This window comes from Phycisphaeraceae bacterium (assembly GCA_019454185.1).
Taxonomy (GTDB): Bacteria; Planctomycetota; Phycisphaerae; order Phycisphaerales; family UBA1924; genus JAHBWV01.
Genome location: CP075368.1, coordinates 460,473 through 691,158, shown reverse-complemented (window position 1 = coordinate 691,158; position 230,686 = coordinate 460,473). Strand labels below are relative to the sequence as shown.

164 protein-coding genes and 6 tRNA genes (2 of these 170 only partly in view) are annotated in these 230,686 nt (G+C 62.9%); 79 read left to right on the top strand and 91 right to left on the bottom strand.

The features are described from left to right. The 7 genes from KF838_02760 to KF838_02730 form a co-directional block, all read right to left on the bottom strand. Positions 1-2,447: the beginning of a filamentous hemagglutinin N-terminal domain-containing protein gene (locus KF838_02760; protein QYK48779.1), read on the bottom strand. 9,154 nt of this gene lie to the left of the window's left edge; only the first 2,447 of its 11,601 coding nucleotides appear in the window; its start codon is at positions 2,445-2,447; the stop codon falls past the left edge of the window. Between the two features lie 72 nt (positions 2,448-2,519). Further along, a complete protein-coding gene (locus KF838_02755; protein ID QYK48778.1) occupies positions 2,520-4,604 on the bottom strand; it encodes a ShlB/FhaC/HecB family hemolysin secretion/activation protein in 2,085 nt (694 codons plus the stop codon). A gap of 117 nt (positions 4,605-4,721) precedes the next feature. Next, positions 4,722-5,648, bottom strand: a complete 927-nt coding sequence (locus tag KF838_02750; protein QYK48777.1) for a hypothetical protein — start codon at positions 5,646-5,648, stop codon at positions 4,722-4,724. 97 nt (positions 5,649-5,745) lie between these two features. Further along, entirely contained in the window at positions 5,746-10,155 is a 4,410-nt protein-coding gene (locus KF838_02745; protein ID QYK48776.1) for a hypothetical protein, read from the bottom strand. Next, positions 10,152-10,835 carry a DotU family type IV/VI secretion system protein gene (locus KF838_02740; protein ID QYK48775.1) on the bottom strand — a complete coding sequence of 228 codons (684 nt, stop codon included), beginning with the start codon at positions 10,833-10,835 and terminating at the stop codon, positions 10,152-10,154. Before KF838_02740 ends, KF838_02745 begins: the two co-directional genes overlap by 4 nt. Before the next feature lie 25 nt (positions 10,836-10,860). After that, a complete protein-coding gene (gene tssK / locus KF838_02735; GenBank protein ID QYK48774.1) occupies positions 10,861-12,249 on the bottom strand; it encodes a type VI secretion system baseplate subunit TssK in 1,389 nt (462 codons plus the stop codon). 53 nt (positions 12,250-12,302) lie between these two features. After that, positions 12,303-13,322, bottom strand: a complete 1,020-nt coding sequence (locus KF838_02730; GenBank protein ID QYK48773.1) for a hypothetical protein — start codon at positions 13,320-13,322, stop codon at positions 12,303-12,305. Positions 13,323-13,510: 188 nt separating this feature from the next. Between KF838_02730 and KF838_02725 the strand changes: the two genes are divergently transcribed. Further along, complete coding sequence (locus tag KF838_02725; GenBank protein ID QYK48772.1) at positions 13,511-13,693, top strand: hypothetical protein; 183 nt, start codon at positions 13,511-13,513, stop codon at positions 13,691-13,693. On the opposite strand, the gene KF838_02720 is transcribed toward KF838_02725, so the two are convergent. From KF838_02720 to KF838_02700, 5 genes are all read right to left on the bottom strand, one after another. Further along, positions 13,690-18,147: a hypothetical protein gene (locus tag KF838_02720; protein QYK48771.1), complete on the bottom strand. Its 4,458-nt coding sequence runs from the start codon at positions 18,145-18,147 to the stop codon at positions 13,690-13,692. The two genes, KF838_02725 and KF838_02720, sit on opposite strands and share 4 nt — an antisense overlap. Positions 18,148-18,211: 64 nt before the next feature. Continuing rightward, positions 18,212-18,730, bottom strand: a complete 519-nt coding sequence (locus tag KF838_02715; GenBank protein ID QYK48770.1) for a hypothetical protein — start codon at positions 18,728-18,730, stop codon at positions 18,212-18,214. 78 nt (positions 18,731-18,808) lie between these two features. Next, positions 18,809-20,734 (bottom strand): hypothetical protein, encoded by a 1,926-nt coding sequence (locus KF838_02710; GenBank protein ID QYK48769.1) that lies wholly within the window; start codon positions 20,732-20,734, stop codon positions 18,809-18,811. Between the two features lie 233 nt (positions 20,735-20,967). Beyond that, positions 20,968-21,039, bottom strand: a tRNA-Gly gene (locus KF838_02705). A 173-nt stretch (positions 21,040-21,212) separates the two neighbouring features. Beyond that, a complete protein-coding gene (locus KF838_02700; protein ID QYK48768.1) occupies positions 21,213-23,162 on the bottom strand; it encodes a thioredoxin family protein in 1,950 nt (649 codons plus the stop codon). Between the two features lie 215 nt (positions 23,163-23,377). Here KF838_02700 and fliM point away from each other — a divergent pair, with 215 nt between their 5' ends. From fliM to KF838_02660, 8 genes are all read left to right on the top strand, one after another. Further along, positions 23,378-24,397 carry a flagellar motor switch protein FliM gene (gene fliM, locus KF838_02695; GenBank protein ID QYK48767.1) on the top strand — a complete coding sequence of 340 codons (1,020 nt, stop codon included), beginning with the start codon at positions 23,378-23,380 and terminating at the stop codon, positions 24,395-24,397. Between the two features lie 422 nt (positions 24,398-24,819). Further along, entirely contained in the window at positions 24,820-26,139 is a 1,320-nt protein-coding gene (nusA, locus tag KF838_02690; GenBank protein QYK48766.1) for a transcription termination/antitermination protein NusA, read from the top strand. Between the two features lie 111 nt (positions 26,140-26,250). Then, positions 26,251-29,205: a translation initiation factor IF-2 gene (gene infB, locus KF838_02685; protein ID QYK48765.1), complete on the top strand. Its 2,955-nt coding sequence runs from the start codon at positions 26,251-26,253 to the stop codon at positions 29,203-29,205. A 27-nt stretch (positions 29,206-29,232) separates the two neighbouring features. Then, positions 29,233-29,631, top strand: a complete 399-nt coding sequence (locus KF838_02680; GenBank protein QYK48764.1) for a DUF503 domain-containing protein — start codon at positions 29,233-29,235, stop codon at positions 29,629-29,631. After that, on the top strand, positions 29,628-30,089 hold the full coding sequence (gene rbfA / locus KF838_02675; protein QYK48763.1) for a 30S ribosome-binding factor RbfA: 462 nt from the start codon (positions 29,628-29,630) through the stop codon (positions 30,087-30,089). The genes KF838_02680 and rbfA overlap by 4 nt, the downstream gene beginning before the upstream one ends. Further along, positions 30,086-30,826 carry a hypothetical protein gene (locus tag KF838_02670; protein ID QYK48762.1) on the top strand — a complete coding sequence of 247 codons (741 nt, stop codon included), beginning with the start codon at positions 30,086-30,088 and terminating at the stop codon, positions 30,824-30,826. Before rbfA ends, KF838_02670 begins: the two co-directional genes overlap by 4 nt. Before the next feature lie 39 nt (positions 30,827-30,865). Beyond that, positions 30,866-34,525, top strand: a complete 3,660-nt coding sequence (locus KF838_02665) for a hypothetical protein (protein ID QYK48761.1) — start codon at positions 30,866-30,868, stop codon at positions 34,523-34,525. A gap of 42 nt (positions 34,526-34,567) precedes the next feature. After that, entirely contained in the window at positions 34,568-35,341 is a 774-nt protein-coding gene (locus KF838_02660; protein QYK48760.1) for a YebC/PmpR family DNA-binding transcriptional regulator, read from the top strand. Between the two features lie 46 nt (positions 35,342-35,387). Here the strand turns inward: KF838_02660 and lepB are convergent, their stop codons facing one another. The 6 genes from lepB to deoC all read right to left on the bottom strand — a co-directional run bounded on the left by lepB (position 35,388) and on the right by deoC (position 43,706). After that, entirely contained in the window at positions 35,388-36,185 is a 798-nt protein-coding gene (gene lepB, locus KF838_02655; protein ID QYK48759.1) for a signal peptidase I, read from the bottom strand. A gap of 137 nt (positions 36,186-36,322) precedes the next feature. Beyond that, on the bottom strand, positions 36,323-37,024 hold the full coding sequence (gene rpiA / locus KF838_02650; GenBank protein QYK48758.1) for a ribose-5-phosphate isomerase RpiA: 702 nt from the start codon (positions 37,022-37,024) through the stop codon (positions 36,323-36,325). Continuing rightward, on the bottom strand, positions 37,017-38,555 hold the full coding sequence (locus tag KF838_02645) for an aldehyde dehydrogenase family protein (protein ID QYK48757.1): 1,539 nt from the start codon (positions 38,553-38,555) through the stop codon (positions 37,017-37,019). Before KF838_02645 ends, rpiA begins: the two co-directional genes overlap by 8 nt. A gap of 60 nt (positions 38,556-38,615) precedes the next feature. Further along, complete coding sequence (locus KF838_02640) at positions 38,616-39,800, bottom strand: hypothetical protein (protein QYK48756.1); 1,185 nt, start codon at positions 39,798-39,800, stop codon at positions 38,616-38,618. A 35-nt stretch (positions 39,801-39,835) separates the two neighbouring features. Beyond that, entirely contained in the window at positions 39,836-42,655 is a 2,820-nt protein-coding gene (locus KF838_02635) for a hypothetical protein (GenBank protein QYK48755.1), read from the bottom strand. Between the two features lie 76 nt (positions 42,656-42,731). Continuing rightward, positions 42,732-43,706, bottom strand: coding sequence for a deoxyribose-phosphate aldolase (gene deoC, locus KF838_02630; GenBank protein QYK48754.1), 975 nt, complete (start codon positions 43,704-43,706; stop codon positions 42,732-42,734). 28 nt (positions 43,707-43,734) lie between these two features. Between deoC and KF838_02625 the strand changes: the two genes are divergently transcribed. Next, positions 43,735-45,018, top strand: a complete 1,284-nt coding sequence (locus tag KF838_02625; protein QYK48753.1) for a hypothetical protein — start codon at positions 43,735-43,737, stop codon at positions 45,016-45,018. 18 nt (positions 45,019-45,036) lie between these two features. On the opposite strand, the gene KF838_02620 is transcribed toward KF838_02625, so the two are convergent. Both KF838_02620 and thiS read right to left on the bottom strand, forming a co-directional pair. Beyond that, entirely contained in the window at positions 45,037-45,897 is an 861-nt protein-coding gene (locus KF838_02620) for a thiazole synthase (GenBank protein QYK48752.1), read from the bottom strand. A 21-nt stretch (positions 45,898-45,918) separates the two neighbouring features. Next, the gene (thiS, locus tag KF838_02615; GenBank protein QYK48751.1) at positions 45,919-46,119 is read right to left on the bottom strand and encodes a sulfur carrier protein ThiS; all 201 of its coding nucleotides are present in this window, start codon (positions 46,117-46,119) and stop codon (positions 45,919-45,921) included. 180 nt (positions 46,120-46,299) lie between these two features. Between thiS and KF838_02610 the strand changes: the two genes are divergently transcribed. From KF838_02610 to KF838_02590, 5 genes are all read left to right on the top strand, one after another. Further along, positions 46,300-47,346 (top strand): hypothetical protein, encoded by a 1,047-nt coding sequence (locus KF838_02610; GenBank protein ID QYK48750.1) that lies wholly within the window; start codon positions 46,300-46,302, stop codon positions 47,344-47,346. Between the two features lie 314 nt (positions 47,347-47,660). Then, positions 47,661-49,088 (top strand): fumarylacetoacetase, encoded by a 1,428-nt coding sequence (gene fahA / locus KF838_02605; protein ID QYK48749.1) that lies wholly within the window; start codon positions 47,661-47,663, stop codon positions 49,086-49,088. Between the two features lie 161 nt (positions 49,089-49,249). Further along, positions 49,250-51,364: a S9 family peptidase gene (locus tag KF838_02600; protein ID QYK48748.1), complete on the top strand. Its 2,115-nt coding sequence runs from the start codon at positions 49,250-49,252 to the stop codon at positions 51,362-51,364. Between the two features lie 177 nt (positions 51,365-51,541). Further along, positions 51,542-54,178: a c-type cytochrome gene (locus KF838_02595; protein QYK48747.1), complete on the top strand. Its 2,637-nt coding sequence runs from the start codon at positions 51,542-51,544 to the stop codon at positions 54,176-54,178. Then, positions 54,175-54,933 carry a DUF1080 domain-containing protein gene (locus KF838_02590; protein QYK48746.1) on the top strand — a complete coding sequence of 253 codons (759 nt, stop codon included), beginning with the start codon at positions 54,175-54,177 and terminating at the stop codon, positions 54,931-54,933. The genes KF838_02595 and KF838_02590 overlap by 4 nt, the downstream gene beginning before the upstream one ends. On the opposite strand, the gene KF838_02585 is transcribed toward KF838_02590, so the two are convergent. Then, positions 54,916-55,341 (bottom strand): EVE domain-containing protein, encoded by a 426-nt coding sequence (locus KF838_02585; GenBank protein ID QYK48745.1) that lies wholly within the window; start codon positions 55,339-55,341, stop codon positions 54,916-54,918. The genes KF838_02590 and KF838_02585 overlap by 18 nt on opposite strands. A 101-nt stretch (positions 55,342-55,442) precedes the next feature. After that, positions 55,443-55,955 (bottom strand): hypothetical protein, encoded by a 513-nt coding sequence (locus tag KF838_02580; GenBank protein ID QYK48744.1) that lies wholly within the window; start codon positions 55,953-55,955, stop codon positions 55,443-55,445. A gap of 176 nt (positions 55,956-56,131) precedes the next feature. Between KF838_02580 and KF838_02575 the strand changes: the two genes are divergently transcribed. Next, a complete protein-coding gene (locus KF838_02575) occupies positions 56,132-58,162 on the top strand; it encodes a hypothetical protein (GenBank protein ID QYK48743.1) in 2,031 nt (676 codons plus the stop codon). Between the two features lie 75 nt (positions 58,163-58,237). On the opposite strand, the gene KF838_02570 is transcribed toward KF838_02575, so the two are convergent. Both KF838_02570 and KF838_02565 read right to left on the bottom strand, forming a co-directional pair. Further along, positions 58,238-59,047, bottom strand: a complete 810-nt coding sequence (locus KF838_02570; protein ID QYK48742.1) for a hypothetical protein — start codon at positions 59,045-59,047, stop codon at positions 58,238-58,240. Then, on the bottom strand, positions 59,044-59,619 hold the full coding sequence (locus KF838_02565) for a sigma-70 family RNA polymerase sigma factor (GenBank protein ID QYK48741.1): 576 nt from the start codon (positions 59,617-59,619) through the stop codon (positions 59,044-59,046). Before KF838_02565 ends, KF838_02570 begins: the two co-directional genes overlap by 4 nt. A 251-nt stretch (positions 59,620-59,870) precedes the next feature. On the opposite strand from KF838_02565, the gene KF838_02560 reads away from it, so the two are divergent. Continuing rightward, the gene (locus tag KF838_02560) at positions 59,871-60,662 is read left to right on the top strand and encodes a DUF1559 domain-containing protein (protein ID QYK48740.1); all 792 of its coding nucleotides are present in this window, start codon (positions 59,871-59,873) and stop codon (positions 60,660-60,662) included. A gap of 43 nt (positions 60,663-60,705) precedes the next feature. Beyond that, positions 60,706-61,764 carry a peptidylprolyl isomerase gene (locus KF838_02555; protein ID QYK48739.1) on the top strand — a complete coding sequence of 353 codons (1,059 nt, stop codon included), beginning with the start codon at positions 60,706-60,708 and terminating at the stop codon, positions 61,762-61,764. 84 nt (positions 61,765-61,848) lie between these two features. On the opposite strand, the gene KF838_02550 is transcribed toward KF838_02555, so the two are convergent. Continuing rightward, positions 61,849-62,619: a hypothetical protein gene (locus KF838_02550; GenBank protein QYK48738.1), complete on the bottom strand. Its 771-nt coding sequence runs from the start codon at positions 62,617-62,619 to the stop codon at positions 61,849-61,851. A gap of 274 nt (positions 62,620-62,893) precedes the next feature. Next, positions 62,894-63,748 (bottom strand): DUF1570 domain-containing protein, encoded by an 855-nt coding sequence (locus tag KF838_02545; GenBank protein QYK48737.1) that lies wholly within the window; start codon positions 63,746-63,748, stop codon positions 62,894-62,896. A 577-nt stretch (positions 63,749-64,325) separates the two neighbouring features. Between KF838_02545 and KF838_02540 the strand changes: the two genes are divergently transcribed. From KF838_02540 to KF838_02530, 3 genes are all read left to right on the top strand, one after another. After that, positions 64,326-64,398, top strand: a tRNA-Ala gene (locus KF838_02540). Between the two features lie 365 nt (positions 64,399-64,763). Further along, positions 64,764-66,692: an HDOD domain-containing protein gene (locus KF838_02535; protein ID QYK48736.1), complete on the top strand. Its 1,929-nt coding sequence runs from the start codon at positions 64,764-64,766 to the stop codon at positions 66,690-66,692. 109 nt (positions 66,693-66,801) lie between these two features. Continuing rightward, the gene (locus tag KF838_02530; GenBank protein QYK48735.1) at positions 66,802-68,067 is read left to right on the top strand and encodes a hypothetical protein; all 1,266 of its coding nucleotides are present in this window, start codon (positions 66,802-66,804) and stop codon (positions 68,065-68,067) included. A gap of 36 nt (positions 68,068-68,103) precedes the next feature. Here the strand turns inward: KF838_02530 and KF838_02525 are convergent, their stop codons facing one another. Continuing rightward, positions 68,104-68,643 (bottom strand): peroxiredoxin, encoded by a 540-nt coding sequence (locus KF838_02525; GenBank protein ID QYK48734.1) that lies wholly within the window; start codon positions 68,641-68,643, stop codon positions 68,104-68,106. Between the two features lie 407 nt (positions 68,644-69,050). Here KF838_02525 and KF838_02520 point away from each other — a divergent pair, with 407 nt between their 5' ends. The 4 genes from KF838_02520 to KF838_02505 all read left to right on the top strand — a co-directional run bounded on the left by KF838_02520 (position 69,051) and on the right by KF838_02505 (position 74,980). Beyond that, the gene (locus tag KF838_02520; GenBank protein QYK48733.1) at positions 69,051-70,760 is read left to right on the top strand and encodes an AbgT family transporter; all 1,710 of its coding nucleotides are present in this window, start codon (positions 69,051-69,053) and stop codon (positions 70,758-70,760) included. A gap of 113 nt (positions 70,761-70,873) precedes the next feature. Next, entirely contained in the window at positions 70,874-73,246 is a 2,373-nt protein-coding gene (locus KF838_02515) for a DNA topoisomerase VI subunit B (protein QYK48732.1), read from the top strand. Positions 73,247-73,286: 40 nt separating this feature from the next. Continuing rightward, positions 73,287-73,754: an META domain-containing protein gene (locus KF838_02510; protein QYK48731.1), complete on the top strand. Its 468-nt coding sequence runs from the start codon at positions 73,287-73,289 to the stop codon at positions 73,752-73,754. A 68-nt stretch (positions 73,755-73,822) separates the two neighbouring features. Beyond that, positions 73,823-74,980: a DNA topoisomerase IV subunit A gene (locus KF838_02505; GenBank protein QYK48730.1), complete on the top strand. Its 1,158-nt coding sequence runs from the start codon at positions 73,823-73,825 to the stop codon at positions 74,978-74,980. Positions 74,981-75,013: 33 nt separating this feature from the next. Here KF838_02505 and KF838_02500 read toward each other — a convergent pair whose 3' ends face one another. The 4 genes from KF838_02500 to rpmF form a co-directional block, all read right to left on the bottom strand. Beyond that, positions 75,014-76,276 carry an HD domain-containing protein gene (locus KF838_02500; GenBank protein ID QYK48729.1) on the bottom strand — a complete coding sequence of 421 codons (1,263 nt, stop codon included), beginning with the start codon at positions 76,274-76,276 and terminating at the stop codon, positions 75,014-75,016. A 248-nt stretch (positions 76,277-76,524) separates the two neighbouring features. Continuing rightward, positions 76,525-77,544: a ketoacyl-ACP synthase III gene (locus KF838_02495; GenBank protein QYK48728.1), complete on the bottom strand. Its 1,020-nt coding sequence runs from the start codon at positions 77,542-77,544 to the stop codon at positions 76,525-76,527. Continuing rightward, on the bottom strand, positions 77,541-78,593 hold the full coding sequence (plsX, locus tag KF838_02490; protein ID QYK48727.1) for a phosphate acyltransferase PlsX: 1,053 nt from the start codon (positions 78,591-78,593) through the stop codon (positions 77,541-77,543). The genes KF838_02495 and plsX overlap by 4 nt, the downstream gene beginning before the upstream one ends. A 19-nt stretch (positions 78,594-78,612) precedes the next feature. Beyond that, a complete protein-coding gene (gene rpmF, locus KF838_02485) occupies positions 78,613-78,813 on the bottom strand; it encodes a 50S ribosomal protein L32 (protein QYK48726.1) in 201 nt (66 codons plus the stop codon). Between the two features lie 244 nt (positions 78,814-79,057). Here rpmF and KF838_02480 point away from each other — a divergent pair. After that, positions 79,058-79,130: transfer RNA gene (locus tag KF838_02480), tRNA-Lys, on the top strand. A gap of 296 nt (positions 79,131-79,426) precedes the next feature. Here KF838_02480 and KF838_02475 read toward each other — a convergent pair. Together KF838_02475 and KF838_02470 are read right to left on the bottom strand one after the other, a co-directional pair. After that, positions 79,427-79,514 (bottom strand) — tRNA-Ser (locus KF838_02475). A gap of 61 nt (positions 79,515-79,575) precedes the next feature. Next, entirely contained in the window at positions 79,576-79,884 is a 309-nt protein-coding gene (locus tag KF838_02470; protein QYK48725.1) for a hypothetical protein, read from the bottom strand. Between the two features lie 67 nt (positions 79,885-79,951). Between KF838_02470 and KF838_02465 the strand changes: the two genes are divergently transcribed. Further along, positions 79,952-81,283, top strand: coding sequence for an ABC transporter permease (locus KF838_02465; GenBank protein QYK48724.1), 1,332 nt, complete (start codon positions 79,952-79,954; stop codon positions 81,281-81,283). Between the two features lie 232 nt (positions 81,284-81,515). Here the strand turns inward: KF838_02465 and infC are convergent, their stop codons facing one another. Continuing rightward, entirely contained in the window at positions 81,516-82,298 is a 783-nt protein-coding gene (gene infC, locus KF838_02460; GenBank protein ID QYK48723.1) for a translation initiation factor IF-3, read from the bottom strand. A 320-nt stretch (positions 82,299-82,618) separates the two neighbouring features. Continuing rightward, positions 82,619-84,067, bottom strand: a complete 1,449-nt coding sequence (locus KF838_02455) for a serine/threonine protein kinase (protein ID QYK48722.1) — start codon at positions 84,065-84,067, stop codon at positions 82,619-82,621. Between the two features lie 167 nt (positions 84,068-84,234). On the opposite strand from KF838_02455, the gene elbB reads away from it, so the two are divergent. From elbB to fsa, 5 genes are all read left to right on the top strand, one after another. Continuing rightward, positions 84,235-84,909 (top strand): isoprenoid biosynthesis glyoxalase ElbB, encoded by a 675-nt coding sequence (gene elbB / locus KF838_02450; GenBank protein QYK48721.1) that lies wholly within the window; start codon positions 84,235-84,237, stop codon positions 84,907-84,909. Positions 84,910-84,973: 64 nt separating this feature from the next. Continuing rightward, on the top strand, positions 84,974-86,941 hold the full coding sequence (locus KF838_02445) for an amino acid permease (protein ID QYK48720.1): 1,968 nt from the start codon (positions 84,974-84,976) through the stop codon (positions 86,939-86,941). A gap of 63 nt (positions 86,942-87,004) precedes the next feature. Next, the gene (locus tag KF838_02440; protein QYK48719.1) at positions 87,005-89,452 is read left to right on the top strand and encodes a UvrD-helicase domain-containing protein; all 2,448 of its coding nucleotides are present in this window, start codon (positions 87,005-87,007) and stop codon (positions 89,450-89,452) included. A 100-nt stretch (positions 89,453-89,552) separates the two neighbouring features. Beyond that, positions 89,553-90,494, top strand: coding sequence for a methylenetetrahydrofolate reductase [NAD(P)H] (gene metF, locus KF838_02435; protein QYK48718.1), 942 nt, complete (start codon positions 89,553-89,555; stop codon positions 90,492-90,494). Positions 90,495-90,572: 78 nt separating this feature from the next. Next, the gene (gene fsa / locus KF838_02430; GenBank protein ID QYK48717.1) at positions 90,573-91,217 is read left to right on the top strand and encodes a fructose-6-phosphate aldolase; all 645 of its coding nucleotides are present in this window, start codon (positions 90,573-90,575) and stop codon (positions 91,215-91,217) included. Positions 91,218-91,234: 17 nt separating this feature from the next. On the opposite strand, the gene KF838_02425 is transcribed toward fsa, so the two are convergent. Further along, the gene (locus tag KF838_02425; protein ID QYK48716.1) at positions 91,235-92,698 is read right to left on the bottom strand and encodes an AMP-binding protein; all 1,464 of its coding nucleotides are present in this window, start codon (positions 92,696-92,698) and stop codon (positions 91,235-91,237) included. Positions 92,699-92,871: 173 nt separating this feature from the next. On the opposite strand from KF838_02425, the gene KF838_02420 reads away from it, so the two are divergent. Beyond that, positions 92,872-93,705, top strand: coding sequence for an SPOR domain-containing protein (locus KF838_02420; GenBank protein ID QYK48715.1), 834 nt, complete (start codon positions 92,872-92,874; stop codon positions 93,703-93,705). 183 nt (positions 93,706-93,888) lie between these two features. Further along, positions 93,889-94,926 (top strand): hypothetical protein, encoded by a 1,038-nt coding sequence (locus KF838_02415; GenBank protein ID QYK48714.1) that lies wholly within the window; start codon positions 93,889-93,891, stop codon positions 94,924-94,926. A gap of 87 nt (positions 94,927-95,013) precedes the next feature. On the opposite strand, the gene KF838_02410 is transcribed toward KF838_02415, so the two are convergent. From KF838_02410 to KF838_02400, 3 genes are all read right to left on the bottom strand, one after another. Beyond that, a complete protein-coding gene (locus KF838_02410) occupies positions 95,014-96,321 on the bottom strand; it encodes a type II secretion system protein GspG (GenBank protein QYK48713.1) in 1,308 nt (435 codons plus the stop codon). A gap of 101 nt (positions 96,322-96,422) precedes the next feature. Further along, a complete protein-coding gene (locus KF838_02405) occupies positions 96,423-96,830 on the bottom strand; it encodes a hypothetical protein (protein QYK48712.1) in 408 nt (135 codons plus the stop codon). Further along, complete coding sequence (locus KF838_02400) at positions 96,827-98,752, bottom strand: hypothetical protein (GenBank protein QYK48711.1); 1,926 nt, start codon at positions 98,750-98,752, stop codon at positions 96,827-96,829. The genes KF838_02405 and KF838_02400 overlap by 4 nt, the downstream gene beginning before the upstream one ends. Before the next feature lie 268 nt (positions 98,753-99,020). Here KF838_02400 and KF838_02395 point away from each other — a divergent pair, with 268 nt between their 5' ends. The 4 genes from KF838_02395 (at position 99,021) to KF838_02380 (ending at position 105,327) form a co-directional block, all read left to right on the top strand. Further along, on the top strand, positions 99,021-99,563 hold the full coding sequence (locus tag KF838_02395; protein ID QYK48710.1) for a DUF2617 family protein: 543 nt from the start codon (positions 99,021-99,023) through the stop codon (positions 99,561-99,563). A gap of 290 nt (positions 99,564-99,853) precedes the next feature. Next, entirely contained in the window at positions 99,854-102,898 is a 3,045-nt protein-coding gene (gene ileS / locus KF838_02390; GenBank protein ID QYK48709.1) for an isoleucine--tRNA ligase, read from the top strand. A 207-nt stretch (positions 102,899-103,105) separates the two neighbouring features. Further along, positions 103,106-103,810 (top strand): HAMP domain-containing histidine kinase, encoded by a 705-nt coding sequence (locus KF838_02385; protein QYK48708.1) that lies wholly within the window; start codon positions 103,106-103,108, stop codon positions 103,808-103,810. Next, positions 103,807-105,327, top strand: a complete 1,521-nt coding sequence (locus tag KF838_02380) for a sigma-54-dependent Fis family transcriptional regulator (protein ID QYK48707.1) — start codon at positions 103,807-103,809, stop codon at positions 105,325-105,327. Before KF838_02385 ends, KF838_02380 begins: the two co-directional genes overlap by 4 nt. Before the next feature lie 101 nt (positions 105,328-105,428). Here the strand turns inward: KF838_02380 and KF838_02375 are convergent, their stop codons facing one another. Both KF838_02375 and KF838_02370 read right to left on the bottom strand, forming a co-directional pair. Continuing rightward, positions 105,429-107,030, bottom strand: coding sequence for a DUF11 domain-containing protein (locus KF838_02375; protein ID QYK48706.1), 1,602 nt, complete (start codon positions 107,028-107,030; stop codon positions 105,429-105,431). A gap of 489 nt (positions 107,031-107,519) precedes the next feature. Beyond that, a complete protein-coding gene (locus tag KF838_02370; GenBank protein ID QYK48705.1) occupies positions 107,520-108,200 on the bottom strand; it encodes a response regulator transcription factor in 681 nt (226 codons plus the stop codon). 264 nt (positions 108,201-108,464) lie between these two features. Here KF838_02370 and KF838_02365 point away from each other — a divergent pair, with 264 nt between their 5' ends. Beyond that, positions 108,465-109,193, top strand: coding sequence for an SDR family oxidoreductase (locus KF838_02365; GenBank protein QYK48704.1), 729 nt, complete (start codon positions 108,465-108,467; stop codon positions 109,191-109,193). A 215-nt stretch (positions 109,194-109,408) separates the two neighbouring features. Here the strand turns inward: KF838_02365 and KF838_02360 are convergent, their stop codons facing one another. Continuing rightward, a complete protein-coding gene (locus KF838_02360) occupies positions 109,409-109,783 on the bottom strand; it encodes an RNA-binding protein (protein QYK48703.1) in 375 nt (124 codons plus the stop codon). Positions 109,784-110,061: 278 nt separating this feature from the next. On the opposite strand from KF838_02360, the gene KF838_02355 reads away from it, so the two are divergent. Together KF838_02355 and KF838_02350 are read left to right on the top strand one after the other, a co-directional pair. Then, on the top strand, positions 110,062-110,187 hold the full coding sequence (locus KF838_02355; protein ID QYK49807.1) for an entericidin A/B family lipoprotein: 126 nt from the start codon (positions 110,062-110,064) through the stop codon (positions 110,185-110,187). A 74-nt stretch (positions 110,188-110,261) separates the two neighbouring features. Continuing rightward, the gene (locus KF838_02350; GenBank protein ID QYK48702.1) at positions 110,262-110,435 is read left to right on the top strand and encodes a DUF1328 domain-containing protein; all 174 of its coding nucleotides are present in this window, start codon (positions 110,262-110,264) and stop codon (positions 110,433-110,435) included. 17 nt (positions 110,436-110,452) lie between these two features. On the opposite strand, the gene KF838_02345 is transcribed toward KF838_02350, so the two are convergent. The 6 genes from KF838_02345 to gcvH all read right to left on the bottom strand — a co-directional run bounded on the left by KF838_02345 (position 110,453) and on the right by gcvH (position 118,402). Continuing rightward, positions 110,453-111,700, bottom strand: a complete 1,248-nt coding sequence (locus tag KF838_02345; protein ID QYK48701.1) for a glycosyltransferase family 4 protein — start codon at positions 111,698-111,700, stop codon at positions 110,453-110,455. Between the two features lie 194 nt (positions 111,701-111,894). Next, positions 111,895-112,182 carry a hypothetical protein gene (locus KF838_02340; protein ID QYK48700.1) on the bottom strand — a complete coding sequence of 96 codons (288 nt, stop codon included), beginning with the start codon at positions 112,180-112,182 and terminating at the stop codon, positions 111,895-111,897. 86 nt (positions 112,183-112,268) lie between these two features. Further along, a complete protein-coding gene (locus KF838_02335) occupies positions 112,269-114,470 on the bottom strand; it encodes an excinuclease ABC subunit UvrB (protein ID QYK48699.1) in 2,202 nt (733 codons plus the stop codon). Between the two features lie 30 nt (positions 114,471-114,500). Then, the gene (locus KF838_02330) at positions 114,501-117,242 is read right to left on the bottom strand and encodes an FtsX-like permease family protein (protein ID QYK48698.1); all 2,742 of its coding nucleotides are present in this window, start codon (positions 117,240-117,242) and stop codon (positions 114,501-114,503) included. Continuing rightward, positions 117,196-117,927, bottom strand: coding sequence for an ABC transporter ATP-binding protein (locus KF838_02325; protein ID QYK48697.1), 732 nt, complete (start codon positions 117,925-117,927; stop codon positions 117,196-117,198). The genes KF838_02330 and KF838_02325 overlap by 47 nt, the downstream gene beginning before the upstream one ends. Positions 117,928-118,021: 94 nt before the next feature. Continuing rightward, positions 118,022-118,402, bottom strand: coding sequence for a glycine cleavage system protein GcvH (gcvH, locus tag KF838_02320; GenBank protein QYK48696.1), 381 nt, complete (start codon positions 118,400-118,402; stop codon positions 118,022-118,024). 366 nt (positions 118,403-118,768) lie between these two features. Here gcvH and KF838_02315 point away from each other — a divergent pair, with 366 nt between their 5' ends. Genes KF838_02315 through KF838_02305 form a run of 3 tightly spaced genes read left to right on the top strand, consistent with a single transcriptional unit; the run spans position 118,769 to position 121,033 of the window. Continuing rightward, a complete protein-coding gene (locus KF838_02315) occupies positions 118,769-119,626 on the top strand; it encodes a TIM barrel protein (protein ID QYK48695.1) in 858 nt (285 codons plus the stop codon). Positions 119,627-119,685: 59 nt separating this feature from the next. Continuing rightward, entirely contained in the window at positions 119,686-120,381 is a 696-nt protein-coding gene (cmk, locus tag KF838_02310) for a (d)CMP kinase (GenBank protein ID QYK48694.1), read from the top strand. Next, on the top strand, positions 120,371-121,033 hold the full coding sequence (locus KF838_02305) for a 1-acyl-sn-glycerol-3-phosphate acyltransferase (protein QYK48693.1): 663 nt from the start codon (positions 120,371-120,373) through the stop codon (positions 121,031-121,033). Before cmk ends, KF838_02305 begins: the two co-directional genes overlap by 11 nt. A 27-nt stretch (positions 121,034-121,060) precedes the next feature. On the opposite strand, the gene KF838_02300 is transcribed toward KF838_02305, so the two are convergent. Next, positions 121,061-121,660, bottom strand: a complete 600-nt coding sequence (locus KF838_02300) for a hypothetical protein (protein ID QYK48692.1) — start codon at positions 121,658-121,660, stop codon at positions 121,061-121,063. Between the two features lie 108 nt (positions 121,661-121,768). On the opposite strand from KF838_02300, the gene uvrA reads away from it, so the two are divergent. The 7 genes from uvrA to KF838_02265 all read left to right on the top strand — a co-directional run bounded on the left by uvrA (position 121,769) and on the right by KF838_02265 (position 137,230). After that, positions 121,769-124,837 carry an excinuclease ABC subunit UvrA gene (gene uvrA, locus KF838_02295; GenBank protein ID QYK49806.1) on the top strand — a complete coding sequence of 1,023 codons (3,069 nt, stop codon included), beginning with the start codon at positions 121,769-121,771 and terminating at the stop codon, positions 124,835-124,837. Positions 124,838-125,007: 170 nt separating this feature from the next. Continuing rightward, positions 125,008-125,475 carry a glycine-rich domain-containing protein-like gene (locus KF838_02290; GenBank protein QYK48691.1) on the top strand — a complete coding sequence of 156 codons (468 nt, stop codon included), beginning with the start codon at positions 125,008-125,010 and terminating at the stop codon, positions 125,473-125,475. A gap of 9 nt (positions 125,476-125,484) precedes the next feature. Then, entirely contained in the window at positions 125,485-126,117 is a 633-nt protein-coding gene (locus tag KF838_02285; protein QYK48690.1) for a TauD/TfdA family dioxygenase, read from the top strand. A 150-nt stretch (positions 126,118-126,267) separates the two neighbouring features. Then, positions 126,268-129,693, top strand: a complete 3,426-nt coding sequence (locus tag KF838_02280) for a PD40 domain-containing protein (GenBank protein ID QYK48689.1) — start codon at positions 126,268-126,270, stop codon at positions 129,691-129,693. Between the two features lie 24 nt (positions 129,694-129,717). After that, positions 129,718-130,866 carry a nuclear transport factor 2 family protein gene (locus tag KF838_02275; GenBank protein ID QYK48688.1) on the top strand — a complete coding sequence of 383 codons (1,149 nt, stop codon included), beginning with the start codon at positions 129,718-129,720 and terminating at the stop codon, positions 130,864-130,866. Positions 130,867-131,024: 158 nt separating this feature from the next. Next, complete coding sequence (locus KF838_02270) at positions 131,025-134,894, top strand: PD40 domain-containing protein (protein QYK48687.1); 3,870 nt, start codon at positions 131,025-131,027, stop codon at positions 134,892-134,894. Positions 134,895-135,070: 176 nt separating this feature from the next. Then, complete coding sequence (locus KF838_02265; protein QYK48686.1) at positions 135,071-137,230, top strand: TIGR03790 family protein; 2,160 nt, start codon at positions 135,071-135,073, stop codon at positions 137,228-137,230. A gap of 375 nt (positions 137,231-137,605) precedes the next feature. Here KF838_02265 and KF838_02260 read toward each other — a convergent pair. From KF838_02260 to KF838_02245, 4 genes are all read right to left on the bottom strand, one after another. After that, a tRNA-Met gene (locus KF838_02260) sits at positions 137,606-137,680 on the bottom strand. Positions 137,681-137,756: 76 nt separating this feature from the next. Beyond that, positions 137,757-139,940, bottom strand: a complete 2,184-nt coding sequence (locus KF838_02255) for a right-handed parallel beta-helix repeat-containing protein (protein ID QYK48685.1) — start codon at positions 139,938-139,940, stop codon at positions 137,757-137,759. Between the two features lie 85 nt (positions 139,941-140,025). Beyond that, a complete protein-coding gene (locus KF838_02250; GenBank protein ID QYK48684.1) occupies positions 140,026-140,319 on the bottom strand; it encodes a twin-arginine translocase TatA/TatE family subunit in 294 nt (97 codons plus the stop codon). 73 nt (positions 140,320-140,392) lie between these two features. Continuing rightward, positions 140,393-141,316, bottom strand: coding sequence for a bifunctional 5,10-methylenetetrahydrofolate dehydrogenase/5,10-methenyltetrahydrofolate cyclohydrolase (locus KF838_02245; GenBank protein QYK48683.1), 924 nt, complete (start codon positions 141,314-141,316; stop codon positions 140,393-140,395). 72 nt (positions 141,317-141,388) lie between these two features. On the opposite strand from KF838_02245, the gene ligA reads away from it, so the two are divergent. The 6 genes from ligA to KF838_02215 all read left to right on the top strand — a co-directional run bounded on the left by ligA (position 141,389) and on the right by KF838_02215 (position 149,751). Next, positions 141,389-143,674, top strand: coding sequence for an NAD-dependent DNA ligase LigA (gene ligA, locus KF838_02240; protein QYK48682.1), 2,286 nt, complete (start codon positions 141,389-141,391; stop codon positions 143,672-143,674). Positions 143,675-143,831: 157 nt separating this feature from the next. Continuing rightward, on the top strand, positions 143,832-144,377 hold the full coding sequence (locus KF838_02235; protein QYK48681.1) for a class IV adenylate cyclase: 546 nt from the start codon (positions 143,832-143,834) through the stop codon (positions 144,375-144,377). A 187-nt stretch (positions 144,378-144,564) separates the two neighbouring features. Next, a complete protein-coding gene (locus KF838_02230) occupies positions 144,565-145,278 on the top strand; it encodes a hypothetical protein (protein ID QYK48680.1) in 714 nt (237 codons plus the stop codon). A 39-nt stretch (positions 145,279-145,317) separates the two neighbouring features. Further along, positions 145,318-146,766: a HAMP domain-containing histidine kinase gene (locus tag KF838_02225; GenBank protein QYK48679.1), complete on the top strand. Its 1,449-nt coding sequence runs from the start codon at positions 145,318-145,320 to the stop codon at positions 146,764-146,766. Between the two features lie 31 nt (positions 146,767-146,797). After that, positions 146,798-148,273, top strand: a complete 1,476-nt coding sequence (locus KF838_02220; protein ID QYK48678.1) for a sigma-54-dependent Fis family transcriptional regulator — start codon at positions 146,798-146,800, stop codon at positions 148,271-148,273. Beyond that, a complete protein-coding gene (locus KF838_02215; protein ID QYK48677.1) occupies positions 148,270-149,751 on the top strand; it encodes a hypothetical protein in 1,482 nt (493 codons plus the stop codon). The genes KF838_02220 and KF838_02215 overlap by 4 nt, the downstream gene beginning before the upstream one ends. A 33-nt stretch (positions 149,752-149,784) precedes the next feature. Here the strand turns inward: KF838_02215 and KF838_02210 are convergent, their stop codons facing one another. After that, positions 149,785-150,768: a D-glycerate dehydrogenase gene (locus tag KF838_02210; protein QYK48676.1), complete on the bottom strand. Its 984-nt coding sequence runs from the start codon at positions 150,766-150,768 to the stop codon at positions 149,785-149,787. Between the two features lie 43 nt (positions 150,769-150,811). Here KF838_02210 and KF838_02205 point away from each other — a divergent pair, with 43 nt between their 5' ends. From KF838_02205 to KF838_02195, 3 genes are all read left to right on the top strand, one after another. Next, positions 150,812-151,618: an endonuclease/exonuclease/phosphatase family protein gene (locus KF838_02205; GenBank protein ID QYK48675.1), complete on the top strand. Its 807-nt coding sequence runs from the start codon at positions 150,812-150,814 to the stop codon at positions 151,616-151,618. 127 nt (positions 151,619-151,745) lie between these two features. Then, positions 151,746-152,150: an HU family DNA-binding protein gene (locus KF838_02200; protein QYK48674.1), complete on the top strand. Its 405-nt coding sequence runs from the start codon at positions 151,746-151,748 to the stop codon at positions 152,148-152,150. Between the two features lie 179 nt (positions 152,151-152,329). Further along, the gene (locus KF838_02195) at positions 152,330-153,856 is read left to right on the top strand and encodes an amidophosphoribosyltransferase (protein ID QYK48673.1); all 1,527 of its coding nucleotides are present in this window, start codon (positions 152,330-152,332) and stop codon (positions 153,854-153,856) included. 38 nt (positions 153,857-153,894) lie between these two features. Here KF838_02195 and KF838_02190 read toward each other — a convergent pair whose 3' ends face one another. The 7 genes from KF838_02190 to KF838_02160 all read right to left on the bottom strand — a co-directional run bounded on the left by KF838_02190 (position 153,895) and on the right by KF838_02160 (position 161,900). Next, on the bottom strand, positions 153,895-155,685 hold the full coding sequence (locus KF838_02190) for a TolC family protein (protein QYK48672.1): 1,791 nt from the start codon (positions 155,683-155,685) through the stop codon (positions 153,895-153,897). Between the two features lie 48 nt (positions 155,686-155,733). Then, on the bottom strand, positions 155,734-156,162 hold the full coding sequence (locus tag KF838_02185) for a DUF4870 domain-containing protein (protein QYK48671.1): 429 nt from the start codon (positions 156,160-156,162) through the stop codon (positions 155,734-155,736). Positions 156,163-156,418: 256 nt separating this feature from the next. Further along, positions 156,419-156,901: a hypothetical protein gene (locus tag KF838_02180; GenBank protein ID QYK48670.1), complete on the bottom strand. Its 483-nt coding sequence runs from the start codon at positions 156,899-156,901 to the stop codon at positions 156,419-156,421. Between the two features lie 233 nt (positions 156,902-157,134). Next, the gene (locus KF838_02175; GenBank protein QYK48669.1) at positions 157,135-158,271 is read right to left on the bottom strand and encodes an AAA family ATPase; all 1,137 of its coding nucleotides are present in this window, start codon (positions 158,269-158,271) and stop codon (positions 157,135-157,137) included. Between the two features lie 141 nt (positions 158,272-158,412). After that, positions 158,413-159,801 (bottom strand): HlyC/CorC family transporter, encoded by a 1,389-nt coding sequence (locus KF838_02170; GenBank protein ID QYK48668.1) that lies wholly within the window; start codon positions 159,799-159,801, stop codon positions 158,413-158,415. Then, positions 159,798-160,325, bottom strand: a complete 528-nt coding sequence (gene ybeY, locus KF838_02165; GenBank protein QYK48667.1) for an rRNA maturation RNase YbeY — start codon at positions 160,323-160,325, stop codon at positions 159,798-159,800. Before ybeY ends, KF838_02170 begins: the two co-directional genes overlap by 4 nt. Positions 160,326-160,502: 177 nt before the next feature. Next, a complete protein-coding gene (locus KF838_02160; protein ID QYK48666.1) occupies positions 160,503-161,900 on the bottom strand; it encodes an ATP phosphoribosyltransferase regulatory subunit in 1,398 nt (465 codons plus the stop codon). A 176-nt stretch (positions 161,901-162,076) separates the two neighbouring features. On the opposite strand from KF838_02160, the gene KF838_02155 reads away from it, so the two are divergent. Next, positions 162,077-162,763: a hypothetical protein gene (locus KF838_02155; GenBank protein QYK48665.1), complete on the top strand. Its 687-nt coding sequence runs from the start codon at positions 162,077-162,079 to the stop codon at positions 162,761-162,763. A gap of 6 nt (positions 162,764-162,769) precedes the next feature. Here the strand turns inward: KF838_02155 and KF838_02150 are convergent, their stop codons facing one another. The 9 genes from KF838_02150 to rho form a co-directional block, all read right to left on the bottom strand. Beyond that, positions 162,770-163,663 carry an alpha/beta hydrolase gene (locus tag KF838_02150; GenBank protein QYK48664.1) on the bottom strand — a complete coding sequence of 298 codons (894 nt, stop codon included), beginning with the start codon at positions 163,661-163,663 and terminating at the stop codon, positions 162,770-162,772. Positions 163,664-163,982: 319 nt separating this feature from the next. Further along, a complete protein-coding gene (locus KF838_02145; protein QYK48663.1) occupies positions 163,983-165,287 on the bottom strand; it encodes a hypothetical protein in 1,305 nt (434 codons plus the stop codon). A 33-nt stretch (positions 165,288-165,320) separates the two neighbouring features. Next, positions 165,321-166,205, bottom strand: coding sequence for an ABC transporter ATP-binding protein (locus KF838_02140; GenBank protein QYK49805.1), 885 nt, complete (start codon positions 166,203-166,205; stop codon positions 165,321-165,323). Positions 166,206-166,244: 39 nt separating this feature from the next. After that, a complete protein-coding gene (locus KF838_02135; protein QYK48662.1) occupies positions 166,245-167,057 on the bottom strand; it encodes a DUF4190 domain-containing protein in 813 nt (270 codons plus the stop codon). Between the two features lie 56 nt (positions 167,058-167,113). Beyond that, positions 167,114-168,319 (bottom strand): aminotransferase class V-fold PLP-dependent enzyme, encoded by a 1,206-nt coding sequence (locus KF838_02130; GenBank protein ID QYK48661.1) that lies wholly within the window; start codon positions 168,317-168,319, stop codon positions 167,114-167,116. Between the two features lie 77 nt (positions 168,320-168,396). Next, positions 168,397-168,579: a hypothetical protein gene (locus tag KF838_02125; GenBank protein ID QYK48660.1), complete on the bottom strand. Its 183-nt coding sequence runs from the start codon at positions 168,577-168,579 to the stop codon at positions 168,397-168,399. Positions 168,580-168,613: 34 nt separating this feature from the next. Then, entirely contained in the window at positions 168,614-170,629 is a 2,016-nt protein-coding gene (locus KF838_02120; GenBank protein ID QYK48659.1) for a ferrous iron transporter B, read from the bottom strand. A gap of 3 nt (positions 170,630-170,632) precedes the next feature. After that, positions 170,633-170,848 (bottom strand): ferrous iron transport protein A, encoded by a 216-nt coding sequence (locus tag KF838_02115; protein ID QYK48658.1) that lies wholly within the window; start codon positions 170,846-170,848, stop codon positions 170,633-170,635. Between the two features lie 430 nt (positions 170,849-171,278). After that, positions 171,279-172,469, bottom strand: coding sequence for a transcription termination factor Rho (gene rho, locus KF838_02110; protein ID QYK48657.1), 1,191 nt, complete (start codon positions 172,467-172,469; stop codon positions 171,279-171,281). Positions 172,470-172,668: 199 nt separating this feature from the next. Between rho and ptsP the strand changes: the two genes are divergently transcribed. The 5 genes from ptsP to KF838_02085 all read left to right on the top strand — a co-directional run bounded on the left by ptsP (position 172,669) and on the right by KF838_02085 (position 182,325). After that, complete coding sequence (gene ptsP, locus KF838_02105; protein QYK48656.1) at positions 172,669-174,546, top strand: phosphoenolpyruvate--protein phosphotransferase; 1,878 nt, start codon at positions 172,669-172,671, stop codon at positions 174,544-174,546. Positions 174,547-174,933: 387 nt separating this feature from the next. Further along, positions 174,934-177,426, top strand: coding sequence for an Rne/Rng family ribonuclease (locus KF838_02100; GenBank protein ID QYK48655.1), 2,493 nt, complete (start codon positions 174,934-174,936; stop codon positions 177,424-177,426). Positions 177,427-177,435: 9 nt separating this feature from the next. Continuing rightward, positions 177,436-178,746, top strand: a complete 1,311-nt coding sequence (gene dxr, locus KF838_02095; protein QYK48654.1) for a 1-deoxy-D-xylulose-5-phosphate reductoisomerase — start codon at positions 177,436-177,438, stop codon at positions 178,744-178,746. Continuing rightward, positions 178,743-180,539, top strand: a complete 1,797-nt coding sequence (locus KF838_02090; GenBank protein ID QYK48653.1) for a tetratricopeptide repeat protein — start codon at positions 178,743-178,745, stop codon at positions 180,537-180,539. Before dxr ends, KF838_02090 begins: the two co-directional genes overlap by 4 nt. Positions 180,540-180,546: 7 nt before the next feature. Continuing rightward, positions 180,547-182,325 (top strand): tetratricopeptide repeat protein, encoded by a 1,779-nt coding sequence (locus KF838_02085; protein QYK48652.1) that lies wholly within the window; start codon positions 180,547-180,549, stop codon positions 182,323-182,325. Between the two features lie 69 nt (positions 182,326-182,394). On the opposite strand, the gene KF838_02080 is transcribed toward KF838_02085, so the two are convergent. Beyond that, a complete protein-coding gene (locus KF838_02080; GenBank protein ID QYK49804.1) occupies positions 182,395-182,784 on the bottom strand; it encodes an RNA-binding protein in 390 nt (129 codons plus the stop codon). A 398-nt stretch (positions 182,785-183,182) separates the two neighbouring features. Here KF838_02080 and KF838_02075 point away from each other — a divergent pair, with 398 nt between their 5' ends. Then, complete coding sequence (locus KF838_02075; protein QYK48651.1) at positions 183,183-186,170, top strand: YncE family protein; 2,988 nt, start codon at positions 183,183-183,185, stop codon at positions 186,168-186,170. A gap of 258 nt (positions 186,171-186,428) precedes the next feature. Beyond that, the gene (locus KF838_02070) at positions 186,429-188,180 is read left to right on the top strand and encodes a hypothetical protein (GenBank protein ID QYK48650.1); all 1,752 of its coding nucleotides are present in this window, start codon (positions 186,429-186,431) and stop codon (positions 188,178-188,180) included. Between the two features lie 94 nt (positions 188,181-188,274). On the opposite strand, the gene radA is transcribed toward KF838_02070, so the two are convergent. Next, positions 188,275-189,708: a DNA repair protein RadA gene (gene radA / locus KF838_02065; protein QYK48649.1), complete on the bottom strand. Its 1,434-nt coding sequence runs from the start codon at positions 189,706-189,708 to the stop codon at positions 188,275-188,277. 119 nt (positions 189,709-189,827) lie between these two features. Between radA and KF838_02060 the strand changes: the two genes are divergently transcribed. Further along, entirely contained in the window at positions 189,828-194,153 is a 4,326-nt protein-coding gene (locus KF838_02060) for a hypothetical protein (protein QYK48648.1), read from the top strand. Positions 194,154-194,351: 198 nt separating this feature from the next. After that, a complete protein-coding gene (locus KF838_02055; GenBank protein QYK48647.1) occupies positions 194,352-195,365 on the top strand; it encodes a hypothetical protein in 1,014 nt (337 codons plus the stop codon). Positions 195,366-195,383: 18 nt separating this feature from the next. Here KF838_02055 and purM read toward each other — a convergent pair whose 3' ends face one another. After that, positions 195,384-196,538 carry a phosphoribosylformylglycinamidine cyclo-ligase gene (purM, locus tag KF838_02050; GenBank protein QYK48646.1) on the bottom strand — a complete coding sequence of 385 codons (1,155 nt, stop codon included), beginning with the start codon at positions 196,536-196,538 and terminating at the stop codon, positions 195,384-195,386. Positions 196,539-196,581: 43 nt separating this feature from the next. Here purM and KF838_02045 point away from each other — a divergent pair, with 43 nt between their 5' ends. Beyond that, positions 196,582-197,340 (top strand): sulfotransferase family 2 domain-containing protein, encoded by a 759-nt coding sequence (locus KF838_02045; GenBank protein ID QYK48645.1) that lies wholly within the window; start codon positions 196,582-196,584, stop codon positions 197,338-197,340. 105 nt (positions 197,341-197,445) lie between these two features. Next, the gene (metK, locus tag KF838_02040) at positions 197,446-198,597 is read left to right on the top strand and encodes a methionine adenosyltransferase (protein QYK48644.1); all 1,152 of its coding nucleotides are present in this window, start codon (positions 197,446-197,448) and stop codon (positions 198,595-198,597) included. Positions 198,598-198,649: 52 nt separating this feature from the next. Here metK and KF838_02035 read toward each other — a convergent pair whose 3' ends face one another. After that, a complete protein-coding gene (locus KF838_02035) occupies positions 198,650-199,987 on the bottom strand; it encodes a M28 family metallopeptidase (GenBank protein ID QYK48643.1) in 1,338 nt (445 codons plus the stop codon). Between the two features lie 70 nt (positions 199,988-200,057). On the opposite strand from KF838_02035, the gene KF838_02030 reads away from it, so the two are divergent. After that, positions 200,058-200,963 (top strand): isocitrate lyase/phosphoenolpyruvate mutase family protein, encoded by a 906-nt coding sequence (locus KF838_02030; GenBank protein ID QYK48642.1) that lies wholly within the window; start codon positions 200,058-200,060, stop codon positions 200,961-200,963. 5 nt (positions 200,964-200,968) lie between these two features. Here KF838_02030 and KF838_02025 read toward each other — a convergent pair whose 3' ends face one another. From KF838_02025 to KF838_01970, 12 genes are all read right to left on the bottom strand, one after another. After that, positions 200,969-201,247, bottom strand: a complete 279-nt coding sequence (locus KF838_02025) for a hypothetical protein (protein ID QYK48641.1) — start codon at positions 201,245-201,247, stop codon at positions 200,969-200,971. Positions 201,248-201,384: 137 nt separating this feature from the next. Next, a complete protein-coding gene (locus KF838_02020; protein QYK48640.1) occupies positions 201,385-201,957 on the bottom strand; it encodes an RNA polymerase sigma factor in 573 nt (190 codons plus the stop codon). 80 nt (positions 201,958-202,037) lie between these two features. Continuing rightward, on the bottom strand, positions 202,038-203,603 hold the full coding sequence (locus KF838_02015; protein ID QYK48639.1) for a hypothetical protein: 1,566 nt from the start codon (positions 203,601-203,603) through the stop codon (positions 202,038-202,040). A 66-nt stretch (positions 203,604-203,669) separates the two neighbouring features. After that, complete coding sequence (locus KF838_02010) at positions 203,670-205,229, bottom strand: phosphomannomutase/phosphoglucomutase (protein QYK48638.1); 1,560 nt, start codon at positions 205,227-205,229, stop codon at positions 203,670-203,672. Beyond that, entirely contained in the window at positions 205,226-207,370 is a 2,145-nt protein-coding gene (locus KF838_02005; protein QYK48637.1) for a hypothetical protein, read from the bottom strand. Before KF838_02005 ends, KF838_02010 begins: the two co-directional genes overlap by 4 nt. Positions 207,371-207,376: 6 nt before the next feature. After that, positions 207,377-208,123, bottom strand: a complete 747-nt coding sequence (gene rsmG, locus KF838_02000; protein ID QYK48636.1) for a 16S rRNA (guanine(527)-N(7))-methyltransferase RsmG — start codon at positions 208,121-208,123, stop codon at positions 207,377-207,379. Next, positions 208,113-209,246 carry an FtsW/RodA/SpoVE family cell cycle protein gene (locus tag KF838_01995; GenBank protein QYK48635.1) on the bottom strand — a complete coding sequence of 378 codons (1,134 nt, stop codon included), beginning with the start codon at positions 209,244-209,246 and terminating at the stop codon, positions 208,113-208,115. The genes rsmG and KF838_01995 overlap by 11 nt, the downstream gene beginning before the upstream one ends. 88 nt (positions 209,247-209,334) lie before the next feature. Beyond that, positions 209,335-211,671 (bottom strand): hypothetical protein, encoded by a 2,337-nt coding sequence (locus KF838_01990; GenBank protein QYK48634.1) that lies wholly within the window; start codon positions 211,669-211,671, stop codon positions 209,335-209,337. Positions 211,672-211,827: 156 nt separating this feature from the next. Continuing rightward, positions 211,828-212,664, bottom strand: coding sequence for a GTP cyclohydrolase I FolE2 (locus tag KF838_01985; GenBank protein QYK48633.1), 837 nt, complete (start codon positions 212,662-212,664; stop codon positions 211,828-211,830). Positions 212,665-212,836: 172 nt separating this feature from the next. Continuing rightward, on the bottom strand, positions 212,837-213,619 hold the full coding sequence (locus KF838_01980; protein ID QYK48632.1) for a hypothetical protein: 783 nt from the start codon (positions 213,617-213,619) through the stop codon (positions 212,837-212,839). A 119-nt stretch (positions 213,620-213,738) separates the two neighbouring features. After that, positions 213,739-215,055 carry a tyrosine--tRNA ligase gene (locus KF838_01975; GenBank protein ID QYK48631.1) on the bottom strand — a complete coding sequence of 439 codons (1,317 nt, stop codon included), beginning with the start codon at positions 215,053-215,055 and terminating at the stop codon, positions 213,739-213,741. 78 nt (positions 215,056-215,133) lie between these two features. After that, positions 215,134-216,027, bottom strand: a complete 894-nt coding sequence (locus KF838_01970; protein QYK48630.1) for a type II secretion system protein — start codon at positions 216,025-216,027, stop codon at positions 215,134-215,136. A 217-nt stretch (positions 216,028-216,244) separates the two neighbouring features. Here KF838_01970 and KF838_01965 point away from each other — a divergent pair, with 217 nt between their 5' ends. Next, positions 216,245-217,276, top strand: coding sequence for a hypothetical protein (locus KF838_01965; GenBank protein ID QYK48629.1), 1,032 nt, complete (start codon positions 216,245-216,247; stop codon positions 217,274-217,276). Between the two features lie 16 nt (positions 217,277-217,292). Here the strand turns inward: KF838_01965 and KF838_01960 are convergent, their stop codons facing one another. From KF838_01960 to KF838_01950, 3 genes are all read right to left on the bottom strand, one after another. Beyond that, the gene (locus KF838_01960; GenBank protein QYK48628.1) at positions 217,293-219,062 is read right to left on the bottom strand and encodes a glycosyltransferase; all 1,770 of its coding nucleotides are present in this window, start codon (positions 219,060-219,062) and stop codon (positions 217,293-217,295) included. Continuing rightward, positions 219,059-220,633: a glycosyltransferase family 2 protein gene (locus KF838_01955; GenBank protein ID QYK48627.1), complete on the bottom strand. Its 1,575-nt coding sequence runs from the start codon at positions 220,631-220,633 to the stop codon at positions 219,059-219,061. The genes KF838_01960 and KF838_01955 overlap by 4 nt, the downstream gene beginning before the upstream one ends. A gap of 77 nt (positions 220,634-220,710) precedes the next feature. Further along, entirely contained in the window at positions 220,711-222,387 is a 1,677-nt protein-coding gene (locus KF838_01950; protein QYK48626.1) for a glycosyltransferase, read from the bottom strand. A 65-nt stretch (positions 222,388-222,452) separates the two neighbouring features. Here KF838_01950 and KF838_01945 point away from each other — a divergent pair, with 65 nt between their 5' ends. Next, entirely contained in the window at positions 222,453-223,106 is a 654-nt protein-coding gene (locus KF838_01945) for a PH domain-containing protein (protein ID QYK48625.1), read from the top strand. A gap of 146 nt (positions 223,107-223,252) precedes the next feature. Then, positions 223,253-223,627: a hypothetical protein gene (locus tag KF838_01940; GenBank protein QYK48624.1), complete on the top strand. Its 375-nt coding sequence runs from the start codon at positions 223,253-223,255 to the stop codon at positions 223,625-223,627. A gap of 109 nt (positions 223,628-223,736) precedes the next feature. On the opposite strand, the gene tig is transcribed toward KF838_01940, so the two are convergent. Further along, positions 223,737-225,113 carry a trigger factor gene (gene tig, locus KF838_01935; GenBank protein ID QYK48623.1) on the bottom strand — a complete coding sequence of 459 codons (1,377 nt, stop codon included), beginning with the start codon at positions 225,111-225,113 and terminating at the stop codon, positions 223,737-223,739. Between the two features lie 306 nt (positions 225,114-225,419). Here tig and KF838_01930 point away from each other — a divergent pair, with 306 nt between their 5' ends. Both KF838_01930 and KF838_01925 read left to right on the top strand, forming a co-directional pair. Next, positions 225,420-226,997 carry a choice-of-anchor D domain-containing protein gene (locus tag KF838_01930; GenBank protein ID QYK48622.1) on the top strand — a complete coding sequence of 526 codons (1,578 nt, stop codon included), beginning with the start codon at positions 225,420-225,422 and terminating at the stop codon, positions 226,995-226,997. Between the two features lie 67 nt (positions 226,998-227,064). Beyond that, positions 227,065-227,150: transfer RNA gene (locus KF838_01925), tRNA-Leu, on the top strand. Between the two features lie 28 nt (positions 227,151-227,178). Here KF838_01925 and KF838_01920 read toward each other — a convergent pair. After that, positions 227,179-228,789, bottom strand: coding sequence for a glycosyltransferase family 4 protein (locus KF838_01920; protein QYK48621.1), 1,611 nt, complete (start codon positions 228,787-228,789; stop codon positions 227,179-227,181). A gap of 81 nt (positions 228,790-228,870) precedes the next feature. Here KF838_01920 and KF838_01915 point away from each other — a divergent pair, with 81 nt between their 5' ends. Then, positions 228,871-230,686, top strand: partial view of a glycosyltransferase gene (locus tag KF838_01915; GenBank protein ID QYK48620.1) — the 5' portion only. The gene runs 1,121 nt beyond the window's last position; 1,816 of the gene's 2,937 nt are visible here — the first part of the coding sequence; the start codon lies at positions 228,871-228,873; its stop codon lies beyond the right edge, outside the window.

The following is a 230,686-nucleotide window of genomic DNA, read 5'->3' as shown; positions in this document are numbered from 1 at the left end:
CCGCCAACGTTTGCGGCGGCGACGGTGCCAACCTGCATGGCCCCGCTGCTCGATCCGCCGATGGTCAGGCTTGCGGCGGTGATCTGCTGCAGTTCTGTTGCGGAGATCGTGATGTCGTTGCCAGCAACTCCCCCACCGACGCCGATGGTGTGGTTGGGCGCGGCACCGGAGATCGCGAGATCGCCGCTTCCCGCTGTGATCGCGCCGGTTGCGCCGATCGCAAGGTCGCCGAGTGTGAGCGTCAGGTTGCTATTTGTTGAACTCAGCGTGACGCCGTTCGAGACGGTGAGGATGTCGGGATCGGCGTTTGTGTTGTTGTTGCTGTCGCTGTCGGCATTGACGAGGGATGTGCCGGCGATCGTTGTGTTGGTCGTGACGTTCGCGTTCAGGGTGATGCCGTCTGTCGCGGCGATCGAGGCGTTGCCCGCGACGCTGATCGGCTCTGTGACATCGATCGCGCCGCTCGCAGTGAGGCCGAGACTGCCTGTGACGGCTGTGCTGGTCACGGTGATGCCGGTGAGGCCGCCGAGGGTCGCGCCGCCGACGGTGAGTGCTTGATCGTTGGTGAAGAACGCGCCGTTTCTCTGGGCGACGGCTTCGAGGTTGTCGACGCTGAGCTGGATCGGCTGGGCGGAAGTTCCGATGAATCCGCCGCCACCTGCTCCGTTTGTCGCGAAGGCAGCGCTTGAGGCGGTGATGGTCGCGGAGCCGTCGGCCCTCTGGATGCCCTGATCGGCTGTCGGTCCGGCGTAGCGAACGAGGACGTGCCCGGCACCTGCGTCGAGCGAGGCGACGGTCATGGTCGCTGCGCTGGTATCGGCTGCGCCGCCTTCGAGCACGCGGAGGGTGATGTTGCCTCCTGTGGCCGAGGTGTCGATGGTCGTTCCGGGCGACATCGTGATGGTTGCGGCACCGGCGTCGCGCTGAGCGGCGACGAGCGCACCATCGGTGTCGTTTGCCGTTGCCGAGAAGGAGCCCTTGAGGGTGACGTCGGCTTCGATCAGGACCGAGCGTCCTGCCTGGAGTGTGAGACTTCCGTTTCCGGCGTTGGCCGATGCGTCGATCGCGTTCGCGATCGTGATGTCGTTGTTGGCCTGGAGCACGAGATCGGCACCGTCGAGCGCGGTGACGATGGTCGCGGGGCTGAACGTGCGATCGGCGGCTGAGGCGTCGCCGAATGCCGTGCTGCCGGGCAGCGCGTCCGGTCCGCCGGCCTGCACGCGGATGTTCTTCGGGTCGAGGAGGAGCGTGCCCTTCGCTCCGTTGGTCGCGCGAAGATCGGTGAAGCCGGTGTAGAGCAGGTGCTCTTTGCCTGAGACCTCGGCGAGCCCGCCGTTGCCGGTGCCGGCGCCCCGAGCGGAGATGTTGCCTGCGAATCGCGTGACCTCATCTGACCAGACGACGACGGTGCCGCCGTCGCCGGAGCGGGTCGCGTCGGCACGAATAGTGGACGACTCGCTGACATATGTGCGTGAGGCGCGGAGACCATCGCCACCGTGGAAATCTCCGCCGATGCGGACCTTGCCGCCGCCGGCGGGACCTGAGGCGTCGATTGATGCGTCGAACAAGCCGACGAGATCGCCCCGGATGTCGACGGTGCCGCCGCTCGCACCGGGTGAGACATTCGAGGCGTCGATGGAGCCGGAGATGCTCGTGACCGCGCCTTGTCCGCCCTTGATCTCGATGTCTTTGGCTTTGATGCGTGAGGACGAGGCGAGCATGACGCCGAACATGTCGCCCGACCCGACCATGACCTTGCCGCCTGGCGCGGCGATGGTGCCGAGATTCTGCACGCCGCCGCTCTGTGCTTCGCTGCCGGCGCCCTCGATCTTGACGTAGAGGTGTCCGCCACGCTCTCCGAGGTAGAGGTCTTCGCCGGCAACGAACGCGACGACGCCATTCGGGGAGATGACGGATCCGGAGTTCTCCACGGCGCGGCCGAAGAGCGTGACCTCTGGCGAGACGATGGTGCCGCGGTTGATGACGGCGCCCTGTGCGTCGGTGAAGCGATCGACGCCGCGCAGGAAGTCGTTGTTGGTCATGCTCGCGGCGGCGGCGTGGAGCCCTCCGACGTTGACCATCGAGCCCTGCCCGAAGACGACGCCAGCGGGATTGACGATGTAGACAATGCCGTTGGCGAGGAGGGAGCCGTCGATCTGTGTGGGCGATGAGCCGTTGATGCGGTTGAGAACGCGAGACGAGGCGTCGGGCTGGATGAAGCGAACCGTCTCGTGCCGGGCGATATTGAACCCGGTGTAGTTGATGATGGTCTTGTTCGCGGCGGTGATCGTTGTCACCGCTCCGTTCCGCGCGAATGACGCGGATCCGGCAACGACCTGTTGCCCTTCCGGCCCTGCCCAGGCGGGGAGCGCGAAGACGGTGATCACCGGGCCGACCATCATGACTCGGAAGACATCGCGACTGGCCGCTCTGGATCGCTCCGACATCTGAATCTCCCTTCGACAAACAAACTCTGAAACCGATACTTCCCGCCCTGACCCGTGCGATGCGTAGATGGTTCAGAAGAGGATCGTGAAGACAAAGTGGAAACGGTTGCTCCCGCGTTTCACGTTCTGGTTGTCAACCTCGTCGAGCGCCATGCCCCAGTCCATCCTTGCGCTGAGGTTCTGGTAGAGGAGCAGTTCTGCGCCGAGGCCTGCACCGATGAGCGATTCGTCTTTCTCGTAGTCTTCGCGATCGCTGTTGACGACGTGGGCGGCGTCGACGAATGCGCGGAGCACGAGATCCCAATCGGGGCGACCGAACTGTTGCTGCGGACGCATGCGGAACTCTCGCCCGAAGAGGCGGGAAGGTTCGGGCTGGATTGAGAGGGCGCGGGGGAGGTGGAATCGATACTCGACGGTTCCGATGATGACCGAGTCGCCCGCCACGACGGATTCGGGATAGCCGCGAACGGTGTAGAGGCCGCCAACGACCTGCTCGGCGTTGGGGATGAGACGATTGTCGAAGGCCCACTGGCCGCGGACGCCGAAGACAAGCTCGTGCGCGAGGGTGGAGAGTCCGGGATCGAAGCGTGTGGCGTCTCCCCTGGGAGTCGGCACGCGCGGCTTGCGCCACTCTTCGGCGTTGAGAAGCGGTTCGAGGAAGAACGAGTAGCCGACATCGAACTGGAGCGTGACCCACTCTTCATCGACGTTGAGTCGGCCGAGTTTTTCGAGTTCTTCCGGATCGCTGCCTGAGACGCCGGGCATGGACCACTCGACGGCGACTGACGCACCGAGTGACTCGACATCGTTGCGGCTTTCCGCGCGGAGACCGACGCGTGGGAGGAAGACATCGTCCTCGCCCTTGACGTCGGCGAACTCGTTGTTGACCTTGATGTTCTGCCAGCGCGCGCCGCCGAAGGCATCGACGAAGAGGGCGCGGTCCTGGGCACGGCCGGGCATGCTGGTCTGGAGCAGGTTCCAGACGAGCTCGGCACCGAGCGTCCAGCTGTCGCCGCTGAACTGCTCGTTGGCCAGACCGACGTCGGAGGCCTCGAAGGAGGAGAAGTTGCCGTAGATGCGGAGGCGGAGTTTCTCGGCGTCGAAGATGGGCGTGTCGTATGAAGCGATGACGGCGTGTGCTTCGGAGAAGCCGGCGGTGATGTAGTCCACGGAGAGGATGTCGTCGCGGCCGGTGAGCTGGGTGTGCGTGAAACCGAAACGCTCCCTCCAGACGTCGGTGTCTTCTGTGCCGGTATTGGAGAGCTGGGCGTAGAGGGTGAGGGGCTTGTTCTCGGAGACGAGATAGTCGAGTACGGCCTTGTCGCGTGATTCGGTCGGAGCGATCGCCACATCGACGCGCCGGCCCGGATGGCGATTCAGGCGCAGGACGAAGTCGTCGATCTCGCGGCGCTGGATATATGCACGCTCGGGATCCTCGGCGTCGGTCTTGATGGGCGAGCGGCGCAGGATCGCGGCGTGCTTCGCGGAGTTGACGCGGTCCGCCTCTCTGATGCGGTCTCCGGACGCAACCGTTCTGATCTGGCCAACGACCGCGACGTAGATGTTCAGGTAGAGCGTGGACTCATCTGTATCGAAGACGTCGCGGGTTTGCCAGTCGATTCGATCGGGATCGGGCGCAACGAGGACGCCGACAAAGCCACGGTCGTTCAGAACCGAATAGACCGCGGCACAGATCCGCTCAACGGCCTGGACGCTGAGAACCCTTTTCGAGCCATCGCAGAGTTGTGCAAGGGTGTATGTGGTGCTCGGTTGATCCGGCGCGGGGAGAGCGAGCCCCTCCGGCGTTTCGGCGAGTTCAAAGGTCACTTCGAGCAGTTCTGTCACAGGGGGAAGCCCGACACCTGAGCCCATGTATCTGAGCGTCAGAGGCGAGGCGATCACCCATCGCGGCTCGGCGATATCCGGTTCTGCCGGCGTCTCGTCGGGCTTGGCGAGTTCAATCTGCGCATCGCCCTCGGGCTTCTCGGGCGCGGCGGCATCAGGGGGCTCAACGGGCGGCGCGACTTGCTGGCCGAGGGCGTGTGACGCCGGCAACAGAGCTGCGGTCCAGATCGCGACGGCAAGGCCGGACCTCAGCACAAGCGATCGAACGGCGCGTCGATCAGAACTGCGTGCGCCAGAACCATTTGCATCCATAACTGATCGCTCCCGTGCACTCAGGTGTGCCCAAGGTCCGAGAAAGTCCGCGTAAAGATAGCGAATATGTACCCAACACTCAAACAAGTCCTCAACACCGAACGCCGCGGTAACAAATCAGGGGCCTTGACGACCGGCTGCCCAGCGACGCACACGCTCGGAGAGCTCGGGGTCGATCGTGTAGGGGACGACGGTTGCGGGCGGCACCGCGGTCGGCCCTGCGCGGAGACAGAAGAACTGGGCCACTCCCGGCGCGCCGATGATGATGTCAATCCAGGGAGAACCGCCCCGTCGGATCACGAGGATGGGGCATGCGACATCGAGAAGCTCGCCGAGGAGATCTCGCCACGCCAGGAGGGACGGCAGCGTCCCTTCGATGCAAGCCGGCACCCTGATGTGCTGTGGCCTGAGATCGACGGATTTGATGCGCGAGGTCGTGCCCTCGGCATCGGTGCCCTTCAGATACGCGCTCATGTCGCGATGGATCTGGTAGAAGACTCGTTCGAGACCGACAAGATCAGGGCCGAGGTCGCTGGAGGTGATGAGCGGGGAGAGATCTGCCTGATGCGATGCGTCGGCGTGGTCTTTGGCTGCCAGCTCGCGAAAGGCGGCGCGTGCGGCGGCCAAGGCGTCGATCACTGCCTGGCGGTCGCTCGTTGTCTTGCACTTTGCCTCGGCGTTCTCGATGATGGAGATGGCATCGGTCGCGACTTCGACGGGCACATGACGGGCATGGGCGACGATCGACATGGGGTATTTCGTTCGCCCCTTTCCATCGCTTGATGACCACATACGCCCGAGGAGCCACTCGTTCTCGAAGGACCAGAGGAGGGTGTGGTCGAAGCCATCGACTCGGGCCGACTCTTCGAGCCCGTCCCATGCGCCGGAATCGATGTTGCCACCGATTCCTTCGATGTAGATCGATCGCTTCGCGAACACGAGGCGCTCGGACTCAAGCCCAATGTCCTCGATGTGATCGTTCCAGGCGGGGTGTTTACCGAACGCGCCGACGCTGGCTGACTCGCCCCCTCGGGCGTCCGCCATTCCAAAGATTCGACCGAGCAGGCCTTTTCGCACGCGTGATTCCTTGCAGTGTGTGCGGGTCTGAACGGGGACGAGCGACGACGGACTCTCGGACTTCTCAACGGCCCCAATCGACGGAGCGCGGCCACCTCTCCTGAGGGGGCAGTTGGCGATTGAAACGCACACCGATCTCGGTGTTGTCGCCACCGTATGAGAGCGGGACGTACCAGATGCGCGAGTCGGCGGCGTCCTGCCTGCCTCGCTGCACGGCGAGGGCGAGGAGCGTCCATCCGCTGGGGGTCTCGATGGTGTCAGAGCCCCGCGGGCGGGCGGCCTCCACCGGTGAGAACTCGATGGCGAGCGATGCACCTTGGGCGATCCTGACGACCTGGCCGGTTCTTGCTCGCTCGGTGTCGATGGCGTACCACTCGGAGGAGCCCCTGTCGGTGTGGAACCGGTAGTAGCGCCACTTGCCGCCGTACTCGGCGGGCTGCGGGGGCACGAAGATCTCGTATTCGAGGGCGGGCTCTCCCGCGCCGATCGCGGCGATGACCTCCTGCACTCTTTCGACGAGCGTCCGGTTTGCGCCGAGGGACCCTTCCCCGCGGAGACGTTCGAGGCGAGAGCTCATGCCGGGGTGATCCACTCGAGCGCCCCCGCCGATGGTGCCTTCGTCTCTGGCACCGGTCGGGGTGCCGGGCGCGAGACCGATCAGCGCAACGGAGGCCGCGAGCGATTCAAACTCCGCATGGGAGAGGAATTCGGCCGCGCCGCGCGAGATGGGCAGGCGATTGCCCTGCTGGAGGACTCGTGCGACGGCATCCGCGATGCCGGACTGGCTCTCACGCGCGATCACGTCCAACGCGTGGCTGATGAGATTGTCCCAGTAGAGCACGCGCCGCGCATCGTTCTCTGACCTGGCGTATGCCGCGAGGATGCCGTCTTCGAAGCGTACGGGCCGCATCGCGAGGATCTCGCGGCGTGCGTCTCTTGCGACGGCGGAGAGTTCGATGAGTGACTTGCGAGAGAGTTCGGCGCGTGGTGTGAACGGTACGGGGGAGGCATCGGTAACCTGCTCGATCTCCTGGGTGACGCGTGCGAGGAGCTGGGAGGGCTCGCCGGTGGCGCGACGGTCGGCCGGGAGGGCCTGGATCGCCTCCTGCACTCGCTTCAGGGCGTCCGCGAGCGGTCTGTTCACCTCAGAGACGGGCGTTTCGCGGATGCGTTGGAGGAGTGTCGGCCACGACGAGAGCGACTCGTCGATCTCACTGACGGTCGTGTATACACGACGCCACTCGGCGAAGTATCGCTGGGTGTAATCGGCAACGCCCGCGCCCATGCTGCGCCAGCGTTCGCGCATGCTCTCGGCATCGAGAACGACGATCGCTTCTTTGGATTCGATCAGGGCACCGACACCTGAGAGGGCATCGAACAGGATCTTCGCGGCTCTGGGGTCGTACTCCGGCTTGACCGAATCACCCGGCATCCTGCTCATCGGCACCGAGGCGATGCGGAGCGCGGGGGCGTCGGCGAAGCGATCGATGGCCGTGGACGCGACGATCTGGGTGAGGGGCTCTGACTCGATGGCGACGATCATGGCGTCGATCAGATCCGTGCGACGACGGGCGATGCCTGAGGAGATCGCACGCCCACTGACCTCGACGGCCCGCTTGAACTCCGGCTGCTCGACCGAGGGGCGGGCGATTCTCTCGATGTCCTGAAGAGCGTTCCGGAGGGAATCATCGAGCGATGTCATGGCGGAAGCGGATGAGGAGAATCCGCGTGCGCTGGCGGTTGCAACCAGCTCGGTGTCCGCACGGCTGTAGATCTGGCTGCGGAGGTCGTACCTCCGTCGCATGACTCCGTCGAATGAGACTTTCTTCAGCGACGACTCGCTCATCGACTCGAGTCGGCTGGCTGTCTGCGCGAATGTCTGACGGGTGGTCTCGTCGATCCCGGCGAGGCGTCCTGCGAGCCGATCGCCGATTGAGGCGAGCTTGGCGGCGTTTGGATCCATAGCTCTTGCTGAGGCGGTCTCGGGAGCGGCTTCGGCGGAGGTCGGCGTCTGGAAGATGACGGTGTTGAGCTGCGACTTTGCGTGCTCGACGACTTCTCTGGTGGCGGTCGCGATCCACTCTGAGACGGGCTTGTCTTCAAGATCGGCGATCGCGTCGAGCGCGCGGTCGAGCTGGGACTTTGCTGCGACGTACTCCGTCAGGCGAGCGGACCAGGCGTTTCTGGCTCGGTCGTGCTGGACTCTGGTTCGGGCGTCGTGGAACTCCGTCATGGGGAGCAGGCCCGCCTCGCCGCTTTCTGCGGCTGAGAGTCTGGTTGCTGCTTCGCCTACAGCGCGAACGCGTGAGGCGACAGATGACGCACCGGAGACGCCGCCGGAGACCTGATCTGCGAGCCCGTTCGCGGCACGCTCGATCGTGTCGAGCATCGTGAGGCGCGTCAGCCACGCGGCGTCCTTGGGGGGCCAGGTGATTCCGGTTGTGCCGGTATATGCGGCGGAGGTCGCCTGATCGAGTTTCGTGACGAGTTTCGATATCTCGTCGGGATCGTCGCTGCGTGTGCCGCTCACTTCAACCTGAAGCGGGAGATCGCGAACGATGGCACCCATGTTCCATGCGGACGGGGCGGATTCGCTGCGGGGCGCGGCACCAGTTGCGAGACGCTCCAGTCGCACCATCTCGGCGATGGCAGGAGCGGAGAGCGTTCCGGTTGATTCGACCTTTCGGCGTGCCGCTTCGAGTGCGGGCCTGATGATGGCCTGGTCGATGGCTGTCCTTGCGGCCTCTGCCTGCCTTGCGTTCGGGCTCGACGCGCCGAAGATCCTCAGCCACCGGAACTCTGCCGGCATCTCGATCGAAGTGTTCGGACGCTCTCCGATCGAGACGAGCACGTCGGCGTATCGGATCGAGTCGCCTTCAGATTCTTTGACGATGCGGCGGAGGTGCTTGGCGGTCTCCTGATCCCACCACGGGGGATTCGAGGCGACGTACTCCTTGTCAACGGCGGCGAACGAGGGCCAGATCTCTGAGGAGCCCGATTGGCCTGACGGCAGTATGACTTCGGACGCGCTTTTCCAGTACTGGCTATGGACGCCGATCTTGGCTCGGAATCGCACGCCGCTGTAGGTCACGAGCCCGATGGAGAGGGCGACTGCGGCAGCGGAGGCGGCGAGCAGGATGCCGACGCGTTGGCGCTGGAGCTTCTTGGCGTTGTTGGCTCTGGTGACGAGCCCCTTCTCACGGAAAACCTTGCTCATGAGAAGATCGCGGATGAAGTACGACTTCTCCTTCTCCCAGACCTTGCCCTCGGGGAGAGCATCGATCGGCACGTTGAACATTGCCGCGAGATCTGCGTCGAGCGCGTCGCCTTCGCGGAGCGCACTGTTGAAGTAGATGCCTCGGAGGAAGAGCGGCTTTGTGGACCATGTGCCGGCGACGAAGATGGTTTCGAGGTATCTCCGGAGCCGTGGCGCGATCTGCATGATGCCATCGGGGAACGCGTACATCGCGTCGACCTGGTCGATGCGTCTGCCGTTGACGGCGTCTTCGGTGTGAACGGGGTCGATCAACAGACCGAGCCGACGCCGGCGCAGACGCATCTGTACGGTCTGGAGATGCTGATCGACGGCGTCCGGTGCGAAGGGCGTGTCGAGTTCGGCGGGGTTTGACCAGCCCAGCATCTGATGCTGGAGCTGGGGGTCTCTGATGCTATCGAAGAACTCGCGGAATCCGTTGATTTTGTCGCACTTGGAGATGACGACGAAAACGGGGAAGCGAACCCCGAGAACGCGTTGGATCCCGTCGAGCTGTTCGGCGATTCTGCCGGCCTTGGCCTGGATCTGCTCCTCGCTGTCGACGATCAGCGTGTCGGCGGGGATCACGAGCAACATGCCGTTGACCGGGCAGTTGGGTCTTCCCTTGCGGAGCAACGAGAGGAGCTCCTTCCAGACCGTGGTCTGGCCGGGAGGCGCTTCATCGAACATCAGCTTTCCGGCGGTGTCGAGGATGACCGCGTGGTTCGTGAACCACCAGTTCATGTTGACTGTTCCGCCCGTGCCTTGGAGCGTGTCCTGAAGCCCCGGGGGGAAACCGACGTTGCACCGACGGATCATCTCAGTCTTGCCGGAGCCCGGCTCACCCACGAGGATGTACCACGGCATGCTGTAGAGGTCTTTGCCGTGCTCTTTGAAGACGTCGAGGCCTCGCTCGAACTTCTTGCGGATGTCGTCGAGCTGGGCACGGTGTGAGGGGTCGCTGATGCCCTGGGGGACGGCGGCGCTGTTCTCTCTCAGGCGGGCCGTGAAGGGATCGGCCTTGCGTTTGTCGAGGAGCTTGAGCAGCTTGCGATATGCCACCAGCAGGAGGGCGATGATCACCAGCCCGGCCATGAGGAGGCCGGCGGCTTTGGGGCCGCCAAATGTGTTGGCGAGGAGCAGGAGGCCGCCTACAGCCGAGAGTCCCATGACGCCCTTCGCCCAACTCGGAAGCATGACGAACTGGGAGATCGCGCTCATGCTCCACCCCCGGCGCGGATGATCCTGCCCATCGCGTCGAGCAGTTCCTTCGACGCGGACTGGTACATGAAGACGTTGAGTGCGATCAGGACAACGATCAGTCCTCCGAGGGCGATGCCGATCCCGACGAGGCTTCGACCGGGGGGCTCGATCAGATCTGCGGTGCTCGTGTGCTCGTACGCCTCGGGACAGATCTTGGAGCCGTCGTCCTTGTCGACGAGCGTGCGGATTCTCGCGGAGATTTCCATCATCTTCTTTCTGAGGTACTCTGGCTGGCCGGTGTAAAAGCCGGTGAAGCCGAGCCCGAGGCACGTGTAGAACACGGCCAGTCGCTCCGTCGCTCGCTCGCTGTTGTCCGCGAGGGTCTCGTCCAGGACGTCGAAGAACGCCTCATCGCCGGCGAGTTCGTTTCGCTCGTGGGCGAGTTCCTCCCACTTCCGGGCGAAGTCGAGGCGGCTCTCCTTGATCATGAAGTCGGCGAAGTAGATGAGCACGAGCTCGATCCGATCGAACTGATCGGCCAGGCCGGGAGTTCCGGATGCGCGTTGACGCATCTCGGAGAGCATCGACTTGAGATCGGTGCGCACGGCCGCGGGCTCGAAACGCACGCCCTTGCGAGCGGAACGGTTGAGGCGGCAGACATATTGGAAGAACGGTTCACACAGCTCGAGAAGCGTCATGCGTTTCTCCGCAGGGAATCAGATGTCATTCCTGTCCTCCCGATGGGATCGTGTAGAAGAGCGAGACCTCGTCGAATGTACGCGACTCCATCCCCGGATACTTGATCGCGATCGCCTTCTCCGCCACGATTCTGTCCCACATGCGGGCGCTTTCCGCCCGTTCGAGTCGGAAATAATGGAGCCCGACCTGCGACGGGAGTTGGAGGGGCGGGTGGCGTTCTTCGGCGAGTTTGACGCCTCGGATTCTGTGGTGCACCATGCTCCGGGCCATCATCTTGAACTCGTCGCCGTCTTCCACTGAACGGGCAAGGGCACGCGGATCTTCCCCGCTCTTCACGCCCAGGAAGAACTCGTTGGCCTTGCCGAGGACCTCTGGCCCGAGTGCTGCGACCAGCACGCCCTCTTCCTTCTTGAATTGCACCTTGCCCCACGTGCCGGTTCCGCCGTCGGACTTGAGCGTTCCTCGAATCCGGGTGACGAGCTCGACAAAGGCGAGAGCGGGGTTGTCGTGATCGTATTTGATGCTTGAGAACTGGTCGGCGTCGGGCCTGAGTGCAGCAAGCTCTCCGAGCATTTCTCGGAGTTCGAGGTACATCTGGAAGGGGCTGACACCGCCGGGCGCCATGGCCAGAGGCCCGATGCGTGCGGCGAATCGACCGAGGGTTCGGAGGCGCCAGATGTTCTCCCACTGGAGGCCGCGGAGGGTCTCCATGTTGAAGCCGCCGCCACGGGTCATCTGAACGATGAGTTCGCGTCTATTCGCCTCGATCTGGTTGGCCAGATCGCGGAGCATGTCGCGCAGGAGCGGCGACCCGGTGATGACGAGGCATGGAGGTATGAAGCCGGTGTCGACGCGCGGCAAGCCGCTCTCTTCACCTGTTGCGCGAACAACGCGCACGAGCGGCACAACCTCGAGGTCGCTGGCATCGTCCTGTCCGATGATCAGGAGTCGCGCGTTGACCCTGCGGAGCCGGACCGGCTGCGGGTTCTCGCCGGTGTTCTCGTCGTGACGCTCGACCTCGGCGACGCGGTAGAGGCGCTTGACACGCCAGTCGGTGTCCTGGCCGGGCTCCATGGCGTTGGCCCTCTGGGCGTAGTAGAGGGGGACGCCGAGGCCGATGGTCAGCCCCGAGGGGGTTGACTCAAACGATTTCTTGATGTCGAGCGCGGGGAGATCGGCCGATTCGGGGCTTTCTACATGCACGCCTCCGGGCATGACGACCCTCAGCCGATCGAAACGGACTCGCATATTCGCGAGGTCGTCGGTCGAGAGACGCTGCTCGACAACTCCGTAGGGATAGGACCATGCCAGCCGGCGCTCGGCCCACATTGACTCGGCGTAGAAACGCTGCGTCAGCTGCAGGTGATGCGGCTGCAGGAACAGACCCTCATGCCAATGCACCTGCATGCTCATTCTCGGCTCTTCCTTGCTCCGTCGGATGTGGGTGGCATGACGACCGGCTTGCTCTATCGACTCAGGCCTCGGATGAGTGCCTCGACGGTGTCGGACATGGAACCGAGCACTTCCGCCTCTACCAGCGCCTGATCAAGATTGCCGGCGAGTTGGCGATACTTTCTCCAGCACGCGACCTCCAGACTCTCGAGCGCCTTCTTCTCGGGCTTGGCGAGCACCTCGATCTCGCCCGGTGCGAGCTTGGCGACCTGTCGATACGAGATGAAGCCGACCTTTCCTATCGTCGAGATGAGTGCGCCCGCGAGACTTCTGAGGCGTTCCAGCTCCTCTGCGACCTGGCCTCGCGCCACGTCCTGGTCTCCGCCAATAAACCTGCGCATCGTTTCCTGGGTCGTGCCCTTCCGCTTGAACTCTGAGCGGGGAGACATGGCCTTCCACGTGCTCCATGCGATCTGGTCGAGACGGACGACGAGATCGATCAGCATCGCGCACAACTCAAGAAGGCGTGCGGCATCGATCGAGTCGGAGCCGGTTGCCCTCAGGGCGGCGTCGAGCTTCTTGCGCGGCTCCTGCGGCCAGTGCCCGTCTGAGAACGAGCCGCCGCTTGAGAGGCCGACCGCTTCGAGCCGGGCGGCGACTGCGGCCCGCTGCTCGGGCGTGAGCGCGTCGGCGATGTCTTCGAGTCTCTCGACGAGAAAGGCGGGGTCACGAAGTTCGGACTCGGAGACCGCCGCCTGCCCAAGACCGGCGGCCTCTCGCTCGTGGCTGACGGTGAGGGCGGCATCCCACGATGGGAAGTGGTCTGAGAGAGACCGTAGGAACGACGCACGCTCGTCGGGGAGGACGGAAGCGAGGGCCCGTTCGATCTCGTCGCAGAGGTGCCCACGACGGATCTCGGCGGATTCGTGCCCGAGGTCGGCCTGGATCATCCGGAGCCGCGCTGCGAGCGAGTCAACCCCCCTCAGATCTTGTCCATCTCTTTCCGACACGTCTGCTCCCTTCAAACTGCGGCCTGTCTCTGTCAGGTCCGGAATGATGTCCCGGGCGATAGGGCCTCCGGGGTCCGTCATCATAAACCCAATCCTCCGGGTCCGAAAGGTCGGGGGCGGGATGATGTGGAGATCGTGTAAGTCAGACTGCGCGGGTCGCCACGTCCCGATATGCGTGCCGACATGCCGCCGGACCCTCTGCGGCCTTCCTCGCGACACCGAACGCCGATGTGCCTAAGGCCGGAATCAAGCTCCGGTCTGGAGGCCTGTCCATGCGCCGCACTCTTCGTACCGCCGTGCTCGCCCTGACCGCCTGCATCCTCTCGGGATGCGTCTCGTCGCGGATCACAACTTCTGGGCAGACTCAGACGACCCGATATGGCGACACGCTCGGCCACGCGATGTTCGCCGGAGAGAACCAGCAGGCCCGGATGGCACGGGCAGAATCTCGCTAAGGGCGTTCTGCCACGCGGTCAAGAAAGAGATAGGGAACCGGGCTCCCGAGATCCTGGAGCAACGCTGCCCACATTGGCGGTTTCAGGTCGCGAAGCGAGAAAGCCAAACGAGCGCCGACGTCGGCGAACGCGCTGTCCGTTCTGGCGCGGACCAGACGCTCCGGATCCGGCGAGATCGACAGTGCTGAGCCCCCGATCACACCGTACCCGCCCTTGGCTCCGGGGCTGTCGTTTACGAACTCGGCGACATTGCCGATCAGATGCCTGAAGAGGACGCCGCGAGAAGGATGAGTCTGGGGCTCGAACCAGATCGAACCGTCGTTCTCAAGAGTTGCGCTCGCGAAGGCATCATCCCCCTTGAGATCGCCGGGGTCGTACCCGCCACGATGGGGGTACTCAAGACTCCTGACTGACGACCTGGACCGGAGTTGCGCGACGTGCGCTGTGAAAGCGGCGAACGTCGGGTCTCTGAGATTCGCGCCCGCGGAACGAGATGCTCCGGCACGCTCGCGGCGCTCTCTATCGAGTGCGAGACGCCACTCTGCGCTTGTGGGCAGTCGGCACCCGATCGTGCGAGCGATCGCCTCGACTGTCTCGGGCTCGATCCACTGGACAGGACTCTCAGCGGCGGGTGGAGAGGGCGGATCCATACCGGGCGGGAAGGCCTCGGCAGCACCGACGTTGTCAGAGGTCCACCACCCGGAATCCCGCACTGCGAAGGGCACGATCGTTCGGCCTCGCGGCTCCCAGACCGTGACATCACCGGGACCGAGCGGCTCTCTGAACGTGGACCAGGTCTCGCCGATCTTTGCTGCTACGCCTGGGATGGTGAGCAACGCCGAGACCTGGGCGATGCTGAGTTCATCTGCGCTGAGGTATGTGGGCTCGGACTCGGATTCGTTGACACGTATGAACTCGAAGGTCACGGACTGGCGATTCGCGTAGGTGATGGCATCGGGCGCGCTGAACCCATCATCGCCGCCTCGCTTCGAGCGCACGGTGAAGTCACGGTGTCGCCCTGGGCCGTTCTCTGCCAGCACCTGATCGAGGGTCTTGCGGGTCACGCCGCCACCCAGTGTCCGTTCCAGTGCGCTCAGGGAGCGGTCGAGTGACGCGGGTGCTGCCGTGGCGGGGGAGAGCGAGCGAACGCGCGACACGAGCGCGCCGGCCATGGACTTGGCTTCTTCCTCTTCCCGATCTCGGACCGAGGCCACGAACTCGTAGAGCGCGATGTTGATCTCTGCTCGTGGATCGAGCCCGCTCGCACCCGCGATGACACCCATCTGCTCTCGCAGACCCATGATGCCTTCAACATCGTTGAGTCCGCCGGCGAGAATCGCGTTCGACCAGCGGCGCGTGCCGGATGATTCGATTTCCTGGCGGACTTGTGCTCGGCGGGTTTCTTGAGAGATGTTGACCGTTTGCGTGAGGAGTTCGGACCGGCTCCTGATCTCCTCGCGGAGTTCGTCGAGGCCGGAGGGCCAAATGGAGTCGGCTCCGCTCTGCGCGAGAGATCGCCAAGCGGCGAAACGCAGCCACGCGTCATCTTCTCGCCCGCTCATCAGCGTGACTCGACGGGCACGGTCTGATGTGCTCACTGCACCGAGCCGCTCTGCGTTTGCGGCAACAATGGCGACTGCTCGTCTGGCGTCTGCGACGGTGTCGTTGCCGCTCCATTTCCCGATGAGTTGCGCGATCGTTTCTTGCCCGTCACCCGGGCGTTCATCGGGGGCGTACCAGAGCCCGATGAGCGATTCGATGCGTTGGAAGTCCGCTGCCATGCTGCGGCAGGACGAGGCCCATGATTCCGAGGACTCCCACGCTCGCTCTTCGACCGACCTCACCTCGTCGAAGTTGGACCAGCGATCGAGACGCATCGTGAAGTCCCAGCCATCGATCGCTCGGAGGAGCGTTCTGGCCATGGCCTCACGCTTCGCCTGTACAGCGGACGCCCAGGCACCTTCATCCCATGATGTTGGGCGAGTGGCGGGCGATGCGGCGTTCCAATCGGAAAGACGCTTTGCCCAACCTGCCTCGCGGATCTCGCCGGTGGCGGGGCTCTCATCCCAGAGGATCGCGCGACGGGCATTCCAGAGGGCGCTGCGCAACTTGGCGGGCTTTCCGCCTGCATCCTCGCCCAGACGCAGCGAGATTGCCTGCCGGACGATCGCCCAGCCGTCGCGGATCGCGACGATGTCCGTCAGCGTGGAGACGTCCTCGGACATCCATCGCTGGATCTGCTCGGTCGCGCTGGTGCGCATGATCTCGATGAGTTTCTCGGTTTCGCTCGCTAGCCGCTCGGCTTCACCCCGGGTTGCGCCCGCCTCGGCGATGACCGTCTGGCGATTCATGCGTATCCACGGGAGTTCGGTGGCGACGCGGATGCGTTCCTGCACGGACCGCAACTCGGCCTCGATGGCGGCGATCTCAACACCGCGCCACTCGCGATCATCGGGGTCGATGGATGCGAGCGCGCGGCTCGTGGCTTCGATCTCGCGTTCGGCCGTGAACGGTGGGCGCGGCTCGGTGATTTTCCAGTACCGCTCATCCGCGAGGGCAGAGACCCAGACCCTGACGCCCTCTTCACTCAGGTTTCCTTCGGCCGCCTGAGCGTAAGCGAGTTCGGCATCCGGGCGAGTCCGAAGTGAGACCCAGTCGATCTCGGTCTGGCCTCGCTCGGCGATGATCGACGCTGCTTGTTGCAGGGTCTTCTCCCAATGCTCTATCGCGACCAGTACGCCTTGAAGACCTGCTGCCTGATCGGCAGATGCAATCGCCTCACTCAGAGCACGGCGAGTCGAAGCGGCGACAGCGTCGGCCGATGCAGGGGACGCCTCGATCTTGCCGACGATCTCCTGTAATGCCTTCCAACCCGTCTGGAGTCTGGATGCATCGCGTCCGACGCTTGCGAGTGCGCGGATCCGACCTGCCATCGGCGTATCGGATCTCTGCCAGAGCATGCCCTGGTCGAGCGAGATGCGGATCTCTTCAGTGGCTCGGGGCGTGGGGACGGCATCGCCCGCGCTTTCTCCGATCTGGCCTCTCAACAGCTCGATCTGCGACTCGATCTCTCGCTGGAGTTCCTTCTGCATGAAGCGGGCGAAATATGTGCCGTAAGACGCCCTTGAGATCTCACCCTGGCTTCCGGAGATCGATTGCGTGCGGAAGCTCTCGAAGTTCGCGGTCGGGTACATGACGCGCTCGCCGATCGCGGCGCTGATCGCCCTGGCATCGCCGAGCATCCACGGCGGGCGCACCTTGTCATCCGCGAGTTCATCGACCGCTCGCTTGATGTCGACGCGATTGAAGCTGCCCTTCTTGGTGTAGACATCCGGGTACATCTCGCCGAAGCGTTCCCATTGCGCTTCGGAGACCGAATCGGACGAAGACAGCAGAAAGTTCCGGATGACCCTCGCGAAATCGGGGTTGAGATCCTTGAGGTCGGGAGTGTCGGTCGCGAACGTGCTCCGCTCGCTGCCGATCACGGGCAGGTAACGCACGTACTTGCGGAGTGCCTCGTCTTCCTCGCCGGTGAGCGCGGCACGGACCACGAGCGCGTACCACTCGCTGTCGTCGCAAACCTCTGTCCAGAGTGAAGAGTTCCAATCCAAGGGACTCAGGGGCGACCGTTGCCAGGCCACAAAGCCGCCGACGACGAGAGAGATCACCGCGACGGCGGCGAGCACGTAGCGGAGGACCGGCTTCGGCGGAGGCGTGAGTACGGCCGCTCGCTCGGCAACACTCTCGAGCGTGATCTGCCCCGGCTTCAGGTCGGGATTGAGAAGTTCTGAGCAGAGTTCGCGCCAGCCCGCTCCGACTTTGCCGAGACGATCCCATTCCTTGCCAGGCGGGACCGGCCACCCGCCCAGGGCCTTGAACGGGCGATGCACTACGAGCTGGTAGATCTGCTCGCCGATCGCGTGCAGATCGGCCACCTCGCCCTTGTCGCTGCTTAGTTCACCTGGCGCGGCAGGATCCGTGATCGCGACGGGCGAGACTCGCAGGTCATCCGGCTTCAGGAAGAAGACGTTGCTCGGCTTGAGGTTTCCGTGCCCACGATGGGACGTGCGCCAGACGGAGAGGAGCGCCCGGGCGATGCCCGTTGTCACCGCGACGAGCGTGTGGCCGCTCACCGCGGAGCGCCCCTCGACGAGTCGTGTGAGACTCAGGGGCAGGGCGTCCATGACGACGTAGGCCGAGTCCGAGAGACGCCCGGACTGATGGACGCCTGCCCAGCCCTCTCCGGCCGCGCCCTGGACCTTCGCTGCTTCGAGGAATGCAGCGAGGCGAGCAGAGACTATCTCATCGTCTGCGACGTAGGAGAGATCGCCGCAGTCGATCACTTTGACGGCATAACGCTCTTCGGTCTCGCCGATCATGCGGGCGAGCCAGACCTGCCCGAACGCTGTGCGAGCGATCTCACGCGTCGCCTCGTATGAGCCGAACGTCCTCATCACGGCTCCATTTCGCCGATCGTCCGTCACGGCGTTTCGCCCGCCGTGACGGGATCATTCGTGATTACTTGACCGCCTCGGGCTCGGGTCCGTTGGTCGAACGCACGCCGCCCGCGTTGATCTCGAGCTTGATCGTCTCGGTCTTCCACCTTTTGCGATCAAGAGGCAGTTCGATCTTGCGGATCGACCCGTCGCGCGGGAGGTTGACGAAGACGAAGACTTTCGTCGCCTTCATATCACGCCATGTCTTCCACGCGGCATCGACCTGCGCCTTGTCACGCCTCTTGAGCTGCTTGCTCCCCGTGTCGCCGGGTCCGAAGACGGTGGTCAACTTGGTGGTGTTGGCGCGGTTGACATCGCCGCCTGCGAACCACGCCTTCGGATCTTTTGCGGAGAGTTCCGCGTAGTTCGCGGATGATGCGCCGACGACGTCGACTGTGAGGGCCGGGGGATTCGCGGCCAGTTCAGGGGCCAGACTGACCTCGATGTCATACTGCCCCATGACCGGTGTGCTGGAGCCGCACCCGACAAGCATCGAGACCATCGCCAAGACCGAAGCGAACCCAAGCATGCCAATTCTCATCGCCGCACGTCCTTTCCTGACTGAGCCACCCGGCATCAGTGTGTCCATCGTAACCAGTTAAACTCGTCCGCGCCCGCCTCACGCGGTCCCGCTGTTGCCGTGGACGAGCAGGTAGCTTCGGATGACCGAGCTGACCTCTCGATTCTGTCCCCAATCGATCACCACAAGACTTCTGGTTCTGACGAGCAATCGATCGATCTCTTCGAGCGGGGTGTGGAAGACCATGTGTGGCGAGGTGCTCGGCGCATCCCCGAGGTCCCTGCAGATCGAGTCGCTGCCTGCACCTGGGAACATACGCGCGAGAACGCCGATCACGTCCCACCAGAGTTCTGCGGGGATCATCGCGAGCGCGGACTCAGCGGTCAATCCCGCGTTGTTCAGATGCTGGGGTCCGAGCGACTCAGCCCACCTTCGGTCGTTGTTTGCGAGGCGTTGGATTCTCGATGCGAGCGTCGTGTTGCCATCCTCGAGTTCGCCGGCGGCGCGAGCCAGACTCTGGAGTTCGTCAACGAGAACGGCGAGCGAGAGATCCCCGTTGTGCAGGAGCGTTCGAGCACCCAGCACCCCGAGCCCGTGGAGATCGCAGGGCGAACTCAGCAGCGGAACGACCTCGATCTCCACATCGGGAACCGGGACGCCTTCGAGCCCCTTCAACGCGGCGGCGTTCTGGGCGTCCATCACAAGTTTGGAAGATCGGAACCGCCACTCCCCGGCGGCCATCGCGCTGGAGCGCTCGGCGTGCCCGTGGACATCGATCCGCCTTCCCGCGAGCATCAGTCGGATCCAGACGAGGTCGTTGATGCCGATCGATGCGAGCGAGGGGAGCGCGAGCGTGGCCTCGGCGTTGACCGATTTGTCGGCGTCGATCTCGACGCGTCTGAGACGAAGCGTGCCTCGAACGGAACTGCCGGCGTTGACCTGAGCGGGGCGGAAGACGCCGCCGAGCCCGGGACGGCCCGCCATGAAGTACCGCGATTCACCGCCCGCGATACCGAGTTCGATTGCCTCGCCCGGCTCTGCGAGAGAGACTCTCGCGGTCCACCAGCGTGGCAGCCCTGGCCCGGGATCGGACAACGCGACTCGGAAGGATTCTTCGCGGACATTGAGCAGCGGACGCTCTGAACGCTCGACAGCGCGTGAGACGCAGCGAATCGCCTCGGCCCACAGACGCAGTTTGAGGTGCAACGTCTCGATCAGCGCCCCCCACTCTCCTCGATGGGAGAGGATGAGGGACTCATCGCTCACACGGCCCTTGGCGTGTGCTCGAGCCGGGGTTGACGAATCGACGGTACGTCCATCGAAACTGACAGGGACACGAGACTTTGCCGAACCTGCTTCGTCGGCCGCCCAGTCGCCGGATGTCATGGCATCGACGATCTCGGCGTAGGACGCGGCCCTGTACCTTCGGACCATCAGTCGCCCGCCCGCGTGGGCCACGACCGCGTTCGGACCGATCGCCTCCCGCATGGAGAGAACGCCGTCCCGCTTCGGCGCAGACTCGTTCGTTGAGGCGAACGCGTGCGTGTTGCCTGTATCGGTCGCGATCCAGAATCGCTCTGACCCTGTTCCGTAAGCGGGAAGCCCAGCGGCTGCGAGGGAGGCATCGTCAACGCACAGAGACCACATCGAACCGCCCGGACTCTTCGCTTCCTCTATGCGTCCCGAACCCGGATCGATGACGAGCACGGGCGCGGGCACCTTCTCGAATCCTGTGAAGATCACAGAGCCGGGTTCGGCCCCCGCCAGCACTTCGGCACTTGACTGCCACCGCTGGTCCATCGCTTGGTTCGAGATGCCCGATGCCGAGGCCGGATCGACGCCTGAGAACCCGTCACGCTGCGACCAGAACTCGATCCATTCGATGATCTGCTCTCGCTCATCAACGAGCGCGCCGAGCGTGACGCTCGCGTCGTAGGTCTCGCGGAGGCGAACAAAGCGTCCACCGAGCGCGTCCGGCTCATCGCGCACAATCAGGGCGATCCCGAATGGGGAAGCACCGAGCATGCCGCCCAGTCGAACCGCTCGAAATCCGAGTGGAGCCCTCATCCGAAGCACCATCCTCCCGGCATCGACTGTGGCGACGCCGGGTCAAAGAGAACAGAGACCGCTTACGGCGGTCGGCCGGTGGATCAGACGAGTCTAAAGAGAAGTTTCGTGGCGTCAAACGCGCGGCGAGTTGCCAGCAGCGTCAAAAACAGTGACGCCCGGCATTCGGCCGGGCGTCTCACGGAGAAGAAAGCGGGTGACGCGATTCGAACGCGCGACTTTCACGTTGGCAACGTGACGCTCTACCACTGAGCTACACCCGCGGGTTGTCTCGCTCCCGTCGGCCGATGTATCGGCTTGTGCGGAGCGAGTATGAAGTTAGACGCGACGCGATCAAGAGTCAACGCCGGTCGCTCCCCCTCAAGATCGATCCGGTCGCGCAAGACCGGCCTGCCCGGCCCCAGATCTCAGGCAACTGCAGGGCTTGGGTGAGACGTTATTGCCCCCCCGAAGCCCTCCGGATCGCTTCCAGAACGGTCGCTGGGGTGTACGAATCGTACTTGATCGGCCCGGCAAGCCCGGGCCCGAAGATTGCCAGAAGCGGGATGTTGGCCCACTCCAGTTCCTTCATGAATGCCACACCTTCGGGGTAGCCGGCCGTGATGTCGACCTTCATGGCGATCACCCCTTCGCCGTTCAGCACGGACGCGACTTCCTTCCTGTGAAGGACGCCCGCTTCCAATGCCTTGCAGTTGAGGCACCACTCTGCCGTGAAATCGACCACTATTACCTTTCCTGTGCCTTTGGCGGCTTCAAATCGCTCGGGTGTCCACGCTTGCCACGCGATAGGCCCCCGGTCGTTCTGCTCTATCGCGAAGAGGACCGATGCCCCAGCGACAACGAGCGAACCGACTGTTATCAGGGCGCGACGGGCGGGGCGTCGGGTGATGCGGAAGGTCTTGAAAATCGTCCAGGCAGACGCCGCGATGGCGAACGCCGCGACAAGCCACCAGTGGGCCCGGAGAGGTGGGTCGCCGACCTCTTTCATGGTGAACGGGCCGATGCCGGTGCCGAGGAAGAACGCGGCAACCGCGAGCATGAGCAGGCCCATGACCTGCTTCACGAGCTCGCTTGCGGGGCCCGTGCGAGGAACTTTGTTGACCCACTTCGGGTTGGCAGCAAGAAGCAGGTAGGGCAGAGCCATTCCCAGGCCGATCGCACCAAAGGTCGAGAGCGTCATGATGGGCTGCTGCTGGGTCGCCCACGCCGCGGCGGAGCCCATGAAGGGGGCGGTGCAGGGGGTCGAGAGAACGGCGGTCATGATGCCGAAGAGAAAGCTTCCATGAACCGAGTCGTGGCTGGGGTTGACGCGGTAGACCCACTGCGGGAGACGGGCCGCGAAGAGCCCGAGCATTCCCAGTGCCATGATGGCGATCACGATCGAGACGACGATCGAGAACCAAGGCTGCTGGAAGAGCGTGTTCACGGCCGTGAAGCCGGCGATGAACGAGATCGCCGCGCCGATCGCGAGCCAGAACGCGATGACACCGAGCGACATGACGATGCCGAGCATGAGGCAGCGCGAGGGGTTCGCAGCGGCCTGACTCAGCCCCATGATCTTGATCGGAATAACCGGGAGCACGCATGGCGTGAGATTGAGGACGAATCCCCCCAGCATCGCGAGGAAGAGCAGCATCACGACGCCGAGGCCACCGGAGGTATCGACAGTGAACTCACGACCGAAGACATTGAATCTCGCGCCTCCGGAAGTCCGAGTGGTCGCGATCTCTGTAGTGAACTCCGATGCCCGCCCGAAGACCGCGACGTCGAATTGCGCGAAGGCGGCGGGCTCCGCCGGAGTCACGAGATCTGATCCTTCGCCCGCGACAGAGCCATCTGATGCCGCAAGGGGAATCAGCACTCTGACCGTGCGTTCCTGCGGCATCTGGCAGAATCGGTCGTCGCAGGCCTGCCATCCGAGTTCCAACTGGACTTCTACATCGCTGGAGGTATCGCGTGAGACCATGACCGGGATGTAGAAGGGGGCAAAGCCCTTGTAGACCGCGTATGGCTCAGGACGCCCGGTGCCGACGAGATCGACCTGAACCACATGCTCCTCGGGCCACTGGATCGGACCGACTGTCGCACCAGTGACACTGGTCACGCCCACGACCGTGGGGATGGGAACAAACCGCTCTCGCGCCATCGAGGGAGTCAGCTTCGGCTCGCGCGTGTGGAGGTGCCACCCCGGAGCGAGCTCGAAGATCACCCCAATCGCGATCTGGTCGCCGGGGCGAACGCTCGGCTTCGACACGACCACTCTCATCGAGACGGGATCTGACCCCGGATTCGGCGCGGCGGTCTCGAATGGGAACTGTGCAGCGGCCTTGCCAACGGGAATGGAGCAGAGCAAGAAGAAAAGTGCGACCAGTGTCCATCGACGCATGCGTTGCTCCAGGTGACCTATCGAGAGACGAACGTAGTCCGCTCCAGAGGCAGCGGTTCGCCTCTTGTACCACCCATCCGCTTGGATTGTTCCGACGCGAAGTGGTCACACAAGTCCAGAACGCGGGGCGTCTCCTTCAAGCCCGCCATTGATTCGGGCCGATCCTCACCGCACGCCGGTTCAACCAACCGAGGCGCACGGGGTCGGTACGCGATATGGCTGACGTGCTTGATCAATCACAGGTAGATGCCCTGCTCGCGGCTGTGGACACCGGAGATGTCGCCGAGGAAGCAGGGAATGAGCTGATTTTCAGCCGCTCGCGCCGGGCGGATGACCCTGTTGAGATCCGGAGCTATGACTTCAAGCGTCCTGAACGGGTGTCGAAGGACCAGATGCTGGCCCTTCAGACGCTCCACGAGGCATTCGCCCGCAACTTCGGGGCGTCGCTTTCGGGGTTTCTGCGAACGATCGTCGAGGTCAAAGTCGCGACGTGCGAGCAGATGACGTATGCCGAGTTCATCGCGGGGTTGGCCAACCCGACCTCTTTCAATCTGATCACTGCGGACACGCTTGAGGGGACCATCTGCCTAGAGATCTCCCCTTTGATCATCTACCCGATCATCGACCGACTTCTTGGGGGTTCGTCCCAGGACCTGTTCATCCCTCAACGCCCGATGACGTTGATCGAATCGCGGCTGATTTCGAACGTGACCGAACGCGGCCTGATCGCGCTCTCTGAGGCGTGGTCTACCGTTAAATCGCTGAAATTCACGGTATCGGCCACGGAATCCAATCCACAGCTTGTTCAGATCGTCCCCCCGAACGAGGTGGTCGTCGTCATCGGTTTCGAGCTGAAGCTTGCGAACCGTGCGGGCACGATGAACCTGTGCATCCCGTACAACGTGATCGAGCCAGTGATGGACCACCTCTCGGCTCAATCGTGGTTCAGCACGGCACGTCACGCCAAGTCCAACGACAACGAGCGTCGGATCAGTTCGACTCTGCATGCCGCGTCGCTCCAGGTCGCAGGGTGCCTGGCGACGACCACGATCTCGCTTGCGGACCTGCTGTCGATGTCGGTTGGCGACGTGATTGTGACGGAAAAGCCGAGCCAGGACCCGGTAGTGGTGACGGTTGAGGGGGAAGCCAAGTTCCTTGCTCACATGGGGAAGCACAAGGAGAAACTCGCGCTCCGGGTGCTCAGGCCGATCACACAGGCGGACCGCGTCAGCTGAGACGGGCCCACGGTGCCGCCTTCCCAGATTCCCCCATTGACCCCTACGTCCTCCCCCATCTAAACTATGGGGTCTGTTTGGTCGTTCGAGGAACGGTCTCCTCGGGAGCATATGGCATGTCGTTGAATTCTCGCCATGTCCTGTAATCTCTCGCAGCCGATGCGGGCGCGAGCCACCGGGCTTCGCGACTTGCCGGTTCGGGTTGTCGGTCTCCTCGCATAGCGAGAGCGCCGCGACGCCGAAGGCAGTCGCGGCACTCGGTGCTCAGTTCCATAGGCCACGAGTTCGACTCAGACAGCGCCGGCCATGGGGTCGGGGCTTTGTTCTTATGCCCGGTGCGCAGCGTGACCGCTGACGCCCGTGCGTTGATTGGTGTTGGACAACTCAAGCAGCGACAACCAGGACAACTCGGAGCAGTCGGAATGAACACCCAGGAAATGATGCGGATCCTTGACTCCATCGCACGCGACAGGAACATCGAGCGCGCCGTGCTCGTTCGCGACCTTGAGCAGGCGATGATCTCCGCAGCCAAGAAGTACTTCAACACGCTCGACGCGGAGGAGTTCTCGTGCGTCTTTGATCCGATCGGCGGCACGATGGAGCTCCGTCGCCATGGCGCGCCCCTGGAGATGCCTCCCGAGGCGTTCGGGCGGATCGCGGCCCAGACATTCAAGCAGGTCATGATCCAACGCTTCCGCGATGACGAGCGGGCGAGCATCATGGATGAGTTCTCGAAGCGTGTCGGCGAGATCGTCGTCGGCACGGCGCAGAGGTACGAGGGCGGCGCGCTGGTCGTGACGATCGATCGTGCTGAGGCGTTCATGCCCCGATCCGAGCAGATCCCCGGTGAGCAGTTCGCCCCGGGCGATCGCGTTCGATGCCTGATCCTGGACGTCAAGGACGTCGGAAGCCAGGTCAAGATCGTGGTCTCACGGGCCAATCCGGATCTGATCAAGAAGCTGTTCGAGGTTGAGGTCCCCGAAGTCGCCGAGCACATCATCGAGATCAAGGCGATGGCCCGCGAGCCGGGACATCGCACGAAGATCGCTGTCACTTCGGTCGATTCGAAGGTCGATGCGGTCGGTGCCTGCGTCGGCGTTCGCGGCTCTCGCATCAAGAACATCGTTGACGAGCTCAACGGCGAGAAGATCGACATCGTCCGCTGGAACGAGTCTTCGCAGATCCTCATCGGGAACGCCCTCAAGCCGGCGGAAGTGGCCGAGATCTCTCTTTGCTTCGAGCTCGGCCGGGCGACCGTCGTGGTCCGTGTTGATCAGCTGTCTCTGGCCATCGGTAAGCGGGGCCAGAACGTGCGGCTGGCGGCGCGGCTGACGGGATGGGACATCGACATCCTCACCCCGGAGGAGTTCGAGAAGGGCCTGGACATCATGTCCACGACGCTGCTCTCTGTCTCGGGCACGGAGCAGTCGATGGTCGATCGTCTCGCGGCGCTCGGCATGGTCTCAGTCTTCGATATCGAGGAGGTCGGTGCCGATGTGCTGGTCGCCGAGCTCGGCATCGCTGACGATCTCGCGGCTCAGATTGTCCAGACCTGCGCGGTCCGTGCCAAAGAGGTCGCAGAGCAGCAGCAGAAGGACAAGGAAGAGAGCGAGCGGCGCAAGCGTGAGGATGAGCTTGCGGCGCGCCGCCTGCTCGGTGGAGAGGACATCCCGGCTGACGACGCCTCATCGTCCGACGCGGAGTCCCGGGCGGCAGACATTCTGGGAAGCGGATCGGTTTAAGACTCGATTGCACGTCCAGCCCCGATCGCGGGGCTTGTTTGAACTGACTGGTTTCGAGCATCGTGTGTGAGAGAATTCCTGCTCTCTGAGCGCAACTGACTGGAGTCAAGATTGGCCAAGCGCGTCTTTGAAATCGCCAAGGAACTGGGAATCGACTCGAAGGCCGTGGTCAAGAAGTGCCAGGCAGAGGGGATTCCCGAATCCGTCATCAAGAACCACATGAGCACAGTCTCTGTGGGCCTTGAGCAGACCATCCGTGAGTGGTTCACGGAGGGCGCGAACGCGACGGCAATCGAGACGGCGGCGCCTGTCGCGCTCGAAGCGGTACGGACGAAGCCGAAGGCACGGGCAAGAGTTCGCGCCACGGCAGCTTCGACCGACGGTTCTGCCGAGGACTCGTCCGCTTCCTCAACGCTGACCGTCGAAGCGACTTCAACTCAGCTCGAGACCCAGGAACAAACCCACCACGAAACCGAGCCGCCTGAGCACTCGCACGCCGAAGAACCCCGCGTTCAAGAGACGCCGGCACCGGTTGTCGCAGATATCCCCGCATCAATCCCGACGACGAGCCATCCAGGCAGCGTCACGAGCGAACCGATCCAGAGCGAAAGCGCACCTTCGCAGCCATCAACGGTGAGCGATGCGCCCGCACGCGCCGCGGCTTCAGATCGTGACCATGGCACGCACGCGCCGGCGGCTCCGCATTCGCATCCCACGAAGCCGCATCATCCTCCTCGCCCCCCTGCTACGCGTGTGCAGCCGGCCCCGATGAATGTGCCGAACAGGCCGACGGTCGTGTCGCCGGCCGGGCAAAGACTGGAGACGAAGGCGCCTGTCAAACTGGCTGGCCCGAAGGTCGTTCGCGTGGAAGCTCCCGAGTTTGTTGAGGCACCGCGTGCCCGCGGGCCGCGTCCAGGAGGCGGGGGATATGCGGGCCCCGGCGGTCCGGGCGGGGGCTCTGGAACCGGAGCACCGAGACAGAGCCGTGGTCCGGGCAGGCCCGATGTCGGCGGTCCCGCTGTTGGCGGTGACGATGATCGCGCACGTGGACCGAAGCGAGGGGGCCCGCCGAGCGCGGCGAAGGGTCGCTCGGCTGCGGGTGTCCCGTCTCGAAGAAGGGCGACTGCGGGCGAAGAGTGGACGGCAAACCCCGACGCTTGGACCGAGCAGGACCTCGCGGAGCGGGAAGCGCGGCTTGCTCGCGCGGCTGGCTTCATGAAGCAGCGACGCCAGCAGCTCAAGAAGCAGGGTGTGGGCGATCGTGCATCGTCCGCTGCGGAGACGGGCGGCACGGTCAAGATCGCCGCTCCGTTCACGATCAAGGACCTCTCAGCCGCAACGGGCGTGAAGGCCGCGGACATCGTGAAGAGACTCTTCCTCCAGGGCGTGATGGCGACGATCAATTCCGGGATCGATGTCGCCAAGGCCCAGGAGATCATGATGGACTTCGACATTGAGCTCGAAGTCACCGAAGCCAAGACCGGCGAGGAGGCGATCTCCGCAGAGTTTGAGAAGCGGACCGTTGTTGATCAGCGTGTGCGCGGGCCTGTTGTCACGATTCTCGGCCACGTCGATCACGGCAAGACATCGCTCTTGGACAAGATCCGCAACGCGAACGTCGCCGCCGGTGAAGCGGGCGGGATCACACAGCGGACCAGCGCGTTCCGCGTGCCGATCTCTGTCGGCTCGGACAAGAAGGAGATCGTCTTCTTCGATACGCCGGGTCACCAGGCGTTCACCGAGATGCGTGCTCGCGGCGCGAACGTCACGGACATCGTGGTGCTCGTCTGCTCGCCAGCGGACGGCGGCGTGATGCCTCAGACGATCGAGTCGATCAACCACGCGAAGGCCGCGAAGGTGCCGATCGTGGTCGCGTTGAACAAGATCGACCGGCCCGAGGCAACTGACTCTGCGATTCAGAAGACACTCGGACAGCTCGCCGAGCACGGGCTCAATCCGATCGAATGGGGCGGCGAGACCGAGGTTGTTCGCACCTCGGCCGTCACCGGCCAGGGCATTGAGCAGCTTCTTGAGATCCTGGACCTTCAGTCCCAGCTCCTCGAACTGCAAGCCGACTTTGACGGGTCTGCATCGGGCAACGTCATCGAGGCGCGTATGGAAGAGGGACGCGGCCCCGTCGCCAATATTCTCGTTCGCGACGGCAAGTTGAAGGTCGGCGACTTCATCGTGGCCGGGCGCGGGTACGGGCGTGTCCGCGACATCACCGATGACCGCGGCAACAAGCTCCGCGAGGCCCTTCCACCGACGCCTGTGCAGATCTCGGGTCTCGACGAGGTCCCCGACGCGGGCGACAGGTTCTTTGTGGTCGACTCGCTCCGCAAGGCACAGGAGGCCGCTGAGCAACGCCGCCATGCCGAGCGCGAGGCGCAGCTCGCTCAGCCGAAGGTCACGCTTGACTCGCTCTTCACCCAGATGTCAGACAAGGACATCAAGGAGATCCTCGTCGTTGTCAAGGCGGCCGAGCAGGGCACGCTGGACGTGCTCAAGAACGAGATCGAGAAGATCTCGCACGCGGAAGTCAAGACTCGGGTGCTGCACGCCGCGATCGGCGGGATCACAGAGTCGGACGTCATTCTGGCCGAGGCCTCCAAGGCGATTGTCATCGGATTCAACGTCATCGCCTCCGGCAAGGCGCGAAGCGTCGCGGAATCGAAGGGCGTCGAGATCCGAAACTATCAGGTCATCTACCACATCACCGACGACCTCAAGAAGGCCGCAGAGGGTCTTCTCACCCCGGAACTCCGCCAGGAGGTCCTTGGCCACGCGGAGGTCCGCCAGGTCTTCAAGATCACGAAGGTCGGCTCGGTCGCCGGTTGCTATGTCACGGACGGCGTCGTGCAGCGCGACGCGCTCATCCGCGTCACACGCAACGGGGTTGTCGTCGAGAACGATCGCAGACTCTCGCAGCTCAAGCGTGTCAAGGACGATGCCAAAGAAGTTCGTGCCGGCATGGAGTGCGGCATGAAGATCGACGGCTACGACGACATCAAGGAAGGCGACGTCCTCGAGTGCTACAAGAACGTCGAGGTCAAGCGCACGCTCTGATCCCGGCCATAGGCGGCATCCATTCCAATGGTCATCGGCGTTCTCCAGTTCGATCTGATCATCCATGACGCTCAGTCCTTGAAGGACAAGCGCAGGGTGGTCTCGTCCTTGAAGGACCGCCTCCACAGGGAGCACCTCGTCTCCATCGCTGAGATCGGAGATCCGGAGCTTCTCAACCACGCTCGTCTGGCTGTCGCGTGCGTGGCTCGAGACGGCCAGCGAGTCGGCGAAGTTCTCGACCACGTCAGCGAGAAACTTCGCTCGCTCCGCGATGCCGAGGTCGGCGCGAGCCATCGGCAATTGATCCATGGCACACAGCTCTCAGAAGAAGCAGGCCAGGACGATCTTGACCCGGATCCTGATGGCGAACTGGCGGCAGAGATGCTCCGCCGTGTCTCTGAAGACCAAGGAAGCAGCCAAGCATGACCCGACGCGCCGACCAAGTGGCCTCGCTCGTTCGGGGAGCGGTGCAGGACGTGCTCACCAAGGGCTTCCAGGACCCTCGTATCCGCGGGCTCATCACGATCACCGACGTCACCGTATCACCCGATCTCAAGGCGGCCACGATCAAAGTCTCGGTGCTGCCTGAGGACCGTCAGGAATTGACAATCCACGGGCTGCGTGCCGCGGCGCGGCACATCCGCCACGAGGTCTCCGAGAAGCTCGAGTTGCGTCGGACGCCCGACCTTCACTTCAAGCTGGACACCTCTCTGAAGAAACAGGCCGGCGTGTACGACGCCTTGGCGCAGATCGCAAGAGAACGCGAGGCGCGGGGTGAACCGCCTCCACCGGATGCGTCGAATCAGGATGACTCAGACCCTACGCTTGGGGCTCAGCAACTTGGACTCTCGAACCTCGGAACGCAGGAGGACCCCGCTCCGTGAGCGCGGACCCGGTCAGAAAGCTCCATGCATTCCTGAAGAAGTTGCCGCCGTCGACGGAGGATCGCTCTGTCGTGCGCTCGCGGTCCGATCGAGCGGACCCGGTGCTCCAGGAACTCGTGCTCTCGTTTCTCGCTTGGGAAGTTGGTCTGACCGCGGCGAAGAGGTCGCTGAGTCAGATCGACGACGCGACAGCCGACTACAACGAGCTGCGTGTCTGTCTCCCGCACGAGTTGGCTCGGATGGTCACGGTGCACGACGATCGCTTCGAGGAGCGGTCGCTCCGTCTGCGATCGGTTCTCAATGACATCTACCGGCGCGAGCACGAGCTTTCACTTTCGCATCTGCTCCAGCTGCCCAAGCGTGATGCCCGGGCGTACATGGACTCACTCGACGGCATGCCCCCATACGTCAGCTCGCGAGTCTGTCTGCTCACCCTCGGAGCGCACGCGGTCCCGGTTGATTCGAGGATCGTGCAGGCCCTTCGAGGCGAGGGTTGCATCCCGGCAGAGCTCGACGCTTCCCCCCATTCGGAGTGCGCTTCGTGGCTTGAGCATCACATCCGGGCGGAGGATTCTCACGCGTTTTATGTGTCGCTCGAGGCCTCTCTCGACGCGTCGCCTCAGTCGGTCGGGGGCAAGCCGGCCCCAGCGAAACGCAAGGCAAACGCACCGAAACCCAAGGTCTCGGCCAAGCGTGAAGCACCGGCACCCAAGAGCCGCAAACGTTCAAAGACGTGACGTGCAACCGCCGTCGCTTCGCCCACATACGCTCATGGCATGGGAAGCCGTCGGTCCAAGCGTTTGATCATGCTGCTCGCAGCGGTCGGCCTGCCTCTCGGGCTCGCCTCGTGTGAAACCAACAGGGGCCGTACCGAGAAGCCGTCAGCCGTGTCCGGCGCGATCGATCCCTCGATTGCCCCATCGCTCGCTTCTCTCCGATCTCTCGCTCGACAGCAGGCCGGACGGCGCGTTCCGGTCGATCTCGCGGTGCCGCCGGGACTGGACCCGACACGTGTGATGCCGCTGGATCCGGTCCCTCCTGAGGCCACGGAGCCACTGTCCGCGGTGCTCCCACGACTGGCCGGCGAGGTGCCGGTCAAGCCCCTGGAGCCACTGCCGACACCACCCGATGCAGATGCCACTCGCACTGCCTTGTACCTCTATGCGCGGGCACAAGCCGCGCTCGGGATGAACAAGCCGGCTAACGCGATCGGCTTTCTCGATGAGGCTGTGAAGGCCGATCCGACGCGCCCGGAGCTCTGGCGATTGAGAGGCGACATCTTGTCGGGGACGAGCCAGCGTTTCGGCGCGGCAGCGGCCTATCAGCGGACCCTTGATCTCGGGCTGATCGAACCGAGAGCGTGCCTGATGCTCGGTCTGAATGCAGCGGATCGATCGGATCATCTGTCGGCGGCGCGGTATCTGGCTGCGGCGATCAGCCACCATGTCGGCGGGCAGGACCCGGCTTTGCCGATCGTGGCGTACGCATCGCTCGGGCAGTCGCTCCATGCGCTGGGGTATCTGACGGCGGGCAACGAGTCCCTCGCGTTCGCGACCGGCACCCCGCTGCAATTTACCTCGACCACGAATCTCCGCGGCGAGTTGCAGTCTCTGACACGCAGGCGGAGCGACATCGCCCGTGACACCGGCGATGCCTGGGTGCGGCTTGGCAATCTTGAGAATGCATTGGAGTCATACGCGCGTGCCGCGTCGCTCCCGTCGATCGACGAGTCCGCCATCACGGAGCGGCGTGTTTACGTGCTTGCCCGTTCAGGGAGGACGGCTGAGGCAGCTCTGGTGCTTCTCGAAGACATCGCGGTATCGGATCTGCGGATCGATGATCGGCATCTTGTCCTGCTGCGATCACTTGCGCAGAGTACGACGCTCGGTCCGCTGCTTTCGAGCGCGATCGGCGAGCTCCCGATGCTGGCGGCCCACACGATGCGAGCGCAGGGTGCGCCTGAGCCGCGGATCACGCCCACGATCAGCGGGAGACTAGCCCGGGCGGCGTTGGCGATCCATCCCGAGAGTGCCGCGCCGGTACTTGAGTCGCACCTCCGTCGTTATCCGCTCGATCATGATGTCTGTGCCGATTGGATCTCGCTGCTGAGCGACAACCCTCGCAAAGCGGCGACAACGCTCGCGGCACTGGTCTCGAAGCAGCCGCTCGTCTCGATGACGATCGGCAGCACGCTCTCGCAGACGGCATCAGGCACGTCGATCCTCGGATCACTCGTCTCGGCACCCCCTGCGGGGCTTGCGGCCGAGTCGGATCTGCTTCGAGCAGCGATGCATCACGCACGCGGAGAGTGGGCGCAGGCGTCGGTCTCGCTGCGTGCGCTGCCATCATTTCCTTCCGAGCAGTTCGAGGGGTGTGCGGCGGTGCTCGCGGCGTCGTGCGGCGACATCGCGCTCACCGAGCGTCTTCTCTCTCGTGTCTCGGACGCATCGCTTCGGGCTCGAGCCTATCTCGCGCTCCAGCACGCGGGCGATGCGCAACAGGCATTCGTCGCGTCGCTCCATGATGAAGCACCCCCTTCGCAACTGGAACTCGGGGCAGAGATAGCGTCGCTGAGGAGAGACGCAGTCACAACTGAGTCGCTTCTCAGGCGAGCGATCGAGGCGGATCCGTTCGACGAGCGGCTCTATGAGCGGCTGGCCGCTCTCTATCGCCCCGGCGCTCCGCGTGCGGACCAGGATCGCCTCTTCGCCGTGTACCGGGAGCTTCGTGAGTCCGTGCCATCGAGCCGGTTGCTGCGAGCACTGAACGCGCAGGAAGCAGCCCAACGCAATCAGTTTGCACAGGCCGAGCGAGAGCTTGTCTCGCTCGTGCAGACATCACCGGATGACACCCGCTCGATGCAGATACTGCTGCTGGTCTGGGAGCACATGGCTCGTACTGATCCGAGGGCTCTTGAGCGAGGCATCTCGGTGGTCGAGTCACTAAGGGTCGAACGGCCCGACGCGACTGCGCCGATTCTGGCGCTCGCGCGGCTCCTTGCCGCCGCAGGAAGGACATCTGAAGCGAGGGATCTGCTGGAGTCGAAGCTCCAGACTCGACCGACACCGGATCTAGCGTCCGCTCTCGAATCGCTGATCGCTGATGCACTCGCCAATCCGGCCGTGGCGTATCAGCTCGCGGTCGATCGGCTTTCGCCATTGCCGCGTCCGATCGACGCGACGATCGAACTCGCTCGGAGGTACGCGAGCGCTGGTGAGATCGGTCTGGCTGCGGCGTGTCTCGCGAACGATCTTCCCACGTCTTCGACGCTGACGCCCGGACAAGGCGCGGCGTTGCAAATCATGGTGGCCGAGCTTGGTCCTGAGATTACTAGATCCCGGGGAACAGCCCGCGCCAGAGACGGAATCGCGTTACTCGGGATCGTTGCCTCACGGACCACATCGCTGGCTCCGGGTGTGCACGAGCTTCGTATCTCTACACTCGCCTCCGACCCCGAAACCGATCCCGCGTCGTTGATCGAGGCGATCGAGCACGCTCGCAAGGATGCACCCTCGCTGGGTCAGCGTCCGGCCCGGCTCGCGCTCTCCGCGCTGCTTGCTGACGATCGGAATGAGACCGCGCTCGCGGTTGCTGTGAACGAGCTCGAGCGTGTCGAGGCGTTTGATCCGGAGCTCGCGCTCGCGACGGTGCGCCTCTCGGTCATCACGGGAGATGCCCGAGATCTCGGGCGTGTGCTGGAGACCATGCGAACCGCGGAGGATGCATCAATGGTGTTGCGGGAGATCCACCCGGACGGGGAGCTAGCACTCCCGCCGGGGGCCTCACTCGACGCGGTCCGTGCCGAGATCGCTTTCATCGCTGCGAACGCGGTCACGCTCTCGGATGAAACACCGGATCGCTCGTACGATGTGTACCGGCTCGCGCTCGCGTACAACCCAACGCACGCGATGGCAGCGAACAACCTCGGATACACGCTGCTGGAGGAAGGACGAGACCTTGATGAGGCGGCGTCCCTTCTTGAGCTTGCCTATCGGCTTGCCCCGGACGATGCGAACGTAGTGGACTCGATCGGTTGGCTGCGATATCAGCAGGGCATCATTCTTGACCGGCAGACGCCAGACGGCGCGGTCGTCGAGGGTGCGGTCACGCTCCTCGCGAATGCGCTGATTCTCGACTCGGACGGCGGCTCCCCGGTCTCGCTCGATCATTATGCCGACGCGCTCTGGGCAGCGGGCGAGCGCGAGGACGCGGTCGAGCAGTGGGCGCACGCGCTCGCGACGCTGGAGCGGCGGATGGCCGCGCTCTCGGCGCAGGGACGCTCAGACCCGGACCATCCGAAGCTGCTGGCATCGCTGGAAGCGAAGCTCGCAGCGGCTCGGGCAGGATCCGAACCGGAGATCGCTCCGATGCGTCTCTTGGGCACGGCGGGAGTTCCCGGCTCGCCCGCGTTGCACTCTCGTGACGCATCGCGCTAAGGTTGCACTCCCGCCCCCCCCGGGGTGCGGATGGAGTGAGCGATGGCAGGCCACAACAAGTGGAGCAAGATCAAGCATCGGAAGGCCGTCGTTGACAAGCGACGGGGCAAGGTGTGGACGAAGTGCGCGCGGGCGATTATGTCCGCGGCTCGCCAGGGGGGCCCCGATCCTTCTGCCAACGTGACGCTCAGGTACGCGATCGACGAAGCACGCTACGCCAACATGCCGAAGGACACGATCGAGCGGGCGATCCAGAAGGGGATCGGCGAGGTCGGTGCCGCCGACTGGGAGCCGGTGCGGTATGAGGGATACGGACCGGGCGGCGTCGCGATCGTGGCGGATGCGCTGACCAACAACCGAGCGAGAACCGTGACGGATCTCCGTCTGATCTTCGAGAAGCACGGCGGCAACCTGGGGAACGCGGGCTCGGTCGGTTATATGTTCGAGAACCGGGGACGGATCCTGATCGAGCAATCGGGTCGGGCCGACGACGCCATGTTCGAGGGCGCGATAGAGGCCGGCGCCGAAGATATCCAACCCCCTCTCACTTCCGACGATGACAGCGATGAGGATGCCGATCGGATCTGGACGGTGCTCTCAAAGCCAACAGAATTCCAGGTCGTGAAAGACGGCCTTGAGCGAGCGGGCTTCAAGATTGTGGAGGCAGAACTTGCGCTCGTGCCATCGACGAGCGTGGAGATTGGCGTCGAGCAGGCGCGGTCGATCATCAGACTCATCGACGCGCTCGATGACAACGACGACGTTCAGAAGGTGTATCACAACGGCCTGATCCCCGACGAGGCGTTCGAGGGGTGACCCGCCAGACTTCCAGGTTCCCCGTCATCGGCGCTGATGCTCTCGGTCATTCAAAGCCGCGGAAGAACCGGTCCCATTTGATCTTCAGCCCGCGGCCCTTGCTGAATTGCCACGAGAAGACAACCGCCGGGCTCCGACCCACGACCTGTCCCTCGTCGATGTAGCCGAAATATCGAGAGTCCTTGCTCTGATCGCGGCTGTCACCCACGACGAAGACCTTGCCTGCGGGGATCTCGATCGGGCCGAAGTTCGAGGGTGTCCAGGATGGCTGATTCCATGGAGGCCTTGCAAAGACGCCGCCCCGTTCGAGCTCGCGTGCCTGGGGCCAGTTGGGCGTTGTAACCACGGGGTGGGATGCGCCCTCGAAGGATTCGCGTGCGAAGCGCATGACGCCGAAACGCCCACCGTCGATCTGGCGTTGGATCTCGTCTTCGAGCGGGCCATACTCGGACTCGGTCCCGTTGATGAAGAGCTTGCCGGCACGAAGCTCGATCGTGTCGCCGGCGATCCCGATGATGCGTTTGACCAGGCGGGTGCCGTCCTCCGGCGAATAGCAGATCACGATCTCTCCGCGTGCGGGCGAGTTCCACTTAGTGATCCAGCGGCACGGCTCGTCGGTAAGCGGAACACGGAGGCCGTACGCCAGTTTGTTCACGAAGATGCGATCGCCGGGGACGATCGTGGGTTCCATCGACCCTGATGGGACGTCGAACCAGTCGACGATTGATGAGCGGAGTGGAACCATCACAACCAGCGCGAACACGAAGGCCTTGACCCACTCCATCAGCTGCTGGAAGAACGTCTTCTTCGGCTTCGGTTCGCGTTCATCCTTCTGCTTGCTCATCTGGCCGCTCGCTGGTTTCAGGGGTCGCTTGTGGCAATCGCCTTCGTGTCGGTTGTGATGGCCCCGGCAAGCCGGGCCTTGCGTGGGGCTTTGTGCGGGGACGGCTCGCTCAGACCTGGGGGTTCACATCCGGCATATCAAATCTGTGACTCTTCACGCCGGTAGCGATCGATGGACGAGCCGGTGTCCACCAGGATCTCATCGGCCTCGCCGAGAAAGAGCCCGTGATCGATCACACCTGGAATGTCGTTGAGCGCGGCGGCAAGTTCTTCGAGGTTCCGATCATCGAGCGTGACATCCAGGATCAGATTGCCGTTGTCGGTCACAAACAGCTCACCCTGGATGGTGCGACGCCAGACGCCGTTGAGCCCGAGGGACCGGATCTCGGCGCGAGCCGCGGCCATGCCGAACATCATGATGGCGACGCCGAGTGTGTTGCGTGTCCCGAGGCGAGGAACGATCTTGGACTGATCGACCATGTACACGCACCGGTCGGATCCCCAAGCGACGATCCGCTCGCGTGTCATCGCGCCGCCCGCGCCCTTGAGCATGCGGAGCTCGCGGTCGACCTCGTCCGCGCCGTCGAAGAGGTAATCGATGCGTTCGAGAAGCGAGAAATCGACGATCTTGAGTCCGAGTTCCTTCCCCAGCCGCTCGGAGGCCTCGGAAGTGGGGACGCACTTGATGTCGAGTTTCTCATCCTTGACACGCCGCGCGAGTGCGTGGATGCCACGTGTTGCGGTGCGACCGGTGCCGAGCCCGACATACATGCCGGATTGCACTGGAGCAACGGCTGCTTCCGCGAGGGCGTCGATCGTTGTCTGCTGCTCGTTACTCAAAGCGGATCCCCTGTGCAAGGGCGAAGGTGGAACCGAAGTTCACGGTGATTGTCTGCCTGCGCATGTACGCCTTCCACGAGTCGGAGCCGGATTCGCGCCCGCCGCCTGTGGCTTTCTCGCCACCGAAAGCCCCGCCGATCTCTGCCCCTGACGTCCCCGCGTTGACGTTGGAGATGCCGCAGTCAGAGCCGGAACCGTCTGGGTTGAGGAATCTACCCGACTCGCGCATGTCGTTTGTGAAGATTGCCGACGAGAGCCCCTGCTCGACGCTGTTCTGCATCGAGATCGCTTGGTCGAGCGTGTCATACGCGAAGACGTAGAGAAGAGGGGCGAACGTTTCTTCCTTCGCGATGGGGAGTTCACCCGAGTCCGGGGCACGGATGATCGTCGGCTGTACGAAGTGCCCGCCCGGTGCGCCCGAGACGCTCGCCCGCCCGCCACCCACGAGCACCTCGCCCCCCTGCGCTCTTGCTTGCACGATGGCATGCTCGAACTGCTCGATCGCCCGTGCGTTGATGAGCGGACCGACGAGCGTTCCTTCGGCGAGCGGATCACCGATACGGACCGTTTTATACGCATTGACGAGCGTCTGTGTGAATCGGTCCGCGATCGAGCGATGAACTATCAATCGCCGTGTCGTGGTGCAACGCTGGCCAGCGGTGCCTACTGCGCCGAAGACGACGGCCTTTGCCGCGAGATCGAGATCGGCCGAGGGTGTCACGATCAGGGCGTTGTTGCCGCCGAGTTCGAGGAGGCAGCGGCCGAACCTCGATGCAACAACCTGCCCCACCCGCCTGCCCATGCGACAAGACCCGGTCGCGGAGATCAACGGGAACCGCGGATCGGCGGCCAAGCGTTCCCCCACCACGTCGTCGGTCCCGATGACGAGCGTAAACACGCCCGGATGCCCCATCGACGTCGCGACACGGTCGGCGATGGTATTTGTTGCGATCGCCGTAAGTGGGGCGAGCAGCGATGGCTTCCACACCGTGGTATCGCCGCATACCGCGGCGAGCATCGCGTTCCACCCCCAGACGGCGTTGGGGAAGTTGAACGCGGTAATAACGCCGATCGGCCCGAGCGGGAGCCACTGCTCCATCAGCCGGTGTTGGGGCCGCTCCGATGGCATGGTCAGCCCGTGCAACTGGCGGGACAGACCCACCGCGAAATCGGCGATGTCGATCGTCTCCTGTACCTCGCCGAGTCCCTCGGATCGGATCTTGCCGACTTCGAGCGATACGAGCGCCCCGAGGGCGTCTTTGTGCTTCCGGATCTCGTCTCCGATCGCACGCACGATCTGGCCTCGCGCTGGGGCAGGAACAGACCGCCAGCGGGTGAAGGCCTCGGCGGACTGAGCCACCGTTCGTTCGTATGACGTAGCATCGTCGAGTTTCACACCTGCGATCGGCTGGCCGGTCGCTGGATTGTTGCTGACGATGACGCCATCCGACGGGCCCGTGCCCGGAACGACTCGCGGGTGCGAGTCGAGACCGAGCGAGCGAAGGACTTCCGTGTGCATCGCGCTGGACATGGTGGCGAGATGCTATGCCGACCGGAGCGCCACACGGCTCGCCTCGCGTCATTCGTGGCGTCAATCGGCCTCTGGGGGGGGCAGATCGCGGAGGAATTCGCAAAGACGCCCGATCGTCGGCGCTTCCCCATCACGCACGTACGCGCCGCTCGCGGCCGTGCCGGATGCGAGAGACTGCTCCAGATTCAGTCCCGCGACACGGGCCGCGGCGAACCCCGCGTTGAAATGGTCTCCCGCGCCGGTCGAGATGCGGGGCGTGCGTGTCATCGGTCCGTCGAACCACGCCACGTCGCCGTCGCTCGTCGCGGCTCCCGCCCCCTCACGAGGATGGATCACGACACATTCGAGCCGGAGTGCCTGGCGGAGACCCTTGGCCATGGCGACGATGCGCTCTGAGAGACAAAGCCCGACAGCGGGGACTCCGCACACGATGCACAGCCGCTCCGCCTCGGCGAGGTTGAGCCCGAGCGTGACCGGCGTAAGGGTGTTCATCTCTGTGAGCAGCGCGAGTCCTGCTGCAAGATCTCCGTCCGTGCGTTTGGCAGGATCAGAGAGATCGATGAAGACACGCGGGCGCGAGGGGATCTCGGACAGGACGTGATCGATCAGCCCGCGCCAGATGCCGTTGACACCTCCCATCAACGACCAGTTGACGATGCCGACCAGAGCCGAACTCCCGACCGCCTTTCGGAGGCGTTCGAGACCGACGATCTCTACGATCCGCTCCCACGTGGCACCCTGCACGGCTGTGCAGTGGTTGATCATCAGCTTGCCATCGTCGAACTCCATCGCGTCGGTGCGCCCGGGCGGCGCGATGGGGATAACGCCTTCACACAATGCACCCAGCGGCGCGAAGATCGGGTGCCGCGTGGGAGGCGAGCGGTCGTCTTCCGTTGCAACAGCACCGATGTAGGTTGTACGCATGCCGAGCCGAGCCACGCCCCCGGCCAGCAGCGGTCCGTTTCCGCCCCACCGCTTCTCGCGGACTACACCCTCGATGTTTGTGCTCTTGCCCGATGCGGCGCCGATGCGTCCGGCAAGGGCATCGAGCGACTGGATGCGCCGATACCCATCGGGTGACATGTTCGCTCGCACATCAACGAGATCCAGAATGAAGTCGACGAAGCCGTCGAAGCCGACGAGCGCTCGCGTCGAGCGAAGATCCGCCCGCGCAAGGGCATCCGAAGCGGCGCGAGCGACCTCGGAGCGTCGGGCGGGATGGTGCGGATCAGCGTGTCTGTGCATGCGCTTCATTCTTGCAACACTCCGGCGCGGCGGCGTCAGCGTGACGCAACGGCCCGGATGCGACTCGCCCAGGGCTCTCCACCGAGTTGCTCATCGATCAATCCCAGACGCACGGTATGTGCATGGGCCTCTTGCTGTCGCTGCGGCTCGGCACGGATCATGGTCTCGAGGGTGAGTGTCCATGCCTCCCAGAAGATGCGAGCCGGCATAGGACCGGGCTCCGGCATTGCCCGGGCGAGAGGCACAAGAATACCAAGGGCCGCTGCGTGATCGTCGGCATTGATCTGTGCCCGGGCCGCGAGGATCGCCGCGCCCTCGCGTCCCTGTTCCGTGGTCGCGACATTCGGGTGCGCGAGCAGATCGGCACAGGCGTGGATCGCCTCGTCGCTCCCGAGTTCGACCAGGGCCCGCGCGACGGCCTCAAGCGTCCGCACGTTCGGCAGGAAGCCCAGCCCGCGCGAGAGTTCGATCGACCGGCGCATGGTGACGAGATGGCGATCAAGGTCGCGATCCGTGCTTGCGAGCAGCGCAAAGCGGGCTTCGAGACGCGTTGCAAGCTCGTAGGCCGCATGCCGGGCTGTGGAACTCGCGCTGATTGTCGCGAGCAGGTCGTAGGCGCGGGCATCACTCCAACGCGGCTCACGCGACTCGACAGTCAGTGCTGACACGGCCATGAGCGAGGCCGCCTCACGCGTCGAGGGCGCGAGCGCACTTGACTCTGAGGAGCCGAGGAGCCGGATCAGTTCCTCGATCGCGGGCTCCGATGGCGATCGTTCCAACAGCCGCGAGGCAGCGATCAGACGCGCTTCCCATGCTCGTTCGCGTGTCGCGTCGCGGAGCGTGGCGTCGCCGGCGACCGAGGCGAGAAGCGACCCGAGGTTCAGTGCATGGCTATCAGCTTCTGGCTTTGCGATCAATTCGTGAGCACGGTCGAGCACCAGCTCTGCGCCAAGAGGCTGAGAGAGAGACACAAGGTCGCGGAGCATCCCATCGAGGGTGGAGAGATCGAGAGCGGATGTGCCAGTGGCACCCGGCAACGAGGCGAGAAGCGTGTCGAGTTGCTCCAGCGGCTCGCCAGCCGTTTGTCTCGGCGGGAGCGTGCGAAGATGTATCAGACGCTTGCGGACGATCGCCTCGTGCGCGCCGGATGGATCGGGAAGTTTGAGGAACGAGGCATATGGCGCGTCCACGGGGGGCGGCAGGTCCGCGCGCTCGATCGCGCCGGGCATCCGCGCGGATCGTGTGGCCGCATCGCAGGAGAGCAACACCGCACCGATCTCAATGTGGCCCGCTTCGTCTCTGAAGGGCGGGGCATTCCAATCGATGGTTGCCGGTTGTGCGCTCTGGCCTCGCTCGACGAAGAGAGGCGCGAGCACCAGTTCCAGCGACGCCGATGCGAGTGATGGCTCCGCACGCATGAGGGCTTGAAGGCGGAATCTCACCTCGGCATCGGGCGGCTCATCCCGCAGGCCGTACGCCAGTGCCCAGGTTGAGAGAACGAGTGCGCGAGCGAGATCGCTCTGCACGATCGGAGCGGCTTCGTCGGGTGCTGAAGCATCCGCTTCGAGGAGCGTCACGGCACGCGCGGCCCGTTCGAGGAGCGCGGCCCGGAACTCATGGCTCGGCTCCGATGCCGCGAGAAGCAGAGCGGCTCTTGCACCGAGAAGGACGATTCGCGGGTCGTCCCCGCCCGTCACGCCGTCTTCGGAGATTCCGAGAGCGGCCGATGCCTGATCAACGAGATCGAGCGCCAGCCGCGCGGCACGACGCACGCGATCGGTCTGGTCAGAGGTGGGGAACCCGAGCAAGAGGGTGATGTCGGAGGCGTCCGAAGCAAGGTCGGTAAGGACCGCCTCGGCCCGATCGAGATCGGTTGCGATCGCGCGGGCACTCGGGGCGTTCGCAAGACCAGCTCGCCCGAGTTGTTCGAGCGTGACGAGTGTGTAGCCGGATGTGCCGCGCCCGTGTACCGAACCGATCGCCTGCATGATCCCAGTGGGATCGTGCTGGAGGAACTGCACGGCGTTGATCTGTGTGGGCCGTGCGCGGACCCCGCGTCGTGTCTGCTCGGGGTTGAGACGATCGAGCTCGGCGAGGATGGCCGCCTCTCCCCCTCCCCAAGTCCCTTCGGTGCGTGGGATACTGCGTGCAAGAAAGAAGACGGCCTCGGGCTTCAGCGTCAGGGCGGGGATGAGACCGGCGAGCGGATCGGACCTTCCCTCGGTGACGATGGTGCGAAGGAACGCACGTGCGTCTCGCAGGTTCGCATCGGTCGCGGGAACAAGCGTCAGCCGGGGTGGGAATGTCGCGGGCGCGGCTGCGGAGTTCGAGCCACGGAAGGGGATGATGGCGAATCGCTGGTCGGGAGCGAGTCGCTCGATCGAGCGGCCGAGTTCTTCGAGCACGATCGACATCGCCGAGACCATCGAGCCGGAGCAATCGACGACAAAGACGACCGATGCCGCACGGCGCGAGGTGACGCCTGCGAACGAGGCGGGCCCCGAAGCCGCCCCGCCGGGCGCAAGTCGGATCGCTCGCTCTGGCCGGCCCGACGCACGTGGCATGAGCATCGGGCTCGACGGCGGGGGCGTGGCACGAGCAGGGAGCGTGAGCAGCGAGACAACATCCGCGAGCGAGGGTGCTTCTGCCGAGCCGGGCTCGACGCGGTCAGGTGGCGCGGGGCTTGGCTGGGCTACCGGTTCGACCGGAGAGCCGCTCAGCGAGAGTTCAACGGTCGGCATGGATCGGGATGGAGGTCGCACGACCGTCCAGGTCGCGAGCGCAACCAGACCGAGCAGCGCGGCGTGGATCGCCAGGGAGATGCCGGTCGGGAGGATCACGCGTCCGATGCGCATGCGGTCATCGTACATCCGACAGCGATTGCCGGCGGGCGGGACATCACGCGGCATCTTCAGCCAGGAATGCCGCGAGTCACGCCTCCGAGAAGTCGTGCCCTGCCGTGTAAAGGCCGCGCTGCTGCTTCACAAGCTGGCGGAGGATGTCGTTGAGGAGTGTGGAAGCCCCGAAGCGGAAGAGGTCGGGCGTGAGCCACGCATCGCCGAGCGTCTCTTTCACCATCACGAGATAGTGCAGAGCTTGCTTCGCGGTGCGGATGCCGCCCGCGGGCTTCATCCCGATCATCTCGTCTGTCGCCAGGTGATGATCGCGGATCGCTTCGAGCATGACCAGCGTCACTGGCATCGTCGCCGCGGGCTGGACCTTGCCGGTCGATGTCTTGATGAAGGCGTGCGGGGCGTTCGCGGCTGAAAGAGCCGAGATCGCGATATCGCTCGCCCATCGCACGTTGTCGTAGGTCTCGAGCTCTCCGGTCTCCAGGATCACCTTGAGGTGGGCGGTGTGGTGCTTCCAGATGCAGGCGTGGGCGGTCTCGTAGATCTCGCGCCAGACTTCTTTGTACTTCCCGGCAAGGAACTGCCCGCGCGAGATCACCATGTCGATCTCATCCGCACCATCCGCGACCGCGGCACGCACATCCGCGAGGCGCACCTTCAGCGGATACTGACCCGAAGGGAAGCCCGTCGCGACCGACGCAACGTTCACGCCAGTGCCCGCGAGCAGCTCCTTGGCCGTCGGCACCAGCGCGGGATAGACGCACACCGCAGCGACATGGGGGAGGCGCTCGCCGAAGAGCTCTTCGTCTCGCTCATAGGGTCGAACGGCCTTGCGGCAGAGCGAACGCACCTTCTCTTGCGAGTCCTTGCCCTCCAGCGTCGTCAGATCGAGCATCGAGAGGGCGAGTTTCAGGCCAGAGATCTTGGCCGTCGTCTTGATGGAACGCTTCGTGAAGGAAGCCGCACGCTGATCGGCCATGACGCGATCAACGGTCATGCGCGGGGGGAGGACGGGGGTCGGGGCGGGAGTGGGTGCAGCGGCGGTGCGGGGCATGGGGAAGTGTAAGGCGTACCCTCGCCCCATGAATGTGCACACGCTGAGCGAGTCCGAGCGTCAGGGGCATCTGGATCTGGCCCTGCAGGTGACGCAGTTGCCGACCGCAGCAGGGCGCGAACAGCGCGTCATCCAGTGGCTCAGGCGGTGGATCTCGGTACGCCCCGATTTGCTGCTTCAGGAAGATGGCGCGGGGAACATGACGGTCTCAATACGCGGGATCGCCGAGTCGCGTGGCGCGGGGGGGAACGCCGGGGGCGGGGTGGGGGGCGGGGTGGGGGGTGGCGTACAGCCGGTCTACTTCACTTCGCACCTCGACCATCCGGCCTTCGTGGTCGAACGCATGATCGCCCCGACGACACTGGAACTCTCGTTCCGTGGCGGCGTCATGGATGACTATTTCAACGACGCCCGCATCATGCTCTGGCCAAAGACCGATGACGGCACCGGGCAGGGAATCGCCACGCCGATCCGCGGCGTGCTGATCGGGGCATCGCCGACCCCCGGCGCTTACAACAAACACTACCTCTGCGAGCTGGAATCCGCCCACGATGACATCTCGCTCGGCGATGTGGCGACGTGGGATGTCGGCCCGGGAGCGATCGAGGATGGGTTGATCAAGACGATCGTGTGCGACGATCTGGTCGCGTTGGCCGCTTCGCTCTGCGCTTTCGACGTGCTGCTCCGAAAGCATCTGTCGGGAGAGACCATCGAGGACGTGCGCCTGCTGTTCACACGTGCCGAAGAGGTCGGTTTCATCGGGGCGATCGCGGCGTGCCGCCTCGGCACGATCCCCCCGGGCGCACGCCTCATCGCGCTCGAGAACTCTCGATCGTTTGCCGACTCGCCGATCGGCGGGGGGCCGATCGTCCGGGTCGGAGACCGTCTGAGCGTCTTCTCGCCGACGCTCTCCGCATCGGTCGCGCAGCGTGCGGAACAGATCGCAGGCGCGCCGGCGATGCCCACGGCGCAGCAGAAGGCGGACTCATCACTCCAGACGGCACCAAAGTGGCGCTGGCAACGGAAACTCATGGCGGGCGGCGCGTGCGAGGCGACGGTGTACTGCGCGTACGGGCATGAGGCGACGTGCGTCTGCCTGCCCTTGGGCAACTACCACAACATGGCCGATCTCGACGCGGTTCAGGCCGGGACGAACACGACGCCGCCGAGAGTGGATCGTGAGTTCGTCTCGGTCAGCGACTATCACGGTCTGGTTGATCTCTTGATCGCGTGCGGCGAGCGATTGCCCCAGGCCCCGAGCACCATGGAGCGGATCGAGAAGCTGTGGAACGAGCGTCACGATGTGCTGTGAGGCGAGTCCGCCTGCCCATCACTCGCCGGGGATGTACGAGATCGCGCCGTCCCACGGGCTGCTCGCGCTCGCGTAGAGCCGCTTGGGAATCCGACCGGCGAGGTACGACTGCCTCCCGCACTCGCACGCCTTGCGCATCGCATGGGCCATCATGACAGGGTCTTTGGCGTGGGCGACGGCGGTGTTGAGGAGAACGCCATCCGCGCCGAGTTCCATCGCCCGCGCGACATCGCTCGCCCCCCCCACTCCCGCATCGACGATCACGGGGTACGCAGGGTCTCCCTGTTTGAGCTTCTCCAGGCAGATCACGATGTTGTTGGCGTTGAGGATGCCCTGTCCGGAGCCGATCGGCGAACCCGCGGGCATGACGCTGGCCGCGCCGCACGCCTTCAGACGCTCGGCGACAATCGGGTCGTCCGATGAGTAGACGAGCACCTGGAAGCCGTCGGCGACGAGTTCCTTGCACGCCTCGATCGTGCCGATCGGATCGGGCAGAAGCGTCTTCTTGTCGCCCAAGACCTCAAGCTTCACCCACGATGCACCGGGATTGCCGACCTGTTCAAGAAGGTCACGCCCGAGCCGCGAGACGCGCACCGCATCCTCAGCGGTGAAGCACCCCGCCGTGTTCGGCAGGATCGTGTACCGCGAAAGATCCAGATGGTCGAGCAGACTCTGGCCCTTGTCGTTGTACAACCGCTCGCGACGAACCGCCACCGTCACAACCTCGCACCCTGACGCATCGAGCGCTGCGGTCATCCGCTCGAACGAGTCGTACTTGCCGGTCCCCACGAACAGACGTGATGAGAACGAACGCCCCGCGATGCTCAGCGGCTCGAGGCCCGGCTCCGACACATGGTTGGCTGTGGTCACATTCGCCATGGGGCTCCGGTCCTTCCTCGCTCAACCGCCGCCGACCAGCGTCACGAGTTCGATCGTGTCTCCATCCCGGAGCGTGTGCCCCGCATGGTCGCGCTTGGGGATGTGCTTCCTATTGACTTCTGCGGCACACGGCCGATCGGCCAGCCCGATCTCTCGCAGCAGACGCTCAAGGGTCGTCCCCTCGGGCAGGTCTCTCTCCTCGTTGTTCACTCTGACTCGCATGCGAGGCCTCTTGGATGGCATGAAACAGAACCCGATTCCCCGAAATCATCCCGAATCTGGCCGAATCCGTGAATTGTAGGGCTCACGAATCCCAACCAGACCCACGAAGCCCGACCTCCGTTGGGCCGATGCCGCTTTGGGTGGTACATTCTTGAGTGAACGGCCGATCGGGAGCCCCGCATGACCCCCACACGCTTGCCCCCCTCTCCTCTGTCAGCCAGCCACATGGCCACCGCGCCCTCTGCCTCCCACCGTGGGCTCCCTCGGCGAAAGGCCAGAACCCACCGGCACACACTCCCGCTGGTCCTTCTGGCCCTGTGCGTGATCGGGCTGGGGGCGTGCCGCAAGAAGCCCAACACCTATGACCAGTCCACACCCGAGGCGGTTCTCGCCTCCGCGAAGGCCATGGTGGCAAACGGGGACACTCGCCGACTGACCGAACTGATTCAGGCAGACACGAAGGAGATGCGTGCGCTCTGGGACCGGATCGGCTACCTCTGCGGAGATCTTGCCGATCTGGGCGTGCAACTGAACGCCTCGTTCCCGGAGGAGATCGCCGAGATCAAGCGAAAGGCGGCATCCGGAGAGATGCCCTCTTCCGGAGGCGCACTGCTCTCTCAGATCACGGGCGGACAGCGCGCTGGCGCACGCCGTGGACCGCCCGGACGCGGGCGGCCTACCCAGACCGACCCTTCGATGGACCCCTCGCGTGACCCTCGCAGCGCGATCAACGACGCGATGCGTCAGATCCTCGCCGATCCTTTCGCGTGGCTGGGCGAGAACTCGGAGCGTCTCTCGGTGACGCCGATCAACGACGAGATGGCCGCGATGCTCTGGGACAACAAGCCGATCTTCCCGCCCGTGGGGATCGTGATCCAGCGTTCGGCATACGACGACAAGTGGTACCTTGCGCCGCCGATCCACCTGCCGCCCATGAACCAGTTGCTGCCGAAAACTGCCGACGAGTACGCGATCTGGATGCAGCTGATCGACGCCTTCCGGAACGTGCTGATCGACATGCGAAAGGATGTTGCCGCGGGCAAGATGCGCGACATCGAAGAGGTCTCCCGTGCCGCGGGAGAGCGAGCGTTCATCCCCGTGGCATTCATCGGTGTTGCGTACAGCAAGGCGATGGAAGAACGCCGACGCGCCGAGCGTGAGGCACGACGCGCCGCCAGCGAGGCCAACGCTCCCGCCACCACCAGCACGGGCCGAACCGGGGGATGAGCGGCAGTACGCCTGCCGCGTTCAAGCAGCCCAGACGCTTCCTCCAAACCCCGTTGTTGAGTATCGCGTCCCTGGCGGGCTTCTCACGGTGAGAGCGGTTGAAGTTCAGGCGTAGCGGCTGGAGCGTCGGCGAGACAAGCGTGGCGCGGAGGCCGAAGCAGGCGTATCCCCAGTGATACGCCGATACAGGCCGACAATGCCACGCGAAGTCGCAGCCAGCTCCGGACGCTACGAATGGACTGAAACTGCTCTAGTCTGTGGCGATCCGACCCAGCGCTCTGCTGTTGCGCGAGTCGCCTTCCTATCCTGCGTGCATGACCTCACCCCACTCGCCACGCGGCACCTCATCCGGCTCCGGCTCCCACGCCCCCCACACGGGAATCGACGAGACGCACGATCCGAACCTGAGGTCGTGGGTTGAGTCGGCAAACGATCCGAAAACGGACTTTCCGATTCAGAATCTGCCGTTTTGCGCGTTCACCTCCGATGATCTCGAAGGCACTTGGTCCTTTGGCCTTCGAATAGGCGAGTCGATCCTGGATCTGGAAGAGGTGCATCGGCGAGGGCTCACGAAAGCTCTGAAGTCGTGGAACGGGTCGCATTTCGCGCACGCCATGCTGAATGATATTGGCCTGCCGAAGGAGATTCGCTCGCTTGCGCAGTCGTTGCTCGGGCATTCAGGCAAGCTTGCGTCCGCCGCTATGAATGCGCAAGCTGGGCTCCTCATCGATGCGTCCAAAGCACAGCTCATGCTTCCGATGGATCGTGTGCCAAACTACACCGACTTCTACGCTTCGATCCACCACGCCACCAACGTCGGCTCGATGTTCCGCCCCGACAACGCACTCCTTCCGAACTACAAGCACATTCCGATTGGGTACCACGGGCGGGGGTCGTCGATCGTTCCTTCGGGCACGTCGTTCCATCGCCCCGTCGGCCAGACCTCGCCGCCCGACTCCGACCCCAGCGCAGGTCCCGGCTTCGGCCCGTGCAAACTCATGGACTACGAACTGGAGATGGGGTGCATCATCGGGCGCGGCAACGCGCTGGGTTCACCCGTCTCCATCGCCGATGCTGAGTCGCACATCTTCGGGCTCTGCATCGTCAACGACTGGTCGGCGCGCGACCTTCAGAAGTGGGAGTACGTTCCCCTCGGCCCGTTCCTCGCCAAGAATTTCGCCACCACCATCTCGCCCTACATCGTGACGATGGAGGCGCTCGCGCCGTTCCGTATCCCGGCGTACGAGCGCCCCGCCTCCGACCCGCGCCCGCTCCCCTATCTCACGAGCGATGCCAACACGGCCTTCGGTGGTTTCGACATCACGCTCGAAGTCCACCTGCAATCCGCGGAGATGGCCAAGCGCTCCATGCCGCCCATCCGTCTCTCCAAGGGCAACTTCAAGCACATGTACTGGACCTTCGCCCAGATGGTCGCCCATCACACCGTTAACGGCTGCAACCTCCAGCCCGGCGATCTGCTCGCCAGCGGCACAATCTCTGGCCCCACACGCGACAGCCGCGGCAGCATGATCGAGCTGACCTGGGATGGCGATCCCTTCGCGAATCCGCCGAAGCTGGTTCCGGGCACGCAGCGCACGCCGATCGAGTTGCCCACGGGCGAGAAACGCACGTTCCTTGCCGATGGCGACACCGTCATCATGAAGGCGTATTGCGAGCGCGAGGGATTTCGCCGGATCGGCTTCGGCGAGTGCCGCGGAACGGTGCTGCCGGCGCGGACCTGACATTCCAGACTCAATCCCGAAATCGCCGGCATCGGTCTCCGAACCGTTGATGCTCAACCGGTCCAGCCCTGGCTGGTACCATTCTGACCCATCCATCGTCGGGGCGACCACGGAGGAGCGATTGTCGCCGATCCGCCCCGCAATCTCGTGAGATCCCGCATATGACCATCCGAGCCCTTGTCGCACTCGCCACGCTCACCCTTGTTGCGCTCCCCGCGCCATTCGCTTCGGCAACCGGCGGGGAGGCCGGTTACCTCTCCGCACACGCGGACGTGCCCCTCATCCCGCGCGATGTCATCTTCGGGAACCCGGACAAGGCCGGGCCGCAGATCAGCCCGGGAGGAAAGTACCTCTCTTGGCTGGCCGACGTGAACGGCGTGATGAATGTCTTCGTCGCGCCTGTGGGTGATCTCTCAAAGGCCCGCGCGGTCACGAGCGACACAAACCGGAACATCCGTCAGTACTTCTGGGCCTACAACGACACCCACCTGCTCTACATCCAGGATGTCGGCGGAGATGAGAACTGGAAGGTCTACGCCGTCGAGATCGCCTCCGGCGCGGTCCGCGACCTCACGCCATACGAGACAATCGCAGGACCGGATGGCAAGCCGATCATCCTTCCATCCGGTCAGCCGCTGCGGCCCGCGGCACGCCTGATCGGGACCAGCGAGCGTTTCCCATCCGAGATCCTCGTTGGGCTCAACAACCGCAATCCACAGTTCCACGATGTCCACCGCATCAACATCGAGACTGGTGAATCGACGCTCATCGCCGAGAACAACCAGTGGGCCGCGTACATCCCCGATGACGACTTCAACCTCCGTTTCGCGCAGAGAATGACCGCCGACGGCGGCACCGAGATCCACACCCTTCTCCCCGACGGCACCACCGTGCTCTTCGAGAAGTACGGGCAGGAAGACTCGCTGACGACAGGACTGGGCGGCTTCAACAAGGCCGGCACCTCGGTCTACATGCAGGACAGCCGCAATCGCAACACGGGCGCGCTGTACATGGTGGATCTCGCGTCCGGAGAACGCAAACTCTTGGCCGAGGACTCTCGCGCCGACGCAGGCGGCGCGATCGCCCACCCGACCGAGAAGAACATCCAGGCCGTCTCCTTCACCTACGGGCGGACGGAGTGGAAGATCCTCGACAACGCCATCCGCCCGGACTTTGAGTTCCTCGCGGGTGTCGCGCCGGGACAGTTCAGCATCGGCAGCCGCACGCTCGACGACACAAAGTGGGTGGTCACGTATCTCCAGGATGCCGGCCCGGTTCGTTACTATCTCTACGAGCGCACGCCCAACTCCGGCAAGCCCGGCCGCGCCACGTTCCTCTTCACGAATCGGAGCAAACTCGAAGGCCTCCCCCTCGCGCCGATGCAGGATCTGGTCATCAAGAGCCGCGACGGGCTGAATCTCGTCTCGTACCTCACCGTTCCGCTTGCGGCCGATGCCGATCGTGATGGGCGTCCGGACAAGCCAGTGCCGATGGTGCTGCTCGTCCACGGCGGCCCGTGGGCGCGTGACAGCTGGGGCTTCAACCCGTACCACCAGTGGCTGAGCAACCGTGGGTATGCCGTCCTGAGCGTCAACTTCAGGGGCTCCACCGGCTTCGGAAAGGACTTCGTCAACGCCGGCAATCTCGAATGGGCCGGAAAGATGCACGACGACCTCATCGACGCCGTCAACTGGGCCGTCAATGAGAAGATCGCCGACAAGAGCAAGGTCGCCATCATGGGCGGCTCATACGGCGGATACGCCACACTCGTCGGTCTCACCTTCACGCCCGATGTCTTCGCGTGCGGCGTCGATATCGTCGGACCTTCCAACATCGTCACCCTTCTCAACACCATCCCGCCCTACTGGGCCCCGATGATCACCATGTTTACAGAGCGCGTCGGCGATCATCGCACGGAGGAGGGGCGCAAGCTGCTTGAGTCGCGTTCGCCGATCAACTTCGTGGACAACATCAAGAAGCCCCTGCTCATCGGCCAGGGCGCGAACGACCCGCGCGTCAAGCAGTCAGAGTCCGACCAGATCGTCGAGGTCATGCAGAAGAAGAACATCCCCGTCACCTACGTCCTTTTCCCCGACGAGGGACACGGCTTCGCAAGACCCGACAACAACATGGCCTTCAACGCCGTGACAGAGAACTTCCTCGCCAAGAACCTCGGCGGCCGGGCACAGCCGGTAGGCGAGGACCTCAGCAAGTCCACCGCCCAGATCAAGGCGGGCGGAGATGACATCCCCGGCCTCACGCCAAGCGGTCGCTGAACCCTCACACCCCCGGCCGCACACGATGACAGCGATCAGTGCCCCGGGAGCATGATGCAGCCGATCACCCAGGAACGCGAAGGTGCCACCAGGCACCCTCGCGTTCCTGGCTTTCTCTTGCGCGGATGTTCCACGGTGCGACTTGACGCGGCTCGCTGATCCTGTCACCCTCCACATGTGACGACCGCACCCGCCAAGCCAGCGACACCCTCGATCCTGCTTCCGTCGATTCTCCTCACCGGGCTCGCGATGCTCGCGGCCTCCGGTGCACTGGTCGCCCACTCGAGCGCCCCGCGCACAGATCCCGCGCCGACCGGCCTCGCCCACCTCGATCTTTCGTGGAGAACGGGCGCGACCCTTGCCGACGCACTCTTGCCGCTCGCGCTCGAACCGGGCTTCCGGGCCGAACTCATCGCTGCGGAGCCGCTGATCGAGGCGCCCGTCTGGATCCAGTTTGACGAGCACGCGCGGATGTGGGTCGTCGAGATGGTCGGCTACATGCGCGATGCCGACGGCGCAGGCGAGAACGAGCCCTCGGGACGAATCGCGATCCTCGAAGACACCGACGGCGACGGCGCGATGGACTCGCGGACCACCTTCGCCGACGGCCTTGTCATGCCCCGTGCCGTTCTGCCCTGCTTCCAGGATGCCCGAGGCCCCGGCGCGCTCGTCATCGAGCCGCCGAATCTCATCTACCTGAAAGACACCAACAACGACGGGCGTGCCGATCTCCGGCGCGTCATCCTCACCGGCTTCGAGGGCGAGAACCCGGAGCACGCCCCGAATGCACTCACTTGGGGGCTCGACAACTGGATCCACCTCTCCCAGCACTCGCTCGAGTTCCGATTCTCAGGCCCCCCCACCTACGACGCCATCACACGCCCCACGCCCGCCCACGGACAATGGGGGCTCACGATGGACCGTGTCGGGCGTCTTTTCTACACGCCGAACTCCGAGGCCCTCAGAATGGACCTCGTCCCGAAGCACTACGCCTCGCGCAACCCAGCACAGCGCGGCTTCCCCATGATGGGCGTGCTCGTCTGCAACGACCAGACAGTCTGGCCCATCCGTCCAAACCCCGGCGTCAATCGGGGGTACATGGATGGAATCCTCAGGGCCGACAAACGCCTGGCGGTCCATACTGCCGCGTGCGGCACCACGATCTACGAGGCCTCACTGCTCGGACCGGATTACCGGGGCAACGCATTCGTCGCCGAGCCCGCGGGCAATCTCGTTCGGCGGCTTATCGTCGAACCGACGACCGATCGAGTGCGCGCCGTCCCCGCCTATACCGGGCGCGAGTTCCTCGCCTCTGCCGATGAGAGATTCCGCCCTGTGCAGTGCACCGTCGGCCCCGAGGGCGCGCTGTACGTCGTCGACATGCACCGGGGCGTGATCCAGCACAAGACCTACCTCACCGATTACCTGCGCAAACAAGTCGTCGAGCGTGGCCTCGAACGCCCGCTCGACATGGGGCGCATCCTCCGCATCGTTCCCGACAACACGACGATCCCGACTCGAGTCCGGCTCGGGTCGCTCACGAGCGGACGCCTCGTCGAACAGCTCTCGCACCAGGACATGTGGCGACGCACCACCGCTCAGCGATTGCTTATCGAACGCGCTGCGACAGATCAGGCGGATCGGCTCCGACGCCTCGCGCATGAAGGCGCAGACCCCATCGCACGCCTCCACGCCCACTGGACCCTCGACGGACTCGGCATCGCCACCATCGACGACGCCCTCGCGGCCCTCAACGATCAGGATATCGACGTCGCGATCGCGGGCCTTCGCATCTCCGAACGCTGGCTCTCACAATCACCCGCGAGCATCGCATCACGCGGCACCATCTCAACACACGAATCTGCTCCTCTCCTCGACGCCGCCCTTGCTCACGCGTCCAACCAGAATCCACGCCTCCGCAATCAGGCCCTGCTCACGCTTGGTGCATCCGCCGATCCTCGTGCGCTCCAACGCCTTGTCGATGCGATCCGCGCTCGCCCCGATGATGAGCCGCTCCGCGCCATCGCCATCAGCGGGCTCTATGGACGCACAACCGATGCCATCTCCTCACTCGCCGCCGATGCGCACCAGATCCGCGGCGGTCGCCTCTGGTTCATCAGAGATCTCTTCGATGCCGATCTCACAGGGCCCGACTACGGCGCGCGCGGAAGTGCCATCAACCTCATTCCCGATCTCGCGAGCAAACGCCCGGAACTCGCGGCGTACCTCCTCGGGCGGCTCCAGCTCGCGCTGCGGCTCAACACCGACCAACCCAGGCCGATAGAACTCGCCGCGCCGCCGGAACCATGGATCAGACTCGTCGCATCCGGCTCGCCCCTCTCCTACGCCGCACGAGATACCGACCAGTGGCTGCTCTGGCCCGGCCACGGCTCGACCGTCACCGCCAGCGGGCGTGTGCTCACGCCCCAGGAGATCGCACGGTTCGATGTCGGGCGTTCGCTCTTCGATACCACCTGCTCGGGATGCCACGGAAAGGCGGGCTCCGGCGCACCCGGACACGCGCCCGCTCTGGCGGGCTCATCGCGCGTACGAGGCACGACCGACACAACGATCCGCATCCTATTGCACGGGCTTGAAGGCCCGCTCGAATCCGACGGACAGCGTTTCAACAGCAGCATGCCCGCCGCCCCATTCAAGAACGACGAGGAGTTCGCGGCAGTATTGACCTATATTCGCCGCGCCTGGGGCAACAACGCCGAGCCCGTCTCACCCGAGGAGATCGCACAGGCCCGCGCCGCGACAAGCACGCGCAACCGGCCGTGGCGCATTGAAGAACTGGAGCCCAAGCCGTGAGACCCGGCGCACGCGCCCGACTTGCTCGTTCCGGTACCGTTGCGTCGACGCTGATCGCATGCTTCGCCTGCGCTCTGGCCTCGATTCCCGTGGGATGCTCCTCCACACGACCTCGCTCTCAAGCCCCTGCGAGCGACGAGGCCACACTCGCGATCTTCGATGGACACACGCTCAACGGCTGGATCGTCCGAGGCGGTACTGCTTCTTTCACGGTCGAAGAAGGGTGCATCGTCGGGCGTACCGCGCCGAACCAGCCGAACACGTTCCTCTGCACCGATGCGGACTACGCCGATTTCATTCTGACTCTGGAGTTCCTCGTAGACCCCCGCCTCAACTCTGGCATCCAGATCCGTAGCGCGAGCAACCCGGACCACCTGGGCGGAAGGGTCCACGGGTATCAGGTCGAGATCGACCCATCCCCGCGTTCATGGACGGGCGGCATCTACGACGAGTCTCGGCGCGGCTGGATCGCAGACCTCTCGAACAATCCAGAGGCCAGAGCCGCCTTCAGGCAGAATGAGTGGAACACGCTGCGTATCGAGGCAATCGACAGCCGCATCCGTACCTGGATCAACGGCGTCCCCGCGTCGGATCTTCGGGACTCCATGAGCCCCGCTGGCTTCATCGCGCTGCAGGTTCACGGCGTCGGTCCGCGCGTCGAACCGCTGGAAGTCCGCTGGCGTCAAATCCTGCTCACGCCCGTTCATCGCCCCCAAGCCACCACCCACCACGGCGCGTCAGAGTCCGGCCATTGACCGCAACACGCGATCAAGTGTCGGCTCGACCTCCATCACACTCAGACGCCCGATCTTCACCAGCGGGAACGAGGCGAATCGCTTGTCGGCCTTGATCACATCCAGCGTGACCGGGGTCTTCGCGGCTTTGGCAGCCCTGAGGTCCACCACCGCGTTCTTGGGCTCTCCTTTGGCGTTGACGCCGGGGTTCTTCGGGTCTTCGTACGCGCCCTTCGTCACGACAGCCAGCCCGACGATCGCTCGCTCGTCACCCGTGTGATAGATGAAGGCCTCGTCACCCTTCTTCATCGCTCGCAGCGCGATCAACGCCGCCGCGTTCGACACGCCATCCCACGTTGTCTGCCCGTCACGGACGAGATCATCGAACGAGTATGTGCCCGGCTCCGTCTTCAGGAGATATGTCGCCATCCCCAAGCGTACCCGACGTGCGACCAGGGTCGCAAAGACAAGGGCCGGACTCTTGTGAGCCCGGCCCCTCGTACGTGTCAATGCGAAGTATCAGCGTCAGATCAGCCGCCGATCTTCTCGCCCGTGTCCTTCTGAGCAACCTTCTTGCAGCAGTCGGGCTTCTCGCAGCTCTCTGCGTTGCAATCATCAGCGCAGTCGGCGCCGGCCGTCGCACACGCCTCCGCGCTCTTGTCTGCGCAGGATGAGGCGACCTTCTCAGTGCATGCAGCGGCCTTCTCGGAGCAGTCAGCGGCCTTGTCAGCACACTCGGACGCTTTCTCCGCGCATTCAGCAGCTTTGTCGGCGCACTCGGCGGCCTTGCCCTGACACTCAGACTCTGTCGTATGCGCAACGTTCTGGACCTTCGCATCCGCGCCCTCGGAGCAGCCCATCGGGCACGCTTCCTCGGTGCCGCTGGTCGCAGCGACAGGGGTGACGATCGCCTGCTTCTCGACCTTGCTCTCACAAGTGCCGAAGATGCAATCACCGGTCACGGCCCGATACCCGAAAACCGACGCCGCGGCGACGCCAACCAGCCCGATTGCCGCGATCTTCAGTGTGGAACCTCTCCGCATGTCCGAATCTCCTTGTGAAGCAGCCGCCCGGAGCGGGTAGGCCGCCGTTACATAGTTCTATCGACAACTGTATCGAACTGTTCCGCCTCCCGGGGTCCAGTCACGCATTTTCTGAGCCGATAAGCGGGATGAGCGCAGAGACGTCGCAAATGTTGGTATTTGTTTGGGGTTCTCCGATGCCCACTGGCAACAAGCCGATCCAATCCGTTGCAGGCGAAGGCACGCAGACACCCTCGTCTTCGGCGGGGATCATGGCTCTCATCGCCGACGTTGAGAAGCAGTTGGCCAGTCTCCGCGAAGCAGACGAGCAACGCAGAATCGCTGACGAGGCCTTGGCCGCTCGCGAATCCGCGGCACTGGCGATGGAGCAGCGTGCGCTCGAAGCAGCGCAGTCGAACGAGGCCGAAGCCGAGCGCCTGCGCCTCCAGCGCGAGACCCTCGACGCTGAGCGGGAATCGCTTGCCACTGCCGGCGCAGAGATCGCTTCAGCGAAGAAGGATCTCGAGTCTCAGCGGGCCGAACTCGAACGCGAACTCGATCGGATTGCAGCGCTCGAACAGGAAACCCAGAACGCCAGACACACCGCTGCGGAACTCCAAGCCGAGGCAGAACGTCTTGCCGCTGAGGCCGAGTTGGCGATGGCCCAAGCACAGACCGCCGCGAAAGAGGCCGATCAACGCCGCTCCCAGATGGAGCGCACGCTCGCCGAGCGCACCGCCGCGTTCCGCGCCGCCGAGGAGCGTATGGAACAGCGTGCCTCGGACACGAGCTCGATGATCTCTGAGGCGCAAGCGACAGCGGAGAGACACGCGTCAAAGATCGCATCGCTCGAGTCCGAGCTTGCCTCCACCCGTTCGGATGTCGCCCGACTGACCACCGACCTGCAGGAGAAATCCCAAGTCATCGCCTCGCGCAACGAGGAACTCAAATCGCTCCGAAGCCAGGTGGCCACCCTCCGCGACAAGTCCGGCGCGGACGGCGCGCTCAAGACACAGCTCGCAGAACTCCAGCAGACCCAGACACGCTCCCTCGAAGAACTGGAGCAACTTCGCTCACGGCTGAACGAGGCACAGGCCAAGTCAGACGAGTATCTCAGGCATATCGCAGAGATCGAGGGTCAGCTCGTCGAGTCCCAACGCGCCCTCGTCACTGCCTCAAGCAACGCCTCGGCCGCGACTAACGACTCGGAGCTTCAGGCCAGACTCCAGGAAGCAACAGCCGAACGCGATCTCGCTCTCGAGGAAGCCGAGAAGCTGCGCGACTTTGCCCGCACACTCGGCCAAGAACTCGCCGCCGCTCGCGCTCACCAGCCCGGCACACTCGCGAACCCTTCCGACGAATCGACGGCCGCTCGTCGCGATCGCCTGCGTCGCCAGCGGAAACTGCTCCGAGAACAGTCCGAGAAGGTCAGACGCGCCAGCGATGCGGTCCGCGACCGCTTTGAACAGGTCGAGCAGATCCTGTCCCAGCGAGCCGAACTCCTCGCTGCAAAGAAATCGATCGACGAATCCAAGCGCAAGCTCAGGGGCCGGCAGGCACGCAACGGGGCACTCTCCGCGATCTTCTACTTCTCCATGGCGTTGCTGATCTACTCCGGCATTGGCTGGATCGTCGCCCAGAACATCGCGCCTGCCGTGTACGCCGTCACGGCGCAGGTGCAGGCCGATGCCTCCGGCAGACCCCTCTCCCAAGCCGAACTCGACGAGTGGCAGAGGTACCACGAGGACCTCATCACAGATCCTCGGTTCCTTGATGTCGCATCAGACAGACTCAAGCAGCGCGGCGTGGCATCCCTCTCAACGCCCACCGCCCTGAAGGACCGTCTCGACGCGGACTTGACGCTCATCTCCGATCGATCCGGCTCCCTGACGATCGAGCTCCGTGGGCTGGGGGCAGAGAAAACCAAACGAGAACTCGACACCATCACCACTACGTTCGTCCGCACCGCGAATTCCGCACGCGAACGCCGTGTTGACGGCTCGAACACCATCATCGTCTCAGAATCCACGGTGTCGGACGCGCCGTTGTACGACGAGCGGGTCTACTACGCCGCCGCCATCGCTGCGGGGCTCACGCTGCTCTCGATCATCGCGGCGTACGGCCTCTGGCGTAAGCTCTACGAGGCAAAGGCCTCTCTCGAACGCACCGATGAGTTCGAAGGTCTCATCGACGAAACACGCTGGACTCTGCCCAAACGCACGACGTAAAGGCAACCGCCCGAGCAATACTCGGGCGGCGAGTCATACATGCGGATTCACATCTCATTCGTCTGGATCGAAACCTCAAGACCTGTTTCGTGAAGAAGCGATCATGAGCGGCGTCATCTCACCGCTCGCGCCGGGTCCGAGAATCGCCAGCTTCTCAGAAGCAGCGGAAGTCGCGGCAGCTCGAACATCGCGAGTCATCAGACCGCCGCTGGAATCGAACTCCGCAAGCACGTCGATGACATTGCCGTTCTGGTCGAGGACCGCGAGCTTGTACACATTGCCGACTTGGCGGGGCAGGTTCAGATAGAACAGACGCGCCGCCTGCCAATCCGGGTTCATCCACAGCGACGCCTCGCTCGATACCGAGGAATCGGCGGACGTAAACATGACGCGCTGCGTCTGGTCATCAAAGAGCATGTCGCGAATGTGGTTCGGGCCATACGACTCGAGCATCCGAGAGAGAAGCACGTCGCTCTGGATGGTGGAAGCCAGCTCGTCATAACGAACACGCATCTGCATGGTCGTGACCGCGAACACCACCGCAGCCGCGGCGCACCCGAGAGCACCCGCACGCCACACCGGCGAGACCCGCTTGCTGCTGATGATCGGAGGCACCACTCGACCGGCTCGATCGGTGCGGGTCACGGCCTGCTCCGCGATCGCAAGACGAACACGCTCGATCACACGGGCACGCAGATCGCTCGGCGCTTCCACATCCGGCAGAAGTGAACTGAGATCCGCGAAGCGGACCTGCTCACGCCGGACCTGCGCCTGGAGGGCGGCAGGCGACGATGCAAACGCACGCTCGAATGCCTGACGCTCGTCCTCATCGAGGAGGCCGTGAACGTCGAGCAGTGCGAGTTCGATCAGATCCTGGACCTTCATACCACCGGCTCCTCGTTCACACGCTCCCTGAGCCGCACAAGTGCGCGGCTGAGCGCCGATTTGACAGTCCCCAGCGGGGTACCGAGCTCTTCACCGATCTGCCTGAGGGTCTGCCCCCCTAGATACGCACGCACGACCACAGTGCGTTGCAACTCTGGCAGAGTTTCTATCTTCTTCATCAACGCTGCAAACTGCTCCTGACGCTCCGGGCTCGAATCTCCGAGCCCGAACTCGCCCGCGAAACCGGCCTGCGTCTCGTCCAACGAACCCGCCTTGACCCTGGCCCGCGTCCGCCGAAGCTTGTCTACCAAATGGCGCCTTGAGATCAGCATCACCCAGGTCACCAGAGCCGCACGCTTCGGATCATACCTGCCCGCGGTTCTCCATAACCGAACAAAAACCTCCTGGACCGCATCTTCCGCCTCGGCCCTTGTCGGCATCGCTTGGAACGCCATCCGAAACACAAGAGAGCCGAATCGATCGTACAACTCGCCGATAGCGGCCTCTTCGTTCGCCGCGACACGGCGCATCAGTTCCAGATCAACATCGTCCTGGAGGTGCTTGTCGGCCATTCCCCACGCTCCTGCAAGGTACTCCATCCTTGCTTCATCCTGAAGCCGCAATCATTTACGCAGCACAGGACAGAAGGATGCCTCCCCGGATCCGATTGTCTCGAAGACTCTTGATACCAAACACATGCCGCACTTACCGATGATCATGGGACATAATGTGCCTTCTATGCCCATTTCGTGCTTGCGGCATCGTTCATGGATCGTTATCCTGATTTGAACACGGATGGGATCCGTGCGTGCGGAGCGATGGCATGCCTTCTCGTGGTGCCCCGTATACCGGTGAAAGACGAAACGCGAGAGACTCCGTCTCGCGCGGCTTTTCATTGATCGACGTACTCGTCACGCTGATGGTCATCGCGTTGCTCCTCGGGATCTTGCTCCCAAGCATGAACAAGGCACGCGAGACCGCTCGCCGCGTCGTCTGCGCGTCAAATGTGCGTCAGATCGGCCTTGCGGTCGCGATGTACGCTGATGATTCGAAGAACCACATCCCATACACGGTCTTCGCGCCGCCGGGCGCACGCAACGAAGAGCTCGAACTCGCCGACACGGTGATTGTCCGGTTCAGTTCTTCACGTTTCAACGAGGATACTGAAGCAGACTTCGAGTGGGACGGCCTCGGGTTGCTCTACGTCGGCGAGTACTTGGCTGCCCCGCCCGCGTTCTACTGCCCTTCGCACTCCGGCAAGCATCCGTTCGCCGCGTACTCCAAGCTCTGGAAGGGTGAGAACGGCGAGATAGTCTCGAACTACCAGTACCGCGGGCTCGGCCCCAATGGAGCCACGCGTCTCTTCCAGATTGAGCCGGCTCGATCCGCAATCGCCGCGGATGGCCTTCGCACGCAGATGGACTACAACCACGAGCTCGGGATGAACATCCTTCGTGCCGACCTCGCGATCGTGTGGTTCAACGATGTGAGCCGACAGATCTATAACATGCTTCCCATGGAAGAGGACACGCACGGCAGCTCTGCCGCGCTGCGCAATGTCTGGGTCCAGATCGATCTCCAGACCGCGGGTACTCCTGCGGGCGGACCGGACTGATCACCCACAACTTCCTGCGGCTACCTCGGTATCCTCTGGTCCGATGGACCACCCCCTGAAGCACGTTGCCACGCTCGCTGCCAGCATCATCGCAGGAGCGTCTCTGTTTGGGTCGTCGGTCGCATACGCCCAGCTCACGCCCGTGCGCGCGTACTACGGCGTCGATCGTTCAATCCCGATCGAAGTCCGCGTACCAGACGGGCTGGAAGGCACCCCGACCATCACTCTGCTTGAGCCCGTCAGCGCGACCGTCGTCGCCTCTTCAATGGTCGAACCTGGACGGGTCGACCTCGCGGCACACTTTCCCATTCTCTGGCGCTCGCCGACGCCCCGACTTCTCTACGCACAGCTCACCATCGGACTTGAGAAGGTCGGACCCGCTTTGGTCCTTCGTCCACTGGTCGAGCCGAAACCCGCGATGCTCCTCAACCCGGCGAACAACGCGCCGTGGTTCATGGATCCAAGGACCAGCAAGCCCTCATTCGACGCGCGAAACGGGGTCGTGACCTTCGGCCCGGCCGAAGAATCCGCGTTCACAGGATTACGCATCGAAGCCGAGCAGATCGCCATCGTGCGGACAACACTCGGCGAGATCAGGTTCGCCATGCGACCCGATGCAGCCCCGAACACTGTTCAGAACTTTCTCGACCTCGTCCGGGGTGGCTTCTACACGGACATACAGATCCACCGCATCGTGCCCGTTCGGGCGGATGGCACTCCGTTCGTTATCCAGTTTGGAGATCCCACCGCGTCGGGCAACGGAGGCCCAGGATACTCCATCGATCTTGAACGAAGCATCCTCCCGCACGACCTCGGGGTGCTGTCGATGGCCCGTGCTACCGAGCCGAACACAGCGGGGTCACAGGTCTTCATCTGCCTCAGCCGCGATGGCACGAAGCACCTCGATGGCAGGTACGCCTCGTTCGCAGAGGCCGTATCCGGCGCAGAGGTCATCCGGGCGATCGCAGCTGTTCCGGTCAACGCCGAGGGAAGACCCGCAGATCCACCCCGTGTCATCTCCATCACGCTCGAGGATGCGCCCCCCTACGGCACCGGCCCCAAGCCCCTCTCGTGGCGAGATACGCCCGAGGGTGTGCGATAGAGCACCGAGCATCGCACCACGAGTCAATGCGCTAACAGTCCACCCGGGCGTCCATGAGCAGCAAACCAGATCGCTCGCCGATACTCAGAAACTGATTCGCGCCTCGAAACCGACGAACAGCGACGGATCAACGTCGATATCGTCAACCTCGTTCCCGTCATCGTTGCGAAACTCGAACCGGTGATACGCATACGTGCCGATTCTGCCCGTCAGCGTCAGGCGATCCATCGCTCGCCATTCCGCAGCGAAGAAGATCGGTACGCGGGTGTCCTCCATCGCACCACCCGGAATCGCGTTGTTATCGTCGAGTCGGTAGTCGCGCGTGGTGTACGAACCCTCGACCGAGAGTTCCAGCCGCTCAGTTGCCTGGTACTTCAGCGCAAGCCCCGGCTTGCCATCGTTGGTGAGCGTCCACTTGTCATTGATCTTCCAATCGATTGTCAGGGCGGGGATGAAAATCTCGTCGTCCTCCAGACGCGTGGCGATGATGAACCCGAACCCGAGCGAGAGCCGATCGTTGACTCTGTAGTTCGCCGCCGCGAGCCCCCCCACCGTGAACGCATCGCCGAGATCAGCCCCGGACTCGCCCGCCCACCGGAAGATCCCGCCGCCGATCAGCGTCCACCTGTCATTCGCCTTCACGCTGACCGTGGGAGTCAGACTATAAAGGAACGCGTCGTCGATGGGTTCGCCCCCGCCGACGACCGTCTCGTAACCATCGAAGTCGTAGAACGAGTACTCCGCCCCGAAACCCATCGACAGCGTCACACGATCGTTCGCTCGATACCTGAGCCCGAGATCCGCACCGACGCGCGTCGTCGAGACGTCGCCGCCCCCGTCGATGTCCGCTTTCATGCCGAACTCCGTTCGACCTGTGAGACTGAAGGAAAGCTTCGGAGGCCCCTTCTCCGCTACGACTGGCTCACCGGTTTCTGCCTGCCCATGGGCAAGCCCCGGGAGCAGCGCGGCAACGCCCGACAATATCACTCGCTTCAAACCGACACAGACCCCACCCTCAGACTGATTATGACGCATGCAGCGGCTCCGTTCTGGCCATATCGAAATGGAGCGCACTGTAGCCGAGCCCGGTGATCCGCGGGTCAATGCCGACGCCGCCACGCAACGATTCTCACCACGGCCGCAGCCGCATCTCGCGTTCCACCCGGTCCGGGTCCCCAAACGCGGCCTCAAACTCCGCGAGCAGTTCGGGGGGCGATCTCCGCCCGGGCTTGCTCGTTGCCGCCCCCTCGACGTACGCCGCGAACGCCTCCCGCCTGTAGCGTGACAGGTATCTCACCAGTGCCTCACTCGTGACATACAGCGTGCCGATCCGCTCCATCTCTTCTCGCATGGGGGCATCCCGTGAAACAAGCATCCTGATCGATATCCGCTCCTGTTCTGCTATCGCCAGATACGCATCCCGGAACCCGTTCCGTGATCGGTCGGGCGTGCCGATCATCTCACCGTTCGGCTCGAACGCAGACGCGATCCCCTCGCTGAGCCAGAACGGCTGTGTCCGTCTGCGCGTCTGCACACCGGTTCGAAACGCCACCATGTGGGCCGCCTCATGGCTGGCTCTGGAGACGGCACTCTCAGCACCCTCGCCGTCCGGCTCCCCCACGAACATCGCCATCCGCTCTTTGCTGGGAACATAGTGCCCTCCCAGCACGCGGCCATCGAGCCCATCCTCAGACGCTGCAAACGCGATGTACGCCTCTCGCTTCGCGAACAGCACGCACACATGCTTGCTCCCTTCCGGCGCGGGGTGCAAACCCGCTCGCCGAGCCCATTTGATGAACTCGGCCCGTGTCCGCTCCAGCGTCCCGAGTCTCGCCCTTGCCACTGTCGCAGAGGCATCGGAGAGCAGCACCACGCTCTGCCCCTCGTATCTCGCGAAACCGCGCCCAAGCACTCTCGCGAGCAAAGCAACACGCTCCTCGTCCACGTGAATGACGCCTCTTGCATCGCTGATCTGCCAGAGCAACGACGTTGCATCCCTCCTCTCGCTCGCAACCCACCGCGCGTTCCGCAGGAGCACTTCCGCACGCGCAACGTCACCACTCTGAAGTAGAGCCGCTCCTTCTCGCAACGCTGACAGCTCCTCCCGCCCAGCCGGCACGACGTCCGCTCGCTGTGGGTCATCATCCCCCACCGGCACCGCACCTTTAGCACTCAGCCCACGATGCTCAATCACCCTGGGCATGCGCATCGGCGGCGTTGTCGCCTCTTGCGGCTGCGCCCACACCTCCCCAGCCACGAACGTGGCAGAGAGCGTCCCGCATCGCAAGAGACGCCACAACCTCATCATGAACACATGCGTCGCAGACGCCTGACCCATGTGTTCACATTCGGCCAAAGTCCGTCACGACATCCCTGCACCTCCGACACCTCGCTCCAACCAGCACCCGCCGTCCCAACCGAACAGTCCTGGCCGTCCAGAGCGACCCGATATAGGACCTGCCAGCCCTGACAAGCACCAACACCTCTCGACATGCCATCTATGGCGAGCACCGTGCCGTGCTTCCCGTGATTCCGACTGTGACCTACACTCAGAACCCTTCGGGGCGGTAACTCAATTGGTAGAGTGCCAGCTTTGCAAGCTGGAAGTTGGGAGTTCGAGTCTCCTCCGCTCCACTCATCGAATGCCTTGTGCCGACTCAGATAGCGCGATCTCGCTCGCTGGCAGCAGGAGTCGGTCGAGCGCAGTTCCACACGCTCCCGGACAACACCCCCCCACCATTGTGTTCCCAGCTGCGATCACCGCTCACTGTGCATTGGTTGATAACCGCACTTGCCCACGCGATCTGGCCAAACATGGCCACCCGAGCATGCGAACGAATCGATTGTGACGCGCCTATCACGCTTCCGACCTTTGACGCGTGAAGACCCCATGCTTCCCCCGGGGCTTCCCCTTGACCGTGGGACTTGGGTAGCCGATCCCAACAGCCCGCTGAGTTCGTTCTCTCAGCGTGCAGTCCACTCATCGTTCCGGGGTATGCATGGCGACCATAGACCGAGTTCTTTCGTGCCCCACACTCCCCTCGCTGCCGGCCGTCGCGGTCGAAGTGCTCGCGCTGACCCGCTCCCCTGACGTCTCGCTCGCCGATATCTCTCGAGTGGTTCAGAACGACCCGGGGCTGGCGGCCAAGATCCTCAAGACTGTCAACTCATCGTTCTACGGGCTCCAACAGCCGTGCTCGCGCCTCGATCGCGCCATGTCCTATCTTGGTCTTCAGGCCGTGAAGTCGCTCGTCCTCGGATTCAGTCTTGTCGATGCCACCAGAGGTGTCGGAAACAAACCCGGCGTCGATCTCAAGCAACACTGGCGCCGCACGATCTTCGCCGCCGCAGGGGCACGCCATATCGCGCAGCTGACCCGTGCCGCAGACCCCGACGAAGCGTTCACCGCCGCACTCTTCCAGGACATCGGTATCCTCGCCTGCGTCGCGGCCCTGAGCGACGAGTACGTCTCCACACTCGCGACAGCGCCAGAAGACCACGACCTGCTCTGCCGCCACGAGCGTGAAGTCTTCCCGTTCGATCACACCACCATCGGTGCCGAACTGGCCCGCAAGTGGAAACTGCCGGATCTATTCACGGAGGTCATCCGAAAGCACCACGCCCCGGATGCCGGGGGCCTGACGTACGGCCCCGTCGTGCGCATCGCGGCTCTCTCGATGTACCTCTCGGAGGTCATGAGCACGCCCGGAGCGTCATCACTCCTTGCACGCCTCGCGACGAAGGCGGAGGCATGGTTCTCGATCCCGGCCGATCGGGTTGCCGCAATACTGAAATCAACCGCCACATCCGCGAACGAACTTGCCAAGCTCTTCGAGCAGGATGTGGCGATCCCGAACGCCTCGCTGATCATCGCAGAAGCGCAGGACGCGCTCCTGACCGGTCAGATCCAGATGCAGCGCGAGACGGACCGGCTCAGAGTCGAGACGCAAACCGACACGCTGACCGGCATCGGCAACCGACGCCGCTTCGACGAGGAACTTGCCGACGCCTTCGCACAGGCACGGAAGAACCGCGGCTCACTCTGTGTATTGATGATCGATGCCGACAAGTTCAAATCGGTGAACGATCGATTTGGCCATCCAGCAGGCGACGCCGTCCTCAAGCAGCTCGCATCACGTGTCGCGTCAACGACCGCAGACCGTGGGCTCGTGTGCCGATTCGGTGGAGAGGAGTTCGCGGTCATCCTCCGCGGCACGGACGGTGTTCGCGCCAAAGAAATCGCCGAAGAGATCCGCACATCCATCGCATCGAAGCCGCTGGACCTTGCCGGTGTTGAAGGAACGCCGCCCTCACTCGCTGTGACGATCAGTCTCGGTATCGGCTGCATGGAAGCATCGAGCGGCGAAGCAGCAACACAGGAGAAGCTGCTCGCGCTCGCAGACCAGGCCCTGTACGCAGCGAAATCCGCAGGACGCAACTGCGTCCGTTCCGCGACCCTGATGCCCGACCAGACTCACGCCCGCCGCGCCTCAGACAACAACGGTGGCGGCGTCGCCCGGTCACTCCGGCACGCAGACGGCGTCCTTCGTGTGCTGGTTGTTGAGGACGATCCCCTCGCGGGCAAACTCCTGTCCATGCTGCTCCAGCGGCTCCCGAACACAGACGCCAGAGTGGCAACCTCCATCGCTGGCGCACACGCCGTGCTCGCGGACCACTCCTTCCGTCCGGGCGTCTCAATCCTCGATCAGAATCTCCCCGACGGACGAGGCATCGATCTGATCAGCGAGATTCGCGCCCAGACGCCGGACATCCGCAAGATCGTCGTGATGAGCGCGAGCATATCGCCCGACATCGAGTCCGCCGCACGCCACGCAGGTGCCGACAGTCTGGTCAGCAAAATCGAGATGTGCAGCGACATCGGCCGCTGGGTGCTGAATCTGCTCGGCCCAGAGGCGAAAGCCGCCTGATCGCTGCGCGGCTTACCGCATGCTATCGTTCGGATGCACATGGCCAGCAGCTGGCGTTTCCATCCGCTCTGGCTCCCGCTGAGCCGTAGCATCCAGACAGAACGAGACCATGCAGACCTCAGGCGCGCACACACACCCTGGCTGGCAGCCGCACCCGAACGCGGCACATCACATTCAACAACTGCTGCACAGAGTCCTTGACGCCGTTCCGCTCGCCTCGCAAGTAGCCGCTCGACTCACATCCGCGCTCGGCGTGCGTCTGGCAGATCTGACAGACCATATGGTCGTGCCACAATCAGATGCCGCGCGTAACGAATTGTTCACGCTCGGATTCTGCCACAGACCGCAACCCGGTGCCCCGAACGCGTACACGCACGACGCCGCGCTCCTGCCAACGGTCATTCTCTCACCGGGCAGCCAGACTCGCCTGGCAATCAGAGTCGACTCGATCGCTGACTTTCTCGCGGCATGGCACATCGGCCCTGACCACACGATCAGCGGAGCCCCGGGATCCCCATTCCGCATCGCGCAAATCGCCGAAAGCGGACACTCTGAGTTCGCGGCCGTCGAGCGTCACGGCTATCGCGGGCTTGTACCCCCTCCCGTTGATCCCGCAAAGATTCTCTGCGCACGCATCCACGCCGAGTCGTTCCAGCGCCGCCCTCGAACAGCACCCACCGAGACCGATCAACTCACTACCCTCGCCGCACTCATCGAAACCACGATCTCCGACATCGGACAGGACTGGGCGTGTGACATCTTCTTCTCTGCTGAGCGAGACTACTGGCGCCGGCGATGCAGCGACGCGACCGCTGAGCACGCCGCTCGCGAAGAGGTCGGTATCGGATGGTCCGATCGTGACAGCCACGCATATTTTTGCTCAGAGCGGACCTTCACCCCGCTTGTCGCAATCCTGGAACGCCTCGGCCTGCACCGTCGAGAATGGATCTCCGCGCCAAACGATGGTGGCAGCGGTGTGCTGGTGATGGAGCAGCCCGTCGCCGACATCGTTGCACTCATCCACACGGACTCCGACTCTGATTCTCCCCTCGCATCAACGCAGACATCCGGCCCGATCGCTTCCTGGTGCGCTGCACACGGAGAATCACCGCTCAGCGGGGGCATGCAGCGTCTCGCGTGCCGCTCTTCGCTGCACGGTCCCTCGCCAGATAGCGGGTTCCCCGCACACCGTGCAGACCGCCTTCTCGCCGATCTCCCGTTCTTCAAGTCTGCACTGGCACCACCTCGCGTGCCGGATCCGGCGCGATGCGGCTCTTCTGCACCCACGTCGAACCAGCTCGAACGAGTCGAACGCAACGACGGCTACAGAGGATTCAATCGAGAGGCGATCGGCGCCATCGTGCGAGAGGCCTAGATCCTCAGTCGCGATCAATCGCGCCGGCCCGTGATCTCATGTATCGGATCGCTGCTTCTTCCTCTTGCGTGCCGCCGGACTCGGTGACTCACTGCGCAGGGCACGTAGTTCATCGAGAACCTGATCGCCATGCGTCGGCGTCTTCACAGAATCCCAACGCCTGACAACGACACCCTCCTCATCGAGCAGATACGTCGTCCGCACCATGCCGAGCACTCGCTTGCCATACATGTTCTTCTCGCGCCAGACACCGTACTTCCCGCAGGTCTGCGGAACGCCGTCGGATCCGATGCGATCCGCGAGCAGCACGAACGGCAGACCATGCTTCGAGGCAAACGCCAGATGCGAACCCGGAGAATCCGGGCTGATGCCGACGACCTCTGCGCCGAGTGATCTGATCTCAGCATGCCGATCTCTGAACTGGCACGCCTCCGTCGTGCAGAGCGGCGTGTCATCCTCAGGATAGAAATAGATCACGAGCACGGTCCCGCGAAACTCCGAGAGTCTTCGCACCACCCCATGCTGATCGCGAAGAGAAAACGCCGGCGCCTTCTGTCCCGGCTCAATCAGCGGCATAGCTCACTCGCCTCCACACGTCGGCACCATCGAAGCAGACACGAACAGCACCCAATGCATAAGTGTAAGGCGCACGGCACCGCCTTCATTTTCGGACCCCACCCGAAAGCAGCGACTTGCCCAGTTTGCCCGCACCGCACAGTCCCTCCGGGAATCACCGCTGAATCTACCGAAGCGTGGCCATCGTCGGAAACCCATGGCATGCTGATACACGCTCGGCCACATCGCCATTGCGGCTCAAGGCAGATCGACACGACGACCCGCCTCCACGCGATCCGCCGAGGAGTTGAGGGAGAGACAGCGGCCCCGGAGCTTCCGCCGGGGCCGCACCCTTTTTTGCCCCGTACGCGTGCCACGCCCGACATTTCTCGCTACCTTAGCCGCTCTGTATCCCTTGGAGGCACGGCATGGCAGAATCGACACCGGTCCCCGGATCCACCCCACGCGGCTTTCTGGGGCTCATCGAGCGAATCGGCAACGCTCTTCCCGATCCCGCGCTCCTGTTCTTCTACGGCTGCATCCTGATCATGGTCGTCTCACACCTCGGGGTCGTCGCCGGATGGTCGGTCACCCCCATCCGCATGCAAGAGGTCACGACACAGATCGTCGACACCTCCGGTGTACCGGTCATCGATGCCGAGACAGGCCTGCCGAAGACCGAACCCGTGATCGACACCCGGACTGGTCGCCCCAAGACCGAACTCATCGAGTCCGGCGATCCGATCACCGCCCGCAGTCTGCTCAGCGCGGACGGCATCTACTGGTGCCTCGCGAACATGGTCAATAATTTCGTTCGATTCCCACCGCTCGGCATCGTTCTGGTCGCGATGTTCGGCGTCGGCGTCGCCGAGAAGACCGGCCTCTTCGACACGCTCATTAAGGGCATGGCCCTCCTCGTCCCGCAGAAACTGCTCACACCCGCGATGATCTTCATCGGAATCATGGCAAACATCGCGAGCGATGCGGGATACATCGTGTTGCCGCCGCTGGCCGCAGCACTCTACCTCGCCTCCGGCCGCTCACCTCTCGCCGGCATCGCCGCGGCGTTCGCCGGCGTCTCAGCTGGCTTCAGCGCCAATCTCCTGATCGGCGGCACCGATGCCCTCATCGCCGGCATCACCACGTCGAACGCGCACATCCTCGACCCGAATTACGATGTAGACGCAACCGCAAACTGGTACTTCCTCGCGGCCTCCACCGTTCTGCTTGTCGCCGTCGGCTGGGCGGTCGCAGCCCTCATCGTGGAACCCCGCCTGAAGAATCGCCCCGCAGATGAGGGTGGGCCATCCCCGAATGCAAAGATCGACCTCGCCACGATGCGCCTCACCCAGACAGAGTCGAAGGGCCTCGTCTGGGCGGGCATTGCGCTCGCGCTGTTCATGGCCGTTCTCGGAGTACTCATCCTCGTGCCAGGCGCGCCCCTACACGGACCATTCCTCGATACCACAACCGGCCGATCCTCGACTCGCTGGGTCAACGCCGTCGTCCCCATCGTCCTCTTCGCGTTCCTTGTTCCCGGCGCGGCCTACGGCGCCGCCACCGGACAGATCCGGTCGCAGAAAGACGTCATCTCCTGCATGATCCATGCCATGCGATCCATGGCACCGGTCATCACGATGGCTTTCTTCGCCTCTCAGTTCATCGCCTTCTTCACCCAGTCGAACCTCGGACAGATGCTCGCCATCATCGGCGGCACACGACTGGCAGAAGCGAACCTCCCCGCGAGCGTGGTCATCCTCGGCTTCATCCTTCTCGTCATGTTCCTGAACCTCCTCATCAGCTCGATGTCCGCAAAGTACGTGCTCGTTGCTCCGATCTTCGTGCCCATGTTCATGATGCTCGGCATCAGCCCCGAGCTCACGCAGGCGGGTTATCGCGTCGCCGACAGCGCGACAAACATCATCACGCCCATGAACGCGTACATGATCATCATCCTCGCGGTCATGCAGAAGTTTGCCCCCCGCGCCGGAATCGGCACGCTTGTCTCCACCATGCTCCCCTACTCGATCGCATTCGCCCTCACATGGGGGATCTTCATCGTGATCTGGATGCAGACCGGACTCCCCCTCGGGCCGGGCGCCCCGCTGCATTACTCGCCGACCGCCGTCGGGCCATAACCCCACCACCATCACCCGCGCATCGCCCGTGATCGCCTTGTGCGAATCTCGCCCCACGCTCGCCACGCACCCCCGCAAAGCACTAAAATAAGCCGCAGCCACGGAGGGCCGCGATGCCGACCACACTCCTCCCCGACGCGCCGGACGCGTCGGAAACAACACGGATGCCGATGAGAAAGCCCAAGTCCTTGCCGCGCGCCACCGCCGATAGCATGGCGTCGAAGCAGCGAGACATTTCCGTCTCCGAGTTCTTCGCCAAGAACAGGCACCTTCTGGGGTTCGACAACCCCCGCAAGGCCCTCCTGACGACCGTCAAGGAAGCCGTCGACAACTCGCTCGACGCCTGCGAAGAAGCCGGCATTCTCCCCGACATCACCGTCATCATCGAGGATCTCCAGCCCAACCGACCCGCGAACACCAAGGCCTCTCGATACCGCGTGACCGTCGCCGACAACGGGCCCGGCATCGTGCGCAAGCAGGTCGAGAACGTCTTCGGGCGGCTGCTCTTCGGCTCAAAGTTCCATCGGCTCAAGATGTCCCGAGGACAGCAGGGCATCGGAATCTCCGCCGCGGGGATGTACGGGCTGATCACCACCGGCAAGCCGATGGTCATCCACACCAAGCCCAAGGCCACACAGCCGGCTCACCACATCGAGCTGGCCATGAACACCAAGACCAATCGCGCCGAGGTCACCGTTGACGTCGAGACCGACGACTTTCCCCCGCGACGCTTCAGCACCCTGACCTCCGGCACGCGCGACCTCGCCGAACGAGACCTGTTCCTTGCCGCGAAGGACTACCCAACCGGCACCAGCGTCTCGATCGAACTCGAAGGCCGCTACCAGAAGGGGCGCGGCAGTGTCGATGAGTTCCTCGAACTCACCGCGATCGCCAACCCACACGCGCGATTCGTCTTCGTCCCCCCATCCAAGGAGAGCTCGCCGGAAGACGCTGACGACGCACCCCTCCTCCCAACGGGCGGACCAACGGGAGCGACACCTTCTGCGCCCCCGTCACACACCGAGACACAGTCCGACGACAACGCACAATCGCCGTCACCTGTGGTCACGCTCGAGACCGGTGGCGTCACCGTCTTTCCGAGGGCCGTCACCGAGCTCCCGCCCGAAACCAAAGAGATCCAGCCCCACCCAAGAGGCATCGAACTCGGCATCCTTCTTCAGATGCTCAAAGAGGCACAGGCCGAGCGCGACAACTACACGCTCTACAGCTTCCTCCAGGATAAGTTCTCGCGCGTTTCCGCGGCATCCGCCAGCTCGTTCTGCCAGACCATAAAGGCGACAGCCCGAACACGCATCTCGGACATCGACCACGACCAGGCCGAGCGGCTCTTCAAGGTTCTCCAGGATTCAAAGCTCCCGCCTCCGCCCACCGATTGCCTCGCCCCGATCGGTGTGCGTCAGCTGCTTGCGGGCTTGCTCAAGGGTGTGCGTGCAGAGTTCTACGCCGCGTCGAGCCGCGAGCCCGATGTCTATCGAGGTCGCCCGTTCCAGATCGAGGCCGCCCTCGCGTTCGGAGGCGAACTGAAAGCCGACGAGCCCGCCCGCGTCATCCGTTTCGCCAACCGCGTGCCGCTCCTCTATCAACAGTCGGCTTGCTCCTCCTTCAAAGCCGTCACCGAAACGAACTGGCGGAACTACGACCTCCAGCACCCCCGCGGAGGCGTGCCGATCGGACCCATGGTCATCATGATCCACATGGCGAGCGTCTGGGTCCCCTTCACCAGCGAGTCGAAAGAGGCCATCGCCGATTACGACGAGATCCGCAAAGAGATGAAACTCGCACTCCAGGAGTGCGGCCGCAAACTCGGAACATACCTGAAAAAACGTGCCAAGATGCGCCGCGAAGGCGAGCGCCGAGACGTCTTTCAGAAATACATCGGAGAGATCGCCAAAGCATGCAACGCCATCAGCGGCGTCGATGCCGAGGAGCTCTATGCCGCCCTGCTCGAACAAGCAAAGCGCAAGACCGCGGTCGCAGACCTCGAGCTCGATCAGGATGGAAAGGCCGTCAAGGACAACGCCAACGACTCCGACGAAGAGGGCGTCATCATCGTCGAGCCCGTCGCCCCATCCGATGTCGGCGACCTAAGCGATGCGCCGCCGATGGGCAAACCCTCCCGCGCCGAAGCCGCGGCACTCAAGGTCCACGCGTTGCGTGCCACAGCCGAAGAGCCGACGCTGATCGATGTCAGCCGCCCCAACCGCCTCAACCAGAAGGGCAAGCGGCCAAAGCCGCGAGAGAGAAGCAAAGAGACACGCAGCGACTCGCCGGGCTCACAACGCTCGAAAGCACCCGCTAAATCACCTCGCGCCGCCGTTTCGGCCGCGAACGCCGGCTCAAAGCCCGCCGCGATGAAGGCCGAGGCGCGCCAAACATCTGAACCAACACCACCATCAACGGCTCGACCCGCCAAGCCGCGAATCCAGATAAAGCTCGTCCCAAAGCAAGACCCCGGCCTGTTCTGAGTCAGTACGCCGCAGACATCGCTCATCGAAGGAGAACCACATGCACCTGGCACGCATCGTCATCATCGGGTCCGCACTGTCGCTCCCTCTCGCGATCACATCGCTGACTGGCTGCCAATCCGGCCAGAGCATGACCGACTCCGCTTCCATGATCCAGAAACTCACCGGCGATTGGAACCTGACCGCGCTGCGCGGGGCCGATCTCTCGACGATCATGCCTCAGGGGCTTCGCGTTCCATCGCTCTCCTTCACGGAAGACGGCAAGGTCTCCGGCACGGGCGGCATCAACCGTCTCGCTTCCTCCATCGATCTGGAGGCACTGGCGAAGGGCGAGTTCAAGCTCGCACCGACCGCGAGCACGAAGATGGCGGGATCGCCCGAGGCGATGAACTTCGAGGACTCCTTTCTGAAAGCACTCGGCGAGGCGACTGGGCTCTCGGTCAAGGGCGACACCCTCTCACTCTCGAACGCCGCTGGTGAGCTCATGAAGTTCGCGCGCGCCAAGTAAGCCGCTACCCCCCCCACGGCCCTGCTCCGCCCCGACGCCCCGCTCTCCGCTCGACACAGGACCCTTCGATGGCCCGTAAACCCGCACCAAAGACCGCTTCGACAACAGCAAAGAAGCCGATCGGCACGCTCCCCGAGCGCGACGTCAAGACCATCGGGAAGCTCGTCGGACTCTCCGAAATGGTCGTGAAGCGCGGCATGAGCGGCAAAGACCCGGTCATCCACATCCCCCTTCGCACCAAGAGCAACACCAGTTGGAACCGGAAGAAGGGCATCCTCGAGATGGGCGATGCCAAGGCCGATCGCCCCCTCTTCGACCTCAAAACAGCCAAGCAGTTCATGCAGACCATGCTCCACGCCAGCACGATCAAGGATCTGATTGAAGAGGGCAAGACAAGCTCCCTCCGAGGCGTCTTCTACAAGGCCAAGCACACCGTCGCGGGCACGAAAGAGAACACCTTCGACACGCAGGACGAGTCCGATCCCATTCTCGAGGACCTCGAAGTGTCGCTTGGGACGCTGCGCGAAGAGCTCCACATCTTCGCCGAGAACCGCGGCGTGCTGGCGGGCAACATCACGGTCATTGATGGAGGTGACACGATTGACTGTCGAGCATCCGGCCGGGGCGGGCACGGCATTCCATCGATTGTTGAGCCCGATGTGTTCGCGTTCGGCAAGTGCGAGGCCAAGTTCGTCCTGCATGTCGAGAAGGGCACAGTCTGGAATCGCTTCAACGAAGACCGCTTCTGGGAAAAGAACAACTGCATCCTCACGCACGGCGGAGGCCAGCCGCCGCGAGGGTGCAGGCGTCTGCTTCAACGTCTGAACAAGGAACTCGGGCTGCCAATCATCTGCCTCCTCGACAACGACCCTTGGGGTCACTACATCTACAGCGTCATCAAGCAGGGCTCCATCTCGCTTGCGTTCGAGTCCTCTCGCCTCGCGATCCCGGAAGCGAAGTTTCTCGGGCTGCGAGCAAAGGACTACAAGGAGTGCGATCTTGGTGAAGCTGTGAAGATTGAGCTGACCGAGAACGACATCAAACGCGCTAAGGAGATCGCGGCGTATCCGTGGTTCGCGGATCACAAGGGCTGGCAGCGTGAGATTCAGGGACTTCTGAACAATGGCTTCAAGATGGAAGTCGAAGCCATGATCAACAAGGGCATTTCGTACGTCACCGAGGAGTACGTCCCGCAGCGCCTGAAAGCAAAGGACTGGCTGGAGTGACACTCCACGTCAGACGTTACACCCGCTGCCAGTTCATGCCGCGACGCTCCGATTCTGTCCCAACTCATCGCCCCCGTTGTCCTGCATCAGTGCAGGATGCGGCGCAGCAGGCACGTCGTACACGTAAGCCGAGACATCCTCGCCCAGCGAGTGTGTGATGGACACGCCTCGCTTCTCGACGGTCTCATCCGCCAGATCCACATTCATCGTCTCGCGTGGTCGTTCCCCGCTTGCCCCTGCCAACACCCGCACCACCGGCCTGCACGGACGCTCGGGATTCGGGGACATCACCACGCACCTTCGCCCATCGATCAGCGTGACCTCTGTACCGATGGCATACGGCGGGATCCGCAGCAGCATCGCCCTACGGACAAGCGGATCGAACCAGCCGTCAAACCGTGAGGATGCGAAAGCATGCAACGCAGCCACCGGTGGTCGGCGCGATCCTGAAGCGTCACGCATGAGATTGTCCAGCACATTCGCAGCGGACACGATCCTCGCGAAGATGTGGATCCTGCGCCCCGCCAGCGGGCCATTCACCCTGCCCCCGCTCGACCGTGTAAGGTCCGGCCACCCATGACCATCAAACCGCTGATGGTGGTTCAGCGCGGCGTGCGCGACACGCGCCGGCACGCGCGTCTCGCTCAGCATGCGATGCCCGAGCCAGCCGTGATCACGATACCCATCCGGTCCGACACCACCGTCGATATGGATCTCGTGCGTATCGCTCGCAGAGCCCCGGAACCGAGCCTTCCCGAGATCGTGCATCAGGCCCGCCATCCCGAGAACCGCCATGTCTCTCGCCTGCTCATGCGAGAGACGCCGCTGCTCCGATACAACGTAGCCCTCAAGGTGGAGCCCGCAGATCAACGAGAGGTACGCGACGTTGCTCGAATGCGTCGCGAGGCCATCCGAGTCGAAGAGTGAGTCGGTCATCGCGGCGTACTTCTTCGATGAGATCGCCTGCACCACAAGCCCCATCACCGCCTGCCGATACGACTGCACCGAGGCGACCGAGAGCGTGCGACGCGACATCGATGAGAGGTCATCGCGCAGCCGCGCATACACCTCGAGACGCGCCGCAGACAGCTCCGGGGCCAATGCCGCGTCGAGGTCGCGTGTGAGGTCATCCTCGACCCAGACCTGAGATACACCACGCTTACGGATGCTCGCGAGCAGCGCGGCATCGAGCACAACGCCCGGCCTCAGCAGCTGAAGATCCGGCGCGCGCGGATCCCGAACCTGCGAGCCCAGAATCATGCCCGGCCTGACATCCTGGATCGCACAGAGGAGCATGATGAGGTTCCAGGAAACAACCCACGTGAACGCCTCGCACGTTGCTTCGCGCGATCAGTGTGCTATCGGCGCAGGCCCGTGTATCGAGGCATGGAATCCCGCCCCAAGGACCGGATAACAGGATCATCAACCCGCCCAGCCCACACGTCCACCCGATGCCGAATAGCAACCCCCGATTCAGGATAGTCGATGACCGACACGCGAAACCCCACTCTCGGGGCGATGACAGCAGCGAACAAACAGCCGGTTCAGAGCTGCCAGAGCGACGAGCCCCACGTGAGGCCCGCGCCGAACGCGAGGAACATCACCTTCTGGCCCGGTTGCACGCGCCCTGACTTCCGCAGCTCGTCAAAGACCAGCGGCACCGAAGCACCCACCGTGTTCCCATACCGATCGATGTTGACGTGCAACCGCTCCGGCGACAATCCGAACCGCTCGCGCGCCGAATCGAGAATCCGATAGTTCGACTGGTGGCACACGTAGTGGTCAATCTCGTCGGCCTTCAGACCCGCTCGCTCCAGCGTCTGCTCAATGAGCTTCGAGAACGTGCCCACCGCAAACTTGAAGACCGCCTGCCCGTCCATGTAGATCTGGTTGATGCGCTTGGGGTCATACTCAACGTTCGGCGGAAAGTCCTGCTTACGCCCGGGAACAAAGAGGTTCTTCGCTCCACCGCCGTCAGAGTGCATCGCCTGGGCAAGGAGCCCCCGGCTCGTGTCGCTGCCGGCACGCAGCACCACCGCAGCCGCGGCATCGCCGAACAACACCGCGACGTTCCTGCCCGCAGTGCTGAAATCGCAGAAGCGAGTGATCGTGTCAGCTCCGACGACCACGACATTCCGATACGCGCCGCCGTTGATGAGGTCGTGCGCGGTGTTGATAGCAAAGACGAATCCGCAGCACGCGCCGTTTATGTCAAACGCGCCGACCTTCCCTGCGCCGATCCTGTCTGCGACGACACAAGCCACACCCGGCGTCGGCGAGTCAGGAGTCATCGTGGCGACGACGACAAGGTCGATGTCCGTCGGCAAAAGACCCGCATCCGCGATGGCCTTGCGTGCCGCGTCAGCAGCAAAGTCCGCCGTCCCTTCCTTCTCGCGGTCGTAGATCCGCCGCTCTCGAATTCCCGTGCGCTGCACGATCCACTCATCGGACGTGTCCATCATCGCAACGAGGTCGCTGTTCGTCACGCGACGCGCCGGCAAGGACGATCCGCTCCCAGCGATCTCAACTCCGACACAGACCGGAGATCGACCTCGCCCGCTCATGCGTGCTCCTGCCCTGCGACGGGCGCCACGGCCCCGTGAGCCACATCCGCGACCTCGCCCAACCGCTTGACGATGACTTCATTCACGCCCGCCGCGACATACTGGAACGTGTTCCGGATCGCCGCCCGGATGGTCCGGGGCTGGCTCGATCCGTGCGCGATCATGCACACCCCGTTGACGCCCATCAGCGGTGCGCCGCCGTACTCGTGATAATCGTTCTTCTTATAGATCTGCTTCAGCACGGGCTCGAGCTGCATGCCCAGATCGGGATCGATCGAGAACACCTCGGAGACGATGGCCTTCATCATCGCGCTGCCCATGCCCTCGGCCATCTTGAGCATCGAGTTGCCCACGAAGCCGTCGGTCACGATCACGTCCGCGACACCGTCGAAGAAGTCCCGCCCCTCGACGTATCCGATGTAGTTCAGGCCAGGAGTTTTCCGAAGCAGATTCCTCGCCTCTTTCACGAGCTCGGAGCCCTTCGCCTCCTCGGATCCGATGTTCATGAGAGCCACGCGAGGCGACGCGATCTTCAGCATGTGCTGAGCGAGTGCCTGGCACATCACCCCGTACTGCCAGAGATGCACGCCCTTCGGCTCAGGGTTCGCCCCCGCATCACACAGCACCAGCGGGCCGTGGAACGCCGGTATCGTCACCGCGATCCCCGGCCGGTGCACGTGGGGCAGCCGCTTCATATGCATGATCGCGGCCGCGACGCACGCACCCGTATTCCCCGCAGACAGCACCGCGTCGCACGGCTGATCCGCCTTGTGCGAACCGAGGATCGACATTTTGACGATCGACGAATCACGCTTCGTCCGCACAGCCATCGCCGGCGTGTCATCCATCGCGATGACTTCCGAAGCGTGCTCGATCGAAACGCGGTCGTCCTTGACGCGCCGCTCATTCAGATAATCAACAATGATGTCGCTTGGTCCGACAAGAACGAGCCGATCGCCATCGCCCAAGTCGGGCAAGGCATCGACGCAGCCGCGCAGAATGGCGTCGGGAGCGTGGTCGCCCCCCATGACATCGACCGCCAAGCGCATGGGCGGACCCTTCGGTTACTCAGTTCTTCTGGACGCCGATGCCGAGCTTCGGAACGGAGATACGCAGGCCCGGGCGAACATAGCCGGACTCTGCGCACGCACGGTGGTGCTGCTTCGGCATGCCCGAGAGAGGGCACGTCGTAGGAGAAGTCGCCTTCAGAGCGTGGTGGGAACGCCGGCGCCGGGTCCGACCATAACTCTGACGCATCGCTGGATTCATGGCAATTACCTCAAATCGTTCGTGCAAGCCGCCATCAGGCGATCTCACAGGGAGGAACGGTAGGTGTTCGCCCATGCGGTGTCAACGCCCTTTCCCATCACCAGCTCCCCACTCCCCCAGGCACCCCCGACCACAGAGGCCCATCAAACGCCGAATTCCCGCCCCCGCACCACTGCCCAGAGACTGGACGTTCCGGCACCGACGCCTAGACTTGCTCGAACAGCCGGCACATTGCCGCTCTGTGGCCCTCCTAGCTCAGTTGGTAGAGCAGCTGACTCTTAATCAGCGGGTCGTAGGTTCGAGTCCTACGGGGGGCATTCTCGCAACGACCTCTGGCATCCGCCGGAGGTCGCTTCATTCTCAGCCCACATCCTCCATCACAGAGCTGAGTGAACACGACCTAGCGGCGTTCATCCCGCACGCCACAAGAACCCACAGGATGACGCACACCACCTCAGAAACAGGGTGTTCGTTCTCGATAGAGACTCGTGTCAAGGTTCGGCGGAGAGAGGAAAGCCGCTCACCATCCGCGGAAACCAGCTCCACACTCTGTCGTCGATTCGTGCCCCGCCTCGATCAGGTCGGGGGCCGACAACATCACAATGCGGACAAGCGGAGAGGGGGGGATTCGAACCCCCGAACGGGACAAGCCCGTTACTGGTTTTCGAGACCAGCCCTATCAACCGCTCAGGCACCTCTCCGTGCGGCGGGCCAGAGTCTAGGCGTCCCCCGACGCATCGCCACTCTCGCCCACGTTCTGACTCAAATCAACCGGGCAAGCTCATCGTCAATCCCTGGCACCCACCGCCTCGCCGTCGATGCGTCGAACCGTGCCGGAAGCTCCAGAATCGGCTCCCACTGCGCCAGATACTCAAGCAGTACCCGCGTGACAACCGACGGCGGCTTCGCCCCATCGCACCAGTAATCATGGTCAACCCATGCAAGCCGAACCGTGTGCGTCGATTCCGCACCACCCGCCCTGACAATCCGGGCGGTATGCTGCCACCCACCGACAACCTCTTCCTCGGATACCACATCCACCGCCACTTTGTTCGTCCCGACAGGTACCATGCGTCACCCTCGCTGATCCGGCTCTGTATCGTCCGATCCGGCCCGTGGGGTGATGGAGATCCGCTCCTTGTCTTTCATTCTCGAGATCATCCGACTCGGCCTGACGAACCTCCGGCTCCACCTGCTCCGGTCGGTGCTCACCACGCTCGGCATCATTTTCGGTGTCGGTGCCGTCATCACCATGGTCGCCATCGGCGAAGGGTCAACCAGAGAGGCCCTCAAGCAGATCGAACGCCTCGGTGCCAGAAACATCATCGTCCGCTCGCAGCAGCCCCCCGAGAGCGGCCAGGGAAACCAGTCCTCCCAACGCTCATGGGTCAGCCGATACGGCCTCACCTACCAAGACCTCGATGTGATCAAACGCTCCATGCCGGATGCCAGCGTCATCGTCCCGCTCAAGCAAGTCGGAGGCGAGATCTCCCGCGAATCCCGACGCAAGGCGAGCCAGGTCTTCGGCACCACGCCCGAGTTCCCCATCGTCTCGAACATCGTCGTGCAGCGTGGCCGCTACCTCACCCGCGAGGACATCGAGAACCAATCACTCGTCGCCGTCATCGGCCAGGAAGTCGCCAAAGAACTCTTCCCCTTCGATGATCCGCTCGGAAACACGCTCCGCATCGACACCAAGACCGTGACAGTCGTCGGCGTCCTCGCACCCGTCGGCCTCTCCGGCGGCGCGGGCGCCGCCCTCGTCGGCAGAGACCTCAACCTCGACGTCCACATCCCCATCACTACCGCACGCACCGTCTTCGGCGACATCGTCATGCGCCGCTCCAGCGGCAGTTTCCAGGCCAGCGAAGTCCAGATCGCCGAGGTCTACATCATGTCCCCCTCGCGTGAGGACGTGATCATCGACGCCGCACGTATCCGACGCATCGTCGATGTCCGACACCCACGCCTCACCGACATCGGCATGATCGTCCCCTTCGAGCTCCTCGCCGAAGCCCGCAAACGCGCCCAGGCCGGCAAATGGATCGCAGGCATGATCGCCGGGATCTCTCTGCTCGTCGGCGGCATCGGCATCATGAACATCATGCTCGCAACCGTCACGGAGCGAACCCGCGAGATCGGCATCCGCCGTGCCCTTGGCGCAACCCGCAAACACATCATCTGGCAGTTCCTGGTCGAGACCAGCGTGCTCTCGACGCTTGGCGGTGCGGTCGGCGTGGCCGTCGGCCTCTCCCTCAGCATCGGGCTCGCCGTCACCGTCCCGGTCCTCCACAAACTCCCGCTCCTGGGCCGCTTCGTCGCCATGGATGCAGCCATGCCCACACACGTGACGACATGGTCCGTGCTCCTCTCCTTCATCGTCGCGATGCTCACAGGACTCGTCTTCGGGCTCTACCCCGCCCAGAAAGCCGCGGCTCAGGACCCGATCGTCGCCCTGCGCCATGACTAGAGCGGTTGAAGTACGGGCGTAGCGTTTGCGCGGGGGGAGCATCGGCGAGACAGTGTGTCGCAGAGGCAGAACCAGATGTATCCGCAGTGATACGCCGAAACGGGCCGATACGCCTCACGAAGTAGCAGCCAGCCTCAGCAAAGAAAAATACACCAAAGCCGTTCATACGCGAATGAAAGAGGGCCGCCAACGCGGGCGGCCCTCTCACGATCCTTCACATCATGCGGCTCACTCACCCGATCTGGTTCGGGTCGAAGCCCTGCATGAAGTCCTTCTTCTTCTCCTGCTTCTCGTACTTGTTCTTCTTCGCGCTCTTGTGATGCTTCTGAGCGTCGGATCCGGATGCCTGAGCACCCGTCTCGACCCCATCGGCATCATCGTCGTCATCGTCGGGCGCATCCTGATCGATCGCGTCCTGTGCCGCCTGCGCCTGCGCGTGGAGCTCGGCCTCGACCGCCTCCTCGGCGTCCGCGATGCCCGCATCCTGCTTCTGCTTCGCCAACTGACGCTTCAACGCCTCGATCTTTACGCGGTCCGGCGCGAGGATGATGCTCGCCTGCTTGCCAAGCCAACGCGGATCCATCTCGATCTTCGCGATGTCCGAGAGGTCCCGGCAGATCTGCTCGAGACGATCTAGCCCGAGCCCGCGGTGCATCATCTCACGCCCGCGGAAACGCTGCGTGATCGTCACCTTGTGGCCCGCCATCAGGAACCGCCTCGACTGATCGACGCGGATCTTCACATCGTGCGGATCGATCTTGACCGAACGCCCGAGACGGATCTCCTTCATCTCGGTCGACTTGGAAGCCGCACGGCTCTTCCGTTCCTTCTGGGAGAGCTCATACTTGTGCTTCCCGTAGTCCATGATCTTGCACACAGGAGGGCGAGAGTCCGGCACAATCTCGACGAGATCGAGCCCCTGCTCCTGCGCCATGCGCATGGCCTCATACGTCTCGACGACGCCGATCTGCTCGTTCTCGGCGCCGATCAGACGGATCGGCGAAATACGGATCATGTGATTCACGCGGGTCCGCTGGATCGGCGGCCCAGAGTCTCGGGAAAAGCGACGAAGAGCGATGAGTCAACTCCTTGTAAACAGCGGACGGAACGAAGCCCCACGCGGGCGCGTCACGTCCCGATGATGCAAACAGACAGGCATTGGCGGAGCGAGCGCCGGCTCATGCGTCCACACGACACATATCGGCAGATTCAGCGTGTGCCATCGTCGCGCTCCGATCAAGGACAGCGGGAACCATTCCCGAACCACGTCCTCACACCCAAAGGTTAACCGAACCCGACCCCCCGGGCAAGCCCTATCCGCCGTCTTTGCGCGGGTCACATCCGGGTCGCCAGAAGCACGATATTGAAGAGAATGCTGATCGCGGCAACCGCAAGCAGCGAAACAAACAGGGGTTGCGTCAGGATCGACGAACCCCCACCGCTCTTCTTGCTCTGATCGACCGCGATCTCACCCTGCGAGACCGCCTCCGCCGCCACGATCGACTGCAGGTCCACCGCGCCGAAGTCGCGATGCGCCAGCACCGGTTTGTCCCCCTTGCGCACCGCCCGCAGATCGATCAGAAGGTCGCGGCAGTTCTGGTACCGCGCCTTCGGGCTCTTGGCCATCATCATCTCGATGATCTCGGCCGAGCCCGCGCTCAACTTGGCGTTCACATGGTCCGGTGGCACCAGCTCGGCCTTGAGATGCTTGTGCATCACCGCCGAAGGGTTCTTCCCGTCGAAGGGAACGCTCCCGGTCAGCATGTGGTACATCGTTGCGCCGAGCGAGTAGATGTCCGCAGGTGGACCGATGTTGATCTCGCCGCGGATCTGCTCCGGCGAGATGTAGTAAGGCGTGCCGAACGCCTTGCCCGCCTCCGCCTCAGCCGCTTCTTTATCCGAAATCGCCCGGGCGAGGCCCATGTCGGCCAGCTTCACGACGCCGTCCGAAGAGATCATGATGTTCTTCGGCTTCACGTCGCGGTGCACGAGCCCCTTCTCGTGCGCGTGCTGGAGCGCCTCGGCAACCTGGATCACGATGTCGATCGCTTCCTGCTCGCTGAATCGCTTGTGCTTCACGATGTCGTCGTACACCGTCCGACCGTCGACGAACTCCATCACGAAGTAGTGGTACTCCCCCGCCTTGCCGACATCGAACGCCTGCACGATGTTCGGATGATTCAGCGCAGCCGCGGCCCTGCCCTCGGCGTAGAAACGCTCGATGAACTGCGGGTTGCTGCTGAACTTCCGCGGAAGGATCTTGATCGCGACCGTCCGGTCGAGCGACAACTGCTTGGCCTTGAACACCGTCGCCATGGCGCCCTCGCCAAGCTTGCTCAAGACCTTGTACCCCGGGATCTTCTGCCCGGACCGCTGGGCCTCGACGATCTGCTTCAGACGTGCGATCTGGCGCTCGGTCACGTAGTTGTTGTCGATGAGCATCTGAGCGAGCGAACGCTCGTTGCGATCCTCCCGCGCCTGCTCCAGGCAGTGCGAGACCTCATCGGTCGTCGCAAAGCCCTGCTCGACCACCAGCCGCCCGACCAGCGTGTCAAGGTTTGTGCCCGCCTTGTCGGCCTCCGCCTTGATGGCGGCGTGCGTCTCAGATAGCGAGGCCGCCGGCGCGGGCGCAGCACGACGTGGCGCGGGCGAAGGTGTTTCGCCCGCGAGTATCGGTGTCTTGCCGGGATCGTCTTGTGAAGAGCCGCTCATGCCAATCGACGAACCCGAAACGCCGGACGCCACCGTGACGCCACCACTCTTCTCAGCATTCGGGTTCTCCACGCTAAGTCCCCCTGCTCGCCCTGTCAATACGATGGCGCCTGATCCCAGACCAATACGCCCCTTCAACGGATCCGGTTGCCACCCGAACAGGTCCGTTTCGTACTCCCCGCCGGTCCCTACAGTGTTATCGCGCCCTTCTGCAAGCGCACGTGCTTCGGAGATACCCCATGCTGCCAATCGCGGTGGTCCTGTCCGGATGTGGTCGAGGTGATGGAAGCGAGATCCACGAGTCCGTCAGTTGCCTCATCCATCTCTCGCGCCACGGAGCCCCTTACCGCTGCTTCGCGCCGGACAAGCCGCAGGCCGATGTCATCAACCACGCAACGGGTCAGCCCGCGCCGGAATCGCGGAATGTCATGGTCGAATCGGCCCGAATCAGCCGCGGAGAGATCTCGCCGCTCCAGTCCCTCGATCCCTCGAAGTTCTCCGCCGTGATCTTCCCCGGAGGATTCGGCGCAGCCAAGAACCTCTCCACCTTCGCACGCGATGGACAGAACTGCTCGGTCGATCCCGATGTTCAACGCACCATCAAGGGCTTCAGATCACAGAGCAAACCCATCGGGCTCTGCTGCATCGCCCCCGTCCTTGCCGCCAAGGTACTCGGAACAAACGCGGGCGGCACGGGATGCAGCGTCACCATCGGATCCGATGAACAGACAAGCAATGCGATCAGGGCGATGGGGGCAACGAATGTCCCGAAACCGGCAACCGAGGCCGTCATCGACGAGGCGAACCACATCGTCACGACCCCCGCGTACATGTGCGACGCCTCGGTTCACGAGGTCTACACAGGAATAGGCAAAATGGTCGATGCGGTCGTCGCGCTCGCAAATCGCAGTTGATACAACACTTCCATAGGGCGATATCCCTATATCTATCTCGCTGGCTGTTTCACGTGGAACAGCCATGTCGGACCTGCCCATGCTCGTCACCGAATCCCGGCCCCGCAACTTGAAGTGGTTCCACGCGGGGCCACTGCTCTATGGCGACTGGGGTACCAGCCGGCTCTATGTGCTTGGGCTGGCGTTCGCCTTCACCGGCCCTGAATCGGTGGTTTACATGGTGGCGATAGGCGTCCTCATGGCGGCGGTGGCCTGGGCCTACGCCATCGTCTGCCGCTCATTCCCGGATGGGGGCGGCGTCTACACCGCGGCCCGTCAGATCAGCCCGATCGCCTCGGTCGTCGGGGCGACGCTCCTGCTGTGCGGCTACATCATCACGGCCGTGATCTCGGTGGTTGAGGCCCTGCACTACTTCGGGATCCCGGACGGTCCGTGGCTGGCCACCATCGCCATCGTCACGCTTGTCTTTGTTGGGCTCGTCAACTGGCTCGGCGCGCGGAGCGCGGGCACCTTCGCCCTGGTGATCGCCTTCGCTGCGCTCGGCGTGTCCGGACTGATGGCGGTCATGTCCGTGCCGTATCTGCCGGACGGGCTATCGAGGGTGAGCATCGACCTTTCCCGGAGCACGTGGTCCCACTGGACGGCGTTCACGCAGATCGTGCTCGCTCTCGCGGGTGTTGAGGCCGTCGCGAACATGACGGGCCTGATGCGACGCCCGGTCGAGCGGACAGCCAAGCGGACGATCATCCCTGTGCTTCTGGAGGTCGTGCTGCTGAATGTCCTGTTTGCCATCGTGGCAACCTCGATCTTCACGCGACTGCCCGAGTTGCAGGGGCTTCCCTCGCCGATCGCCTCGATCGACAGCCAGACGCTCCATCAACTCGAGCAGACCGCGCCGGCCTCGGTCCAGAAGATCGAGGAGATCAAGAACACGAGCATGAAGCTGATCGCGGAGACTGTCGCGACGAACGCGATCGGTCCGTCGGGCGGCCTGATCTTCGGCAAGGTCGCGGCGGTGGTGTTCGCGCTGCTGCTGCTTTCGGCCACGAACACCGCGATCATGGCGATGGTGTCGGTGCTCTTCTCGATGGCACAGGACGGAGAGCTGCCTCGCTCGCTCCGGAGACTGAACTACTCCGGCGTGCCCTCGGTGGGCCTCGTTGTGTCGCTGCTCGCGTGCATCGGGGTCGTGCTGATCGAGCGAAGACCCGAGCGGCTGGCCGAGCTGTACATCATCGGCGTGTGCGGCGCGATCACCGTGACGATCCTGAGCTGCGCGATCGGGCGCAAGATCTCGATCAAGCCGTGGGAACGCGGCGGCATGTGGTCGCTCGGGCTGTTCCTTCTCGCGGTGACGCTCACCATCGTTGGAACAAAGTTGAACGCAACGGCCTTTGCGGGCGTTGTGATCGCCGGTGTTCTCGTGACGCGCGCGACCCTCAGGCGAAGGGCTCGCGCGATGGAGCCGCCTGCCGAGCCGACCGATGGGTGGCTGGCACAGGTCAAGCGTCAGCCGGCGCGTCTGGATTCCGGACGCCCGAGGATCATGCTCGCGGCGAGGGGACACTCTCAGCAGGCCTACGCGGTGGAACTGGCCCGCAAGCGGGGCGCGGTTCTGTTTGCGATCTTCGTGAGGGCCGTGCGAGTGCTGGACCTGCAACCGGGTCAGGTGCCGCGTATCGAGGACGATCGCGAGGCGCAGGAGGCACTCGGCTCGGCTGCTGTGCTGGCGAGCCAGGCGGGCGTTCCGTTCGTTCCGATCTACGTGACATCGACGGAGATCGTGGAGGAGATTCTGGACTACACGGCGACATTCGGGTGCGACACTCTGATCATGGGCAAGTCGCGTCGATCGCTGTTCGCCAGGACGATCGAGGGGGATGTGGTGGGGAGGATTGCTGCGTCCTTGCCGAAGGAGATCGATCTGATCCTCCGTTCGGGCGACCCGGCGGAAGCCGCACGAGGGGTCTCACGCTCTTCTGAGAGTGACGACGATTCATCGGACGATCGTGATGCTCCGGGTCCAACCTAGAGTGTCTCTGGACGAGCCGTTGGCACCAGGTGTTCGGCTTCGTGTACGATCGCGGCTCACTACATGGATGTCGATGTGTTCGCATGGAGGCCGGAGTTGATGGGTCAGTTTGCCGAAGTGCCGCCCGATCGCGATCCGCTGCTGGCGGACCTGACTCCTCCTCAGCGTGAGGCGGTTCTCCATACGGAGGGTCCTCTGCTTGTGCTCGCTGCCGCGGGTTCGGGGAAGACGCGGGTCATCACACGACGGATCGCGCACCTGATTCGAATGGGTGTTCCGGCGTGGTCGATCCTGGCGTTGACGTTCACGAACAAGGCGGCGGGGGAGATGCGGGAGCGTGTGTCGGTGCTGCTCGGCGAGGGGCGGCACTCGCGCGGGCTGACGGTCTCGACGTTCCACGCGTTGTGCGCGCGGTTGCTGAGGAAGTACGCCGAGGTGGCGGCGTTGCCGGGTCTGAAGCCGGACTTTGCGATCTACGACACGTCGGATCAGACGGCCCTGCTCAAGCGGGTGATTGCGGACCTGTCGCTGTCGACGAGCAACTGGCCGCCTCGGTCCGTGCTCTCGGCGATCAGCAACGCGAAGAACGAGTTGCTGACCGCAGAGGCCTTCGCGGCTCGTGCGGGTGACTTCTACTCGCGGTCCATCGCCAGGATCTACACCGCTTACGAGCGAGCGCTGCGCACGGCGGGGGCTGTCGATTTCGATGATCTGCTCGTGCTGACGGCCATGATGCTGGAGCGTTCGGCCGAGGTGCGTGAGGACTGCCACCGGCGCTGGCAGTACATGCTGATCGATGAGTATCAGGACACGAACAAGGCGCAGTTCAAGATCGCGTCGCTCTTGATCGGCTCTGACGCGACGATCCCGGGTGAGGGTGGCGAGGGGCGCGGTCCGAACGTGTGTGTTGTCGGGGATCCGGATCAGGCGATCTACGGGTGGCGCGGCGCGGACATCTCGAACATCCTGGACTTTGAAGAGAACTACCCGAGCGCGCGGGTCGTGACGCTCGGCGAGAACTTTCGTTCGACGGCTCCGATCCTGGGCGCGGCTGATGCCCTGATCCGGAACAACAAGAGGCGTCGCCACAAGGACCTGTTCACCACGAGGGCGGGCGGAGAGAAGCCGGTTGTTGTGATGACGCGCGACGAGCAGCATGAGGCGGCGATCGTCGCGGATTATCTGAGGCGGGTCAGGCATGAGTCTGAGGAGCCGCTGGGTTGGCGTGACATGGCGGTCTTCTATCGCACGAACTCGCTCTCACGCGTCATCGAGGACGCGTTTCGAGGCGCGGGGATCCCTTACACGATCGCACGCGGCACGTCGTTCTTTGAGCGTGAAGAGGTGCGGAACGCGCTGAGTTATCTGCGAGTGGTGGCGAATCCAGCGGACGATGTCTCGCTGAGGAGGATCGTGAACACGCCGAGCCGCGGGATCGGCGAGACTTCGATCGACCACGTTCAGCAGTGGGCGAGTGAACGCGGACTTCCCCTGCTGGAGGCGATGCGGTGCGCGCCGGACATCGCGGATGTGTCGTCGCGGGCGAGGTCGTCGATCGGGACGTTCCTTGAGATGATCGACCACTGGACGGGCTCCGGCACCTTCATGGGGGCGAGGGTCTCTTCGTCTCTCGCGGATCTCGTCGAGCGTGTGATCCGCGAGTCGGGTCTTGAGGCGCACTACCTTGCGCTCTCAAAGGCGGGCAAGTCCGAGGCGGACCTTGAGCGGCCGGAGAACCTCGCGGAGCTTGTCTCCTCGGCAAGGCAGTTCGAGATCGAGTTTGACCCCGATGCCGACCCGGCGAGTTTCCCCGGTGCTGACGCGGCTCGCGAGGGTCGGCTGGCGCAGGTGCCTCCGCTGCTTGCCCTGCTTCGGGCTTATCTGGAGTCGGTTGCGCTTGTTGCTGACGCGGACGCGGTGGATCCTGAGCAGGGGTCGGTCACGCTGATGACGCTGCACGCGGCAAAGGGCCTGGAGTTCAAGGTCGTGGCGATCATCGGCCTGGAGGAGGGTCTGCTCCCCCACTCCCGCGCGCAGACATCCGACTCGCAACTCGAGGAGGAGCGGCGTCTGTTCTTCGTCGGGATCACGCGTGCGATGAGGCACCTGCAGGTGTCGAGTTCGAGGTACAGAACGATCCGAGGCGTGCCCGAGCGGACGATTATGAGCAGATTTCTCGAAGAGCTGCCGAGGGAGCATGTCTCGTTCTCAGAGCAGGCAGATCCGTTTGCGGACGCGGATCCCTTTGGCGACGACTTTGATGCCCCTCCGGTGAGACGAAACGCCAGCGGCGGCACCTCCGGCACGGGTCTGTCACAGCGCGGCGCGTCGGCTCCGACGGCGGGCGGGAGCGGGCTGCCGATCGGCTGTCGCGTGAGACACCCGCAATTCGGCGAGGGTGTCGTCGTGACTGTCACCGGAGGGATGGGGGCGAGAGCGACGGTGCGATTCAGCAGCGTCGGCACGAAGACGCTTGTTCTTCAGTATGCGCGGCTGTCGCGGATCGACTGAGCGGGGGATCGCGGGGCATTCATCCTTTGATCCGGATGAATGGATATAGTAAGCGTTGAGGCGGTTTGCCTGGTTGCGTTCGGGATCACCCGGGGCGTTCATGCACATTCTGGAGCACATCAAGGCGAGGGGCACGACGTTCTCTTTCGAGTTCTTTCCTCCGAGGACTCCGGAAGCCGCGGCGTCGCTGTTTGATGCGATCCGTGAGTTGACTCCCCTGAAGCCGTCGTTTGTTTCTGTGACGTATGGAGCGGGCGGTTCGACGCGGGAGTTGACGCGTGACCTCGTGATCAGGATCAAGCGTGAGACGACGCTGGATCCGATCCCGCACCTGACGTGCGTCGGGCATACGGAGGGAGAGATCAGGGAGATTCTGAGCCGGTACGCCGAGGCGGGCGTCGGGAACATCATGGCGCTACGGGGTGACCGGCCGAAGGATGGGCCTGCCGGGGGGGACTTCGAGCACGCGGGGGCTCTGGTGTCGCTGATCCGAAGTCTGAACACCTCGGGGACGCACGCGGGCACCGGCGACCCGCGGGGTTTCGGGGTCGGGGTTGCGGGTTATCCCGAGGGGCATCCGGAGACACCGAACCGGTTGCTCGAGATGGAGCGGCTGAAGGCGAAGGTGGATGCGGGGGCGGACTTCATCGTGACGCAGTTGTTCTTCGATAACCGGGACTTTTATGACTTCCGGGATCGTTGCGAGTTGGCGGGGATCCGTGTGCCTGTGCTGGCGGGGATCATGCCGATCACCTCGATGGAGGGCATGAAGCGGATGTCGGAACTCGCGCTGGGTGCGCGATTCCCCGCGCCCCTCATCCGTGCGCTGAACCGGACCGGTGGAGCGGCCGAGGGGGCCAGACGCGTGGGGATTCACTGGGCGACGGAGCAGTGCCGCGACCTGCTCGATCATCATGTGGCTGGGATCCATTTCTACACGCTGAACCGTTCGACGGCGACCCGAGAGATCTACACAACGCTCGGGGTGCAGGATTCGTCGATGCTGGCGTCTGGCCATATCGGCGGCTCCCCCGGGAGGTAGCCGGGCGATCGTTGATACACATCCTGATGCTCCGTCTACGATGTCGCGTCTCGTACCCGCACCGACACGGAGACTCCCATGGAGCTTTACATCGACACGGCGAACCTTGCTGAGATCAAGGAAGCCAACGCGCTCGGCGTTCTCGACGGCGTAACGACGAATCCATCGTTGATCGCGAAAGAGGGGATCGACTACGGGAAGCGGCTGGCGGAGATCTGCGCGGTCGTGAGCGGTCCGGTTTCCGCCGAGGTGATCGCCACAGACTACGACGGGATGATGAAAGAGGGGCGGGAGCGCGCGAAGATCGCTCCGAACATCGTCGTGAAGCTGCCGAGCACGGTGGATGGGCTGAAGGCGTGCAAGGCGTTCAGCGATGAGGGGATCAAGACCAACATGACGCTGTGCTTCCAGCCGCTCCAGGCGTGGATGGTCGCCAAGGCGGGCGCGTACTTGGTCAGCCCGTTCATCGGTCGGCTCGACGACGTTGCCGAGGATGGGATGGTGCTGATCCAGCAGATCCGGCAGATCTACGACAACTACGGGTTCAAGACGAAGATTCTGGCTGCGTCGATCCGCCACAACAAGCACATGGTGGACTGCGCGATGGTCGGCGCGGATGTGGCGACGGTGCCTTACAACGTGATCCAGCAGTTCATGAAGCACCCGCTGACGGACTCGGGGCTCAAGAAGTTCATCGAGGACTACAAGAAGGCGTTCGGCTGAGCCGGCGGCGGCGTTGCTCAGATCATCTTCTTGAGTTCGCGGCGCATGATCTTCCCCGTTGGATTGCGGGGGAGGGCGTCGAGCGTTCTCACTTCGCGTGGCACTTTGTAGCCGGCGAGGCGTTCCCTGCACCAGCCGAGGATTTCTCGCTCGTCGAAGGATGCGCCCTCGTTCATTTCAACGAACGCGATCGGTATCTCGCCACGCATGGGATCGGACGCGCCAACGACGCCTGAGTCGCGCACGGCCGGGTGGCGGTTCAGCACGTCCTCGATTTCGCGGGGGAAGACGTTCTCACCCGCGACAATGAGCATCTCTTTCAGGCGGCCGGTGATCTTGAGGAAGCCGTCGGAGTCGAGCTGGCCGATGTCGCCGGTGCGGAAGTACCCGTCGCTGTCGAATGCCGCTGCGGTTTCCTTGGGGAGGTTGAAGTATCCCCGCATGATGTTCGGTCCTGCGATGCGGATCTCGCCGTCGTGCCCGGGTGGGAGATCGCGGCCCGTGTCGAGATCGACGATGCGCTCGTTGACGCCCGGCACCGGACGACCGACGGAGCCCTGACGCCACTCTTCGGGTCGGCAGACGTTTGTGACGGGGGAGGTCTCCGTCAGCCCGTATCCCTCGCAGAGGCGGATGCCGAATCGCGCCTCGAAGGCCTCGAGAACGGCAGCGGGAAGCGGCTCACCCCCGGAGATCGGGAGCCGGAGGGAACGGAAGTCGTCGGGGGTCGCGTCCTTGAGATGGAGGAGCGCGTTGTACATGGAGGGGATGCCGACGAAGGCCGTCGGGCGGTGCTCGCGCATGAGTTTGATGATCTTGTTGGGGACGAACTTGGCCGTGTAGATCGCGCGGCATCCCGTGACGAGCGGGAGGAGCGTCAGGACTGTGAGCCCGAACGAATGGAACTGCGGGATGACACCCAAAAGGACGTCACGATCGGTGAAATGGACCCACTCCAGACACTGGTTGATGTTCGAGAGGATGTTGCGATGTGTGAGCATGACCCCTTTGGGCTTGCCGCTGGTGCCGGATGTATAGAGCAGGACTGCCAGATCGTCTTCGGAGACGCGTGCCGGCCAACGCGGCTCGGGCGCGCCAGAGAAGGCGATCTTGTCGAGCTTGACGAGATTGGGTACGGAGGGTGACTGGTTGACGGCATCGAGGAAGGCCTGTGCGGTGATGACGATGTCGGTGCCGCAGTCGTCGATGACGTACTGGAGTTCCTCCGGCTTGAGGACATAGTTGAGTGGGACGACGGTCCTGCCGAGCATCCACGCCGCGAGCGAGGCGACGGGCATGCCTGCCCCGGTCGGGAGCATGATGCCGACGGTCTGTGAGCGGCTGCGTCGTTCGATCAGTTCCGCGAGGTGGAGGGCTCCGACGATGAGTTCGATGCCCTTTCGCGGGCCCCTGTCATCGATCGTGGCGACCCGGAAGGGGCGTCGGAGCAGCGTTCGGAGGATCTCATGGGCGAGTGGCACGGTTCGGGGTGTCCTCTGTCGGGTGATCGCGGCCCCGGGGGCGAAGGGGATGCAAGAGTGTGAAGCCGGATCGGGCTGATGAGCCGATACGATAGCGAAGCAGTCGGGATCTGGAGCCCGGCGACACCGCCCCGAACTCGGACCGAGTCGGGCAACAGAGGATGGAACCGAGCATGAAGAGCAACCGTTTCTCTCGATTCGTTCAGGTCATGGCGCTGGCCGTCATGGGTGCGGGACTGGTCCTCGGGGGCTGCAAGTCAGCCAAGAGCACCAGCTACATGGACGCATACAACAGCGGGAACCACGCTGAAGCGTACAAGAGGGCTTCGGAGGCCTCGGTTTCCGGCCCACAGGCACAGCGTGAGCAGGCGGCCCTGGTCGCGGGTCTGTCGGCGCACTCGCTCGGGCGTGATTCGGACGCGAAGCGTCACCTCCAGCCCCTTGCGTACTCCTCGAATCCCGAGGTGGCCGGCAAGGCAAATGCGACGCTCGGCCTGATGGCCGAGGCCCAGGGCGATAACGCGGCTGCGGCGCGGGCGTTCGAGCTGGCAGGATCGAAACTGACCGGGGATGAGGCGGCGCGGGCGTATCTGCATGCCGGGGATGCCTATGCCGCGGCTGGGAACAAGACACTGGCGGATTCGATGTACAAGCGTGGGCTCTCGATGGCGACGGGCGACATCGGTCTCTCGTCGACGATCCGCGAACGGATGAACGCGCCTGCGGCCGGAGGCGAGACCGCCGGCAACTTCGGCGGGTCGGCATCCGGTCCGTTCTCGATCCAGTTGGGGGCCTTCTCGTCGCGTGCGAACGCGGAGCGGCTGGCGTCGCAGGTTGCGGGCTCTGCGGCGACCATGGGGATGGGGCAGCCCAGGATCGTTCCGACGAACAAGAACGGGCAGACGCTGTTCGCGGTTCGTGTGGGCGGATTTGGGACCAGGAACGAGGCGGCAGCGGCTCGCGATCGGTTTGGAAAGGGCGGCTTTGTAGCCGCGAACGCGGACTGAGCAGGTGACAGGATGTGTGTTCGCCGGGCCGGGATAGACCCCGGCCCGGTTTGTTTTTGGCTGGATGGATCGGGCGTGGGGCGTTTACCCGTTTCGGATCGAGTATGGGATGTGTGGGAAACAGGGCGGACCGTGTGGCCGTAGAGTCATTGGTGGAGGGATCTGATCTCGTGGAGACGACTTATGCGCCAACGATCCAGCCACGCCCGCTTCGTCGTTGCTTCAGTGATCGCGTGCTCCGGCGTGATGGCTTCGTTGCCGGGAGCGACAGCTGCGAGCCCGCAGCCAGTGCGGGTTGAAGACCCGGAATCGGGCGCATCTCGTGCGAAGGCGTTGCAGAACAAGCGCAGGGTTGAGATCGAGAGAGAACTCTCGAAGCTGCGAGCGACGCATTTCAGGTCGGTGCGGAACGTCGAGCTGCGCCAAGTCGGCATCAGCAAGCTGCGGGCGTATACGTCGTCGGAGGCGTACCCCTCGCTCTTGAAGGTGTTTGAGCGCGAAGGTGAGGATGTCCAGCGGGCGATCGTGGAGATGCTGATCGAACAGGGCTCGCCCGATGCCGACGCGACGTTGGCGTGGGCGGCGGTCATGCTCAACAACGCGTCGTTCCGGATGCATGCACGCGACGGCCTCCGAGAGAGGATCGGGCAGGCCGGAGTCACGCAGCCGATGCTGAACGTGCTCGACATCGCTCTGCAGAGCGAGAGCGACACACGTGCGTCTGCAGCGGCGGAGATCGCCAATCAGTTCGAGATCGTCGGTCTCATCCCGCGTCTGATCGTCGCCCAGTTCTCGGGGAACCCGAGCGGGGGGGGGCGAGAGTCGGATCGGAGGGGGGATCTGGCCTTCATCGCGATCGGGCGTCAGGTCGCCTTTGTGTCGGATCTGACTCCGGTTGTGAGCGACAGTGCGGTCGGTTTCGATCCGACCATCAGCGTGGCGAACGAGGGAACGGTCATGGCGATTCGTGACGCGAGCGTCACCATCTACAGGACCGAGATACACCGCTCGCTGGTCGGGCTCAGTTCGAGAGCATGGGGAAAGCCGACTGATGGGCTCGGGTACGACTACGAGGCATGGAAACGCTGGTACTTCGATGAGTTCCTGCCCTCGGAGGAATCGAACGGCAAAGCAGATGCTCCCACCGACGATCTGCGGCCGGAGGACGCTGGCCCGAAGGAAGCCGCGCCGCCGACACCGGCAACGCCGGGCGGCGGGTGAGTGTGGGTGTGTCGGTTCGAGAGACTTTGTATCCGGGGCGGCGATCGCGGTGGGCGCGGCACTCGCAGCGCGTGATTCGTGATGATGTCAGCGGCGACGCTGCGCTGCCTTGAGTTGGCGCTCGATCGAGGTGCGCATCATCTGACGCATCGCTGCGGCCTGCTGCGCGGACATGCCGGAAGCGGCGAGATCGATCGTGATGGCAGGGAACCACTGGTCTTCGACCGGGAGGTAGCCCAGGTCTGCCAGGCGTGATTCGAGGTGCGCCAGGTGGCCTGCCCCGTACAGGATTCCGATGGTCCGGACGTCCGGCTCGTTCTCGATGATGCGAACCAGGTCTGCGATGACGACCTCATTCCGCTCTTCGATGATGACCTTGAGGAACCCCTCGCCGCCGGGCATGCCAACTCCGCCGCCCGCTGCGAGCAATTGGTCGGCGGAGCCGAGCATCTCGACCATCGCGAGTTTGGTCATTGAGCGTGACTGTTCAGAAGCGGTGATCAACCTGAGCATAACGCCGGCGAACCGGGCGGTGAAGGACTCGCCGCTGAGCATGTTGAACAGCGGCGACGCGTCCGTTCCATGTGCTTCCATGCGTTCCTGCACCTGGTCGACGGACATGTCGCTGTTCCGCCAGTTGGGTCCGCCCTCGTTCATGGCCTCGGGCTGGAAAACAAGCCCGAGGGATGATGCGAGTTGTTTCTGGATGCCGCCGGACGACTCGGCGTGTTCGCCGGGGCTCGGGCGTCGGGCCTCGTGAAAGAGGTCGGCGTCGAGCCCCTCCCCGCCGGGCACACCGTCGGCACCATCGCTCGTGAGTGTGAACCGCTCGCCATCATCCGAGACTTCGTATCGGATCGCTCCGCCCCATGCGTCCTGCCTGGCGGCGGACATGATGCGAGCGAAGCGATCATCTGCCGATCTCTCCGCGCCTTCGATCGATGCGGGGAGCGTGCCGGATCGCTGGGCTTCGCGCTCGATAAGCATGGAGAGGAGCTTGAGGCGGCGTTTGGTGTACCTTGCCTTGTCCTCGTCGGTCGCGTTCGGCGGGAGTTCGCCAGAGCCGCTGGGCTTGACGCTCTCAAACAGGACGACATCCTGGGCGTCCATCAGTGACTGGAGCGACTCATAGAAGACGGCGTCACCGATGTGCACGGCTCCGGCCATGCGGATCACGGGTCGCTCGTCGGCGGGGTGCTCGAAGCGACGGGCCGCCACTTCGAGACGAACTGTTTGAGCCGTTTCGTCGTCGACGACTCTGATGTAGGGAGCCGAAGACGCTCTCTCGGGCTCGATCGAGTGTGCCGCCGGCACCACCGAGGCGGAGACGATCATCGCGAACGCGGCGAATCTGGTGTGCGCCTGCAACTGTGCTGGAACGGGTCGATTGTGCATTGTGCGGCTCTCTCGGTGTGCGGCTTCAGGGGGGCACGGACGGGCAAGTATTGGCGGTTTGGCAGCGGTGCTTTCGGTTGTGATCGCGACCTTGCGTGAAATCAGACTGAAGGGATACCGCCATCGCCGGGAAAGGTGCCACAGAGGGACTTCCAGAGCCGCCGTTGCCGCGCGGACGTTTCGGGCGAGGTCTGAAGGACTGTTGCGGCGAGGGTTGGGCTGCCGAGGGTTGCGAGCGGATCGACCCCCGCCTTCATGCAGAGCGCGCGGAGTCGTTCACGGTCAGAATGGCCGAGTCCAACGATGCGTGAGAGTCTGCGAAATGCGGCCTCGGACTCGTCGAGTTTCGCCTTCCTGAATCGAAAGAACCACCATACCCACCATGCCAGGGTCGCGAGCGCCACCAGTGACGCGACCACGAGGAGCCACGGGTGTGGTTGAGTCGCGGCGGCTTCGGGGCCTGAAGGGCCGAGTTCACCGGTCAGCAGTCTGGGTGGCTGGAGCGTCATCTCGCGGGCCCCTCGGCGATCCACTCGGAGAGGCCTCGGTAGGCCTCGGCTCGAGATGCCACCCAGTTCCCCGCCGCGACGTGTGCCGGTCTCGGGTCGTGGCGGAGGAGTTCGATCTCTGCTGCTGCGGCGGCGGAATCGGTTTGGCGTCTGGCGGCGAGAACAGCGAGTCCTCTGACGGCTGCACCGCGCGGCCGGTGGGCATCAGACCGCTTGTATTCGATCAGTCGGGACTCGACTTGGGTGGGGCGCGAGGCGGCGGCTGGTCCGAGCACAAGGGCATCGATCGCGTTCGCAGCGACGCGTGGATCCGAGTCTTCCACGAGGGACTCGATCGTGTCGAGGGTGGTCGTTCGCGTTGTCGCTCCGAGCGCACTGACGATGCCGGCACGCAGCCATGTGTCCCGCTCATCGGAACCGCGGCACACTTCAAGCAGCGAGAGGAGATCGGACTCGAAGTCTTCGACGATGCGAAGCCACTGGGCGACCCTGAGGGCGTTGAGCTGTCTCTTCGGATCACCGGAGAGGAGTCTGCGACGGACCTCGTCACGGAAGCCCTCGGGATCGGCGGCGAGCATCCGACGGGCCTCGAGCCGCGCCGCGGGCCGCTCGGGACGGAATGGATCGGCTTGCTCAAGGTCCCGGCGTGTAATTCGCCGGACTGAGGGGTGAGGGGAAGCGGCTAATGCCTCGAGGATCCGCCGAACGTCGGCGGAGGGTGCTCTTCGGCGGGCTGGCGTGATGCCGGCGCGCGACCAGCGGATTGCCGCGGTCCTTGCGATGACAGGCGAGGGATCGAAGCAGAGGTCTCGCACGTCGCTTGGGTCGGCCCGGCCCACAACCGTGAGACGAGTCAGTTCGTCCTGATCGGTCAAGAGGGGCTCAATCGCCCCGGAGCGTTGGCTGCTCTCGATACCGGTCGCGTACACGAAGCGGGCGAGGTTCCGCCGGGCTTTGATGGAGAGTTCGGAGACCGTGGCTTGATCAGGCAGCACACCGGTTCGCCCTCTGGGGTGCTCTCGGATCAACTGGAGCAAGCGGCGGCGACACGGGCGGACCACGAGATGGGCGGATGCAAGAACAACCTCGTGTTCGCGCTGGGATGTAGCGCGAGCAAGCCGATCCGTGCAGGACCGCTCAAGCCCGGGGATGACGCACCATCGGAGCGCGGCGAGCCGAATGAGTGGATCGCGGTCCCATCGGAGGACGGCGGAGAGAGCCCTTCCAGGCCCTTCGTTCGAGGCAGATGCGACCGAGAGCACCCCGCGTCGGGCCTCGTCGGAATCGGGAGTGGCCTCATGATCGGCCTCGACGAGTGCCCATGCGCTCCAGGCAATGCCGCGCCGGACCTTTGCATCCGGCTGCTGGATCGCTTCCGAGACTGTGCGAAGGAGCGAGATGAGTTCGCCGGTATCACGCCTTGCGATGGCTGCCTGGACAAGCTTGAGAGCGGCGCGATCGGCATCTTCAGAGCCCGGAACATCGAGGGTTGCGTACCTGATGAGAGCGGCGGTGCACCCGGGATCTGCTGCATCTGTGAGGAGCGCGACGAAGGACGAGGTAGGAGGCAGGTCCCCGGATTCGAGTATGTCACGGGCGATACTCCCCCACTGTTTCGCACCGACCGCGAGGGCTGTCGCTCGCTCGAGGTCGTTGAGTGATGACCAGCCGCGTGCTATGCCGTGGAGTGCTGTGGAACGGATCTGCTGGGCATCATGGGTGGCGTTCAGAACCCGCCAGAGAAAGCCCTGGATTCGCGTGGGGGCAGGGGGCGGCACGAAACAGGCCAGTTCGAGCAGTTCAGCCCACACCCATGGCTCTCTGGCTCTGGGGTCCGCAGCGACTGCCGAGAGCACCAGAGCCCGTTGGTGCTCGGGCAGCATTCTGAGTTGGGCAGAGCGTTGGACTCTCAGGGCTCGCAATCGGGCTTTCCTTGCCTCACCCTGTTCGCGGTGCAGGGGGAACTGCGACAATTGACAGCGGGGCAGGGTGCTTTCCCTAGTAGACGTGCACGTGTCAGGTAGATTATCTTGTGGGGGTTCGGCCTGCAATTCGAGCGAATGGCCGTGTCCGAATCGTTTTTCTCTGGGTCGGGATCTTCTTTCCGACTAGAGTGGACGCTTACTTGGCGGGAGTCGCATCATCGGAGCGGGAGGGAACCCGACCGAATTGAAGACGCAAGGGGACGCGATGAGCCAGCACACGAAGGCGACGAGTCTGCATACCTACCAATCAGTGCTCTACGGCCGGGCTCTTCATCCGGAGTTGTTCACGCTCAAGGATCGCAAGGTACTCAAGACCAAGGACTACGAGTTTGAGGCCTGGATCATGAATGGCGGGCACATGCTCAGATTTGAGCACCGAACGATGTGCGCCAGCGAGCTGGTGACGGATCAGGAGGGTTCGCTGCCTGACTCGGGCGTGCTGGCTGCGGCGTTGTGCGCCGGTGAGCGGGACTACGAGCACAAGTTCCCTCGTGACGGGGTGGCGTATCTGACGACAGTGCAGACCGAGACACTTTCGGAGAATCTCTACGCCGCGACGTTTGAGGAGATGCTGTCGTTCGCGGTCGAGGTCACGGGGATGTGCACCGTCTGGGAGGACGGCGTTGGGCGGTGCCTCTCGCTGATCGACATCCAGAGATACCCCAACGAGCTGCACGCTCAGGCGTACCACCTGCAGGCAAACGGCGGGGTGGTTGTTCGTACTCAGACGATCTTCGAGCACGCCTGATTTCGATTTGTGACGTCGCGGCTCCTCCCAACCCCCGTCTGGGGTGAGAGGGCGTGTGCTTTGCCCGCAACTGAGCGGCATGCAAAGTGCTGCCCCCGTGACCTCAGCGGACGGGAGCGGGGAGTGCTCACTCCGGGTCTGAGAAGACTTGGGCTTGGGGTCTGCCTTGTGTCGGCGGTTGATGAACTACCATCTGACCTTGACATTCAAGGCAATGACATTCATGGCAGTGAGCAACGGCTGATACGGCGCGGCGGACGCGACAATCAGGCCCTCGAGGTGACCGAGAAATGACGCAGGCACAGGCGGAGGCGGGCTCGGGTGGTGCGGAGCAGAAGAACCGGTACCGGGGGACTCTGAACCTGCCGAAGACGCCCTTCCCGATGAAGGCGAATCTGGTGCAGAACGAGCCGGCCTCACTCAAGAGGTGGCAGGCGATGGGGTTGTACGGGAAGGTGCGGGAGGCGCGGAAGGGGCGTGAGCGGTACAACTTTCACGATGGCCCCCCGTATGCGAACGGCTCGATCCACCTCGGGCACTTGATGAACAAGACGCTGAAGGACTTGGTGGTGCGGACGCGCACGCTGATGGGGTACGACTGCGCCTATGTGCCGGGGTGGGACTGCCACGGTCTTCCGATCGAGCACAAGGTTGTGCAGGAGTTGCTCGAGAAGGGGAAGTACGAGAAGCTGAAGACGCTGAGTGAGGATCAGCGTCGGATGGCGGTCCGGCGCGAGTGTCAGGCGTATGCCGAGAAGTTCCATAAGCTGCACACGACGCAGATGTCGCGTCTGCTGACGCTGGCCGACTATGAGCATCCGTACCTGACGATGCAGCCGTCGTTCGAGGGTGCGACGCTGGAGCTGCTGGCGGAGCTGGCGGCCCAGGGGCTTGTGTATCGCGCGACGAAGCCGGTGCACTGGTCGATCGCGAACGAGACCGCGTTGGCGGAAGCGGAACTTGAGTACGAGGACCGCGAGGACCTTTCTGTCTACGTGGATTTCGAGGCGTTTGATGCGGAGGCGGTGTACGACGCGTTCGGACTGCCGCCGACCAGCGACGAAGGCGAGGACGAGGAGGGCGAAGATGGCGACGGACCCGAGGCGAGCGAGTCCGCACGCGAGCCGAAAGCGGGCGTGAGACCCTCGCAGCGTCCATGCTTCATGATCTGGACGACGACGCCGTGGACGCTTCCCGCCAACGTGGCGGTAGCGGTGAACCCGAAGTTCGTCTACGCGCTTGTGTATGTGGACGGGAACATCACCGTGATGGCCGAGGCGCTGGTAGAGAAGGTGACGAAGGCCGCGGGCGCGGACCGCGTGAGCGTGCTCGCGACGACGGACGGGAAGCGTCTGCTGGGCCTGAGGTACAGACACCCGTTTGTGACGAACGTCCCTCCGTGCGGGCTCGGGCACCCTTGCGACCCGAACAAGGTGTGGTCGGTGGTCGGCGCGGAGTATGTCACGCTGGAAGACGGCACAGGCCTCGTGCACACCGCGCCGGGGCATGGACAAGAGGACTACCAGACGGGACTTCGCGAGGTGCTGCCGATCTACTGCCCGGTGCAGAAGGACGGCACCTACGACACGTCTGTTCCCGAGTGGCTCCAAGGGATGTCGATATGGGATGCGAACGCGAAGATCGCGTCGTATCTCGATCAATCCGGCCACATGTTCTTCAGGCACACGTTCACGCACAGCTACCCGCACGATTGGCGGAGCAAGACCCCGGTGGTCTTTCGGTGCACCGAGCAGTGGTTCATCGGCGTGGATCGACCGACGAAGCGCGACGGCAAGACACTGCGCGAGATGGCGATTCGGGCAGCGGAAGAATCGATCTCGTTCGTGCCGGAGTGGGGACGCAACCGGCTTCGGGGCATGCTGGACTCGCGCCCCGACTGGTGCATCTCGCGTCAGCGCGCGTGGGGCCTGCCGATTCCGGCGTTCTTCTCGCCGACCGGAGACGTGCTGTTCACACCCGCATCGGTGAGGGCGGTCGCGCGGCTGGTGCGCGAGAAGGGATCTGACGCATGGTTCAGCGGCAACGCCTCGGACCTGCTCGCGGGGTATGACCCAGCGAATGATCCGGATGCGCCCCAGGGACTGACCCGTGAGGCGCTCGCGAGGTATACGAAGGGACAGGACATCCTCGACGTGTGGTTCGAGTCTGGATCATCTTGGAATGAAGTGCTGCGTGAGCGCAAGGGCGGCTTCCCCGCGGAGCTGTATCTTGAGGGTTCGGACCAGCATCGCGGCTGGTTCCAGGCATCGCTCCTGGTCTCGCTCGGCGCGACCGGTGCCGCGCCGTTCAAGGGGCTTCTGACTCACGGGTTCATCGTTGATCGTGACGGGAAGAAGCTCTCAAAGAGCAGGCCCGATGCGAACAGGTACGAAGTAGACAACCTCTTCAGCGAGTTCGGCGTGGATGTGATGCGCTGGTGGGTTGCGTCGCTCGCGTACGACAACGACGTGAAGGCGGATCTTGAGTTGTTCGCGCTCGCGGGCGAGTCGTACCGGAAGGTGCGCAACACGTTGCGGTTCCTGCTGAGCAACCTGTCGGACTACGAGCCGGCCAAGCGGTCGCCGGATCTGAACGCGCTTCGCCAGATGCCGCCCACGTCGATTGATGCCTGGGTGCTGGCAGAGTTTGATCGTCTTGCGAAGGACGTGATGCACGCGTACGAGACCTACCAGTTCAGGGTTGCTCACCAGCGGCTCTTCGATTTCTGCAATGAGACGCTGAGCGCGGTCTACCTTGCTGCGGTCAAGGACCGGATGTACTGCGACCGACCGGACTCGGAGCGACGCCAGCGGTCCCAGATGGCGATGCATGCGATCGCGGAGGGTCTGTGCCGCCTGCTCGCGCCGATTCTCTGTCACACAGCAGACGAGGCGTTCAGGTCGCTGAGGGGCGTGGCTGCGAATGACGCATCGGTTTGCGTGCACGTTGAGGAGATGTTCGGAAAGGCCGGGGCATGGGGCTTCGGCGTCGAGGCGGATCCGCGATGGGGCGATGTGATGGAGATGCGGACGGTTGCCCTGGGCGCGATGGAGCGTGTGCGAGCGGAGCAGGGTGTTGAGAACCCTCTCGACATGGGAGTCGCGCTGCCGGACAAGCAGGGGGACCTCCGCGCGTTTGATGCCGTGGATCTCTCGGATCTACTCGGCGTCAGCATCGTGACGCTCGAGGGCGCGGCAACTGCTCCCCGCGTGACCGATCTTCGGGGAACACACGAGCGTTGCGAGCGGTCGTGGAAGCGTGATGGCACCGTGAGGAAGCGTTCTGACGATGGGCTTCTGAGCGACAGGGACGCCGGCGCGATCGGCGTGTCCTGATATCCGCCTTGCGTCGGATGGTTCTCGGACGCTCATGTCGCGGGCACGCCTCATTGAACTCCCAGGCGGAGTCGAATGTTGCGTGCAGACAACAGAGGGGTCGCCCTGAGGATGGGCTTGGCCGATGGTCTGTGTATGACTGCGCCATTCCAGAGACCGGACCATTCGAATCACCCTGCTGACGCACGCGAGCCATCGGATGAGGTGGTGAGACTGGCGACGCTTTCGCATGAGCTTGCGAACCTGCTCGACGGCTCTTCGAGGTGCCTTTCGATCGCACGTCAGGACCTGCGAGGCGGGATCATCGAAGCAGGATCGCTCGAAGCCGTTGGTCGGCGTCTGGAGACCGTTGCTGTCGCGCTGGAGCGGATGGCCTCGCTCGTGGATGGCGCGATGCGTGATGCGAATCGCGGCGTGACCCAGTTCGGTGGTCCGATCTCGCGGGTCGCTCTGGCCGAGAGCATCAGCCATGCAGTCGACGTGTCGCGACCGATCGGCGCGCCGACTCGGATTACCATCGATGCGGAGATCGATCGATCGATCGAGTCGGTGCCGACCGGGCCGCTCTACACGCCGATTCTTAACGCGATCCGCAACGGCATCGAGGCGATCGAGCGGAGCGGTGGTCCCGGGCGTGTCCTGGTGAGCGGTACGGTTGATGCTTCGGATCGTGTGACCGTGATCCGGATCAGGGTCAGCGACACCGGGGCTGGAGTGTCGCAGGGCTTCTGCACCCTCTCGGCCGAGCCATCACCGGGTGGGACGGGCATCGGGCTCGCGTTGTCCACAACGATCGTGCGTTCGCTCGGCGGGGATGTGCGGCTGTTCGATGGAGCCGACGGCGGCGCGGTCTTCGAGCTGACGTGCCCGCTCGCTTCGCTCGTGAGAGATCGTGAGGGGGCTTCGTCATGAGTGATCAGGCGAGGAAGGATCGCGCCCGTGTCCTCGTCATCGACGATGACCCGATCATCGCCGAATCGCTCTCCGAGTTTCTGAGACGCGAGGGCTACGAGCCGACGACCGCGCTCAGCGGCCGCGAGGCCTTGGAGCGCATCGCACAGGCGACAGACCCTGAGGGGGAGCGGCTTCCCTTCGATATCGTGATCTGCGATCTCTCTCTGCCCGGCGGAACTGGTCCCGGTGGGATGGGTTCGGGCGGGATTGGTTCCGGCGGGTCCGGGCATGAACTCGCGAGGACCATTCTGAGGGAGCATCTGGGCATTTCGGTGATCATGCTCACCGGATACGGCACGATCGAGTCGGCCGTGGAGTCTTTGCGACTGGGTGCGATCGACTTTCTGACAAAGCCAGCGCTTGAGCAGGAACTGCGGCTCTCGCTTGAGCGGGCACTCCGGCATCGGGCGATCATGGCGGAGAACAAGACGCTGAAGCGGCGTCTGCACGGCAGAACCGCTCTGGCGAGCATTCTCGGCACCGATCACAGGATGCAGAAAATCTTTGACCTTGTGGGCGCGGTCGCTCCCACGAAGACCACCGTGCTTATGTCGGGCGAGAGCGGCACGGGCAAGAGCATGGTCGCGCACGCGATCCACCGGCTCAGCCCACGTAAGGACAAGCCGTTCGTTGAGCTCTCGTGCGGCTCGATCCCGGAGACTCTGCTGGAGTCGGAGTTGTTCGGCCATGTGAAGGGCGCGTTCACGGGAGCGCACGCTGACAAGCCGGGACGCTTCCTTGCGGCGAACGGCGGGACAATCTTTCTGGACGAGATCAACTCGGCATCGCCCGGGATGCAGTTGAAGCTCCTCAGGGTGCTGCAAGAGCGGAAGTTCGAGCCGGTCGGCAGCGAGAAGACGATCGAGGTGGACACGAGGGTGATCCTTGCGACAAACCAGCCGCTGGAGGCGCTGGTCGCCGACGGCAGGTTCCGGCAGGATCTGTACTACAGGATCAACGTGGTCAAGATCGAGTTGCCTCCCCTGCGCGAGCGTCCGGGCGATATTCAGATGCTTGCGGAGCACTTTCTGGCGAGGTTCGGCTCGGAGCTCGGCAAGCAGTTGACGGGGTTCACGCCTGCGGCTGTCGAGGCCTTGCTTCGGTACTCGTACCCGGGAAACGTGCGGGAGCTTCAGAACATCGTTGAACGTGCTTCGGTTCTCACGCGGAGTCAGACAGTTGGGATCGAGGACCTGCCCAGCCATGTTGTTGAGCAGGAGGCGGCACACAACGTCGCATCGACGCTTGCGACGGGCTCGAGTGATCATCCTGTAGCTTGGGTCCCGATGAAGCTGGAAGACGCGCTGCGTGAGCCGGAGCGGGAGATTCTCAAGCGTGCGCTGCATGCCAACGGCTGGAACAGACAGAAGACTTCCGAGCAACTCGGGATCAACCGCACGACGCTCTACAAGAAGATGAAGATGCACGGCATAGACGGGGCTCACGGCTTGCAGTGCGATGAGCGTGCGGCGTAGCTGGATGGGTTTGATGCGAGTGTAAAAAGCAACCGCCCCGCGTGAGCGGGGCGGCTGTGTAAGAGGCAGTTCCTGAAGGACTACCGTGCTCTCATGCGAGATCAGCGGTAGAAGTTCGTGGCCTCTGTCTCCATGACGGGACGAGTCAGCTGATCGCTGGTCATCTGCGTCGTGAAGCGGACGTCGCCATCAGCCGTGGCACGCACGACGACCGTCCATGTCGCGCTGGCACCCGGGGCGAGCGAGGCGAGCGGGGCAAAGGTCACGGTCTTGCCGCTGGAGGTGGCGGAGGTCTGACCACCAGCCGAGACGAAGGCCATCTCGTCCTCGAGGGTGCAGACGATCCGGATGTTGGTGCCGGCCAGCGAGCCCTGGTTGGTCGCGATGATGGTGTAGGTGGTGGAGCCGCCAACCTCGACGGGGTCGGGGTTGTCGACGACTTCGAGGAGGATGGCCGGGATACCGGCGAACTCGGTGCCTGCCTCGGCGGAGACGGGGTTGGCGCAGGTCGCCTTGGCCGTCGCAACGTTGCGGATGGTGCCGATGCTCGGGACGTTCATGGTGACGCTGACAGTCTTGGACGCGCCCGCGGCCAGGGATCCGACGTTCCACTGAACGGTGTTGCCGACGAGCGTGCCGCCGTCGGTCGCGCTGACGAAGGTCGCTCCGGCGGGGACCGGGTCCTCGATGACGGTGCTTGCGGCAGCGGCATCACCCTTGTTGGAGACTGTGATCTCGAAGGTGACCGGACGGCCGGCGAAGAGCTTGGCGGGGCCCTTCTTCGCGATCTCGAGCACGGGCTGACGGACCACGGTGGTGGTCTCGTTCGACTTGGCGCTGAGGCCGTTCGACGAGGCGGCAGAGGCCGTGTTGCGGTAGGAGCCGGTCTTGTCCGCCTTGAGGGTCATGGCGAACTCCTTGCTCTGGCCAGCACCGAGATCGCCAGCGGCGAGCTCGACGACCGACTTGCCGTCGGTGGTCTTGAGGCCTGCGGGGAGCTCGTCCTTCACAACGACCGAGCGAGCAACGCCTGTGCCGGTGTTGGTGACGACGATCTTGACGGGGATGGTGTCACAGTAAAGGACTTCGCTCGGTGCGGTCTTCGTGACCTGGAGCGCCGGAGCGACCACGTTGATCGTCTGGCAGACCGGGAGGGTGTAGTACACGCGAGCGCAGGACTCGATCGTGCCCGCGCCGCCCGCGTTGCCCTTGATGGTGATCGTCTTGCTCTGGCCAGGCGAGAACGAGCCGAGGTTGTACGACATCACGCCACCGTCGCGGCGTGCGCCGTCGGGGGTGGAGCTGGTGAAGGTGAAGCCCGTGGGGAGGACCTCGTCGACAACGACGTTGTCGAGCGTGGTGGGGCTGACGTTCGTGACTTTGATCGAGTACTCGAAGGGCTGACCCGCGACGACCTCGCTCGGGTACATACGCTCGACGAGGAGAGCCGCGTTGTGCTCATGGCCCGTGGGGTAGTACACGGCGTTTGCTGAGGATGGCTTGGCCGGAGCGGCTGGCTTGGCGGGCTCGGAGACGGGCTTGGGAGCCGGGGTGCGTCCGGAGTCATCGCGCTCGTACCAGAGACTGCCGGTCGAGCCGGACGAAGAGCCGCTGGACTGACAGCCCATCAGCATGCCACACATGCCCAGTGAGAGGGCGAGAATCTTGAGACCTCCGCTCAGTCGCATAACAGTTCCTTTCATGTCAATCCCCTCGAAGTGCCGGCGATGCTCTCGGATGAGCCGCACGCGCTGAAGATTGTGCCACCCATGATATCACGCCAGAGTGCCAAAGTAACCCGTTCAGCACTCTCTTTGGCGACGAGAGCATCACGGGGAGTGGATGTCTGGCGGCATGGTATCGCCGAGCGAGACTTACTCGCGCAATTCACGCGCAGTCACTCGAATGAATACATAAATCCATATGGTATGAGGATTTACGATCGGCCGGACTCACGACTCGCATACTTAGTCCGTCAGCGCGATCGAAACGATGCGACTGAGGTATCCGCGAAGCGATCGTGGGTTGGCGCGGCTCGCCTCTTGATCTCCGCAGGTATCCTGCTTCTGCGGGATGCAGCCGATCGAGTGACGCCGTCGGTGCTCGCGTGAGCAACAAAGAACACAGCCCGACAAGGTGTCGGGCTGGTGATCGAGTCTACATGCTTGATAGGAGCATCGACCTCGAGGGGATCAGCACTGAGCCGACTCCTGGCCGACAGGAAAGTTGACGACTTTCGGAGCGGTCGCGATGCCCTCCGCGAATGCGTAGAGAGCGAGGCGGAGTCTGTCACGGATTCCGAGGCGGGACATCAGACGCTCAACATGGCGCTCAACGGTTCGCGGGCTGAGGAACATCACTTCCGCCATCTCTCGCGTTGACAATCCTTGCGCGATGTACTTGAGCACTTCGAGTTCTCGGGGTGAGAGCCGATCGAAACGGCCTGCATCGGGATCTGACTCCTGCTGGATACCGATCTGCTCGCCCTTGCCGACTCGCTCCAGGGTATAGAGAACGTCGGCTGGTGAAGTGGTCTTCTCAAGGAATGCTGCGGCACCGATGTCTGCCGCCTCCTGCATGAAGCGACGATGCCCATGACCCGTGAGGAAGACGACCCTGGTCTCAGGAGACGATGCCCGGATTGCTCGCGCGGTGTCGAAGGCCGATCGGCCCGGCATCTCGATATCGATGATGGCGATCTGGGGCGTGCTCCGGCGTGCGGCATCGTGGGCATCATCGCCTCGTTCGAGAAGATCGGTGACCTTGAATCGTCCCGAGCTCTCGAGCATCGCTGCGATAGCGTCCCTGATGAGCAACTGGTCGTCAACAATCATGACGGAGATGAGCTTCCGTGGTGTGCCATTGAGTTCCATGAGCAGTCGAGCTCCCTTCTCTGCGAGTGCGAGGCGACAGCACGTGCCCGGGCGGGCGGTTCGTGCATCGCGGTTCGTATTCAGTCCAAGCAACCGATTGCTACGCCAGAGAGCCGCCAAGACGGAACGGGCAGGCAGGCGTGCTGACCAATTCGCGTCGCGGGGACGACAGATCCGCACGAGAAAGGCCCCGATGTGGGCGTGTATTTGCTTGAGTTTGCGGATTATCCGGCCGGACGAGGTGGAGTGGGTTCGGATAGGATCATGTTCGGATCACAGGACGGGGTGTCAGGCGTGATCCAGCAAGGAGCGAGCGTGCCCCACACGTACTTCGTCACCGGGAGCAACCGAGGGCTCGGGCTCGAGTTCGTCCGCCAGTTGTCGAGACGTGGCGATGTCGTGGTGGGCTCGGTGCGCGAGGTGGCACAAGTGGATGCCGGGGACGAGCATGCGGCGTCGTTGGTGCCTCTTGAGCTCACGGACCAGAAGAGCATTGACTCGTTGCCGGAGCGTGTGGGCGACCGGTCGATTGATGTGCTCATCAACAACGCGGGCGTATCGAGCGACAGCTCGACGCTGGCTCGTTGCGACGCGGCCGAGCTTCATCGAGTGTTCTCGATCAACTCGATCGCACCAGTGCTGGTGACGAGGGCCCTGCTGCCGAACCTTCGGAAGGGATCTCGGAAACTTGTGGTCACGGTGTCGAGCCAGCTCGGCAGTATCACCAACAACTCAGGCGGCAGTTCGTACGGGTATCGGGCGAGCAAGGCGGCCGTCAACATGTTGACGGTGTCGATGCACCATGAGTTGAAGGGTGAGGGATTCACCTGCGTGGTTGTGCATCCGGGATGGGTGCAGACCGATATGGGCGGACCGAATGCGCCGTTGAAGCCGGATGAGAGCGTGGGACATCTGATCCGGCTCATCGACCGGCTGACGGCTGCTGACAGCGGGAGATTTTTCAACTACGACGGCACGACGCTTCCGTGGTGACCGTTCTTCTGCGGTGGACGTCAGGGGCTGCGTACGTTCGACGTGATCCGGGCCGTTTGGGGCGAAGGTGCCGCGAAAGGTTGCGAGCCGGCTTGAATGAGCACTGAGCCGCTCGTCTTGGCACCACAGTTGTCGCAAAGACAGCGGGCCGGGAAGATCCCGGCCCGCTGCGCATCCTTTGTTTCGATCAGTGTGGTCGAGGGTGTGCGTTCGGCTTACCAGCCGCCGCGACCACCACCGCCGCCGCCGCCACCGCCGTAGCCGCCACGGCCGCCGCCGCCACCGCCGCCGAAGCCACGGCCACCACCGCCGCCGCCGAAGCCACGGCCGCCGCCGCCGCCGCGGTCCTCACGGGGACGGGCTTCGTTGACGGTGAGATCACGGCCATCGATGTTCTGACCGTTGAGGGCCTCGATCGCATTGCGTGCCTCGCCATCGTCCTTCATCTCGACGAAGCCGAAGCCACGGGGACGACCGGTCTCGCGGTCCATCACGAGCGACGCAGAGAGGACTTCGCCGTGCGCTTCGAAGATCTCGCGGAGGCGCTGCTCAGACGTGTTGAACGAGAGATTGCCGACATAAAGCTTCATATGCCATCTACCTGCCCCTGACGTTGAAACCGGCTGCTTGAACTCGGGCAAGAGAAAGCGTCGGTGATCTTGGACGCCACCCGACCTCGGGTGGAGCGAGTCTCGAGAATCGAGAAATGCTAGGCAGGTCCTATGGCTGGGGAAATCCCCCAAACTGCCGCCAACCCGTCGGTGGGGCGCGCCGGATGGAGCAAGAAAGGCCTCTTGGAATGAAGTGGCACTTTCACATATCGCACATAAGCCAAATGAATGGAGGCCAGAGTATGCGTCGTCCCAATATGAAAGGCGTTCTGTTGGCGTTTGCGGCGGCGTTCGCACTGGGGCTGACCGGCTGCAACACCATGAAGGGTGTAGGCAAGGACATGGAATCAGCCGGGGAGGCGATCCAGGACGCTGCTGATTGAACTCGGCGCCCCCAGGGATCGCGAGACTGCTTGCGGTTCGAGCCAACGGCCTCAGCACAACACAGGAGTCCATCATGCTCTACTGGTGTGCGGTCTTTTTCATCATCGCGATCGTGTGTGGGATCCTCGGGTTCGGCACGCTTGCCGGGGCTGCGGCGTCGATCGCGAAGATCCTATTCGTGATCTTTCTGGTTTTGCTTGTTCTGGGGTTGATCAGCCGCGGATTGAGCAAATCGAAGCTTGTCTGAACGCAGCCCGTGGGTCGCTATCTCCCGCTCGCAGGAGCGGGCAGATGCGACCCCGGCTTTCTGCCCGTTGCGGCGGGGCGCACCATCGCTCGGTGCCTCTTGGCGATCTCAACGAGCGTGTCGATGTACATGCGGTGCCAGACGTCAGCATTCCAGTTGGTCCGCACGAACTCAACGGCGTTGCGACCCAACTCCGCCCGTCGATCCGGATTCGAGAGCAGGGACTCCACGGCATCCGTGAATTCACGCTCATCGCCCGGCTTGCACAAGAGGCCGGTGACGCCGTGCTGCACGGTCTCGGTGACGCCGGCGAGTCGCGAAGTCACGACGGGGACGCCTCGCGATGCGGCCTCGATCCCGGCGAGCAAGAGTGTGTCCTGCACGGTTGGGATCACGAGCAGGTCCATCTGTGGAAGATGCAGGTCCATGAGCTCGGCGTGGGGGACGGGGCCGTAACGGATCACGTTTCGAGCGTTCGCGGGAGCGTCCGGCACCTCGCCGAACATGTGCAATTCGGCACGATCCTTCCATCGTGCCTGATGCCAACGCAGGAGGCGGTCTCCGCCCTTTCGCTCCCACGCGTTGCCCACGAAGCAGATGCGGACCATGCCACCGCTTGACACGGGCTGGCGGCTGCTGCTTGGGGCGATGATGGGTGCGGGCCTGGAGACCATCACACGCCCGGCGGGGACGCCGTAGTCTTCGATGACGGAGTCTGCGGCCCAGGTGCTCCAGCACGAGATCAGCGATGATGCCGCAAACACACGGCGTTCGGATGCGATGACGGGTCGCCTCCAGAGTCGGGTGGTACCAAACTCTCGGCACTCCTGCTCGGTCGTGGCGTCGATCTGCGTCACGAGAGCGGGACGAGTCGGATACGGGATCGAAGCAAGAGCCAGCGCCTGGTGCTGGGTCATGACGTGCACGAGATCGAAGCGATTGAGGGGGAGCCGAGTGTTGAACCAACGCCTCATCTCACGCGCCCAGAGTCGCGTGTATCGGTAGCGGTGGAAGTCCAGCCCGGAGCGGGCAGCACCCGGCACCTGCCTTGCGAGAGAGCGCATGACGACCGGCGGACGCAATCGCACATGGACTGCATCAACGGCGGGATTCGTCTCCGCGTAGACCTCAAAGGAACGCGAATGGGTCGCGAAGCCGAGCGACTGACTGCTCAAGAAGAGGATTCGCACGGGTCCATCGGCTTCCTCGGGTGGCAGGAGAGAGGGCCGCAGGCCTTCTGCGTTTGTGGAGATGCTGCGATTCATGTGTGTTGTTGCTCCGCATCCTTGCTCTGCCGGGCTATGGGTTGGCCTTGCCGCTCACCCACACCGCTTGCTCATCAATCTGGTCGTCTGTGGCATCCGCCCTGCTCGTTGCTCAAACGAGGATCGGACACCTTTGTTGCACGAACCGCCGCAAAGAACCAAGATCACCCGTCGGAATCGCGATGAGCCCAAGTTCATTCCGTATCCGCGTCATCGGCAGTCGCGGGGCTCGTCGGTACACCCGCAGCAGCATCCAGAGCTGACTTCGCCGCGTTTTGGGTTTGGATCTGCGGTGTCCCGGTGCGCGTGTCGTACACGGAAGTCTGATTCCCAGCGGCCTCGCGGGCATGCTGCTTCGCGCTCCATTCGGCTGCGCGACGCTGCTGAAAGAAGCCGAGGAGAACCAAGCCGATCGCAAGGCCGATGCAATAGTGCGCCAGCCGCCTCATAAACCCCGCGCGAGATGTTGGTTGCCCATCCATCTTTGATCTTAGCAACTTCCGAGGCCGAGGTTCGGTGTGCTGAGAATCGCGTTAGCCCTGGCGGCCCGCCTGAGAGTCCCCGACTGTCAGCGTCGTTTCGTTGGCTTTTTGCCGGAACGGGCACCGGGCATGCCGGCCTTCTTCGGATTGAGCTTGCCCGACATGGCCTGTTCCAGCTCGGACCGCTTTACCCGGCTCAGACCCCCGGATTCGAGAAGTCTCTTGAGTGCTCGCGACTGGTCGCGGAGTACCGCCGCACGCTCGAAGGCCATCTCGCGTGCGGCCTCGAGCATCTCCTCTTCGACCGTTTTGAGGAGTTCATCGATGGCGTAGTCTGGTTCAGAGGTGGCGACAGCTTCGCGTGCGGCTCGGCGTGCCGCGAGTTCCTGCTGAAGCCCGGACTTGATTGCCTTGCGAACAGTGGTCGGGACGATCCCGTTCGCCTCGTTGTAGGCGATCTGCTTCCGACGCCTCCGCTCGGTCTCCTCGATCGCGGCCTGCATGGCGGGCGTCATCTTGTCCGCGTAGAGCACGACGCGCGAGTTGGCGTTTCGCGCCGCACGCCCCATTTGCTGGATCAGTGATGTTCCGCTCCGCAGGAACCCCTCCTTGTCCGCGTCGAGAATCGCGACAAACGCGACCTCGGGCAGGTCCAGCCCCTCTCGGAGGAGATTCACACCGACCAGCACATCGAACTCGCCCGTGCGAAGATCCGTCAGGATTGTCATACGCTCCAGCGTCTCGATCTCGCTGTGCAGGTACCGCACCCGCAGTCCCTGCTGGTCGAGGTAGACCGTCAGGTCCTCGCACAGCCGCTTCGTGAGCGCCGTGACCAGCACACGCTCCCCGCGCGATGCGATCTCCTTGCACCGCTTGACGAGGTCCGGCACCTGGCCGTCGGCGGGCAGCACCGTGATCTCCGGATCGAGCAGACCGGTCGGGCGGATCACCTGCTCGGCGACTTCCCCCCCACTCCTCTCGAGTTCGTATGCTGCGGGCGTTGCGCTGACGAACATCATCTGCGGCACAATCGCCTCGAACTCCTCGAATCGCAGCGGGCGGTTGTCGAGTGCCGCGGGGAGGCGGAATCCGTGCTCCACGAGGATCGTCTTGCGATTGCGATCCCCGTTGTACATGGCGCGGACCTGGGGGATCGTGACGTGGCTCTCATCGATGATGAGGAGCCAGTCGCGATAGTTCGGCCTCGTGGACGCGGCCGTCGGCGTCGGAACGTCTGAAGGACCTGAGCCGGCGATGAACGGACCCGATGGCTGGTCGGCCGGGGGCGCGAAGTCGAAATAGTCCATCAGCGTGTAAGGCCGTTCGCCGGGCGTCCGGCCATCGAAATACCTCGAGTAGTTCTCGATCCCGTTGCAATACCCGACCTCGTCGATCATCTCCAGGTCGTACTTGGTCCTTGCGATCAGGCGCTGGGCTTCGAGCAGTTTCCCTTCGGAGCGAAGCTCCATCACTCGGGCGTCGAGATCTTTGCGGATCACCGCCGTGATCTCCGAGAGCTCCTCCTGCGGCATGACATAGTGCACCGCCGGGAAGAGGAAGAACTGACGTTCCTCGGCGATGATCTCCCCGCTCGTCGGGTTGATCAGCTCGATGCGGTCGATCTCCGATCCGAAGAAGTCCACGCGAACGGCAAACTTCTCGTACGCGGGCCAGACCTCCATGCTGTCGCCCCGCGCTCGGTAGGTGCCTCGCTTGAACTCCACCTCCACGCGCTGGTACTGCATCGCGTTCAGCGCGAGGAAGAGCTCGCGGCGCGGCATCTCCGATCCCTTCGTCAGCGTCATCACACGCTGGGCGTACGCCTGGGGCGAACCGAGTCCGAAGATGCACGAGACCGACGCAACGACAACGGTGTCTCGCCGCGAGAGGATGTTGCTCGTCGCTGCGAGACGCAGCTGGTCGAGGTCGTCGTTGCGGCTGGCATCCTTCTCGATGTAGATGTCGCGCTGGGGGATGTACGCCTCGGGCTGGTAGTAGTCGTAGTACGACACGAAGTAGTTGACCGAATTCTCGGGGAAGAAGTCGCGAAGCTCCTCGTAGAGCTGGGCCGCGAGCGTCTTGTTGTGGCTGATGATGAGCGTCGGTCGTCCGAGATGCTGGATAACGTTCGCCATCGTGAACGTCTTGCCCGTGCCGGTTGCGCCGAGCAGCGTGACTGCGGGCTTGCCATCGCGCAGTTGTGACACAAGAGACGCGATCGCCGTCGGCTGATCGCCGGTCGGCTCGAAGGGTGCCTTCAGGATGAATCGACCGGGCGACTGGGGCATGGGTGATCGTATGTGCCGCAGCGGGTCTTCCTACCCACGCGCCGCGGCCAGCAGTTCGCGCGGCTCTCGCTTGCCGAGACGCCTGACAGCCGGCGCCGATGCGATGACGCATGTTACGATCAGCATCCCCCAGGCACCCGCGATCGCCGGCAGCGAGGGCCGGAACTCAACGCCCAGGCCCAGCAGCAGGCGCATGAGCTTCTGTTCGGACCATGCGGCCTGAAGTCCGAGCACCGTGCCGATGATTGCGCCTGCCACGGCGATGGTGATGACCTCGGCCAGCACGAGGCGTACCAAGAGCCCGCGTTGCGCCCCGACTGCCCTGAGAATCCCGAACTCAAACTTCCGGATCTCGATCGACGCGATCACCAGGTTGGCAACACCGAGTGAACAAATGATCATGGCGAAAAGGGCAACGGCGGTCATGATCGTGATGCCGCTGAGCACGTATGTTCGAATCTCCTCACGGATGCGACGTCCCGAGCCGGCGTCGAGGATGGGGATGTCGGCGAGCGCCTCGCGGATCATGTCCATCGCGGACTCGTCGTCCCATTCGGGCCGCAGGTCGATCTGGATGAGTTGGACACTGTCGTTGTTGAACAGCCGCTTCATGTCGGCTCGTGTGCCGAAGACCGCGTGGAGCGCCTGATTCGTGTAGTCTTCGGAGATGTTGAAGAACTTGCTGACGACCTCGAGCCCCGGGGAGGTCACCACGCCGACGATCTCGAAGACATGAGACTCGTCGCCGACGGCGCAGGTGAAGGTGTCTCCGACACCCATTCCCTGCGCGACCAGAAACTCACGAGCCACAATCACCGCACCGCCCTGCTGGAGTCTGGGGAGCGCGGTCTCGAGGGACCCTTCGATCCAGGTCAGTTTCGCCATTCGGAAGAACGGCTCCGGCTCGAACGCGATGAACGATGTCTTGTACGACTGGAGCGCTCGCACGCCGAACGCGTCGGTGTCTACGAACTGCAGGCCGATGGCACAGGTCTCCGCGACGCATGGCAACTGGCGTAAACGCTCCTCTGCCTCTTCCGGCAGAGCCACACCCGAAACGAACGCGTCGGGGAACTCGAGCTTGTCCAGCCAGTCGCGCATGACCGCGCCGCCATTGGTCCAGATCACCGTCATGATGCTCACACCGGTCATCAGCGCGCCCGCCGTGAAGCCGTTGCGAAAGGGAGTCGCGGCGATCGACTTTGCGAGCAGACCCCGCGGCAACCCCGCGGCTCGAGAGAACAGCCCCGACGTTGCCCGCGACACGAGCAGGACAACCGGCGTGCCGAGCAGGAAGTATCCGATGAAGACGAGCGGCAGGCCGCACGTGGCGTAAGCCCAGAAGATCACCTGTCCGTCAGTGGGCACGCTCACGACGAGGAACCCGAAGACAATCATCACCGTGGCGGCGATCGCAACACCGCGTCCCGCGCCGCGGCTCACTGGGCGAGCACGCAGCGTCATTCCCTCGAGTGGCGAGACCCTGGAGGTCCTCCAAGCGGGCCATGCCGCGCCGATCAGGCCGGAAGAGAACGCTCCTGCGACCCCGAGCGTCACACCAAGCGGAGGCACATGAAGCCCCGCGCCGAGCGCGTCGGCACGAATTGTCGCGACGGCCCACGCGATGAGGAGACCCAGGCCAAGCCCGACGACGGCCCCGATCGAACCGACAATCGCACCGGCCCACACCTGAGCACCTGCTAATTGTCCGCGCGAGGCACCAATGCATCGCAGCACCGCAAGCTCACGTTGGCGTCTGGCGACATCGGTTGTCAGGCCTGTCAGAATGATGAACGACGCGGCGAGCGTTGAGAGGACGATCGCGAGCACGAGTCCGAGTTCGCTCGAACGCAGGTTCTCATCGAGACCTGAGGTCACCTTTGCGGTTGTCTGGAGCAGAATCGATTCCGGCAGAGACTGCCTCCGAGCATCGACGGTGGACTCGGGATCAAGCCCGGGCCTCAGTTCGATATCCACCCTTGAGAGCTTCCCCTCGGCATCAGAAAGCGACGCGAGTGATGAGAGCAGCAGATACGCCTGTGGACGCCCGCCGAGCGGTGGCTGTGGCGCGATCCCTACGACACGGAGCGGCATCGAGGGCCTGAGCAGTCGCGTCACGACGACCGTGTCACCGAGCAGGACTCGCTGGCCGGCGTTCAGACGTGCCGCGAGTTCAGCATCAGCGATCGTTTCCGGCAGAGTCGGCCTGGCCTCGCCCGGCTTCGGAGGGCCAAGCCGCGCGATTCCCCGATTCGCGGTGCTGGTCCTGAGCGACTCACCGCGGATTGAGAATCGCTCGGCGAGCAACGCGTCGAGCACGACCTCGTCCGGAGCTTCCGGCATGCGGCCCGCGAGCAGTTTCATGCCTGCTGCTCGCTCAGGGGTGAGGCCCGTGGTTGCCGCGGTAACCAGTATCAGGCGGTCCTTCTTACGATGTATGCCATCTGCATCCGGTACGAGTTCCTGCAGCACGGCACGCAGTACGAGGGTGCGTTCGAGCGCGGGTGTCGCGCGGAGCGTCTCGGGCCATTCGACGGCCTGCCGGAGCCATGCTGCGTCGATGAGTCCGTTTGACGATGACGATTCGAGCCGGAGATCGGCGGAACCGATCGTGCTCTCCATGCGAAGGCGGACCGATGCGTTCACAGAGCTGATAAGGGATGCGACCGTCACGACCAGGGCGCAGGAGAGCGACACGGCCGCGATAAGCAGCAACGCGTGGGGCTTACGCCCCCACAAGTTGTTGATAGCGAGCCGCAACGCCGGTCGCATCAAGCCCCTCCGATTCGATGTGTCCCACGACGCGTCCATCTCGCAGTACCCAGGTCCGTCTGCAATGGGCTGCTGCGGTCGGTTCGTGCGTCACCATGACCACAATGACCTGCTTCTCTGACGCGATCCGGCCGAGGAGCCGCCACAACTTCTCGGCGTTCGCGCTGTCGAGCGCTCCGGTCGGCTCATCAGCCAGAACGACCGGGGGTGAGAAGAGCAGGGATCTGGCGATCGCCACTCGCTGCTGCTCGCCGCCGGAGAGCGCCTCCGGCCTGTGATCCGCACGATCCGCAAGGCCGAGATCACCGAGGAGCTCCGCTGCGCGGGAGCGAAGCCACGCGGGCTCCTCGCCCGCGAGCATGCCGGGGAGTTCGACGTTTTCCGTTGCAGTGAGTGTTGGGATCAGGTTGAACTGCTGGAAGATGATCCCGACGCCACGACGACGAAACTCGGTCGCTTCTTTGTGGCGGAGTTCGTGTGTCCGGCAGTTTCCGACGGTGATTGTCCCACGATCCGGGCGGTCGAGTGCGGCCAGCAGATGAAGGAGGGTGGACTTGCCGGACCCGGAATGCCCCATGATCGCGTAGAAGCCCGGCTCGTTGATGCTGAGATCGATGCCCCGCAGGGCCGCGACTTCGCCATGCGCAAGCCGATAACTCTTGTGAACATCGACACACTCGATCATGCTGGACCCGTCCTGCCTCGGCAGGGAAGGCCCACCCGACGGCGGTAACTCCTTCGGAATATCGATCGCGACGGTTTCGGCAACGGTGCCGAATTCAGTGGCCGTGCTTCGCGTCGTATGTCGCGGCGTCCATCGCCTTGGCAAGCCCAGACGTGTCCGAGGCACGGATCTTCAGGAGCCATCCCCTTTCGTAAGGGTCGCTGTTGAGAATGGAGGGATCGTCAGCGACGGCTCCGTTTACCGCTTCGATGGTGCCACCCACAAGCGAATAGACGTCACTGGTTGTCTTGACCGATTCGATCTCACCGAGCGAGTCCCCGGGCTTTACCTGAGTGCCTTGGGCTTTCATCTGTGCGTACGTGACATCGGTCAACGCATCAACAGCGAAACGGGTGATTCCGACGGTCACCACGTCACCCTCTGTCTTGAACCACTCGTGGCTCTCGGAATACACGCGATCTGACGGGGTGGACATGGATAGCGCTCCGTGTGCCAAGATCAGCGACCGCGTGGGCGCGGCCCGCTTCCTGGGGGTGGCAGATGCTAAGCAGCGGCTCGATGGTGGCAAGGGACCGGCATGGCAGCAATCGCGAACGATCGGTTCACCACATCTCGCAGCCGATGGGCAATCTGCTCAATCCCAGGGGCTTCGCTTGACGCTGGCGCGATATCTTCGGTAGACTGAGAATCTAGTTCGTTCGAAGCGGACTATTCTCGACCAGCTTTCTCCCCTCCGGACGGCCGGTGCCCTCGGGCCCGGCCGTCTTTGTAGGCAGATGGCGTCGAAACTTCGATCGAGCGAGGTAGCGGGGATCCGTTTGGGGCGATACATTGCCCGTGCATGCTCCTCACGCTTCACGCGAATTCGTTGCGATCGATGCTCGCAGGCCCGAAAGGTCCGCAGCATCTCGCGCTCACGGAGTTGCCCAGTTTCACGCGCCAGACACTGGGGCTGAACGGGCTGATGATCCCCACCACCATGCTTCGGGGCCTTAGCCGTGAAGAACTGGGGCGGCTCCGGGAGCAGTCTGATCGGGCGGGGTGTGCGCTGCTCTCCATTGTTGAGGACGGTGCGCTTCCGCTCGGAGCGGTCTCCGAGGCGGAGGCGCTGGCTGGCCTTGAACGCCTGGCGAGAGTGCTCAAGGCGGGTGCCGCCCTCGGCTGCTCTTCGGTTGTGATCAAGGTGGCATCGAAAGCCGGCGATGACAGCATGAACCGGGCGGTGGACCGGCTCAAATCGGCCTCGGACCTTGCGGAGCGGCTGGAAGTGTCGATCATGCTTCACAGCCATACAGGGCTGACTCAGGCACCAGAGGGTCTGACGGCACTTATCAAGCGGGTTGGTGGATTCCGGGTCGGTGCATGCCCGGACTTTGCGAGCGCTGCGGCGGCAGCGGATCCGGCCTTGTTCATGAAACGGCTGACGCCGTACGCCTCTGCGGCGATCGCGGTCACGCAGACCTTTGTGACCAACCAAGAGAAGTCCACCGAACCCGCGGGACACGAGATCGACCCGGATGCGGGAGTCGAGCACTCGCCCTACCAGATAGAGCCGCTGCTGAAATCGATGATGGCAGTCGGGTACGACGGTTCCCTCGCGATTGACTACAGGGGCGAGGGGGACGCTACACTGGGAGTGCTCCGCAGCCGTGTGCTGATCGAGCGTTGTGCGGCTTCCGTCCAACGGGAGGAAGAGTGACAAACGGGGCATCGTCGAGCACGATCGGCGTTGGGCTCCTGAGACCCAGGCGAGTCTGCGTGATTCCACAGGAACGACCCATCATCGTGACGGTGGATGGACCTGCGGGTACCGGGAAGTCCTCGGTCTCCCGCGAGTTGGCTCACCGGCTTGGTCTGGACTTTCTCGACACCGGCGCGATGTACAGGGCGGCGACCGCGATCATGCTCGACCGCGGGCTCACGATCGGTCAGGCCGAGCAGCTCGTCGCGTTGGTGATGACGGCCGATCTCCACTTTGACTGGAACGAAGACCCGCCGATGATTCTGGCGTGGGACAAGCCGATCGATCACCGGATCCGCGATGCCGATGTGACGGAGCATGTCTCCCCGGTCTCGGCGATCCGCGAGCTCCGTGAGCACATGGTGATCAAGCAGAGGATCATCGGTCACCAGCACCCGCGTCTCGTGACCGAGGGACGCGATCAAGGAAGCGTCGTCTTCCCCAACGCCGAGGTGAAGTTCTTTCTGTGGGCGACTCCTGAGGTCCGCGCGGTGCGACGTGCCGAGCAGTTGCGTGCGGCGGGCGTCGCGGATGTTGACGTCGAACGGCTCAGAGAAGAGATCGAGGCCCGCGACAGGAGCGACTCCACGCGTGCTGTCGGTCCGCTGGTATGCCCGGAGGATGCCAGACAAGTGGACACGACAGGCCTTGGATTTGAAGAGGTCGTGCAGCGACTCGAACAAGAGGTTCGCTCTCGCGTCCTTGGAACTTGACGCCGTGGGTCACTCGCCGCACGACGACTCGCGATCGATCCACTACCGCATTGCGGTCGTTCTGCTCCACGTGCTGCTCGCGGTGTTTTTCGGGTATCGGCGATACGGGATCACACGCGTGCCACGGACGGGGCCGCTCCTTGTAGTTTCCAACCATCAGTCATACCTCGACTCGGTCGCGGTCGGAACCGCGCTCTACCCTCGCGTCGCGACGCACCTCGCCCGCGCGGGGCTCTTCAAGAGGCGAGGATTCGCGTATCTGATCACGAAGTTTCATGCCGTGCCGCTCCGAGAGGAAGAGGGCGATCTCGGCGCGATGCGGCTGGTGATCGAACGCCTGAAGCTCGGCGACGCCGTCATCATCTATCCCGAGGGTTCACGCACACACGACGGAGCCATCCACGCCTTCAAGCGCGGCGCAACGCTTATCGCCAAGCGCTCCGGCTGCACCGTGCTTCCGGTTGCGATCGACGGAGCATTCGACATCTGGCCTCGCTCTCGATCCCTTCCACGCCTGTTCCGCGGGCCGCTGCGTGTCCTCATCGGCGAGCCGATCGCTGCGAGCGATCTGCTCGCGGCGGGTGCAGACGCAGGACTCGCGCGGCTGGAGAACGAGGTTCGGCAACTGCATGAACGCCTGACACGCAGGTGAAGCGGCACGCAGTGGAAAGGCGCACGCTCACTTCGGGCGAAAGAGGCCTTTGGGGTTCGCGTTCATCATGTTCGCCTTGAAGAGCCGCTCGTCGGCGAGGTGCAGCCCGCGAAGAACCGAGGCCGGGGCGACGGGGTATGTCCGTATGCGATCCAGCCGGTTGTCGATGATCTCGTCGAGGTGCTCGTCTGAGGTCTCCCAATCGAGATGATCAAACCGGCGAAGGTCGATCGGCGTGCTATAGCGCCGCATCGACCGGAACCGCTTTGTGTTGAAGTAATCGTTGAAGTAGGACATCACCAACTCTCTGAGCGTGCGATAGACGGGCTCGCGGCCACGTAAGCCGACGAAGTTGCTTTTGGCGACCGCGCCCCAGAGCCCGCTCTGCTGATAAACGGCGAGCAGGTGGCCGTCGTCGTTCTCAGCCGAGATCCAGACGACACGCGGCACGTGTCCGAGCCGCCTGAGGCATGCGCACGCGAGCAATGCGCCGTCCACACAGTGCCCCTTGGCATCTGCGAGTGTCCGCCTTGGGCAGCGATAGAAGTCGTCGTCTGAGTACGCCAGTTCATCGAGCATGCACTGGATCTGGTGGGGCGAAGAGACTTTGCGGGGTCGAATCGGCATGGCGATCACGGTAGCCGCGAATCCGGGCCTGTGCGGAGTACGATCGGGTGACTGGCGAGATCAAAGAGAGGGAGAGCGGTCGTGGCAAGCGAGAGAGGCACGGGAGCGATGGCGAAGCGAGCGGGTGCGAAGTCGAAGGCCGCGGTTGTTGAGGCCAAGCCGGTTCCGTTACGCCCGACCGTGGAACGGGGCGAACTCAGCCGCGTGATCCGTGTCCGCGGCGCCCGCGAGCACAACCTCAAGGACATCACGGTCGAGATCCCGCGCGACAAGCTCGTCGTCATCACCGGGCTTTCCGGCTCCGGCAAAAGTTCGCTCGCCTTCGACACCATCTTCGCCGAGGGACAGCGCAAGTACATGGAGTCGCTCTCCGCGTACGCGCGACAGTTCCTCGAACAGCTCAAGAAGCCCGACGTTGACGAGGTCGAGGGCATCCCCCCCACCATCGCCATCGAGCAGCGCTCCGCCAGCGGCAACCCCCGCTCCACCGTCGCCACAACCACCGAGATCTTCGATTACCTGCGGCTGCTCTACGCGCGGTGCGGCACACCCCGCTCATGGGCTCCGACGAAGACCAAGAAGGACGGCGATATCACCGAACGCTCCGGTGTCCGCATCTCCGCCACCAGCAGCACGCAGATCGTCGACGCGATCATGGGATGGAAGACGAGCTCACGCCTGTTGATAATGAGCCCCATCGTCCGAGGGCTGAAGGGCTTCCACAAGGATGTCTTCGAATCGCTCGTCCGCCAGGGGTGGACCCGCGCGCGCGTGAACGGAACCGTTGTCGATCTGCGCGATGCGCTCAAGGAAGGCGGCGAGAACCCGCTCAACCTCGGACGCTACGAGAAGCACACCATCGAGGCCGTCGTCGACCGCCTCGTACTCGGTGATGCGGAGGGAGGGCGTCAGCGTCTTGCCGAGAGCATCGAGTCCGCCCTCAAGCTCAGCAAGGGCAGCGTCGCCGTCTCGCGCGAGGAGGTCGATTCCGACGGCAAGCCAAAGTGGATCGACCAGGCCTTCAGCAACCAGTTTGCGGACCCGGACCATCCTGAGATTGCGCTCGAGGAACTCGCCCCGCGCCTCTTCTCCTTCAACTCGCCTCAAGGCGCATGCCCCCAGTGCCACGGGCTCGGGAACCTGCTTGAGTTCGATCCCGATCTGGTGATTCCCAATCGCGAACTGTCGATGGCCGATGCCGCGGTCGCCGCGTGGAACAAGAACGGCCCCGTCCGCGCCTGGTTCAACCGTCGGCTCAGGAAGTTCTGCAAGGCCTTCGGCGTCTCGTTTTCGCAGCCCGTGTCCACGCTCGATCCGAAGGTCATGCACGCGCTGCTCTACGGCTGCAAGACACCCATCAAGTGGGACGGCGTGATCCCCAACATTGCCGAGTGGTGGACCACCACGGAGAACCCAGGCGTTAAGGAGTTCCTCGGCACGTTCATGTCGCAGAAGCCCTGCCCCACATGCTGGGGCGACCGCCTCCGCATCGAGGCACTGCACGTACTGCTCGAATCTGAGCACAAAGCGGAGAAGGCCCGCGCTTTCAGCCAGTCTGTGATCGGCCGCCCGCGCCACGACGGCACGATGCTGAACATCGCCGAGCTTTCGCGCCTCAACATCCTCGACGCCATCGAGTTCATCAACGGCCTGAAGCTCACCAGCGAGCAGCGCACCATCGCGGAGCCGATCCTCAAGGAAGTCAACAACCGACTCCGATTCCTCACCAGCGTCGGTCTCGAGTACCTCTCCCTCGACCGGCGGACTGCCACCCTCTCAGGTGGCGAGGCACAGCGCATCCGCCTGGCAACCCAGGTCGGCAGCGGCCTCGTCGGCGCGTGCTACGTCCTCGACGAGCCGACCATCGGCCTCCACCAGCGCGACAACGACCGGCTTATCGCCACGCTCCGCCGCCTCGCCGACATCGGCAACACGGTCATCGTTGTCGAGCACGATGAGGACATGATTCGTGCCGCGGATCACGTCCTCGACATCGGTCCCGGCCCCGGGGTCCACGGCGGGCGCGTCGTCGCCGAGGGCACCGTCGACAAGGTCGCGAGCTCCCCCGGCTCCATCACCGGCGAGTACCTCTCCGGCAAACGGCGCATCGAGGTCCCCGCGACCCGGCGCAAGCTCAGCGAGAAGAAGTCCATCACCATCAAGGGCGCGAGGCACAACAACCTCAAGGGGATTGATGTCTCGTTTCCGATCGGGGGTTTCATCTGCGTCACCGGTGTGTCTGGCTCAGGCAAGAGCACGCTCGTCAACGACATCCTTCTGAACGCCACAAAGAAACACCTGCTCGGCTCCAAGGACAAGCCGGGTGAGCACACGAAGGTGACCGGCCTTCAGAACATTGACCGCGTCGTCGAGGTCGATCAATCACCCATCGGGCGCACGCCCCGCTCGAATCCCGCCACCTACACCGGCATCTTCGACGACATCCGCAACATCTTCGCCCAGTCGAAAGAGTCCAAGATCCGCGGCTACAAGCCCGGCCGATTCAGCTTCAACGTATCCGCCCAGTCCGGGGGCGGCCGGTGCGAGGCGTGTCAGGGCCAGGGACTCAAAAAGATCGAGATGCACTTCCTCCCGGATGTCTACGTCCAGTGCGAGGTCTGCGAGGGCAAGCGCTATAACCGCGAGACGCTCGAGGTCCTCTACCGGGGCAAGAGCATCGCCGACATCCTCTCCATGACCATCGAGAACGCCTGCGCGTTCTTCGAGAACCACCCGAAAGTGCTGCGCAGTGTCAAGTGCCTGCACGATGTCGGACTTGATTACGTCGAACTCGGCCAGCCCTCGACCACGCTCTCCGGCGGCGAGGCGCAGCGCGTGAAACTCGCGACCGAGCTCGGCAAGGCGGGCGCGACCCGCAACAACCCCGACGGCGTCGCCTACGGCAACACCCTCTACATCCTCGACGAGCCGACCACCGGCCTTCACTTCGAGGACATCCGGAAACTGATCGAAGTCCTCCAGCGGCTCGCGAGCGCGGGCAACACGCTCGTCATCATCGAGCACAACCTCGACGTCATCAAGTGCGCCGACTGGATCATCGACCTCGGCCCCGAAGGCGGCGACCTCGGCGGCACACTCCTCGCCACCGGCACACCCGAGGATGTTGCGAAGAACGCGAAGAGTCATACGGGGCGGTATTTGAAGCCGATGCTGTAGTAGCCGCGATTCACAACTCAATGCGTCTGCCAGACTTACGGACAGATGCGTAGCCGTCGTCTCTCCACGTGCGCGAAACCACGAGGCCCGTGATCGCACGCCGGTGCGGATGGAACCTCGCCTCCAATCGAGAGTATCACTGTGTACACCATCCTCGTGGAGGACTGCCGATGCAAGTCGCAATTTCAGTTGATCTGGTCAAAGCCGCTAAGAAGTCTCCTTCCTTCCCAAAGGATTGGGACGACGCCAAGATTCACCGCGAACTGGCGCGCTACGAACGCTTCCTGTTGCTCGCCCAGGCCAATCCGGGCCAGCCGCTCGCGCCCACGAAGGACATCGACGAAATGTGGCACCTTCACATGACGCACCCGCGTGCGTACTACGAGGACTGCCAGCGTCTGTTCGGTGACATCCTCGACCACGACGGCGGGTTCGGAGCCGACGAAGCGGAGTTGCCCGAGTTGCAGGCGACGTTCAATCGCACAGCGGAGTTGTGGGAAAGCAAGTTCGGAGAGAAGTACGTTGAACGCGAGTTCGATCCGAACATGACGAACTGTTGGCATGACTGCCAAAGCCGTTGCTGGCACGCTTGCAGTTCCAAGAAGAAGACTGCCGAATCCGAAGCCGTCGCGATCTGAACCCCAGCCATGATCCCCAACAACGCCGCAATCCTCGAATCGGTGCGCAGCACCGGATTGTGTCGGCTCGGCCCGACCACGGACGCGGAGTATCGCGCGCTGGTAGGTTCGCTTGGGCGTGCGTGGTGCGAGACTGCGGTGGAGTTGCGACCCGACGTGCGGAGTTACCTTTGTCGCCCGGAGCCGGTGCCATTCCACACGGATCATCCCGAAGCCGACTTCATCGCGTGGCGATGCGAGCAACAGGACCACACAGATGGTTCGCAGCAACTTATAGACGGCTGGGCGGCACTTGAAGCGTGCGGACGCGGCGTGCGAGATGCACTCACCCACGTTCACGCGGAAGTGAAGGTGCGGGGCGATTCTCCGGCGTCGCGCTGGCCCATCGTTCGCGCATCACCCCACGGGGATCGTTTGTTCTACGCCGATTGGATCAAGCCCATCGAAGCCGATCCGCACTCGGGCATGGCATTCGATGCGTTGAAGGCGGAGATTGGACGCCGGACGCAGAGTCACGTTGAAGAGGTCCGATTGTCCGAAGGCGAAGTGCTCATCATCAACAACGGTCGATATCTGCACGGGCGCAAGCCGCTGGCTAGCGATAGCCAGCGACGACTGCGCCGATTCTGGATCACCGCTTAGCCTCAACTTGGCTGAGGCAGAGAATCCTCTTCGCCTATCGACAATTCATCACCCCGCAACCTCCCCGCCCCAACTTCCCTAAACTCCTGTCTCACCCTGCCGGACTTCAACCGGCAGGGGCTCGCCTCGGATTCCTTCGCGGAGCCCTCCATGTCGCTCGACCGCCTCGCCCCCGCCGTCCTTCTCGTCTCGATCGCTCTCTCGTCCACTGCCCAGCAGCCCGCGCAGCCGCCGGCCACAACTCCACCGGCCGAGCCCGCTGCTCCCGCGCCCGAGAAGGCGGAAGACAAGCCCGCCGAAAAGCCAAAGTGGAACGTCGACAGTCCTCCCTACCCCACGTTCGAGCAGACCATCGATGTTGATGAGGGGACGTGGATCTCCCTCGATGTCTCCCCCGACGGCTCGACCATCGTGTTCGACCTCCTCGGCGACATCTACAGCATCCCCATGTCGGGCGGCGAGGCGACCAAGCTCACAGGCGGACTCGCCTGGGACATGCAGCCCCGCTATTCCCCCGATGGCAAGTTGATCGCCTTCACGTCTGACCGCACCGGCGAGGGTGACAAGGGCGGCGACAACATCTGGGTGATGAGCGCCGACGGCTCGTCGCCGCGGCAGATCACCAAGGAGTCGTACCGGCTCTTCAACGGCCCCGCGTGGTCACCGGATGGCCAGTTCATTGTGGCTCGGAAGCATTTCACAAGCCGCCGCTCGCTCGGCTCCGGCGAGATGTGGATGTTTCATGTCTCGGGCGGCTCATCTGCCGGTCTCCAGCTCACCACCAAGCGGACCGACCAGAAGGACGTCAACGAGCCGATTTTCTCGCCCGACGGCAAGTACCTCTATTACTCGGAGGATCTCACGCCCGGCGGCTCGTTCGAGTACAACAAGGACTCGAACGCCCAGATTTACGCCGTGCAGCGGCTCGATCTTGAGAAGGGCGAGACGACCACGCTGATCGGCGGCCCGGGCGGAGCGTGCCGCCCGACGCCGAGCCCTGATGGAAAGACCATCGCCTTTGTGAAGCGTGTCCGTGCGAAGTCGGTGCTGCACCTCTACGACATCGAGTCCGGTGCGGTGACGCCGATCTACGACGATCTCGAACGCGACATGCAGGAGGCGTGGGCGATCCACGGTGTGTATCCCGCCTTTGACTGGACACCGGACGGCAAGTCGATCGTCTTCTGGTCACGCGGCAAGATCCGCAAGCTCGACCTCGCGTCCAAGCAGGCCTCCGTGGTTCCCTTTCGTGTAAAGGACACTCGGACCGTTTCGAAGGCCGTGCGTTCACCGATCGACCCCGCGCCGGCGGAGGTCGAGACGAAGATGATCCGCTGGCCCCAGGTCACGCCCGATGGCAAGTGTGTTGTGTTCCAAGCCCTCGGGCACATCTATGTGCGTGATCTTGGTGAGTCCGGAGAGGCAACAGGAAAGCCGAGGCGTCTGACCAGCGACAAAGAATTCGAGTATTACCCGTCGCTCTCTCGCGATGGGCGCTCCGTCGTCTATATCGCTTGGGATGACTCGAACTTGGCGAGCATCCGGATTGCACCGATCACAGGCGGGCCCAGCCGCACGATATCGAAGCAGCCCGGCCACTACGTCGATCCGGTCTTCACGCCCGACGGCAAGCAGGTCGTCTTCGGCAAGGTTTCGGGCGGGTATCTGACCAGTCCGCTGTGGTCGCGTGACACGGGTGTGTATCGCGTCGATCTTGCGGGCGGCGACCCGGTGCTGGTCACCAAGAAGGGCACCCGCCCCCGGTTCGGTGCTTCCAGCGAGCGTGTCTTCCTCACCGACTACGCCTTTGACAAGGAAGCCGACAACGCCAAGCTCATCTCGATGAAGCTGGACGGCACGGAGGAGCGCACGCACTACAAGAGCACGTGGGCCACCGAGTACGAGGTCTCACCCGACGGAAAGTGGATCGCCTTCGTCGAGAGGTTCAACGTCTATATCGCGCCGTTCGTTGACACAGGACGGACGATCGACATCGGCCCTGATACCAAGGCGCTCCCGATCGCCAAGGCAACAAAGGAGGCGGGAACCTACATCCACTTCTCGTCCGACTCGGCGTCGCTCCACTGGTCACTCGGGCCGGAGCTCTTCTCTCGTGCCTTGACCGACTGCTTCGCGTTCCTTTCGGGCGCGCCTGAGAAGCTCCCCGAGCCACCAGCGACAGGAACGAATATCGGCTTTACGGTTGCGCACGACGCGCCGACCGGCACGATCGCGTTTGTGGGCGCTCGTGTTCTGACCATGCGGAATGACGGCGAAGAGATCATCGAGGATGGCGTTATCGTCGTGGAGGGCAGCCGCATCAAGGCCGTGGGTCCGCGAGCATCTACACCGGTGCCGAGCGAGGCGTTCAAGGTTGATTGCACAGGGATGACGATCACGCCCGGCTTTATCGACGCCCACGCGCATGGCCCCCTCGGCACGAACGAGATCATCCCGCAGCAGAACTGGGGCCAGTACAGCAATCTCGCCTTCGGTGTCACCACCATCCATGACCCCTCCAACGACACCAGCACCTTCTTCGCTGCGTCGGAGATGCAGAAAGCCGGGCTCATCGTCGCTCCCCGCCTCTTCTCCACCGGCACCATCCTCTATGGCGCGACCGGCTCCTTCAAGGCCGAGATCAACTCCCTCGACGATGCCCTGTTCCACCTGAAGCGGATGCAGGCCGTCGGCGCCTTCAGCGTCAAGAGCTACAACCAGCCGAGGCGCGACCAGCGTCAGCAGGTCATTCAGGCCGCGCACGAACTCGGGATGCAAGTCGTCCCCGAGGGCGGCTCAACCTTCATGCACAATCTCACGATGGTCGCCGACGGCCACACAGGTGTAGAGCACACCTTCCCCGTCGAGATCGTCTACAACGATGTCCTCCAATTCTGGAAGGATACTGAGGTCGGTTACACGCCCACGCTCGGCGTCGGCTACGGCGGCCTCTCCGGCGAGTACTACTGGTACGAGCACGATGATGTCTGGGCACAGCCCAAGGTCGCCGCGTTCACGCCACGATCCATCATCGACCCGCGCTCGCGCCGGCGTCAGAAGACCCCACCCGAGGAGTACAACCAGTTCCTCATCGCACGCATCACCAAGCAGCAGATCGACAACGGCGGCACAGTCCAGATCGGCGGCCACGGCCAGCTCGTCGGCATCTGCTCTCAGTGGGAACTCTGGATGTTCGTCCAAGGCGGAATGACCCCGCTTGAGGCCCTCCGCTCCGGCACCATCCACGGCGCACGCTACATCGGCATGGATGCCCACCTCGGCACCATTGAGCCGGGCAAGCTCGCCGACATCATCGTGATGGAGAAGGACCCCCTCGTCGACATCCGCAACACGCAGACTGTCAAGTACACGATGGTGAACGGCCGCTTGTATGACGCGAACACGCTTGACGAGATCGGGAACATCCAGAGGAAGCGTCTTCCGTTCTTCTTCGAGACAGCCGGTTCACCAGATCGCACCACACTCTGGACCGGCGGGTGCGCCGGATGCGGCCTCGTCGGAGCCGGCTGCGAGCCAGCCGATGCCTATCGAGATCGTCCATGGGGATACCACTGATCTGAACTCCATTGGGAGACTCCGATGAGATTCCCGTTCATTCCCGCTGCTCTGTGTGCGCTGCTTGCGTGCGACTCCGCACCCGCATTCGCGCAGACGCCTGCGGAGACCACAATCCCATACCTTGTTTCGTTACCGGCGGACAACCCGCCTGACAGACAGGCACGCGTTGTTCTTGTGATGCCTCCGGGAACCCAGTCCGAGTCGATCGCGCGGATCACAATGGATCGCGTGTTCGGCGATGCGCTGGCCGCTCACGGGTATGTCATCGCCATGCCGTATGTGACCGATCCGCGTGCCAAGATCGGCGTAGAGGCCATGGCAGAGGTCTTGCACCACGTGTCTTCGGTGTCGGGGATTGCAACTGAGCAAGCGGTCGTGGTCGGCATTCAGAATGGCGCAAAGGCCGCGTTCGAGTTCGCTGTCAAGTATCCCGAGCGAGTGGCAGGACTTCTCATCATGCCGGGCCTGCCACCTCGCGAGTGGATGTCGGGCGAGGCCCACACGCGCATGCTCGGCTCTCTGAAGAGTATCCCTGTCTCAATGTACGTCGGAAGCACGGACACGAGATGGAGAACCGACATGGAGCCGCTCGCTGCGGACTTTGCAGCGGCCGGAATCGCGTGCACACTCAAGGTCGTGGAAGGCGATGGCCACGCGCTGCCGTCGTTCACACCTGATCGGATCGCCGATGCGATCCGCCGTCTTGATCGCCTCGCTGCGGGGATCACCCCCGAGAACGAGGTCGGGTCGATGCTCGACGCATGGCACGACGCAGCGGCGCGGGCCGATGAGGATGCCTACTTCGCTCACTTCGCCGACGCCGATTCGATCTTCATGGGTACCGACGCCACGGAACGCTGGACCGCGACCGAGTTCCGCGCCTGGGCCAAGCCGTACTTCGACCGCGGGCGAGCCTGGGCCTTCAAAGTCACCGAGCGCCACACCTACCTCTCCCCCGACGAGACCATCGCCTGGTTTGACGAGGTGCTGGACACGCCCAACATGGGCCCTTGCCGGGGCTCCGGTGTCGCTGTCCTCCGAAACGGAACTTGGAAAGTCGCCCACTACAACCTGACGGTTCCGGTTCCGAACGCCATCCTTGACCGGGTCGTGGAGATGGTGAAGCAGGAACTCGCGAGCCCGACATCGCCGACCAAGGACAGTGATTGACCGGACAAAGTCCGGATTCGGAATCCGTGTACCTGCCACCCGGTACACTCTCTCCCCCGAGTCCTCGGGATCCGGGATCGGGTCACCTCATGGGCGCTTGCCGCGCCTCAGTGCTGGACGTCCAGAGGTCGGACGTCCATAGCCAAGGAGCATCCATCGTGTCGATCGTCCGAAACTCTCGTGGAGCAGTCTCTGTCATCGCCTTCCTCGCCGGCACCGCCATCGGTGCGATCGCCGCTTCGGGCGCCGCCGCGGATATCACGCCGTCTGGTTCGATGCTGCGTTGGCCTGATGTGAGCAAGTCGCATATCTGCTTTGTCTATGCGAACGACATCTGGATCGTTCCCCGCACAGGCGGCCTTGCCAGCCCCGTCGCCAACCCACCCGGACAAGAGGCGTTCCCGAAGTTCTCCGCGGATGGCAAGTCGATCGCCTTTGTCGGCAACTACGACGGGGGGAGGGATCTCTACATCGTCGATCTCGACTCATCGCTTGCGGGGACTCCGGCGCGGCGCGTGACGCATCACCCCGGTGCTGAGAACCTCGCGGATTGGAATCCCGATGGCTCGCTGCTGTTCATGGGGAATGGATTTGCGGGGCTGCCGCGTCAGACCCAGCTCCTGAAGGTTCCCGCTGAGGGTGGGCTTCCGACGCACCTTCCGGTGCCGTATGCAGGATTCGGCTCCATCAGTCCGGACGGCACGTGGCTGGCGTACACGCCCCATAGCACAGATACGCGGACGTGGAAGCGCTACCGGGGCGGCATGGCGACCGATGTCTGGCTCTTCAATCTCAAGGACAACTCCTCGAAGCGCATCACCGACTGGGAGGGCACCGACACGATCCCGATGTGGGTTCCGGGCGGCGATGGAAAGGTCGTTTACTTCCTCTCCGATCGAGGTCCAGAGCATCGACTCAACATCTGGTCGTACAACCTCGGCACGGGCGCATCCACGCAGGTGACAAAGTTCACAGAGTTCGACGTGCGATGGCCGTCGATCGGTCCCGGCCCGAACGGGAAGGGCGAGATCGTCTTCCAGCATGGCTCGGAGTTACGCCTGCTTGATCTGGACACGGGCAAGGATGCCGTCGTGAAGGTCACGATTCCGGGAGATCGCCCGACGCTGCGCAACCGCACGGTTGACGCCTCGGGGCTGACGCGCGGTGCGTCGATCTCACACTCCGGCAAGCGCGTCGCTGTCGAGTCCAGAGGCGACATCTGGTCGATCCCGGCAAAGGAGGGCGTGACGCGCAACCTCACCCGCACGGACGGAATCTTCGAGCGTGATCCGTCCTGGTCACCCGACGGGCGTTGGATCGCCTACTTCTCCGACGAATCCGGCGAGTACGAGCTCTGGCTGCGTCAGTCTGACGCGACTCCTCCAGACACGAAGAACGACAAGGCCTCCAAAGACGGCGAAGCCGCAGAGAGCGGGAACTCGACAGGTGCTGCCGAGCCCCGCAAACTCACGTCGCTTGGGGCCGGGTTCCGCTATAGCCCACTGTGGTCACCCGATTCCAAGCACATCGCGTTCACAGACAAGGGAGGTGCTCTCTTCCTGACGAACATCGCAACGGGCGAGACCGCCGAGATTGATCGGGATCCATGGGCGGCATCCGTCTGGAAGTCCTTCTCCCATGACTCTACCTGGCTTGCGTATGAGCGTTCCGACGAGAACAACCGCAATAACTGCGTGTGGCTCTTCAATGTGGTCACGGGCGAGAAGCACAAGGTGACGAGCGAGATGACCTCATGCTCGGCTCCTACCTTCGACGCCAAGGGTGACTGGCTCTTCATGCGTTCCACTCGGACATTCTCGGCTCCGATCTACAGCGATCTGGACACGACGTTCATCTACTCCGGTACACAGGTGCTTCTCGCCGTGCCGCTCCGGACCGACGTGAAGAACCCGTGGGCCGTGAAGAGCGACGAGGAGACAATCAAGCTCGACAAGAAGTCCGAGGCGAAGGACGCCAAGGATTCGGAGAAGAAGGATGGAAAGTCGGCCGGCAACGGCGAGTCCGCTGCCGATGACGGGCTCTCCGGGTCTTGGCAGGGTTTCGCAGAGATCCCGGGAGAGAACGGACAGAAGATCAACCTCCCGTTCGCGCTCAATTTGACGCTGAATCCAGACGGTTCACTCAGCGGCAGCATCGTGAGCGCCATGGGCACGATGCCTGTCACCGGCGGCTCATTCGACAAGACCTCCGGCATGCTCACGATCTCGATCCGGACGCCCGACGGCGAGGCCGGCACCATTTCAGGAACCGTGAAGGGCGAGTCGTTCTCCGGCACATGGACGGGTGGCGACCAATCCGGGCCGGTCACGATGACCCGCGAGTCGAAGGCCGCGCCAAAGTCCGCAGACTCCAAGGAGGCGGACAAGGACGACGACACGAAGGACGCTGAGAAGAAAGACGAGAAGAAGGAAGCTCTCAAGATCGAGCTCGACGGTCTTGAACAGCGCGCTATCCAGCTACCTGTCGGCTCGGGCAACTTCGGTGCGATGGCCGTCACCGAGGACAACAAGCTGATCTACGCCCGCGGACCGGGTCGTGGAGGACAGGACCCCTGGTCCATCAAGATCTACGACCTCGCCGACGAGTCGAAGGAAGAGAAGACTGTCACGAGCGGTGCCGCGTCGTTCGCGCTCTCGGCGGATCGCAAGAAGCTCATCGTTTGGAGGGGTGGCGGGAACATCACCATCATGGATCCCGCGGCAGGAGGCGGCAAGTCCTCGAATCCGCCCGTGAACAACCTCTGGATGCAGATCGATCCTCGCAAGGAGTGGAGCCAGATCTTCACGGATGTGTACCGACTCCAGCGTGACTTCTTCTACGAGCCGACGCTCCACGGCGTGGACTGGGACGCGATGCGTAACCGCTACGCATCGATGCTCGCCGATTGCGTCACACGCGAAGACGTCAACTGGGTCATCGCCGAGTTCATCTCGGAGCTGAACGTCGGCCACGCGTACGTCACAGGCCCCGGCGACGTCTCGTCTTCCGGACCTTCGCGTCCGGTCGGCATGCTAGGTGCTGACTATGAGCTCGTCCCTGCGTCGGGCGACTCGCCCGCGGCATACCGGATCACCAAGATCCATGCGGGCGGCATCGCAGACACCGACGCGCGTGGGCCGCTGTCGCAGCTCGGCGTAAATGCGAAGGTCGGCGACTTCCTGCTTGCGGTCAATGGCCAGCCGATCGACACAACGCGTGATCCGTTCGCTGCTTTCATCGGCACGGCAGGCAGGCCCACACAGATCACACTCAGCGACAAGCCGGTCATCGATGGCACTGAGCGGGTGGTCCTTGTCACGCCTATCGGTGACGAGACGAACCTGCGTTTCCGCACCTGGATCGATGCCAACCGCCGGTATGTCCACGAGAAATCAGGCGGAAGGATCGGTTACATCTACGTTCCCAACACGGGTATCGATGGACAGAACGAGTTGTTCCGCCAGTTCGCCGGCGAGCGCGGCCGCGAGGCACTCATCATCGACGAGCGCTGGAATGGAGGCGGACAGATCCCCACACGATTCATTGAACTCCTCAACCGACCCGCGCTGAACTACTGGGCACGCCGCGACGGAAAGGACTGGGTCTGGCCGCCCGATGCGCACAACGGTCCCAAGTGCATGCTCATCAACGGACTTGCCGGTTCCGGCGGCGACATGTTCCCCCACCTGTTCAAGCAGGTCGGTCTCGGCAAGCTGATCGGCACCAGAACCTGGGGCGGCCTTGTCGGGATTTCCGGTAATCCGGGCCTGATCGACGGCGGTGCGATTTCGGTGCCCACCTTCGGCTTCTACGAGACCGACGGGACCTGGGGCATCGAGGGACACGGCGTTGATCCCGACATCGAAGTGATCGACGATCCCGCGCTCATGGTCAACGGCGGCGACCCACAACTCGACCGTGCGATCGACCTCATGTTGAGCGAACTCCAAACCAAGCCCTACGCACCACCCGCGCGACCCAAGAGCCCGAACCGTGCAGGGATGGGAATCGCGGAAGAAGACAAGTGATCCACTCCTGAGTCTGTCAAGTTCAACGACGCGGCCCCGGCATCCCACCGGGGCCGCTTTGCTTGAACAGACGCTCTTTGGGTTTCGGTCGGCTTGATTTGTACTCGCCGCGCTATATCTTGGTGAGACGCTGATCTCCGAGGCAGGGGCAAAGCGTGAAAGGACCCGCGATACCGATGACTCGTCGCGTTACAGGACTCGCCGTTGCACTGATGCTCCTCGCTGGAACCTCTCACGCGGGCGGCACGCCCGAGAACGCCCTGCTCGTCATCGATCCGCTGAGCCCGGATTCGCTGCATGTCGGCAACTACTACTGGCACGCACGCGGATTCGCCCCGAACTCGATTCTCTACCTCGATCCAGACGCGACCAACTACCCGACTTGGGTCCAGACCGTCCAGCCGGGCTTTCTCGGCGAGCTTACGCAGCGAGCGATCCGCCCGCACACCCAGTTTGTGATCGTGACGCCGGGCAACAATTTCTTCGTCAACGCGCCGGGGCTGCTCAGCGACATGTGCGCGCCGGTCAATCGCTTCTCAATGTCGGGACTCTTCACCATCGCCCAGAACTCTGCCGAGGTCCTCACGGGCACTCTCGCGTCCACGGCAACCAATCACTACTTCGGCACGACGATTGCTGGGCGGTACTTTGACTCGCAGACGAAGTACGTGTTCGGAAACCCCAGCACCAACGCCGCGGCACGCTCATACTTCATCGGCTGCATGCTCGGATACACTGGCGCACGAGGCAACACGGTTGAAGAGATCCTTGCGATGATCGACCGGTCGGTCGCGGCCGATGGCACCAGGCCGACCGGAACGTTCTACTTCATGAACAACACAGGTGACTCCGCACGGAACGTACGCGCATCGAGCTACTCACCGGTCATCAGCGCCATGCCGGGCTATGGGTATGGCGCCACACAGATCAATGGGCTGCTCCCATCGGGTCGGCACGATTGCCTCGGCATCATGACCGGATTTGCCTCGGCGGACATCGGCGGCGCGGACCTCACTCTCGTTCCCGGCTCGTTCGCAGACCACCTCACTTCCTACGCAGCGACTTTCGATAACGCGAGCCAGACCAAGATGTCCGAGTGGATCAGGAAGGGCGCGAGTGGAACCAGCGGAGCAATCGAAGAGCCGTGCAACTACACAGGCAAATTCCCGCACCCGCGTTTCCATGCCGTCTACGCGCAGGGGCTCTCACTCGGTGAGGCGTTCCTTCGCTCGCATGCGGGCACGCCGTTCCAGACGCTCTTTGTCGGCGATCCGCTCACACGCGCGTTCACACACATCCCCGTGGTTGACATCCCCGATGCGCCGGCTGGCCCCGTCAGCGGAACACTGATCCTCACGCCGGTTTCAAGCACGACCGCGCCTGGCGCATCGATCTCGATGCATGAGATCTACATCAACGGTGTCAAGGCGGCAACATCTGCCCCTTCGACACCGTTCACGATTGATACAACCACTCTGGCCGACGGCTGGCACGATGTCCGTGTGCTGGCCTACGACTCAACACTCATCCGGTCTATCGGCCGGTGGGTCGGATCGATGATTGTCAACAACGCGGGGCGATCTGTTTCCCTGAGTAGCACACCGGATTCTGGTTCGTTGACCACGGCATTTCGATTCGACACCGATGCCATTGGCGCAGACGCCGTCTCGATCGATCTTTATCAGCAGGGAAGAATCGTGGGCACACGTGTCGGCGAAGGCCCGATCGAGGTCGCAGGCCGCGTGCTCGGCTCGGGACCCGTGACTCTCTGGGCTGTTGCCACGTTTGACGACGGTACCACCGCGAGCAGCGAGCCACTTGAAATCCAGGTGTCAACGACTGCGCCTGACGTGACGCACGAGACCCCGGCCGCGTACTCGTACACGCGCTTTGTGGACCCGAGCGCACCATTTGTGCTCGAACTTCCGGCAACCTACACCAACGCTCTCTCCACGGCCGCGTACACCATCACCACACCACCGGCGCTCGCGACGATCACGGGTGGGTCTGGTGCCTCGCGCGTCCTTACGCCGTTGCCCGGCGCGTGCGGCTACGACCAAATGGCATTTCAAGTCTCGACACCATCGGGCACATCAAACCAGGCGATCGTGACAATCATCTACCGGAATCCTGTGGCATGTGCCGCAGATCTCAACTATGACTGCACGTCGGATATTCTCGACCTGCTCATGTTCCTGGACGCGTTTGGGATCTGCAACGGCTCGCCCGGACCGTGCGGCACCGGGGGTATAAACGCCGACTTCAACAACGACCTCTTCGTCGACATTCTGGACTTCTTGGACTTCATCGACGCGTTCGGGACAGGATGTTCCTGACTGCCTCGCCGAACCACATTGGGCAAGCAACTTGGCCGCACAGGTGATCGGGCGTTACTCGCACGCCCGGCTCAATGACCTCACGCGAGCCCTCGACGCGATCCCGGGTTCATCCAAGCCCGCCCCCTCTCGCGAGTCCGCACGGGCGACCGGGACGCATGGGCCGATCGTGGGCGCGGACGCAATAGCCCGCCCGAATCACCCACAGCACCAGCACCAGCACAAACCACAGCAAACACAGCACGATTCGGGGCGTGTTCGTGCGAGCGGTTGCGAGAGCGGATCGGATGATCGCGCCGGCGCGCATCGGCACAAGCCCTTGTCACTTGCGGACTTGGGCGAGCCGTTGCGATCGGTTGCGAGGGGGGACGAAAGTGCCGAGGGGCGGACTCGAACCGCCGACCTCCGGGTTATGAATCCAGCGCTCTAAACCAGCTGAGCTACCTCGGCGTCAGGACCGCTGAGTATATCCAACCCCAGAACGGACTTCCCGACCAGCGCGGTCCGGGCTCATGTGTGTGCCGCGTCACTGGACCGGCTCGATCTCGAACTCAAGGACGGCAAACCCGTCGAGTTCGAAGTGCTCGACCGTGATCTGGACTGTGCGGTCACGGTCGAGGCGGAACTCGCCCGCGTCGCGTGTAGGGGCGTGCCAGGTCCAGTTCTCGATCACTGGCTCGCCATCGACGAGAACACGCACACCATCATCAGACAGTGTCCTGACGCGCCAGACTCCCGACTTGAGCGGCATGCTTGTCGTCGCGATCGTTCCGAAACGATCCTTGCCGATATCCGCGTCGCCGAACTCAGCGGCGAGACCCAGGTCGCGAGGCCCGCCGTGTCGGTACGCCAATCGCACACCATCGACGGTCACGCTGCGAGAGTGAGGTCCATACGACTCGGCTCGCCACCCCTCGATGCTCTCTCGCGGATCGACTGTCCACGGGAAGAAGCGAACGGTCCATTCCGCCCCTACGAGCGTTCCGCGAAGCACCTTCTCGATTCCCTCACCCTTGAGGGCCACTTGGTAGGGATGTACTCCGGGACCCGCGCTCACACGCACCTGTGTAGGTCCTGAGTCGGCAGTTTCGAGAGATGTCGAAACACCTTCGGATCTGCTCTCAACAAGGAGCTTCCCGGGCGATCCCCACACCTCGTAGCGATGAACACCCCCGGAGCGATCTAATTGGCGGAGCATCGGCGATGCATGATCCCATGGTCCCCATTCACCCATGACGATGTTCTGGCGTCCTGAGAGGTGGGCGCGTGCTCCGACGGGACGCGTCGCACCGAATGCGATGTACGCCGGGATAGCAGCAGACGGCTGAGGATCGCTATCGGTGAGTCCTTCTCCGCCCTCGACTCTCACAGGTTCGGTGACACCCTCGAACGTGTTGCCGTATGAGACGGTTCTGCCGGTCGCCCTCAGGTGCACACCGACGCGATCTCCATTGAATCCGTTCATCGCGACGACGTTGTCCGTTGAGCCGCGATGATTCTTCTTGGCCCATGGTGTTCTCAGCAGTGCTCCGTCATCGTCTGTCCACAGGTGAACTCCCGCGGCGTTCGCTTCGAATTCGTTCTCGCGGATCGCATTGCCGCTCCCGTGCTCGATATTGACGCCACCACGCTCAAGCCCGTAGCCGCTCGAACCGTTCCCTTTGAAGACGTTGAAGGCAACGAGGGTTTCCTGCGAGTAACCACCCCAGATCCCGCAGATGGCGTTCTCAACAAATCGATTGCCGATGATGCGGTTTCCGAATGAGAAGGTCATCTCCAGTCCATGGGCCGGCGAGTAAGAGAGATCGTTCGCGATGAAGAGATTGTCGTTGCAGCCCTTTCTCGCGTGATCGAAGCCCTCAGGACCCGGCACCTCGCCGAGCGCTTCCTTGCCTCCGAAGCCGAAGATCCCATCGCCGCCGTGGGTGATGGAGTTCTCGGCGATCAGGTTGTTGTTGCACTGCTCGAACATGAGCAGCCCCGCGGAATCCTGCCCTCTGTTGTAGACCCCGTGGGAGTATCCGCGAACACAGAAATCCAGTGCGTTGCGTGTGATCGCGTTCCCGCTCGAACGCCACATCGCGACGCCCCACCCGGAAAGGAATGAGCAATCGTTGTCGTAGAGCCTGGAATCGTTCACGCGATCAAGAACGATCCCGTTCTGGCCCTCGCGAACCACGACGTTTCTCACTTCGACGCCACGAGAGCGCTCGATCGCCATTGAGGCCCCGTAGCTTGTCACCCACTCGTGGTTATCGTTCGAGTGTGGCCAGAGCCAGTCGCCGGACTCCTCCGCAGCCGGAGTGGATCTCAGACGCTGCCTGAAATGGTCGCGGAAAGTTGCACCATCGATAACCAACCCATCGGCTTCTCTCGCGAGCAAACCGATGCGAAAGCCCTCGATGGCCGCCCCTTCGATTCGCACGTTGCGGTGCCCCTCGATGACGAGCCCGATGCCCGCCATGGCATCACCCGGCGTGCCCTCCGGCGCTCCTCGCAGAACAGACCCCGGCTCGAATCGAATGGTCAGATCGGAGCCCTGAATCCTGATCACGCCGTTCCCGTTGGCGTCAGCAATGACAGTCCCGGGAGCGATACGTACCAGACACGAACGATCAATGACCGTGTCGTCTGACACGATCTCTATGATCGGAAGATCGGCCAATCCACCGGCCCCAAGCGTGAACGCGAGAGTCGCCGCGATGCTCATCAACATGATTCTCGATCCCTCAAGGGCGAATCGCCCACCTCTCAGTGAAGCCATCTCACGCCCCAGAGACGATCCAATACATCGATCAGTTCGGCTTCGCCTCGCTCTGAACAGACTGCTCAACCTGCTCCGCAGTGCTCACGCGGGCATCGATACCACCAGAAGTCAGCGGAGGCCTAGCGACCGAAGACGGCTTGCTGGACTCGCGTTCGATCTCGTCCTCAACGCCCTTCAGCCCCTTCTTGAACTCGACGATACCCTTCCCCAGACTCTTGCCCACCTCAGGCAACCGCTTGCCGAAGAGCAAAAGTCCGATCGCGAGGATCACGATCAGTTCCGTGGTGCCGATAGGCCCAATGCCGAATGCCAGCGTGTTCATCGCGTCTCCGATGGGTGCTGCCGCAGCTGCCGATGCCCCGCACCGGTCTCACCCATTGTATATCCCAAACGGCTCAGGGATTCGATCCTCGAAGCGATCCCAGACGCGTCGCATACCGACGCTCGCATGCCTCGACCACGTTCACAAGCAGCATCGCAACCGTCATAGGACCGACGCCTCCCGGTACGGGTGATACCCAGCCGGCTACGCGGCTGACCTCTTCGAACGCCACATCCCCCACCGTCTTCATCTTCCCATCCGGTCCCGGGATCCGGTTCACGCCCACATCCACGACGATCGCTCCCGGCTTCACCATCGACGCCGTCACAAGCCCCGGAACGCCCGCCGCCGCTACCAGCACATCCGCCGAGCGGCACAGCTCCTCCAACCCCCACGTTGCTTTGTTGCACGAGATCACCGTGGCGTCCTGCCTCATCAGCAGAACGGCGATCGGCTTCCCCACCACATCCGAAGCCCCGACGACTACACAGCGCTTCCCCCGCAGGTCAACACCCGTCGACTCGATCATCTTCACCGTCGCCAGTCCCGTACACGGCGCCAGCGACGACCTCCCGTACACCACGTTTCCGATGTTCGCCGGGTTCACACCCTCAACGTCCTTGTCCGGCGCGATCAGACGCTGCACCCGATACGGGTCCACCGTCGGCGGCAACGGCACGTGCAGCATGATCGCGCTCACCGTCTCGTCCGCGCTCAAGAGCAGCACCCGCCCCGCGATGTCATCGAACGTCGCCGTCCCCGGCAGGAGATGCAGCCGGTAATCGATCCCGAGGGCCTGGCACGCCTTCGCCTGGTTCTCCGAGTACAGCCGGGCTGACGAGTCCCCCGAATCCACCAGCACCGCATCCAACCGGACAGCCCCCCCCCCAACTCCAACGCCCGGCCCAGCCCGTTCCGACAGCGCACGCACCCGCTCCGCCACACGCTCCCGGTGTGACTTTGCAAGTGCGACGCCGTCAATGATCCGAGCCGCCATACCGGCATGGTAAGCGGCTGGCTCGATCCCCGACAGTTCGCTCACAAGACCGATCGCAAGTACCATGCTGCCGTGACTGCTGAGACCAACCGCATCCACGAGCTCCGCGAACTCCTCACACGCGCCAATCGCGCGTACTACGCCGACGCCCACCCCATCATGTCTGATCCCGAGTTCGACAAGCTCCTCGCCGAGCTTGCCTCACTCGAAGCTAAGCACCCCGACCTCGCCGACCCCGACAGCCCCACCGCCCGCGTCGGAGGCGAGCCCATCAAGGGCTTCACCACCGTCAGGCACGCCCTCCCGATGCTCAGCATCGACAACACCTATGACGAGCAGGGCGTCCGCGACTGGGCCGACCGAGTACGGCGTCGTCTTGACGAACTAGACGACAAGAAAGTCAAGGAAGCACTCAAGGCTGATGTTGCACAAAACCCGAAGTCGTACGGGTTCAGGTCAAAGCGCCAAGTTGAAGGGTTGTTCGGCTCGTTGCCTCTCCCCGAGCCAGATACCACCGCTCCGACAACACATGGTGAGATCCGCTTTATCTGTGATCCGAAAACCGACGGCGTCGCCCTCTCCCTCCGCTACGAGCGCGGCCGCCTCGTCCGCGCCGTGACGCGGGGCGACGGCGAGAAGGGCGACGACGTGACCCACGCCGCCCGCGCCATCCGCGCGATCCCCGTCGTCCTCTCCGCAACCCAGAAGAAGGCCCCGCCCATCCCCGACGTTCTCGAAGTCCGTGGCGAGGTCTACATGACCCTGAAGGAGTTCGAGAAGCTCAACAAGCAGCGCGAGGAAGAGGGCGAGGATCTCTTCCTGAACCCGCGAAACACCACGGCCGGAACCCTCAAGAACCTCGATCCCAAGCTCGTCGCCGCGCGAAACCTCTCCTTCTGCGCCCACGGCCGAGGCGAGATCTCCGATCCCGGCTTCGCAGCGTCCCACTCCGAGTTTCTCGCTCGCATCAGGTCCCTCGGCATCCCCGTCACGCCACACCTTTACACGTGCTCGGGCGTCGAAGAGATCCTCGCCGCGATCGCCGACTTCGACGCCAGGCGCCGCACGCTCCAATATGCCACCGACGGCATGGTCGTCCGCGTCGACTCCTTCGAGCAGCAGACCAGGCTCGGCACCACCTCAAAGTCCCCGCGCTGGATCGTCGCCTTCAAGTACCCGCCCGATCGCGTGATGACGAAGCTGCTCGACGTCCTCCACCAGGTCGGCAAGACCGGAAAGATCACGCCCCGCGCCGTCATGGAGCCCGTCCTTGTCGCCGGCTCGGTCGTGCAGCACGCCACGCTCCACAACTACGGACAGGTCCGCCAGAAGGACATCCGCATCGGCGACACCGTCGAGATCGAGAAGGCCGGCGAGATCATCCCGTACGTCGTCGGCGTCGTCCTCGACAAGCGACCGAAGAACACCAAGCCCATCGCCGCCCCAGACACCTGCCCCGAGTGCGAGGGCACGGTCGAGCCGGAGCCGCCCGAATCCATCGACCATCCCGAACTCGAGACAGGTCGCCGCTGCATCAACCCCGAATGCCCGGCCCAGGTATACGAGAAACTCGTCTGGTTCTGCGGCCGCAAGCAGATGGACATCGAGGGTCTCGGCGAGAAGACGATCTTCCAGATCCGCACCGACGGCCGCATCCCCCTCAACAGCTTCGCAGACATCTTCCACCTCAAGGACCATCGCGACACGCTCCTCGAGATCGAGCGGATGGGCGAGAAGAAGGTCGACAACCTCCTCGCAGGCATTGAGGCCGCGAAATCGCAGGGGCTCGCCCGTGTGCTGGCCGGCATGGGGATCCGTCATGTCGGGGACTCGACTGCGAAACTGCTCGCTCGCCAGTTCAAGGACTACGAAGCCCTCATGGCGGCTTCCGTCGAGATGCTAATGCCGAAGGCACTCTCAAAGAGCGACGCAGCCGCCCGCGGTTATCCCGAGTCGCCTGCCGACCGCCCCGAGACTGGCCTCGGACGCGAGACCGCGCCGATTGTCTATGCCTATCTCCACAGCCCTTCCGCGAAGCACACCTTCGCCGCGCTCCGCGACGCGGGCGTGGATCTCACCTCAAAGGACTATCGCGCGCCCTTCGCCGCCCCCGTGACAACCTCGGGCCCGTTCGCCGGGAAGAAGATCGTCCTCACCGGCACGCTCGACGCCTTCGATCGCACCTCGCTCTCCGAGCTACTTGAGTCCCACGGGGCGAAGGTCAGCGGTTCGGTCTCGTCGAAGACGGACCTGGTCATCGCAGGGCGGGAAGCTGGCTCGAAGCTCGAGAAGGCCCGCGAACTCAACATAGAGGTGTGGGATGAGTCCCGCCTCCTTCAAGCACTCGGTCAATCCTGACGATCTACTCCCAATCACGCGTCGATACCGCGCCGTTATCGGTCTCACGCCTTCCACCACCCAGCACGCGCTTCCGTTCTGCGAATGTCGAATCACGAATGCCGAATGCCTCCGCGTTCGCACCCAGCAACAAGCACCCTCTGCCCCCGGTCACCTCATGCAGAACCTCGAGTTCAAATGCGAACTCCGCGACCTGTCCCTCGCACGGTCGATCATTCTGCGGCTGGGTGCGGTTCATGCGGGCACGCTTGAGCAGACCGACACCTACTACCGCGTCCCAAGCGGTCGGCTGAAGAAACGCGAGACCGTCGGCGAGCCGACCGAGTACATCTTCTACCACCGCCCCGACCGGCTGAACCCCAAGATCAGCCAGTTCACCATCTTCTCCGAGCCGCAGGCCGTCGAACGATTCGGGGCAACGCCCCTCCCTACGTGGGTCGTCGTCCGCAAGGTGCGGGAGCTCTTTCTGCTCGGAAACGTCCGCATCCACCTCGACCAGGTTTCGAAGCTCGGCACCTTCCTCGAGTTTGAGGCGATGGTCACTAACGCGGTCACTGTCGAGCACTGCCAGAAGCAGCTCACCGACCTCCGTGCCGCTCTCGCGCCGGTCCTCGGCGAACCGATCGGTTGCGGGTACAGCGATCTCCTCGCAAAGGACGAGGACGATCAGCCCCAGAAGCTCCTCGGCCCGGGACGCGCCTGATATCAGGGAAGCGGCGAGGCGGCTCACCAATAGGTCATCGTGAACGTTTCGCCCGATTGGCCCACTTGTGCGGCCTTCGCGATCTGGTTACACTCTGTTCGGAGTCTCGGAGAAGCCATTGGGGATCAATAGGCCATATTCATTCATAGCTAGGCACCAACGCGCCTTCACGCTCGTCGAGGTCTTGGTGTCGATGGCCATCATCGGTAGTCTTCTGGCGATTGCGCTCCCCATGCTTGCTCGAACGATGGGTGCCGCGAAGGGCTTCCGTTGCCAGGTTGCGCAGAGGACTGTCGCCTTCGACTTCGCTGTGTTCGCGAATGACGATCTCGGTCCCGATCGGGGTAACGACACTTCGCTCAACGGTCGGTTCACCATCGAGACATTCCAGAACAGTCAGTACGGACTTTCTGAGTTCTGGCGTTGGGGATCGGGCACCACGCACACCCTGCCGGACAACGCCGACAACGATCCGATGCGATGCGCGGAGGTGAAGTCGCCGATCAAGGTGACACGTTCGCTCTCATGCGCCGACGGCGGAGTAACGCCTGCGGCAAGCATCTCATTTGGCTTCAATCTCCGTCTGCATCGTCGACCCGTTGTGTCAGATGGCGTGCCTCGCCTGGAGCCGGTGCAACTCTCTGGTGCGGTTCTCGAATCCGGATCCACGCCGCTCTTTTGGGACGTGGATGGACGCGTTGCGTCTGCAAGAGGTCTGAACCCTGTGTTCTCCGCTCCTTCGCTCGCTGACACAGATGCGTTTGGGGCGAATACATACTGGTTTCCTGCTCTGAGGCATAATGGGGCGGCAAATGTCGCGTTCATCGATGGGCACGTCGCGGCATCCCGCACACCACTCGAAGAACCCGGCTGGAACTGGAAGCCGATGCGGCTGCGCTGAGGTCGCGCTTCTGTGTTGACGCTCCGACAAAAGTTCGGCTTGCTCCTGGCCGGCCTCGTTGCGGCGGTTCTCCTGCTCCAAGCGACTGCGATATGGTCGATCGTCATTCTGGAGCGTGAGATCGCGTGGCCTATGCGCGGTGCCGAAGCGACCCTGCGATCAATCTCAGACAGTCGTCGGACTGTCGAGAAACTCGCTCAGGCACTCGGTCACGATAGTTGGCTGATGTCAACGACACCGGCACACGAGCGCGAGATTGATTCCGCTGCGGTTTCAACACTAACCGAATCGATGCTCCAGCAACTTGAGCATCTCCAGAGCCCTGAGAGCGAGATCGTGCGAACAGGGATCTCATCGACACGCACCCTGATGCGGCAGGGCGAAGCCGCGGCGGCGGCGGCGATTGATGCCGCGACAACACCGAGTCGTATCGGCGTTGCGATCGCCGAGCTCTCGACAATCAACAATCTGCTCGGGAGACTGGAGCAGCACGTGCTGAACAACACGTCGCTTCAGGTCCGTCATGCAAGGACAATCCGTGCGTATGTGCTGGGTGTTTCTGCGGCATGCCTCGTCGCGCTCGCCCTGACCGTGCTTCTCGGTTCGCTCCTCTTCACTCGCTGGATCGTGCAGCCAGTCGCGATGCTCCGCACCGCCACCACCCGCATCGCTGCGGGCGATTACGAGCATCGTGTGCCGGTGCGAGCAAGGGACGAGATCGGACAATTGAGCGGCGAGGTCAACCAGATGGCCCAGACCATCGGGACCATGATCGAGGAACGCGTCGAGCGTGAACGACTCGCAGCGGTCGGGGAGATGGTGCGACGAGTGACGCACAATCTTCGGAACCCCCTCTCCGGTATCCGATCGCTGGCCGAGGTGACACGCTCAGAACTGCCCCCTGATTCCGATTTGCGCGAAGTGCAATCCAGGATCATGGCCACGGTGGATCGATTCGAGATCTGGCTCCGAGACCTGCTCCGAACGACACAACCGTTGGAGCTTGCGCCGGTGCGACTCAGCGTCAACCGCTGGATCAACGACATCCTTCCCACGCTGCTGCCGCTCGCTGACAGCAAGAGCGTTCTGATCGATATCCAAACCTCTCCATCTGAAGTGTTTGTCATGGCAGACCCCGTGCATCTGGAGCATGCTCTGATCGCTGTGGTCACGAACGCGATCGAAGCCGTCGGCACCGGGGGCCGCACCATGGTGAGCGTCATCCCCGATGGCCCGGACTGGGTGCGGATCGACGTGATCGACGACGGACCGGGGATCCCTCCGGAACACCGACACCGCATTTTCGAGCAGCACTTTACGACAAAGCCAGGAGGGACTGGCATTGGCCTTGCAATGGCCAAGTATGTCATCCAACAACACCGCGGCACCATCGCCTCCGAATCAGCAGAATACCCCCTACTCGGGCGTGAAAGCGCGAAAATTGGTGCCTGCATCCGCATCCGTATCCCATCAGCACCCGAACATTGAGTGGCCAGCATTGGCCATCCCGGGGACGCAAGTGGCCAGAATTCTGATCATCGAGGATGAGTCGAACATTCGATTCACGATCGCCCGCTCCCTTCGTGCGAGCGGGCACGAGATTGTGGAATGCGAGACATTGCCGGATGCCGACGAGGCGATGGCTCGATCGCGTTTCGATGCGATCCTCACCGATGTGAACCTTGGTTCGGGTAACGGGATCGATCTGGTTGCCCGGCTCCGCGAAGACGGGTACGACGGCGTGATCGTCGTAATGACGGGGTTCGGCTCCGTTGAATCGGCCGTGAGAGCGATGAGAGTCGGTGCCGATGACTATCTGGAAAAACCGGTTCGTCTCGATGAGCTCGGGATCCTGTTGAATCGACTTCTGGCGGCCCGCGCCGACAGGCGCAAACTGCGTCTCTACAAGAGACTGGAGGGAGTCGGCGGCGCAGTGTCGGCTGTCATCGGGCAGAGTTCTGGCTGGCTCCAGACGCTCTCGCTCGCAGAGCGAATGGCGCAAAGCCCAGTACCGTCAAGCCACGATCCCCGGGCCGGTGCATCACTGCCGACGATCCTGCTGCTCGGTGAGACTGGGGTAGGCAAGGGCGTGCTCGCCCGGCATATCCACGACGCCTCGCGAAAGGCCTCAGGATCTGCGGATGCGCCGTATGTCCACGTGAACTGCTCTGCTCTGCCTGCGGCACTGATCGAGTCTGAACTCTTCGGGCATGAGCGGGGCGCCTTCACCGACGCGAGGTCGGCAAGAGAAGGCCTGTTTGAGATGGCGGATGGCGGGACGATCTTCCTCGATGAGATCGGCGACATGCCGCTTGAATTGCAGGCAAAGCTCCTCTCCGTGCTCGAGCGCGGCATGATCCGGCGAATCGGCGGCTCACGCGAGACACCGGTGCGGGTTCGCGTTGTGGCGGCGACGAACCAGGATCTTGAGCAGCGAGCCGCGGCGGGGTTGTTCCGTAAGGACCTGCTCTACCGGCTGAACGCACTCACGATCCGAATCCCACCCCTTCGTGAGCGAGGGGAGGATGGCGTGCTGATCGGGTGCGCGTCGCTTGACCGGATGCTCCGCGAATACGGCCGCCCTCCGGCACAACTCTCGCCAGATGCGATCGATGCGATACGGTCTTACGGCTGGCCGGGCAACGTGAGAGAACTTCTCAACACGATGCAGCGCGTCGCCATGCTCTGTGACCAGCAGGAGATCACGGCCATCGATCTTGGTCTTGACCCCGCACCGGCTCACCCCTCGTCCGAAGATGGAGATCGGGTTGCTCACAACAGTGATCGGACCTCAACCGGGGGGCTTCATTTCGACTTTGACGCCGGCTCGTGCACGTTCACGGATGTCGAACGCGAGCTGATGAAACAATCTCTTGCCAAGACCCGAGGGAATGTCTCCCGGGCCGCCAAGCTGATCGGGATGCAGCGGAGCAGTTTCCGCTACCGGATCGAGCGGTACGGCCTGGAGTCATTCGTTCGGGAGGCAAGTCAGTGACCAACCAACGCGGAATACTCTGCCACTCGCTGATCGCATTGATCGCCGGAACCGCTCTTGCGGATGACGGCAAGCAATGGCTCGATCCGCGTGGTGATGCCGCGTTGCGTCGCATGGACTTCGGTGCAAACGGATCGATCGGCCCCCATGCCAATCTTCCTGACATCCTCTCTCTGACAGTCGGAGCGTGGGATCCGGTCTGGCCAGCGACGAACCTCTATGTCGGCGAGTACGACGACGACGGTGAGTTCTTCAAACTCGATCTTGTGCTTGCAGGGGTGATCAATCCTCCGGGCGAACTCGGGATTCTTGACGTCTACGACCCCTTTCAATTCGGCCCGAGCCCGATCTACGGGTATGTCGAGCTCGATGTGGACGACGACATCAACACAGGAGGCGAACTCCCTTCGGTTGCTTCGATGCGTGTGCTGGCAAACATCGCTCGGTACGGCGGCGTTCCGCAGGGCGAGATCGGCGAGAGAACGCTCAAACAGGGAAGCGGCCTGGATTTCGACTTCGCAACACCTCCCTTCTACGAGCGGAGTGGCGCTGATTTTTCGCTCGCCTTCTGCGGATGCACGCCTGTGACGGTGATCTCAGAAGATGGCAATCAGGACGGTACTTTCGACGCTGGCGAGACATGGGTCGTCCAAGGGCGATTCTTTGAGCGGTTCGGCGCGTTCAATTCCGCGAGCAGCATGTTCGGAGGCAGCGGATTCGGCGCTTGGAACCCGCTCATCAAGCTCAGGTTCTCGCATGACATCGCGAGCGATACGACCACGATCACGCTTGTCTTCCCGCTGACTCAGCAGGGTGCGGGACTTATGGCGGGTGCCGCGCCTCAGCCATTCGACTTCAACGTCGGGAACCAGACAAGCGTCGCGGAGGCGATTCATGAGCTGGTCAACCAGTCCACATCGATCACCGGCGCGGTGCGAACGCTTTCGGTCGGCTGGCGAGGCAAGAGCGTGAGCGACGGATTGGACCCGGAATCTTGGCGAGCCATGGCGATTGTCGGCACCGCTTACGAGAGCCCTGATGACGCCCTCTTCGTCTGGACCGATGCCGGGTTCGACGTCATCCCGGGCGACTTCAACGGCAACGGTTCCGTGGATCAGAACGATGAGACTGAACTGCTCGACTACATCGCAGCGAAGGACGGCGGCCCAGACGATGCAGACTCAACCGTCAACGGCGTGGTCGTGCTGGACGGATTCGGGCTCAATTTCTCGATCTACGATACGAATTACGATGGCACAGTGAGCTCAGCTGATCTGAACCCGAGCGGACACCCCGCGGACGTCAACGGTGACGGCATGGTGGATATTCTCGATCTCCTGGATTTCTTCGGAGCGTTCTCTGCGTGCGAGGGTCAGGCCGGGCCGTGCTTCGTCGGGAATGTGAATGCCGACTTCAACCGCGATCTCATCGTGGACATCCTCGATCTTCTCGACTTCCTGCAGGCGTTCAACGAGTAAGCCGATGCCTGCGTACTCCGAGCGGTGGGTCCTTCAGTAGACCGGATTGATCGGCTCTCTTCCGCTGAGCACCGCTCTCGCGTTCTCGGAGACCATCTCTGTCATGAGCAGACGATACTTCGTCTCCGCGCTCCCGATGTGCGGCGCGAGCACGACGTTCGTGAGCTCTGCGAGACCGGGATGCAGTCTTGGCTCGTGCTCGAAGACGTCGAGACCAGCCCCCCAGATCCGACGCTCTTTCAGGGCTGAGACCAGTGCGCCCTCGTCGACCGTCGGGCCGCGGGATGTGTTGATGAGGATCGACGTGGGCTTCATCTGCGATATCGCCTTCGCATCGATGATGTGCCTGGTCTCAGATGTGAGTGGGGTGTGAACACTGACCACATCCGCCTCGCGCAGCCCCTCTTCAAGATTCACGCGTCGGGCCGCGAGCGGCGCGAGTTCAAAGTCGAGATGGCGTGATCTGGCGACGTAGAGCACCGGCATCCCCCAGCCGATCGATCGCAGTGCGGTCGCGTAACCGATCCGACCAGCACCGACAATGAGAAGCGTTCGACCGGTCAGATCCATCCCGAGAAACTCTGTAATCCCGAGCGGCCCTCGACGGGCGTACTCATCCGTGCGTGCGAATCGATCGGCTTCGATGAGGCGCCTGGCGCACGCGAGGATGAGCGCCCACGCGAGATCCGCGGTGCCCTCCGTCACGGCTCCAGGTGTGTTGGCGACCTTCACTCCACGCTGCTTGCAGAGGGCAACGTCGATGTTGTCATATCCGACCGCGAAGTTGCACACCCCCTTGAGGCCAGGCCCGGCGGCGTCGAGGAACTCCGAATCGACCTTGTCAAAGTACATGGTGACCACGAATGACGCGCCGTGGATCATGCGGAGGACATCCGCCCTCGTCTGCTTCGACACATCGCTCTGGCGTATCTCTGCCCCGGGCACGTTCAATCGCCCCGGAATCTCATGGGTCACAACGACAATCGGCCTCTGTCCCGACAACGATGGATCGCTCATGCGCAACGGTAGCACGCGGTCGGATCGCCGATTACGCTCCTGCATGCCAGATCCGAACGACACGCCACGGACGCTCCGAATGCTGGCGTGGAACATCCTGCACGGTGGGAGCGGAAGGCGTTTGCCTCATATCGCGCTCGAAATCGTGTCCCATGAACCCGATCTGGTCGTGATCTCCGAGTTCCGTCCCACGTTAGGTGGACAACTGCTTGCGATACTTGCTGACCGGGGACTGGTGCATGTCGCCGAGGCCTCCGACGGCCTCCCGCAGACTCGGAACCGCCTGATCATGGTCTCACGGTTCGGCTTCGAACCCGAGATGGAGCTCATCAGGGATGAACCTCCAGAGTGCCTCCGTCGGAGGGTCGTCGTGCGTCGTCTGGCCCGAGAGGCGGGTGGACTGATCGTGACGGGTGCCCACCTGCCCGATGATTGGATTCCCAGCAGTGCCCTGCACGGTTGGGCTTGGCTTGTCGATCACGCGGTGCGATTTCGTGGCGACCGTCATGTCATACTCGGAGATCTCAATGGTTCACGAGATCCCGGGCAGCCCGGAGGGCCTCCGCGCCATGTCGCCTTCGGCATGGGCAGGCTCGCCACGGCGGGCTACGTCGACGTGTTTGCAGCAAACGAGACCGGACCACGCGAGAAATCCGCCCGCCACACAACATGGAAATCCCACTGGGGACACGAGTTGCGACTCGATCACGCGCTCGTTTCTGGCGGTGTTTCGTCCGCGATCCGACGGGCGGAATACCTGCATGAACCTCGGATTTCAGGGGTTTCGGACCACTCGGCGGTGTTGGTCGAACTGTCCGTCGAACTCGAGAACACAGGTCCCCTGCAATAGAAATGTGGAAAAAACCACGAAAAAACAGTGTTCCGACCGATGTGACGACCTTGCCAAATGGCAAGCGGCGCGATAGAAACCCGCAGTTCTCGGAGAGAATCAAAGCCTTTCATGGAGTGAAACAGCAATGGCAAAGAAGTCTGGCAAGTCGTCGAAGTCCTCAAAGTCCCCTGCGAAAGCAGCCCCCAAGGCCGCCAAGCCCGCGAAGATCACCGCCGCCTCCAAGCGGACCAAGGGTGAGCTTTTCGCGCTTCTCGGGGAGCACAACGGCCTGAGCCGCAAGCAGGTCTCGGGTGTCTTCGACACGCTCTCATCGGTGATGGCTGCCGATCTGGCGAAGCCGAGCAAGGACAAGCCGAAGGTCTTCGTCGTTCCCGGTCTGATGAAGGTCACGAGCCGCTTCAAGCCCGCGACCCCGGCTCGGAAGGGCATCGATCCCTTCACCAAGCAGGAGAAGATGTTCAAGGCGAAGCCCGCCAGCACGGCTATCAAGATCCGCCCCCTCAAGGGCCTCAAGGGAATGGTCTCCTAAGACCCGTTCAAGTCATTTCCGCACGTCTACGCAAGGCACCGCTCTCCGGAGAGGTGCCTTGTGCCTTTTGGCCTTCGGGGCAGAAGCAACGGAACGTGATCCCTACACTGCTCGCAGCGACGCGATGATCGCGGCGATCGCCCTCCACACGACAGCAACGTACCGCTCAGAGCACACGCATGGACGATGTCAATGCCCGGCGCTTCTCACTCCCGGTTCTCGCTTCACCGTCGACACGGGAGCCGAACCGGCTCTTCGAAGCCGATGCTGTCCGCGATATGGAGAAGAAGGAGCGGTGCGGCGTCTTTGGCGTCTGGGGCGTGCCCGAGGGCCCGAGACTGGCATACCTCGGGCTGTACGCCCAGCAGCACAGGGGTCAGGAAGCAGCGGGCATCGCGGTCACCGATGGACGCCGGATCGATGGCGTGGTCGGTATGGGCTTGGTTGCCGACGTGATCTCGCCGCATGATCTCACCCACCTGTGCCGCGTCGGCGAGAAGGGGTCGATCGGGCACAATCGGTACTCAACAGCGGGTGGATCGCTGGCGTGCAACAGCCAGCCGCTGATCGAGTCGTATATCGGCGGTCAGGTCGCAATCGCTCACAACGGCAACTTAGTCAACAGCGATGCGCTTCGCCGGATGTTCGAGGAGCGTGGTCACCTCTTCCACACCACAAGCGACACCGAGGTCATCATCCACCTGCTGGCTTCTCCTGAGCAGCAGCGCACGCCCGATCCTGTCGCCGCAACGCTGAGGCGTCTCCAGGGTGCGTTCAGTCTCGTTATGCTGTTCGCCGACCGGATAGAGGCGGCACGCGATCCTTGGGGATGGCGTCCCTTGGTTCTGGGGCAACTTCCGGATGGGCAGTTTGTCATCGCCAGCGAGACCGTGGCGTTGGACGTTGCTGGGGCTGAGTTCGTGAGGGAGATTGAGCCGGGCGAGATCGTGACGCTCTCAGATCAGGGGCTCTCGTCTCGTCGCTTCGCCGAGCCGAGCCCTCGGTCAGCCCATTGTGTCTTTGAGCACGTCTACTTCGCCAGCCCGGCGAGTGTGATCTTCGGCCAGAATGTCCAGACCGTCCGCGAACGTCTCGGCGAGATCCTCGCGACCGAGGCCCACGTGCCGGCCGACTTCGTCATGCCGATGCCCGATTCCGGCAGATCCGCCGCCGCTGGCTATGCCCGTGCGTGCGGCCTTCCATACCGGGAAGGGATCGTCCCGAATCGGTACGTTGGCCGGACGTTCATCAAGCCGACGCAGACGGAGCGGAACGCCGCGGTCCGCCTCAAACTCAACGTGATTGCTGAGATTGTTCGCGGCAAGCGCGTGATCGTGGTTGACGATTCGATCGTCCGTGGCACAACGACTCGCGTGAAGATGGAACAGATCCGTCAGGCGGGTGCGAGCGAGGTGCACCTGCGGATCTCGTGTCCGCCGATCCGCCACCCGTGCTTCTTTGGCGTTGACTTCGCCGAACGAAGCCAGTTGATCGCCAACGGCAGGACCGTGGAGCAGATCCGCCAGTATCTCGGCGTTGACACGCTTCACTATCTCACGCAGGAAGGAATGCTGTCAGCGATGCGTGAACCGGCCGAGAAGTATTGCACCGCATGCTACGACGGCGACTATCGGATTGATGTGGCTCACCCGGTGACCGAGCGTGTCATCGAGACCGACCAGATGCACATCTTCGGGGATGCGTAGCCGAATCGGCTCTAGCGATGTTGCCGCCAGATCGCTGATTATCCCTCGTCAGGGGAGTTTGTCGTGACGATACGACGCGATGCACGCGGGGTCTCGCTGTCCCGGGGAACAACGGACTCGCTCGGCTCGCCCGGTGCCCAATCAACCCGCGATGCGCCGAGGAGTGTTCCGGTTGCGAAGGCGAGATCGATCTGCCCGATCTGGTAATCAACAACCGCCCTGATCTCTGCGAGCTGGGCGTCGGCGAGTCGTGCCGCGGCGTCGAGCACATCAGTGCTGGTGGAGTTGCCTACACCAAAGGCACGCTGCTCGGCGTCCAGCGTGCGTTGGTTGAGGATCACCGATTGCCGGGCCGCCATGATCCGCTGCCACCCAGCGTTGATCGAGTCTACCGCGTCGAGAACCTCCTGCGAGATGGAGGACTTCTGGGCTTCCCGCGTGGCGAGACGTTGCAGACGGGTCAGGAGCGCTCGACGCACGCGGCTCTTCGCGGCCTCGTTGCCGATAGGGATCTCCGCTCTCAGGCCGAGCTCCCAGTCCTCAAAGTTGTTCTCCCGCATCACAGTCGTGCTTGAGTTGAACGAGTCTCCAAGCCCGTTGACTCGATAAACGTAGTCGAAGGCCAGCAGCGGGAGCGCCTGGTTCTTTGCGTAGTCGATCTGTGACAGATCGGCCGCAAGGCGCAGCTCGAGCTCCAACATCTCCATCCGCGCGGCGAGCGCGGACTCGACGAGTGCCTTTCCTTCGATCTCATACCTCACCGGATCTGGCGGCGAGGCGGTGACCACCATCACGGGTGTATCTTGGCCGAGCCCCTCGAGATTGATCACACGCTTGAGGTTTCTCTGGCTTGAGAGTACGGCGTTCTGAGCGTTAATGATCGCTTCCAGACGCGATGCAAGTCCGGATTGCGCTCGAATGACCTCGATCTCCGCGAGGCGGCCAGCGTTCACGGCTCGCCGAGCTGTTTCGAGCTGGGACTGAGCCAGCTCGAACTGACGCTGCGAAACCTCAAGGGCCTCACGGGCCGCGAACAGACGCCAGTACGCCCGGTCCACTGCGGCGAGTTGTCGGATGACTTCGAGCTTCGTCTGGGCCTCGGAGATCTGCCGGTTGTACGACGCGACTCGGAGCAGATGAGTGTTCGCCCGCCGACCGGCTCCCCTGAGCAGTTGCTGTGAGAGACCAATCTGAAAGTCTGTGGTGTAGGCAGGATTCAAGGTCGTAAACGGATTGTCGTTCTCATTCCGGGTGACAGGCATGGAGACCGTGACATTGCCACCTGTTCGAGACGGGATGACGACTTCGGGCTGAAGGGTGTCAAAGCGGGATTGAGCGCTGGCGAGCTCGCTTGACGTCGGAGAATCGAACTCGCTGCGGCGGTATGTCACCCCCAGACGCGATTCCCACGCGGCCTCCTCCTCGCTCACGACTGTCGCCGCGATCTCCGGATTGACGAGCACCACACGAAGATCGAGGTTTCTTTCCAATGCGGCGGCGCGGCACTCTTCGAGCGTGAGCGAGACCGTGTCCAACCCCTCGAAACGACGGCGAAGCGTCTCGGCGTTGGCCAGCATTTCCGGGCCGGTGGTCGGTGCTTCGGCGGGCATGCCCATGCTCTCTATCCCGGAGGGCTGAATCGACCGCAGACGATCAACCGCGACCATGCGTCCGTAGTCTGGCTCATTCGTGGCGAATGGGTTTCCGCCGCACCCGCCCACGACCAGAGCCGCCGCGAGCCCGAAGGCGATGCGATGGAATCGCCTCGACAGGTAGCTTGCGGTGATCGACACAAGCGAGTTCATCCTGCGGCATCTTCGTTGCGTCATGGCGTGCATTGTTCGAGGGCCAAGAGGCCGGGGCGATCTCGATCGGGATCAGAAGAGACGAAGAGTCATGGGATACCTGTAATACTCGCCGCGGTGTGCCGCTTGTGCGGCGAGAACCGTGCCGACGACACCCAACGCCAGCACGCACATCCCTCCGACAACCGCACCGAGCCCCAGCGTCACGAATGCGATAGGCACAAGGGCGATGCCGTAGATGACCAGTGAGAGTTGGAAGTGGACGGCCTCTTTGCCGTGATCGTCGAGAAAAGGCGAGTCTTTCCGCCGGATCATCCACATCACCAAGGCGGCGAGCACTGGAAGCCCTATGAAGAGCCCAAGCACCGACGTGAGGTGCGTGAACATTGCATAGACACGCTCGCTCTCGGAGGCCTCGGAATCGGTGTAGCGATCCGCCGATGGACGCGGTGCTGCTCTCCAGCCGGCGTGATCTGCGGTTCGAAAGGGATTGCGAGCCACTCCCTCCATGCTAGAGACCTCCGATCGCCGGATCACTTGGGTCGGCGATGGTTCTTGTTTGGCGGCCGCTCCATCGAGTTTCGGCGAGATGACGCTCTGTCGAGAAAAAACGTCGCCGGACGTGAATCCGGCGACGCAAGGTGGTGTGGCCAGACAAGGTGTGAGTGGCGAATCTCGCCCGGCCACGCGAAAGTGGACTGTTACATTGCCCGATGCGTAAGCCGTGGTGGGCCAGCGACCGGGAATTGAGGACAGGTCACGCCAGTTCGGGAGATTGGCCGCCCGACACCCGCGTCAGAAGAACAAGCGCGAGACCTCCGATGCCAAAGACGAGAACCGTGCCCAGCACGATTCGGATGATGACGCTCTTCGCAGAGACCCGGAATCCACCTGAGGTTTGGACGCTGTCCAAACGTGAGAGCGTGGATCGATTGAGTGAGGCAGAAACGGCCTGATCGAGCCCACCGGTGACCTGTACGCCAGCGCGGGCATTGAACGGGTCTTCGGAGCGAAGCATTGAGCCCATGCTGGCTTCGCGACCGTCGCCAGCTGTATCGAGCATGCCAGAGCCGGATCCCAAGATGGTCTCTGACGCCTTGAGGGCGGACATCACTCGGGAGGCATCAACGGGAACGGATCGAACCGAAACCTCTTCGCTGTCCTGTGCAGAGGCAACCGAAGCCACACCGGCAGATGCGAAAGCGACCGCGAGGATGATGAGCCACAGACGCTGAATCATGGATGCCCCCAAGCAGGCAGATGCACATTTCAATCGGATCCAAACAAACACCTTGTACCCGCCTGTGGTTATGGCACAGAGCCGGTAATGCACAAGGTGCCGCATCGTTTGGAAAAGACCAGCAAACTGGTGGATAAAAGAGGCCAACTTGGGCTTGAGTTGGCCATCGATACCTAACAGAATACTGCATTCACCGGAGAGGAATCTCCAGCGGCGCCGCTCACCGCGATTGCTTAGTGCCCAAAAAGGTTCTTCTCGCCGAAGAGACCTTGAGACTCGAAGTACGCTAGGGCTTCAGGAACTGACGGAAAGATCTTGGTGGAGGTCTCTGTGATGAAGGGCGATGGGTTCTTTTTCGGCTTCCACACCACATAGACCTCTTTGCCGTGCTCGAACGCGTGCTGAAGCTCACGCTCAACGCCAGAAGAAAGTCCGGGGATGTCCTTGCCTCCGGCTCCGGGCAGTTCCGGCACGTAGCTCACGATCATGTCTGACTGGTCGATCAGCTTGAAGTCTCGCATGTAGATCTGGCCATCGATGTCGCCGGCGATGTCCAGAACCTCCCTCACGCTGACACGGATCGGTTCGCGCGACCCCTTGCTGCCGCCGAAGGAGTGGGGTTCGACGTCGAGGAATTCCTGGCCGCTGCGAGCGGCGGCGATCGCCCGATCAAGGAGGAGCTTCTCGTCCACATCGCCGGGATCAAACGTGATGAAGTGCTTGGCCAGTTCAGCGCGGAATGCGTCGATCTCTGCGAGCACTTCGGGCATGTCAACGACATGGCTCATGGGGAATGAGGGGTAGACCTTCTTCATGGAAGGGCGGCAGACCAGCCGAAAGGCGGTTCTTGTGGTCGGTTCGTGCCTGCCTCGGCTCAGGATGTAGAAGCGAGACCCTGGGATCGCCTGGCTCATGAGTTCGGTCGCGAGGATCTCTTCCTCACGCCACACCATGCAGTCCTTCAGCGTTGCGTCGATCACGTGGTCGGCGTGCAGGCGATGGTGGACGACCTCGATGTTGTCCACCAGGCAGATGAACACGTCGGGGTTCATGAGTCGGATCTGATCGAAGTCGAACGCACTGAAGAGCCCGTGCCTCCACCTGAAGGTCGCGTGCGTATTGACTACCAGATTCGGCAGATCGCGGCTCGCCGCGATGATGTCCTTGAACGCGGCGCGCCTGAGCGAGTTCAAACGGGACCAGGGCAGATCGAGGATCTTGCCGGCCGGGACATCCGGAGCCTCGCGGTACATCATGTCGCCAACGTGGAAGTTGGCGATCGGCTCGCCCTGCTGGCCGGCGAAGGCACGGACCTGCTCGAGGTATGGCTTCTTGTCGACGCCGATCTGTCCAGTCACGATCACACGCATATCAAGACCTCGCGGATGTGCCCGATGCTCACCGTGCCCGTACCGGCTGGTGCTGCCCGCCTCGCTGCCGGGTCAAGGAGGAGCAGAGTCTAGGAACTCGCCCCGCGTGATACCTGCCTCACGCGAACGGACCATCGCCACTCATTCTTTCGTGGACTCTGCGGTTTCGGAGGGCTCAGAAACCGGCTCTTGATCATCCCCGTCAGCGGTCTCATGCCTCTCAGATCGCACGCGAATGCGAGCGACACGAGTCGGCTCCGCGTCTGCGATCTCGATCTCGATGCCCGCCAGCGAGAAACGCTCACCCTTCTCGGGAATCCGTCCGAGCCCCACCGTTACGAAGCCCCCGACCGTGTCATAGTCCTCGGATTCCGGGAACTCGACGCCGATGGGCGCGAGCGAATCGTTGGCGTCGTCGATGTAGGTACGGGCGTCGATGTCGGCCGTCCTGGTATCCGGATCAATCGCTGGCAGCTCGGGTCCTTCTGCACCGACCTCATACTCGTCCTGGATCTCTCCGAAGACCTCTTCGACGATGTCTTCGATCGTCACAAGCCCCGCAGTGCCTCCGAACTCGTCGGCGACGATCGCGATATGGACCTTCTTCGCAAGCAGTTCTCTCAGAAGCTCATGCACCGTCTTCGTCTCGGGCACGAAGATCGCCGGACGCAGAATCTCCCTGAAAGAGAAGGCGTGGTGAGGCGGATGGTCTCCCGCAAGCCATCGCATCAGGTCCTTCACGTAAAAGATGCCGATGATGTGGTCGAGGTCGTCCTCGAAGACCGGTATACGGCTGTGCCCGATCTCTCTCACAGTTCGGATCAGGTCGCCGAGATTGGTAGACAGCGAGATGGCTTCAATCTCTGTGCGAGGCGTCATGATCTGTTCAACAGTCGTTGATCGGAACTCGACGACCGCCTCGATCATGTCACGGGCGGACTCATCAATCTGACCCTCACGGCGAACTTCATCGACGACAGAGAGCAACTCATCCTGAGCCGCCTCTGCAATGTCCTCGGTCGTGCGCCCGCTCAGGCGGCGGACGACCTCGTCGATAAAGGACGCTACACGCCGAACCGGCCACATCACCGTGTAGATCACGCGGATGGGGCGTGAGAGCCCGAGCACGGTCTGTTCGGGCACGTGATTCGCGATGCTCTGGGGGATGACTGCACCGAAAATAAGGATGGCCAACGTAGAGAGAAGCACACCAGCCGCAGGAATCAGTACGGCACTTGCGGAGCCGGTCAAAGCCGACTCTCCCGTGCCTCGGGTAAGAAGCCAGAGCACTGTTGCGACCGCTACGACCAGGTTCGAGAGGATCCGCGGGAAGAGAATCGAGTTCGCGTGCCCACCGAGATCGCTCAGGATGTGCTTAATCCGAAGCAGGATCGCGCGAGACCGCTGCGCTTCGGCAAGCTCTTCAAGTCTGACACGAGAGGTATCCCTGAGACAGAGGTACATGGTCGATAGCACGCCGCCGACCGCGGTGGCGAGCAGAGCGATCCATAACCAAGCGACAGAAGTCATGGCTCCTGCTCCTTGGCCAGCGGAGCAGAGAAGACCGGCCCGATGCCCGCGGCGGCAAGCACGCGATCCTCAACCTCGTGCATCGCCACGTACGCATCATTGTCATGATCGTCATGGCCAAGCATGTGGAGAATCCCGTGCACCGCGTACAGCACGAGTTCGTGGACGATATGGATCGATCGGAGTTGTGCCTGTCTGGCCGCCTCATCGATGCACAGAACCAGGTCCGCGTCGAGTGGAGACGTTTGGTCAAGCGGGGTGTCTCGCAGGTCGAACGTCAAGACATCGGTCGTCCCGGCGATGCCTGTGTGCCGCTCGTGCAGCATCGACATCTCTTCATCGCGTACGAGCCGGATCCGTATCTCGCCCCGCACAAAATACTCTCTGCTCAGGACTTCAATGGCCCGCGCAAGAACTGGACGAAAATCCTCAGCGATCCGCAGATCCTCGGCACCCGATGCCAAGAGATCGACGCTCACCGAGCCCGCGCGGGCACTTGGAGGTCGGTCGTCTGCATCGCTCATATCACGGCCCACACCTCTTCGCAGATCATTCCTGACGAAACACTAACAGGATCGCCGAGGGACACACTCAGTGTAGTGCCTGCCGATGGATTTCGCTACACAATGTCAGGCGTGGCCATGTTTGGCCATCAAGGCAAAAACTGAGCACCAGTCTGTAAGACCATTATTTACAGATATTTACGCGCTCGCATCATCAAGAACGTGTGCAAGCGTGTCTACTGGCACGTCTTGCAACTGACTTCCATCCGCGAGGTTCTTGACGGTCGCGACAGCCGCGGACTCCAGTATGACAACGAATCGGCTGCCGCATGCGACCGCGTCCTTCATGAGTTTCCCGATGTTGGTGGTTGAGCGATAGGAGTGGCGCGCGTGCAGCCCCTGCTCTCGGAGACGAGCGACAACCGACGTCACAAGACCGAGAGTCTCAGGGGCCCCGTTCGAAATGACGAACGCATCCGGACAGAGACCCGACCTCTGCAAGAGGGCGGTGCCGGCTGGCATAAGCCCGCAATCTTCCAGGACAAGCGAGAGGACCACGTCACCCATGCCAAAGCCCACCGCAGGCGTGGACGGGCCTCCAAAGAGCGAGACAAGGCCGTCGTAGCGCCCTCCGCCGGCGATCGCACGCTCCTTGCCTCCGGCCTCGTGGACCTCGAAGACCATGCCGGTGTAGTACGCAAGTCCTCTGACAATCGAAAGATCGAAATCGATCCAGTCCAGCACACCCGCAGCGGTGAGTGCTCTGACGAGCGGCGCGACCGCCTCGGAGAAAAACGTCAGATCGAGCACCTCGTCCTCTCCCGTCGCGGCACGATTATCGATCGTGACTCGGATCAGCCCCTTCTGAAAGACCTCCGACTGCTGCGGGGAGAACCCGAATGCCGCCAGCTTCTGGGCGAACTCCTCGGGGCGCATCTTCCCCTTCGCGTCGAGCAGGCCGAACAGCTCGGCGTGACGCGACTCGACGACGTCGCGGCTGACAAGCCACTGCGACAGCGCACTCCTGTGGTTCACTTTGACCCGTATCTGTGACGGCCCCAAGCCGAGCTCGCGCAGGAATCCGACGCAGCACGAGATGACCTCGGCGTCCGCCCGCGCCCGAGCTTCGTCCTTGGCCTGCTCTGTCGCATCATCCGGAACATCGAGCCCGAGGTAATCCGCGTTCCATTGGAGGAACTCGCGGAGACGCCCCCGCTGCGGGCGTTCAGCTCGGAAAAACGGCCCTGCCATAAACCACTTGGTCGGGCGCGGGAGCTGACGCGCTTGCGCTGCATACATCCTTGCTAGCGTCGGCGTGAACTCAGGCCGCAGCGCGTAGTCGTCGTCGCCACCCGCTCTCCTGAAGGAGAAGAGCTCGGAAACGATCCCCTCGCCCGATTTGACTGTGTATAGATCGAGATGCTCAAAGGTCGGGCCGTCGATCTCATCGAACCCGAATCGGATCGAGGCCGACCGCCACGCCTCCATGATGAACCGCCGTTTGGCGGCGTCCAACGGGTACAAATCGCGCGTGCCTTTAGGTGCCGCGAACGAGGCAGAGGTCTTTGAGTGTGCGTTCTGGGGGTTTCCGGACATGCGATCAAGCGTATGCCGGGGTGATCGGAGCCATGTACATTGGTGCGAAACGCCTTCTCACGCGAGAATCGCGTCCACCGGCGACATTTCTGCGTATACGCTGACACTCGCGAGCAGCATACGCGTCAGGAGTACCGGCTCTGGAACCCACAAGACCAGGCACACATGGCATGCTGATGCTCGCCATCACGGCAGGGTTGTCTGTCGCCATTTGGACGCTTGTCGCCTACCGACCGCCCGCTTCAGAGATCGACGCCCGCAAGGAGAGAGAGGGGCAGCAAGAGCTCTCTCGTGCTATCGCTGAGAGAGTCGGCGGCTTTGAGAACATGGAGGTTCGGATCAGGGGGCTGCTCTCGTCCGGTTCAGGGGATGAGGCCCTGCGCCTCGCCCGCGAATGGGCGAGAGGCGTGCAGGACGACCCGGTGGCAGGCTACTGGTGTATCGCCCTCTTGATCGCGGCCGGCGACCATGAGCGTGCCCAAAGAGTCGCGAGCCGACGCTTTGAACTTGTCGTGAATGACACCATCAAGAAGCCGGTTGACCACGAGGCGTGGTACCACCGCGGCTGGTATGAGCGGGCTCTCGGGCTGCAAGACGAGGCCACGCACTCCTTCGAGTTCGCATCTGAACTGCTTCGAGCGAGCAAGCCCAGGAGAATGTCCGAAGCGGTAAGGTGGTACAACATCGCGTGCTATGAGACGCTCGCCGGCAGGACCGATCGCGGCTTGGCCTCCCTCGAGTCGGCTGTGGTCTCCGGCTGGAATGATGTCGCTTGGCTGTGCGCGGATCCAGACCTGTCGTCACTGCGACATGAACCTCGCTTCGTCGAGCTCACACTGCGTCTGACGACACGATCGAGATGAATCGAGCTAGCGACCTTCTGAGGGTCGTGATTCGGAGTCGATCGGCTTCGAGAGACGATCGAGCACAACAGGCAGCGCCGGCGGAGTCCGCCCTATGGCGGGAGACTTCACGGCCCTGCGGACCGCCTCCGCGGACCGGACAGTCGCGAGCATTTCGCGATGATTTGATGAAACGACCACAGTGTCCTCGAAGGGGATGGCTCTCGCTGAGGACTCAGAGACCACCCCGTCCCCGACCTCAAGGGCAACGCCGCGTATCGCGCGAGTGATTGACTCGATCTCTGCATCCCCGATAGAGCTCCTGAAGAGCCAGGAATCCGTGAGTCCCGTGAGATCCGGCGGGGAAACGTCTGCGATACGAGCGATGATCACCGTGGTCTGAATGTCATCCGGCGGGGCTCGTTCGGCGAGGCCGTTGAGATACGCAGAGCCGGGCATGAGATCCGCGCCGGCCTCGCCATTCCCGTCGCTCTTCCAGTCGAGCAGCGCGTTGCGGTCCTTTCTATCTGAATCCAGCCACCTCTCGATCCTGTCGCGCACCTCTGCGATAGCGCGGAGACGAGCAAACGGGCTTCCCCCGAACGGTGTGCCGAGCGCGATGAAACGATCGACACGAGGCCACGTCTTCCGGGACGGCTCGAACTCGTCTCGCGTCAGGAGGTCATACGCAAGCAACCCACCCATGGAGTGGCAGACAAGGTCTACGCGATCGCACCCCGCGTCGCGGAGATCTGACATCGCCCGGGCGAGAAGTGATGCGGAATCGGCTGCTGCCTGGTCGTTCGGGTAATCGAATCGAACCACCGTGTGACCAGCAGCATGCAGCTCCGGGATCAATTGATCCCAGATCGATCCGGGCTCATCGAGGCCGTGGATAAGCAGCACGGCGCGCCGGGACACGATCAAGCCAGATTGCGAAGGTGCACCAGTGATCGAGACCTCTGCGCCCCCAGGCGGCACAAGATGCAAGCCATTCGGACGTGCGGGCTTGCCATCGGCCTCACCAATTACTCTGTCGAGTAAGCCGGCAACACGCCGCTCCGCATCCTCTGCCGCCCTGAGCAAGCGGGTCTTCCACTCAGAGAACGTATCGGGATCCGGTCCATCGGTCCTCTGCAGCGCGGATGCGGCTCCTGCACATAAAACGACCGTGCCGATAGCCACGCTGTACGCAGAATGCATCACGACAGATCTCGCGGAAAGATGATGCTCCCAGCGATCACGGACGATTCGTGATCATCTGCTCAAGCAATTGGGATTCTGCCCGCTTGTATTCCTCGAACGCCGATTTCAGCTCGCTGAGAAGAGTCTCAAGCAGCTCCTTTCTGGCGGGATCCTGCGGTTGCCCGGAGGGAGACACGCTCATGATCTCCAGCGTCTCGCTCGCGGCACGCAGATCGCTTACTGCGTCCGCATATGCCCGAGCGGCGTCGTACACCAGCTGCTGCTCAAGCTCCTTCGTAGAGGGACGAATGAGAGCGCGCCAGGGCTGTGCACGCAACTCAGTCGTCAAGAGCTTGAGCTGATCCGACGCGAGGCGACCGTTCGCGAACATACGACGAATGTTCGGCGTCTCCTGGCGTGCGAGCGTGTCGAGATGCCGCACTGCCTCTCCGAAAGAATCGATGGAGGCCTTCGCCTTTGAGAACGTGGCATCAAGATCCGCCAGCGATTGTTCTCGAACGTGCCTGGTTGTCTCCGCGACATCGTCGATGATGCCGCTGATCTTCGGTGCGTTTGCTTCGATGAGGTCATTGACGGTCTTCGCGGATGCCTGGACATCTCCGATGACGAGATCCGCCTTGTCCATGAGCTCGGGGAACCTCTCGCTGGCGGCTTCGCTGTTCGCAAAGATGGTGTCCATCTGCCCCCGCCAGACCGGCAGTCGCTCTCGCGTGCTCGCCGTCATCTCACGCACGTTCTCGATGGTCTCGTTGAGCTTCTCGACATTGGGCTTGATGCTGGGGCGGATGTCGTCCACGATCGCCGTTGTCTTGTCGGTCAACTCCTCGAACTTTGCGAAGAGGCCTGCGAAGCCCTCGGGTGGAAGCCCTGCCTGGGCCATCAGCGCTGAGGCAGTCTTGCCGGTGATCCACTCTCCGGGCTCCAATCTGGGCGTACCCCCTTGGATCGGCACAACATCGGGACTGCCGACGCTGGCGATATTGATGCTGGAGAGTGCACCAAGGATCGGACGCTCGATATAGACCAGCGCGTTCTCGTAGATCACGATGCTGGCGCGGATCCGCGCGAAGACCCTGACTCCAGTCGGCACGCCTGATCCTGGCTGATCCTCGAGAAACTCGACATCCGTCACTCTGCCGACTTTCTGACCACCGACCATGACGAAGGAGCCCGGCTCAATGCCGGGCGCTCCCTGTTTGAGCGGGAATCTGAACTCATACTCGGAGGTACGTGTGAACTCGGCGTCGGAGAGCATGAAGCTGATGAAGACCGCGAGGACGACCGCTCCCACGAGAAACGAGCCCGCCAGCACGCTGTTAATAGTTTTCTTTCTCGCCATGCTTGCCTCGAAGGTACGGGCCGGTGTCGGGACTTATTGAACACGCATTTTCGCGCTATCTGAACCAAAGAGCGCGGTCGCGAGCCCCTGGCCGGACTGTCTATTCGTGAACGGCCCCTCGGCCTCGCCGCGAAGAAACTGCCGGATCAGCCGCTCATCTACAGGAAGGGTATCGACGGACGCGGCAGGAGCATCACGAAGCTCTTCATACCAGCGGCGTGTCTCGACTTTCAGGATCCTGCCTTTGTCGAGCATCGCCATCCGATCCGCGATCGTAAACGCCGAGTCCATCTCGTGGGTGACGACGATCGACGTCACACCCAGATGCTTCGACATCGAGGCGATCAATTGGTCGATCTGGGCACTGGTCACGGGGTCGAGCCCTGCCGAGGGTTCGTCGTAGAAAAGAATCCTCGGATCGAGCGCAAGGGCCCTGGCCAGCCCCGCTCGTTTCTTCATCCCGCCGGAGAGCATCCCCGGCAGCTTCTCTGCATGCTCACGAAGCCCGACCAGCTCGAGCTTGATCTTCACCTGAATGTCGATGATCTCGGGATCGAGATCGGTATGTTCCTCCAAGGGCAGCGCGACGTTCTCGGCAACGGTCATCGAGTTGAAGAGGGCGCCGGACTGGAAGAGGATACCGAATTTCTTGCGTACCTCGTTCATTCCCACTTCGTCGAGTTCACACAGGTTCTGTCCGAACATCCATATCTCGCCCTCGTCGGGCACCAGCGAGCCGATCATCAGACGGAGCGTCGTGGACTTGCCCGAGCCGGAGCCGCCCATGATCACCATCGTCTCGCCCGGATAGATGTCCAGGTTGAAATTATGCAGCACGACCTGATCGCCGAAGCGTTTGGTCACGTTGCGGCACGAGATGATGGGCTCCGAGCTTGGCACGGGAGAGACTATACGGATTCCCACCTGAGTTCGCAGGCCACCGCGGCGATATAGCCGTCAGTTGTCTCCGGATTCAGGATCGCTGTCCTGCCCAGTATCGGAGCCGGACTCGGGTGCCGGATCGGGCAACGCGGGAGCCGGAGATGGAGCAGGGAGCGTTGTCCCGAAGGGGATCAGAACAATCTCAGCCCCGCCGGGTGTCAGGATGATGATGTTGTCGAACGGCATCGGCTTTGTCGAGGAGCCCTGCCCGGGCGGGCTCTGAACGATGAACGCCATGGCCCATCCGTTCTCGAACTGAACGGGGATCGGCACAGCATTCTGGTAGTTACCCGCAGGATTGACGTTCCCACCTTGGCCGATCGCCTGGAAGACGTCCATGTACGCGCCCATCAGCCCACCGATCGTGCCGGGAACGCCGCGAAACTCTCCAAGTTCCGAGGTCAATGCAGCACCGAACTGGTCAACTGCCTCTTGGGTCAGCCGCTGCTGACCTGGAGTCGCGAGCTTCGACCGAACGCCCTCAACATCGCTCTGCTGCGCGCTGGTGATCGCTGCTCCAACATCCGGCGCGACCTGCTTGGTCACAATCTGGAGTGCGAAACCAAGCGTGCCGACGCAGCCGCCCCACACGAGCGAAAACACAGCCCCGAGGACGATTCCGGTGACGGCGAGCCCGGTGCCGCTTACCCGCCCCCTCGACGCCTTGATCCCAAACAGCGCCATCACACCGAGAAACGCGGCGATGATGCCAAAGAACGGCACACACACAATGCCGAAAACGAGCGACATGACCGCCAGCACACTGGTGCGTTCGGGCACCACGGCTTCGGGAAGGTCATAGGGGTTCGAGAAAGGGTTCTGGCTCATGCCAAGAGACTATCTCTCGGAGAGCACGGAAGCGAGTTTCAACACGAAATAGGGGATCAGGCCCGGGCCGATGCCATCGACCGTTTCAGCACCGCAACGGACTCCCCGACGATGGATGCCGCTTCTGCCAAATCTCGCTCGGTTGTCTCGCGGCAGATAGAAAATCTCACCGTGCCATGCGCGACCAGAGGTGGCACCCCCATTGCAATGAGCACCGGCGACGCTTCGAGTGAGCCGGACGAACAGGCCGAGCCGGCCGAGGCGCAAACTCCGCGCTCTGAGAGTAATAGGAGGAGTGCTTCGGCTTCGAGAGCCGGGAAGCCGATCGACGCAGTGTTCCACATCCTGTGAGAAGGTTCCTGCGGCTTGTTCAGCACGGCATCAGGCACTCTATCAAGCACCATCCGCTCGAATCGGTCACGCAAAGAGGCCAGCGCGGCCCGGGTGGATGGATCAGCGAGAAATGACGCCGCTTCCTTCGCCGCGACGCCCGCCCCGAGAATCCCCGGCACGTTCTCGGTTCCACCTCGCCGCCCCAACTCCTGCGAGCCGAAGATGATCGGCCGGAGTCTTGTGCCCGGGCGCGTCCAGATCACCCCGATCCCTTTCGGCCCATGGAACTTGTGCGGCGAAAAGGTCAGCACATCGACATCGGTCCATGCAGCGGTTGCCAGCCGCTCGTCTCCCTGCTGCATCGGCGCAGTGCCGACGTTGGTTGGCATCTTGCCGACCCATTGCGTGGCATCACAGTGGAACACCGCTCCGACAGAGCGGGCCAGTCTGGAAAGCTCCTCTACCGGCTGGATCACGCCTGTCTCGTTGTTGCACCATTGCACACTCACGACCGCGGTTCTGTCGTTGAGCAGCGACGCGGCAGCATCAAGGTCCACCCTGCCGTCCGAGTCCAAGGGCAGCAGGACTCGCTCGGCCCGATCCCGCTCAACGAGGTCGTCCATCAGCTCGCGAACCGCGTTGTGCTCAACGGCCGTTGTCGCCACAACCCTGCGGCTTGTCTGACGCAGCGAACCAACGATGGCTGCAACAATCGACTCGGTGCCGCTGCCGGTGAACGTGATCTCTCGGGGCCTCGCCCCGATCAGCGCAGCAACAGACTTCCGGGCCAGATCAACAGCTTGGCGTGCGGCCTGGCCCGGGCGATGAATGCTCGATGGGTTGTGCCAGAGTTCGCCGAGCGCGCGGCTCATCTCCTCGATGACGGCAGGGCTCGGCGCGGTGGTCGCGTTATTGTCGAGGTAGATCACATCAGCAGTCTATCGGGCTCCGCAGGCCGGGAGAAGCCCGTTGCTCGACACCACGTGCCCGGGCGTCCGAGAACCCCTTAATGCTTGGTCTTGGTGGAGCGCTGCGAGACCAGCCGACCCTCGATCGTGAGCGTTGTCTGGCGTCGCCGGCCCGCAGAGCGCCGTCCGAACGGGATGAACCTGCGGAAGAGGAATGCCAAAGCAGCAATGGCGATGCCCGTCGCGATGTAGAACTGCCAGTCATGCGTAGGGAACTTCATGGCTACTGATCCGCGCGAACCCGACACACTCTGGTCACCTGACACCGACCATCAAGAGAGATTGGTACACGATCATTGCCGCCAAGTAGGCCACCGCGCACATCCACACGAGTTGCAAGCCCGCCCATTTGACCGAGCCGGACTCCTTCGCCGTCACTGCGAGCGTCGGCAGACACTGCATCGCCAGCACGTAGTAGACAAGGAGGGCCCAACTCACGGCGACCGTGAAGACCGGCGTCACTCCATCTTCACGAGTCGCTCGGGCGAGGCGATCGAGAATTCCGTCGGTCTCGGCATCTTCTTCGCCGGTGAGCATCACCGCCATCGTTGAGACGAACACCTCACGAGCCGCGAAACTGCTCAACACGCCGACAGACAACTGCCAATCGAAGCCGAGCGGGCGAAAGAGGGGCTCGATCCCTCTGCCAAGCCGCCCAGCAAACGACATACGGGTCGCGTGGATTGCCTCCAGCCGAGCGGCCTCTGCCAGGAGCATCTCAGATTCGTGAAGCGCGTCCGGCGAGTCATCGCCGGCAGTCGCAACCATGGCGGCAGAGCGATCGCGAAGGTCTGTCGCGACCGACGGGGGCTCGACGATGGGATACGTCGAGAGCCACCAGAGCACGATCGAGATGGCGAGGATCGTGCTCCCCGCCTTCTTCAGGAAGACCAGCCCACGATCCAGCGTCGTCAGCAACGCAGTCGAGAGAGACGGCACCTTGTAACTCGGCAGCTCAAGTGCCATCGGACGGCTCTTGCCACGAAGGATGGTGCGACGCACGAGCATTGCGCTGCCCAGAGCCGCGAGGATGCCCAACGCGTAACACCCGACAAACGCGATCGCTCCCATCGCTGGTCGATCCCGGAAGAGAATCGTCGTCAACAGCACATAAACCGGGATGCGAGCGGAGCACGTCATGAAGGGCGCGACGAGTATCGTCGCCAGACGATCTTTCCGGTCGGGCACCGCGCGTGCAGACATGATCCCGGGGAGCGCGCACGCGTGGCTCGAAAGCAGGGGCACAAAGGAGTGCCCGGAGAGACCAAATGGCCTTAGCACACGGTCCATCACAAACGCGGCTCGCGCGAGATAGCCGGTGTCCTCAAGCAGCGAAATCATGAAGAACAGCAGGCAGATCTGTGGCACAAAGATGACGGTGGCCCCCACCCCGCCGATAACGCCGCCAGCTAGGAGATCGGCAAGAATGCCGTCTGGAAGCACGCGCCGGACTCCGTCGGCGAGAGATGCGAACAGGCCGTCAACGAGATCCATCGGGTATGTGGCTAACTTGAAGATGACATAGAACATCAACGCCATCACGATCGCGAAAGTCGCCACACCTGCCACGGGATGAGTAAACGCCTTGTCCAATCGATCCGTGATGGTGCTCGCTTCGTCGCGTTCATCACCGAGAGCGACTTCCGCAAAGACCTCATCGGCCCACCGCTCGAGCCCCTGAGCATCGCCCGGGGGCGTTCTATTCGGGATCGCGGCCTGGGCCATCTCACTGAGCAGGCGTTCGAGCCCCTCCCCGGTGCGCGCGCTGCACACCACCACGGCGCATCCCAGAATATCGGCCAGCTTGCCCTCGTCCGCGTGCACCCCGCGGCGGCGCGCAAGATCGACCATGTTGATCGCAACAACGGTTGGCAGACGCCTGCGAAGCGCCTCACCGACGAGCACGAGCCCGCGTCCAAGATCGGTGGCGTCGATCACGACACAGATCACGTCGGGAGGTGCCAATCGCTCGCCCCGAAGCGCGATATCGCCTGAGATCATGCCGCGGCACAGCGAGGCCTCGGTCATTTCCAGCTCAATGGAGTACACACCCGGCAGATCGATCAACTCCATCGCACCGTGATCATCGGCTCGGACCAATCCGACACGGGCCTCTTGAGTCGTACCGGGGAAGTTGCTCGTCTTCTGTCGAGCCCCGCAGAGGCGGTTGAAGAGCGTGGTCTTGCCGGTGTTGGGATTGCCCAAAAGGGCAACTCGCGACGACTCAGCGGTTCGCGGGCGCACTTCGTTCTGGCCGACCTCGGTGGACATGGATCAGAGCGGTCCCACGTGGATATGTTCCGCGATCGCATCCGCAAGCCCGATTCGGCTGCACGCCCCCCCGCTCCGCCTCACTTCGATGATCCAAGGACCACCCGTCTGGCAGACTCGGATCCTGGTGTTCGGTCTGAGCCCCATCGCCCGCAGCAGGGCGGCATCTTGCTCTTGAAGGAGCGTCCTCGTAATCACCCCGATCTGGCCCTGCTCCATGCTCGTCAGTGGTACTTCGCCGCGTAAGGGACGTCCCGGCCCATCGCACGCGCATGAGCCCGCCGTGCACGAGCAGGGTCCCACGGATGCGATGGATGAATCCTGAACTTTCGGAGCTTGTTCGCTCACTCGCGTTCTCCGGCTGGCACGCCGCGGCGTGGAACGCCAAGCGTAAGTCAGCTGAGAATCAATCTCAATCAATCGCATAAATCAGGCGAGCTCATCCGTAGGTACGCTCCGTGGCTCCGTGTCTGCGGAATCGAGACTCTGCTCGTTTGGATGTAGATCAAGGTCACCACAGCTCTTTCGACAGAGTCCAGACAACCACGTCCGGGGCCAGTACCGGTCTGATCCGGGATTGGAAAGAGATTCGCTTCCTCGATGCGCAACGCCGCGAATTGTCCATCGCTCACGAGATCGGCACCGCGTGTCAATCAGTGGTTGTCCCGGTTCCGCCTCCCGCACCGCTCGCGAGCGACTCGTTTGTCGGGAAGCGCTTGAGTGCGTTCAGAAGCTGCTCGACCTGAACATGGGGTGGCATCGAGAGCATGCGACGACGCAAAGCAGTCATCGTCTTGAGCTCGTTCTCAGGTGTGAGAAGCTGCTCCTTTCTCGTCCCGCTTGCAGCCAGATTGATCGCCGGAAAGAGGCGTCTCTCGGCGATCTTTCGATCGAGAATGAGCTCCATGTTCCCGGTGCCCTTGAACTCCTCGAAGATCACCTGATCACCCTGGGAACCGGTGTCGATCAGACATGAGGCGAGGATCGTCAATGACCCTGCCTCCTCGGTGTTCCGAGCGGAACCGAAGATTTGCTTAGGAAGTTCGAGTGCCTTTGAGTCGATGCCGCCCGACATTGTTCTGCCACTGGATGCGTACCTGCTCGACCTGTTGAATGACCTGGCCAGCCGGGTCAGCGAGTCCATGACGACGACGACGTGTCTGCCGACTTCCACCATCCTGCGGCAACGCTCCATGCAAAACAGACTGATGCTGATGTGCCTGGAGATATCGTGGTCGTTGCTCGATGCGAGCACCGAAGCTCGCATGGGATCTACGCCGGAGATCGAGGCAAAGGTGCGTCGAAAGTCGGTGACTTCTTCGGGTCGCTCATCCACCAAGAGAACGATGAGATCCACATCCGGGTGATTCCTGAGCACCGCTATGGAGATGTCCTTCAACAGTGTTGTCTTGCCCGCTTTAGGAGGCGAGACAATCAGCCCCCGCTGCCCCCTGCCGATAGGGCAGAAGAGATCGATCAGGCGGCACGAAGCCGGACACCCCGGATACTCGAGTGTCAATCGCGGCTGCGGATCGATCGATGTGAGTTCCTCAAAAGGTTTTGACGATACGAGTGAGTCGGGCGCTCCACCCTCGACCGAGACGACACTCTGCACCATCGCGCGTACCGGGCGAGGGCCAGGCCTGCCCCGGCGACGCTTCGAGCGTGTCAACTCAACATCTGCGGTCACGCGAAGCCCCGGGCGCAGCTTGAGCCGCTCGATGATCGAAAGTGGGACTATCGGGTCTCCCGGTGTCTCGACCGGTCCGAAGTCAGACTGCTGGCGCAACCTGCCATCGCCACTCTTTGGCACATCGAGGATACCGGTCACAGTTTCCATGCGTGGAACGATCCGCTGGACCTGCGTGGCCCAGACCGAGGTGATCGAACATGGGAGGCGGGCGGCATTGCCTGCCCGAGGGAAAACGTCCGAACAGACGCACTCCCAACAAGCGTAAGGAGTATCCGCAACCCGGTAGGGTGTTGTCAAGTCTGCGATGGCCCTCTGAACCCAGTATCATGCCCCTGAGCAGGTAACCATGGACCCGAAGACCCTCAGCTACCATTCAGATTCGCAGGTCGAGGGCAAACCTGCCCTGCGGGCCGGCCCGGAGCACACACCACGGATGGAAGTTCTCAAGGGCATCGCGGTATCGCAGGGCATCGTCATCGGACGCATCTTCGTCCTCGATGCTGACGCCAGACACATCGGACGGCATCACATCCAGCGAGATGCCGTTGACACAGAACTCTCTCGGCTCGATCTCGCGCTGCGAAAGTCTCGGGAGGAGCTCGCCTCGGTCTTCAAAGACGCCGAGACGGTCATGGGTGAGGACGCGGCCAAGGTCTTCCTCTTCCACCAAGGAATGCTTGGGGATAAATCGCTTATCGGACCTATCCGCGCGATGATCTCGTCAGAGTGTGTCTCTGCGGAGCACGCCGTCAGCCACGTTCTCGGTGAGTGGTCTGAACGGTTCGCGCGGATGCCCGACACGGCTTTCAGATCAAAGGTCAACGATCTTGAGGACCTTCAGGAACGCATACTGACCCATCTCACCGGCGAGCGGCGGTGTCAATTGGCTCAGGTGCCGCCGGGGACGGTTGTCATCGCTCGCGATCTCACGCCGACACAGGCCATTTCATTCGATCGTTCGCGCGTGCTCGCTTTCGCGACCGACCTCGGCGGCAAGACCAGCCACACGGCGATCGTCGCGCGAGCCCTGGGCATACCTGCTGTTGTCGGGTGCCAAACACTGACACGACTCGCCATGGATGCTTCATCGATCATCATCGACGGCGACCGAGGCGTCGTGATCCTGGAGCCAAACGAAGAGACGCTCGACGATTACAAGGCAGCCATCAAGAAGCGTCAGCGCGCACGCGTCACTGTCGGTGAGGACGCCCGACTCCCCGCCTACACGCTCGACAAAGCGCCGGTCCAAGTCCTCGGGAACATCGAGTTTCCGCAGGAAATACCCTCACTTCTTGATGAGGGCGGCGAGGGTGTGGGCCTCTATCGAACCGAATTTCTCTATCTCGCCAGTGCGACCGAGCCAACCGAGGAGGACCACTTCGCGGCGTACGAACGCTGCGTGAAACTGCTGAACGGAAAGCCGCTTGTCATCAGAACAGTGGACCTCGGAGCTGACAAGTACACACAGGAACGCACAGAAGTTCCTGAGCGAAACCCGTTTCTCGGCTTGCGCTCCATCCGCTACTGCCTGCGCTCGATCCCGATGTTCAAGACGCAGCTCCGAGCGATCCTACGAGCATCAGCCCTCGGACCGATCAAGGTCATGTTCCCCCTCATCACAACGACAAACGAGCTGCGACATGCCAAGCTCATCGTTCATGATGTCATGGAGGATCTTGAGGAAGAGGGCATTCCCTTTGACCGCAACCTGAAGCTGGGCATGATGGTCGAGGTCCCCGCCGCAGCCCTGATGGCCGACACCTTCGCCCGTGAGGTTGATTTCTTCTCAATCGGAACGAATGACCTCATCCAGTACACGCTTGCTGTCGATCGGACCAATGAGCGGGTCGCGGGGATGTACAACCCCCTCAATCCGGCAGTGCTCCGGCTCATCCGGGACACTATCCGTGCCGCACGCCGTCACGAGATCGACGTCTCGCTCTGTGGAGAGGCGGGAGGGGACCCCGAGATCGCCCTTTTGCTCATCGGCATGGGATTGCGTACCCTCTCGGTCTCAGCACCCGCGATCGCCCCTTTGAAGAGACTGATCCGCGGCGTGTCAATGACCCAATGCGAACGCCTGGCCAGAAAGGCCTTCTCGTTCGATTCCGATGTCCAAGTCGCGGCTTATCTCCGCGACAGGGCTCGAAAGATTGTCCCAGAGGCCTTCGACGGGCGTTCCGTCGATGACGCGGATCCAGGTTCGGGTAGAGACCCGGTCTGACCGTCGCCGAAGGAAAGAACACACGGTCTCGGCGCCAAGCGCGTCGGACCTGTCGAGCAGACACCCGTCGCTCGCGACCGACTCTCATCGAGTTGGAACGCTCCGAGCGGCTGGTCAACCCGGTTGGTGCTGGCGCGATCGTGAGGCCTTCTCCTGTCGCACGCCACGCTCCTCCGGAACGCACTCGCACACTCGTGCGGCCGCGCTGCTTGATGGATCCTCCGCGAGATGGCGCCCGCCGCACAAGGTGCGAGCGAAGGCGCAATGTCCCGAACAAGTCAGATCGACGAGCAACTCCCTCCTGCGCGGCACGATGCCGCCGGGGACGCTCGCGTTGGTCCGTCATGAAGTGGACGGCGCGCCGCTCGCCAAAGGAATGGTGAACGGATGCCAGAATCGAGAATGCTGATCAACTACGTGCCGGGCGAAGAATGCCGCGTCGCGATCGTTGAGGACGGCAAGCTGGAAGAGTTTTATGCGGAGCGGATGAGCGCGGTCAGCCGCGTCGGGAATATCTACGTCGGTCGTGTGACCAACGTCGAACCGGCGATCCAGGCCGCGTTCGTGGACTTCGGCGTTGGGGAGAACGGCTTCCTGCATGTCTCGGATCTTCATCCGAGGTACTTCCCGGGCGAGGATGGCGACACGACCGAGCGTGTCGGAAAGAAGACCCCGCGGCGCGAACGCCCACCCATCCAGGCAGCCCTGAAGAAGGGCATGGAGATCGCGGTCCAGGTGATCAAAGAGGGTGTCGGCACGAAGGGTCCGACCCTGACCTCGTATCTCTCAATCCCGGGCCGATTCCTCGTGATGATGCCGCAGATGGACAAGGTGGGAGTCTCCCGGAAAGTCGAGGACGAGGAGAAACGCGTGAAGATGCGCGAGATCCTCGATCAACTCGAGCTGCCGGAGGGCTTCGGCTTCATCGTTCGCACGGCGGGCATGGAGCGAACAAAGGCGGAACTGAAGCGAGATCTCGCGTACCTGGCTCGCCTCTGGAAAGACATGGAACGCCGACGCGGCTCGGGCAATCGCCCGCGCTTGCTCTACTCTGAGAGCGATCTTCTCGTCCGATGCCTTCGCGATCTGCACTCCACCGAGATGTCAGAGGTGATCATCGACAACGAACTCGCGCTCAAGCGTGCCAGCCAGTTCCTCAAGATCGTCGCGCCGCGCGGCGGCGCAAAGCTCAAGCGATACGCGGGACAGACCCCCATCTATCACGCCTTCGGGATCGAGCAGCAGATCGCAATGATGCACTCACGCGAGGTGCCACTGCCTTCGGGCGGTCGCCTTGTCATCGATGAGACAGAGGCCCTCGTCGCGATCGACGTGAACTCCGGCCGGATGCGTGACGCACGCGACGCAGAGACCAATGCCTACCGGGCGAATCTCGAGGCAATCGAGGAGATATGCCGGCAGATTCGTCTGCGGGACGTCGGCGGCCTCATCATCAACGATCTGATCGACATGCGCGATCTGAAAAGACGACGCGATATCGAGCAGCGATTCAAGGATCGACTCAAGCGTGATCGCGCTCGAACCACGGTGCTCCAGATCAGCGCGTTCGGCATTCTGGAGATGACCAGGCAGCGGAACCGAGCGAGCCATGAGAGCCAGCATTTCGCAGATTGCCCGACGTGCCACGGAAGAGGGCTGATCCAGCGTCCGGGCTCGGTCGCTGCAGATGCTCTTCGAGAGTTGGCGGCAATGCTCGATCACGAGAGCATCGCGAAGATCGAGATGGTCGTGAGTCCCCGCGTCGCAGGAGAACTCCTCTCTGCTCGGAGGCGGGCACTCTCACGGGTTGAACGCACAAGCGGGAAGCTTGTCGAAGTGCGTGTAAGCGAGGCCGTTCCGCTCGATCGCGTCACCTTCTACGCATACGACGTGAATGGAGCCGACGTCGAGGTCGCCAAGCTCCAGCACGCGAAGAAGAACCCAGACATCCAGGACTGGCTCGACGAGTCTCCCTTGGTCGGCGAAGTCGACATCTGGGACGAAGAGGATGAATCGCCCAACGAGCCATCAGAGCCCGACTACGAGCCCACTGCGTTGGAACTCGAAGGCCCCGGTTCCGCCCTGGCTCAATCCGATGAAGCAGAAAGTGAACCCGCAGGCGACCAAGGAGAAGCCGGGAAGCGCGGCAAGAGACGGCGAAGGAGAGGCGGGCGCGGTCGAGGACGCCAATCGGACGAATCCGCAAGACCGCAGCAGGCGGCTCAACCCTCGCACGATTCTTCTCGAAGCGATCCCCCGGTCGCTTCTGAACAAGCCGACAGTCCCGAACACGCGCCTTCAGAGGATGGCGAAGAGCCGCATGCCCGTACGAATGAACTGGGAGAAGATCGGCAGCCCGGGACGGAAGGAGCCACTCGGAAGCGTCGTCGCAGACGCCGGCGTGGTGGACGGGGTCGGAACACGGACGGCTCGCAGCACGGACCAGAGACGCAATCTGACCACCCAATAGCTGGAACCGATGAGAACGCGGAGAGTCGGTCGGAAACACCGCGCCATTCGCGTTCCGACGATGCCCAATCCCGCAGTCCTGATGAGGCATCCCACTCTGCTGAATCGCCCTCTGGCGAGAATGGCTCACCCACGCAGGCGGGTGGCGGTGGACAGCGGAGGCGCAAACGCCGCCGCGGCGGTCGCGGTCGAGGTCGCGAGAACGGCGAGCGCGACGGCGTAACAGCTGGTCCTCAGGGTGCGTCGCCAGAGCCCTCGCGCGTCTCGCAATCTGCCCCGAGGCCGAGCAGCAACACCGACCAACCCAAGCCACCAGCTCCGGCCGCGAAAAAAGAAGGTCTGCCGCGCACGCTCTATGCAACGCGTCGCAAGCTTTCACCGAGCGAGAAGCGAGCGATGGGTCCTGAGTGAGCGCAGCCGATGTCTCAACCATCACCCCGCCACTTGACGACATCCAGCCAGAAGGGCGATCGCCGCGTTCTGATTCTCGGTTCCACTGGCTCGATCGGCACTCAGACGCTCGAAGTCATCGAGCATCTGAACCGACTGCATGACGATGGTGTGGACATCCCGAGGTATCGTGTCGTCGGGCTTGCCTCAGGCAGCAATGCGAAGCTGCTGGGGGAACAGGCCGTGCGATTCGGTGTACGAGACGTCGCGCTGGCAGATCCGCGGCGGGTTGAGGACGTGCCGTCTCTGACGTCGGGCTTTCGCGCACGTGTTGGCAACCATGCCGCAGAGTCGCTTGTGGATGAGGTTGAATGCGATCTCGTGGTGGCTGCTGTTGTCGGCGTGGCCGGCCTTCCGGCAACACTCAAGGCCGTGCGTTTGGGACGGGATATCGCTCTTGCCAACAAGGAGACGCTTGTTGCGGCCGGTGGGATCGTGATACCAGAAGCCGCGAGAAGCGGCTCTCGTCTGCTTCCTGTCGATAGCGAGCACGCAGCGCTCTGGCTCTGCCTGTCTCCCTTTCTTAGAACAGGGGCATGCCCTCCCACCGCTTTGCCCGAGACAGTGACCAAGGTGCTCCTCACCGCATCCGGTGGCCCCTTCCGCGCCATGCCGTTGTCCGACATGCAGAACGCGACACCGGAAATGGCGCTAAGGCACCCAACGTGGAGCATGGGTACAAAGGTCACGATCGATTGTGCCTCGCTCATGAACAAAGCACTCGAACTGATCGAGGCCCATTGGCTTTTCGGTATCCCCTCGAGCAGACTCGGGGCGATCATCCACCCCCAGTCGATCGTTCATGCCATCGCGGAGTTGCAAGACGGTTCGGTTGTCGCGCAGCTCGCTGCGCCGGACATGCGCCTGCCGATCCAGCAGGCGATCTCGTTTCCGCACCGCGTGGAGGCAGCAGCGAAGCGTCTGGACCTGGCAACAATGCGCCCGCTTGAGTTCGAGCAGCCGGACCACGAGAGGTTTCCCGCACTCGCTCTGGCTTTCGAGGCGATCGATCGGGGCGGCTCCACCGGCGCAGTCATGAACGCTGCCAATGAGGTCGCTGTCGCGGCATTTCTTGAGCGAAGAATCCGATTCGGAGATATCCCACAACTCGTTGCCGATGCCATGCACAACATCCCGGTCAGGCAGTTGCACGAGTTGGCCGATGTGCTGGATGCAGATCATGAGGCACGTCGGTATGTCCAGAAGAGAATCGAAGCAGGACGAAGAGGCGTACTACCGTCACACACTGGCCTTTCGCGTCCGACCATGGGAACAGAATGACTGACTCGCGCGCCATCCTCGGACAGGCAGGGGCACTCTTTGCGTCGGGCAGGCCGACAGAAGCGATCTCTCTGCTCGAGCGTGCCTCGAAGCGTGGCCAGCAAGACCCATCGCTCGATCAGACTCTCGCATCGATGCTCGCAACAACCGGACAATTGGAACGCGCACTCTTTTTCGCTGAGCGAGCGACGGCCGGTGCTCCGCGTTCCGCAACGGCTTTGCAGTTGCTCGCGTCCATTCGAGCGGCAACCGGACGACTCCGCGACGCTGAGGGAGCGGCACGGAAAGCCCTCGCGATCGACGAGTCGAGTTTCGGCGCATTGAACACGCTTGGCATCGTCCTTTCGCAGACCGGGCGGCAGCATGAGGCGGCGGATGCCTTCGCGAAGGCGATTGCGTTGCACCCCTCGCGCCGCGAATGCGTCGCGAATTATGCCTTCTTACTCGTGCAACTGGGACGAGTTGACGAAGCCGTGCGGCTGCCATTCATCACCGATCCCTCAAGCTCTCAGGACTTTGCGCTCGCCTCCGCCAGGGCGTTCATCATGAACTACCCGTCGGGGCTCGACCCCACCGAGGTCCTGCAGAGCCATGTGCAGTTTGGTTCGGCCATGATGGCCGCTGCGGCGTCCGCCTCGCGCTCGCTTGGACCTCTCCCGCCGAAGATCCCACAAGATCATCGACCGCTCGTTCTCGGGTATATGTCTTCAGACTTCCGATCCCACTCTGTCTCATCATTCGTGGAGCATTTGATTGAACGGCACGATCGGTCGCGGTTCCGTGTCAATCTGTACCACACTCACCATCAGGTCGACGACCTGACACAGCGGTTTCGTTCGAAGTGCGATGAGTTTCACCATGTGCACGCGCTCGATGATGCGGCACTTGCGAGACGCATCCGTGAAAATCGCGTTGACATCCTGATCGATCTGAACGGATTGACCGCTCACCACCGAGCAGCGGTCCTTGCGATTCAAGCGGCACCTGTGCAGGTGACATACTGCGGATACTGCAACACGACCGGACTGCCGACGGTCAATGCCAGAATCGTCGATTCAATCACAGACCCGCCGGGGGCCGGCGCAGACGCTCTCTCTGTGGAACCCCTTGTGCGGCTTTCCCGTTGCTTCCTGTGCTACCGCCCGCCTCAAGAGTGTCCCCCTGCGACTACGGATGAATCACTGAACGATTCCAACCATGTCCGGTTCGCGTCATTCAACTCCCCCGCAAAGATCAGCGAACAGACCATCGACCTCTGGGCCGCCGTGCTGAATGCCGCGCCACAGTCTTCGCTCATGATCAAAGGTGTTGGATTGCAGGAGGCCGCAGCCCGTGACCTGCTTGTCAGGCGATTCGAGAAACGCGGAACCGATCCATCACGCCTTGAGCTCTACGGACCAAACGCCTCCAGCTTTGAGCATCTCGATCAGTATCGTCGCGTCCACATCGCACTCGACACCACGCCATATTCCGGTACAACAACAACCTGCGAAGCGTTATGGATGGGCGTACCCGTCGTTACGCTACGTGGCAGCGTGCATGCCTCCCGTGTCTCGGCGTCGATTCTCACCGCTATCGGCCGCGAAGACTGGATAGCAAAGGACGCAGCGGAGTACGTTCGCATCGCTCGGGATCTCGCGCAAGACCAGCAGAAACGAGCGACCCTTCGCCGTACGCTCCGCGAAACGGTCGAGAGATCTTCCCTTCGCGATGAGGCCGGACATGCCCGCATGATGGAGCAGGCCTACCAGACACTGTGGGATCTGGATCAGGAAACAGCGTCGAGAGGATAAACGGCCCGTGGCAAGGGAACCCATAACGCTTACAGATGTTCATGCGTTGCTCGCGTCCGGCAAGACCGACGAAGCTCGACGCGCCCTGCAAGCCATCCTCCAGCGTGAGCCAAAGGCACACGCTCCGAATCTTCTCGCGGCTCAGCTCGCGGCGCAGAGGGAAGACCACGCCCAAGCCGTCCATCATGCGCGCATCGCGCTCGATGCCTCGCCCGGTGATGCCCAGATTCTGAAGTCGCTTACTCATTCGCTGGTTTCTATGCAACGCTTCGATGAAGCGATCGAGGCGTACAGAGAGGCATTGCGGCGGGATCCCTTGAACTCCTCGGCAATGCTCGCGCTCTCAGGCATCTTCCTTCGCGCTGACCGGCTCTCTGACGCCGAGAAGATCATGGAAACCGCGGTCAGCTCGCGGAGTGATCTGCGTGAGTTATGGCACGAGTACGCGGTGCTCTTTCTCTGCACGGGGCGGGCGGCTGAGGCTTTGGCCATTCTCGAGAGGGCGGGGATCAGACACCCGCAAGCATCCGACATCGCGATCGCAGCGGCATCGATCTCGAATTACGTGCCCGGTTTGTCGCCAGACAGAATTCGCCAGCTCCACGATCGAGCGGCACGACTCTTTGCACCACCAGGACTTGCTCCAGTCGCTTCGTTTCTCAATACGCCAGATCAGGACCGGCCCCTGACGGTCGGGTTTGTTTCCGGTGACTTCCACAGCCATTCCATCTCGTACTTCTTGCTCCCTCTGCTCGAGCGGATCGATCGATCGCGAGTGAAACCCGAGCTCTTCTGGACGGGGAAGTCTCGCGATGCCACCACCGAGCGATTCATGTCCCTCGCACGGCTCCACACCTGTCGAGGGCGTCCTCCGAGCGACGTAGCCAGAGAGATTCGCTCACTGGGTGTCGACGTGCTAATCGACCTCTCTGGTTACACGATGGACCACGGGCTCCACCTATTCGCGCTGAAGCCCGCACCGGTTCAGTTGAGTGCCATCGGCTATCCGGCATCAACTCGCCTGAAAGCCATCGACGCCCGCATCGGCGATTCGATCACTGATACGCCCGAGGCCGATCGACATGATCGAGTGCTTCGACTCGATCCGTGCTTTCTTTGCTACCAGCCCCCCGCAGATCCGCTCCCAGATATCGATGATCCATCTCGTCCTCCCACATTCGGATCATTCAATTCGATCACCAAGATCAACCCGCTCCAACTGTCACGCTGGGCAGCACTCTTACGCTCTGTTCCCCACTCCCGACTGCTGCTCAAGGCGGATATGCGACTGACCGCGGTTGTGTCGGCGATCACGGGAGCATTCAAACGCGAGGGCATCGAGCCCGACCGCCTCCAGTTCATGCAGAACACCGCTACGCCGAGCGAGGCACGCGCGCTGTACGGCCATATCGACGTCGCACTTGACACATATCCATACAACGGAACGACCACCACATGCGAGTCGCTCTGGATGGGCGTTCCCGTGGTGACGCTTCGCGGTGAGACACATGTTCAGAGGGTTTCCGCTTCGATCTTGTCCGCAATCGGGCTGCAAGAACTGATTGCAGAGACCAACGACGAGTACAACCACATCGCAGCGCAACTCGTATCCGACCGGCCCAGGGTTCGAGCACTGCGCGACACGCTCCGTGAGCGAATGCTCTCCTCGCCGCTTTGCGATGCGACGGCATATGCAACTCGGTTTGAGTCCGCCATCCGGGCCGCATGGAGAGCTTGGTGCGAGAGCGTGACACATCGCGCAGAGAGCCAACCGCCCTCCTCATAATCACAGAGGGCCGACCCCATTATCGGAGCCGGCCCGTGTCATGCACGTGAGCGATCTGTCAATTCAAGATCACCAGCGGTCTCCTCCACGATCACCGCCACGGTCTCCGCCATATCCGCCTCCCCGGCGGCCGCCACCACCGCCTCCGCCATACCCACCACCCCCGCCACCGCGACGTCCGCCACCCCCACCGAATCCGCCGCCACCGCCGCCCTGCTCGCGAGGCCGGGCCTCGTTGACTTTCAATGCGCGGCCTCCCACGTCTTTGCCGTTCACTTCCTCGATCGCCTTCCGTGCCTCGTCGTCGTTCGCCATCTCGACGAAGCCGAACCCGCGGGAGCGACCGGTCTCGCGGTCCATCACGATCGATGCCCTCATCACCTGTCCGTACGGCTCGAAGAGACTCCTCAACTCTGACTCGGTCATCGAGAACGAAACATTGCCGACATAGATATTCACCACGACACAGTCCCTCGCCCGAGCATTCTGGATCATGAACCGCTCCGCCATCTCGGGCGAGTCAGGGGTCGGCCCATCCGCGACACACGACTCGCCGATCGCCAGCTTGGTCGCCCAAGACGCGACCACATTGACGCGGCGAACGCCGTTCGCGCAGATAAGCATACATGACCAAACAGTGCTACGCGAGGCCAGCCCGACAGGTCCGGTATCCCGGCCGGCCATTCCGTACCCGCGAGTCGGATTTATGCCCGCGTGGCCCCATCGCTCCGGCGTTTGCGACTTTCTGAAACTGCTCCTCACCAAATCCCAAACGAATCGGTCTCGCTTTTCGGATCGGTTTATGTTGAAATAGCCGGCGTCCTTCGCCGTTCAGTCAGAACCTGGAGATTCAGCGCATGCGATATCTTGTCACCGCCGCCGCCCTCGCGGCAACCCTGTCGATTACCGAAGCATCAGCTCAGCCGACCTTCGTCAACTTTGAGACCCCACCCGTACACCCAATCACCCTGACACCCGACCAGTCACGGCTTCTCGCGGTGAACCTTGCCGATGCGCGTCTCGAGGTATTCTCGATCGTTGCGGGGCTTCCGATCCCCATCGGGTCGATCCCTGTCGGGTATGACCCTGTCTCGGTCCGAGCCAGATCGAATTCAGAGGCGTGGGTCGTCAATCACATCTCAGACACCGTCAGCGTGATCGACCTGAACGCGATGCGCGTCATCAGAACGCTTCGTACCGACGACGAGCCGTGCGATGTCGTATTCGCAGGAACACCTGAACGGGCGTTCGTCTCATGTTCACAGGCGAATACCGTGCTGGTCTTCGATCCTGCCAATCTTGCCGCCGCGCCGATCCGAATCCCGCTGCTCGCGGAGGATCCTCGCGCCATGGCAACCAGCCCGGACGGCACGAAGGTGTACGTCGCCGCGTACGAGTCTGGCAATCGTACGACCATTCTCGGCGGAGGGATTGATCCCGCAGCCGCCGGGACTCTCGCATTCCCGCCAAATGTCGTGAACGATTCAGCGGGTCCATGGGGCGGCGTGAATCCTCCCCCGAATGACGGCATTGCCTTCACTCCCGCTCTTGCTCCCGGGCTTCCGACGCCGCCGCGTGTCGGCATGATCGTTCGGCAGAACAGCACAGGCCAGTGGATGGACGACAACGGGGGCGATTGGACCAGTCTCGTTTCAGGACCAGACGCCGCCAAGTCCGGGAGGCCCGTGGGCTGGGGTCTCTACGACCATGATGTCGCCGTAATCGATACAGCCACGCTCTCGGTCTCCTACATCACGGACTTCATGAACATCAACATGGCGATCGCGACGAATCCGGCGACCGGACATATCGCCGTTGTCGGAACCGATGCGACAAACGAGATCCGCTTCGAACCAAACGTGAAGTCAACGTTCATCCGATCGATCGTCGCTTCCGTCGATCCCTCGGCTGGAACGGGCGGCTGGGCGAAGGATCTCAATCCGCACCTGACATACGCCGTGACATCCATCCCGCAGTCACAGAGGAATCGCTCGATTGGAGATCCGCGAGCGGTTGTCTTCACACCTGCGGGCGACCGCGCATTTGTCGCGGGGATGGGCTCGAACAACCTGACCATCATCAACACGGCGGGCGATCGCATCGGTGCCCCGGACACGATCAACGTCGGACAGGGCCCTTCGGGTCTTGTGGTCTCCGCCGCGAACAACACGCTGTATGTGCTCAACCGATTCGATGCCTCTGTCTCCGTGGTTGATCTGGCCAGCAACTCTGTGGTTGCAACCGCCTCCTACTACGACCCGACGCCAGAGGCGATCAGACTCGGACGCCCATTCCTTTACGACACCCATCTCACGAGCGGTCTCGGCCAGGCATCCTGCGCGTCCTGCCATGTGGATGCTCGCACCGACCGCTTGGCCTGGGATCTTGGCGATCCGGCTGGCGCGGTCGACCCGCTCACCGGCAACAACCTGGGTGCTGGCATCACGGGGCTCACGCCCGGCACAACGCCGATCCCGTTCGCGCCGTTCCATCCCATGAAGGGGCCGATGACGACCCAGACGATGCAAGACATCATCGGGCACGAACCGCACCACTGGCGTGGAGACCGCCGCGGCATTGAAGCGTTCAACGGTGCTTTCGTGGGGCTCCTGGGTGACGACACCCTGCTCACACCAGCCGAGATGCAGCGGTTTGAAGACTTCCTCGCCAGCATCCACTTTCCGCCGAATCCATTCAGGAACCTCAATAACTCTCTCTCGACAAACCTACCCCTCCCCGGGCACGTCTCAGGCGGCAGGTTCTCACCTGCGGGAACCCCGCTGCCGAACGGCAATGCCGCAGCCGGTCTGACGCTGTATCGGTCGACGACGCGGCGTCTCGACGGCGGCGCGTTCGCATGTGTCACATGCCACGCCCTGCCAACTGGCGGCGGTCCAGATGCAACATTCTCCGGCGGCTCGTGGGTGCCCTTCCCGGTCGGTCCGCTTGGCGAACGCCACCAGCAGCTCGTTTCCGTGGACGGCTCGACGAATCGAGCGATCAAGACGCCGCAGCTCCGCGCCCTCTACGACAAGGTCGGGTTTGATTCGACAAACACCCGTTCGCTCTCGGGGTTCGGCGTGCTTCACGATGGAAGCGTGGACACGCTCGCAAGGTTCGTTTCCGAACCGGCATTCAATGTCGCGAACGATACCGAAGTCGCGAATCTGGTCGCTTTCCTTCTCTCACTCTCAGGTGGCGACCTGCCGGCGGGGACTGCGAACAACATGCTCATCCCCCCTGGAGTTCCCTCGAAGGATGCCAGAGCAGCCGTGGGGAAGCAGGTGACCCTGGTCTCGCTGGCGACCGCCACGTCAGCCGAGATCGCGGATCTCAACGTCTTTCTCGAACAGGCGGTCAGTTCTCGAACAGGACTCATCGTCAAGGGAACGCTGAGCGGCGAGCAGCGCGGCTTCGCGTACGACCCGGCCGCCGCACGCTACCTCTCCGATCGCATCGGCGAGACCTACACAGACACGCAACTCCGCTCGCTGGCAGCCCCCGGCTCCGAACTCACATGGACGGTCGTTCCGAAGGGAACCGAGATCCGCATGGGCATTGATCGAGACATGGATGGCTGGCTTGATCGAAACGAGATCGATGTCTGCACGAGCGAGGCAAACCCCGCTTCATATCCAGGTGGACCGCTCTCGCCTGATATCAACGCAGACCTGATCATCGATATCCTCGATCTGCTCGAGTACATGGACGCATTCGGCACTTGCTCCGGCTCACCCGCGCCATGCACCTCATCGAGTGGCGTCTCCGGCGATTTCAATGACGATGGGTGGACTGATATCCTCGATTTCCTTGAATTCTTCGAGTACTTCGGCTCCTGCTCCTGACGGACTACCCACTTAAATCACGATTGAACAACACTTTACACGCACCCGTCGCATCATCCTGCGTCGGGTGCCTTCTTTTCGACGGTTTACCCTACCCCTGAAATCGACCCTGCCCGATTCCCATATAAACTCCGCTCACCCTCGCACCGGGGGTGCGCTGTTCGCGTGGTCGATCGGGAATCGGACACTCCGAACATACTCATTGACAGGGTCGCCACCACCGGAGGGTGACGGCCCCTAACCCAAGAGGCAACGTTCATGGCTCTCAATACCTCACGTCTGGCTCGCTCGCTTGTATCCTTTGCACTTCCGCTGACAGTCGTGCTCCCGGCACTCGCCGGATTGCCCGGCGCGATCGATCGTCTCCCGACAGACGCCCTCGCCGTGATCTCAATCCGCAGTGTCAGCGAGCTCAAGGCCGATCTGGACCAGATGGGAAACAGGCTTCCGCCGCTGAAGGAAGCCCTCGCGAGCGGCCCCATCGGCATGATCCTCGCCATACCCGGCATGAACGCAGATGGGTCAGTCGCCGCGGCATTCGTCGGCAGCGAACTCGACTTTGACGCAGATCAGCCCCCGATGGTGGCCGTCATTCCCGTCAAAGACGCCAAGCAGTTCTTCACCGGCATCGGTGCCAGCGCGAGCGGCGACACATACACCGCAGACTTTGATGGAAACCCAGCATATCTGCGTGATATCGGTGGCGGCTATGTCGCGATGGCCCCCACCGCTGAGCTTCTGGCATCCTTCGACGGCAAGCCCGGAAAGGGAGCAGCACACTCGAAGCGTCTCGGCTCAAGCGGTTCATCCCTCGCAGAAACCGCCGACCTTCTGGTGTACGCAGACATCGCCAAGCTCAAGCCCATGATCGATCAGGGCATGGCGCAGATGAAGCAGCAGATGGAGATGGTGGCCATGATGGCCGGGCCGCAAGGCGACCAGATGAAGCAGACCTCCGCCATGATCGAGACCATCGCCAACATCCTGACGTCTCAGGGCGATCTCGCGATCATGGGCACAACTCTCTCCGGTGCGGGCGTTGCCATGGACTTCGGGGCGCAGTTCAAGGAAGGGACCGAAGCGTACAAGACGCTCCAGGTCAAGGGCGACTCAATGAAGCCGCTCATGCGTCTGCCCAACGTGCCCTACCTCTTCGCGATGAGCGCTGACATCTCAAGCCCCGCGATGAAAAGCATGCTCACCGCGATGAACGCCATGCAAGCGCAGGGTTCGTCCTTCCTGCCCGGTGCGGAGATGATGGACAAGCTGAACGCGATGTCCTTCGTCCTCGGAACATCGCCCGCATTAATGGGCGGCGGCCTCTTCGCAAACTCCGTCGTTTTCCACCAGACCAACGACGCCCCGGGCCTCCTCGCCACGACGAAGGACGTCATGTCCAAGATGAACAATACCAGCGCGAACGGGATGAAGCTGGCGACAACCTATAAGCAGGCCGACACCACGATCGGCGGCACCTCAGTGGATTCGTGGGCCGTGCGTATGTCCGTCGATCCCAACGATCCCAACGCGATGATGGCCCAGCAGGGCATGCAGGCAATGTTCATGATCTGGGGACCGACCGCCGGCCCCTCGGGCTACCTCGCGCCAAGCAAGAACGGCGTTGTGCAGACACTCTCCAAGAACTCCATGCTGATGGAAAAGTCTCTTCAGGTCGCCAGCGAGGGCAACGGCCTCGGCACCGACAAGACGCTTGCCGCAACGGCTTCTCAGCTCCCCTCAGATCGTTCCGCCGAGATGTACCTCGGTGTCGGCGAGATCATCAAGACCGCCGCGGGTTTCGCTGCGATGATGGGCATGTCCATGGACCTCGCGGTCAAGGACAACCTCCCGCCGGTCGGGATGTCGATGTCTACGAGCGGCGGCGCTGCCTCTGGGCGGCTGTTCGTTCCCATGGATGTGATCACCACCGTGGCAGACATCCAGAAGCAGATGCAGGGCGACATGGGCGAGCCCATGGACGAGGGTGACGGCTCGAAGCCCCGCTTCTGAGCTCTCGCCTCACGATTTCTCTGCTCCAAGACGCCCCGAGGAACGCACGTTCCTCGGGGCCTTTCATTCTCCGGTGGCATCGTCTGGCTCCAGTTCAGGAGCCGAGGATCTCGATTGCCTGATCGATGTTCCGGACGCCGATCGCATCGATGCCCGCGGCTGTGGCCTGCGCTCGATTCGGCTCAGGAACAAGAATTCGCGTGTACCCGAGTCGGGCCGATTCTCGAACGCGTTGCTCGATCTGCGTGACAGGGCGGATTTCGCCCCCGAGACCGACCTCACCGACCGCCGCAGTTCGTGGCGGCGTCGATCGTCTGCGGTGCGCGCCCGCGATCGCCAGCAACAGCGCGAGGTCACTCGCGGGCTCGACGACCCGAAGCCCTCCGACACTGCTTGCGAAGACGTCCATGTCTGCGAGCCGCATGCCGGCGTGCTGCTCCAGCACGGCGATCAGCATCGCGAGTCGATTGGAATCGAGCCCGCTCGACTTGCGTTTCGCGGCGCCGAGGAACCCCGTCGCAGTGAGCGCCTGCACCTCAACGAGGACACAACGAGATCCCTGAACGATCGGACACACGACGCTACCAGGACGTGGACCCGACCCTTCGTTCCCCTGGACCGCCGCGACGCCCGCACCCTCGGGCGCCTCGCGGAGCCCTGTGCCGGTCATCTCAAAGATGCCGAGCTCCATCGTGGTTCCGTACCTGTTCTTCACGGCGCGAACGATTCGGTGCGCGTGGTACCGGTCTCCCTCGAAGTTCAGGACGACATCCACCAGATGCTCGACGATCCGCGGACCGGCGAGTGTCCCCTCCTTGGTCACGTGTCCGACAAGCACAACCGCAATCCCCGACGCCTTCGCCAGATAGACGAGATCCGCGACACACCGACGCAGCTGGGTCACGCTCCCCGGGCCTGCGGGGATGTCAGACTTGTAGATCATCTGGGCTGAATCGATCACCATCACGCCGGGCACGATCCGCCTGGCCTGCTCGACGATCCGGGCAAGATTGGTATCCGCGAGAACAAACAGCTCCTTCTCATCCGCAGCACCCAGACGCTCGGCTCTTGAACGAACCTGCTCCGCGGATTCCTCGCTTGACACATACAGGACACGAGCCCCATGGCTTGCCCAGGAGGCCGCGCCCTGCAGAAGCAGGGTCGACTTGCCGATGCCGGGCTCACCGCCCAGTAACACGACGCTCCCCTCGACCAACCCTCCACCGAGCACCCGATCCAACTCTCCAATCCCACTGGAAATACGCACAGTCTCCGCGCCGCGGCCGGCTTCAGCGATCGGAACCGCCCCCGCACCCCGATCGCCCGAAACGGGGCTGTCAGCGACATGCTCGGCTCCGACGGTGCTCCATGCCTCTACAAGACCGCGCTGAGGGTCCTTCTCGCTGGCAGCATCCCTCGCCCGTTTCTCCAGTGAGTCCCATGCTCCGCAGTCTGAACACTTCCCCATCCAGCGGGGATGTGCGGCACCACATGAAGTGCAGACGTAGACCTCTCGCGACTTGGCCATGCGCTCAGGTTAGCCACCCCAAACTCCCGGCGGACGTCCGGTCTCTACCATGCACGCCGATGCACGGGTCGAACAGCACTTCAACACCACCCTCGAAAGAGCCCCGCCGACGCCGCCGGGTGCGACGTTCACTCGTGGTCGCTGCGGTTGTGGCCCTCCCGGTGCTCTGTTTCCTGCTTCTGACTCAGTCTCCCCTGACCGCGTGGATAGTTGTGCCGGTCCTGTCAAATCTGACAGGCGCCGATGTCGACATCGGGCACGCGACGATCCGTGCCGGCGGAACACTCACCGTTCAGAACGTCCGCGCCAAGGCACCCGGCGTGAGCGGCCCGGCTGCGACATTTGTCGAAGTCCCCAAGGTCGAGATCGAGTTCAAGTGGCGGGAATTGCTCACGTCACGCCGAGTCCGAAACATCACGCTGCACGAGCCGCGGATCCGCCTGTCACAGTCGGCGGATACTCAGACGCTGAACGTTTCGGGCTTGACGCTATTCCGCCCGGCAGGAACATCCGCAGGCCCTCTGCCGACCATCGTCATAGATGATGCCGCACTCGAAATCGGCGAGCATACAGGTGCCGACTACTCGCCGCTCAGCGTCATCCACTTCGACGCCTCGGTCATCCCGGATCCCGCATCACCATCGAACGCATCAACGATCCGAGTCGCTCAGTTGGCTCCGGATGGACCGATCGTCGGTATCCCCGGGCAGTTCATCACCGGGCGCATCGACGCTGACTCAGTCACGATCGAGCCGGGCAATCTCTCGCTCGCATCTCTGCGGCCGTCGACCCTCCCCTCGGCGGTTCGTGCTCAACTCGAACGCCTCAACTTGGCGGGCAGACTCCAGGTTCGGAAATTCGAGTACACATTCGCAACCGGCAAGGTCGAGGCAGAGATCCGGCTGAGTGGCATTGCCATGAACCTCACAGAGCTCCTTGTGGATGATCCGGACAGCTCTGCCACGCTTCGCATGAGCGGCGTCGCGGGAATCATCCTGGTCAGCGGTGAGAAGATCCGGGCTGACCTGCGCGGCACGCTCGCCGATCTGCCCTGGACAGTCAGACTCGACTACGCAGGACCAAACGCGGACTCGGCGTTCACCTGCGATCTTGCCACGGATGGCTTCCATGTCACCGACCGTCCGGACCTGCTTCCGTTTGCTCCGTTGATCGTTCAAGAGAGACTCGCCTCTTTCTCAAATCCCACAGCGACGGTCAGCTCGCGCGTCCGCATCGCAAGAGATGCTCCGACACCTGCAGGTGCTTCACCGATTCGTGTCTCTGGAACGCTCGACTTCAGGGACGGTGTCGCGGCCTATGTGGACTTTCCGTACCAGTTCGAGCAGATGAGCGGCTCCGTCCGATTTGACGATGAACACATCGAGCTTCTGAAGATTGCGGGCGTTGCTCCGAGTGGCGCGCGGCTGGTGGCAACCGGCTACATCTCGCCGATCAACGAGGAAGCAGGTGTCGATATTCGCGTGCATGTTGAGAACGTGCCCGTGGATACAACTCTTGAGAACGCCCTCGGCCCTGATCGGCGCGAGATCGTTACAGCGCTCTTCAATCAGCAGCGATATGCGGAACTCGTCAAAGCCGGTCTGGTCCTTGATCCCCAGCAGGCCACACGTGTGCAGGAGGAGCTCCGTACCCTCTCGTCGATACCCGACCGATCCGAAGCAACCTCTGCGCGGCTTGCCGCACTTCAGAAGATGCTTGACGAACGTCCTCTGCTCGAACCGGGCGGTCGTGCTGTTGTGGACATTCATGTGACGAGGCCGGTCGGACCGTTGAAACCCTGGAACACTCAGGTCGATGTTCGCTTCGCGACACTGCACGTCCTCCCCGAGGCGTTTCCGCTGCCAATCGTCGGCTCTGATGTCGCGCTGCGCATCAACGACAAGACCGCCACGCTTGTGGGCGGCACCTATACATCACTCAGAGGCGGTAATGCACGTATTGACGCCACCATCGACCTTTTCACCCCAGACGGAATCCAAAGCTTCATTCCGCAGGTCGATATAGCGGCCCAGGGCATTCCGATTGATGATCTGCTGATCAACTCGATTCCCGATCGCAAGACAACGGATACCAGAGGGGGCCCATACCGTCCGACGCTGGAAGCGTCCTTGAGATCCCTCAACGTAGAAGGCACTATCGACGTTGTTGCTCGGATCACCCCGAAAGCAGCACCAGACGCCGCGGGTAAGGTTGAACTCGGATACGACGTCCGAGCGAGCGCATCATCGCTCTACGCGACGCCGTCGGGAGGCACCGAAGCGGATTCGTCGATCACACTGGCAGAAGTGAACGGCGAGCTTCACCTGACCGATGCGTCTATCGTTGCCTCACTCGCTGCGGATCTCGTCTCCTCGCCTACGTCTTCTCCTGAACTTGAACGGCCCGCGGGGAGTGCAACCGCTCGCTTTGCATCCACTCCCACCCTGCCGTCGAGTCCGTACGAGCTCGATGTGCGTATCTCTCATCTCGACACATCTGCTCGCATAGAGCATGTGATCAGAGCATTCTCCCCCGATATCGCGAGCCGACTCACCTCTCTCCGCGACTCGCATCACCCCTCAGGGCTCCTCGATGCGAAGCTTCTGGTTCGCAGCGACAGCGGCATCTCGAACATCGAACTCACCCTCAGCGACCCGGTTGACCTGGCTCTGGATGCGTTCGGCGGACGCAACACCCTTTCTGTGCCCGAAGGAAGCGTGACGCTGCAATCTCGACAAGCCGAATCCGCGGCGGATACCGATCGCGCAGACATGTCTATCCGATTCAACCGATTCGTTGCGGCTGTCGATCACGATGATGAACCTATAGGGCGAATCGAGGCAGATGGAACCTTCTCTTTCGACATGGAAGACACCACTCGTCTTTCACACCACACGAGTTTAAACATCGCATGGAGTGACGCACCACTGGGACACCAGGTGATCCGCGATCTCGTTCAGATGAGATTCGGTGCTGTGGTGGATGACCTCTACAAGACGCACGAGCCCGACGGCCGCTTTGATCTCGACCTGGCACTGCGCCCGAACCCCTCTGACACGGCACGACTCGGGGCGTGGGGAACGATCCGCCCGCGTTTTTTCTCGATCACGAGAAACGGACACCGCATGAGCTTCCCCAGCGTGGACGGTTCGCTCGTCTTCTCACCAGACGGCGGCGAGGTCAGACAGCTCACACTCAACGCAGAAGGCACCTCGCTCCTGCTGAACGGCTCGTGGACGCTGGGAGACGAAACGAATTCACTTCTCGACCTCAGCATCAGCGGCTGGACCACTGCAAAGGGGTCCGACCTGTACGCCATGCTCCCGAACCAACTGCACGATCTGGCGAGAGACTCCGAGCTCGCTGTTGAGGGTGGGATCCGCATCGACGAGCTGAAAGTACGTGCGGAGGTTGCTCCCGAGCCCGACGCATCGCGCTTCGCGGCCCATGGCACGGTCGTAGTCGACCGTGCATCGATGCTTGTCGGGCCGCCGATCACAGACCTGTCTGGCATCATCGAGTTCACCGCTCGATCCGAGCCGGATTCGGCGAGTTTCGACGTGGGGATGATCGCCAGCCGTCTGCGTGTGGCGAATCTCCTTGTCACCGAGGCAAGATTCAGGGTCGCGAGCGATGCGGATGACCCAACGATCATCGCGCCACTGATCACTGGTACGACTCACGGCGGGCGTTTCTCCGGCCGCGCCACCATAGGTCCGGACCCACGGCATCCAGACCAGCGAAGGTACTTCGCGTCGATGCGAATCGCCGGTGCACGCTTTGCAAGTGTCCTCGCCGATCTCACCTCAGGATCGAACGGCACTCCGCCAGTTGCTCCGGATGGCTCTCGCGGCCTGCTCGACGGAGAGCTCACGGTCGAGGGCGTTCTCGGCCAGATGCAGTCGCAGACCGGCCGCGGCGAGATGGCGATCTCCGGTGGTGAGGTGCTTTCCTATCCCCTTCTGCTTCCGATTCTGCAAGTCGCAAACCTGCAGGTCCCATCGAGAGAGCGACTCGATCTCGCGCTCTCTTCATTCCATCTATCGCAGGGACGCCTGACCTTTGAAGAGATGTCCGTTTTCTCGCCAACGGTCGAGCTGTTCGGATATGGCACGATGTCGTGGCCCATGACTGAATTGGACCTGCGGATTGTCTCGCGCGGCGCTCGCCAGTTGCCGATCGTGTCCTCTGTCTTTGAGGCGATTCGCAACGAGCTCATCAGCGTCAGAGTCGGCGGCACCCTCACCAGCCCGGACGTGTCGCTCGAACAGTTCGCGAGCGCACGGGGCCTCCTCAAGCGGTTGATCGACGGCTCCGCATCAGAGCAGGCGCGGGAGATGCAGCGGATCCGCCAACGCGCGTACTCCTCTCAGGATCGAATCCGGCGAGCGGGCGATAGGATCAAAGAGCTCTCCAGGGCCGAAGCCATACAGAGCGATAACTGACACTCGGCGAGGCACAAAGCCGCCGGCAGAACCGCGCCGCGAAGCGGATACCATGATCTCGGATCCATGCACCCTTTACCCCGACATCTGACGGGCAACCGCTATAGATGCCCACCGCATCGCGCTGATGTGCACGTCCTTGAGAGATCTGCGGTCGGTCGCAGACGCAATGTTGCCACACTATTTCTTGTCCTTTCGATGTGGATCCTGATCTCATGCAGCACTCATGCTCCAACCTCCGGCGACAGTGCGGGCGATAGGATCGTCGCGTCTCGGCCCTCAGGCGCCACATCTGACCAGCCCGATCGAACGCTCTCCGTCGGCGTTGTCGGTAACCAGTCCGGCATAGAGATCCAGTGGTGGGTCGTCGATGATCCAGAGTCCCTCATCGGTGCGGCCCTGGCAAAGTATGCCGAAAGACGGGGAGTCGAAACGGGTCAACCCGCTATCTCCCAGATGGACACGCCAACTGCGGGTACCGACTTGGCATCGCCGGTCGCTCCGCTCGATCTAAGCGAGCAGACTCGCTCGCTGTGGTGGGCGAACGGGTTGCGCATTCTGCGTGTACCGATCGACGACCTTGGCGCGGTCAAGTCACGACTCGACGCCGGTACAGTCGGCCACACCCAGTGGCTCGGATTGCTCCCGACCTGGACGCAGGTTGTCTCAGGACCCGACTTCAACGGACGCCGGGCGATTCAGCTTGATTCCGGCGAGGGCGGGCGGCTTGTTCTCGACGGTGGCCGCATGCGCCTGCTCGCCAGGTGCTGGACCGCACCGAGCGGCGACGGGACACCCACAATCCGCGTCGAACTCGTGCCGCAGCACGTCGAACCGAATGCGACCAAGCGCCGCGAGCTCGCTGCACTCGAGTCCCGTCCGTGGTCGATCGAAGACGACGGACTCGTGTTCACTCGGCTCCGCGCCGGCTGGTCGGCAGACGGCCGTGTCGCCTACCTCATCGTGCCCGAGTCGCCTGCTACGGACTGGACGAAGGTCTCCGAACGTGCAGAGCGTTCAGCCGCGGCTCGCGAGCGAGAACAGAACATCGCCGAAGCCACACGCGTCGGACCCTTCGCCGGCACCATTCCGTCCGTCGGCGAAGCGATGCTCACATCTGCCCTCTCCGATCCTGATGGCAAGATCGGGAAGCGGATTGTGATCGTGATCGTCCCGCGGCTGCCGGAGAAATACGACCTGATCGCGGAGTGACTTCCGAGCGAACTCGGATCACGCGCCCGTAACCTTGCCCGTCCCCTTCACGATCTTGCCAATCGGGTAGACCTTCTCGCCACATTTCGCAAGGCGCTCAGCGACCGCATCGGCGAAAGTGGGCTTCACGATCACGCAGTATCCGATCCCCATGTTGAAGACACGGCGCATCTCAGTTTCTGCGATATTGCCGTGTTTCTGGAGGAACCGGAAGACCGGCAGCGTCGGCCATGAGCCGGCATCGATCCTGGCATCGACCTTGTCGCTCAGCGCCCTGACGAGATTGTCGGCCAGTCCGCCTCCAGTGATGTGCGCCATGCCCGAGACGACCTGTTTCACTTTGTATTGACGCATCGTCCGAACGATTGAATCGGCGTAGATCCGGGTCGGCGTCAGCAGCACCTGAGCCAGCGTTTTGCCCTTGTCCTCGCCCTTTGGTCCTTCAAGCTCCGGATAGACACGGTCCAGCTCGAGGCCCGCGTGCTCGACGACCTTGCGCACGAGCGAGTATCCGTTGGAGTGAACGCCGCTGGAAGCAAGCCCAAGAACAACATCTCCGGGCAGGACACGGAGTGGGTTCATCGCCCGTCTCAATTCCACCACGCCCACGGCAAAGCCCGCCATGTCGAGCTCCCCAGAGCGGTACACGCCTGGCATCTCCGCGGTCTCCCCGCCGATCAGTGCGCACCCAGCGATCCTGCACCCCTCGGCAACACTCTTCAAAAGCGTGCCCAGCACCCTCTTATCCACTTTCTCGACCGCGATGTAATCCAGAAAGATCAGGGGCTCAGCACCCTGCACGATGAGGTCATTGACACTCATCGCCACCAGATCAATCCCCAGCCCATCGAAGATCCTTGCCTTCGAAGCGAGCGAGACCTTGGTCCCAACGCCATCAGTGCACGCGACGAGCACCGGATCCTTGTAGTTCCGCTTGAAGAGCTTCTCGTTGTAATCGAGCCGGAAGAGGCCGGCGAATCCCCCCGGGTTCTGGATCACCCTCGGCCCGTGCGTCCGCTTGAGCACCGAATCGACCGTATCGATGAACTGGTCGTATGTGTCGAGATCCACCCCCGCGTCCGCGTAGGTGAGGGATCGTTGGGAAACGTCCGAAGCGACGTCCGGACGCGTCTTGGAGGGAACGGATGGTCTGGTCGATGCCTTTCGGGCCATGGGCCAAGAGTATGACGCCCGACCTCACCCTACGCTCCCGGAGATGTCCTCTGGCCACGGAACGCTGATTTTCCTTCACCTCCCCAAGACCGGAGGCACAAGTCTCCGTGCCACGCTGATCGATTCAATATCCCCGCGCCCCTCGATCAAACTCATGAACCATGACCACACCCCTCTGCTGGCTATGAAGCGGGAGGAAAGGGCCGCTCTCGGGCTCGTCGAGGGGCACATGCTGTACGGAGTCCACGAGCATCTCCCGGGGCCGTACTCATACATCACCCTGCTTCGTGAGCCGGTCGCACGACTTCGTTCGTGGCACCGGTACGTCCTCCAGACCCCGCGTCACCGATTCCACGGGGTGGTCGCCCAAGGCGGGCTCTCATTGGGCGACTGTGTCAGCCGGCGCATGACACCCGAACTCGACAACGACATGACTCGGACGCTCGCCTCCGTCGGGCGGGAGGGCACACCATTTGGTGCTGTCACACGACAGATGTTCGAGGTGGCGTGCGAGCGGCTGTCATCCATCCAATTCATTGGAACGACCGAGCGGCTGGGCGAGTTCCACGCGATGCTCTGCGATCGGATGGGCTGGCAGGCACATCCAGTGAAGCACCTCAATAGGACCACGACCGAGATCACAGGGGTTGCTGCGGATATCCGAGCGAGCCCTTCCGACGACGCCGAGGGCTCAGACGCTGCACAGATGATCCGTGAGGTCAATCGGTTTGACCACGCCCTCTGGGAACAGGCGGCAGTCATCCTTGACCATGATCTTGCCGAGTGTCGCCAGGGAATCTGACCTGAGAGACCGTCCCGTTTGCCCGGTTTCGCTCGCCTCTCTAGGATCGGAAGTCGGACGATACCAAACCCCGGCACTCACGACTCGACCCCTCAAGGAGCACCCATGGGCAGGTCCCACCTCTTCACCTCAGAGTCCGTCTCAATGGGCCACCCCGACAAGGTCGCCGACCAGATCTCCGACGCGATTCTCGACGCCATGCTCGGCGAGGATCCGTACTCCCGAGTCGCGTGCGAGACGATGGTCTCAACAGGAATGGTGGTCGTCGCAGGTGAAGTGACCACGCGGGCATACGTCGAGATACCCGATGTCGTCCGTGAGACGATCCGCGAGATCGGGTACACCTCTGGTGACATGGCATTCGACTACGAATCGTGCGCAGTGCTCTCATCCATCAAGAGGCAGTCGCCCGACATCGCCATGGGCGTAGATAGAGACGGCGCGGGTGACCAGGGAATGATGTTCGGATTTGCCTGCCGCGAGACGCCGGAACTCATGCCGCTTCCGATCCAGCTCGCCCACCGGCTGGTCGAGCAGCAGGCCCATGTCCGCCGCGAACGCCTCATCCCCGGCCTGCGGCCCGACGCGAAGAGCCAGGTCACTATCGAGTACAACGGGCAACGCCCCGTGCGTGTCGATACGCTTGTTCTTTCCACCCAACACGATAAAACTTGGAATGACCGTCAGGCAGATCTCAAGAAGCAGATCATCGAGCATGTCTTCAAACCCGTGCTCGGCGAATGGTGGAATCCCGGCGTCACGTGCCACGTGAACCCTACCGGCCGCTTCGAGATCGGCGGACCGCACGGAGACTGCGGGCTCACGGGGCGCAAAATCATCGTCGATACATACGGCGGTCGAGGACGGCACGGCGGCGGCGCCTTCAGCGGCAAAGACCCGACCAAGGTGGATCGCTCCGCGGCGTACATGTGCCGCTACATCGCAAAGAACGTCGTCGCGGCGGGTCTGGCCGACGTATGCGAGGTTCAGGTCTCATACGCGATCGGGGTCGCCGAACCAACGAGCGTGTTCATCGACTGCCAGGGGACCGCGAAAGCCGACGAGGACAAGATCGCAAGAGCCGTTCGTGAGGTCTTCCCGCTGACGCCCCGCGGCATCATCGACACCCTCGGCCTTCGCGCACCGATCTACCGATCCACTGCCCGTCACGGCCACTTTGGTCGCCAGCCCCAGGGTGCCCTCTTTGCCTGGGAACGCACTGACAAGGCCGAACTCCTCAAAAAGTCCATCGCGTGAGCGAGTACGCAGGATTCTGAGAGAATCGGTCTCGGGACCCCACTTCACTCTGTCAGTCCCGAGCCGCGCCCGCAAAGCCGACAGGACTCTGGTATCCGTCACTGTCGTACGCCCTGACACCGATGAAGACATTGTCCTTGTTGAGAGGCAGCGTCACCTCTGTGACATTTCCGACATCCATGGAGCTTGTCCACCTCGGCTCGGTCGTGTCGCGCCATACGACCCTGTACCCGGCAACGTCCGGCTCAGGACTTGCCTGCCAGCGCAGCGTCGTCGATCGTTCCAACTGAGCGGTCACGATCCGGACATTCGCAGGGGTCGATGGAGCGTTCGCAAGATGCAGAAGGACAGCCGCGTTCAATCTCGCCACACCCGCCAGATACTCCCAATCCACGTGCTCCACGGTGTCTCCGTACCGACGCCCCCGCTCTTCTCGGACGTCTTGATGCTGCCGGTCATAGTCCTCGTGTACGACCGTGAATCGCACCGCGCCGAATCCCCGCTCATTGAACGCTGAATGATCCCCGCCACGGAGGAAGCGGTCTGGCCTGAAGACCATCATCGGTCTGACTGAACACGACTCGATCGCAGCCACTTCTTCCGCATAGCGAGCAAGCTGCCTGCTTCCGCCATCGCTCTCGGCTGAGAGCCCTCGAATCCGCGCGAGCTCTTCCGCAGTCGCATTCCGAGGTATGCCCTCGCTGAAGACCCGGATCAGGCCCGGTTCACCCATCGGATCGCCGACGATGTCATTGTTCAGAACCGCGCGGATGTCTTCATCATCTGACTTCGCACGCGACGCCCGGTAGTGTGCTCCGAGCAACCCCTGCTCCTCACCGGGCGTCGCGAGGAACACAATCGTGGCATCCAGTCGTTCTGAGGCGAGAGCCCTTGCACACTCGATCACAACCGCCACACCCGAAGCGTCATCATTCGCGCCCGGTGCGTCGATCTCTCGGTTCATCTGATCGCTCGCACGGCTGTCGTAATGACCGACCACGTAATACCGTCGGTTGGTCGCCTCTGGCATGCTTCCTGGTAGCACCGCGATCACATTGACCAACTCCGTGGGCACATCGATGCGCGGCCCCCTCGGCGCGATAAAGGACTCATCAAACACCGACAGACGACCGGGCGGCTCGACCCCCTCCAGTTCTCCTCGAATCCACCTGCGAGCAGCCCCGATGCCGCGTGTCTCGGAGACCGCATCGCTCAGCGTGTGCCGGGTTCCGAAAGACGCGAGCATCTCAACGGCATGCCGGACGCCATCAGGAGTAATTCGAGCCATCACATCGCCTGCCCGTGGCACCGGCACGACCGCTCCCGCAGAAGGCACTCGCATCAGCAAAGCCAGCAACACGCCTATCGCAACCTGCAGAGTTCGTCTCATTGCAGCAGTCTACCCGCACCCATCATTCGCCGCGAGATGCCCGCTCAAAGGGCTGACACTATGATGATCCATGGACACAGCAACCATGTCTCCCGGGGCCAGACTGCGTGAACTGATGTCCCGTGGCGTTGTCGCGGCACCCGGAGCGTTTAACGCGCTGTGTGCTCTGGCCGTCCGCGATGCCGGGTTCCAGGCCGCATACGTCTCCGGCGCGGCTACGAGTGTGGCAGCCGGCGTGCCCGATGTCGGAATCCTGACACTCGATCACTTTGTGCGTGTGATCCACGAATCGTACCGTGCCAGTGGTCTGCCCATCATCGCCGATGCCGACACCGGGTTTGGCGAGTCGGAGATGGTTCGTCGGACCGTCGTCGAGTATCAGCGTGCCGGTGCCGCCGGGCTGCATATCGAGGACCAGGTCTTTCCCAAGCGATGCGGACACCTCGATGGCAAGAAGCTCGTGCCCCTCGACCACGCCTGCGAGAAGATCCGCGCAGCCGCTGAGACCGCCGGAGAGTCTCCGGATCCATCGTTCATTGTCTGTGCCCGAACCGACGCGCGAGGCGTCGATGGTTTCGATGCCGCAGTGGAGCGTGCCGCGGCGTATCTGCATGCCGGCGCGGACATGATTTTCCCTGAAGGCCTCACGAGTGAAGATGAATTTGCCCGCTTTGCCTCGCTGCTTCGAAGCGAGGTCGAGCCGGGCATGCGATACTTTCTCCTCGCGAACATGACCGAGTTCGGCAAAACACCCATGATTCCGCTGAAGCGGTTTGGAGAAATCGGGTACTCGATTGTCATCTACCCTGTTTCGATGCTGCGTATCGCTATGGGTGCTGTGAGCCGCGCGCTCGCGACACTTCAGGAGACAGGGAGCGTTGAGCCGCTGCTTGGCGAGATGCAGACACGCGAGCAGCTCTACGCCGCAATCGGGTACAAGCCCGGGGTTGAGTGGAAGTATCCGATGCGCTTATGAACGACTTAGTCGTCGTGATGATCAACGCTGATGGTGGCTGACGCACCACCGGGCTGCTTTGGATCGATCAGCACGCGCCCACCGTTGACCGTGACAAGACACCGACCGTCCGGTAGCCATTCGATGTGGTCCGGATCCACCGCCTGACCGTTCAGCATCACCCGAACCTGATCACCGTGGACGCGGATCGTCGCCTGCCACGAGCGCGAGGCGATGCGGATGCCGGCATAGGCCATGCCGCCTAGAACGGCAAGGAGTGCGATCGCGATGCCTGTTCGCCTCACGGTATGTATGCGGCGGTTCCGCCGCGATCCCGAGGCGAGGGTCGACAGACATGGCAGAGACCCGTCCCAGGATTCAGTCCGGAGCAACTGCAAAAGATGCTCGGTGTTGTGACGACTGGGATCAGTGGAGTCGGCATTCATCTGGTGTCTCCTTGGCTGTGGAACTCCGCGGCATACGCGCGTGCGAATGCCGCACGCGCGCGACTCAAGCGTGACTTCACGGTTCCTGGTCTCACATCGAGCACAGCAGCAACCTGCTCAATCGAGAGGCCTTCGACATGGTGCAGCACGAGCACATCCGCCTCGCGTTCGGAGAGTCTTCGCAGCGTTGCGTGAACATGGGTGGTTTCACCGGAATCTCGCACCGAAGCGGCTGGCTCGTCGTGAAACACCCATCGCTTGATCGCACGACGGCGTTCTCTGCGTGCATGGCGCGCCAGTCGGCGTGTTGCGATTCTGAGCAGCCAGCATCGAAGGGGCAGTCCTTGATCTCGCCACCGCTCGATCGAGGATGCGGCTTGGACATATGTTTCGCACGCGATCTCTCGTGCGAGATCGCCATCGCCCGTTCTCCGCTGGAGATACGTAGCAATTGATCGAAAGTCTGCCTCGAAAGTGTTGGCGAGAAGATCGAGACCTACCCCGGGTCGATTAGGATCGAGACTGATCGAATCGTTGGGTAGACGGGTATTGGAGAGCGCGGTCGTCACAACATACTCATGCCCGGAAGGTGTGGATCGGTTCCCGAATCCGCGCGAGTAATCATAAATGAAGGCGTCTAAGCCCGTGTTCAGGCGGGCCGGATGCCCCGATAAAGCCCCTGAACCCGCTCCGACTCCTGCTTGCGGACGGTCTCAAGAACCAGACGCGGGATCCGCCATTGCCCCTGCTCGGTCGTGACGTTCGAGCAATGCTCGCTGATGCAGCGGTACAGAAACTTGAACGCGTCTCTGGGCTGGTGCATCTGGTCGAGTGCATCGATCAGGTCCTGACGAGTGACATCCTCTGCGAACAAATCGAGCAGCGCAATGCCCGGAGCATCCGGTGCAAGGCAGACGCGCAACCTCGCATCGCAGAGGTCGTAGAGCATCGGCCCGGTCCAACTCAGACGCTCGACAAGCGACTGCTTGTCGAGACGAGCCTCCTGGAAGAACGCGCTCGACTCGCGGAACAACGCGTGACGCAGCTCGATCGGTAAGAGCATCTTGACGCCGAGCCCCTCCTGCTGAAGGAACTTGTTGTTCAGCATCGGCCAGACGAACGCTCTCATCTTCTCGGCATCACCGGCAATGAGCGTGGGCTCATCCACGCGATCGATCACAACGATGACTCCAGGGTACCCGAGCCCTGCGAGCACGCCTCGCAGCCGATCGAGCATCGCGTATCGCTGCTCGTCCGAATCGGTGATCGGAAGCCGTGACTGAGCTCGATCCTGAGCCCTCAACTGGGACAAAGATCGCGTCAGCGAGGCATCGGACCGCCCCAGAGTTCTGATCTGCCGACCGAGCCGATGGGCTAAACGCCCAACCGAGAGCGGTCGCCAGACGAAGCGTCCGACCAGAATCCCGACGTAGAGCGCAGCGCATGCGATACCCAGTCCGGGTAACACGGTCTCCCAGAGCTGCGTCTTCGGCGGCTCGATCAGAAACCAGGCAACCACAGCGCCGAGCGGCAACCACCCGATCGCAACAGCAAGAGCCCAGACCAACGCGTCGCGAGGGGGAAAGACCCGCGCCAACTTCGCGATCCGGCGCGTCCTGTCCGTCGCAAGGTCGGACGAGTCGTACACGGCCTGAAGAATCAGGGCGTCATTCCGCACCAGCTTGGGCAGGCGCCGAAACGCTTTCAGCAAGTCGCCGTCAACTCTCGACGGTCCAAGGCCGGTCAGCCGGTCAACCAGACGGGTGACTCCGCTCGAGATGATCGCGTCGATGTGATCCACGAGACGGATCTGCTGCAAAGTCTTGAGAGAGTCCTTCCCTCCGGCACGCGTGTGCAGGCGATCGAGCGTTGCGTTCAACTCGTCGTAAGGAACAAGAAACACCCGTTGCGAGGGCGAGTTCTGGTTGTGGCGAGCCACGCGTTCTGCGAGCTGCATGCGGATCGCGGTCTTGCCACTCCCCTTCTCTCCGAACACGATGGAAGACGAAGGGCGAGTCAGTTCTCCGACGATCTTCTCAAAGTCTGAATGTACGGCGTGCGAACCGGCGAGCGCTGCGCCCGCCGCACCTCCGGAGCCACTCGTGCCCGAGGACGCGACTGCGAGCTTCGCAAAGACGGTGTCGCTTCTGGCTTCCTCACCTCGAAACGGGTTCTCGGCGATCCGCCAATGCTCGAAGAAGGTGCTTGTGTTCATCGCGGGCGCGTACTCCGATCAAGAGGAGATGTTCCACCAACAACGAACATACCAATGTGCCGGGCGTTAATGATCGACACGCTTCCCGAGTACCGGGGCAAGCTCCGCGATAATCCTATCGAGGGTGGATTGGCTCTTGGCTTCGGCGTTGAGGCGGAGCAGCGGCTCGGTGTTGCTCTTTCTCACGTTGCACCACCAGCCCTTCGTGGAGAAGCAGTCGATGGTCACGCCGTCGAGATCGTCGATCGAAGCGTTCGCGGCAGTCCCGGGACCATACGTCTGCTTCAGCTTCGCGAGTGCACCGTCCTTATCCTCGATCTCGAAGTTGATCTCCCCTGATTGCACGTAACGCGCGACCGGCTTGATCAGCTCACTCATCTTCTTCCCGCTCTTTGCGAGCACGGACAGCACGGTTGCCATCGCGATCGCGCCGGAGTCGGCGTTGAAGTTGTCACGGAAATAGAAGTGACCCGAGAGCTCCCCCCCGAACACGCCGCGGCTCTCCGCGAGAAGCGCCTTCATGAACACGTGCCCCACTCTGCCTCTCAAGGGTTTGCCGCCGGCCGCCCGAATGTCCTCTTCGACCGCCTTGGTGGAGCGCAGGTCATAGACGACAGCCGCTCCCGGTGTCTCGGCCAGGAATTGCCTTGCAAGCACCGCAATCAGATGATCGCACCCGACGATACTCCCCTTCTCGTCGACCACCACACAGCGATCGGCATCGCCGTCGAAGCAGATGCCAAGGTCCGCCTTCTCCTTGACGACGGACTCTTGAAGCTGCTTCAGATTGGCCGCCACCAAGGGATTCGGCTCGTGAACAAACTGCCCCTTCGAGTTCTCAAAGTTGAGCTCGACGATCGTCAGGCCAGGAACACTCGACCCGTTCTTTCCAAAGATCTTGGGACACATCGTGCCAGCCATGCCGTTGCTGGCATCGACGACGACCTTGATCTTTTTGCCATGCAGGTCGAGAAAGCCGAGCACATGCTGTGTGTACGCGGCCCAGAGGTCCCGCTTCTCAACCCGACCTGCCTGTCCGCCGCTCGCGTTAAGTGCGGCCGCACGCTCGACCATCGCCGCGTGCTTGCGCACCTCGCCCAAGCCGGTAGATTCACCTGCCGGCTTCGCCTTTCGCTTCGAGACCTTGAATCCGTTGTACTGGGGTGGGTTATGGCTCGCCGTCACCATCACACCACCAGCGCAATCAAGATGATTGATCGCGAAATAGACGAACGGGGTGTCTACGAGACCGACATCGATCACATCCGCGCCGAAGGTGTTGATGCCCGATATCAGCTCTTTCGAAAGCGACGGGCTGGATGTACGCATATCCCGGCCGACGATGATGTTGCGCATCATCGGCGTTGTCTCTCCGGCCGCCTTGGCCTCGCTCAGCAAGAACTTCGCAACCCCGAATCCGATCTGCCAAGCCATCTGATCGTTCAGAAGGTCGGGGTAGGTGCCTCGAACGTCGTACGCTTTGAAGATGCGTCCCAGCATGTAGTGCTCCAAGAGGACCGAGCCGCCATACGCCCACAGAGAGCACGTGGCGACCCGCATCAGGCGACAAGGGTAGGGCGATCGACAACTAAAGTCCCAAATATACCCACAATAGGTTGCGATCAATCGTCGTACATTTGTTCCCGAGGGGGTCGCCTGCCAGGTTCTATGACCCTGATCGGCACGCCTTCGGGCAATGCCGCGACAAAGAGGCGGCCGTACACAGACGACGCGATCCTCGAATCGAGCACCACGACGCGCCCGCGATCCTTTCTTGACCGTATCAGGCGACCGAAGCCCTGTTTGAACCGGATCAGGGCCCTCGGGATTGAATCCTCCCTAAAGGGATCTCCACCCTTGGCAGCGATCCGCTCCATCCGGGCTTCGACCAGGGGACGATCCGGAGGATCGAATGGAAGCCGTGTGATGATGACGTTCCGAAGACCGCGTCCCTGGACATCGACTCCCTGCCAGAACGAGGCCGCTCCGAGCAGCACGCTTCGCTCATCCTGACGGAACCGCCTCAGGATCTCTGACCTCGATCCGTCCTTGCCCTGGATAAGCAGCGGAAGCCCTTCCTCGGCAAGCGGAGCCGCCAGACGCTCACCGACGGCAAAGAGCGTCGAGAACGACGTGAAGAGCACGAACGCCCCGCCCTGAGACTCTTTCACGTGCAGCAGCACGCGATCCGCGAGGGCGTCCGTGTACTCTTTCATGGCCTTGGTGCGTTCACTGTGTCTGCCGTTCTTCTGCGTCCACACCTTCGGAGCCGGGGTCGCCCGATCGATCACGAGCTCGACCTGTCGGGCGTAATCGAATGGGCTGCCGAGCTGCATGAGTTCCGCGCCCTCGCAACCGAGCCGCGTGAGCGTGTGGGCAAATGCCGCCTCGACATGCTCATACGGTGCGTCCCGAGCGACAGAGCGGGTGGAGAGTGTCGCGCTTGTCAGGATGACCGAGTGACCCGCATCGAACAGCCGCTCCTTCAGCAGCGGTCCCACATCGATCGGAGAGCACGAGAGCCCAACCCGACGGATCGATGCGAACTCGCTCTCCTCACCATCGCCCGATGATGCATCGATCCAGTAGGCGCACCCCGGTTGAGACTGCGCGACGAGTGCGCGGCACTCCTTCGCCATCCGATCCGCTCGCTCGATGTACGCGTTCAACTCGAAGCGATCGGGCTCATTCTTGATAGTCTCTCGCAGTTGCTTCAGACGAAGTGCCAGTGCGTTCATCGCCGGCGTCAGCGGATTGTCGATCAGATCCGGCGACCGCATTCGCCCGTTTTTCAGCTTTCCGGACTGCACAAGGGCAAGAAGCTCGGCAAAGAAAACGCGACAGGATGTCTCCGCCTCAAGGACCAGATGCACCGCGCGGTCGATAGCGCCGGCATCGTCAGACTGAAGCCCGAGCTGCGGCAGGTAGCCCTTGCCGGAACGCCGCTGGTAGAGCGTTGTGAGCAGGTGCATCACACGCCCCTCGGTCAGATGCAGCCCGAAGTGCTCGCTGGCAACCTCCTCGGCCGTGTGCGCCTCGTCGAGCACCACATGGTGATATTCCGGCAGAAAGCCGACGCCCTCTGCTCGCAGCGCCAGATCGCTGAAAAACAGGGCGTGATTGCAGACGAGGATGTTGGCCTCGTCCATCTCGCGTCGTGCCGATTGATAGAAGCAGCGGTCGTATGTCGGGCAACGCCTTCCCATGCAGTTCGCAGAGTCGGACTGGACCTTATCCCATACGCCTGGACGCTCGAGCGGCGGCAACGAAGACAGCGAGCCGTCCGCGGTCTCATACGCCCAATCTTCGATCACGTGCAGAGATCGCTTCGCAGCCGCATCCGAGAACAATCTGTCTTGTCTCTCCGATGCCAGCCGAAGACGACGCACGCTGACGTAGTTCCCTCGGCCCTTGACGAGCACCGCCTTGACATCAGACTCGGGCCCCCATCCTCGCTGCTGATCCCCGTCAAGCGTGCCAAGAAGCAGCGGGATGTCCTTCTCCATCAACTGTTCCTGGAGCGAGATCGTGTGGGTCGCGATCACCACGCGCTGCTTCTTCTGGATCGCGCGCCGGATCGCCGGCACAAGGTATGCGTAGCTCTTCCCGACGCCCGTTCCGGCTTCCACGACGAGGTGCGTTCCCTGCTCCATCGCGCGCTCAACGGCAACGGCCATGCGGATCTGCTCATCGCGCGCCTCGAACCGGCCACCAAGGGCGGCCGAGATCGGCCCGTCGTCACTCAGGATCTCGCGTGAAGTGAGCATCGAGATTCAGCGTAGGGGCACCCGCTTCGGCTCCCCGTCGCGTCTCGGGTACGTCCGAGGGGTAGCGACCCGTTTCTCGAGCACCACGATGCGGCCCGTCGGTGTGTCCACCGTTCCGGCATGCACCGCGTTCAATGCCCGCAGTGCACCGACCGCGTCGTCGAGCTCCGCGTCCGCTTTCTGCCCCTTGATCAGCAACGCTCGACCGCCCATTTTGACGAACGGCACCGTCAATTCAGCAACCACGGCCAGCGGCCCCACGGCCCTCGCAACCGCAACGTCGTAGGCCTCCCGGTGGGGAGACTTGAATGCCGCGAAGGTCTCGGCTCGACCATTCAAGACAGTCACATTCTGAAGGTCGATCGTCGAAGCGACCGACTCAAGGAACGCGGCCTTCTTTCCGGTCGCCTCCAGCAGCGCAAACGAGAGATGGGGCATCGCCACCGCAAGCGGAACACCGGGACACCCGCCGCCCGACCCTACATCAATCACCCTCGCCCCGGACGGAAGATCCGCCAGCAGCGGCATCAGTGTCAACGAATCCTGGATATGCCGGATCCATCCCTGCGTCGGCTCTGTAATCGCCGTCAGGTTCATCGTCCGATTGGCTTCGAGCATCAGACGCAGGTACTCACCCAATCTGCCGACATCGCCAGCTTCGAACTCGATGCCCAGCTCGCCGCACGCGCTGAGAAACTCCGTCGGCGGCGAGAGCGGTCCTGTTCCCTGTTCCTGCTTGGGACTATTCGTCATCACCATCAGGGTAGCCGGATCCGCGGCCGCGAACCGACGGAGCCCTGTGGAGCCCGACGTTCAGCACCAACCCGGTCATCAGCCACGTCGTGAGCATGCTCGATCCGCCATACGAGACGAAAGGCAGCGTGATCCCGATAATGGGCAGAAGCCCGATGTTCATCCCGACGTTCACAAAGACCTGGGCCGCGAGGAATCCCATAACGCCGCAGATCAGGACCCGGGCAAAGCCGTCCCGGCTCATCCAGGCGGTAAGCCCCGCGCCGAGCAGCCAAACCGCGTACAGCCCCAACGCGAGCACGCCCCCTCGCTGGCCATGCCTGCACACAATCACCGAGTAGATCATGTCGTTGTGGCGTTCGGGCAAGCGGTTGTAATGGACGAGTGCGCGGGCGCGTGGTTCCGGCTGCCCGTGCAATCCGCCTGCACCGACCAGCGCCTGCGCGGTAAATGCCTGGAAGTTGATGTCGCTGGCCGTGGACCGATCCCCACGCAACTGCCCGATGTACCCGACGATTCTCTGCTTCTGGTGGGGCTCCAGCAACGGATAGACAGTCGGAGCCGCCATCATCGCGATCGCCACGATCAGCGTGAGGTGCCTGATCTTCGCCCCGGCGATGACCAGCATCGCGAACAGTGAGGGAATGAAGAGGGCCGCGGTGCCGAGATCCGGCTGCCGGGTGAGCAGCGCGACCGGCACAAACGTGATGATTCCCGGCACCACCAGCCCGACGAACGTCCGATGGCTACGCCGCGTCCGAAGATAAGCCGCTACGGCAAGCACATACGCGATCTTTGCGAATTCGGCCGGCTGAAGATCGACGAAGCCAAGATCGATCCACCCCCTCGCGCCATTGCGGGGCTTCACGATCGACTCTGGAACGAAGGGAAGCAGCAGGAAAATCAGCAGAGCAATCGCGACAATGTAGGCGGGCCACGCCAAGACCGCGAAGAACCTGTACGAGGGCAAGGCCACAAGTCCGCCCGCGATCAGTCCTACAAACAGGAAGATCGTCTGCTTCTGCTCGATCGGTCCGATCGGATCTCCCGGCCCGGGTGCCAGGCGCTCTCCGATGTCTATCGCGTCGAGTCCGAGCAGCGACAGTGCCAAACCGGCGAGCACGCAGAGCCATCCGAAATTGACGACCCGAAGTCCCGCCCGTCGGGGACCTGACGCGTGCGTCGGTGGCAGGATCAGGCCTCGCAGCAACTTAAAGGTACCCCTCGGCTCTCAACGCGTGCAAGACCTGGTTGGCAATGGGGCCGGAGACCTTTCCCCCCGAACCGGCATACTCCATCAGGACCGCGACAACATACCTCGGACGCTGCTCACCCTTGGGGGCAGCCATCACCACAAACCACGAATGATCGCCGCTGCGAAGCGTCACCGCACGCTCAGGGCCATCACCATCGGGATCAACCGTGATCGCGGGGGCATCGGCGGTGCCTGTCTTTCCCCATACGGTCACACCGGGAACATTGAAAATCTTCTCCCGACCATTCTCGAACGCGATTGAGTGTCCAGTGCCATTCGACGCGTTCACGGATCCGTCCAGCCCGAGCAACGCCTCCTCGATCGCTCGTTGGTCCACGTCGATCTCCACGGGCGATGCCGTCTCTCCGAGCACCATGCGAGGCGGAATCACCACTCCGGACCTAGCGAGAATCGCGTAACTCTGAGCGGCATGCATCGGTGTCCACGCGACCGGCCCCTGACCCATGCCCATGAAGATGGCGTCGCCGATCTGGATGTTCGACTCATCTCCGTTGATGCCAAGGAAGCCGTTGAACTCCTGACCGACACCAAGGCCAAAGGGTGTTCCAAGGCCGAATGCCTTGTACACCCAGCGAATCCCGTCTGCGCCGAGGCGTTGTCCGAGCGTATAGAAAAAGATGTTGCACGAAACCGCCAACGCTTCGCGGCCAGTGGGTGAGTGACCGAGCGAGGCGTCGTGCGTCGAACCGAATCGCTTATAGATCCAGCACCGGTACATGTCCGGCTTTCCTGCGAGCAGATGTCCGGTGCAGGAGATCCGCTGGGAGACGCCGAGATTCCCGCGCGTGACCGCGCCCACATACACAAACGCCTTGACAATCGACCCGGGCGGATACGGTCTCGCGATGCACCGGTTCAACCATGCGACACCGATCGGATCACGGAAGATCGACCCTGGATCCTCACGCATCCGCGCCCGCGTATACGTCGGTGTCGAGACCATCGACAACACATCTCCGGTATCGACATCAAGCACGACCACCGCCCCGTGGAGATGCGTCCCGACAGGCACCGTCGGATTCTCATCACCGTGCCACGGCTGCGCGACCGCGAGCCCAACCGACGGATCCATGATCGCTTGGATCCGCGCCTGTAGTTGGATATCGATCGCCAGCGACACATCACGCCCCTGGCTCGGCGGCGCGATGACCCGTTCCTCCGTGTCGATGCGGCTCGTCACCACGCCGCGCAGACCACGCAGCACCAGCTCGCGAGACTCCTCGACGCCTCCACGCCCTACCGCATCCCCAGTTCGATACTCGCCCCGGTCGATACCCCCGTGCCCCATCGCCGCCGTCCGAAGCGCCTCATTACTCCGCAACGCTACGGCACGCCGCTCAGCATATTCTCTGAACAGAGTGTCACGCATCGAGCCGACGACATGGACACCGACGCCGTCGACCTGAACGCGACGAACCTCCGACCGCTTCAGCGGACCCGGCAGAGTCGAAAGATCGACCTCGACCTCCATCCGCTCAAGCGGGTATTCCCGCGCGCCGGCGTCGACGACCGACACGCCGGGAAGCCGCTCCACCACATCGGCAGGGCTTCCAGTCCCGCCCGGATACAACTCGATGAGCTCCCCCACCACTCGCATCATCTCGAACGCCGCGGCCTCAGACATCCGAGGCACAATCACATGCTGATCCCGCTGCTCACGGATCGCCTGTCCGGCCACCTGCCCGACGCGGCGTTCAACCTCGGTCGTGATCTCCTCGCCCCTCGCGAGGGCCGCGTCCAGCAACTGCTGCTTCCGAGCCGAGGAAATCACCCGGTGAGTCCTCGCGACACGATCGAGAATCTCATCTTGCCGACGCATGAGGGTCTCGCCCGACACGCCCGATGTGAGCGCGATGCTGGACCACATGCTCTCCACGTGCGCTGCATACGCCGGCAGATAGCGGTCAATGAGTTGCCCCCTCTCGTCTCCCGAGAGCCGCCCCCACTGCGCCGCGTGTACCTGGCGGGCATAACGACCCGCACGCTTGACCGCCCATTCACCCGCCAGCACGCTGTAATCTATCGTCAGGTCAAATGCCGGGCGGTCCTCAGCAAGCACCCGTCCCTTGCGATCAAGGATGCGTCCCCGTGTGGTGGGCAGCCAGACCACTCGCGTCAGACGACGGTCGGCATCAGCAAGCAGGGCCTCGCCCTCGAGCGCGGTCAACCGCCAGAGTTGGCCGAGCAACAGGGCGCCACCGGTGCCGACCGCTGCCGCGATCACCAGCATCCTGATCACGAACCGCCTTGAGTGACGCTCCGATCTCGCCATGGCTGCCCTTCCTTGGGTCGACCCACAGCCATGGTAGATCGGGCATCGGCCCCGACCCGCCACACTTCCAGCACCAGTGACTCCACACCCCCCCGGTGAATTCATGAGCAGGGGACGAATTCAGCCCCATATGTGGGCAAGGCACGCCTTGACGCGTTACCCCTTCGATCGCACCTTCGGCTTGCGACGCTTGTCTCGCGTCACTTGGGCGTAGGCGTTGTGGTTATGGATTGACTCGAAGTTCTCGGAGTTGATCTGGAACCACACGATCCGCTTCTCGCGCTCAAGGGCAAGAGCAAGGTCCCGCACGATGTCCTCAACGAACTTCGGATTCTCGTAGGCACGCTCCGTCACGAACTTCTCATCAGGCCTCTTGAGCACCGCGTACACCGGATGTGATGCTGCGCCCTCGAGAATCTCGACCAGCTCCTCGATCCACAGCATCCCCTTGACCCGGACCTTCGCCTCGACGCGGCACCGCTGATTGTGCGCTCCGTAGACGCTGATCTCCTTGGAACATGGACACAGACTCGTCGCCGGAGCCGCGACACCGATCACAAAGTCTGTCTCCCCGTTCGCCGTACACTCGAACGTGACCTGATAATCCATCAGCCCGGTCGCGCCGCTCACAGGTGCCTTCTTCTTGATGAAGTACGTGAACCGGGCCTCGAAGTGGGCCTCTGCGGCATGCAGCCGCCGAGAAATCGCCCTCGCAACCTCCGGGATCCGATCTGGGCTCAGCGGCTCACCCGTTTGTTCGTTCAACACCTCCAAAAATCGGGACATGTGCGTCCCCTTCTGGTGGTGGGGAAGCGAAACGTACATATTGATCGAAGCGACCGTCGATTGCTCCCCGCCATCGGGTGTGCGCAACTTGATCGGATATGTGATGTCCTTCACACCGACACGATCGATCGCGACCTTGCGGCTGTCCCCGAGCGACTGCACGTCCGGAATACCCGCTGTCCGCTTCACACTTTTCCGCTTCGCCATGGCCGTCGTTCCAGTCAATTCGAGGTATGTCCTAGGTTAGCGCTTGCAAGGCCGGAATCACGGGTTGAATCGAACCCGAGTCCCATTTGGATTCGATGCATGTCATCCTGAGGTGTCACAAGCGAACCGCAGGACTCTTCCAGCAGACTTCATAATCCCCTGGAAATCGCTATCACCGTTCGGTCCGGTCAGGAGGCATCATCGCCGATGCCCACCACACGCCGATCGGCACCCCCAGCAGCCCCCCCGCGAGCCAATCTAGGGGCGCGGGGTTCGCCACGCGGATCATCCGCCCCGCGAAGGCCGCCTCCACAACCTCTCGCCCATGGGCAGCAATCGCGGCGAGCGGACCCGCGAGGGCCAGGATCGCGACTCCGCCCATCGCAGTGACCGTCGCCCGTCGAACAGCCACATCCTCGTGCGCAGAAACAACGAGTCGCGATGCCGCACCCGCCAGAATAGACGCCACAAACGCTGCGAAGATGGTCTGCCCCTTCAGGGACTCGACCCCGAACAGCTGTACACCGAGTAGCCCAGCCGCGGCCGCCGCACCGACTGCTCCAATGGTTGTAACCGAACGCCCGCTCCCTCTTGATCCCCCCGCGTCCTCATTCTGATCTGACGCTCGATGCAGAATCCAGAGGAGCAGCGGCATGCAGGTCCCGACAATCGCCGATTCGACTGCGAGCCAGATCAGCGGTTCGCCACTCCGTGCGTGGAGGATCACGCCTTCTGGACTTCCCTGCCTCATGGCGATCCACATCGCCACGATGCCCGCACACAGTGCACCTGTCCTCGCCCCGGAAAGCCGGGCCGCAAGCGTGCCACTCGCAGCGATGATCGAGATCGCCACCAGCAACAAGCCGCTGCCGAGCACCCTGTCACCGCTCGTCAGCGCGGTCGCGCCAGTCGCGCCATCCGGCAGTTGCAGCCCACCCGCAATGACCGAGACCATCGGCCCGACCAAAAGCCCGGCAATCCCGACGCAGATCAAACTCCGGTTGCCGCTCTGCACACGCCGCCTTTCATGCTGACCGACGCCCCCGCACACCGGAGACCCATCCAACGTTCACTTCACTCCCAACGCGTCACGTGGCGCGCCTTCTTTCCGCGTTGAAGAACGGCGATTCTGCCGTGCAGGAGATGCGATGTGGTCAATCGCTCATCAGCCGAGGCCTTGCGACCATTCACCGAGACCGCTCCATTCGTCAGAAACTCACGAGACTCTCGCTTGCTGGATGCCAGTCCGACCTCAACAAGCAGGTCCACGAGTAAGACCCCACCGCCATCTCCGGAGAGCAGGGACTTGTTGTGCACGCTCGACGGCGCGGAGGCGAGGACTTCTTCCAGGAGGTTCTCGGGGAGGGACGCGACATCGCCGGAGAAGAGCGCCTTCGCGGCGGACTCGGCGTTCTCCATCTCCGACTTGCCGTGGAGGAGTGTGGTGGCCTCGCGGGCGAGGGTGCGCTGCGCGATGCGCTGGCCGGGATCCTTGGCGTGCTCGGCTTCGATGCGTTCGATCTCTTCACGAGGAAGGAGCGTGAAGATGCGGAGGAAACGGGCGACGTCGGCATCGGCGCAGTTGAGCCAGAACTGGTAGTAGGCGTAGGGCGAGGTGCGATCGGCTGTGAGCCAGATCGCGCCGGACTCGGTCTTGCCGAACTTGCCTCCATCGGCCTTGGTGACGAGGGGGGCGGTGAGGCCGAAGGAGAGATGTTCCGTCGACTCGGCACCCGCAGCGAGGGCGTACCGTCGGATGAGATCCACGCCCCCGACGATGTTGCCCCACTGATCGCTGCCCCCCATCTGGAGGGTGACGCCCATGTCCTTGTAGAGGTGAGCGAAGTCGTAGGCCTGGAGGAGGATGTAGCTGAACTCGGTGTAGGAGATCCCCTGCTCGCGGTTGTTGAGCCGGTCGCGGACGGAGTCGCGCTTGATCATCTCGTTGACGGAGAAGTGCTTGCCGATGTCGCGGAGGGCCTCGAGGAAGGAGATCTTCCCGAGCCAGTCCATGTTGTTGCTGATGAGGGCGTGGTTCTTTGTGGAGGGGGAGAAGTCGAGGAGTTTGCCATAGATGCGGCGTTGGCCGTCGACGTTGGCGCGGACGATCTCTTCGGTCATCAGCGTGCGTTCTGCGGACTTACCGGAGGGGTCGCCGATGAGGCCGGTTCCTCCACCGGAGACGACCACGGGTTGGTGCCCCGCGTTCTGGAGGTGGCGCAGGAGCATGATGGTGACGAGGTTGCCGATGGTGAGCGAGTCGGCGGTGGGGTCGTAGCCGACATAGCCGCGGCGCATCCCTGAAGCCAAGTGCGCGTGAAGCCCCGCTTCATCGGTGCACTGGTGAAAGAGGCCCCGCCACTTGAGTTCGGCAATCAGGTCTGTGGGCATGGGGCGAGGGTAGGCGGGAGGACAAATTGTCAAGCAACCAAACGACCAAAGTGAGCAAAGCAGAAGGCGGCGAGAGCGTTACCGTCTCGGCAGTGTCCAGTCCTCGCTCTTGGCCTGCGAAGCCCAGCGACGCATGTCCTGCAGCGAATCCCACGAATGGGTCTGGGCATGCCCGTCCAGGTGCGACACGATCGCCTTCTTGTCGTGGCGGAAGTGGACAAAGCCCGAGTTACGGCGAGGATCGGGTGCGTTCGGATCGTACACGCTCGCCCAGAGACGCCCCGACGAGTCCGACCCAGGGGCGGGAAAGCGTGGCGCGAGCACCTCGTACCACCCGTGCTTCTCCTTGGCATCCCAGTTGGTGTACCAGAAGTCCTGGGTCTTGGCCGTCGCAAACGTGACCAGCATGTCAGGCCGCTGTACCTGATCCAGTCGCTCGATGTGGTACTTGCCGTACATGGCACGAAACGCCGGGTTGAACCCGAACTCGCTCCCGCCCAGAAACTCCGCGTTCAGCCCCAGAGAAGGGAACAGTGAAACGAAATAGGTGTGCGATGGTGCCGAGGTGTCCGCACGCAAAGCAGTCAGCAGATCGTCTGACATGTACATGCCGCGGAAATTGAAGTCGAGGTACGGAGCAAGACGCCACGGCCAACGTCGCGCCTCGGGTCCCGTGATCCGCTCGCCCGACGCATCCGTGACCTGCATCCCGCCAGAGAGTGAGACCCAATCCAGCGGCACAAGACCGGGGATCAGAGCCCCTCGATGGTCATCCGCGTAGGCGAAATACGCGATCATGAGCTGCTGCGAAGCCGCCAGCTCGCGGGTCGAACGTGCAGCGCCTCTCGCCTTCCCCAAAGCCGGCAAGAGAATGCCGATCAGCAACGCCAGCACCGCGATCACAACCAGCACTTCAACCAGCGTAAACGCCTCGGCAACAGAGCGCAGCGGGCACCTGCGATGCCGAGTCATCCTTCGCGGTATGCAGTGTTCTGTGCGGCACATTGAAGACTATCGTATCCTTTAATCCATTGCGGTGCGGTCTTCACCAGTCAAAGTCGTGTTCTTGTACGGCGAGATTTTTTCCGGCTGTTTGGCGAAGTCAAACTTGACGCGACTGAGACTCAGTCGCAATTATTACCCGACCAGTGGTGGCTTCGTCAACTCGGCACTTTGAAAGGGTGAAAACATGAGGACAATCCTGACGCTCGCGGCACTCGTCGGCCTCACACCTTGTGCGACCGCCCAGCCCATCCACTACGCGGCACCCGCCTCCGGCGACCGCTGGATGTACCCGTTCAACTTCTCGAGCGGCTTCGAGATCTCGGCACCTACGTTCGGAGCCATTCTCGAACCCGGCTTTGATGACCGTGACTCGCAAATGCTCGTCACGTGGGAAACCAACGCGGCGATTCCCTCCGGACTTGAGCAGAGCGAGTACCACATCCAGAGAGTCACCGTTCGCGCAACCGTCGCGAACAACCTCATCTGGCGCTACGACGGCACCCCTGACCCCACCGCGTCGTACTACCCAACAACCGACCCCGACTACATCGCCGACACCGATGCAGGACGCCCTATCGAGCTCTTCGGCGTTGGCTACCGCAACAGCGCATCCGCGTTGACGTGGAACGAGTTCTCTTCCTTCTCGACCGGCTCGCCCGACCCGGGACCCGCTGAGAAGTGGCGAGATGCGTTCGCCGCAACATTCGATCTAGCGGGCAACGCAACCGACGTCTCCAACCAGGTTCGCGAGCGATTCAATCCCGCCGCCATGGCCATCGGAACCACAGATCAGGTCACGCCGGGCAGTCTTGTCCCGATCGACACCACGCTTACCTTCGAGGTCGACTTGTGTGATCCGGCCACACGCGCGTATTTCGCGAGGTCTCTCAGCGCGGGGCGACTGCATCTTGCAATCACATCACTTGAACCCGCCTCTGGCGGCCCCGGAGGCGGGAGCGGCGGCTTGTACCCCCGCTTCTACACCAAGGAAGACCCGAAGACGACATCGAATCCTCTGCTGCGAGTGTCACTCGATGTCGAGGTGCGCATCGGCGTGCGACCGGACGTCAACGGCGACACGATCGTTGACATCCTCGACTTCCTTGATTTCTTCGGGGCGTTCGGAGCAGGCGACCCGTTCGCTGACTACAACGCCGACTGCGAGGTCGACATCCTCGATTTCCTCGATTTCTTTGAGGACTTCGGGGCGTACTGAGAGCCGCTGGTTCGAGTCAGACCGCCCCCAACGCGCTGCTTTGTAACCCGGCCTCAGCGTTTCTCTCAGTGTTGTTGCTCGCGCGTTGCCCTGCGCGTACCCCGAGTGCTTCCGCGTAGATCCCGGAGACCTCCCGCACGTGGTCCGGGTATGAGCGCAGCACGCTGGCTCTGTGGATCTCCTCAGGACTCGGGACGGCAACCTCACCACTGACCAATCGCATGATACAAGACGCGAGTGCCTCCGGAACTCCAGCCGGGAAGAGCATCCCGTTCTTCCCCTCGTTGATCCACTCCGGTGGACCGCCGAGCCGAGAGGCGACCACAAACTTGCCCGCGTGAAGATGCTCAAGCAGGACGAGTGGCGAATTCTCGAACCACACATGAGGCAGGATGCCGGCGTCGTACTCGCCGACAGAGGCCACCAGTTGCAGCATGTCGTACCCGCCGCAGAACTGCACCTCGGGATAAACACTCAGGCGTTTGCGGAACGTCCAGTCCCACCCCGCAGCGCGAATCTGGAAGTGGCATCGCTGCCTGACCTCCTTCGGCAAGAGCGGGATCGCGCTCGCGAGGATCTCAAGGCCTTTGTTGTTCCTCACGGTCCCGTGGAACGCGAATCGCAGCGGGCGCTCTGACTCCGGCGACCACGGCCGCACGCGATAGAACGGCGACCGCTTGACCAGCCGGTGCAACTGGTCGAAATGGACCTGTCCGAGGCGGACGTGGCGACCTATCTCAGGACGCATGCCCATGCGAAGAAATGTGTTCAGGACGAAGCGGCTCGGTGGAATGACAAGGTTCGCCTGGTTCAACGCTTCGATGCCGGCAGAACGCCGCTTGCCGAACTCGTTCAGCACTACGAGATGATGCTCCCCGGAGAGGAAACGCTCATTCTGATCGAGGGGTGAACGCCCAAGCGAGACGATCTTGTCGTTCTCATCAAGCCGCAGATTGTGCTCGATGGTTCCGGGGTGCGCCGCGTGATCACCGACTTCGAACCCCATGCCGATCTCCGGATCGAGCGGCGGCGGGACCGACTTGACCGGACGCTTGGCTCGACCGGATCGCGTCGCGTGCTTCTTGAAGAACAGCCAGACCTGCCGAACGCTTTGATACGGCGCAAGCCCGAACAGGCGGACCATCGTCTGTTCGCGCTTTCTGCGTGCGAGCACGCGATCACCCGCCTCGGGTGTGAGACATCCAACGCACCGCTGCCCTCCCTCGAAATCCATGCAGACCTCGCGCTCCTTGTGCAAGAGATCAACCTGGGGGCATGCGTACCAGTAATTGTGGGGAGTGACAACGACGGCATATCCCGCTCGCCTCATCGCGCCGATCAGATCGAGCGGATACCCCTCGAGCGAATGGACATGGACTACCTCAGCGTCGATCTGTGCAAGCCAAGCGAGCACCACACTCGACTGCGCGGGGCATGTCAGCTCAGTCGCAAGTCGCCCGAAGTTTGCCGCAGCAGGCGAGAGATTCGGCGCGTTGAAGAGGTCAAAGCACTCAACACCACGCCACGACTCGAATCGCTTCACGTGGATCCCGGGGCGGAGCGAATAGTCCATGCCCGATCGAAGATAAAAGACATGGTGTCCCATCTGCGCGAGACCGGCCGCAAGCTCTGACGCAGAGAGGTTGTACCCGGAACCCTCTCGCGCCTGCTGCGAGAGGCGTGCCCATCCGAGCATCGCAACACGCAGAGGACGTTCGGCAACAGGCCAGTTCAATGGCCGCTCTTGGTGCTGACCCACAGTCTCGTGATGCGTGCTCGAATTCATGCACAACTCTCGATGGGAACCGGCCGCGAGTCATGGGCCGGAGGTGTTCCGGTACGACACCATCGAATAGCTCTCAGGCGAGTTCCGATCCACTTCGACACGAACTCGAATCGCGCTGCGGTGCCATCCTCTTCAACCTGTACGACACCGGGATTTTTCCTGTCGATATGCAGATTGTGCTCCCCGCCGAGCAGCGGGAAGTCGTTCGTCTGATCAAATACCACCGCAGCTCGCACCGGTCGGATCAGCAGAGACAGTTGTCGGCGCAGCTTCGAGCGACGTCGGCCGGAGTAGACGATCCGCTTGACCCCCGGTGGGGCAGGGTGGTCGTGGCCTGGAATGTCGTTCCGCACGATCTCGATCCATTGAATGCCGCTCGCGGCTGGATCTACCGCCTCGCGGAGCTTGGCGGACGACTCCAATGCGTCGGGTGATCCGCACATGACGGCAACCCGCGGCGTACCCGACAAAAGTCCGAGGCGAGCGAACGCTTCAATGATCGGCTCGGATCTGGGCCCCTGCTCATCGAGCTTGCCGGCCCTGCCGACGGCTGCGTCTTCGACGCTCCTGCGGATGATCTCCGCGTGGAAGAGTCGCCGGTTCATCGCGGCTCTCAGAGCATCTCGCATGAGTCCACGGACACGCATCTCAAGGACGCGTCGCGAACGCTCCGGCTCGATCACCTTCTGAATGACCCACAGAATGTTCCGTTGTGCGTAGTAGAGGCGAGCGGGCGTGAGCTTGTGGTGCCATGGCGTGTGGTAGATCACCGCGTCCAGATCGCAGACGATGCGATAGCCGGCCCTGGCGAATCGCAGACACCAGTCCGCATCATCGCAATAGATGAAGTACCTGTAGTCCCAGAAACCAATCTCCCGCACCGCGGCCCAACGGGCGAGCATCGAGCACGCGGAAACGATGTCCACATCGCGAACGCCGCTGTACTCGCGCCTTCCCTTCGGGCCTCCCACACGCTCGACCCACCTGGCATGGGAGTCGTACAACCTGTGACCTGGAGCGGGGTGATCGCCCATGAACCCGGTGTTCGGATCGAAGTAAATCGTCGTCTCGATCGTCTCCTCGCGTGCGTTGTAGTCCATTGTCCGTGAACCGACGAGCCCGATCGAAGGATCCGAACTCATCGTCGACACCAACCGATCGAGCGTGTCGGGCGCAACATCTATGTCATCGTCCACCAGCCAGACATAGTCGGGCGCGTTCCCTCGTCGCCTCGCATCTTCTGTGTCGAGCGCGTGAGCGATGTACTCGAATCCCGTGTTGAACCCGCCACACCCGCCGAGATTCTCGGAGTTCCGCACGATCGTAAGCGACCGGAAACCCCCTTGATTCGGACCGGTTCGCGACGAACGAGGTCGGAAACACGGCTGGTGCGCGTGCGGCGTTGGATTGTCAATGATCTCATCCGGAGACCACCGCTCCACAAGCCGCTCGAGTGTTCCATCGGTAGAGTTGTTGTCCACGACGACAAGAGCGATCACGCCAGCGCCGATCGACTGACGCGACAACGCCTCCAATACCGCCGAGACCAGCTCCTTTCGATTCCATGTCACGATAATCGCGGCAACTCGTGTCGTCGCAGCTACCTGGAGAGGCTCGCGATGATGCCCTCGCCTTGTCTTCAGTGTCGTCAACTCGTGACTCCGGGGCTTGCCAATGGCGGAACGTCCGGCTCGCGGATCGCACCGTCCGGATCACGTCCGCGAACGCGGACACACTCAGCGTAGACGCCGACCAACTCTCTCGCATGCTCACCGATGTCCTTCGGCGGCCGAACATTCGCACGCATGGAGGAAAAAATCGAGCGATCCGCAGCGAGCAGACGAAGCTTCGCCGCGAGATCGTCTCTGTCGTTCGCTCGGAACAACATGCCATTCAAGCCATGCTTCACAAAGTCGGGAATGCCGCCGACCGCCGAAGCAAGCACGGGCACTGAGCAGGCGAAGAACTCAAAGACGGTCTGCGGCGCATTGTCCCACCAGACACTCGGAACCAGCCCTAGGTCCTCGCCCCCGAGAATCCATGGAATATCTGCCTGGTCGTAGCCGTATTGGATCCTGACACCCGCCAGTCGCGGCTCCAAACGCCGCACCATCCATTCGGTCTGGTCCGCTCCCTGAGCGAAGATCGACAGATGGAAAGCCGCGAGCGTCTCGGGCTCAATCGATTCGAGTGTGTCAAGAAAGAAGGGCAGGCCCTTGTACCAGTGATTCACGCCCATGAACGTCATCCGAATCGGGCGCGGATGAACCGGGTCGAAAGGTGGAGGTGCGAAGGCGAGCGAACGCCGCCGAGCAACAATGCGGTTGAGGGTCGTCCCGATGTGCTGAGTCCGCAGGATCTCGCTGCGCACACCCATGCTCTGAAACTTTGACGAAACGAAGTCGGAGACTGCCAGCACAGCATCGCACGAGTTCAGCGCATCGATCATCGCTCGACGTCGATGCCCGAACTCGTTCACGGGTGAATCGAGCGATGGATCTGGAGTGATCTCGTTGTTCAGCACTCGTAGTCTCTGCGAAAGACTCTTCTGCTGCTCCCGCTCGGCGAGCACCCGGGCCGTGCGGCCTCGCTTGTCGGCGTGCGGGTCAAGTCCCATCGGAGTGGTGAGATCGTCCTGCCCATGAACCACACGCCCCGGAGCACGGTCTGACGCTTCGTTTCGGACAATGAATGAGCGGATCTCCTCTCCGATCGCTCGGAGCGTCGGACGTTCGGCCTTGGCAGGCAGCCATTCCGCTTCACGTTGACGACGGGTCTCCCCAGGGTCGGGAGATTGCACGCACCTTGCACACGCAGCCCCACCCTCCGCGTTGTGGCAGACGTCTCGATGCCCCTGCAAGAGGTACACCTGCGGGCAGATCGTGTGGTAGTTGTGCAGACTGTAAACGACTGCCGTCCGTGGTTGCTGCCGCCCGGCCAGCGAAGCTGCCTTCACACATCCGGCACTCAGTCCCTCAATGTTGTGGAAGTGAACGACATCCGGCTCGATCCACCCGATCATCCTTGCGAACAGGGCTTCCAGTTCCGGTGACGACCTCTCGGCACCCGGATCCCTGAATTGGACGATCGACGGAGCCATCACCGGAGAGTTGATGATCTCGAGCACTCGAACCCCGAGCCAGTCTTCCTGCCGACGCACGTGCAGCGGCTCAGCAGCGATGTACGTCTGACCGGAACAGATCCACCATACCTCATGCCCGAGGTCGGTCAATTCGAGCGCCAGCGCCTGCGCGTACCCATTCACCCCACCGCCGATCCCGGCTCCATCCCATATTCTTGCCCAGTTGACCAGGACTACACGCATTGTCTTCGAGTATAACCTGTTGGTGCTCTCGTGCAGTGGAGCCGGACGCGGAGCAAGGAGGCCCCATGATCACCGTCACCTGCGACAAGTGCGAGCGACTTCTGTCCGTCGAGGACTCGCTCGCCGGTTCGAAGATCGCATGCCCCCACTGCGGCGACATCAACGTGATCCCCAAGCGTCCGTCCTCGCCCGACTCGGGCGAAACGGCTCCACGCACCGGCGTTGACCGAGCGGCTGCCGCCGGCTATCCACCCGATTCCGGCCCCGAGCAGCGTGTGCGATTGGTTCGACCGGCCGTCATCCGGGCCCATCCTGTCGCGATCGTCGGTCTCTGGACACTCGTTCTGGCCGGGCTGGTTGGAACCATCTACCTCGGTCTCGTAAAGGGCTCGACAACATGGCTCATCGCGTCGCTTGTGGCCTGCCTCGGGGCTCTTGGCGCCCTCGGCGTCTGGAAAGTCCTCTCACTCAGCGAGACGATGGAGATCACGACCAAGCGATCTGTCCTGCGCCGTGGGCTCCTCAGCAAGGCCACGACCGAAGTCGTTCACGACGATATCCGCAATCTCCAGATTTCGCAGACGTTCCTCCAACGGGTCCTGAAAGTCGGCACCATTGGCATATCGAGTGCCGGACAAGACGCCGTCGAGATTGTCATGCGTGATGCCCCGAATCCCCACGAGATCCGTAAGATCATCGACCTCTACCGCCCGCTCTGACCCCGTTCTGCCCTCAGACCGCCGAAAACCGACCGCCGAATCTGTTCGCAAGAGGGCACAAAGCACCTGGCGGCGCGCCCAGAGCCGGACGCACCAAAGGACGAATACCATCGCGACGCCCGAGGGACGTGCCGGAGACGCCGATCATGGATGAAGAGAGACGCTTGACCTACATCCACAAACTCCGGCTCCGCGTGCTGGCATGGCTGCTCGGGATCACCCTCGCCGGGTTTGCTGCCGTGTCGTGGATGGCCCTTCCTGCCTGGCCCGTTGTCGGCGTCGCCGTCGCGATCGTCGTCGCCACAGTTTCAACCATGACGAATCGCCTCAACACCGAGACATGCTACTCGTGCGGCCAGGACATGCACGACGTCCAAGCGGGCGAGCATGGCCGAACCTGCCCCTCGTGCGGCTCGATCAGCTTCAAGCTCGCATCTCTGCCCGGATATCCAGACGACAGCGAGCACCCGCTCGACACATCGGAAGAGGCATCCCCACAGGATGACCACCGACGCGGCTGAGTGTCGCCGCTTTTCTTTGAACACACTGCCAGATGAATGAAAGAGGCCCCGTGCCGGACGGGGCCTCTTGATACTTCGTTGCCTCGATCAGAAGCCGCGGGGCAGCAAGTCAGATCTGACCGCTTCGCGCCAGTGCGTTGTACTCATCAGAGTCCATCTCCGTGACGCTCGCCTTAGCCAGGATCGCGTCGAGCGTCTTGTGCTCCCTGACAGTCTGAACGATGCCGCCGATCTGATTGTTCTGGATCAACTGCTGGCGCAGCTGATCAGGCCTCGCGCCCTGCGCCTGAGCCATCTGAACAATGTACGAGTTGACCTCGCCCTCGTTCACGCCGACCTTCAGGTGCTCGGCGGCCTTGTTCAGGATGAACGCCAAGCGCAGCTCTCGCCGCGCGGCCTTGTTCGCGTCCTCGCGCAACTCGGCCATGTGCATCTCGATGTCCTGGGGGCTCACCCCACGGTACATCAGCTCCATCCGCCGACGCTCGAGGGTCCTGGCGGCCTGCTGCGCCGTCAGACGCTCGGGCAGATCGATCTTCGTGTTCTCATCGAGATACTTCGAGATCTGTGCCCGCAGCACAGACTGCTGCCGTACTCGCAACTGTCCCTCGGCCGACAGACGAGTCTGCTCGCGAAGCTGCTGCTCGCTCTCAAGCCCGTACATCTGCACCAGATAGTCGGTGGTCGCAGGCACGATCCGATCCACACGAGAGACAGTGAATGTGATGACCACATTCAAGCCGCGAAGTGCCTCGACCTCGTGGTTCTCGGGACCGACAACCCGGATCGTCGCTGTGTCACCGGCCTTCGGCAGGCCGAACTGCTTGCCGAAGTCCTCGACCATGACGCCGAGGATCATGCCGCGTCCGTTCTTGTCGTCGGCGGGAATCTGCACCACCGCGCCGTTCAGGTCGTAGAACGTCGTGCCGTCGGCCTCGGACTTCATGATCGCGTGGCCGGTCACATAGTCGCCCGCCTCAGGGATATCGCGCGACTCAAGCGTTCCCTCGTTGATCCGGTAGGTCTCAAGCTGCTTCTCGATGATCTCGTCGGTAACGTTGACAACCGGCTTCTTTACAGCGATCCCATCCAGAGAGGGCAGATCAAACTCAGGGAGGATCTCAACCTCGATCTCAAACGCAAACGCCTGACCCGAAACAAGCTCGAGCGCCCCGAGCGTCTGGCTGGTCGGATCGCCGATCACCTGAAGCTTGTGCGCCTCGACCGCCTGGCCATACGCCTCCGAAACAAGCTGCTGCTTCGCATCCTGGCGAATCCCGGCACCGAACTTCTTCTCGATGAGCTGCTGCGGAACGCGGCCGCGACGGAAACCAGGAAGCTCCGCGCTCGCGGCCGCCATCGACATCGCCTGCTTGATCCGATCCGTCACCACCTCCGCGGGGATCTCGATCGAGATCTTCTTGCGGCTCGGGCCGGCGTCGGAAATCATGACCTTGTTGGTTTGCTCGGCAACTCCGCTCGACATGTGATCCCTCGCACGCTCAACGACGACGCCCAGGCGCCGACCGTGGTTCTCGGACCGATCGCGCGGCCCCCATTGGGCCGGGCTGTGGGTAGACTGCAAGTGTAGACATCGGCCATCCGCCGTCCACGATCGTTTCCCGTTCGGGAACAGGCCAGCCAACCCCCCCTCTCCAAACCTCATGGGTCACAAGATCCTGCAAAGAAAGCAATTGCCGCGTCCCTTCTCTCCCGAACCCTCTATCATCTCCAGCACGTCGGGGGTCGCGTCTAAACGTCCGCACACCGAGCAGCAGAGAGATCGATCGCCATGTCAAGCCACAGAATCGCCGCGGCCGTCGCAGGCCTCGTTGTCGTCCTGTCCGCATTCAGCTCCGAAGCACAGCTCCGTGTTGCGGCTTGGAACATCTCAAACTACTCTGGCGGTCGTGTTGCCGATATTCAGACGTCCGTTTATGGCGTCTTCGAGGGCCGCTCCCTCGATCCCGATGTCCTTATCTGCCAGGAGTTTCTCTCTGCGACGGGAGTTGCATCGTTTGCCAACGCTCTGAATACCGCCCCCGGATCGCCCGGCGATTGGGTTGGAGCGACCTTCATCGACGGCCCCGACACAGACTCGGCCTTCTTCTATCGCTCATCGCGCGTGACATTCCTCGGCCAGACCGTGATCGCCTTGGGCTCTACCTCCAGCAGCAATCAGCCCCGCCACACGATCAGGTACGACTTTCGGCCGGTCGGATACTCTTCCACTCAGGCCACGATCGGTGCCTACAGCGTCCACATGAAAGCCGGCTCCGCATCCACCGATCAGAGCCGACGCCTGGTCGAGGCCCAGCGCATCCGCGATAACGCCGAAGGCATCGACACAAACGGACCCGGCAGCGCACTCCCGGCGGGGTACCGCTTCCTTGTCGGTGGAGACTTCAACATCCAGACCTCCAGCCAGGCGGCCTATCAGGAGCTTGTCGGCTCTCAACTCAACAACAGCGGGCGTTTCTTCGATCCCATTTCAACCCCAGGATCGTGGAACAACAACGGCGCATTCCGAATCGTCCACACCCAGGATCCCATCGGCGCAGGCGGCATGGACGATCGTCACGACCAGATCCTGCTCTCAGCAACATTGATCGATGGTGTCGGCCTGACCTACCAGGGTAACCCGTCGATCCCGTACAGCACGACAACCTGGAACGACGCCAATCACTCGTACCGAGCATGGGGCAACGACGGCACAAGCTTCGACACGACACTCAAGGTCGTTGGGAACACCATGGTCGGTCCAGCCATCGCCCAGGCGCTGATCAACTGTGCCAATGGCGCGGGGCATCTGCCCGTGGTGCTCAATCTTCTCCTCCCCGCCGAGATTGAAGCAAGCACCACGATCGACTTCGGAACGGTCGACATCAACACCATGGCCGATGCAACGCTGACCGTCACCAATAGCGGTGACGTTGCAAAGTGGTCCGCCTCGGGCATCAACACCCTGAATTACACGCTCGCGGCCTCCGCTGGTTTCTACGCACCAGGGGGCTCATTCAGCGAGAACGCCGGAGGGGGCTCAAACTCCCACACGATCACGATGGACACATCGACCCCGGGCTTGAAGTCTGGGACGATCGTCATCACGTCCGATGCCCCGGATCAGCCGACCCTCATCGTCACGCTCCTCGGGGAGGTCATCGATTCGCTCTGTGCTGCCGACTTCAATCAGGACGGCGAATCCGACGTGCTCGACTTCCTTGACTTCCTCGACGCCTTCGGCCAGTGCGAGTCGCAGCCCGCCCCGTGCTCGCCAAACGGATTCGACGCCGACTTCAACGGCGACACCCTTGTGGACGTCCTCGACTTCCTCGACTTCCTTGATGCCTTCGGTCGTGGGTGCGAGTAACTCGCACACGACCACCCTGACTCTCTGAAAGAACGCGCCAATGATCTGCCCTGTTCACCACCCATCAGCCGGAGTGGCGGAACTGGCAGACGCGACGGATTCAAAATCCGTTGGGGCTCACACCCCGTGCAGGTTCGATTCCTGTCTCCGGCACTTGTTCGTCGATCTGATCATCCGGCACTCACTCATACAGCCGGTGCACACGAAGTCCCTGCGACTCGTACACACCTCGCCGACCCCAGATGGTCTCCGAGTGCAGCCAAGACGAAATCACAACATCTGTCGCACCTGACGCTGCAAGGCGTGCTGGCTCCCAGACCTGCCAACCCAGAAACGGCTTACCCCAGCGATCCCGGCTGTCATCCGTGATCGCCACGACCGTTGCCGCCGATTCCGACAGAACCCCTGCGAGTTCGATCGTGTGCCGCCCCGCCCCGTGAATCGCCACCTTGCGGCCCGCCAGCGACTCCAACACTTCCTTCATCCGCCGCGGCCCGTGCGACGGCACCGTCCCTGAGCACCCGGGCGAGTTCGGCGAGAAACTGAACGCGCACGGCCACGACGCTCGCCACGGCCGCGCCGGGCTCTGCCCGATCTCATCCAGCACCTTCGAAACGCCCTCAACGTGCGCATCAATGCTGAAGTTCGACAACGCCGCGTTCCACGCCGCGACCGCCATCGCGTGCCGATCGCACCCGAGGAACCGCTGCACCGCATCCGCCAGCGCAATCCCCACGCGCTGCTCATCATCTCTTGGCTGCGCATCGACAATCAGCCCGCTCACCCCCGGCTCGATCCCCGTCGCCGCGCCCGAGTTTACATTCGTCACCAAGGGCACGCATCCGTGCGCCATCGCCTCGATGCGGCTGATGCACAGCCCCTCAAACCGTGAACCCAGCACGAACGCGTCCCCCCACTTCAGCCATTCCTCGACTTCCATCGGCCCCGCCAGACCCTTCCTCACCACCTTCGGCCGCGAGGCGATCATCGCGTCGAACTCAGCTGCTGCAGGCCCGTCGCCAACCACCACGATCTCGTGATCAATGCCACGCCGAGTCAGCTCGTCGGAGAGATACGCGAACGAGAGCACTCGCTTCTGGAAGTGTTCGATCCGACCCGTATATATAAGCCGAACCGGGCGCCCTTCGAGCGGCTCACGCCGCGCGGGCGGGAGATACGGAACACGGACGCCGTGGCGCACCGTCGTGATATCGCCACGCCGATGAGGCAGCTTGGCACCCAGGACGCCAATCGCACGCTCGTCGATCGCGACATACTTCGAGATGATCGGCTCGAACCTGAGCAGGAGTCCCGTGTCGTAGTCAGAGTCGGTATGCTGCCAGCCCAAGACGCGCACGCGGTCAAAGTCCGTCAAAGACAATGCCGCTGCCAAGCCATACGAGTCGCCGAGGATATTCGGCATCAGCACAACCGGCGCACCCGTCTCATCCGACATCTGACGGACCGCCTCGCGGTACGCTGGAAGAAACGGCGAGAGGTCACCCTCGATGTGATGCATCGACGGCCAGCCCTTGGGTTCAACCCGCCTTACCTTCCGGTGCAACTCCACCACCGCCGCCGGCTGCCCCTCACCTCTCGGATGGACCAGAAGCGCGACCTCGCGCCCACGCTCCGCGAGCCCGTTGGCCAACTGAACCGCCCACGTGGTCACGCCCCCGAGATCGAGACCGTGGGGCAGACTGATCAAAGCCGGGCTCAGTGCCTTCACAGCAGAAGACGCGGCTGGAAGACGCACCTTGGCCGTCGCCGATGTCGCAGTGGAAGTCGCCATGATGGCTAGGTTCGTCGGCCTTTGGAAGGGGGGAGAAACAGTCTTTGCCGCCCGACATCTAGGTCGGTCGATGAATGGCACATGGCCTACCCCCCCATCGTGATCGTCCAGGATCCGACCACCAACGACCACTTTCCAGGTGTCGCCGATGCCCTGCGAGCACGCGGCCATGTCGCTGCATTCCTCACCCCAGCCAACACGGAACTTCTCCGCCTCCATACCCCCAGTGTCGTTGTCGTGAAAGAGACCCAGTCCCCACTCTCCCGATGGGCCCTGCGAGAAGCTCACCTCTCTGGCGCAACCTCCGTCCTGCTGATGGACGGTGTGCTTGAGTACCGCAACACCTTCCATAACCCCTTTGTAGAAAGCAACTTCCTTCACCCTGCCCTCGCCCAGATTGTCGCCTGCTCCGGCCCGATGGACGAGGCCCTGTTGAAGTCATGGGGGAACGATGCCGTCGCAACCGGCCTCCCCCGCATCCACGCCGCATTCCCCTCGCCCCTGCCCACCCCACCTGCGTCGGCCCACCCCACCATCCTCATCGCCACCGCCAACAAGCCGGCCTTCAACGCCGAAGAGCGTTCGCGGCTACTGGACGCGATGCTCCTCCTCCAGCAGGAACTGCACCGCCGACACCTCTGCCCCATTTGGCGTCTGACCGGTGGATTGGAGATCGACCTCGGCGTCCAGAACGACACCCGCTCTCTCCGCGACTGTCTCGCCGACGCAGCAGCCGTCCTCACGACCCCATCCACCCTCGCGATCGAGGCCATGACCGCCGGTCGCCCCACGATGCTGATCCACCCGCACCCCGGGCCCCTCTGGCAGCGCACCCCTTGGGTCTGGCGCAACGACACAGCAGCTGCCGCCGCCTCGGCGTCACCGTCTCCAGCCCCTCCAACGTCCGCCCCACCTTCATTCTCCAAGCCCGTGCCTCCCACACCCACGCCTGCGCCGCAACTCGACCCCACCAACGGCCTTGCTCCATTGCTCGACAGCGTCCTCGCTCCAACAGAAGAACTCCTCAGAGCTCAGGCCCGGGACCTCGCGCTCCAGCACGGCTCCGTCGCCACACCCGACACGTCCCCGGCTGATGTGCTTGCCGATCTGCTCGCAGACCTCAATAGCGGAAAGCGTGTCCCGCGCGTATCACCCCCTCATGTACCGGCCGTCACCTCCCTTCCGGCTCGCCTCCCTCGCCTTCCGGGCAAGAAGCGTGTCGTGAACTGTGTCGCGTGTGACGGCTCGCCCGTCGGCGGGGTCATGACCTGGGCCTTACGCCTCGCACGCTCCTTCGCTTCGTCCAACGATCTTGGCTACGACGTTCGCACGCTCGTCGTCGTCACGCATCCCGGCAACCTGAGCGGCGACTTCGACGTCAACCCGGATGGCCTCACCGAGGTCTGCGCCCTCGACCCCATGTCAGACCCGACCGAACGACTCGAAATGCTCGTCGAGTCTCTCCGCCGCATGGAGCCAGACATCATCCTGCCCAACTACGGCGACATCTGCCACATGGCCGCCAGCCGCCTCACACACGAGGGCGTCCGCACCATCGCCATCGCCCACTCCGACGAGCCCTACTACCGCGACCTCGCCTCAACGTACTCGCGTTGGTCCGCCGCCGTCGCCGTGAGCGCGGCGTGCGAATCCTGGCTCGCCCCACTTGCAAAGCAGCACGCCCGACCCATCCACCGCATCGTCTACGGCGTACCCGTCGCCGCAGAACTCCAGACTCAGTCCGCGCCCGGCCCGCTCAAACTCGCGTATATCGGGCGCATGGTCGAGATCCAGAAGCGCATCAGCGATTTCCTCCTCCTCATCGACGCTCTCGAAACCCGCGGCGTGACTTACGAACTCCACATGATCGGCGATGGTCATGACATGGCCGCGTGGA

Bases quoted from the DNA above. Each gene is read 5' to 3' on its own strand.
- KF838_02340 (QYK48700.1), bottom strand. From the start codon at position 112,182: ATGGATGGGCAACCAACATCTCGCGCGGGGTTTATGAGGCGGCTGGCG.
- uvrA (QYK49806.1), top strand. From the start codon at position 121,769: ATGGCGAAGCGAGCGGGTGCGAAGTCGAAGGCCGCGGTTGTTGAGGCC.
- fsa (QYK48717.1), top strand. From the start codon at position 90,573: ATGGAGCTTTACATCGACACGGCGAACCTTGCTGAGATCAAGGAAGCC.
- KF838_02190 (QYK48672.1), bottom strand. From the start codon at position 155,685: ATGACGCAACGAAGATGCCGCAGGATGAACTCGCTTGTGTCGATCACC.
- KF838_02290 (QYK48691.1), top strand. From the start codon at position 125,008: ATGCAAGTCGCAATTTCAGTTGATCTGGTCAAAGCCGCTAAGAAGTCT.
- KF838_01990 (QYK48634.1), bottom strand. From the start codon at position 211,671: ATGGCGAGATCGGAGCGTCACTCAAGGCGGTTCGTGATCAGGATGCTG.
- gcvH (QYK48696.1), bottom strand. From the start codon at position 118,402: ATGTCCACCCCGTCAGATCGCGTGTATTCCGAGAGCCACGAGTGGTTC.
- KF838_02335 (QYK48699.1), bottom strand. From the start codon at position 114,470: ATGCCCCAGTCGCCCGGTCGATTCATCCTGAAGGCACCCTTCGAGCCG.
- KF838_02115 (QYK48658.1), bottom strand. From the start codon at position 170,848: ATGGAGCAGGGCCAGATCGGGGTGATTACGAGGACGCTCCTTCAAGAG.
- KF838_02195 (QYK48673.1), top strand. From the start codon at position 152,330: ATGGACGATGTCAATGCCCGGCGCTTCTCACTCCCGGTTCTCGCTTCA.
- KF838_02145 (QYK48663.1), bottom strand. From the start codon at position 165,287: ATGGCGAGAAAGAAAACTATTAACAGCGTGCTGGCGGGCTCGTTTCTC.
- KF838_02640 (QYK48756.1), bottom strand. From the start codon at position 39,800: ATGCACAGACACGCTGATCCGCACCATCCCGCCCGACGCTCCGAGGTC.
- KF838_02155 (QYK48665.1), top strand. From the start codon at position 162,077: ATGCTCGCCATCACGGCAGGGTTGTCTGTCGCCATTTGGACGCTTGTC.
- KF838_01965 (QYK48629.1), top strand. From the start codon at position 216,245: ATGAGGACAATCCTGACGCTCGCGGCACTCGTCGGCCTCACACCTTGT.
- dxr (QYK48654.1), top strand. From the start codon at position 177,436: ATGTCTCAACCATCACCCCGCCACTTGACGACATCCAGCCAGAAGGGC.
- KF838_02250 (QYK48684.1), bottom strand. From the start codon at position 140,319: ATGAACACGCTGGCATTCGGCATTGGGCCTATCGGCACCACGGAACTG.
- KF838_01960 (QYK48628.1), bottom strand. From the start codon at position 219,062: ATGAATTCGAGCACGCATCACGAGACTGTGGGTCAGCACCAAGAGCGG.
- KF838_02365 (QYK48704.1), top strand. From the start codon at position 108,465: ATGTTCGGATCACAGGACGGGGTGTCAGGCGTGATCCAGCAAGGAGCG.
- KF838_02720 (QYK48771.1), bottom strand. From the start codon at position 18,147: ATGAGGACGTTCGGCTCATACGAGGCGACGCGTGAGATCGCTCGCACA.
- KF838_02565 (QYK48741.1), bottom strand. From the start codon at position 59,619: ATGGCCGACAAGCACCTCCAGGACGATGTTGATCTGGAACTGATGCGC.
- lepB (QYK48759.1), bottom strand. From the start codon at position 36,185: ATGAGCAAGCAGAAGGATGAACGCGAACCGAAGCCGAAGAAGACGTTC.
- KF838_02035 (QYK48643.1), bottom strand. From the start codon at position 199,987: ATGAGACGAACTCTGCAGGTTGCGATAGGCGTGTTGCTGGCTTTGCTG.
- KF838_02265 (QYK48686.1), top strand. From the start codon at position 135,071: ATGACTCGTCGCGTTACAGGACTCGCCGTTGCACTGATGCTCCTCGCT.
- deoC (QYK48754.1), bottom strand. From the start codon at position 43,706: ATGCCCCGCACCGCCGCTGCACCCACTCCCGCCCCGACCCCCGTCCTC.
- KF838_01920 (QYK48621.1), bottom strand. From the start codon at position 228,789: ATGGCGACTTCCACTGCGACATCGGCGACGGCCAAGGTGCGTCTTCCA.
- radA (QYK48649.1), bottom strand. From the start codon at position 189,708: ATGGCCAAGTCGCGAGAGGTCTACGTCTGCACTTCATGTGGTGCCGCA.
- KF838_02660 (QYK48760.1), top strand. From the start codon at position 34,568: ATGGCAGGCCACAACAAGTGGAGCAAGATCAAGCATCGGAAGGCCGTC.
- tig (QYK48623.1), bottom strand. From the start codon at position 225,113: ATGTCGAGCGGAGTTGCCGAGCAAACCAACAAGGTCATGATTTCCGAC.
- KF838_02045 (QYK48645.1), top strand. From the start codon at position 196,582: ATGTCCTCTGGCCACGGAACGCTGATTTTCCTTCACCTCCCCAAGACC.
- KF838_02375 (QYK48706.1), bottom strand. From the start codon at position 107,030: ATGAAAGGAACTGTTATGCGACTGAGCGGAGGTCTCAAGATTCTCGCC.
- KF838_02330 (QYK48698.1), bottom strand. From the start codon at position 117,242: ATGCGACCGGCGTTGCGGCTCGCTATCAACAACTTGTGGGGGCGTAAG.
- KF838_02100 (QYK48655.1), top strand. From the start codon at position 174,934: ATGCCAGAATCGAGAATGCTGATCAACTACGTGCCGGGCGAAGAATGC.
- KF838_02175 (QYK48669.1), bottom strand. From the start codon at position 158,271: ATGCGTGTGATCGTGACTGGACAGATCGGCGTCGACAAGAAGCCATAC.
- KF838_02680 (QYK48764.1), top strand. From the start codon at position 29,233: ATGGTCATCGGCGTTCTCCAGTTCGATCTGATCATCCATGACGCTCAG.
- KF838_02055 (QYK48647.1), top strand. From the start codon at position 194,352: ATGTGGATCCTGATCTCATGCAGCACTCATGCTCCAACCTCCGGCGAC.
- KF838_02245 (QYK48683.1), bottom strand. From the start codon at position 141,316: ATGGCGGCTCGGATCATTGACGGCGTCGCACTTGCAAAGTCACACCGG.
- KF838_02135 (QYK48662.1), bottom strand. From the start codon at position 167,057: ATGAGCCAGAACCCTTTCTCGAACCCCTATGACCTTCCCGAAGCCGTG.
- KF838_02515 (QYK48732.1), top strand. From the start codon at position 70,874: ATGCCGACCACACTCCTCCCCGACGCGCCGGACGCGTCGGAAACAACA.
- KF838_02725 (QYK48772.1), top strand. From the start codon at position 13,511: ATGCGCCGCACTCTTCGTACCGCCGTGCTCGCCCTGACCGCCTGCATC.
- nusA (QYK48766.1), top strand. From the start codon at position 24,820: ATGAACACCCAGGAAATGATGCGGATCCTTGACTCCATCGCACGCGAC.
- ptsP (QYK48656.1), top strand. From the start codon at position 172,669: ATGGACCCGAAGACCCTCAGCTACCATTCAGATTCGCAGGTCGAGGGC.
- KF838_02570 (QYK48742.1), bottom strand. From the start codon at position 59,047: ATGAAGGTCCAGGATCTGATCGAACTCGCACTGCTCGACGTTCACGGC.
- KF838_02410 (QYK48713.1), bottom strand. From the start codon at position 96,321: ATGCACAATCGACCCGTTCCAGCACAGTTGCAGGCGCACACCAGATTC.
- rbfA (QYK48763.1), top strand. From the start codon at position 29,628: ATGACCCGACGCGCCGACCAAGTGGCCTCGCTCGTTCGGGGAGCGGTG.
- rho (QYK48657.1), bottom strand. From the start codon at position 172,469: ATGGAAACTGTGACCGGTATCCTCGATGTGCCAAAGAGTGGCGATGGC.
- KF838_02125 (QYK48660.1), bottom strand. From the start codon at position 168,579: ATGAAGTTCCCTACGCATGACTGGCAGTTCTACATCGCGACGGGCATC.
- KF838_02755 (QYK48778.1), bottom strand. From the start codon at position 4,604: ATGGATGCAAATGGTTCTGGCGCACGCAGTTCTGATCGACGCGCCGTT.
- KF838_02360 (QYK48703.1), bottom strand. From the start codon at position 109,783: ATGAAGCTTTATGTCGGCAATCTCTCGTTCAACACGTCTGAGCAGCGC.
- KF838_02210 (QYK48676.1), bottom strand. From the start codon at position 150,768: ATGAGCGATCCATCGTTGTCGGGACAGAGGCCGATTGTCGTTGTGACC.
- KF838_02415 (QYK48714.1), top strand. From the start codon at position 93,889: ATGCGCCAACGATCCAGCCACGCCCGCTTCGTCGTTGCTTCAGTGATC.
- KF838_02700 (QYK48768.1), bottom strand. From the start codon at position 23,162: ATGCGTCGATGGACACTGGTCGCACTTTTCTTCTTGCTCTGCTCCATT.
- KF838_02440 (QYK48719.1), top strand. From the start codon at position 87,005: ATGGATGTCGATGTGTTCGCATGGAGGCCGGAGTTGATGGGTCAGTTT.
- KF838_02160 (QYK48666.1), bottom strand. From the start codon at position 161,900: ATGTCCGGAAACCCCCAGAACGCACACTCAAAGACCTCTGCCTCGTTC.
- rpmF (QYK48726.1), bottom strand. From the start codon at position 78,813: ATGAATCCAGCGATGCGTCAGAGTTATGGTCGGACCCGGCGCCGGCGT.
- KF838_02380 (QYK48707.1), top strand. From the start codon at position 103,807: ATGAGTGATCAGGCGAGGAAGGATCGCGCCCGTGTCCTCGTCATCGAC.
- infC (QYK48723.1), bottom strand. From the start codon at position 82,298: ATGATCCGTATTTCGCCGATCCGTCTGATCGGCGCCGAGAACGAGCAG.
- KF838_02710 (QYK48769.1), bottom strand. From the start codon at position 20,734: ATGCTCGGTGCTTCCCCATTCGGGATCGCCCTGATTGTGCGCGATGAG.
- KF838_02580 (QYK48744.1), bottom strand. From the start codon at position 55,955: ATGCGGAGAGGTTCCACACTGAAGATCGCGGCAATCGGGCTGGTTGGC.
- KF838_02505 (QYK48730.1), top strand. From the start codon at position 73,823: ATGGCCCGTAAACCCGCACCAAAGACCGCTTCGACAACAGCAAAGAAG.
- KF838_02645 (QYK48757.1), bottom strand. From the start codon at position 38,555: ATGTCCAGCGCGATGCACACGGAAGTCCTTCGCTCGCTCGGTCTCGAC.
- KF838_01930 (QYK48622.1), top strand. From the start codon at position 225,420: ATGTCAAGCCACAGAATCGCCGCGGCCGTCGCAGGCCTCGTTGTCGTC.
- KF838_02405 (QYK48712.1), bottom strand. From the start codon at position 96,830: ATGACGCTCCAGCCACCCAGACTGCTGACCGGTGAACTCGGCCCTTCA.
- KF838_02730 (QYK48773.1), bottom strand. From the start codon at position 13,322: ATGATGACGGACCCCGGAGGCCCTATCGCCCGGGACATCATTCCGGAC.
- KF838_02750 (QYK48777.1), bottom strand. From the start codon at position 5,648: ATGGCGGACGCCCGAGGGGGCGAGTCAGCCAGCGTCGGCGCGTTCGGT.
- elbB (QYK48721.1), top strand. From the start codon at position 84,235: ATGCTGCCAATCGCGGTGGTCCTGTCCGGATGTGGTCGAGGTGATGGA.
- fahA (QYK48749.1), top strand. From the start codon at position 47,661: ATGACCTCACCCCACTCGCCACGCGGCACCTCATCCGGCTCCGGCTCC.
- KF838_02355 (QYK49807.1), top strand. From the start codon at position 110,062: ATGAAAGGCGTTCTGTTGGCGTTTGCGGCGGCGTTCGCACTGGGGCTG.
- KF838_02560 (QYK48740.1), top strand. From the start codon at position 59,871: ATGCCTTCTCGTGGTGCCCCGTATACCGGTGAAAGACGAAACGCGAGA.
- KF838_01985 (QYK48633.1), bottom strand. From the start codon at position 212,664: ATGGCGAAGCGGAAAAGTGTGAAGCGGACAGCGGGTATTCCGGACGTG.
- KF838_02280 (QYK48689.1), top strand. From the start codon at position 126,268: ATGTCGCTCGACCGCCTCGCCCCCGCCGTCCTTCTCGTCTCGATCGCT.
- KF838_02495 (QYK48728.1), bottom strand. From the start codon at position 77,544: ATGAGCGGGCGAGGTCGATCTCCGGTCTGTGTCGGAGTTGAGATCGCT.
- rsmG (QYK48636.1), bottom strand. From the start codon at position 208,123: ATGACGAATAGTCCCAAGCAGGAACAGGGAACAGGACCGCTCTCGCCG.
- KF838_02600 (QYK48748.1), top strand. From the start codon at position 49,250: ATGACCATCCGAGCCCTTGTCGCACTCGCCACGCTCACCCTTGTTGCG.
- KF838_02070 (QYK48650.1), top strand. From the start codon at position 186,429: ATGGCTCTCAATACCTCACGTCTGGCTCGCTCGCTTGTATCCTTTGCA.
- KF838_02550 (QYK48738.1), bottom strand. From the start codon at position 62,619: ATGAAAGCGGACATCGACGGGGGCGGCGACGTCTCGACGACGCGCGTC.
- KF838_02180 (QYK48670.1), bottom strand. From the start codon at position 156,901: ATGATTCAGCGTCTGTGGCTCATCATCCTCGCGGTCGCTTTCGCATCT.
- KF838_02520 (QYK48733.1), top strand. From the start codon at position 69,051: ATGGCAGAATCGACACCGGTCCCCGGATCCACCCCACGCGGCTTTCTG.
- purM (QYK48646.1), bottom strand. From the start codon at position 196,538: ATGGCCCGAAAGGCATCGACCAGACCATCCGTTCCCTCCAAGACGCGT.
- KF838_02585 (QYK48745.1), bottom strand. From the start codon at position 55,341: ATGGCGACATATCTCCTGAAGACGGAGCCGGGCACATACTCGTTCGAT.
- KF838_02470 (QYK48725.1), bottom strand. From the start codon at position 79,884: ATGGTACCTGTCGGGACGAACAAAGTGGCGGTGGATGTGGTATCCGAG.
- KF838_02345 (QYK48701.1), bottom strand. From the start codon at position 111,700: ATGAATCGCAGCATCTCCACAAACGCAGAAGGCCTGCGGCCCTCTCTC.
- thiS (QYK48751.1), bottom strand. From the start codon at position 46,119: ATGCGAGTCAGAGTGAACAACGAGGAGAGAGACCTGCCCGAGGGGACG.
- KF838_01950 (QYK48626.1), bottom strand. From the start codon at position 222,387: ATGCGTGTAGTCCTGGTCAACTGGGCAAGAATATGGGATGGAGCCGGG.
- ileS (QYK48709.1), top strand. From the start codon at position 99,854: ATGACGCAGGCACAGGCGGAGGCGGGCTCGGGTGGTGCGGAGCAGAAG.
- KF838_02395 (QYK48710.1), top strand. From the start codon at position 99,021: ATGAGCCAGCACACGAAGGCGACGAGTCTGCATACCTACCAATCAGTG.
- KF838_02665 (QYK48761.1), top strand. From the start codon at position 30,866: ATGGGAAGCCGTCGGTCCAAGCGTTTGATCATGCTGCTCGCAGCGGTC.
- tssK (QYK48774.1), bottom strand. From the start codon at position 12,249: ATGAGCATGCAGGTGCATTGGCATGAGGGTCTGTTCCTGCAGCCGCAT.
- KF838_02005 (QYK48637.1), bottom strand. From the start codon at position 207,370: ATGCTCACTTCACGCGAGATCCTGAGTGACGACGGGCCGATCTCGGCC.
- KF838_01945 (QYK48625.1), top strand. From the start codon at position 222,453: ATGATCACCGTCACCTGCGACAAGTGCGAGCGACTTCTGTCCGTCGAG.
- KF838_02530 (QYK48735.1), top strand. From the start codon at position 66,802: ATGCAGACCTCAGGCGCGCACACACACCCTGGCTGGCAGCCGCACCCG.
- KF838_02370 (QYK48705.1), bottom strand. From the start codon at position 108,200: ATGGAACTCAATGGCACACCACGGAAGCTCATCTCCGTCATGATTGTT.
- KF838_01980 (QYK48632.1), bottom strand. From the start codon at position 213,619: ATGGTCTCGGTCATTGCGGGTGGGCTGCAACTGCCGGATGGCGCGACT.
- KF838_02610 (QYK48750.1), top strand. From the start codon at position 46,300: ATGACCCCCACACGCTTGCCCCCCTCTCCTCTGTCAGCCAGCCACATG.
- KF838_02090 (QYK48653.1), top strand. From the start codon at position 178,743: ATGACTGACTCGCGCGCCATCCTCGGACAGGCAGGGGCACTCTTTGCG.
- KF838_02715 (QYK48770.1), bottom strand. From the start codon at position 18,730: ATGAGAATTGGCATGCTTGGGTTCGCTTCGGTCTTGGCGATGGTCTCG.
- KF838_02205 (QYK48675.1), top strand. From the start codon at position 150,812: ATGCCAGATCCGAACGACACGCCACGGACGCTCCGAATGCTGGCGTGG.
- KF838_02500 (QYK48729.1), bottom strand. From the start codon at position 76,276: ATGCTCCTCTGTGCGATCCAGGATGTCAGGCCGGGCATGATTCTGGGC.
- KF838_02420 (QYK48715.1), top strand. From the start codon at position 92,872: ATGAAGAGCAACCGTTTCTCTCGATTCGTTCAGGTCATGGCGCTGGCC.
- KF838_02075 (QYK48651.1), top strand. From the start codon at position 183,183: ATGCGATATCTTGTCACCGCCGCCGCCCTCGCGGCAACCCTGTCGATT.
- metF (QYK48718.1), top strand. From the start codon at position 89,553: ATGCACATTCTGGAGCACATCAAGGCGAGGGGCACGACGTTCTCTTTC.
- KF838_02255 (QYK48685.1), bottom strand. From the start codon at position 139,940: ATGAGCATCGCGGCGACTCTCGCGTTCACGCTTGGGGCCGGTGGATTG.
- KF838_02510 (QYK48731.1), top strand. From the start codon at position 73,287: ATGCACCTGGCACGCATCGTCATCATCGGGTCCGCACTGTCGCTCCCT.
- KF838_02030 (QYK48642.1), top strand. From the start codon at position 200,058: ATGGACACAGCAACCATGTCTCCCGGGGCCAGACTGCGTGAACTGATG.
- KF838_02315 (QYK48695.1), top strand. From the start codon at position 118,769: ATGCTCCTCACGCTTCACGCGAATTCGTTGCGATCGATGCTCGCAGGC.
- KF838_02235 (QYK48681.1), top strand. From the start codon at position 143,832: ATGCAGAACCTCGAGTTCAAATGCGAACTCCGCGACCTGTCCCTCGCA.
- ybeY (QYK48667.1), bottom strand. From the start codon at position 160,325: ATGAGCGATGCAGACGACCGACCTCCAAGTGCCCGCGCGGGCTCGGTG.
- KF838_02635 (QYK48755.1), bottom strand. From the start codon at position 42,655: ATGCGCATCGGACGCGTGATCCTCCCGACCGGCATCTCCCTGGCGATC.
- KF838_01970 (QYK48630.1), bottom strand. From the start codon at position 216,027: ATGACTCGGCATCGCAGGTGCCCGCTGCGCTCTGTTGCCGAGGCGTTT.
- KF838_02275 (QYK48688.1), top strand. From the start codon at position 129,718: ATGAGATTCCCGTTCATTCCCGCTGCTCTGTGTGCGCTGCTTGCGTGC.
- KF838_02445 (QYK48720.1), top strand. From the start codon at position 84,974: ATGTCGGACCTGCCCATGCTCGTCACCGAATCCCGGCCCCGCAACTTG.
- KF838_01940 (QYK48624.1), top strand. From the start codon at position 223,253: ATGGATGAAGAGAGACGCTTGACCTACATCCACAAACTCCGGCTCCGC.
- KF838_02300 (QYK48692.1), bottom strand. From the start codon at position 121,660: ATGCCGATTCGACCCCGCAAAGTCTCTTCGCCCCACCAGATCCAGTGC.
- metK (QYK48644.1), top strand. From the start codon at position 197,446: ATGGGCAGGTCCCACCTCTTCACCTCAGAGTCCGTCTCAATGGGCCAC.
- KF838_02575 (QYK48743.1), top strand. From the start codon at position 56,132: ATGCCCACTGGCAACAAGCCGATCCAATCCGTTGCAGGCGAAGGCACG.
- plsX (QYK48727.1), bottom strand. From the start codon at position 78,593: ATGCGCTTGGCGGTCGATGTCATGGGGGGCGACCACGCTCCCGACGCC.
- KF838_02555 (QYK48739.1), top strand. From the start codon at position 60,706: ATGGACCACCCCCTGAAGCACGTTGCCACGCTCGCTGCCAGCATCATC.
- KF838_02625 (QYK48753.1), top strand. From the start codon at position 43,735: ATGAATGTGCACACGCTGAGCGAGTCCGAGCGTCAGGGGCATCTGGAT.
- KF838_02620 (QYK48752.1), bottom strand. From the start codon at position 45,897: ATGGCGAATGTGACCACAGCCAACCATGTGTCGGAGCCGGGCCTCGAG.
- fliM (QYK48767.1), top strand. From the start codon at position 23,378: ATGGCTGACGTGCTTGATCAATCACAGGTAGATGCCCTGCTCGCGGCT.
- KF838_02120 (QYK48659.1), bottom strand. From the start codon at position 170,629: ATGTCCACCGAGGTCGGCCAGAACGAAGTGCGCCCGCGAACCGCTGAG.
- KF838_02745 (QYK48776.1), bottom strand. From the start codon at position 10,155: ATGAGCGCGATCTCCCAGTTCGTCATGCTTCCGAGTTGGGCGAAGGGC.
- KF838_02535 (QYK48736.1), top strand. From the start codon at position 64,764: ATGGCGACCATAGACCGAGTTCTTTCGTGCCCCACACTCCCCTCGCTG.
- KF838_01975 (QYK48631.1), bottom strand. From the start codon at position 215,055: ATGCCCACAGACCTGATTGCCGAACTCAAGTGGCGGGGCCTCTTTCAC.
- KF838_02350 (QYK48702.1), top strand. From the start codon at position 110,262: ATGCTCTACTGGTGTGCGGTCTTTTTCATCATCGCGATCGTGTGTGGG.
- KF838_02015 (QYK48639.1), bottom strand. From the start codon at position 203,603: ATGAACACAAGCACCTTCTTCGAGCATTGGCGGATCGCCGAGAACCCG.
- KF838_02325 (QYK48697.1), bottom strand. From the start codon at position 117,927: ATGATCGAGTGTGTCGATGTTCACAAGAGTTATCGGCTTGCGCATGGC.
- KF838_02170 (QYK48668.1), bottom strand. From the start codon at position 159,801: ATGACTTCTGTCGCTTGGTTATGGATCGCTCTGCTCGCCACCGCGGTC.
- KF838_02200 (QYK48674.1), top strand. From the start codon at position 151,746: ATGGCAAAGAAGTCTGGCAAGTCGTCGAAGTCCTCAAAGTCCCCTGCG.
- KF838_02740 (QYK48775.1), bottom strand. From the start codon at position 10,835: ATGACGCTTCTCGAGCTGTGTGAACCGTTCTTCCAATATGTCTGCCGC.
- KF838_02285 (QYK48690.1), top strand. From the start codon at position 125,485: ATGATCCCCAACAACGCCGCAATCCTCGAATCGGTGCGCAGCACCGGA.
- KF838_02525 (QYK48734.1), bottom strand. From the start codon at position 68,643: ATGCCGCTGATTGAGCCGGGACAGAAGGCGCCGGCGTTTTCTCTTCGC.